The following is a 230,686-nucleotide window of genomic DNA, read 5'->3' as shown; positions in this document are numbered from 1 at the left end:
GATTGGCAATGCTGAGATCGTAGCTAAACAGTTGCCCTGCGTGTTTGGCACCTCGCTGGAGGTGCTGTATGCCACGATTGAAGCGGAAAAGCCGGACCTGGTGATTGCGGTCGGGCAGGCCGGTGGCCGCGCCGATATCAGCATTGAGCGCGTGGCGATTAATATAGACGATGCGCGCATCCCGGATAATGCAGGAGCGCAGCCGGTCGACGAGCCGGTGGTTGCCGGAGGCCCGGCAGCGCTGTTTGCCACCTTGCCCATTAAAGCGCTGGTGGCGGGGATCCGTGAAGCCGGCATCCCCGCATCGGTTTCGCAAACCGCAGGCACCTTCGTCTGTAATCACGTTATGTATGGATTGCTGCACTTGTTGCGGCGGCGCAAAACGCGTGGCGGATTTATCCATATCCCTTATCTGCCTGAACAGGCGGTTAATCATCCCGGCGCGCCCAGCATGTCGCTGGCAACGATCGTTCTGGCGCTGGAGATGGCAGTCAGCATTGCGCTGGCTGTTGAACAGGATATTCGTCTTGAGGGCGGGGCAACGCATTGAGGTAGGAGGAGCGGCAGATGCCGGAAGGTCCTGAAATCCGCCGGGCGGCAGATCGGCTGGAAGCAGCAATAAAAGACAAAGTGCTGACCGATGTCTGGTTTTCTTTCCCGACGTTGCAGTCTTATCAGCAGATGCTGGTCGGCGAGCGAATTATCTCCATTGAAACCCGTGGCAAAGCGCTGCTTACTCATTTTTCAAACGGCCTGACGCTGTACAGCCATAATCAGCTGTACGGCGTCTGGCGAATCATAAACAGTGGGGTCGAGCCGGCACAGAGCAAGCGCGTACTACGGGTGCGGCTGGCTGCTGCTGACAAGACGTTGCTGCTGTACAGCGCCTCGGATATCCAGCTCCTTGATGCACAAGGGCTGGATACCCATCCGTTTCTGCAACGGGCAGGCCCGGACGTGCTGGATAGGGCTTTGACAGCAGAGCAGGTGCGTGAGCGGTTGTTGTCGAAACGTTTTCGCCGCCGTCAGTTCAGCGGGCTGTTGCTGGATCAGGCATTTCTCGCCGGGTTGGGGAACTATCTGCGCATAGAGATACTTTGGCAGGCACAGCTTGCCGCACAGCACAAGGCCGAAACGTTAAGCGATAAGCAGCTGGATGCGCTGGCTGAAGCCCTGCTGTCAGTCCCACGTCTTTCATATCATACCCGTGGCCAGGCGGATGAAAACCACCATCACGGCGCGCTGTTCAGCTTTAAAGTTTTTCACCGGGCGGGGAAAGCGTGCCAGCGTTGCGGTGAGACCATTGTCAAAACCATGCTCTCTTCCCGGCCTTTTTACTGGTGTCCGGGCTGCCAGAAATAACAAAGCCGGGCTGAGTCAATCAGCCCGGCCAGGGTAACCGCTGCCGACAGCTTACTATTTGATGTTGGAGGTAAAGTCGCGCTTATCGTAGCCGGTGTAAAGCTGACGCGGACGGGCAATTTTCACGCCATCGTCATGCATTTCCTTCCAGTGAGCAATCCAGCCAACGGTACGTGCCATGGCGAAAATAACCGTAAACATAGATGAAGGAATTCCCATTGCTTTCAGTATAATGCCTGAATAGAAGTCGACGTTGGGATAGAGTTTGCGCTCAATGAAGTAGGGGTCGTTGAGTGCAATGTGTTCCAGCTCCATCGCCACTTCCAGCAGATCGTCCTTCATTCCCAGCTCATTCAGCACTTCATGACAGGTTTCACGCATCACCGTGGCGCGCGGATCGTAGTTCTTGTACACGCGGTGACCAAAGCCCATCAGACGGAACGAATCGTTTTTATCTTTAGCGCGACGCAGGAATTCAGGGATGTGCTCGACGGTACTGATCTCTTCTAACATGCGCAGGCAGGCTTCGTTTGCTCCACCGTGAGCAGGCCCCCACAGCGAGGCAATCCCCGCCGCGATACAGGCAAACGGGTTAGCACCGGAGGAGCCGGCAGTACGCACGGTAGACGTAGAGGCATTCTGTTCGTGGTCGGCGTGCAGGATCAGAATACGATCCATGGCGCGTTCAAGAACCGGGTTCACCACGTAATCTTCGCAAGGCGTGGAGAACATCATATTGAGGAAGTTACCGGCATATGAAAGGTCGTTGCGCGGATAAACAAACGGCTGACCAATAGAATATTTGTAGCACATCGCCGCCATAGTTGGCATTTTCGACAGCAGTCGGAAAGCGGCAATTTCACGATGTCGCTCAATATTGACGTCCATCGCATCGTGGTAAAATGCGGCCAGCGCCCCGGTAACGCCGCACATCACCGCCATCGGGTGGGAGTCGCGACGGAAGCCACGGAACAGATGGTGAATTTGCTCATGCAGCATGGTGTGACGCGTTACCGTGACGGTAAACTCTTCGAACTGTGCTGCGCTGGGCGCTTCACCATTAAGCAGAATGTAACACACTTCCAGATAGTTAGAGTGCAACGCCAGCTGATCAATAGGGAAACCGCGATGCAGAAGAATGCCTTCATCGCCGTCGATGTAGGTAATTTTAGATTCGCAGGACGCGGTAGAGGTAAAGCCGGGATCGAAGGTGAAGTAGCCTTTGGAGCCGAGACCACGGACATCAATTTCTTCCTGGCCTAACGTGCCTTTAAGCACATCAAGCTCGATAGCAGCTTCACCATCGAGGGTTAGCGTTGCTTTTTTATCAGCCATTTATAATCTCCTTAGCGCCTAATATAGGGATCTTTATCACCGGGAAAGCCACATCTCCCCAGCCTCTTGCCTGACGCGAAAGGTAATCAACTCTGTGGCATCTTATTGTGTGCAGGGTACAGAGTGACGGGCGCATGCCGGGCGGGTTGGCACCATCCTGATGAGTATCATGATCATGACACGATCCGGTCTGAACATGGCTTACATAGTAGCCAATACCAGATAGTTTTGGATAATCTTAATCAATGTTACATAAGTTGTGCGTATGGGAAAGGGTATCCCCTTAACTATTGTGCATCTCAGAATGTTATCCGTAGATTTGTAGCAAAATTGTTTAACTTTTGTCAAATCAGATAATTAAATATGAGGATTTTATCGAAAATGTGATTATTGTCACTGTTCGGCCGAAATTTCGCCGAAGAGTTTGTAGGGGAATTGTAATGAGATTGTGATCCACTTATACTGCGGCCAGGTCTCCGGAAATACCCTGCAACAGGAGCCACCCAGCGTTTCATACGCGCCGTTTGACACTGGACGTTGAAGTTTTAGTGCCTGCCGCGAATGCTTGCCTCAATAACGCTGTCTGACCCCCCTTCAGGACCGGAGGAAGCAAAATAAGAAAGGCTGTGTGGGCAAAACCGTGAAAAAACAAAGACCTGTCAACTTGGATCTCTCCACGATCCGGTTTCCCTTAACCGCAATTGCGTCCATCCTCCATCGCGTTTCCGGCGTCATCACTTTTGTGTCGATTGGAATACTGCTGTGGCTGCTGGGTTTGTCGCTCTCTTCTCCCGAAGGTTTCCTCCAGGCTTCTGCCGTGATGGACAGCTTTATTGTCAAATTCATTATGTGGGGCATTTTAACTGCGCTGGCGTACCATATTGCCGGTGGCATTCGCCATATGATGATGGATTTTGGCCTGCTGGGTGAAACCTTAGAAACAGGCAAACTTTCCGCGCAAATTGCATTCGGTATCACCGTCGCGCTCTCAATTCTGGCTGGAGTCCTCGTATGGTAAGCAACGCTTCTGCACTGGGGCGCAACGGCATTCATGACTGGCTGCTGCTGCGTGCCGCCGCTATGATAATGACCCTTTACGTGTTGTATATCCTCGCTTTTATCGTCATGTCAGGCTCCCTGACCTATGATATCTGGCGTGGTTTTTTTGCCTCATCCTTTACTAAAGTCTTCACCCTTCTGACGCTGTTCTCCATCCTGGTGCACGGCTGGATTGGGATGTGGCAGGTACTGACCGACTATATCAAACCACTGGCGCTACGCATGATGCTGCAGCTGGTCGTCGTGGTAGCACTGTTGGTGTATGCCATTTATGGAACTGTTGTAGTGTGGGGTGCATAATGAAGTTGCCAGTCAGAGAATTTGATGCCGTGGTGATCGGCGCAGGCGGTGCAGGTATGCGCGCCGCATTACAGATTTCCCAATCGGGCCAGACTTGCGCCCTGTTATCGAAAGTTTTTCCAACCCGCTCCCATACGGTATCTGCTCAGGGGGGGATTACTGTAGCGCTGGGTAATACCCACGAAGATAACTGGGAATGGCATATGTATGACACCGTTAAAGGCTCCGATTATATCGGCGACCAGGACGCGATTGAATATATGTGCAAAACCGGCCCGGAAGCGATTCTGGAACTTGAGCACATGGGATTGCCGTTCTCACGTCTGGATGACGGACGCATCTATCAGCGTCCGTTTGGTGGGCAGTCGAAAAACTTCGGCGGAGAGCAGGCCGCACGTACCGCTGCTGCCGCTGACCGTACCGGTCATGCCTTGCTGCATACGCTGTACCAGCAAAACCTGAAAAACAAAACCACCATTTTCTCTGAATGGTATGCGCTGGATCTGGTGAAAAACGTCGACGGAGCGATCGTTGGCTGCACCGCGCTGAACATTGAAGATGGTGAAGTGGTCTATTTCAAAGCGCGTGCAACGGTACTGGCTACCGGCGGTGCAGGGCGCATCTATCAGTCGACCACTAACGCGCATATCAATACTGGCGATGGGGTGGGCATGGCGCTGCGTGCTGGCGTGCCGGTGCAGGATATGGAAATGTGGCAGTTCCACCCCACCGGCATTGCCGGCGCGGGCGTGCTGGTGACGGAAGGTTGTCGTGGTGAAGGCGGTTATCTGCTGAATAAACACGGCGAACGCTTTATGGAACGTTATGCGCCGAATGCGAAAGACCTTGCCGGTCGTGACGTGGTGGCGCGTTCGATTATGATCGAAATTCGCGAAGGCCGTGGCTGTGACGGTCCGTGGGGACCACATGCCAAGTTGAAGCTGGATCATCTCGGCAAAGAGGTGCTTGAATCGCGTCTGCCGGGGATTCTGGAACTTTCTCGTACATTTGCCCACGTTGACCCGGTTAAAGAACCTATTCCGGTCATCCCAACCTGTCACTATATGATGGGCGGCATCCCGACCAAAGTAAGCGGTCAGGCGCTGACGGTGAACGAGCAGGGGGAAGATGTGGTGATCCCAGGCCTGTTTGCCGTGGGCGAAATTGCCTGTGTATCGGTGCATGGTGCTAACCGCTTGGGCGGTAATTCACTGCTCGACCTGGTGGTCTTCGGCCGTGCGGCCGGGTTGCATCTGCAGGAGTCGATCCAGCAACAGGGCGCACTGCTTGATGCGACGGAAGAAGAAATCGAGGCTTCGCTGACGCGTCTGAACCGCTGGAACAACAACATCAACGGCGAAGACCCGGCAGAGCTGCGTAAAGCCCTGCAGGCCTGCATGCAGCATAACTTCTCGGTCTTTCGCGAAGGCGATGCGATGGCAAAAGGTCTGGCTGAACTGAAGGTGCTGCGTGAGCGTCTGAAAAATGCCCGTCTGGATGACCGTTCCAGCGACTTTAATACCCAGCGCGTTGAGTGCCTGGAGCTGGACAACCTGATGGAAACGGCCTACGCCACGGCCGTATCGGCCAACTTCCGCACCGAAAGCCGGGGCGCGCACAGCCGCTTCGACTATCCTGAACGTGACGATGCAAACTGGTTATGTCACAGCCTGTATCTGCCGCAGAGTGAAAGCATGACGCGCCGTGAGGTGAACATGCAGCCGAAACTGCGTGCGGCCTTCCCGCCGAAAGCGCGTACCTACTAGTTTGCGGAGATAACACCATGAGACTCGAATTTTCCATTTATCGTTACAACCCGGATGTCGATGATGCTCCGCGTATGCAGGATTACCAGCTGGAGTCGGAAGACGGTCGTGACATGATGCTGCTGGACGCGCTGATGCGTCTGAAAGAGAAAGACCCGACGTTAGCCTTCCGCCGCTCCTGCCGTGAAGGGGTTTGCGGTTCCGATGGCCTCAATATGAACGGTAAAAATGGGCTGGCCTGTATTACGCCAGTCTCTGCGCTCGGCAACGGCAAACAAAAAATTGTTATCCGTCCGTTACCCGGATTGCCGGTGATCCGCGATTTGGTGGTGGACATGGGTCAATTCTATGCGCAATATGAGAAGATTAAGCCTTACTTGTTGAATAATGGGCAGAAACCGCCAGCAAGAGAACATCTTCAGCAGCCGGAGCAGCGCGAAAAGCTGGATGGTCTGTACGAATGTATTCTTTGCGCCTGCTGTTCCACCTCATGCCCGTCATTCTGGTGGAACCCGGACAAGTTTATCGGTCCGGCTGGCCTGCTGGCAGCTTACCGTTTCCTGATTGACAGCCGTGACACCGAAACCGATGCGCGTCTGGATAATCTGAACGATGCTTTCAGCGTCTTCCGCTGCCACAGTATCATGAACTGTGTAAGCGTATGTCCGAAAGGGCTGAACCCGACTCGCGCCATCGGCCATATTAAGTCGATGTTGCTACAGCGGGGCGCATAACGCCAACATTCCGGGAACCAAAGGTTCCCGGAATTTTTATCAGGCTATCTTTGTAAGAGGTGTTCGCCAGACGGATGTTAGCGGAAACTTTTTACAAAGGTTCCCTTACGGGCCGGTCGCTCGTATCGAAGAACCGTACCACGGTAAGCCGTTAACGCGGCGCGGGACTTGCAAAGGTTCCATTAAACAACCACGGCGAACAAAAAGCACAACTATGCTTAAGGGATCACAATGCAGAACAGCGCGATGAAACCCTGGCTGGACTCCTCCTGGCTGGCCGGCGCGAATCAGTCCTACATAGAGCAGCTCTATGAGGACTTTTTAACCGATCCTGACTCTGTCGATGTGGCCTGGAAGTCTCTTTTCCAGCAGCTTCCTGGTACTGGGGTTAGACCTGAACAAATTCACTCCACCACCCGCGAATACTTCCGCCGCCTGGCGAAAGACGCTTCGCGTTATACCGCTTCCGTCAGCGATCCTGAAACCAATGCCAGGCAGGTTAAGGTACTGCAAATGATCAACGCGTTTCGATTTCGCGGTCATCAGCAGGCTAACCTTGACCCGCTCGGGCTGTGGAAACAGGAATCAGTAGCGGATCTTGATCCGGGCTATCATGGCCTGAGCGATGCGGATTTCGAGGAAAGTTTCAACGTGGGTTCCTTTGCCAGCGGCAAAGAAACGATGAAACTGGCCGACCTGTACGCGGCGCTAAAGCAAACCTACTGCGGCTCTATTGGTGCGGAATATATGCATATCACCAACACCGATGAAAAGCGCTGGATACAACAGCGTCTTGAATCGGTGCTGGGGCAGGTTTCCTACTCTGTGGAAGAGAAAAAAGGTTTCCTCAAGCAGTTAACCGCCGCAGAAGGCCTGGAACGTTACCTCGGCGCGAAATTCCCCGGAGCTAAACGCTTCTCGCTGGAAGGCGGGGATGCGCTGGTGCCGATGCTGAACGAGATGATCCGTCATGCCGGCAAAAGCGGCACGCGTGAAGTGGTGCTGGGAATGGCGCACCGTGGCCGTCTGAACGTGTTGATCAACGTGCTGGGCAAAAAGCCGCAGGACCTGTTCGACGAATTCTCCGGCAAGCATAAAGAACATCTCGGTACCGGTGACGTTAAGTACCATATGGGCTTCTCTTCCGATGTTGAAACCGAAGGCGGTATGGTTCACCTGGCGCTGGCGTTTAACCCTTCGCATCTTGAAATTGTCAGTCCGGTGGTCATGGGGTCGGTGCGCGCCCGCCTCGATCGTCTCGATCAGCCTGGTAGCAACAAAGTGCTGCCGATTACCATTCACGGTGATGCTGCGGTGATTGGGCAGGGAGTGGTGCAGGAAACCCTAAACATGTCCGAGGCACGCGGGTATGAAGTGGGCGGTACGGTGCGTATCGTGATCAACAACCAGATTGGTTTCACCACCTCAAACCCGAAAGATGCCCGCTCGACGCAGTACTGTACCGACATCGGCAAAATGGTGATGGCACCTATTTTCCACGTCAATGCAGACGATCCCGAAGCCGTTGCCTTTGTCACTCGTCTGGCGTTGGATTTCCGTAACACCTTTAAACGCGATGTGTTTATCGATCTGGTTTGCTATCGTCGTCACGGTCATAATGAAGCGGATGAGCCTAGCGCCACGCAGCCGGTGATGTACCAGAAGATCAAAAAGCACCCCACGCCGCGTAAAATCTATGCTGACAAGCTGGAAGCCGCGCAGGTTGCCAGCCTGGAAGATGCCACGGAAATGGTCAACCTGTACCGTGATGCTTTAGATGCTGGCGAGTGCGTGGTGCCGGAATGGCGGCCGATGAGCCTGCACTCCTTCACCTGGTCACCTTATCTGAACCACGACTGGGATGAGAGCTATCCGGAGCGCATCGAACTGAAGCGCCTGCAGGAACTTGCTAAGCGTATCAGTACCGTGCCCGAAGCGGTTGAAATGCAGTCGCGTGTGACCAAAATCTACAACGATCGTGCTGAAATGGCCGCTGGCAACAAGCCCTTCGACTGGGGCGCGGCGGAAAACCTCGCCTATGCCACGCTGGTGGATGAAGGCATTCCGTGCCGTCTCTCCGGTGAGGATATGGGGCGCGGCACCTTTTTCCATCGTCATGCGGTGATCCACAACCAGTCTAATGGTTCGACTTACACCCCGCTGCAGCATGTTCATAACGGTCAGGGCGCCTTTAAAGTATGGGACTCCGTACTGTCTGAAGAAGCGGTACTGGCGTTTGAATATGGCTATGCGACTGCTGAACCCCGTACGCTGACCATCTGGGAAGCCCAATTCGGTGATTTCGCCAACGGCGCTCAGGTGGTCATCGACCAGTTCATCAGCTCCGGCGAGCAGAAGTGGGGCCGCATGTGTGGCCTGGTGATGCTGCTGCCTCACGGCTACGAAGGGCAGGGGCCGGAGCACTCATCCGCACGTCTTGAGCGCTATCTGCAGCTCTGCGCCGAGCAGAATATGCAGGTGTGCGTTCCTTCAACCCCGGCACAGGTTTACCATATGCTGCGCCGCCAGGCGCTGCGCGGCATGCGTCGCCCATTGGTGGTGATGTCACCAAAGTCACTGCTGCGTCATCCGCTGGCGGTCTCTTCTTTGGAAGAGTTGGCTAACGGCGCTTTCCAGCCGGCGATTGGCGAAATCGATGCGCTTGATGCGAAGTCGGTGAAACGCGTGGTGCTCTGCTCCGGTAAGGTTTACTACGACCTGCTGGATAAACGCCGCAAGAATGAGCAAACCGATGTCGCAATTGTGCGCATCGAACAGCTCTATCCGTTCCCGCATAAAGCGGTTCAGGATGTGTTGAAGCAGTACTCCCACGTACATGACTTTGTCTGGTGTCAGGAAGAGCCACTCAACCAAGGGGCATGGTACTGCAGTCAGCATCATTTCCGTGAAATCGTCCCGTTTGGGGCTTCATTACGTTATGCCGGTCGCCCTGCATCTGCATCGCCGGCAGTGGGTTATATGTCCGTTCACCAGCAGCAGCAGCAAGACCTGGTTAATGACGCGCTGAACGTTGAATAATTAAGGAAAGAAAATGAGTAGCGTAGAAATCGTTGTTCCTGACCTGCCTGAATCCGTGGCTGACGCCACCGTAGCCACCTGGCACAAAAAAACCGGCGACAGCGTCAAGCGCGATGAAGTGCTGGTGGAAATCGAAACCGATAAAGTGGTGTTGGAAGTACCGGCTTCTGCCGACGGCGTGCTGGAAGCAATCCTCGAAGATGAAGGTGCCACGGTGATTTCCCGCCAGGCGCTGGGCCGCCTGAAAGAGGGCAACAGCGGCGGTAAAGAGACCTCTGCCAAAGCCGAGGTCAATGAATCGACGCCCGCACAGCGCCAAACGGCTTCACTGGAAGAAGAGAGCAATGATGCTCTCAGCCCGGCCATCCGCCGCCTGATTGCCGAGCACAGCCTCGATCCTGCAGCAATTAAAGGCAGCGGTGTCGGTGGACGCATCACCCGTGAAGACGTGGAAAAACATCTGGCGCAGGCTCCGGCGGCAAAAGCTAAACCTGAAGCGGCAGAAGCCGCTGCGCCAGCGGGTCTGGCGAATCGCAGTGAAAAACGCGTGCCGATGACCCGTCTGCGCAAGCGCGTAGCCGAACGTCTGCTGGAAGCGAAAAACAGCACCGCGATGCTCACCACATTCAATGAAGTGAATATGCAGCCGATTATGGCGCTGCGTAAGCAGTATGGTGAAGCATTCGAAAAACGTCACGGCGTTCGCCTGGGCTTTATGTCCTTCTACATCAAGGCCGTTGTTGAGGCGCTGAAGCGTTATCCGGAAGTGAATGCCTCAATCGACGGTACGGATGTGGTTTATCACAACTACTTTGACGTCAGTATTGCCGTCTCCACGCCACGCGGTCTGGTTACCCCGGTGCTGAAAGATGTTGATGCGCTGACTATGGCTGACATTGAGAAAAAAATCAAAGAGCTGGCGGTGAAAGGGCGTGACGGCAAACTGACCGTTGATGAACTGACCGGTGGCAACTTCACTATCACTAATGGTGGTGTCTTTGGTTCACTGATGTCCACGCCGATTATCAACCCGCCACAGAGCGCTATCCTTGGCATGCATGCGATCAAAGATCGCCCGATGGCGGTCAACGGGCAGGTGGTGATCCAGCCAATGATGTATCTGGCGCTCTCTTACGATCACCGTTTGATCGATGGCCGTGAATCCGTTGGCTATCTGGTGGCGATCAAAGAGCTGCTGGAAGATCCGGCTCGTCTGCTGTTGGACGTCTAAACCCTGGCGTGCGGCATGGAATGATGCCGCACCCATCCCTTTATATGGCTGCTTATGGCAGCCCCGTCTTTTCAGACCTGAATGGATAGAACATCATGAACTTACACGAGTATCAGGCAAAACAGTTGTTTGCACGGTATGGCTTGCCGGCACCAACCGGTTATGCCTGCACAACGCCGCGTGAAGCAGAAGAAGCCGCCTCCAAGATTGGCGCTGGCCCGTGGGTAGTGAAATGTCAGGTTCACGCCGGTGGCCGTGGTAAAGCGGGCGGCGTGAAGGTTGTCAACAGCAAAGAAGATATCCGCGCTTTCGCTGAGAACTGGCTGGGTAAACGTCTGGTGACCTATCAGACTGATGCTGGCGGTCAGCCGGTAAACCAGATTCTGGTTGAAGCTGCTACCGATATCGACAAAGAACTCTATCTGGGCGCAGTGGTTGACCGTGGTACCCGCCGCGTGGTGTTTATGGCTTCCACCGAAGGTGGAGTAGAAATCGAAAAGGTTGCTGAAGAAACCCCGCACCTGATCCATAAAATGGCGCTCGATCCGCTGACCGGCCCACAGCCTTATCAGGGCCGTGAGCTGGCGTTCAAGCTGGGGCTGACCGGTAAGCAGGTTGGCCAGTTCACCAAGATCTTTATGGGCCTGGCGACGCTGTTCCTTGAGCGCGATCTGGCACTGGTTGAGATCAACCCGCTGGTGATCACCAAACAGGGCGATTTAGTCTGCCTGGACGGCAAACTGACCGCCGACGGCAATGCGCTGTTCCGCCAGCCCGACTTGCGCGAGATGCGTGACCCAAGCCAGGAAGACTCGCGTGAAGCACATGCTGCCCAGTGGGAGCTGAACTATGTTGCCCTGGAAGGTAACATTGGCTGTATGGTGAACGGTGCCGGTCTGGCGATGGGCACAATGGACATCGTGAAACTGAGCGGCGGCCAGCCGGCCAACTTCCTCGACGTGGGTGGCGGCGCGACCAAAGAGCGCGTTACCGAAGCCTTTAAAATCATTCTGTCTGACGACGCGGTGAAAGCGGTGTTCGTTAACATCTTCGGCGGTATCGTGCGCTGCGACCTGATCGCAGATGGCATCATCGGCGCTGTGGCGGAAGTGGGCGTTAACGTGCCGGTGGTGGTGCGTCTGGAAGGGAACAATGCAGAGCTGGGTGCCAGAAAACTGGCAGACAGCGGCCTGAATATTATTGCAGCAACCAGCCTGAGTGACGCGGCGCAGCGCGTTGTTGCCGCAGCGGAGGGTAAATAATGTCTATTCTGATCGATAAAAACACCAAGGTAATCTGCCAGGGTTTCACCGGTGGCCAGGGGACTTTCCACTCCGAGCAGGCGTTGGCATATGGTACACAGCTGGTCGGCGGCGTAACCCCGGGTAAAGGGGGTAGCGAGCATCTTGGTCTGCCAGTGTTTAACACCGTGCGCGAAGCGGTAGAAGCGACGGGCGCAACCGCATCGGTCATCTACGTTCCGGCTCCGTTCTGCAAAGACGGCATCCTGGAAGCTATCGACGCAGGCATCAAGCTGATCATTACCATCACCGAAGGCATTCCGACGCTGGATATGCTGACGGTGAAGGTGAAACTGGATGAAGCCGGTGTGCGGATGATTGGTCCAAACTGCCCGGGCGTGATTACTCCTGGTGCCTGTAAGATCGGTATTATGCCTGGTCATATTCACCAGCCGGGCCGCATCGGTATCGTTTCCCGTTCAGGCACGCTAACCTATGAAGCGGTCAAGCAGACCACTGATATCGGTTACGGCCAGTCAACCTGCGTAGGTATTGGCGGCGATCCGATCCCGGGTTCAAACTTCATCGATATCCTTAAACTGTTCCAGGATGACCCGCAAACTGAAGCGATTGTTATGATCGGGGAAATCGGCGGTAGCGCAGAAGAAGAAGCGGCGGCGTTTATCAAAGAGCACGTCACTAAGCCGGTAGTGGGTTATATCGCTGGTGTGACCGCGCCGAAGGGCAAACGTATGGGCCACGCCGGTGCCATTATCGCTGGCGGTAAAGGCACGGCCGACGAAAAGTTCGCCGCGCTGGAAGCGGCCGGTGTGAAAACCGTCCGTAGCCTGGCCGATATCGGTGATGCTGTAAAAGCGGTATTGCCGCAGTAAAACCGTCTGGCATGAGCATCATTCAATAACTGGCCGCCTTCAGCGGCCTTTTTTTGTACAGATCCGGTGCCACCATTTTTCAGCCGGTACTCTTTTAGCCTGATCTTTATCGTTATCATTATCAAACATGATTAAACAAGTATGCTGAAATAAGGCAAGTTGTTAGCATGTAATAATTATTTTCTCTCCACTCTGGCAATCCATTCCCAATGAGTATGCTCTTGCGTATAGTAGCAACGTTGTCCAGACCAACGTTTAGCATGATCGGGATGTAAAGTGAGTTCAACGCTGTTTCGATGGCCGGTGCGCGTCTATTATGAAGATACGGACGCCGGTGGTGTGGTTTTCCACGCCAGCTATGTCGCTTTTTATGAACGGGCACGTACTGAAATGCTGCGTCAGCGCCATTTCAGTCAGCAGGTTCTGCTTGAACAGCAAGTAGGCTTTGTCGTGCGGCGGATTACGGTCGATTACCTGGCTGCGGCTTGTCTCGATGAACTGCTTGAGGTGCAAAGCGAGGTTGTTGCCATGACCAGAGCCACCATGACATTTGCACAACGCATTGTAAATGCAGAAGGCCGTGTGCTTAATGAGGCAGAGGTTCTGATTGCCTGCATCAATCCACATCTAATGAAGCCGATAGCGCTTCCCAAGTCTATTGTCGCGGAGTTCAAGCAGTGACTGACATGAACATTCTTGATTTGTTCCTGAAGGCGAGCCTTCTGGTCAAACTTATTATGTTGATTTTGATCGGGTTTTCTATCGCCTCCTGGGCTGTGATCATTCAACGTACCCGTATCCTGAATGCGGCGGTGCGTGATGCCGACGCCTTCGAAGATAAGTTCTGGTCCGGTATAGAGCTGTCACGTCTTTATCAGGAAAGCCAGTCTCGTCGCGATGAGTTAGGCGGATCGGAGCAAATTTTCTTTGCGGGCTTTAAAGAGTTTGCCCGTCTGCATCGTGCCAATAATCACGCGCCAGAAGCGGTGGTAGAAGGGGCAACGCGTGCGATGCGTATCTCTATGAACCGCGAACTTGAAGCGCTTGAAAACCATATTCCTTTCCTTGGCACCGTGGGTTCCATCAGTCCTTATATTGGCCTGTTTGGTACGGTTTGGGGGATCATGCATGCCTTTATCGCGCTGGGTGCCGTTAAACAGGCTACATTACAAATGGTTGCTCCGGGGATTGCTGAAGCGCTGATTGCTACCGCCATCGGCCTGTTTGCCGCTATTCCTGCGGTTATGGCCTATAACCGACTGACTCTGCGCGTGAATAAGCTGGAACAGAACTACGATAATTTTATGGAAGAGTTCACGGCTATCCTGCATCGCCAGGCGTTTTCCAGCGACGTAAGCAAGTAAGCCGGAGGTTAGCATGGCCAGAAGACGTGGTCGCGGTCGCCGCGACGTTAAGTCCGAGATCAATATTGTTCCGCTGTTGGACGTGCTGCTGGTGCTGCTGCTGATATTTATGGCAACTGCACCGATTATCACCCAGAGCGTGGAGGTCGATCTGCCGGATGCGACAGATTCAAAAACTGTCTCCAGTAATGATAATCCACCGGTGATTGTGGAAGTGGCTGGCGTAGGGCAGTACAGCCTGGTCGTCGATCATGACCGGATGGAGCAGTTGCCGGCAGAACAGGTCGTTGCCGAAGCGCAAAGCCGCCTGACGGCTAACCCTAAGACGGTATTCCTGATTGGCGGAGCTAAAGAGGTTCCTTACGAGGAAATCATCAAGGCGCTGAACTTGCTGCATCAGGCAGGCGTGAAGTCTGTCGGATTGATGACGCAGCCGATTTAATTCATTCGAACCGTTTTTGGGAACCGACAGTGTCGAAGGCAACCGAGCAAAACGATAAGCTAAAACGTGCTATAACCCTATCTGTAATCTTGCATATCATATTGATTGCATTGCTAATATGGAGCTCGTTTGACGAAAATATTGACGCCAGTAGCGGCGGTGGCGGTAGCGATATCGATGCCGTAATGGTTGATCCGGGCGCAGTGGTAGAGCAATACAATCGCCAGCAAAATCAGCCAGGCGACAGCCAGCGTGCCGAGCAGCAGCGCCAGAAGCAGGCTAAACAGCAGGCGGCCGAAGAAGCGCAGAAAGCCGCCGCTGATGCACAAAAGCAGGCGGCCGAAGAAGCGCAGAAAGCCGCCGCTGANGCACAAAAGCAGGCGGCCGAAGCAGCGCAGAAAGCCGCCGCTGAAGCACAAAAGCAGGCGGCCGAAGCAGCGCAGAAAGCCGCCGCTGAAGCACAAAAGCAGGCGGCCGAAGCAGCGCAGAAAGCCGCCGCTGAAGCACAAAAGCAGGCGGCCGAAGCAGCGCAGAAAGCCGCCGCTGAAGCACAAAAGCAGGCGGCCGAAGCAGCGCAGAAAGCCGCCGCTGAAGCACAAAAGCAGGCGGCCGAAGCAGCGCAGAAAGCCGCCGCAGATGCACAAAAGCAGGCGGCCGAAGCAGCGNAGAAAGCCGCCGCTGAAGCACAGAAAAAAGCAGCCGAGAAAGCAAAGCAAGCGGCCGCCGATGCGAAAAAACAGGCGGATGCCCAAGCTAAACAGGCTGCCGCAGAAGCCGCTAAAGCCAAAGCGGCAGCAGCGGCTAAAGCGGCTCAGGAAGCGAAACAGCAGGCCGCTGCCGAGGCCAAAGCGCAAGCTGCTGCCGAAGCGAAAGAGAAAGCGGCCGCAGCGGCCAAAGCAAAAGCTGACGCTGCAGCGAAGGCCGCTGCGGATGCGAAAAAGAAAGCGGCTGCTGAAGCGGCGAAAGAGTCTGGTGACGTCGGCGATCTGCTGGGTGACCTTACTGCCGGTAAAAATGCACCTAAGTCGGGCAAAGCTGGCGGCGCGGCCGCAGGGCAGGGCCAGCAGAAAAAAGCAGGTGCATCAGGGGCTGCCATTGACAGCTATCTGGGGCAGGTAAAAGGCGCGATTCAGAGTAAGTTTTATGATGCCGACACTTTTGCAGGTAAAACTTGTGACGTACGGATCAAGCTGGGGCCGGACGGGCTGCTGATTTCTGCCACTGCGGCAAGTGGGGATGCAGCGCTTTGTCAGGCGGCAATTAATGCGGCACGTATGGCGAAGATACCAAAACCACCGAGCCAGGAAGTATGGCAGGTGATTAAAGAGGCCACTATTGAGTTTAAGCCGTAAGATTTTGCTGAACAGTGCTGTGGCCTGTTGAACTAAGTTAAACAGGCAGTACTCTTAGGGTTGTTGATTCATAGCTAATTATCGTGGGTGCTATACCCGGATAAGGGAGAAATAATGAAGCAGGCATTTCGTGTAGCGCTGAGCGTTTTGATGCTGTTTGTCGCGGTTGCGCATGCAGAAGTACGCATTGAAATTACCCAGGGTGTGAATACCGCTCGTCCCATCGGCGTTGTGCCGTTTAAATGGGATGGTCCCGGTGCTGCACCTGAAGACATTGGCGGCATTGTTGCGGCGGATTTACGTAACAGTGGCAAGTTCAATCCAATCGATCGTGCTCGTTTACCCCAGCAGCCCACTTCTGTTGCGGAAGTGCAGCCTGCTGCCTGGACCGCGCTGGGCATTGATGCGGTAATCGTCGGGCAGGTTCAGCCCGGGGCTGATGGCAGCTATACGGTTTCTTATCAGCTGGTCGATACCTCGGGTAATCCGGGTGCGGTGCTGGCCCAGAACCAGTTCAAAGTGACCAAACAGTGGCTGCGCTATGCGGCGCACACCGCCAGCGACGAAAGCTTTGAAAAGCTGACGGCTATTAAAGGCGCATTCCGTACCCGCATTGCCTATGTGGTGCAGACTAACGGTGGTCAGTTCCCCTACGAGCTGCGCGTTTCTGACTACGATGGCTACAATCAGTTTGTTGTGCATCGTTCACCACAGCCACTGATGTCTCCGGCCTGGTCCCCGGACGGTAGCAAAGTGGCTTATGTGACCTTTGAAAGCGGCAAATCTGCGCTTGTTATTCAGACTTTGGCTAACGGTGCCATCAGGCAGGTTGCTTCCTTCCCGCGTCACAATGGGGCGCCGTCATTCTCGCCTGATGGCAGTAAGCTGGCATTTGCGTTGTCTAAAACCGGTAGCCTCAACCTGTATGTGATGGATGTGGGTTCCGGTCAAATCCGCCAGATTACTGACGGTCGCTATAACAGTACGGAGCCGACCTGGTTCCCGGATAGCCAGAGCCTGGCTTACACTTCCGATCAGGCAGGCAGACCACAAATTTATAAAATCGGTGTTAACGGTGGCACAGCCCAGCGCATTACCTGGGACGGTGCACAAAACCAGGATGCGGACGTTAGCTCTGATGGCAAATCAATGGTGATGATCAGCACCAACAGCGGCGCTCAACACGTCGCCCGACAAGATCTGGTAACCGGAGCCGTTCAACAATTAACGGACACGTTCCTGGATGAGACGCCAAGTCTCGCACCTAACGGCACAATGGTAATCTACAGCTCTACTCAGGGTATGGGTTCCGTATTGCAGTTGGTTTCGACGGATGGGCGTTTCAAAGCGCGTCTTCCGGCAACTGATGGACAGGTCAAATTTCCTGCCTGGTCGCCGTATCTGTGATGCATGTGTAAATATGTATGGCAAACTATAATAGGAATTAAATAATGCAACTGAACAAAGTGCTGAAAGGCTTAATGCTGGCACTGCCAGTTATCGCAGTAGCGGCATGTAGCTCGCACAAAAACAACAATAATGACCAGACTAATGGAATGGGCCTGGACGGTTCTGCCAACAGCGGCATGAACAGCGGCAATATGTCTTCTGACGAGCAGGCTCGTCTGCAGATGCAGGAGCTGCAAAAAAACAATATCGTTTATTTTGGCCTGGACAAGTATGACATCCAGTCTGATTTTGCTCAGATGCTGGATGCGCACGCTAACTTCCTGCGTAGCAACCCGTCTTACAAAGTGACAGTAGAAGGTCATGCGGATGAGCGTGGAACCCCTGAATACAACATCGCCCTGGGCGAACGTCGTGCATCAGCGGTGAAAATGTACCTGCAGGGCAAAGGCGTTGCTGACGACCAGATCTCTATCGTTTCTTACGGTAAAGAAAAACCTGCAGTCCTGGGCCATGACGAGTCAGCGTATGCGAAAAACCGTCGTGCCGTACTGGTATACTAAGAGAATCATATGATTAGTAGCTTCAGAACTCATCTCCTGAGTCTGTCGTTACTGGTTGGCGTAGCGGCTCCCTGGGCCGCTAATGCCCAGGCATCAATCAGTAGCGTTGGCTCCGGCTCGGTTGAAGACCGTGTCACCACTCTTGAGCGTATTTCGAATGCTCAGGCACAACTCCTCCAGCAACTTCAGCAGCAGCTCTCCGACTCGCAAAACGATATTGACTCATTGCGCGGTCAAATCCAGGAAAACAGTTACCAGTTGAACCAGGCGGTAGAACGCCAGAAAGGAATCTATCAGCAGATTGACAGTTTAAGTCGTGGAGGCTCTAATGCCGCTGCAACAACGTCCGCTAACGCTGATGCCCCAGCACCGGCTGCGGATGGTGGCGCAGTGGATGACAGCGCTGCTGCAGCCTCTGCTCCCATTCAAAGCGGCGACGCCAATACAGACTATAATGCAGCGGTTGCGCTGGTGCTGGAAAAGAAACAGTACGACAATGCCATTTCGGCTTTTCAGGCTTTTGTTAAGCAGTATCCGGATTCAACTTACCAGCCAAATGCTAACTATTGGCTGGGTCAGCTAAATTATAACAAAGGCAAAAAAGACGATGCGGCCTACTATTTCGCCACGGTAGTCAAGAAATTTCCTAAGTCACCGAAGAGTGCTGACGCCCTGCTCAAGGTGGGGGTAATCATGCAGGAAAAAGGTGATAAGGCGAAAGCAAAAGCGGTTTATCAACAGGTGATCAAACTGTATTCCAACAGCGAAGCGGCTAAAACAGCACAGAAGCGATTTGCATCGCTTTGACGGGGGCAGATGGGCTGTCTTTGCCTGAATTCTGTGCTGACCGCATGAAAGCTAAGCAGTTGGGCAGCCTGTTCTGAAATAGTGGTTGCGCTGGGCATTCAAATCAGTAATATATGCCGCCGTTGCCGGGGGATATGTTCAGAGGATCCAGCAGCGCAAAAGTGGGTCGTTAGCTCAGTTGGTAGAGCAGTTGACTTTTAATCAATTGGTCGCAGGTTCGAATCCTGCACGACCCACCAGTTTCAAAGCAGTCAGTGGTGCAAACCGTGCAGGGTTCGNACCTGCAGCAGGTCGAGTCGAGCGANAGCGAGACAACGTTGCCAGCGGCAACGGCCCGGAGGGCGAGGCGAAGCCGAGTCATCCTGCACGACCCACCCTTGCAGATTCACCGAATTTCGGGTCGTTAGCTCAGTTGGTAGAGCAGTTGACTTTTAATCAATTGGTCGCAGGTTCGAATCCTGCACGACCCACCAATTTCAAAGCAGTAAGCGGTGTAAACCGTGCAGGGTTCGNACCTGCAGCAGGTCGAGTCGAGCGANAGCGAGACAACGTTGCCAGCGGCAACGGCCCGGAGGGCGAGGCGAAGCCGAGTCATCCTGCACGACCCACCCTTGCAGATTCACCGAATTTCGGGTCGTTAGCTCAGTTGGTAGAGCAGTTGACTTTTAATCAATTGGTCGCAGGTTCGAATCCTGCACGACCCACCAGTTTCAAAGCAGTAAGCGGTGTAAACCGTGCAGGGTTCGNACCTGCAGCAGGTCGAGTCGAGCGACAGCGAGACAACGTTGCGTCAGCAACGACCCGCAGGGCGAGGCGAAGCCGAGTCATCCTGCACGACCCACCAGTTTCAAAGCAGTAAGCGGTGTAAACCGTGCAGGGTTCGNACCTGCAGCAGGTCGAGTCGAGCGANAGCGAGACAACGTTGCCAGCGGCAACGGCCCGGAGGGCGAGGCGAAGCCGAGTCATCCTGCACGACCCACCAGTTTCAAAGCAGTAAGCGGTGTAAACCGTGCAGGGTTCGAACCTGCAGCAGGTCGNGTCGAGCGAGAGCGAGACAACGTTGCCAGCGGCAACGGCCCGCAGGGCGAGGCGAAGCCGAAGTCATCCTGCACGACCCACCAATGTAGGAAGGCGCCCTAGAGGCGCCTTTTTGCTGTGCGTGGTTCGTGCAGCAACACAACCTCTTTGCTAATCATCCGCCAGCCAGAGATGCATTACCGCGTAATTGAGCCACGGACGCCATGCTAAAGAGCGCGCTGTAGCCTGCTTCGTGCTATCCCGCCGAGCCTATTACGCACCGCCATATATCCCGCCGGGAACGCATCAGCCAACACAGCGTGCGCAGGGTGAGGTAAGGCGCTGTCCATTCACCGATCCAGGAAGTTGCAGCCGCCGACCCATGTATTGCTCAGGCTGGCTGGCCGCATACAGCTGCCATTCATTCCGGGCGCAATTGGCTGCCAATGCCAGGCTTCTTCGGCCAGGTGAGCTAACCACTCCCAGGCTGTCAAGCTCTGCAAAACGGCATTGCGCCACTTTTTCCGCCAGCTGCGAAAGGTATGACAACTGCGCTAACAGTGTAGTTATCTCTTAGCCAGTGGCCATAGCGAAACGGGTAGTCAGTGAAGGAGTAAACGCTACCTGTAACGCATTTTTCTCCAATACCTGAGTCACCCGTATCCACCCCACTGTGCTCCCCAGGACGCACGGTACGGGCAAAACTGTTCTCCACAACTCTTCCACGCAGGCTAACTACTTTTGTTCAACAGGTTTTCCTGCTGTGATCCCTCCGTGCGCAAACGTGAAGGTGACAGGCGATAATGGCTGCTGAAAACGGCGTTGAAGCGGCGCAGGCTGTTAAATCCACAGGCATCAGCAATGTGTGACCGCCAGCTGAGTTTCACTCGGTACTGCAACGCCCGCCGCAATCGCCGTGTTCGCGCCGCTGGCGGTCATCAAACTTATTTGATCCTGACGTCCGTAAACGGCCAGTGACGAACGCCAGAACAGGCATAATCACTACCGAAACACATCTTCAAGGAGAAGCAACATGGCTTTCTGTTATAAAAAGATGCACTCCCCGCTGGGGGAACTCACCCTGGTCGCCAGCCAAAGCAGCCTGGTAGCCGTTATGTGGGCAGATGCCAGGTTGCCGGGCGCACGTTTTCCCTCACTGGGTATGGAACCGCGCCACGCGATCCTGACCGAGGCGGAACGGCAGTTGCAGCAATACTTTACCGGGCGTCTTCAACAGTTCGATCTGCCACTGGAGTTTGTCGGCACTTCGTTTCAAAAACAGGTATGGGCCGCACTGATTGCCATCCCTTATGGCGAAACGCGCAGCTACAGGCAGATTGCGCAGCAAATCGGCCATCCTGCCGCTGTACGTGCAGTGGGAGCAGCAAACGGGCGAAACCCTTTGCCGATCGTTGCCCCATGTCATCGGGTGATCGGCAGCAACGGAAAGCTGACCGGATTTGCCGGTGGGCTGGCAACCAAAGCTTTCTTACTGCGGCTGGAAGATGGACAGCGATGGGGGGAAGAGGTGCTTTAACCATCGTTATCACATGCTGCCGCTACAGTGAGAAAGCTGGCGACAATGACCTGTATTTCGGTTATCTTGTTTAGCATATAAAACAAAAAAGGCGTCGAAAAGCTGAATGATGGGCATTCTACGTTTAATTAGTTAAGTTAAAGAAACGAGAGCTGTTTTATGAGCCAGATGTTCGATGTTGAAACTACCATTTATCCTTTTCCATCCAAACCTGCCCGCTTATCACCGGATGAAAAACAGGCCTACCGCGAAAAGATCAAACGTTTACTAAAAGAGCGTGATGCGGTCCTGGTAGCCCATTATTACACCGACCCGGAAATACAGGCGCTGGCAGAAGAAAGCGGTGGATGCGTGGCCGATTCCTTAGAGATGGCTCGCTTTGGTAGCCAGCATCCCGCCTCCACGCTGCTGGTCGCCGGGGTGCGTTTTATGGGGGAAACCGCCAAAATTCTGAGTCCTGAAAAAACCATTTTGATGCCAACGTTGCAGGCCGAGTGCTCGCTCGACCTCGGATGTCCGGTCGACGAATTCAGTCAGTATTGTGATGCGCACCCCGACCGCAAGGTAGTGGTGTACGCAAATACCTCTGCTGCGGTGAAAGCGCGCGCCGACTGGGTGGTAACGTCGAGCATTGCCGTAGAGCTGATTGAACATCTTGACAGCCTGGGCGAGAAAATTATCTGGGCGCCTGACCGGCATCTTGGGCAATATGTTCAGCGTCAAACCGGTGCAGATATACTGTGCTGGCAGGCGGCCTGCATCGTTCACAATGAGTTTAAAACTCAGGCGCTGCAAAGGATGAAGTTACTTTACCCGCAAGCCGCCGTGCTGGTGCACCCGGAATCCCCTCCGGCGATAGTCGAGCTGGCCGACGCGGTCGGTTCGACTAGTCAGCTTATCTACGCTGCGCAAACGCTGCCGCACCAGCAGATGATTGTGGCGACCGATCGCGGAATTTTCTACAAAATGCAGCAGGCTTGCCCTGACAAGGAGCTGCTGGAGGCTCCCACCGCTGGCGAAGGGGCGACCTGTCGCAGCTGCGCCCACTGTCCGTGGATGGCAATGAACGGTCTTAAAGCGATTGCTGAAGGCCTGGAGCAGGGGGGGCGGCAGCACGAAATTCTGGTTGACGATGCGCTGCGTGAAGGCGCATTGATCCCGCTGAATCGTATGCTAACCTTTGCAGCGAATCTCAAGCTTAAGGTCAAGGGTAACGCCTGACTGTTCTTTTCAGGATAAGGAAGACAATATGGATTTTTTTAGCACGTCGAATATTCTGTTTCACATTCCTCTCGGTGCAGGTGGATACGATTTATCGTGGATTGAGGCGACAGGAACCCTTGCAGGGCTTCTGTGCATCTGGCTGGCCAGCCTTGAGAAGATCGTAAACTACGTATTTGGCCTGATAAACGTCACGCTATTTGCAGCGATCTTTTTTCAGATCCAACTTTATGCCAGCCTGCTGCTACAGCTGTTTTTCTTTGTTGCCAACCTTTACGGATGGTATGCCTGGAGTCGCCAGACCAGCGAACACCAGCGGGCGTTAAATATTCGCTGGGTGCCGGGGCGGCAGCTTCTTGGCTGGGCTGCTGCCATAGCGGTGGCGATTGCCTTGTTGACGTACTACATCGACCCGGTATTTGCTTTACTGACGCAGACAGCGGTCATGCTGATGCAGACGATGGGTCTTGAAGTCATCATGCCGCAGCTTCAGCCTGATGCATTCCCGTTCTGGGACTCCAGTATGATGGTATTGTCGATTGCGGCGATGATTCTAATGACGCGTAAATACGTGGAAAACTGGCTGTTGTGGGTAGTTATTAATGTCATTAGCGTGATTATCTTTGCTCGTCAGGGCGTCTACGCTATGGCGCTGGAGTATACCTTACTGACGTTAATTGCGCTCAACGGTTCCCGGTTATGGGTCAAACGCGCCGCTCAGCGAAAATAGCGTGCATCGTTGCTTTCCCCCGGAGCACGTAGGAGTTGCACCGGGCGGAAAGACTAACCCTTTCGGATGTAGAGGCAGCATTAATGGTGATGAAGATGCTCTTCGCCGCCTGACTGTGCCCAACGGCTGTCGCAATCGTCAGACTCACAGCGCTGATACTCCATTTGCACCGTGGCGTGCTCAATATGATAATGATGATGCAAGTAATCATGAATGCGCAGCAGCAGTGCGTCATGATCGTAAGGTGGGATAATCTGGACATGCAGAGTGATTAGCGGTTTCTCCCCCACCTGCCATAAATGCACATGATGAACATTTCGTACTTCTGATATATCGCGAACCAGCGCACGCTGTAGCTTAGCAATGTCGATATGCTGTGGTGCTCCCTCCAGCAGTTCATGCCCGCTTTCTTTGATCAGCCTCCAGCCGCTTCGTAATACCAGTACCGAGACCAGAATAGAGAGTATCGGGTCTATCGGAGTCCAGCCGGTAAACAAAATCACCAGCGCGGCGACAATAGCCCCGACGGAACCAAGCAGATCGCCCAGAACGTGCAGCGCGGCGGCGCGGACATTAAGGTTTTTCTCGCCACTGCCGTGGTGCAGTAGCCAAAAGGAGAGCAAATTGGCCAGCAGGCCACCGATGGCGATGACCAGCATCATATTGCCCGCTACCGGCTGCGGATGCCAGAAACGTTGTACAGCCTCCCAGACAATCAGCACGGTGATCACCAACAGGGCAATAGCGTTAACAAAGGCTGCCAGCGTGGTCAGACGCAGAAACCCGAACGAATGATGTCCACTGGGCTTGCGGCGTGCAAAGTGTGTTGCCAACAGAGCTATCAGCAGAGCTGCGGCGTCGGTGAGCATATGTCCGGCATCTGCCAGTAGCGCCAGTGAACCTGAAAGCAGGCCGCCAGCGACTTCTGCCAACATAAATACGGCGGTAACAATAAATGCCGCCAGCAAGCGTGAGCGGTTAGCATCCTTCTTCATGTGGTTGTGAGCCATAATTTTTCCGTTAATTGAACAGACTATGCAGCAATCATATCAATAAATTGAAGGCTGGCTCGGTGGCTTGAAAAATTTAAGCGATGGCGAGCCTGAATCGGTTAGCGTCACAAGCACTTAACTTCCTGTGGCGGGGGATAAAACAGCTAAATCCAGAGGGAATCGGGCAAAAAATCTGTTCAACGCGAATATTGACACAAAATAAGGAGAGCCGTGGCTCTCCTTGAATGATCAACGGTACGAATTCGCTTACTGGCTGGTACCGTTAGTTTTGGTATCAGCACCGTTACCAACCTTCGTATTGATGTTGGTGCATTTACCCTCTTTACACTGGGTATTTTTGTGCACGTCATTTGCACTCAGGCCGTGATGCTTTTTCTTATGTTTCAGTGCGCTGCTACCCTCGGTATTGATTTTACTGTTATCGACGTGGTTAGGAGCAAGATTATCTTTTGCACCGGGCGCTATCGCACCGGCGTCTGCAGCCGCATTGGCTGAACCGTTACCGCTTGCTGCCATCACTGCTCCACTACCCAGGGTCATTGCTGCTGTCAGCAATACCATTGCAAATTTATTCATCATTATGCTCCGTTAAGTATTGAATACTGCCTGACAAACTCGATCATTGAGTTAACGCAATTTAAACGTGCAGAAAGAAACATGCTGCAAGATCGAATCTTAAAAATTGTTAATACGGTTAATACAGCTGTTAGCACTGAAAGTGTAGACAGCATCGAAGAGAAATCAAATTTGCCAGCCATATTAATGCTTAAAGCTGATTTACAGGGCAGAAGAGGCGCGATAAATTGAGGGTGATGCGCCCGGTGTGCAGTAAGGCAATGAAATAACCTGGATATATTATGAATTATCAGAACGATGACTTAAGAATCAAAGAGATAAAGGAGCTTTTGCCTCCTGTGGCATTATTCGAAAAATTCCCTGCCACGGACAAGGCGGCTGCAACGGTCTCCTCAGCCCGTCGATCGATTCATCAGATCCTTCAAAAACAAGATGATCGGCTGCTGGTGGTGATCGGCCCGTGCTCCATCCACGATACCGTTGCGGCCAAAGAGTACGCCATCCGGCTGTTGGCCCTCCGGGAAGAGCTAAATGATTCACTGGAAATCGTGATGCGTGTCTATTTCGAGAAACCGCGCACGACAGTGGGCTGGAAGGGATTAATTAACGATCCCTTTATGGATGGCAGCTTCCGTATCAATGACGGTCTGCGCATCGCTCGCCAGCTATTGGTAGAGATCAATGACATCGGTTTACCGACTGCCGGAGAGTTTCTGGATATGATTACTCCGCAGTACGTTGCCGACCTGATGAGTTGGGGCGCTATTGGTGCGCGTACCACCGAGTCTCAGGTGCACCGCGAGCTATCTTCCGGGCTGTCCTGTCCCGTGGGTTTCAAAAACGGCACGGATGGCACCATTAAGGTTGCAATCGACGCTATCGGTGCGGCGAGCGCGCCACACTGCTTCCTTTCGGTGACAAAGTACGGCCATTCTGCCATCGTTGAAACCAGTGGCAACACTGACTGCCACATTATTTTGCGCGGTGGTAAAGAACCAAACTACAGTGCACATCATGTTAGTGAAGTCAAAACCGGGCTCGAAAAAGCGGGACTTCCGGCTCAAATGATGATCGACTTCAGCCATGCGAACAGCAGCAAGCAGTTTAAAAGGCAGATGATAGTCGCTGAAGATGTTGCGCTACAGATTGCGAAGGGTGAAAAAGCCATTATTGGCGTGATGATTGAAAGCCACCTTGTGGAAGGTAATCAGAACACGGATAACGGAGAATCGCTGGTATACGGCAAGAGCGTAACGGATGGCTGCATAGGTTGGGAAGATACCGAAACCGTGCTGCGTCAGCTGGCGCAGGCGGTGGAAACTCGGCGTAAATAGCACGCTGTAGTGACTTACAGCACTCAGCACGCTAATCATTTAAGTGCAGGAGTGCTGTTTCACGTCAAGGGGACTGGCGCTTCAGAATGTAAAGCATGGATGCCTTTGACGCCGTGGTCAGGCTGCCACAGCAACACATGTTATCGCCAGTTTGAGTTCACTGTAAGTTTTAGCTTCACGGTAAGTTCAAAAGAAACGCCAGAAAAAGTCAATTCCGCATTCCGTAAACATATTTTCTACGATTTATCCTTCAAGTTGATCTTTTGTTGAAGCTCAACTGGCCAAAAAACGCCATAATCCAAGATATCATCTAATATTCTTTTAACATTCCTTTTCACTTCATTGGTAACTAAAAAACTATCCTGCAGTCAGATTTAAACAGTTATGACTGAATCGTAACTTTAGCCACTTTTTTATTGAAAGAGCATTTAAGAGAAGTGGTGAAGTGCGTCGTAGCCTGCTGTATTAAACAGGAGGGGGACAAAGTCGTCAGTATATTCAACTAACAAGAAGTTGATGTAGATTCATGCTTCATAAAACATGCCGCTTCATACATGATTCTTATTACTTATCCTGTAATTGGGATAAATAGCGAGAAATATTATTATGCTGAGCGATATAAAACGCGTGCTCAATTGATTGACATTTACGATGTGCAGCCTGTAGTAAGAAAACTAAGATGACAGTTTGAAATAAGTTACAACCACTTTATTGGAGTGCAATCATGGATAGTAATGATAACGGCATTGATAATGTCATTTTAAGCACGCAACAAGATAATTTCATAAGCGCATGCATGTCTGGTGTAGATCCCCGGACGGGTTTTTTTAATCATGCGACGACTATATTTGATTATTCGTCAGTCATTTCTGATGCCAAATTTTCTTTTGTGCTGAATTATAATTCCAAGGCGCTTGATTATAACCAAGGTTATGGCTATGGATTTACAGATAACCTGTCTCGCTATGATGCGGAAAAGAAAACACTGATGCTTTCATCAGGACAGGTTTACACTATTTCCAATGATAAGGCCGATGACGCAAGAGATTTAGTCAGTTTCGATTTTGAAAACTTCACATTTACCAAATATAAAGTAGGAGACGTTCTTGGAGAAGCACCCCGAATTAACTATTACATAAAATATATCGATGGTGTTATTGAAAGAATGCAAAACTTAGATTTAAGGGGGCAGAAACAAAAAATATACGTGCCGGTCGTTATATACTTTGGCATTATTAGTGAAATACATTTGCAATGGGATTATATTGAAGGCATTCCATTTTTACAGTCAGTGAAAGAACAAAAGTCTGGCACCTATACCAGTGGGTATCTTTTGTCATTCATGGCGACTAATGAAAATGAAAGAACCATACGACTATTTGAAAATGAGCCTTATGAGTATAAGGTGACCCTGCATATAAATGAAAAAAAACTTCTGGTAAAAATAAAAAATTATGGGCTAGACGCCAGTGGTCATTATAACTGGGAGTTTAAATACACAAATAAAGCAGGCAAAGGCAGGCTTTTGAATGAAATAGGATATCCATGCGGCAGGAATGATAAAATTGAATATATCAGAGCAAGGAACAGCCCCAATATAATACCTCTAAACAGTTTTAAATTATTTGTGGTAAGAAGGTACTATATAACACCTCAGTTTGCTGCAGATATGAAGAAAATTATTACGCAGTATAATTTTAAAAAGTTCGACGAGAGCGAACGATATTCCTCTGCTGAAGAGTATATGGATGTAAGATTTAGAGTAATAAAAAGAATTACCAGAAATTACAACAAATTTCATTTGTTAGTCAGTGAAATGAAAGAAGTAGGAGTGACTGCGACAAATGTTATATACACTTACGCAAATTGTGATGAAAAAAAGGAATTATTACAGCAAGACATTAACTATCAATGCATCACAAAGACCGAAACGACGTTTACCGATTTGAGTATCGCTAAGAACAATACGAGACAAGATGCGGTTGAAATGTCCTATGATGAGAGAGGTAATCTAATCAGGCAGGTAAATAATAATATTTCGATAATATTTTTTTCTTATGCCATAAAAGTACATCAAGGTGGAATTTTAGTTGATATTCCTAATGGAATGAGATTGCTTGAGTCAATTGAGATAATGTATCTCAAAAGTGAAGGTAACAATATCGTTAAAGAATATGAATACGAGTTGATTGCTAAACCTGCCGTAATGATTTCGAACCCCGAAGAACCTAAAACTTACAAGTTGGTGCTGATTAATGAAAACACACTCATTAATAATATTTCAATAAAGTCCACCTCACTAAAATACTTCGAAAGTATTCATGACAGAGAAAACTTAGGGAAATTAAAGTCTTCAACTATTAAGTATTTTGACAGAATAAAAGTCAAAGAGTTTATATGGTCTGGCGGAATTTACTATGATGATTTCACACTATATACGAAAACAAAAATAAATGAAATTGAAATTGAAGAGGTTGTGATATGGAATTCCGTAACGGGCCTTTTGTGCAGCATCACTGATAGCCTGGGGAGGAAATTAGAGTATAAGAGGGATAAGATAGGGCGAATTCTTGGCGCAATAATGACTTCGAATATCAATGATGATGCGAGGTCAAAAAAGTTTCAATATTCCTATGAATATAGTATTGAAAATATTTCAGGGGTCTTATATTACCAAAAAAAAACGATAGATTTGAATCATAACAATATTTATGAAAGATATGATGGTCTTGGCAGGCTACAATGTGTAGCAATGAAAAAAAAACACGATGATGAAGAAAAAATACTCCACGCTTACAAGTATGACTACCTTTCAAGAATCGATTACGAAGAGCATTTGACTTATAAAGGAAATAAAAGCATTAGTCTGATAAGTATCTATTCTTATGATGATTGGGGATATATTAAAACCTTAAGACATAATGATGGTGTTGAAGAGAATATCGTTACGGATTTGATAAACCGAACCAAATCGCATTGGTTGGCATTTGGCGAAGAAGTTATAAATGAAACGACCGTTACATTTGATATCAACAATCAGCCCGTGAGCTTTAAAAGATATTTTTCTGAAGGAATAATATTGCAAACAATTTTCGAAAGAGATTTTTGCGGAAGGTTAGTTAAGTATCATGATGAATTAGGAAGTATAACCCAATATGAGTATGATTTGTTTGACAGGGTCGAGAAAATCGTATTTCCCGACAATTCTTTCATCAATAAAAAATATAACAAATATTCAGAGCAGCAGCTGGTGGAGAAAATCACATTTACATCCGCTGATGGTAAGAAATATGATATAGGTGTTCAAGATTTTGACGAATTAGAACGAATAGTTGAAAGAGAATCTTATGGGGTAACAACAAAGTATGTTTATACTCAGCATGAGCCGCTTCCGATAGAAATTATTTTTTCTGACGGCACAAGTAATCTCTATGAAAATGACTATGGTTTGAATGATAGTATTTTATCCGTGACTGATAATAAAAGGGAATTTCTAAAAAAATTCAAATACTCAGACGTCGATGGTTCACTCATCGAGTCAAAGTTTTTTACTCCACACGATACCTACATAGAAAAAATTGAAGAGGACACCATAAACAGCATCATAAATATTAACACTAAGTTTATTCATGATGGAAATATTATCGAACTGATGTATCAGCAAGAAGATTATTATAATAATGAAGGGATATATAAAATCACGGATGAAACGAACACTGTATTTGTATATTCTCGTGACCTGTATGGAAGAATAATTGAGATCTCGTCAGACAAAGAGAAAACAGAGATTAAGTATGATGTATTCAGCAGGATTAATATCATTAAGGCATCTGACCTGGAGGGAAAGTCCGTTATTCAATTTTCCTACGATGAATTCAGCAGAGAGATTGGTCGAAAAGTGAAGGTTTATTTCGAAAGCGATCCTTCTATCAGCGAGCCAAATATTGCTATTACAGTCACTACTGAATACAACAAAAATAATTTGATAAAATCACGTTCGATCGAACAATACGCTGAAGATAATAAAATAGACATTAGAAAAGAGACTTTCAACTACGATATTATGAATCGAATCATATTTTATAAATGTAGTGGCATCATACCGACCACAGATAAAAATAGCAAAGCTATAAAAACGGTGGGATATTCCTACGATGGCGTGGGTAACATATTAATTACTGATACTGTTTATTTAGACGGCAGCAGAACTCGTGTATCATTCATCTATGATGAGAAGAAGCCTTTTTTATTGAGCTGGATGCAAAATGAAAGCACCCTTGATATAACACAGAATGAGTTTAACAGTCTCGGTTTTCTCATTAATAAAACGCACACGGAAAGAATTAATGCTGATTTTTCTAAGAAATATGATGTTAGCTATAGATATAATAACCTGTTGTGTTTGTCATCTATCACGAAAACTATCTCAGGTACTCATTTCTCCAATGAAAGCCAGAATATAGTATACCGTTATGGCTCTACGGGAAAACTGTTCTTCAGAAAGTCAGTGAAGGATAAGGTTAAGAAACAGGAAATAGTGACTCACCGGGGATATAATGATGAAATAACCAACTTTATTGGTTTTAAAGATAAATCGATGATGACGCTAATCCACTCTGCATATGGGGCGGCTAAAATGATACTCAAAAATACCGATGAGCCGAGTATCGAATATAAAATTATTACTAACAATTCGAATACTCCGATTTTTGTGGCAAAATATTGGGGCGGTGAGTATGTGAGCAGCGAATACACCACAATAGGAATCTACGGAACTTCAGGGAAAAAAAGTATGCAACCTGCCTTAAATGGTTGCTTTTATGATGAAGAGTCCGGTGGATATATTATGGGGGTAAGGATATACGACCCTGAGAGTATGAGGTTTACCACGCCAGATAGTTTATCACCTTTCAATGGAGGCAATATAAACCCTTATATCTATTGCAATAATAATCCTGTAAATAATAATGATAACACGGGTTACCTTACCAGGGAGACGTGGAAGAATATAATATATACTGGGGCAGTACTATCTATAGGTACTGGTATATTAACATTCGGCTGTTCAATTGCGATGTCATCGGTGTTAATAAGCGTTATTTCAGCAATACAGATTACAGGAGGTGCGTTGAGCCTGGCAACGCTAAAAAGTATTAATGATGATTCAGAATTGGCTGCATATGGCATGTCAACGCTATTCGATTTTGGCCTGTCATTTTTTAATATTGCAAAATTGTCCAGGCTCCCCTTATCAAAGAATTTGAGCAGGTTTTTAGATTTCAACAGAAGTTTAAATGATCTTAGAACATTGCCCGTGAACAAAAACAGAAAAAAAATATCCGGGGTAAACTACCTCGGCAGAGGAGTGAGTATATTTAACGATACCTACAAACAAAAACCGAGGTTAAATATTTACTCACATGGAAAAAAGGCTGCCCTGGTTGAAACACGAATGGATGATTCAGGTAAGCTTATCGAAACGTCTAAACTCAGTTCACGAGGGCTGGATAATTTGTTGCGCACTAGCGGAGGGATTAAATATGACGATTATGCCTCTATAAGAATCTTAGCCTGCCATTCAGGTGACCACAGTTATTATAAATCAGCGATTGGGTATGATATGCATAAAATAACAGGTCTGCCGGTGAAGGCTTTTCATGGGGATGTGACCATTTTTGGCATTCCACCGGAAACGTTACAAAGTTATTTTGAAAGATATTCTACTGACCCTCATTCTCTCTATAATATTCGTAAGAAATTTTCCGCAGAATTCGAACTTATCCATAACGCTAACTATCTACCTACGTATTTTACTTAACCGGTTAATATACTCATTTTGATATGCATGTTCCACATCTGATTTATGAAATAACAGGTGTATATTCTGATTTAACTTTTACAGGTAATAAACGATTACAACAAAGCTATATTAACATAATGATATTATCACGGAGGGTTCATGAAAGAAAAAACGCAGTCGTCCGCGAATTTCAATGTAAATATACAACAGGATAATTTTATCAGTGCCTGTATGACTGGGGTCGACCCAAGGACAGGCGTTTTTAGTAACTCAACCACGCTTTTTGACTACAGCTCATGTTTTTCTGACGCCAGATTTTCTTTTGTACTTAATTATAACTCTAAGAACATGTATTCAAATCAAGGATATGGCTACGGATTTACGGATAATCTATCCCGCTATGATGAAGAAAAAAAACTATTATCTCTTTCATCCGGCCAGATATACAAAATAGCTAACGACCCCATAGAGGGGCAGCCCGAGATAGCCGATTGTAAATACAGCGACTTTACCTTTAAAAAAATATTGCTCAGAAGCCCTGATGGGGCTGTATCGCAAAAAATCTATTACATTATGTATATGAATGGAGTCGTGGAAAAGCTTGAAAATGTAGATATCAACGGTGATGAACAAACTTGTTATGTACCCTCCGTAATTCTTTATGGAGTAGGGGGGGAAATACAAATATTCTGGGATTATAATAATGGTATACCACAACTAAGGACCGTTCGGGAAAATAAAAAAGCCATAAATACTAATACCGAACTGCTATCCTTCGATTATGATGAAAAAGAAAATATAAAAATTCAGGTCTTTGAAGATACAGAATACAGTTACAGTATGTCTTTAATCTTAAATACCAAAACCCTTTTAATACAAATAAAAAACACCGGTTTAGATATTTTTGGCGAACACAGTTGGAAATTCAAATACTCTTATGTAGCAGGTAAAGATAATCTGTTAGAGGAAATAAGATATCCGAGTGGAAGAAAAGATACTATTGAATATAAGCGCAGCGAAAATACGTTTAGTTTAACACTCCCTGAGGACTCTGTATTGTACTGCGTATGGCTGTACCAAATTATTCCTCAGTTTATGTCGGGTATAAAACAAATAGCCACCAGCTATATTTTTAACTGGGCTGGTGATAATGATCACTATTCATCTGTTGAAGGGTTTTTGAATATAAGACGCGAGGTGATAAAGAAAATCATCAGAACTTATAATAAATTTCATTTATTGATTAGCGAACGCATTGAGGCTGGCATGACAGTAAAAAATACCAGCTATACTTATAATGATTGCGATGAAACAAAAACTTTCCAGTATCAATCTCCTAAGTATCAATGTATTAATAAAATCAGGACAACATTCACTGATAACACTGGTGCTAATGTTAAACAGCGTGATGAAGTCGTCAGTATGGAATACGATGAATATGGTAACCTGGTCAAACAAGAAAATGATAATAATTCAATTTTTTTATTTATTTATACAAATTTAATTCGCCGTGGACATCAGGCAGTCGAAACGCCTAATGGCTCTTGGGTAATGAAATCTACCAGCATTGAATATCCCGGAAATATCAAAAGTAATATTCGTAAGGATTACATTTATGAACTATTCACCGAATCTGTTCATGGTTCTGACTCTGATGAAGGTATAGGTAGCTATAAGATAGTCCCGATAGAAGAAAAACTGTTCATAAATTACGTATTAGTTAATACCACTTCGCTAACTTACCATTGGGGATTGAAAGATAACGTCGAGTTCGGTAAATTAAAGTCACACACCCTCCATTGTTTCGACAGGAAAATAATTAAAACCTTTAAATGGGATTATCTGTTCGGCAAATTAGTTTTGCGTACCAGAAATGAGAATGATGATTTATTCAGCTTCGTAACTGTGAAGTTTAATGGGGTAACCGGTCTGGTTCAAAGCAGTTTTGATGGCTTGAGTAAGTGGATAGAATATAAGCGTGATAATTTAGGTAGATTAATTGTTGTCACTCTCACCTCTAACGTTGATGATAAAAATAAGAAGAAAACCTTTCAGTATAGCTATAAATATAACTTCAAGGAGCAATCAGGGGGCTTAAATTATGAGGTGGAGACTAAAGATTTATATGGGAACAAAATTTATGAACGTTATGATGGTTTGGGTAGAATGCAAACTGTTGCAATTTTAAAGAATAACAGTGATAAAGAAAGAATTATTCATTCTTACAAATACAATGAATTGTCTCAACTAGTTCATGAAGATCGCTTTTCATACAAGGGGAATGAAAAGCTAAGTTTAATCAATATTTACTCTTACGACCCATGGGGAAATATTAATAAAGTCAGGCATGACGATGGAGTTGAAGAAAATATTTTATCAGATGTTGTAAATAGAACCGTAACCCACTGGCTGTCCCATGGTAATGATAGCATAAATAAAACGATGACGGAGTTTGATATAAATAATCAGCCTGTCATATTCAAACGATACTCTCTGGATGATCAATACACACAGTTAACATTGGAGCGAGATGCTTCAGGTCGAGTGGTAAATAAAAAGGATGAGTTAGGAAGAATTACCCATTATGGTTATGATCTTCAGGACAGAGTTAATATCATTACTCTCCCGGATCATTCAGTTATCACCAAGTCATACAATAAGTATTCTGAGGAACAACTCATCGAACAACTGACTTTTACGTCTTTCAATGGAAAAGAGTTTGAAATAGGGACGCAAACTTTCGATGCACTGAACAGACTTAAAGAGAGTCAGGCTTATGGCGTGACGACCAAGTACCATTATAATCTTGATCGTCCGCTGCCAGATGAGATCACTTTCGCTGATGGCACCACCATACTTTATGAAAATGATTATGGATTAAAGAACAAAATATTATCAATAACAGATAAAGAAAAAAAATTCCGTAATGAATTTTTGTATTCGTATATCGATGACTCGCTGATTGAAACTAAATATATATCGGCACATGATACCTACATTGAAAAAATAACCGAAGATACAGGAAATAATTCGTTAGTGATAAATACTACATTCACACATGACAATAATTCGATTGATATCACTTACAAGCAAGAAAACTATATCAATAATGATGGCATTAGTAAAATTACGGATGAAAATAATACTGAATATGTCTATACACACGATAAACATGGAAGGCTAACAGAAATCAATAGCGGTAAAATAAAAACTGAAATTCTTTATGATAAATTTAGCAGGATCGGTCATATCACTGAAAGTGATGAACTTGGTAAATCTGCACTCCAGTTGGTCTACGACGAGTTTGGCAGAGAAATTCAGCGGCGTGTTGCTCTGTCTCTTACCTGTGAAAAACCTGTCCCGGATCCATTTCAGAGCCTTAACCTGTTAGTTGAAACCATGTATTACGCTAATAATTTGATTAAATCAAGAGTGATCAAACAGTTAAAAGAAAATGTAGAAATTATCAGGATTGAAAGTTTTATTTACGACGAACTGGACAGAATAAAAAACTACCAATGCAGGGGAGATGTACTGACAACCGATAAAAGTGGAAAGGGAATACGAGCAGTAGCCTATGCTTATGATGAAGTAGGAAATATATGCGAAGCTAATTCTACCTATGACGATAACAGCCATGGTGATATAAAATTCTTTTATGATAAGACTAACCCATTTTTACTGAGGCGTATGTATAATACCAGCACATTGGATTTTACTGATTATGAGTTCAGCAACCTGGGTTATTTGTTAAGAAAAAAACATACGCAAACAGTCGGCGCTCACTCGACTAAGGCTAAAGAGTCTATTTACTACTACGATAGTTCGTTAAATTTATCTACGATTGAAAAAACCAGCTATGAAAACAATGTCGTGCGTGATAGTTATGTTACAGAGTATAAGTTCGGAAACTCAAATAAAGTTCTGTTTAAAAAGATCCTCACAGAAGGAAAAAAAACAGAGGAAATCAGTACATTCCGTGGTAATGATGATGAAATTATTAACATGATTGATCTTAAAAATAAGATGCAATACCAGTCAGTCAATTTTCTTCATGGGGAAGCTAAGCAGATAAACATCCAAAATCAGAATGATTTGGTTAAAAAGAAGATAATCACGAATAATTCAGGCACTCCATTCTTTGTGTTGAACTTCAATAATGGAAAATATCAAGGCAGTGCGGTTCCAACGACTGATATTTATGGCAGTGTTTCGCAAAGCGATCTTCCCGTTGGTATCAATGGATATCTGTATGACGCCCATGCCGACGGATATCTTCTTGGATCCAGGTTGTACGATGCCGAAAATAAGAGGTTTACCACGCCTGATAATTTATCACCTTTTAACGGCGGTAATTTAAACCCTTATATTTACTGTAATAATAACCCGGTTAATAATGATGACAAATCCGGTTATCTCACTAACCAACATTGGAAAATCCCCGTTTATATTGCCGGCTCTTTATCGATTGTTTCTGGCATAGCTACTCTGGGAGGATCTCTGGCAATGTCTTCTGTGATGATGACCGTTTTTTCAATATTTGAAATTGGAGCGGGGATTTTAGGAATAAAATCAATACAGGGGGATGGTAATGAGCATGAGCTTGCTATTGGCGGTGTCTCTTCGTCAATAGGTTTAGGGATTTCCCTTTTGCATGCTTTTGGAAAGTTCAGATATCCGTTATCCAAGAGTCTAAAGAGATTTTTTGATTTTAACAAAAGCCAACAAACTCTGCGTAATCTCTCTTTCGATAAAAAGAAAAAAGAAATTATGGGATTAAAATATTTAGGCTATGGCGTCAGTGTTTTTGATGACACATATAAAAATAAACCCAGATTAAATATCTATTCGCATGGTAAAAAAACATCTTTAATTGAAACGCGACTCGATAACTCAGGCAAGCTACTACAGGTTAATAAGTTAGATTATGAAGGGCTAGATCAGCTCTTAGGTTCGATCGGAGGCATTAACTATGATAATTATGCATCAATCAGAATTATTGCTTGCCACTCAGCTGATTTCGGTTTTCTGACCCCGCCATTAGGTTACGACATGCATCAGATCACAGGCTTGCCGGTGAAAGCTTTTCAAGGAACAGTGACTTCTTTTGGCTACCCACCGGAAATATTACAAAGCAGTTTTGAAAAATTCGCTCATGATCCTCATGCTATGCAAAATATTCTAAAACAGTTTGCATCACGATTTGAAATCGTACACAACGCTAATTATTCCCCCAAGCATTTTTCTTAGGAGCCGGAGGATTGAATATTGGCTGAAGTTAATAGTTGGTTTTTATCGGGGCTTGATCGCTGCCGGTTTGTGAAACGCACCCTGAAAATCTCAAATCTCGTCATTCAGGGTGCGGACTTAACTCTTACTTCGCTTTACCCTGGTTAGCTACGTCAGCTGCCTTAGCGGCGATTTCATCTGCATCGCCCAGGTAGTAGTGTCTGATCGGCTTAAAGTTTTCATCGAACTCATAGACCAGCGGTACGCCAGTCGGGATATTTAATTCGAGGATCTCTTCTTCACTCATATTGTCCAGGTATTTGACCAGCGCGCGCAAGGAGTTACCGTGCGCGGCAATGATCACTTTCTCTCCGCTTTTCATACGCGGCAGAATAGATTCATTCCAGTATGGCAGCACGCGGTCAATGGTCAGCGCCAGGCTTTCGGTCGTCGGCAACTGTTCAGCGGACAACGAAGCATAGCGAGGATCGTGACCGGGGAAACGCTCATCGGCACGATCCAGCTCAGGTGGGGTAACGGCAAAGCCACGACGCCACTGCTTAACCTGCTCGTCACCGTATTTGTTAGCGGTTTCAGCCTTATCCAGTCCTTGCAGCGCACCGTAGTGACGCTCGTTAAGACGCCATGACTTCTCTACCGGCAGCCACACCTGGTCAACTTCATCCAGGATGTTCCACAAGGTATGAATGGCACGTTTCAGCACAGAAGTGTAAGCAAAATCGAAGGTAAAACCTTCTTTCTTCAGCAGCTGACCGGCGGCTTTTGCCTCGGTGCGGCCTTTCTCTGACAGATCAACGTCGTACCAACCGGTGAAACGGTTTTCGTTGTTCCACTGGCTTTCGCCGTGACGTACCAGAACCAGCTTTGTTACAGCCATAGCTTAACTCCTTAATAAATCTCTATTTCAATGTTAAAGGCGAGCGATAAATCGCCGCGACATCACCCGCGACAATTTTAATGTGCAATACCATAGCTGAATTCTGCGCAGCGCGTAAGCCCGTCAGACGCGCTTTGCGTGTTTTTCACGCACTCAGTCAAGTGCCGTCAGCTGATAGCGCGTCACCGACTGATACGATTCACCGGGCTGTAGCCAGCAGTCTGGCTGCGGCCACTCTGGGTGGTTAGGCGAATCGGGCAAGAACTCGCTTTCCAGTGCAATACCCTGAAAAGAATCATAAACACCCCTATCGCGCGCCGGAGTCCCTGCCAGGTGATTGCCGCTGTACAGCTGTAACGCCGGAGCGCTGGTGAACACATCCAGCCGTAATTTGCCGTCAGCAGACCAAAGCGAGGCGGCCGCTTCGCCTGCTGCCGCGTTCAGCAGGAAAGCGTGATCGTAACCCTGCACTGCACGCTGGTCATCATCCTGCATAAAATCCTGTGCCAGGCTTTTTTCCCGGCGAAAATCGAAGCTGGTGCCGTCCACGGCTTTCAACGGTGCGTTGGGAATGCCTTCGCTGTCAACGGGCAGATAGCGATCTGCTTTGATTAAAAGGCGATGCTGGCGCGCATCACCCTGAACGCCATCCAGATTAAAATAGGCATGATTGGTGAGATTAACCGGGCAGGGTCTGTCTACCGAGGCGTGATAGCTTATTGACAGCGCATTATCGTCGTCAAGGCGATAGCACAGCGAAACTGACAGCCTGCCGGGGAAACCCTGATCGCCATCCGTCGATTCGAGCCGATACTCCACTTCGCTATTGCTGTGGCTGACAACCTGCCAGCGGCGCTGGTTGAAGCCATCAGGGCCGCCGTGCAGCTGGTGTTGACCCTGGTTTGCCAGCAGCGGAAGGGGGGTACCCTGATAGTGGAACTGCGCGTAGGCAATGCGGTTGGCATAGCGGCCCACGGTAGCGCCCAGGTAAGCCGACTGTCGTGCATAGTCTGACGGTGAAGCACAGCCCAGCAGCGCTTCACGCACGCTGCCGTCGCCCATCGGCACGCGGGCAGAAAGCCAGGTTGCACCCTGGTCCATAAAGGTGGCGACCATGCCGTTACCATTATGCAAAGTGGTAATCCGGCAGCCAGAACCGTCAGCTGTGGATGACCCGGACGTTAGCATGGGCCAGCTCCTGCTGAAGCGGTACAGACATAGAACGTCTCTTTGATGCCGGATTTCGCCTGGTAATGCCGCTCAACGGCTGCCTTAACGCTGGCGACCCGCTCACGCGGCATCAGGGCAACCACACAGCCGCCAAAGCCGCCGCCGGTCATGCGCACGCCGCCGCTTTCGCCAAGGCTGTTTTTGACCATTTCAACCAGTAAATCCACTGCGGGTACGGTGATCTCGAAGTCATCGCGCATCGAGGCGTGTGATTCGGCCATCAGTACCGCCAGTCGCGCCAGATCGCCGCGCGCCAGCACGTCGGCAGCTTCCAGCGTACGGGCGTTTTCCGTCAGGACGTGGCGAACCCGTTTAGCGACCAGCGGATCCAGCTCATGTTCACGCGCGGCAAATTCCGCCAGCTCAACGTCGCGTAGCGAGGATTGACCAAAGAACTGCGCTCCGGCTTCGCACTGCTGGCGGCGCGTGTTGTACTCACTGCCCACCAGGTTACGCTTGAAGTTAGTGTTGATAATCACCACCGCAATATTGGAAGGCAGCGGCACCGGGCGTGTACTCAGGGTGCGGCAGTCGAGCAGCAAAGCGTGATCCTGCTCGCCCAGCGCTGAAATCATTTGATCCATAATGCCGCAGTTACAGCCGACAAACTGGTTTTCAGCCTGCTGGCCGTTAAGCGCAATGTCCGCGCCGTTCAGCGGCAGCGAGTACAGCTGCCGAAACACGCTACCCACCGCGACTTCAAGCGAGGCTGACGAACTTAATCCGGCCCCCTGCGGCACGTTGCCGCTGATAACCATATCAACTCCGCTAAAGTCAGCCGTACGCTGCTGCAAATATTTCACCACGCCGCGTACATAGTCAGACCACAGCTGCTGCGGATGGCGCTCAATCGGTTCATCCAGCGAGAAGATATCCTGCTGATTATCATAGTCAGCGGCAATCACCCGCACCTGGCGGTCACTGCGCGTGGCGCAGGCGATCACCGTCTGATAATTGATGGCGCACGGCAGCACAAAACCCTCGTTGTAATCGGTATGTTCACCAATCAGGTTGACGCGGCCCGGTGCCTGAATCAGATGGCTTGGCGCATAGCTGAAAGCGTTGTTGAAGATCTGCCGGGTGGTATTTTGTAAGATCATGGTTGCGTTCCCGCCTCACGGAAATGAATATCGCTGACGGCACGTAGCCGTTGTGCTGCCTGCTCTGCGGTTAAATCACGTTGGGTTTCAGCCAGCATTTCATAGCCGACCATAAATTTACGCACTGAGGCCGAGCGCAGTAGCGGCGGATAGAAATGGGCGTGCAGCTGCCAGTGAGCGTTGGCATCGTCATTAAAGGGCGCGCCGTGCCAGCCCATGGAATAAGGGAAAGAGCACTGAAACAGGTTATCATAACGGCTGGTGAGCTTTTTCAATGCCACAGCCAGATCGTCGCGCTGCCCGGCGCTCAGCTCAGTCAGGCGCTTAACGTGCGCTTTTGGCAGCAGCAGCGTTTCAAACGGCCATGCAGCCCACCAGGGCACCACCGCCAGCCAGTGTTCCGTCTCTACCACCTTGCGGCTAACGTCCTGTAATTCGCGCGCAGCGTAATCAACCAGCATCGGCGTACCGTTCTTAGCGTAATAAGCGCGTTGCAGGTTATCTTCGCACTGTGCTTCATTTGGCAAGAAGCTGTTGGCCCAGACCTGCCCGTGCGGATGGGGATTGGAGCAGCCCATCGCCGCGCCTTTATTTTCAAACACCTGTACCCACGGATAATGCTGGCCAAGATCGGCGGTCTGCTGTTGCCAGGTTTTAACCACCTCAATCAGTCCGTCCAGCGTCAGCTCCGGCAGCGTTTTACTGTGATCGGGCGAAAAGCAGATCACCCTGCTGGTGCCGCGCGCGCTTTCGCAGCGCATCAGCAGATCGTCGCTGTGCGGGGCGTCGGGCGTATCGGTCATCAGCGCGGCAAAGTCGTTGGTAAAAACATAGGTGCTGGCGTAATCAGGGTTTTTGTCCCCGGTGATCCGCGTGTTTCCGGGGCAAAGAAAACAGTCCGCATCGTGTGCCGGAAGCTTTTCCTTTGCCGGCGTTTCCTGTGCGCCCTGCCACGGACGTTTCGCCCGGTGCGGTGAAACCAGAATCCACCGATCGGACAGCGGGTTATAGCGGCGATGAGGATGATCGGCCGGGTTGAATGTCTGCATGTTATGTCCTGATATCCGTTTTTACACTTGATGAACGACGGAGGAAAAATAGCATACTTCAGTGGCTGAAAGCGTGACCGATTGTAGGGAAATGGAATCGTTTACACTCGATAATAATCCTTAATACCGTCATGGTGAGTATCATAAAGCAGTATTTCACCTGAAAGGACATGAAAATTGGAAGCGATTACACTTTCAAAAGTCGGCGACTGTGCAAGCAGGGCGAACCGTTGTTTGCCGATGCTACGCCGGAATCAACGCTTATCCTGGCAATAGCGATATGCCTCGCCTTCAGGCACAAAACTCAGTCGATGAGTGATGCAGCGCGGCGCATCTTCCGCATGGTGCGAGACAAAAAGCAGCTGGGTGCGGCCCTCGCCGATCAGCACGTCAACAAAGCGGCGCACCAGCAGGCGGTTTAACGGGTCCAGCCCCTGCAACGGTTCGTCGAGGATCAGCAGCACCGGGTGTTTCACCAGTGCACGGGCGATGAGCACCAGCCGCTGCTGTCCCCAGGAAAGGTCGTGGAACGGCGAGTCCGCCATTGCCGCGCTGATGCCCAGCAGATCCAGCCACTGGCTGGCCAGCCGCCGCTGGCGGTCGGACACCGCCTGGTAAAGCCCAATCGAATCGAAATAGCCAGATATCAACACGTTACGTACGCTGCTACTGACGCGGTAATCAAGGTGCAGGCTGCTACTGACATAGCCAATATGCTGCTTGATATCCCAGATGGTCTCTCCGCTGCCACGGCGGCGGCCGAACAGCGTCAGGTCGTTACTATAGCCTTGCGGATGATCGCCGGTCACCAGACTGAGCAGGGTAGATTTCCCGGCCCCGTTCGGGCCGACAATTTGCCAGTGCTGGCCGCGTTCCACCTGCCAGTTAAGCTGATGCAGGACAGGACGATCGTTGTACGAAACCACGCCATTACACAGGACAATCAGCGGGGCGTCTTCCGCCAGCGCCGGGATAGCGCTGATATCGTCAGCTTCAGGCAGCGTCATGCCAGCCAGCGTTTCACTGTGCGCTAACTGTGCTACCAGAGCTTCGGCAAGGATAGCCTGGCGCTCGCCAGTACGGACAAGGGTACATTCTGCCAGCACGCCCACCCGATCGATAAACGCAGGAATATCATCAAAACGATTCAGCACCAGCGCCAGCGTGATCCCCCTGTGCTGCAGATCGCTGAGAACGGCGGCGAGAGCGGCGCGTGAAGCGATGTCCAGCCCGTCAAAGGGTTCATCGAGGATCAGCAGATCGGGCTGTGCCATCAGCGCCTGGCACAGCAGGGTTTTGCGCGTTTCCCCGGTCGAGAGATATTTAAAGCGGCGCGTCAGCAGGTGCCCGATGCCAAACAGCGCGGCCAGCTGTTGGCAGCGCTCTTCATTCCGGGTTTCTTCCTGAATGACNTCACTGACGAGATAACCCGTATCCTCTTCGTCAANGCTAAGCATATCGGTGTTATTGCGTTGCCACTCATCTTCAACTCTTTTCTGTAACTGCTCCAGTGACATGCGCCACGGGCGCTGAAACTGGCTGACGAGGCTGCCCGCCACGAGTAGCAGTTCGCCGGACAGGGCGCGCGCCAGCGAGGATTTACCGCTGCCATTAGCGCCAACAAAAGCCCAGCTTTCGCCAGACTGAACCATCAGCTCATTGAGATTAANCGTGCGGGTATCACTAAGGCGAAAGATACCCCGCGTGATGTGCAACATAGACATAGTTCATTCCCTTATATGCATCGCAAAGTCATCAGGTGATGCGACCCGCGTTTATAAACGCTCAGACCTGCATTTACCCCAATCTTCAGCCTACAGTAACGGCAAGCAGCGCCGACCTCAAATCCACAATATCTGAAAATAAACCTGCATTTCANTTTTCCGGCTCGCACCGGCTGAACTGAAAAACTGGCGAATAACCTGCTGTAACAGAGCTGCTCGTTGTAAAGGGAAAGATGCGTGTGCCCGAAATTTGACAGTATTCCTCCACTGGCAGGAATAATATGCCTTTCTTTGGGGATAACGACATGTTCTGTCAATATGGAAATATGAATAATGATGAATAATGCTATCGCTGGCTCCAGTCAAGCAAGGGGGGGTACATCCGAAAATGTGAAGACGACTCAAGACAAACTGAACCAAGACAAACCGAACATTTCAAAAAAGATAGTATCCGCTGTCAGTAATTGCTGTCTGTTTCCCCAGCAGGGCACTGGGCGCTTGGGGAAAAGTCCGCTGCAGGAATCAGGAATGTCAGAAAGCTGCAAACGAGCGCCGCTGGGCAAGAAAACGGGGATCGATAAGTTGCTTCGTAGTATTGATACAAAGAATATCGTCGACGGTTTGCCCTGGCCGAGTGTCAATAACGGCAAACCATGCGGTGAGACCATCAAAAATCATGAACTGATGCTCAAAGGGAGCATTCTTGGCCTTGAGGATAGTACGCTCGACTTTTTGGCGTCGCTGGGTGTCAATAACGGCGATCCATGGGATGAGGTCATCAAAAAAAAACGGACGGATAGACAACCGGTCACTCCCAACCTTGAAAAGGCCGTCGAAAATTTGGCCAAGCCGGACGTTAAGAAAGGCGAACTCTGCAGTTCGACGTCGATCCCGACCTCTCTGGAAGATTTAATGAACGAGAATATGGGATTGAATCATGTGAAATTAAATCTCGAAAGTTTTCGTCCTAGAAATTACGAGTTGTTTGACAAAATCATAAAAATGAGACCAGAAACAGAGAATTTTGAAGCAATACTTAGCGAGTATATTAAATATTTTTGCAAGGTCAGATTCGATATCCCGGATAATTTTTACAATGATGCAGATGCCTTTGACATGCTTAATAAGCTGAGTATAAGTTGTGATTACGATACTCGTCAATTAAGGGATGATTCACTAGATGAATGTCGTGATCGTTCTATCTATATTGAGGATAAGCTGGCACCAATAATGGCTAATTTCATGAAAAAATTGATTACGGATGGGCAAACTGTTGATACGAAGGATGAATTTGAGAAATTGTGTGTAGAATATGACTTGCATCTTGACGGTATGGGACGGGACATTATGTATAACCTGGCTTATGAATACGCCATAGAATACAACGAAGTGTGAACTAACCCGGAAACCTGGCAGCGAGAAGTGGGTATTTTTTATTGAAAGTCAAAACGCCTGCTGCTCGCAATGAATATTCATTTTCACTCACGCTAAAAGATAGTGATAATATTGCTCGACCCTGTAAANAATTCTGTGTAACTGCCACCGTATTAAAGGTGATCGCTCAGGCGNTCACCGAACTCGATAATAAAACGGCTCATTGCCAGCCGCCAGTTCTGGATCGGCATATTCCATTTTTTTGACGCCGACTGGATCGCCAGATAAATGACCTTTCTCACCGAGTCATCTGTCGGGAACACCTTTCGCTTTTTGATGGCTGCGCGGATCACGCTGTTCAGTGATTCGATGGCGTTCGTGGTGTAGATAGCCTTACGGATATCGGGCGGATAGCCGAAGAACGTATTAAGATTTTCCCAGTGTGTGCGCCAGCTCTTACTGATTTGCGGGTATTTCTCGTCCCAGATGCCTGCAAACTTATCCAGCGCCATCAGCGCCGCCTCTTCTGTCGGAGCCTGATACACCTTTTTCAGCCCGCCGGTGACGGCTTTGTAGTCCTTCCACGACACGTATTTCAGGCTGTTGCGCACCATATGAATAATACACAGCTGGATATGCGTCTGAGGATAAACGCTGTTTATCGCATCCGGGAAGCCCTTCAGTCCGTCCACACAGGCAATCAGGATGTCCTGAAGGCCCCGNTTTTTAAGCTCTGTCAGCACGCTGAGCCAGAACTTCGCGCCTTCGTTTTCTGCCAGCCACATGCCCAACAGCTCTTTCTGGCCTTCGGTATTAATGCCCAGAGCAAGGAAGACGGCTTTGTTAATCACGCTGCCACCGTGACGAACCTTGACCACAATACAGTCAAGATAAACGATGGGATACAGCGCATCCAGAGGCCGGGTTTGCCACTCTGCGACCTGCTCTTTGACCGCGTCGGTGACTTTGGATATCAGCGTGGGCGACACGTCAGCATCGTACATTTCCCTGAACGTGGCGACGATTTCCCGCGTGGTCATTCCTTTGGCGTACAGAGATAAAATCTGGCTGTCCATCTGCGTGATACGCGTCTGGCTTTTCTTTATCAACTGAGGCTGANAGGTGTTTTCACGGTCACGGGGCGTGCTGAGTTCAATNTCNCCGTCGTCGCACAGCACCGTTTTTGATGAGTAGCCGTTTCGGGTATTCGAGCCTGCTTTGGGAGCATTTTTCTCGTGCCCGGGGTGCTCTGTCAGTTCAGCATTCAGTGCTGTTTCGACGGTTAGTTTCGTCAGCATGCGGGAAAACGCATTGAGNTCGGCTTCGGTTTTAAGGCCTTTAGCCAGTTCAGCCGCAAGGGCCTTGAGTTTCTTTTCGTCCATAATGTGCCTGTCTCCGTTGTTGGAATGAACATATCAAAAACAGGCAGATACACAATTTAAATTACAGGCTCTATTCTGGCAGCTGATTTGCCAGTGCTGGCCGCGTTCCACCTGCCAGCCAGAGTTTCACTATGCGCTAACTGTGCTACCAGGGCTTCATCTTTGCTCTCTTCCTGAATGACTTCACTGACGAGATAACCCGTATCCTCTTCGTCAANGCTAAGCATATCGGTGTTATTGCGTTGCCACTCGTCTTCCACCCGCTGTTGTAACTGCTCCAGGGAGAGACGCCACGGGCGCAGGAACCGGTTGACGAGGCTGCCTTTCATGGGTGCCAGTTCGCCAGACAGGGCGCGCGGCAGCGAGGATTTACCGCTGCCATTAGCGCCAACAAAAGCCCAGCTTTCGCCAGACTGAACCATCAGCTCATTGAGATTAANCGTGCGGGTATCACTAAGGCGAAAGATACCCCGCGTGATGTGCAACATAGACATAGTTCATTCCCTTATATGCATCGCAAAGTCATCAGGTGATGCGATCCGCGTTTAAAAATGTTCAGAACCGCATTTACCCCGATCTTCAGCCTACAGTAACGGCAAGCAGCGCTGGCCTCAAACCCACAATATCTGAAAATAAACCTGCATTTCANTTTTCCGGCTCGCACCGGCTGAACTGAAAAACTGGCGAATAACCTGCTGTAACAGAGCTGCTCGTTGTAAAGGGAAAGATGCGTGTGCCCGAAATTTGACAGTATTCCTCCACTGGCAGGAATAATATGCCTTTCTTTGGGGATAACGACATGTTCTGTAAATAAGGAAATATGAAAAATGATGAATAATGCTATCGCTGGCTCCAGTCAAGCCAGTCAAGCAGGGGAGGTTACATTCGAAAATGTGCAGGCGACTCCATACCAATCGAACATTTTAAATAATATAGCATCCGCTATGAGTGAATACGGTCTGTGTCCCTTGCAGGATAATGCCCAAGAACGTGTCCGGAACGGCAAGACGAATTCCAGTACCAGTTGCGACCATAAGATTCAGGGCACAAGTGGTGTGGAGGGGGAGGCTGCTCTGAACGACAACCTCTCTAAGAAAATAGAGTTTGTCTTAAATGACTCGGCTGAAGTTCAGCAGCGGCAGCAGCGGATCATTGATAATTTGGAGTATGTTTTAAGGAAGAGCTAAGACAGTTGCGGGGGAGCCAGAGAAGGTGAAATCGCGCACCCCGATGGCAGCCTCGCATCTCAGGTGGATCTCATCGAGAGGAAGGCCATGCAACGTGTCTGTAAGGGCGAAGACTGGCGTGGTGTGGCCAGGGAATGCAAAATCACGCACCCACTAGCTCTTGACATACTTCAGCGTGAGGCCAGCAAGCGTGTGGCCACCAGGTAAGACGGAAGCATGGATTTCTGAGCCATTTTCTCTCGTCTATAGATAGCAGACTTTGATCAGGTTGCATCCGTAAGTGCGAAGCCGACGCCACACCAGTAGGGCATTCTGCCAGGGGCAGAACCCGTTGCCGGTACAGACTGGTCGTCCATACTGCGCCCCAGGCAAAGACCGTAGGGAGCCGGAATGTCAAAACCGGGGGCTAACCGTTCGATCTGATTTGTACCGTGCGCGGTATCAATAAGCTGTCTTTTAGGCTGGCGCGCAGTATTGTGCCGTCAGCTGGCAGAAATGGGAGGGAAGTCATGTGGCGGCGGGTTTACCTGTTTGCTCCTTCTCATTTAACGGATTCACAGCAGCGTGGCGATAATAACGCGATCGGCATTAAAACATGCGGTAACGGCGGTTCCCGCCTGGAGATCCTGCCGGGCAATAAGCTGATTCTCCACCGTGGCGCACAGCGTTGTGCCACCCCCTACGGCGATCAGCACTTCACTGTGCGTTTCTCCCGGTTCAATCTGGCTGATGGTTCCGGCCAGCTGATTATCCGCCTTTTCAGCGCCGCATGTGACGTTAATCCACGGTGCTTTGATCAGCACCAGCACCTCTTTGCCTGGCTCCAGCAGCAGCCGGTCGGCGCTCTGTTCGGTCAGCGCAACCTGAATGTGGGTAACGCCATCGTTCAGCAGTACGGTGACCTGCTGCTGCACCGGCTGAAAATCGCGGGCGATGACGGTGCCGGACAGCTGGTTGCGTGCGCTGGTTTGTAAAGAAAATCGGGCAATCGCAGCGAGCAGGCTGCCGGGTTGGGCATCATTCTGCAAAACGTCAAAGGCTCTTTGCTGGATTTGCTCAAGCAGCGCATACAGCTGCATCAGGCGCTCGCCAAAGGGGGTGACGACGGCACCGCCGCCGCCTCTGCCGCCGGTAGCGCGTTCTACCAGCGTGCTACCGGCCAGCTGATTCATCTCACTGACGGCATCCCAGGCGCTTTTATAGCTGATGCCCGCCAGTCTGGCACCTTGACTGATGGAGCCGCTCTTTTGCACCTGGCGCAGCAGTTCGATGCGGCGCGGGTCGGCAAACAGCCGCTGCTGTACTTTCAGGATCAGGGCAATTTCAGCCTGCATAAGCGCTCCGGAAGCGAAAGGGAAACGTTGATTGTAACAGCTGGCGGCGGTGCGGCGCGGCGAAATAATTGCGTGAGAAGGCACAAAAGGGCAGTGCGTTGTGCGACTCTGGCGTTACAATTAAGTTTTTATTCATCAAGATGAGGTTTCCATGCTGGAATTACTGAAAGGCCTTGCGGTAGCCGTTTTGATGGTGCCGGTTGTGATGGCGATTATTCTTGGTCTGATTTGGGGACTGGGCGAAGTATTCAACGTTATTTCCAAATTGGGTCATCGTGACGGCTCGTCGGCAAATAAAAGCCATTCTGCCCGCTAAATCTCGCACGCTGTTCTCAACGCCCGGTCATGCCGGGCGTTCTCTTTGCTGCCGCCGTTAACCTTTTTCTTTCCGCTGCCGATATTATTGGTAACGACTCTCCGATACATCGTTATATCATTAGATATACAACGAACCTCACTGGAGAATGACCATGTCTGTAAAATGGAACCACTGGCTGGTTGCTGGCTGCATCGGTCTGAGTATGGCCGGTCATGCGCTGGCGTCAGAAAATGTGACGGTGTTCGCCGCTGCCTCTCTGACCAACGCCTTGCAGGATATCGCCAGTCAGTATGAAAAGGGAAAAGCGGTGAAGATTGTCTCTTCGTTTGCCTCCTCTTCAACGCTGGCACGCCAGATAGAGCAGGGCGCTCCGGCGGATATCTTTATCTCTGCCGACCAGCAGTGGATGGACTATGCTGCCGCTAAGAACGCTATCGACAACAGCAGCCGCGTCACTTTGTTGGGTAACGATCTGGTGCTGATAGCGCCGACGACGGCTCATCCGCAGCCGGTCAGTATCAGTCAAAGCACCGACTGGAACAGCCTGCTGAAAGGTCAGCGCCTGGCGGTCGGCGATCCCGATCATGTTCCGGCGGGCATTTATGCCAAACAAGCGCTGGAAAACCTCGGCGCATGGCAGCAGCTCTCGCCGCTGATGGCACGCAGTAACAGCGTGCGGGCCGCGCTGGCGCTGGTAGAACGTGATGAAACCCCGTACGGCATCGTATATGGTTCCGATGCGGTGGCGAGTAAAAAGGTCAAGGTGGTTGGCGTATTCCCGCCGGACAGCCACAAACCGGTGGAGTACCCGCTGGCGTTGGTAAAGGGGCATAATAATGGCAGCGCGACGGCTTTCTATCTCTATCTGAAAGGGCCGCAGGCTGCGGTGATTTTCAAACAATATGGATTTGCCACGCAGAAATGATCCTCAGTGAACCCGAATGGCAGGCGGTGGCGCTAAGCCTGAAAGTATCCGTTATGGCGGTGGCCTGTAGCCTGCCGTTCGGCATTCTGATGGCGTGGATCCTGGTGCGCTGTCAGTTTCGCGGCAAAACCCTGCTCGACAGCGTAATCCATCTGCCGCTGGTGCTGCCGCCGGTGGTGGTCGGCTATCTGCTACTGCTCGGGTTCGGGCGACGCGGGGTCATTGGCAAATATCTTTATGACTGGTTCGGCTTTACCTTTGCCTTTAGCTGGCGCGGTGCGGCATTAGCCTCGGCGGTGATTGCCTTCCCGCTAATGGTGCGCGCTATCCGCCTGGCGCTGGAAGCGGTGGACCGCAAGCTGGAGCAGGCGGCGCGTACGCTGGGAGCCGGGCGCTGGCGGGTGTTGTTCACCATTACGCTGCCGCTGACGCTGCCGGGGATTATCGTCGGTACGGTGCTTGGCTTCGCCCGTTCGTTAGGCGAGTTCGGTGCCACCATTACCTTCGTATCGAATATTCCGGGTGAAACCCGTACCTTGCCTTCGGCGATGTACACGCTGATTGAAACGCCCGGTGCTGAAAGCGCGGCAGCGCGCCTCTGCGTCATTGCCATCCTGCTGGCGCTGGCTTCGCTACTGCTTTCCGAATGGCTGACCCGTTGGGGTCGTCAGCGCCTGGGGCTTTGATGCTGGAACTCGATTTCACGCAACGGCAGGGCGATCACTGCCTTGCAATAAAGGCTTCGCTGCCCGCCAGCGGGGTGACCGCTATTTTCGGCGTTTCCGGTGCCGGTAAAACCTCACTGATTAACGCCATCGCCGGGCTTAGCGTGCCGCAGCAGGGGAGTATTACGCTCAACGGGCGGGTGTTGAGCGATACGGCCAGCGATACCTGGCTGCCGGTGGAGAAACGGCGTATTGGCTATGTCTTTCAGGATGCCCGCCTGTTCCCGCACTACCGGGTGCGCGGCAATCTGCAATACGGCATGGCGAAATCAATGCGTGAGCAGTTTGCAGACGTGGTACAGATGCTGGGGATTGAACCGCTACTGGATCGCTTCCCGTGGACGTTATCAGGTGGCGAGAAACAACGCGTGGCCATTGGCCGGGCGCTGCTGTCCGCGCCGGAGATACTGCTGATGGACGAGCCGCTGGCCGCGCTCGATCTGCCGCGCAAGCGCGAGCTGTTAGCCTGGCTACAAACGCTGGCGCGCCGGGTTAACACGCCGATCCTGTATGTCAGCCATAGCCTGGATGAACTGCTGCATCTGGCCGATAACGTGATGGTGCTTGACCAGGGCACGGTAAAAGCATTTGGCCCGCTGGAGAAAGTCTGGGCCAGCAGCGCCATGCGGCCGTGGCTGGCCAGCCGCGATCGCAGCAGCATTTTACGCGTGCAGGTGCTGAAACAGCATCCGTATTACGAGATGACCGCGCTGTCGCTGGGCGACCAGCATATCTGGGTCAACCGCGTGGATGCACCGCTGAATACGCCGCTGCGCATTCGCATTCAGTCGGCAGACGTCTCGCTGGTGCTGAAGCTGCCGGTTAGCAGCAGCATCCGTAATGTGATCCCCGCCAGAGTTGACGAACTTCTTGAAATTAACAATCAGGTCGAGGTCAGGCTGCTGGTGGGGCAGAGCGAGCTGTGGGCGCGGATTACCCCCTGGGCGCGTGATGAGCTGATGATCAAGCCAAATATGTGGCTGTTTGCCCAGATCAAAAGCGTGTCGATTACCACCTGACTCACCGCACAGGGGCGCAGGTGGCGTAGGTTAAAGAACCTCGCGGTAAATCGTTTCGGCGATGCCTGCTTGCAGATTGCTGCCGATAACGCGGTGCGCCCGATCCTTGATCGCCTGGTCCGCATTACCCATTGCCACGCCGAGACCCACGGTTTCCAGCATGCTGAGGTCGTTATAGTTATCGCCAAAGGCAATCACTTCACTCATCTGGTAACCGTTAGCCGCTACCCATTGCGCCAGGCGTTTGCCCTTGCTGTTACCGGCTTTGGCAATATCAACCTGATCGTGCCAGGACCATTCACAGGCCAGACCCATTTCTGCTTCCACGCGTGAGGCAAACTGCTGTAACGCATCGGTATCGGAATGGGCGAGGGCAAATTTCCAGATGGATTGCGCATCGCGTGCCGCGTCTGCCAGACTGTCGACCTGCAAAAACGTTGGGCGTTGTGCCGGCGGCAGGGACTGCGCCCAGTGCAGGGTACGGGTTACATGGCCCATTGCGGTTTGGTAGAGCATCGCATTATCGATATACAGCAGGCCGTTAATGCCCGCCTGGTCAAGCATTTCAAGCACCCGCAGCGTTTGCGGCAGCGGCAGCGGGTCGGATTCCAACACGGTTTTAGCCTGGTAATCATACAAATAAGTGCCGTTACAGCAAATTGCAGGTGTATCCAGCGCCAGCGCCTGATAAAAAGGGTGGATAGCCACATGATGACGACCGGTCACGATAAGGATTTTGACACCCGCCTGCTGCGCTTTCTTCAGCGCTTCCAGTGAGGCGGGCAAAATGGTCTTATCCGGGGTTAACAGCGTGCCGTCCAGATCGAGGGCGATGATACGATAGCTCATAACAGTTTCCGTGACGCAAAAGAGTCAATAAGTGTACACCTTGTGACGCCAGTGACAAAACTGGCGGTGCAATCGTTCGGTGACGGTGGTGGAACTTCGCCACCGTGATGATTTTCTGTTCAGAACAAGGAGCATTGATGAAACAAGTTGTTTATACCGCCAGCCCGGAGAGCCAGCAGATCCACGTCTGGCAGCTGAATGAAGAGGGTGCACTGACGCTATTACAGGTGGTGGATGCGCCGGGCCAGGTACAGCCGATGGTAGTCAGCCCGGATAAAGCCTTTCTTTATGTTGGCGTACGCCCGGATTTCCGCGTGGTGGCATACCAGATTGATGCCGAAGGCAAACTGAAAGAGGCAGGGTACGCGCCGCTACCAGGCAGTCCGACACATATTTCTACCGATCGGCAAGGGCGCTTTATCTTTGTCGGCTCGTATAACGATGCCTGCGTCAGCGTCAGTCCGATTGGCGCTAACGGATTACCGGGCGCGCCGCTACAGGTGGTGAAAGGACTGGAAGGTTGCCATTCGGCCAATATCGATTCGGGCAATAAGACGCTGTTTGTGCCCGCGCTGAAGCAGGATCGTATCGCGCTGTTTAGCCTGGATAATCAGGGTAAACTGACGCCGTGCGCGCAGGCTGAAGTCAAATCCCGTGCAGGTGCCGGCCCGCGTCATATGGCGTTCCACCCAAATCAGCGTTACGCCTACAGCGTCAATGAGCTGGACAGCAGCGTTGACGTCTGGGATATCAGCGGTGACCAGGTGCAGAAAGTGCAGTCGGTGGATGCGCTGCCGGAAGGGTTCAGCGACACGCGCTGGGCGGCCGATATTCATATCACCCCGGACGGGAGTCATCTGTACAGCTGCGATCGCACCGCCAGCAATATCACCATCTTCAGCATCAGCGCTGATGGCAGCAGCCTGAAGGTGGAGGGCTACCAGCCGACCGAAACGCAGCCACGCGGTTTCGATATTGACCACAGCGGTCAGTATCTGGTGGCGGCCGGGCAGAAATCCCATCATATTGAAGTGTACAAAATCAGCACCGATCGCGGTCTGCTACAGCCGCTGGCGCGTTACGCCGTGGGTCAGGGGCCGATGTGGGTAGCAATCAATCAGCTGGACTGATCAAGCCGGTTTGCCATCCTGCTGCGGTTAACAAGGCGGAGCAGATAAACCGCTCCGCCTGAACGCCACGATCAGTTGTACATTGCGGTGATCGACGCGCTGGCCAGTGCATGGAAATGCACATTAAAGCCTACCAGCGCACCGCTGGCGTGTTCATCAACGTCCAGCCTGCCAACATCCAGCGCGTGGACGGTAAAAATATAACGGTGGCTTTCCCCTTTTGGCGGAGCCGCGCCGCCGTAGCCCGCGCTGCCAAAATCAGTACGCGTCTGTAAGCTGCCGGTCGGCAGTTCAGCCTTGCCCGAACCTGCACCCGGCTTCAGCTCACGCGTGTCGGCGGGCAGGTTGGCGACCACCCAGTGCCACCAGCCGGAACCGGTGGGCGCATCGGGATCGTAGCAGGTGACAACAAAACTTTTCGTGCCTGGCGGCACATCGTCCCAGGCGAGATGGGGTGACAGGTTATCGCCCTGGTAGCCCATCGCATTCAACACCTGGCGCTCCGGGAGCTTATCGCCGTGGTTAAAATCCTGGCTAATGAGTTTCATCTTGACTCCGGTTGTGGTTATTTCCTGTTGAAGCAATACCTTAACGCTTTATTACCGGCTTGTCTTGTGCCACGCGCACCACCACTTTGCCGAAATTATTCCCTTTAAGCATGCCGATTAACGCTTCTGGTGCATTGTCCAGCCCGTCGATAATGTCTTCGCGGAAAACCAGCCTGTCTTCGGCGACCCACTGGCTCATCTGGCGGAAAAACTCGTCAAAGCGCTGGCCATAATCCTGATTGATAATAAAACCTTCAATGCGCAGACGCTTACGCAGAATGGCGCTTTGCAGCAGCGGCAGGCGATCGGGGCCATCAGCGATGCCGGTGCTGTTGTAGTCGGCGATCAGTCCGCAGACCGGAATACGGCCTTTGGCATTCATCAGCGGCAGTACGCTGTTAAACACCTTACCGCCAACGCTTTCAAAATAAACGTCGATGCCGTCCGCGCAGTGGCGACTAAGATTTTCTGCCAGATTATCATCACGGTGATCGAGGCAGCGGTCGAAGCCCAGCACCTGTTCGGCATAACGGCACTTCTCCGCGCCTCCGGCGATTCCCACCACATGGCAGCCCTTCAGTTTGGCGATCTGCCCCACCAGCGAACCTACCGCTCCCGTGGCGGCAGCCACCACCACCGTTTCTCCCGGCTGCGGATTGCCGATATCCAGCAGTCCCATATAGGCGGTAAATCCCGGCATGCCCAGCATGCCCAGCGCCCATGACGGATGATCAAGCACCGGGCCGCTAAGCTTAATCAGATCGCGCCCGTCCGACAGGGCGAAATCCTGCCAGCCGCTGCCGCTGACAACCCAGTCGCCAACGCGAAAATCCGCGTGTTCAGAGCGCTCAACCAACGCCACCGTGCCGCCGCACATCACCTCGTTCAGCGCCACCGGCGGGGCGTAGGAGGGGGCATCGCTCATGCGCCCGCGCATATACGGGTCCAGCGACAGCCAGACGGTGCGCAACAGCACCTGCCCGTCAGCAGGCTGCGGCACCGGCTGCGTGTCATGACGGAAATTGGCGGCGGTTGGCGCGCCGTGCGGGCGTGAAGCCAGCAGCAGGCGGCGGTTAGTCTGTTTATCTTGTGGCATATTCCCCTCCAGGGCGTATTGACTTAAGCAAACCAGCTAAAAGCGTAGTGCATCGTGCTGGTTGCTGCCTGGCAGCATGGGCGCTAGCTGAACAGCCCGGGGCGGGCGATAGCCGCGCTGACGGCATCGGTTAACTGCTGCAACGCCTCCGGCGTAATGACATACGGCGGCATCAGGTAAATCAGCTTGCCAAATGGCCGGATCCAGACGCCCTGTTCAACAAAGAACTGCTGCATCGTCGCCAGCGCCACAGGACGCTGCGTTTCCACCACGCCGATCGCGCCCAGCACCCGCACATCGGCGACTTCCGGCTGCGCGTTCAACGGCAGTAGCGCTGCGCGTAGCTGGTTTTCAATCGCCGCCACCTGAGCCTGCCAGCGGTTCTCCTGCAACAGCGCCAGACTTTCGCTGGCGACGGCACAGGCCAGCGGGTTGCCCATAAACGTGGGGCCGTGCATAAAGCAGCCCGCCGCGCCGTTGCTGATGGTGTCGGCAACGTGGCGGGTGGTTAGCGTGGCGGAAAGCGTCATGGTGCCACCGGTCAGCGCCTTACCAACGCAAAGAATATCCGGGCTGATAGCCGCATGTTCACAGGCAAACAGCCTGCCGGTGCGGCCAAAACCGGTGGCGATCTCATCGGCGATCAGCAGCAGCCGATAACGGTCGCAGAGCGCACGTACCCGTTGCAGATAGCGCGGATGGTAAAAGCGCATTCCGCCCGCGCCCTGCACGATCGGTTCAAGGATCACCGCCGTCAGCTGGCGGTGATGCTGGCTTATCAGCTGCTCAATGGCATCGGCGTCACTTTCCTGCCATTCGTCATCGAAGCGGCAGCCGGGCGCGGGCGCGAACAGATGTTCAGGCAGATAGCCCTGATACAGGCTGTGCATGGCGTTTTGCGGGTCGCACACCGACATGGCGGCAAAGGTATCGCCATGATAGCCGTGACGCAGCGTAAGAAAGCGCTGCCGCTTTTCACCACGCGCCTGCCAGTATTGCAGCGCCATTTTCATCGCCACTTCCACCGAGACTGAACCCGAATCAGCAAGGAACACGCACTCCAGTCGAGCTGGCGTGATCGCCACCAGCCTGCGGCACAGCGCCACCGCCGCCGGATGGGTAATCCCGCCAAACATCACATGCGACATCTGTGTTAACTGGGCCTGAAGCGCCTGATTAAGACGTGGATGATTGTAGCCGTGAATGGCGGCCCACCAGGAAGACATGCCGTCCACCAGCTGACGGCCATCAGCCAGCCGGAGCGCGGTTCCCTCGGCGGCAACCACCGGGTAGCAGGGCAGTGGTGCGCTCATTGAGGTATAGGGGTGCCAGATATGGTCACGGTCAAAAGCCAAATCGTCCGGGGTCATAAAATCACTTGTAAACCAAAAATAAAAAAATTAGTTTACAAGTATAACCAGGCCGTACAGACAATTGACAGATTTTTTGGAGCAAGCAATGGTAACACGTTGGACTCTTTCTCAGGCACAGGCGCTGTTTGAAAAGCCTTTTCTCGAACTGATGTTCGAAGCCCAGCTCACTCATCGCCAGCATTTTGATCCGCGACAGGTTCAGGTCAGTACGCTGCTGTCGATCAAAACCGGCGCCTGTCCGGAAGACTGTAAATACTGCCCGCAAAGCGCCCGTTACAAAACCGGGCTGGAATCCGAACGCTTGATGGAGGTGGAAGAGGTGCTCAGTTCGGCGCGTAAGGCTAAAGCCGCCGGATCGGGGCGTTTCTGCATGGGGGCCGCGTGGAAGAATCCCCACGAGCGCGATATGCCGTATCTGGAAAAGATGGTGCAGGGGGTGAAGGCAATGGGGATGGAAACCTGCATGACGCTGGGTTCGCTCAGTCAGCAGCAGGCGCAGCGGCTGGCAGATGCCGGGCTGGATTTTTATAACCACAACCTTGATACCTCGCCGGAGTTTTACCGCAGTATCATTACTACGCGCAGCTATCAGGATCGCCTTGATACGCTGGGTCAAGTGCGCAATGCCGGGATCAAAGTCTGTTCCGGCGGCATTGTCGGGCTGGGCGAAACGGTGCAGGATCGCGCCGGATTATTAGTGCAGCTGGCAAACCTGCCGGAGCCGCCGGAAAGCGTGCCGATCAACATGCTGGTCAAGGTGAAAGGCACGCCGCTGGCCGATAACGATGACGTCGACCCGTTTGATTTTGTGCGCACCATCGCGGTGGCGCGCATTATGATGCCGCGCTCCCATGTTCGACTTTCTGCCGGACGTGAGCAGATGAGCGAACAGACCCAGGCGCTATGCTTTATGGCCGGAGCCAACTCCATTTTCTACGGCTGCAAACTACTGACCACCCCCAATCCGGAAGAGGATAAAGACCTGCTGCTGTTCCGCAAGCTGGGGCTTAATCCACAGCACAGCACCATGCAATCCGGGGATAACGCGCAGCAGCAGGCGCTGACCGCCCGTGTGCTGAATGCCGACAGCGAACTGTTTTACAACGCGGCGCTGTGATGAGTTGGTCACAGCGGATTGAGCAGGCGCTGGTCAAGCGCCGCCTGAACGGACAATATCGCCAGCGCCAGCTCAGCCAGCAGGCGGATGCCCGCGCGCTCAGCGTGGCGGGGCGTCAATATCTTAATTTTTCCGCCAATGATTACCTGGGCCTTAGCCACGACAGGCGCATCGTCAGCGCCTGGCAGCAGGGGGCAGAGCGCTATGGCGTGGGGGCTGGCGGATCGGCGCATGTCACCGGCTACCGCGCTCCCCAGGCGCAGCTGGAAGAGCAGCTGGCCGACTGGCTTGGCTACCCGCGTGCGCTGCTGTTTATCTCCGGTTTTGCCGCTAACCAGGCGGTGATAGCGGCGATGATGGCAAAAAAAGACCGCATCTTCGCCGATAAGCTGTGCCACGCTTCGCTGCTGGAAGCCGCCAGCCTCAGTCCTGCCACTCTGCGCCGATTCAGCCATAACCAGCCGTCCGCGCTGGCGAAACTGCTGGCAACAGAAGGCGACGGAGAAACGCTGGTGGTGACGGAAGGCGTCTTCAGTATGGACGGTGACCGCGCCCCGCTGAAGTTACTTCACCCGCTGGCACGAACGCGTGGTGGCTGGCTGCTGGTGGATGACGCACATGGCGTGGGCGTTTGCGGCGAGCAGGGGCGCGGCAGCTGCTGGCAGCAGGGCGTACAGCCCGAACTGCTGATTGTCACCTTTGGTAAAGCGTTTGGCGTCAGCGGCGCGGCGCTGCTGTGTGATAACACCACTGCCGACTATCTGTTGCAGTTTGCCCGTCACCTGATTTACAGCACCGCCATGCCGCCTGCCCAGGCCTGTGCCATCCGGGCGGCATTGGGCTGCATTCAGCAGGGTGACGATCTGCGTCAGCGGCTGGCGACCAATGTCACCCGCTTTCGCCAGGGGGCGCTGGGGCTGTGCTGGCAGTTAGCTGCGTCCGACAGCGCCATTCAGCCGCTCATCGTCGGTGATGAGCAGAAAGCGCTGACGCTGGCACAGCGGTTGCGGGATCGCGGCTGCTGGGTGAGCGCCATCCGTCCACCCACCGTGCCGCCCGGTACCTCACGCTTGCGCATTACGCTAAGCGCCGCCCACCGGGCGGATGATATCGACCGCCTGCTGGAGGGACTGTATGCCACAGACGGTGAATAAACAGGCCGTGGCGGCGGCGTTTGGCCGCGCCGCCCGCAGCTATAACCAGCATGCAGAGCTGCAACGTCAGTGCGGCGAGCGGCTGCTGGAACATGCCCGCCCCGGTAATGCGCTGCGGGTGCTCGACGCAGGCTGTGGCACCGGCTGGTTCAGCCAGCGCTGGCGAGCGGGTGGGCATTGGGTTACCGCGCTCGATCTGTCAGAAAAGATGTTACAGCATGCGCGGGAAAATCAGGCGGCAGACTGTTATCTGCCTGGCGACATCGAAGCCTTACCCTTCGCCGACGCCAGTTTTGACCGCTGCTGGAGCAATCTGGCCGTCCAGTGGTGCAGCAGCCTGCCGCTGGCGCTGCGGGAACTGCGGCGCGTCACGAAACCGGGCGGGCAGGTGCTGTTTTCCACCCTGACGGAGGGGTCGCTCAAGGAAGTGAGCGCGGCCTGGCAGCAGATCGGGCGCAGTGCACCGCTCAACCGTTTTGCCAGCCTGCCGGTGATTGAGCAGGCGGCGGGTAGCCTGGCGTTGACGCTGGCCGGTTATACGCTAACGCTGGCCTTCCCGGACGTGCTCAGCGCGCTGCGTTCGCTGAAGGGGATTGGGGCAACCCATCTGCATCAGGGGCGTTCGAATGGCATGATAAGTCGGCGCGAGCTACAACAGCTGGAGCAGGTCTGGCAGCGCGATGCGCGCGGCTGCCTGTTAAGTTATCAACTGGTATCAGGAGTGATTGAGCGTGAGTAAACGTTGGTTTGTCACCGGGACCGATACGGAAGTGGGCAAAACCGTCGCCAGCTGCGCGTTACTGCAGGCGGCAACGGCGGGGGGCTACCGCTGTGCAGGTTACAAACCGGTGGCCACCGGCTGTGAAGTCACCGCGCAAGGGCTGCGTAATGAGGATGCGCTGGCACTACAGAAGTACAGCAGCGTGCGCTTGCCGTATGAGATGGTCAATCCGCTGGCGTTTGCCGAGCCGACTTCACCGCATATTATCAGCGCGGAGCAGCAGCGGCCCATCGCCGCCAGCCAGCTTTCTGCCGGACTGGCGGCGGTGGCACAGCGGGCTGAATGGGTGTTAACCGAAGGAGCGGGAGGATGGTTGACGCCGCTTGCAGCCAGCCTGACCTTCGCACAATGGGTAGAGCAGGAGCAGATGCCGGTGATTCTGGTGGTAGGGGTAAAGCTGGGCTGTATTAACCATGCGCTGCTGACCGCCGGGGCGGTGCTGTCCAGTGGTCTGCCGCTGGCGGGCTGGATAGCCAATGGCATCCAGCCTGCAGGCAAACGGCACCGGGAGTATCTGGCCACCTTGAACGCGCTGATAGCCGCGCCCTGTCTGGGTGAAATTCCCCATCTGGCTGGGGGCGGTCGGGACCACCTCGGCCGTTATCTCACCCTGCCATGATCCTCTCCGGCCAGGTGGTGAAACGGCCCGTGCCGCTGGCCAGCCGTGGCGATCACACCGCCAGCCACGTATTGACCACGCGGTCATCGAGCAGCGCCACTTTGCCGTGAGCCACATTACGTCCGCGATGCAGCAACAGAAAATAGTCGGCTACGCGACGGATAAACGACAGGCGCTGTTCCAGCAGCAGAATAGTCATACCAAAATCGTGACTCAGTCGATGGATCAGATTTCCCATCTCCTCTTCCAGCCACGGTGACATGCCTTCCGTGGGTTCATCCAGAATCAGCAGCCTGGGCTGCAATACCAGCGCACGCGCCAGCGCCAGCTGTTGCTGCTGGTCGATGGCCAGCTCACCGCTGCGCTGGTGGCGCAATGACCACAGCGCAGGAAACAGATCATAAACCCTCTTCGGGATCGCCCTGTGGCATGCCATACCTGCACCGGCCAACAGGGCGATTTGCAAATTCTCTTCAACGCTCATCTGAGAGAAAATGTGCCGTCCTTGTGGCACATAACCGATCCCCAGCGAGGCGCGGGTTTCCACCGGTTGCAGCAGCAGATCCTGTGGCGGCCCGCTGACACCCTGCCATGTCATGGAGCCGCTGTTGATCGGCAGATGTCCCATAATGCAGTTTACCAGCGTGGTTTTCCCCATGCCCTGCCGCCCGAGAATACCGGTGCAGGTACCGGGTTCAAGCTCCAAATCGACGTCCCACAAAATGTGGTTTTGCCCGTAGAACTGATTGACTGAACGTAAACTGAGCATCTGACACTCTCCTCCAGAAAGTTTTAGATCGCACCTGTTTTGCTTACGCTCTTTGTCGTATGGCAAACAGTCTGGCGTACCATGAACAACCGTTGCGGCTTGATGCTTTTCGCTATGGTGTTGTGAAAGCATCAGGCATTGCAGCGTAATGCTATGTCATTATCATGACCATGCAATCATCGCGCCAGGTGAGTGATGAGGCCGGCTTTTCGCGTTGCCTGCACCCTGGTGCAGGTTATTGATGAGCGCAGCTAAACTGTTCAGCGGGGTAAATAGCATTTTGCACTGGGTCAGTGCCTGCTGCTAATCAGTGATGGTGCAAGTGCCGGATCCGCTGGCAACCAGCCTGTACAACGTGGTATCACAGAGAAGATGCGCCAGGATGCGGTCAAATGTGTTTTTCAGTGCGTAACGGTGTGACGGCGGCGCTAAAAAAACCGCAGAAAAAAAATATTTACCGGACTTAACCGTACATGGGGATGAGTTATACACATCAGACGTCTCAAGCGCTGTAGACAGTTATCCACCATTCCTGTGGATAACCTTGTGTATTAGACTGTGAAAACTAGCGCAATACGAGAGCGGACGCGGCTTTGCTGCGGGTTGGTGCGAAACTCGGCTTTATTGAATATATGCTTAAAATCAACTGGTTATATAAAATCAATAATCTCTTACTGATGGAATCCATTGGTGAAGACTTTCAGCCGGCGCTCTTGACAAACAGTAAAATCTGAATCCTGTGGGGATAAGCTCTTTGCTTACCCGGTTCAGCTCCTGGCACCATGCCGGGCAATACAGCATCTCTGGCCGACAAAACGGCATCATGGCGTATAGCTGTGATTATATCCAGTGTTTTTTGCTGGCAAAATCGTCAGAGCCGGGTAGAATGAGATGCTGGTTCGTGTCCATCTTCATCAGGTAGCCTGAAATGAGCAAAGTCTTCAAACTCAACTCCGAATTTAAACCCGCTGGTGACCAGCCGGAGGCTATCCGTCGCCTGAAAGAGGGGCTGGAAGACGGCCTGGCGCATCAAACCCTGCTCGGCGTGACCGGGTCGGGTAAAACCTTTACCGTGGCTAACGTGATTGCCGACCTGAACCGCCCGACGATGGTGCTGGCTCCAAACAAAACGCTGGCGGCGCAGCTGTACGGCGAAATGAAGGAGTTTTTCCCGGATAACGCAGTAGAGTATTTTGTCTCTTATTACGACTACTACCAGCCTGAAGCTTACGTTCCCAGCTCGGACACCTTTATCGAAAAAGACGCTTCGGTGAACGAACACATCGAGCAGATGCGTCTGTCGGCCACTAAAGCGCTGCTGGAACGGCGTGACGTGGTGGTGGTGGCATCGGTATCGGCGATTTACGGCCTCGGTGACCCCGATCTCTATCTGAAAATGATGCTGCACCTGACGCGCGGTATGGTGATTGACCAGCGCGCCATTCTGCGCCGGCTGGCAGAGCTGCAATATGCGCGCAACGACCAGGCTTTCCAGCGCGGTACGTTCCGCGTACGCGGAGAGGTTATCGATATCTTCCCGGCGGAGTCTGATGATTATGCGCTGCGCGTGGAGCTGTTTGACGAAGAGGTGGAGCGGCTGTCCATTTTTGACCCGTTAACAGGCCAGATTGAGTCGGTGATCCCGCGTTATACCATCTATCCCAAAACCCACTACGTGACGCCGCGCGAGCGCATCCTGCAGGCGATGGAAGAGATCAAAGAAGAGCTGGTGCAACGGAAAAAGGTGCTGCTGGATAACAACAAACTGCTGGAAGAGCAGCGCCTGAGCCAGCGCACCCAGTTCGATCTTGAGATGATGAACGAGCTGGGCTACTGCTCCGGGATTGAAAACTACTCGCGCTATCTGTCCGCACGCGGGCCGGGCGAAGCGCCACCCACGCTGTTTGACTATCTGCCCGCCGACGGTCTGCTGGTGATTGATGAATCCCATGTGACTATTCCGCAAATAGGCGGCATGTACCGTGGCGACCGGGCGCGCAAAGAAACGCTGGTGGAGTACGGTTTCCGTCTGCCGTCAGCGCTGGATAACCGCCCGATGAAGTTTGAAGAGTTTGAAGCGCTGGCACCGCAGACCATCTACGTTTCCGCCACGCCGGGTCATTACGAACTGGAAAAATCGGGTGGCGAGGTGATCGACCAGGTGGTGCGTCCTACCGGACTGCTCGATCCGATTGTTGAAGTGCGCCCGGTGGCAACGCAGGTGGACGATCTCCTTTCTGAAATCCGCCAGCGCGTGGCGATTAACGAACGCGTGCTGGTCACGGTACTGACCAAACGTATGGCGGAAGATTTAACCGAATACCTCACAGAGCACGGTGAGCGGGTGCGCTATCTGCACTCGGACATTGATACCGTGGAGCGCGTGGAAATCATTCGCGATCTGCGGCTGGGCAAGTTTGACGTGCTGGTAGGGATCAACCTGCTGCGTGAAGGGCTGGATATGCCTGAGGTTTCGCTGGTGGCCATCCTCGATGCAGACAAAGAGGGCTTCTTGCGTTCTGAGCGTTCCCTGATCCAGACTATTGGCCGTGCTGCGCGTAACCTTAGCGGTAAGGCGATCCTCTACGGCGATAAAATCACCCCGTCGATGGCGCGCGCAATTGGCGAAACCGAACGTCGCCGTGAGAAGCAGCAGCTGCACAATGAAGAGCACGGCATTGTCCCGCAGGGCCTTAACAAGAAAATCTCCGATATTCTGGAGCTGGGCCAGGGGCTGGCGAAGAACAAAGCCAAACCGCGTAATATGAAAGGGCGCAGTATTGTCGAAGACGATCCGGCCTACGTCGATCTGTCGCCGCAGGGACTGCAAAAGCGCATCCACCAGCTGGAAGCGCAGATGCAGCAGCATGCACAGAATCTGGAATTTGAACAGGCCGCCCAGGTTCGTGACCAGCTGCACCAGGTGCGCGAGCTGTTTATCGCGGCGTCCTGATTGGCGCCGTTACCGGGGGCGCAGCCCGCCGGTAAACGGCCATTACCTCATTGACTGCACTGCCCGTTCCAGTGCCTTGCGCAACAGCTGGCGGTCATGACGGTAGGGGATATCCTCTGCTTCCAGCGGTTGCTGGATAACCAGGCGCTGCCCAAGCCGGGCGCTGTCAACGCATGGCCCCAGCAGCAGCGCATCAACCACCTGTTTCCCTATCACCTTTTCCATCATTTCCAGCTTGTTAGCGGTCGTCATCCCGGCAGCCGCCGGACTCAGTTCTTTACCCAGATTGCCGATGAATACCATCGTCGCCGTGGTACGGCGCAGCGCCTGTGCAATCTCCGGTAGCAGCAGTACCGGCATCAGGCTGGTAAAGAAACTGCCGGGGCCGATAAGGATCAGGTCGGCTTGGCCAATCGCCTCTACCGCTTCACGCGTGGCGCTAACCGCCGGTGAGAGCATCAGCTCCTGTGGTGGCAGCGCCATCAGGTCAATGTCCGTTTCGCCATAGACCAGACGCCCGTCAACGTCCCGTGCCACCAGATCGACCGGTTGTTCGGACATCGGGATCAGGAATGCGTCAACCTTCAGCAGATTTCGGATCACATTAATGGCTTCTAAAGGCCGTACGCTAAGATGATCGAGTGCTTTCAGCATCAGATTGCCGAGGTTATGTCCTGCCAGTTCGCCATGACCGTTGAAGCGGTATTCAAACATTGCCGATGCCACGCCCGGCTCGGCAATTAACTGATTCAGGCAGTTACGCATATCTCCCCAGGCAATTCCCCCTTCGGAGCGCCGGATGCGACCGGTGGAGCCGCCGTTATCCGTGGTGGTAACAATGCCGGTCAGGCGGGAACCCAGAGGTGACAGGGCGGACATCACGCGGCCCAGTCCGTGTCCACCCCCCAAAGCCACCACGCGATCGAGGTCAGCTAAAGTGCGATTGCGCATCATATTATCCAGGTTGTTTTCAACAGATTATCACCGCATATTTTACGCTATTCGTCGGGGAAAATGTCGCTAAAATTCGCTATATATAAAAATACATAGCGAAACTCTGTTCTGGTCAGCACACAATATTAGCGTTAACATTCCCGCCACCACGGTTTGCCGATGTCGGCATACCGCACTAAAGCCCTGATACCTGTGTCCCGCTGGATATGGTGTCCTGGCCGCAGCCATCGCGCTGCCAGGGTGCAGAAAGAAATGCCTGCATCTCCCGTTTTGGAAAGGTGTTACCTGTGTCACAATTTACTGATAACTTCGCGCGCAGGTTCTACTATCTGCGTCTGTCGATCACCGACGTGTGTAACTTTCGTTGCACCTACTGTCTGCCCAATGGCTATCAGCCCCAGGGCGCGCAAAATAAACGCTTTCTGACGCTGAATGAGATCCGGCGCGTCACGCGTGCGTTCGCTGCTGCCGGCACTGAAAAAGTGCGTCTGACGGGCGGCGAGCCTTCCATGCGCCGTGATTTCACCGAGATTATCGCTGCGGTACGTGAAAATGCGGCCATTCGCCAGCTGGCGGTGACCACTAATGGTTACCGCCTGCAACGCGATGTGGCGCGCTGGCGCGCTGCCGGACTAAACGCGCTCAACGTGAGCATCGACAGTCTGGACGCCCGCCAGTTTCACGCCATCACCGGACAGGATAAATTCGACCAGGTGATGCGCGGTATCGATGTGGCCTTTGACGCCGGCTTCAGCAAGGTCAAGGTGAACACCGTGTTGATGCGTGACGTCAATCACCAAAGCCTCGATACCTTTCTCGACTGGATCCGCACCCGGTCCATCCAGCTGCGCTTTATTGAGCTGATGGAAACCGGCGATGGCGGAGAGCTGTTTCGTCAACACCATATTTCCGGCAGCGTTATCCGCAACCGCCTGTTGCAGCAGGGCTGGGTTCTCCAGGTGCGCGAGCGCAGCGATGGCCCGGCGCAGGTATTCCGTCATCAAGACTATCAGGGCGAAATTGGCCTGATTATGCCTTATGAAAAAGAGTTCTGTGCCAGCTGTAATCGTTTGCGCGTCTCGGCTACGGGCAACCTGCATTTGTGTCTGTTCGGCGACGGCGGCGTGCCGCTCAGAGATTTGCTGGCGCATGACGACCAGCAGGCGGAGTTACAGGCGCGTATTGCCGGCAGCCTGTTAACGAAAAAACAGACGCATTTTCTGCATCAGGGCAATAGCGGTATCACACAGAATCTTTCATTTATTGGCGGTTAAGCTAAGGATTTGATTATGGGAAAAGGCAGCAGCGATTTTATCCCCCTTAACGTGGCGGTGATGACCGTCTCCGATCGTCATAGCGCCGACAGCGACAGTTCCGGCAGCTATCTGCGTGAAGCGCTGGCCGGGGCGGGGCATCAGGTGCTGGATCATGCGATTGTCCCGGACAATCGTTACCGCATCCGCGCGGTGGTGTCCAGCTGGATTGCCAGTAAGGATGTGCAAGTGGTGCTGATCAATGGTGGCACCGGCTTTAACGAAAAAAACGCCACTCCGGAAGCGCTCAGGCCATTGTTCGACCGTGAAGTCGAGGGGTTCGGCGAACTGTTCCGCATGATTTCCTGGGAGGATATCGCCACTGCAACCCTGCAATCGCGCGCGCTGGCCGGTATCGCTAACGGTACGCTGATTTTCGCCGTTCCCGGTTCAACCGCTGCCTGCCAGCTTGCCTGGGAACGCATTATTCAGCACCAGCTTGATGCCCGTACCCGCCCCTGTCATTTTGTTTCGCATCTGAAGAAAACCTGATATGTCCCAGTTGACTCACATTAATGCTGCCGGAGAGGCGCATATGGTGGATGTTTCCACCAAACAGGAAAGCGTGCGCGAAGCGCGTGCCGAGGCGTTTGTGGTGATGCACCCGCAGACGCTGCAAATGATTATTGAAGGCAGCCATCACAAGGGTGATGTGTTTGCCACCGCGCGTATTGCCGGTATCCAGGCGGCAAAGCGTACCTGGGAACTGATCCCGCTGTGCCATCCGCTGCTGCTGAGTAAGGTCGAAGTGACGCTGGTGGCTGAACCTGAACATCACCGGGTACGAATTGAATCACTCTGCCGCCTGAGCGGTAAAACCGGAGTCGAGATGGAAGCACTGACGGCGGCTTCCATCGCCGCTCTGACCATTTATGACATGTGCAAAGCGGTGCAGAAAGACATCACCATTGAGCAGTGCCGTTTATTGAGTAAAAGCGGCGGCAAATCGGGTGATTTTCAGGCGGTGTCTGATGATTAACGTGCTGTTTTTTGCCCAGGTGCGTGAACTGGTTGGTACTGACGGGCTGCAGGTGGCCGCAGAATACGCCGATGTCGAAGCGCTGCGCCGCCAGCTGGCGGAGAAGGGGGAACGCTGGGCGCTGGCGCTGGCGCCAGGTAAGCTGCTGGCGGCCGTGAATCAGACGCTGGTGTCGCTGCAGCATCCGCTACGCGCCGGGGATGAAGTGGCCTTCTTCCCGCCAGTGACCGGAGGTTGAGATGGAAACCCGGATCAGAGTCGGTCATCTGCCCTTCAGTATCAGTGATGAGCATCAGTGGCTGTCCGCTTCAGACCTGGACGGCGCGGTAGTGACCTTTACCGGGAAAGTGCGTAACCACAACCTGGGTGACGATGTCAGCGCGCTAACGCTGGAACACTACCCCGGCATGACAGAGAAAGCGCTGGCGGATATTATTGCGAAAGCGCGCCTGCAATGGCCGATGCAGCGGGTGACGGTGATCCACCGTATTGGCGAGCTATTCCCCGGCGATGATATCGTGCTGGTCGGCGTTAGCGGAGCGCACCGTGGGGCAGCCTTTGCTGCTGCCGAATTTATTATGGATCAACTGAAAACGCGCGCCCCGTTCTGGAAGCGTGAAGCCACCGCTAGCGGCCAGCGCTGGGTTGCTGCACGCGACAGCGATCGGCAGGCCGCCGCCCGTTGGAAAGGAAATCAATGAACCGTTCTTTACAAAAACTCATTATTCCGCTGGCGCTACTGCTGGCGAGCTGTAGCCGCCATTCGTCAGACAATGCCTCTGCACCGCGTCCCGCCGATGTCAAAACTCAGATTGCCCGTTTGCTTCCTGAGGGAGTGAGCGACCGGAAGGGGTGGGCAGGGGATATTTATGTGACATTTAACGGCCAGAACATCCCGCCTTCCGTCAGTAACCTGTGCGCGGTGATTGCCGTCACCGGGCAAGAGTCGAATTTCAGCGCTGATGCGGCGGTAAGCGGTTTGCCGAAAATTGCCTGGGGTGAAATCGACCGCCGCGCCGGACAGCACCATATCCCGTCATTCCTGGTACGCACCGCGCTGCTGATCAAATCCCCCACCGGTAAAAGCTATGCCGACCGGCTGGATCACGTCAAAAGCGAGAAGGAGCTTAGCGCGGTATTTGATGATTTCATCGATATGGTGCCGATGGGGCAGAAGCTGTTCGGTAATCTGAACCCGATCCATACCGGTGGGCCGATGCAGGTCAGTATTGCCTTTGCCGAGGCCCACGCGAAAGACTATCCCTACCAGGTGGACGGCTCCATCCGGCGCGAGGTCTTTACCCGCCGTGGTGGCATGTGGTTTGGCACCATGCATCTGTTGGCTTATCCGGCAAACTACACTGCGCCATTGTACCGCTTTGCCGACTTCAACGCCGGCTGGTATGCCAGCCGCAATGCCGCCTTCCAGGCCGCCGTGTCGCGTCTCAGTGGTATTAAGCTGGCGCTGGATGGTGACCTGATTAACTACGGTTCAGACAGCGCCGGGGGCACCGAGAAGGCCGTGCGTCTCTTGGGCAAACGGCTGGATTACAGCGACCGGGCCATTCGCCGTGCGCTGGAAAAAGGTGACGGTAATGACTTCGACAAAACCGATCTGTGGCAATCGGTATTTGCCCTGGCCGATAAGCACGCTGGCAAAAAGCTACCGCGTGAAATTTTGCCGGGGATCAAGCTGGACAGCCCGAAGATGACGCGTAATCTTACCACCGCGTGGTTTGCCCAGCGCGTGAACAGCCGTTACCAGAGCTGTTTATCACGCAATTAACTCATTTTTGGCCGGGCAGACCGCCAGGATAAACCGAACCTGTTTTATCCCCAGCCCGGATGATTAGCAAAATAACAGATGATGTGACGGTGAACTGACCAGCATAAAAAGCTGGCCACGGCAGGGTGCCAGCTTTCTATGCTGCCTGGTCGGCAATAATTGTCGGGTTTATTTAAACCAAACCGGCAGCTGTAGACATTTTACTTTTTAAATCAATGCTGTGGGCGTAGCGCTTATCCTGTAAATGGTTCTGTTATCAGGCAGGCGCATGATCCTTGCCAAACCTGCTGGCTGTGCATCCTTGCTGTCCCGCTTTGGCGACGAAAAAGGGTTGTGCAATGGCTCCAGGTTTGAACTAAAAAAGCTCTCGATCAGTCGCCGGAAAGGCTAAGATAGATGGGCGTTTTCTACCCACTGCCTCCAACCCTTTTAATCCTGTACCGATAGAGAACGGCGTGGATTGAGGGTGGTGTAGCAAGTCGGTATATGCCAGACTAAAAAAAGATCGCACTGTTTTTTCATTCAACCATTTAAGGGGGCATCATGGATAGATATCCACGTTCTGATGATTCAATCGTTCAACGTGCCGGCAGCGGCATTTCGGTGTATATGGCCCAGGTTTATGGCTGGATGACTTGCGGTTTGCTATTGACGGCATTCATCTCCTGGTATGCGGCTAATACGCCAGCGGTGATGCAGCTGGTATTTGCTAACCGCATCACCTTCTTTGGTCTGATTATCTTTCAGCTGGGGCTGGTTTTTGTCCTGTCTGGCATGGTGCATAAACTCAGTGGGGCCGTGGCCACCGGGCTGTTTATGCTTTACTCGGCGCTGACCGGACTGACCATGGCCAGCATTTTCCTTGTGTATACCTATTCGTCAATTGCCAGCACCTTTGTGGTGACCGGCGGGATGTTTGGTGCCATGAGCCTGTGGGGTTATACCACCAAACGCGACCTGAGCGGCATGGGCAGCATGCTGTTTATGGCGCTTATTGGCATCGTGCTGGCGTCGCTGGTGAATATCTGGCTAAAAAGCACGGCGTTAATGTGGGCAGTCACCTATATCGGGGTGGTGGTGTTTGTCGGACTGACGGCTTACGACACGCAAAAGCTGAAAAACATCGGCGAAGGGATCAACGTTGAAGATAAAGAGAATATGCGTCGCTACTCGATAATGGGGGCGCTGACGCTGTATCTCGATTTCATTAACCTGTTCCTGATGCTGCTGCGTATTTTCGGCAATCGCCGTTAATCGACGTTCGCTGACGCGGGGCGGGAAATGTAGCCCCGCGTCAGACGGATTGCCTGTCAATGCGGTGAGTGACGGCGATGACATGTTGCTCACCGAACGGCTTCAACCCTGTTTAGCCTGCCAGATCACTTTGGTTTAGTGCCTGCCCTGATATTCGCCAATCCTGACTGACCGTCACGTCCTCTCAGCGCTAAATTCCTGCTGCCGCCTGGCGGGTTGCCGCACAGCCGCCGGGCGGACATCAGCCAGCAATCACGTTATGCAACCGTTCAAGGCGTTCGCCGTCGGGACTTAAAATGAAATCCCTTTGGCTTTTGTGGCATACTGTCGGCACTCTTGCTTTTAACCAGTGAAAGAAAGAGTGTAGTCTTGGTCACAAAACCAGGTAGAGCGCGCGTTCTTTATACGGCGTTAACCTAAAACTACGATAGTCTGAGGTAACACGTTACTGACTGGTTTCGGTAACCCGCTTGAGCAACCTTTGTCGGGTCTGCCAGGAGAAAAAAATGAAATGGTCCCATCGTATCCAGATTGTCACCGGACAAAACTGCGTACATATCGCACTGCACCTGCTGCTGATCGCCGCGCTGGTGTGGGGCTGGAAACATCAGGCGCTGTTGCAGGTCAGCACGATTTTACTGACGCTGTATGCCGGCGTATTTACCGCGATGTTGCTTACCCAGCGGTTGCCGCATCTGCGGCGTATCGGTGATTTCCTTGAAGATGTCACCACCACTTACTACTTCGGTGCCGCGATGATGGTGCTGCTGGTTTTGTCACGGATCGTGCACAACAACCTGCTGCTTGGTGCCGTCGGCGTGGTGATGCTGGCCGGGCCAGCGCTGGTTTCGCTGCTGGTCAAAGAGCGTTCACAGCCGCCCCAGCGTCCGCGCTAGTTTCCCGTTGGGCCACTTCGGTGGCCCGTTTTCACCGCATCCCCCCCTCAAGTCTTCACGCGCTTTCAGCCGTTCCGGGCAACGTGTTATTTAGCCTGTCGATTAATTTCTCGTAATACAGGCAATAATAACTGCCTTTATCGCGTTGGGGTCTGCTATAATCATCCCCTTATGCACCGTGGTTTGTGCCGTCATTCAAGCGTCAGGAATGATCCTGACGTCAACTCTCCCCTTGGAAACTTCACCGCGATGCGGTCAGGGCGGATCCGGAGTCAGTCAACTTTATGTCATTTGATTCTCTCGGCCTCAATGCCGATATTTTGCGCGCTGTTGCAGAACAGGGCTATAACGAGCCAACGCCTATTCAGCGTCAGGCAATCCCGGTAGTGCTTGCTGGACGAGACCTGATGGCCAGCGCCCAGACGGGGACGGGTAAAACCGCAGGTTTTACTCTGCCATTACTGCAATTGCTGAGCAGTCACAACCCGCACCCGAAAGGCCGGCGACCGGTGCGCGCCCTGATCCTGACCCCGACTCGTGAACTGGCGGCTCAGGTTGGCGAAAACGTGCAGGATTACAGCAAATATCTTGATATGCGGTCGCTGGTGGTATTTGGCGGCGTCAGCATTAACCCGCAGATGATGAAACTGCGCGGCGGTGTGGACGTGCTGGTGGCGACGCCTGGCCGTCTGCTGGACCTGGAACATCAGAACGCGCTGGATCTGTCGAAAGTGGAAATCCTGGTACTGGACGAAGCGGACCGCATGCTGGATATGGGCTTTATTCATGATATCCGCCGCGTGCTGGCAAAACTGCCGGCCAAACGTCAGAACCTGCTGTTCTCGGCGACCTTCTCTGACGAAATCAAAACCCTGGCGGAAAAACTGCTGCACAACCCAGAGCAGGTCGAAGTTGCCCGCCGCAACACCGCTTCCGAGCAGGTGACCCAGCATGTTCACCTGGTGGACAAAAAACGCAAGCGCGAGCTGCTGTCCTTGCTGATTGGTCGCGGCAACTGGCAGCAGGTGCTGGTGTTTACCCGTACCAAACATGGTGCTAACCATCTGGCCGAGCAGCTGAATAAAGACGGCATCACCGCCGCCGCCATTCACGGTAATAAGAGCCAGGGCGCACGTACCCGCGCACTGAGTGATTTTAAAGACGGTAAAATCCGCGTGCTGGTGGCAACGGACATTGCAGCGCGTGGGATCGATATCGAAGAGCTGCCACACGTTGTGAACTATGAGTTGCCTAACGTGCCGGAAGACTATGTCCACCGTATCGGTCGTACCGGTCGTGCGGCGGCGGTCGGTGAAGCGCTGTCGCTGGTGTGCGTTGACGAGCACAAGCTGTTACGCGATATCGAACGCGTGCTGAAGCGTGAGATCCCGCGTATGGCGATCGACGGTTTTGAACCGGACCCAAGCATCAAAGCCGAGCCGATCATTAATGGTCGTCAGCAGCAGCGCGGCGGCGGCGGCGGTGGCGGACGTGGGCGCGGCAGCCAGGGGCAAGCCCCCCGAGGCGGCAGCGATCGTAGCGCCAGCGCAAACCGTAACGGTAACGGCGGCGAACGCCGCCAGGGTAACGGCAACAGTGCCGGTGCCGCGCGCGGTGCACGTCCTGAAAGCGGCACCGGTGGCGCACCACGGGTCAACAAAACCCGTCCACGCCGCGCCAACCCGGCGAATAACGGCTAATTAACCGGGGGGAAGCGCCCGCTTCCCCTTGTTACCCCCGCCACAGGCTTACCATGCGTGTATTACTTGCCCCGATGGAAGGCGTTCTCGACTCATTAGTGCGAGAGCTGCTGACCGACGTCAACGATTATGATCTCTGTATCACGGAATTTCTACGCGTAGTAGACGCACTGCTGCCGGTGAAATGCTTTCAACGACTCTGTCCCGAACTGGATAATGCCAGCCGCACGCCGTCGGGCACCCTGGTGCGCATTCAGCTATTAGGGCAATATCCCGAATGGCTGGCGGAAAACGCCGCCCGCGCGGTGGAGCTTGGTTCCTGGGGCGTCGATCTTAACTGCGGCTGCCCGTCAAAAACCGTTAACGGCAGCGGCGGGGGAGCGACCCTGCTCAAAGATCCCGAGCTGATCTATCAGGGTGCAAAGGCGATGCGCGCAGCCGTGCCTGCCCATCTGCCGGTGACGGTGAAAGTGCGGCTGGGCTGGGACTCGGGGGCGCGTCAGTTTGAAATTGCCGATGCGGTGCAGCAGGCCGGGGCGAGCGAACTGGCGGTGCATGGCCGTACTAAAGAAGACGGTTACCGCGCCGAAGCGATTAACTGGCAGGCAATTGGTGAGATCCGCCAGCGCTTGACCATCCCGGTGATTGCCAACGGCGAAATCTGGGACTGGCACAGCGCGCAAGATTGTATGGCGGTTACGGGCTGCGATGCGGTGATGATCGGGCGTGGAGCGCTGAACGTACCCAACCTCAGCCGGGTGATTAAATGCAAGGAGCCGCGTATGGCGTGGCCCCAGGTGGTACAGCTGTTACAGCGCTATGTGCGGCTGGAGAAGCAGGGCGATACCGGGCTATATCATGTGGCGCGCATTAAGCAGTGGCTCGGCTATTTGCGCAAGGAGTATCAGGAAGCCACGGAGCTGTTTATGCAGGTCCGGGCGCTGAAAACCTCGGGTGAGATCGCTGCGGTAATTGATGCAGATTAAAAAAGCCCCCGTTCCGCGAGGAACGGGGGTTTTTGTTTTGCCCGGAAAACTAGGGTTTCGGCTGGCTGTAGATCGGGCCAGGCTGGCTTAGCGCTGGCGCATCCTGGCCAGCCGTCGCAGCCGGCTGATTGCTGTCAGGCGAAGCGGCTGAAGTATCAGGCTGCGCACCTTCCTGCTCCGTTACGGTAACCGGTTTTGCAGCCTGCTCATCCGCCTCACCGTTAACCTTCACCGGCATACCTGAACGCATCTTGAGCGCGGCGTCCATACTTGCGCTGTTCACGCTGGCATCGGAGACCACTTTGTTGACTGCATCGCTCAGCGTCAGCGGCACCGGATCGCGGGAGGCGAACTGCTCCTGGGTTTGCGACAGCGGGTTGTGAACCTCGACATAGCGTGAACCGTCCGGTTCTGCCGAGGCTTTAACCGGCTGATCGATAAACTGCACGCGGGTGCCGACCGGCACATTGCTAAACAGCCATTTAATATCTTCCGCTCGCAGGCGCACACAGCCGTGACTGACGCGCAGGCCGATACCAAAGTTGGCATTGGTGCCGTGGATGGCATACAGACGACCGATGTACAGCGCGTACAGGCCCATCGGATTGTCCGGGCCAGCCGGGAACACTTCTGGCAGAGATTCTCCGCGTGCGGCGTACTCTTCATGCATTTTCTTGGTTGGCGTCCAGGTCGGGCCATCTTTTTTACGCTGAACGGTGGTCGTCCAGTTGATTGGCGTATCCTTACCCAGTTCACCGATACCGATGGGCAGCACCACCACGGTTTTACTGCCTTTCGGGTAGTAGTACAGGCGCATCTCTGCGCTGTTAATCACAATGCCTTCGCGCGGGGCGTCAGGCAGCAGCAGCTGATGAGGAATAATCAGTTTGCTGCCGGCTTTAGGCAGATAGACATCAATGCCTGGGTTAGCTTCCATCATGTTGCTCAGACCCATCTGGTATTGAGCCGCGAAAGCTTCCAGCGGAAGTTTACTGTCTTGCGGAATGGTCATTTCAAGGTTTTCCCCGGTCAGGCGGCTGTTAGCGGCCGGAAGAGGGTAAACCACAGCGAAGGCCGAGTGGCTTAACGCCGCTGCGGTGAGGATCAGGGTGACGAACGCACGGAGACTTGTTTTCATATTAATTCAGGTGTAGCGCCATGTAGACTGTTGATAAACGACCCAATACTGGTCAACTGAAGCCGAAACCTTCGGGGTGCAGCCAACGTGACTGCAGCCTGAAGTTTAACGTATATGACCGGCTGCGCATTATATGGGCATAATAGCCTTTGAGGAAACCAGCATTTATTGCTACAGAACTATCTTTACGATTAACAACAGTGTACCACCATTTGGCTGGCGGTATTTGTTCGTTGAGGGTTGCCATAACGGCTCCGCGCCACTGAGCCTACGGTCGAGGAAAAACGCCGCGCTGATAAAGGCCAGGTGCATCAGCGCCTGTGGGGTATTTCCCAGCGCGCGCCCGTGAGGGGCAAACTGTTCGGCGTAAAGACCGGGCGGGTTGCCATAGCCAGGCAGGATTTTGAACTCAAAACGGGCTTCATCAAGGCGTCCGGCACGCGCCAGGCATTCGACGTACCAAAAGGAGCAGGCGGCGAAAGCACCTTCTTCCCCCTGCAACCCGTCGGCCGGGGTCTCTGCAACATCGTAGCGCCGCACCATGCCGTCGCTGACCAGGTTCGCTTAGTTGCTGCGCCGGCATAATCATGCACCGGGGCGCAACGCAGTGGGATCGAGGCGCTGCCGTGAACCACCTTAACCCGGCGAATAATGCGCGGCAAAGCCCCATTCTGCTGACAAACCGGCATATAGTCAGTCAACTCAACCACGCCGTCCTGGTGCAGCCAGCGGGTTTGCAGGATATTGCTGTCAGGCAGACAGCGCTGCATCCGGCGCGCGTCGGGCCAGTCGGAGCACAGGCTGAATACGCCAGCGTCGTCACTGTCCAGCAGTGCGCTGAATACCGGTGGGCTGTCCAGATTCGGCCAGCAGAAATAGTCGATGGAGCGGCCGTTGGTGACCAGCGCACAGGTACGCAAATCGCCAATCGCACCGTGGTCTTCAATCGCTCGTTTCGCTTTTTTCATTGTTTAACAATAGCCGCTTAATCAACAGCGTGACGCCGGCCAGTTATCGCCAGGCAAAAACCTGATCGCCGTCGCCCGTTAGCGCTCAATCAATGGCGCTGCTACGATTTTGCACGCTTCTTGATGGCAATACGAATGCCCCATACCACCGCCAGGATCAGCAACAGCCAGAAAAGCGGCTTCAGGTACTGCTCCAGCTGATGAAGCCAGGGGGCAATCATCTGACCGGCAAGATAGCCGAGCGTAACAAAAAGAGTGGCCCACAGCGCCGCACCGGTCAGGTTACACAGCAGGAACTGGCGTGGAGAGAGCTTGCTGGCACCGATAATGATCGGCCCGACGATGCGCAGGCCGTACATAAAGCGCACACCAATCACAAACAGCACCGGCCTGTTGCGGATCAGCCGATTGGCACGGGCAATATGCTGGCGATGCTTGTTAAAGCGTTGCAGGATAGTCTCCCCGAAGTGCCGACCGATAAAGAACAGCGCGCAGTCACCGAGTATGCCGCCGCACATGGCTGCCAGAATCACCCCACCATAGTGCAACAGTCCTTCATGCGCGGCCACGCCGCCCAACAGCGTAAAGGTTTCCCCTTCGGCCAGGCAACCGATAAATAGCGCCCAGTAGCCGTACTGGGCAATCAGCGTATTAACGTCAATGTGCAAAGCACCACTCCTTTTTGTTTACCAACGGGTAAGTTTAACGCCTTTATCACCGATTGCCGGATTTGATGCCGGGCTGGGTTTATTTTGGTCGAAAATTGAGCCATTTATCACTGCTTGCAGCGAATTAGCCACAAATCGTTCAGGGGCACTTATACTTAAACAGATGCCGCCCGGGAGGTTGCCAGCTGGCGGTCCAATGTTCAGAGGAGTGAAGATATGAACCATGTATGGGGACTTCTTGCGCATCCCGGCCGTGAGATGCGCGACATCAGGCAGGAGAACGAATCTCTCTCTCACCACTATACGCATCACGTATTGCTGATGGCTTTGATCCCGGTGCTTTGCGCCTTTATCGGCACCACCCAGTTTGGCTGGCGAGCCAGCGACCAACCCGCGATTATGCTGTCTTTATCCACGGCTTTCACCCTGGCTGTTTTCTTCTACGCGCTGATGCTGGTCGGCGTGGCGGTAATGGGCCGAGTCATCTGGTGGATGGCGCGTGACTATCCACAGCGTCCAACGCTTGCCAGCTGCCGGGTATTTGCCGGTTATGTGGCCACGCCGATGTTCCTTAGCGGGCTGGTAGCGCTCTATCCGCTGGTGTGGTTGTGCGCGCTGGTGGGTACGCTGGCGCTGGTTTATACCGGCTATCTGCTGTTTGTTGGCATTCCGCTGTTTCTGAATATCGACCGCGAAGAGAGCCTGCGTTTTTCGGGTTCCACTCTGGCTATCGGTGTGCTGGTGCTTGAAGTGTTACTGGCGTTAACAGTGCTGCTTTGGGGCTATGGTTTCAAGCTGTTCTGACCGCCCGCACCGCCGGGTAACCGGCGGTGTTTTCATTAACGTGGTGAAACGAATATTCTGTAGGAAAATTCTGGTGCAACAGCTTATTATGCCGGAGCCAGCCCCCGTACTCCTGACGGGAAGCGGCGTGTGGCCCCCACACCTGAATAACCAGCCGTTAAGTTTTCACTGATGCCTGCAAAAATTCGTTTATCCCTGCTTAGTTTGACCCTGCTGTTCTCCATACCGTACCTGATGGGTCAGGCCGCTGCCCGCGCTCACCAGCCTGAAGTTAGCAGCGCTGCCCGGCCGGCCATTGCTTCGGGAAGCGCGATGATCGTCGATCTGAACAGCAATAAAGTGATCTACGAAAGCCACCCGGATCGGGTGCGTCCCATTGCCTCCATCACCAAGTTGATGACGGTGATGGTGACGCTGGATGCGCATCTGCCGCTCGATGAGATGCTCAAAGTGGATATCAGCCATACGCCACAGATGCGTGGCATCTATTCACGCGTGCGGCTAAACAGTGAGCTAAGCCGCAAAAACATGATGCTGCTGGCGCTGATGTCGTCGGAAAACCGCGCGGCTGCCAGCCTGGCGCACCATTATCCCGGCGGCTACGACGCCTTTATCCGCGCAATGAATGCCAAAGCGCGTGCGCTGGGCATGAGCCATACCCGCTACGTGGAGCCAACCGGACTGTCGATTGACAACGTCTCCACCGCTCGCGACCTCAGTAAGCTGTTGCAGGCGACGAAGCGTTACCCGTTGATAGGCCAACTGAGCACCACCCATGAGGATATGGCCAGCTTCCGTAGCCCGAATTACACCCTGCCATTCCGCAACACTAACCATCTGGTGTATCGCCCTGACTGGAATATTCAGCTAACGAAAACCGGCTTCACCAACGAAGCGGGACACTGCCTGGTGATGCGCACGGTGATTAATCAGCGCCCGGTCTCACTGGTGGTGCTGGACGCATTCGGCAAGTACACCCATTTTGCTGACGCCAGTCGTCTGCGCCAGTGGATGGAAAACGGCAAGGTCTCGGCGGTGCCGCCCGCAGCGTTAAACTATAAAAAAGACCGCTCTGCACGGGCAGCAAACCCTGAACAGGGCGACGACAGCGCGCTTGAGTAACCGACCGGACGATTACCATGCCCGCTGCATCCGGCAGCGCGCCCGTCAGGGCGTTGTGTATCGATAATCCTTATGATGGCGGCCGTCACTTTACATCACTAATCCTATAGTGCCGTGCAGGGCTAAAGCATAAACTGTCCGGCAAATTTCATGGTGCCCTGTCGGCACCGCACTTGGTATCAGGAACCCGATCATGTCTGGCTTGTTTACTTATCTTCGTATCTGTCTGCTGGCTTTGGTCGCGCTATCACCCCAGCTGGCGCTGGCGGCAGAGAATGACAGCATTCAGCAAAATGGCGATGCGCCGCATAAGGTCAATGTTGTTGCCGAGCTGCCGAAAATGCAGAAGGTGCTGGACAATATCAAGCAGCGGGTTTCAGCGGAAACCAACGCCAGCCGGCTGAATGAACTCAACGATATGGCGCTGGAGCTTTCTGGCGATGCCGATACCCTGATGCAGAGCCTTATACCGCAGCGCGCCCAGCTGCATGCCCAGCTGGCGGTGCTCGGCCCGGCTCCGCAGGCGGGCAGCGGCGTCAAAGAGACCGCCGAGGTGACCAGCAAGCGCAGCCGGCTGGAAAGCCAGAAAGCCAAAATGGACGATCAGATCAAGCAGGCCGAAGCGATTAAAAACGGTGCGATCAATCTCTCGGCGCAGATTGCCAACCTCCGGCGCGATGCGCTGAAAACCCAGCTGGCGCTGAATGCCGGCAGTATCTTCGGCACGCACTTCTGGGCGCCGTTGTTGAACAGCCAAAGCGATGACCGCGACAAAATCAGTGCTTTTAGCGATGAACTGAGCGCGACTGCGGCACTTGCCTGGCAGCCAGACTGGCGCTTTGGCACCATCGTCTGGGTGCTGGCGGCGATGCTGGTGGCCACGCTGGGTCGCCGTTATCTGGAAGAATTTCTTGCCTGGGTGGGCATTCATCATCTGCCGGAGGGCCGTCTGCGCCGCAGTTTCCTTGCTGCGGCCACCGCCCTTACCACGCTGGCCGCTGTGGCACTGGCGTTTAACTTCATCGATCTGGCCTTTACCCGCCCCGATGAAGTGGTGGATGACGTGCGCGTCTTTGCCGACCGGCTGGTGGGCCAAAGCGTTATCTGCGGGCTGATAGCCGGATTAGGGCGAGCTTTCCTCTCTACCCGCCGCCCGTCATGGCGTCTGCCCACCATTTCTAATGAGGTCGCGCTGGCGTTAAAACCGTACCCGCCTTTGACCGCAGCGCTGGTGTTTATCTTCCAGACGGTAGAAACGGTTAACAGCAGCGTGAACACCAGCGTGGGCACCACCATCTTCGCCAACGGCATGACCGCGCTATTAATTGGCGCGACTGCGCTGTCCATCAGCATGCGTACCAATCGCGTACGCCGTCGTATGCTGCTGGAAGGGCATCAGCCCGAGGCGAAATCGACGCTGGTCGGGCTGATTCAGATGGCGCTGACGTTGATCGGCGTGGCGATTATGATTGCACTGGCCATCGGTTATATCACTCTGGCGCGCTTCCTGAGTTATGAGCTGGTATGGATGGGCATCGTCTTCGGTTCTTTCTATATTTGCAGCCAGCTGTTGGCGGATGCCACAGAGAGCCTGTTTTCCCCCACCAGCGCCAGCGGCAAACGCATTCAAAGCTCGCTTAATATCGATGAGCGTCATCTGGGCCAGGTCGCTGCGCTGCTTGGTGCGCTGGGCAAAACCCTGCTGGTGCTGGTAGTGGCCCTGGCGCTGCTCAACGGCACATTTGGCAGTTCAACGCCCATCGAGTTGGTGCAGAAAGCCATCGAATTCTGGGGTGGTAAAGGGCTGGAATCGCTGAATATCGTCCCGGCGCATATGGTGAATGCGCTGGTTTGTATGGTGGTTGGTATCTGGGCGCTGCGCTCGGTGAAGCGCTGGCTGGAGCATGATTTTCTGCCTAAAACCACGATGGACATCGGGATGCGCGTATCGCTCATCACTCTGTTCAGCAATATTGGTTTTGTGCTGGTTGTCCTGATGACGCTGTCAATTATGGGCCTGCAGTGGAACAAGCTGGCGTGGATTGTCAGCGCGCTGTCGGTGGGTATCGGTTTTGGCTTACAGGAGATCGTGAAGAACTTTATTTCCGGTCTGATCCTGCTGACCGAACGCCCGGTAAAAGTCGGCGATCTGGTGAGCATTAGCGGCATTGAAGGGGATATCCGCCGAATTAACGTGCGTGCTACCGAGATCCAGCTGGGTGATAAGTCGACGGTGATTGTGCCTAACTCACAGTTTATTTCGCAGAACGTGCGTAACGCCACTATGGGCAACGCCCAGGGGGTGGTGATCGTTACCCTGACCTTCCCGCTGGATATCGATCCTGAACGGGTGCGCCAACTGCTGTTGGATGTGTATATCGAAAACGAGTGCGTGCTGGAAACACCGGAGCCATCGGTGTCATTTAAGGATTTGACCAGCAGCGGCATCGTGCTGGCGGTCACCGGCAACGTTGCCAGCCCGCGCCAGGTGAGCAGTGTGAAAAGCGATCTGCTGTTTGATATCCTGACCCGGCTGCGTAAAGAAGGCGTCGTGCTGTCGACGCCGCAAACCATGATCATTGAACGTAAGGATGAGCAGCTGGCGTTAAAAGAGGCACCGCAAGAGTAGCATCAGGTGAGGTTAGCCTTTAGCGGGCGGATAGCTCATCCCCGCCCGGCAACCTGGTTGCCGCAGTCGCAGTCAGCCCAGTGTTTGGCCCGCGTGGTTTTACCAATGCCGGGGTTGAAACTGTTGGTCGGATCGAGCCGTTGGTAAAAAGCCTTCAGCTGCGGCCTGGCCTGATACAGATGCCCCACGTTATGCTCGGCCGGATATTCCGCCCCGCGCGCCTCCAGGATGGCCAGCATCTTCTCCTTCAGCGCGTGCACATCCACCCCTTTTTTCACAATATAATCCTGATGGAAAACGTGGCACAGGAAGTGGCCGTAATACAGGCGATGAGTGAGCGCGCCGTCGAACTCCGGCGGTAATTGCTCAAACCAGTTGCGGTCATTGCGCCTCAGCGCGATATCCAGCGCCAGAATATCTTCGACTGCATCATGGTGCACCGCATGATAGCGCACCGCCGCACCGGCGGCGGCAAAGCGATGCAAAAAGGCATGCGCACCTTCTTTGCCTTCACATTCGAAAAACTCGCCCTGTGTCTGCCGGAAAAACGTCTGCAGATACGCGCGCGCTTCCGCCACGCCGTCGCCGGACATCTTTAGCATCAGGTGGTGTTCAAAGCGGTCGCGGTACTGCTTCATACGCGGCGGCAGATGCGCGGGCAGCAGCGCGGCCAGCTTCTGTAACAGGCGGTCGCTAAAGTGGGGCTTCAGCCATTTCACGCGTGCCAGCAGCGCATCCATTCGTCCCTTCAAGGTAAAGAACAGCGGCATTTTATCGGTGCCGAGCTTATCGATCATCACAAAGGTATCTTTACCGTAGGTCTCCGCAATATCAAAAATATCGCGGTGCATATACTCCCCGGCCACCGGCAGGTTGGTAAAGCTGGACAGCATATGACGGCGCAGCTGGCCGAGCACCGCCGTGTCGTTGGTGCCGATATAGAACACCTGCTGGGCGCTTTCGCTGGCAAATGTGTCAAGGCGCACGGCAAATAGCGCCAGCTTGCCGGCGCAGCCGGAGGCTTCAAACAGGCGGCGTGCATCAGCGTTAAAGCGCGACGGCGTATCGGCATCAACATCGCGTACCCGTTCGGCATAGTCCGGGTCGGAGGCGTGACGCTGGTCATGCCGGACGTCAGCAGGCTGCCAGCTGTCATCATCCAGCTTGCCGAGAATCTGTTCCGGCGTGCTGCCGAGATTGATCCCCAGATGATTGACCAGCTGCAATTTACCGTTGGCATCAATCTGTGCGTACAGCGCCATCTCGGTATAAGCCGGGCCGCGTTTGACCAGCGAACCCCCCGAGTTATTGCATATGCCGCCCAGCACCGACGCGCCAATACAGGACGAACCGATCACCGAATGCGGCTCGCGCCCGAGCGGCTTAAGGGCTTTTTCCAGCTGATACAGGGTACTGCCGGGAAATGCCAGCACCTGTTTGCCCTCGTCCAGCAGCTGGATTTTATCCATACGAAGGGTGCTGATAATCACGATGTCGCGCGGATAATCATTGCCGTTGGGCGTCGATCCTTCGGTCAGCCCGGTGTTGGCCGCCTGCATCAGGATAATCACATCGGCGACGACGCAGGCCTGCAGGACGCGCCACTGCTCCAGTAAACAGCCGGGAAATACCACGCCCAGCGCGTCACCTTCGCCCGAACGAAAGCCTTTGCGGTAACGTTCAGTTTTTTCTGGTGCGGTTAACAGATGGTTGCGGCCAACGATACGGCCGAGTTCAGCAATCAGTTTTTGTCTTGCGGTTTGGGAAGTGTGCATGTCATGTCCTTATCAGTATCACCTTTTAACTTTAGCACCGGTTGGCTGGTGATAAAGCCCTCGCTGAAAATGGGGTAATCTGTGGCGTTAAAACTAGCTGCTATTCTTCAGGTATGACACACTGCGCACATCAGTCTGCATGTAGTAAAATAATTGATACACTACAGTCACTTGAGAGAAGATCATCTGATGAATTGGATTTGTTCTGTCAGCCTTGCCGTTACTCTGGCGCTGCAGCCAGCTTTCGCCGACGATATGATCGGCCCCCATCAGCTCAACCCACAGGCGCGCGACGCGTTTGTCAGCGGGCTGCTGAAAAAAATGACCCTTGATGAAAAAATTGGCCAGCTCAGGCTGATCAGCGTCGGGCCGGAAAATCCCAAATCGGCCATTCGCGACATGATCCAGCAGGGGCAGATCGGGGCGATTTTTAACACCGTGACCCGTCAGGATATCCGACAGATGCAGGATCAGGTGATGCAGCTCAGCCGTCTCAAAATCCCACTGTTTTTTGCCTATGACGTGATCCACGGGCAGCGCACCCAGTTCCCGATCCCGCTGGCGTTAGCCGCCAGTTGGGATACGCAGGCAGTGGCAGAAGTGGGGCGTATTGCGGCTTATGAAGCGGCCGATGACGGTCTCAATATGACCTGGGCGCCGATGGTGGATGTGACCCGAGAACCGCGCTGGGGAAGGGGATCGGAAGGTTTTGGTGAAGATACCTGGCTGACCAGTGAAATGGGGCGGGTGCTGGTAAAAGCCATGCAGGGCAACAGCCCGGCGGATCGCTATTCAGTGATGACCAGCGTGAAACACTTTGCTGCCTACGGCGCAGTGGAAGGCGGGCGTGAATACAACACGGTTGATATGAGCCAGCAACGCCTGTTCCAGGACTATCTGCCGCCGTATAAAGCCTCGCTGGATGCCGGCAGCGGCGGCGTGATGGTGGCACTGAATTCGCTGAACGGCGTACCGGCCAGTGCCGATGGCTGGCTGCTAAAAGACATTCTGCGTCATGACTGGAAATTTAAGGGCATCACCATCAGCGATCACGGTGCGATCAAAGAGCTGATCCAGCACGGCGTGGCGCGCGATCCGCAGGATGCGGTACGCATTGCCCTGAAATCTGGTATCGATATGAGTATGAGCGATGAATACTACAGCAAATACTTGCCGGGCCTGGTGAAGAGCGGGGCGGTCAGCATGAAGGAGATTGATGACGCCACCCGCCACGTACTGAATGTGAAATACGATATGGGGCTGTTTAACGATCCTTACAGCCACCTGGGACCGGCCAGCAGCGATCCGGCCGATACTAATGCGGAAAGCCGCCTGCACCGGGCAGAAGCGCGTGATGTGGCGCGTAAAAGCATGGTGCTGTTGAAAAACCGTCTGGAAACGCTGCCGCTGAAAAAGAACGGCACCATTGCGCTGATCGGCCCGCTGGCCGACAGCCAGATCGATATTATGGGCAGCTGGTCGGCGGCGGGGGTTGCAGACCAGTCGGTGACGCTGTTGCAGGGGATGAAAAATGCCACTGCCGACAAGGCCACGCTGCTGTATGCCAAAGGGGCTAATATCACCGACAGCAAGGGCATTCAGGATTTCCTCAATCTGTATGAAAAGGCGGTGACCATTGATGCCCGCTCTCCTCAGCAGATGCTGGATGAAGCCGTGGCAACGGCGAAGAAAGCGGATGTGGTGGTGCTGGCGATAGGTGAAGCGCGCGGTATGGCGCACGAGGCATCCAGCCGTACCGATCTGACGCTGCCAGCCAGCCAACGACAGCTGATTGGCGCGTTAAAAGCCACCGGTAAGCCATTGGTGCTGGTGCTGATGAATGCGCGGGCGTTAACCCTGGCAGAGGAGACGCAGCAGGCGGATGCGCTGCTGGAGAGCTGGTACAGCGGCACAGAAGGCGGCAATGCCATTGCCGATGTGCTGTTCGGCGACTATAACCCCTCCGGCAAGCTGCCGATGACCTTCCCGCGTTCGGTGGGGCAGATCCCGATGTACTACAACCACCTGAATACCGGACGCCCATACAATTTCGAACATCCTAATAAGTACACTTCCCATTACTTCGATGAAGCAAATGGCCCGCTGTTCCCGTTCGGCTATGGACTGAGCTACACCGACTTTACGCTGTCGCCGGTGAAAATGTCTGCTACAACCATGAACAAAAACGCAACGGTTAATGCCAGCATCACGGTGACCAACAGCGGTAAATACGCCGGGGCGACGGTGGTTCAGCTCTATCTGCGTGACGAGGTGGCAAGTATCAGCCGTCCGGTGAAAGAGCTGAAAGGCTTCAAGCGCATTATGCTACAGCCCGGTGAATCACAAACGGTCACCTTCCCGATCGACGCCAGCGCGCTGAAGTTCTGGAATGCCAAAATGCAGCATGTTGCAGAGCCGGGTCAATTCAGCGTAATGATCGGGCTGGACTCCGTGCGTACCCACAATGCCGAATTTAACTATCTGTAAGCATCAGCGGGGCTTGCCCCGCTTTCAACACGGGGCAGCAGTACGTGACCACATTCAGCAACGGGTATTTCGTCGAAGCGGACCGGCGCTGAATGAGTTCGATCTCTCGCCGCCGCCCGGCGAACCGGGGTTTTACGGCCCGGACAGCGTTATCCGCGCACGTATTCATATCATCGCCAGGTTATTGCGCTGGGTAATTCATCGAGGTGCCTTGCAGCGCGCCATGACGCGGGTTGGCCGTTAGCCCCCGCGCCGTTTTGAGACAATTACCCTTGCCGCAACGTGGCCCGGCGCGGCATGCTGGCTGATAATCGGCGAGAATCGCCCCCTCCACACCGATGTCGAGGCGTTATGACGCAGCCTTATCAGATTGCTGAAGTCAGCAATCAGCAACAGACGCTGATCGCCATAGTCGAACAGGACGAGCGAACAGCCTATTTTTACATCTGGCCAGCGGAAGCACTGCGCACGCGGTTTGCCGTACGCGGCTGCTGGTTACGCAACCTGCTACCCGCGCCGCAGCAGGAAGACGTGGCGGCGATGAAGCAGGGCATTGCACCGTTACTTAGCGCCGCGTACTGCCGCACGCTGGAGGCAGAGCCAATGCTCGACCCCGCCGCTGTGCAAATTGTCTGGGAACCGAGCGATGATGGCGCCGCGCTGTGGTATCAGGGGCAGCTGCTGGCGGCGATCCCCGGCTGGAGTCTGTATCAGGATCGACAGGTCAGCTTTTCGGCTGGCTGTATTAAGGCCAGTCCCCTGACCGCACCGCTTGGCTCGGCCTCTACTAACGAATACTATGCCGCAGCGCAGCAGCATCGCCAGTTCTGGCGCGACTGGCAGGATGGCCAGCCGTGGGAGCCGTTACGGCAGGAGCTGTTGCAGTGTTACCAGGCGCAGTATGGCGAATCCCTGAAGTACTACGCCATCGACCAGGGGAACTGGCCGCCGATGGCTATTTCGCAGCATTATTATCAGGGAAGCTGGTATTTCTTCACGCTGGGCATGTCGGTGCGCCCAATGCCGTGGGTTAACTTTCTCTTCCGGCATCTCGCTCCTGCACATCGCCGTTGCGAACTTGCCCTCGCAGTCGATGCTTCGGTAATGACGGAAGAGAATGCGGTGCAGATGGCGAGTGCGCTGGCGGGCTTTGCGCATATGCCGTGGGCGGGTCTTAGCTGGCTGGGGGAAGGGCACACGCTGGACTCCGCGCTCGCGCCGGTGGGCTTCGCGGGATTTGTGCTTTCTGGCGCGCTCGGCCGTGAAGCCGGGCGCCTGGCGTTACCCAAACGTGATGGCGATACGGTCAACCTGCTGTGGACTGCACCGGTTACCGCGCCGGAACTTGAGTTTGCCCAGCGTGAAACCGACGGCGGTCAGCAGCTGGTAGCGCGGCTATTGCAGTATGGCTGCGGGCATATTTTCCGCGCACGTCAACAGGTGGTCGAAGCCGGGGCGTAAGCAGGCGGCTAAGCCCGCCGGCTTGCAGCGTGCACCGACGGCGATGAAAGTGTGGCCGGCGCGACAATTTAGTCTTTTACGTTCATTAGCGCACGATAATATGCAGATTAATGTCCTTGTCCTGTGCCAAAATAGTTGGCATTAGCGTAAAGGAGTCGGCATGTCTGCAATTGAAGTTATCCTGGTCGATCGCCACGACCGCCCCACCGGTAAGATGGAAAAGCTTGAGGTACATGAGAAAGGGTTACTGCATCGCGCAGTGACCGTTTACGTGTTCAACTCTGACCATCAGCTGCTGCTACAGCAACGCGCACGCGGAAAATATCACTGTGGCGGCCTGTGGAGTAATACCACCTGTGGCCACCCCTATCCGCAGGAGTTGACCGCAGAGGCGGCACAACGCCGCCTTATTGAAGAGATGGGGCTGGATCTGAATTTGCAGCCGGTGTTTGAACTCAGCTACAACCTGCCGTTAAGTAACGGACTCACCGAGCACGAATACGGTCACGTCTATTTCGCCATCAGCGATGCGCTACCCGCCATGAACCCTGAAGAAGCGGATGACTGGCGCTATAGCTCGCTGGCGGATATCCAGCGTGAAATAGAGACCCATCCTGAGCTTTTCACCCCGTGGTTTTTGTTTACCTTTTCGCGTATTCCCGGCGAGTTTGCCCGCTATATGGCGCAGCAGCCGGCTCGCTGAAGGCCAGCACCACCTCTGCTCCGCCTTTACGGTAGAAATCCGAACCGATAAAGGTAAAGTCACCTTCAGTGCGCTATGGTGGCGGACTTCTTCGTGCAGTAATGACTGAGGAGGATGCAGGACATGCAGCTTGGCGGAAATAATCTGTTTTTCTGCCGGAAATGAATACAAAAGCTTTAACTGTCTATTTCGCGTGGCTTCAGAAATGGCAATCAGCCCAATACACTGCGGTGCAGCAGCCAGCTTAAGCTGTGAATGAAGTTCCGGGTTGGATAATTTAGCTATTCCTTTGACCGTCAGCACGCGTGGTATCTCGGTTTCAAAGGTTGAAACCCATTTTCTATGGGTTTTGCCACCTCATTGAACAGGTGAATAACAGCGTTATCCCTCGGTATTAAAGCGGGAATAAGCTGAAAAATGAACGCTTTGTTCTTTTTGAGAATCTTCTTGCGAATCGCGTTTATATATAGCCAAAGGTTTTTATATCTGAAGTTTAAATAAGTATGATTACCATCAGTGATTATATTTCTATTTTTCGGATATTTCTTGTCACTAATAATTATTTTCATGATTACTTCGGGGGATAATCATTGATTTAGTTCAGGTGCGTCCATTTATAGCGAAGTGAATTCAAGCTAGAAATGAGCAAGCAGGAGTTTATATGTTCAGTATTGCAGAACAGGACATGGAAGCGCGCCTGATGCAGAAATTATTTCTGTTTCTGAAGCGGCTGGTGTGGGGCATTATTGGTAAAAGCGCACTACATCGAAAAAAGCGCACTTACGGGTAACAGGTGGCATGACATTTCGCGCAAAGGACGGCGGCAGGGAGCCGCCAGACTACGCTTCAGGAACGAACGATAAAGGTGTACCCGGTCAGCATGACGCCGCCGATACCGCCGAGCGCCATCAGCAGGAAAATGAATACGACACCGATTTTTTGCCAGTTCATATTGTAGCCTGTTTTGCTTCGAAGGAGAGCGCAGTATAGCGCCTTAATCCGTCGGAATTAAGCTAAAATGGCGCTTGCAGGGAGCCAGCTCCGGCTATTTAGCGAAAAACAGCGTGACGCGGGCGACTTCAATGCCGAATTTTTTCATTGATGTCACGTTCATCAGATGGCCGGCGTCCTGCTGATAGATCCAGTCGTCGAAGTTCAGCTTGTACTCGCTGTCCCGGGTTTTTACCCTCATGGTATAGCGCCAGTTAAAGGCATTGCCGCTGGCCTCTCCACGGGCGCTACCGATAATATCCCCGGCGTTACCCACGTAGCCGCCGTTTGGCTGCCGCTGGATGTGCCAGACGCGGGTCTGTTTTTCGCCATCGTCATAAACAAAATGCTCGTTTAACGTCAGGGTATCACCCGCCACCTGGCCCTGGATCGTCACGTTGAAACGGCGGATCTGTTTGCCGCTGAAATCCTGTACCATCCCCCACGCGCGTGATTCACCGTTGAACCAGTTGAAGATATCTATCTTTGGCTGCGCCTGCTGGTAATCTTCCAGCGGGCTTTTGCAGCCCGCAGTTAACAGGCATAGCATCAGTAACAGGGTTTTCAACATGATTGATCTCCAGGTGGGGCGCATCTGTGCGACCGGGAAGCGGCCAGCTTGCCAGGGTTGGCCGCGCATGAGTCAAGGTTAAAGCGCCAGCGGCTCATGCCGTTGCAGCGTCAGCTGGACGGTGCCGATGGTACGGGCGCGGAAGCCCGCTTCACAGTAACAGAGGTAGAACAACCACATGCGGCGGAAACGTTCGTCAAAACGCCCCCGTGCCAGCTGCGGCCAGGCGTGGTCGAAGCGCTGTCGCCAGCATTGCAAGGTCTGCGCGTAATCATCACCCATCTCAAACTGGTCAAGCACGCTGAAATCACTGACCGCTTTCAACGTATCATTTAGCAGACTGACGGAGGGCAGGAAGCCCCCGGGAAATATATAGCGCTGAATAAAGTCAACGCCGCGCGCGTAAGAGGTGAAGCGTTCTTCGCTGATGGTAATCGCCTGCAACGCCATGCGGCCGCCGGGTTTCAGCAGCTGTTGACAGCGCTGGATAAACAGCGGGATATAGGCTTTACCGACCGCTTCGATCATTTCTATCGAGACAATTTTGTCATATTGCCCACTGAGATGGCGGTAATCCTCGCACAGTACCGTGACGCGGTCGCTTAAACCCGCTGCGGCAATGCGCTGACGGCAATATTCATACTGTTCGCGTGAAATGGTGGTGGTGGTGACACGGCAACCGTACTGCCGTGCGGCATATTCCGCCATCGCCCCCCAGCCGCTGCCAATTTCCAACAGATGATCCTGCCGGCCAAGCGCCAGCCGATCGCACAGCCGCTGCATTTTTGCCTGCTGCGCCTGTTCAAGCGTCATTTCTGGCTGGCGGAACCAGGCGCTGGAGTAGAGCATCGCCTGGTCAAGAAACGTGGTATAGAAATCGTTGCCGAGGTCATAGTGTGCGGCAATGTTACGCTTCGCCTGGCGCACGTTGTTGCGCCGCAAGGCATGAATCAGCTGATTTAGCGGCGTTGTCAGCCAGCTCAGACGTGATTCCAGCTTATCGGCAACGTGGATATTATTGGCCAGCGTCAGTAGCAGGGCGGTGAGATCCGGGGTATCCCAGTCGCCATCCATATAGCTTTCGGCGGCGGCAATGGTGCCGCCCGTCAGCACCCGGCGGTAAGTGCGCGCATGTTGCACCACCATTTCAGCCTGCAGCGCCGCCCCGGCATCACCAACAAACTGCGTACCCCGTTGCGGATCGTGCACGGTAAGCCCCGCGCCCTGAATATGTTGCAGCAGGGAGAAGACCGCACGGCGTGACGCCGGGCAGCATTTACCGGTTTTGTCGCGGCGCGTCAGGCTTAAATTGGTGTCAGTCATCGATCATTTCTCTGCTTTGCGGTGAGCATAAACTGGCGCGCCTTTGCGCCATAGTTTCCACGCCTGCCAGTAAATGGCCAGCGCGGTACGAGCGGTAATCAGTGGAAATCGCCAGAGAAAATGGCGCAGATTCTGCCGGGTCAACGGCTGGCGGCGCAGATGCAAAGTGGCATCAAACTCACGCCCGGCACGGTGATTTTCAATATGCACCAGCAGTGATTTACCCGGCGCGGACAGCCGCCAGTGGTAGGTCATCTCCAGTGGATTAAACGGTGAGACATGGAACGCTTTCTCTGTTGTTTCGCTGCCGTCCGGTTTGACCGCGTAGGTATGACGCTCATTCCACGGCGTGTTGCGCACCTCTGCCAGCATCCAGCGCAGGGTATCGGCGTCATCGTAGAGATAGTAAAAATTGACCGGATTAAACGAACAGCCAAAGTAGCGCAGCTGGGTCAGCAGCATTACCCGTCCGGTCAGTTGCTCTCCGGTCAGTTCGGCAATACGCGCCTGGGCGCGCTGTTTGATATCGCCGCCGCCCAGATAATCGTCGCCACAGAAGCTGGCCGCGCACAGGCGGCCGGAGCCGATTCCGGCTGCCCGGAGCTGCGGCAGTTCATCAAGATCGATCAGCGGCATAAAAATTTTATAGCTAAAGCGGTGATCCACCGGGGTGAAGCGGCGATGACGGACGTGGCCGCTGTACAGCACGCTGTTCATAGCAGCCCCTTTTGTTCCATTCCGCTTATCACATCCAGCGCGCTGCGAATGCCATCCTCATGGAAACCGTTATAGCTCCAGGCCCCGCAGAACCAGCTGCGGTTGTTGCCGTTGAGCCGCAGCCGCAGCTGCTGACCCTGAGGCGAGTCGGCACCAAACTGCGGATGGTGATAGATGAAACGGCGCAACACTTTGGCTTCATCAATCGGCTGCGCCGGGTTGAGGCTGACGCAGAAGGTGTGACTGGCGTTGATGCCCTGCAAAATGTTCATATTGTAGGTAACGCTGGCGGCGGCCTGCTCACCGCTTTTGCTGCTGTCATTAAGTTGGTAGTTCCAGCTGGCCCAGGCGGCGCGCGCATGTGGTAGCAGGCTGATATCGGTATGCAGCACCACTTCATTAGCCCCGTAGGGCACGCCGGTCAGCATGGTGTGCTCATCAGCGGAAGCGTCAGCCAGCAGGGACAGTGCCTGGTCGCTGTGGCAGGCAAAGATGACCTGATCATAGCGCTGTAAACCACGCGAACTCTCCAGCGTGACGCCGTCAGCATCGCGGGTTACCCGTGTTACCGGCGTTGCCAGCCACACATTTATCTGCTCGCCAATCCGCTGCATCATACGCCGGATATACTGGCGGGAACCGCCCGGTACCACGAACCATTGCGGGCGCTGGGTTAAATCCAGCAGACCGTGGTGATTAAAGAAGTTGAGAAACTGTGCCAGGGGCATGCTGCGCATCTGCGCCAGCGAGGTGGACCAGATAGCTGCCCCCATCGGCAGGATGTAATGCTGAGCAAAGAACTCGCTGAATCCGTGCTGGCGCAGAAAGTCATCAAGCAACGCCTGCTGGCCGGGTTGTCCCAGCCACCGTTTAGCGCGGCGGTTGAAGCGCACAATCTCCAGCAGGAAGCGGTAGAATGAGGGTTTCAGCAGGTTACTGCGCTGGGCAAACAGGCTACTAAGCGAGTGGCCGTTATACTCAAGTCCGGTACGCTGATTGCGCACTGAAAAGCTCATTTCGGTCGGCCTGCTATCCAGTCCCAATTCGGCCAGCAGCGCCAGAAAACGCGGATAGGTGCGATCGTTATAAACAATAAACCCGGTATCGATAGCCCAGCTTTCACCATCCAGCTCGACGTCAACCGTTGCGGTATGGCCGCCAGGCGTTGAACCGGCTTCGTACAGATCGACTTCTGCATTTGCGGCCAGTTTCCACGCGCAGCTCAGGCCGGCAATACCACTACCAATAATTGCAACCCGCACGGATTACCTCGCTATTTTTTGCGTTAACATGCGCTGAAGGGCAAGGGGCAAACGTGACGTCATCCGCAACATAAAGGCAAACAGGCGGGGGAAGGCGATTTCAGCCTGCCCTTTAGACAGCCCACGGCGGATAAAACGCGATGCCTGCAGCGTATCGACCATCATTGGCATGGCAAAGTCATTGCGCTGCGTCAGCGGGGTATCGACAAAGCCGGGTAACACCAGGCTGATGCCTATCTGCTGGCGCTTAATGTCCTGTGCCAGACTGCGGGCGAAGTACGCCAGCGCCGCTTTTGATGCCCCATAGGCTTCGGCGCGGGGCAGAGGGACAAGGCTGGCGATGGAGCCAACCAGCGCCACGCGGCTGCCGGGCTGCATCTGCGGCAGCAGAGCATCAAGGCAGTTGATCGGCCCGCTAAAGTTGGTCTGCATCACGCGGTGGACTTTTTCGGCTTCCACAATGCCGTGGTCGAGGTATTCACAGGTGCCGGCGCAAAGGATCGCCAGCTCGACAATGCGGCCGGAAAGGGCGGCCCGCGTCGCCGCCAAATCGGTAATATCAAAGGTACAGATGTCGATGTGCGGGCGCCCTGCATGCTGCGCCTCCAGCTTTTGCTGACTGCGCCCACAGGCGATGACGTGCCAGCCGTCGGCGGCGTAATCGCGCGCCAGCTGCAGGCCTATTCCGGAACTGGCTCCGGTGATAAGTACGCGTTTCATGGCTGTAGCCTCTTTCTGACCAGGCGCACTGCAGCACCCAGGAGCGGCAACTTTTCATAAATCATCGCGCCCATGTCGTAGTAATCACGCTGAAAGACCACCTTGCCATCACGCAATTGCAGATAGCTGCTGCCGTCCAGAATTTGATCTGCGCCGCCCTGCAGCCGGGGATGAGCGTACTCCATGCGCCACAGCAGCAGGGCATCGTCATCAAATTCACGGGTTAACGTCACCACAAAGCGGCAATAGCGCATGTTTTTCAACAGTGCGGCAAAGTAACGCTCCACCACGGCCAGCCCCTGATGTTCGCCAACCGGGTCGCACAGGCGAATGTCCGGGTGGTAGATCGCGGCCAGCATCGACAGTTGGCTGGCATCGAGCCGTTGATAAAACGCCACCAGTTGTTTCAGTGCTGCCTGCTGCGTCATGAATCCTTCCTTCAGTGACCGTGTGGGGTGATGGAAAGCCCCTGTTCTTGCCAGTGAGCCAATTGCTCTTCCTGGTGCTGAGTTAACGTTTTACCGCTGTAGACAAAAATATGCTGACCGGGAAAAAGTTCGGGGCGCGGTGATGCCAGCGGCTCTGCCAGCAGGTCAATGCGCCAGCCTTGCTGCGCCAGCCGCCAGGCTTCCAGCCACAGCCGCGTACGGTCGGTTATCCCCCAACCTATCAGCAATGCATCTTTTCCTGCTTTCTTACGCGCGCCGGTCAGGCAGAAGGAGATATAATCAATCAGCGCCCCATCGAGAAAACTGCACAGGGTGCGCGCCGTGTTTTGATCCAGCCCCAGGCGATGACGGATGGGGACAAAAACCTGGTCGATCAGGGTATCAACCGGAAATTCTTTACCTAATGAGGCGATTTTGACGCGCAGTTTGGATGGGCGCACCAGCCGAATAACGCTCATCATCTCTTCCTGGAGAGCAACGATGCCATCATCCTGGCTTATGTTTTCGCCTTCCAGCAAGGCCTTAACCTTACCCACCGATACGCCACTTTTAATCCAGCGTTTGATCTCTTCAATACGCAGAATATCTTCATCGTCGAACTGACGGTGGCCGCCCTCAGTGCGCTGGGGTTTCAGCAGTCCATAACGTCGCTGCCAGGCGCGCAGCGTTACCGGGTTGATACCGCACTTTTCGGCAACGTCACCGATACTGTACAAGGTCATGAATTACCTCTTACTGACTGTCAGACCTGCCACCAAACTACTCAATTCTGCTTTATTGTACAAACTATTTTTTTGTGTACAACTTGCCGGGGCGGGAAAATACGATTATATCTCATAAAAGAGATTAATTCCCATATTTGAGATGGTCTGATGGATATCAATGCAACCGAACAACGGCTTGCCCGGCGTCTTGCTGAACTGCGGCTGGAAAAAAGCTGGTCGCTGGAGACGCTGGCCGAGCTGACCGGGATCAGCCGCGCTTCACTGTCGCGCATTGAACGGGCAGAAACCAGCCCGACAGCCACCCTGCTCAATCGTCTGTGCAACGCTTATGGCTTAACCATGTCGCGCCTGTTGAGTGAGGTTGAGCAGGGCGGAATGCAGCTTATGCGCGGGGATAGTCAAAGCGTCTGGCACGATGCGCAGAGCGGCTACCGGCGGCGTAGCGTATCGCCCCCGGCACAGGCATTTCATGCTGAACTGGTTGAAGCACGGCTGGATGGCGGCGCGCGAATCGACTACGACATGCCGTCGCTGGCCGGGCTGGAGCAGCATATCTGGATGCTGGGCGGCGTGCTGGAGTTCACTATGGATGAACGCCATTGGCGGCTGGAGCAGGGTGACTGTCTGCGTTTTCATCTGTTTGGCCGCAGTTCTTTTCATGCGCCGGAGGCCACGGGGGCGCACTATGCGCTGGTGGTGGCTCGGCCATGACGGCATATCAGTGGTTGACGGCGCAGCAGGCGCAGCACGAACTGCCGGCACTGTGTGCAGTGCTTGATGCCTGTATTGCTGAAGGTGCCAGTATCGGCTTTATCCATCTTGACCCTGAAGTACTGCGCCACTTCTGGCAGGATGCGGCGCTCAGCCTGGCATGTGGAGATAAGCAGCTGCTGGTGGCGCGCATTGAGGGGGAAATTGTGGCTACGGTGATGCTGGCGCTGGCGATGCCGCCCAATGGAGTACATCGCGCTGAAGTGGTTAAGCTGCTGGTTCACCCGCGCGCCCGGCGACGCGGCATTGCCCGCCAGCTGATGTGCCGCGCCGAACAGCGGGCCTGGCAGGCCGGGCGCACCCTGCTGGTGCTGGATACGCGCAGCGGCGATGTGGCCGAATCACTTTATCATCAGCTGGGCTGGCAGGTCGCCGGGCGGATCCCCGCCTGTGCGCGCTCCACGGCGGGCGAGCAGGATAGCACCACACTGATGTACAAACAGCGCAGCGTCTGACCGCATCGGCTGCCGGGGCGATAGTTTTTGCCAACGGGCGTTTGCAGGCTGACGGCGACGCCATACTGTGCAAAAATACAGCCCTGTTTAGCTGGAAGTGGTTGTCATGGCGTTAACTGTCGCATTAAAAACGCAAATTGCCGGGTGGTATAAGGCTCTGCAACAGCAAGTCCCCGATTTTATTCCGCGCGCTCCGCAGCGGCAGATGATTGCCGAAGTGGCGAAAACGCTGGCGGGTGACGACGGCCGCCACCTGGCTATCGAAGCGCCTACCGGAGTGGGTAAAACCCTCTCTTATCTGATCCCCGGCATTGCCGTAAGCCGTGCTGAGGAAAAACCGCTGGTGGTCAGTACCGCCAACGTGGCGCTCCAGGATCAGATTTTCAGCAAAGACTTGCCGCTGCTGAAAAAGATCATCCCCGAACTCAGGTTTACCGCTGCCTTTGGCCGTGGGCGCTATGTCTGCCCGCGTAATTTGTCGGCGCTGGCAGGCGACGAACAGCAGCAGGGCGATCTGCTGCTGTTTCTCGACGACGAGATGACCGCCAGTAAGGATGAGCGCGCGGTCTGTAGCGAACTGGAAAAATCCCTTAATCGTCATCAGTGGGACGGCCTGCGCGATCACAGTGCGGAAAATATTGAAGATTCGCTCTGGCAGCGTCTCAGCACCGATAAGGCCAACTGCCTTGGCAGCCACTGTCACTGGTTCCGTGAATGTCCGTTTTATGTGGCGCGGCGTGAAATTGAACATGCTGACGTAGTGGTGGCGAACCACGCGCTGGTGATGGCGGCGCTGGAAACCGAATCGGTGCTGCCGCCGCCGAAACATCTGCTGCTGGTGCTGGATGAAGGCCATCATCTGCCGGACGTGGCGCGTGATGCGCTGGAGATGAGCGGTGACGTGACCCCAGGCTGGAACGCGTTGCAGCTCGATCTGTTCTGCCGCCTGGTAGAACAGTGCCTGGCGCAGTTCCGCCCGAAACGACCGCCGCCGCTCAGTCATCCTGACAAGCTGAAAGCCCACTGCGAAGAGATGCGTGAACAGCTGCAAATGCTCACGCAGATTTTCGCGTTGTATCTACCCGCAGAGGGGCTGGAAGACGCGTTCCGCTTTGAGATGGGGCGCTTGCCGGAAGAGATAATGGCCCTGTGCGCCCGGCTGTTTAAACTCAGTGACGCGCTGCGCGGGCTGGCCGAAGGGCTGATGAACGATCTGAGCGAGAAGACCGGCCAGTTTGACGTGGTGCGCCTGCAGCGCACGCTGATCCAGATGAGCCGTGCGCTCGGTGCGTTTGAGGCCGGCAGCAAGCTGTGGCGGCTGGCGTCGATGGAGCAGGCGTCCGGAGCGCCGGTATCGAAATGGATCACGCGCGAAACGCGCGACGGTAATGCGCATTACCTGTTTCACTGCGCCGGCATTCGCGTCAGTGAGCAGCTGGAAAAGCTGTTGTGGCGCAAAATTCCCCATGTGGTGCTGACCTCGGCCACGCTGCGCTCGCTGAACAGTTTTCAACGTCTGCAGGAGATGTCCGGCCTGAGCGAAAAGGTTGGCGATCGCTTCGTGGCGCTGGACTCGCCGTTCAACCATGTTACCCAGGGGAAGCTGGTCATCCCGCAGATGAAGGTGGAGCCGATGCTGGCCAACGAGGTACAGCACCTGGCGGAAATGGCGCACTTCTTCCGCCAGCAGATCCGCCTGGCGGCGCATAAGGGCATCCTGGTGCTGTTTGCCAGCAACCGCGCCATGCAGCAGTTTCTCAGCTATCTACCCGAACTGCGTCTGATGATGCTGGTGCAGGGGGATAAACCTCGCCCCGCGCTGGTGGCGCTGCACCGCAAGCGCGTGGAGCAGGGCGAAACCAGCATTCTGGTTGGTTTACAGTCCTTCGCCGAGGGGCTGGATCTGAAAGGTGAGCTGCTGTCGCAGGTGCATATTCATAAAATTGCTTTCCCGCCGGTAGACAGCCCGGTTATTTTGACTGAAGGGGAGTGGCTGAAAAGCCTGAAGCGCTATCCTTTTGAAGTGCAGAGTTTGCCCAGCGCCTCTTTTAATCTGATCCAGCAGGTCGGGCGGCTGATCCGCAGCCATGACTGCTTCGGCGAAATCGTGATTTACGACCGCAGACTGATCAACAAAAGCTATGGCGCGCGCCTGCTGCGGGCGCTGCCGGTATTCCCTATAGAGCAGCCGCCGATGCCGGAAGGAGAACTGCCCAAAGCCACTGCCGCCGCCGTGGGCAAAAAAACGGCCGCGCGGCGGCGACGTTAACCGACTTAACGAGCAGGTGAGCATGGAATATAACAAAATTATCAAAGAGATTGGCCGTGGCAAAAACCATGCCCGTGATATCGACGCCGACACGGCGTGTGCGCTCTATCGCCAGATGCTGGCCGCAGAGGTGCCGCCGCTGGAACTGGGAGCAATACTGATAGCGCTGCGTATTAAAGGTGAGGGCGAGCAGGAGATGCTCGGCTTTTACCGGGCGATGCAGGAGCTGATGCCGCGCCTGACGCCGCCCGCACAGCGTCCGATGCCGGTGGTGATACCCAGCTACAACGGGGCGCGTAAGCAGGGCAATCTGACGCCGCTACTGGCGCTGTTGCTGGCTGAACTCGGTTTCCCGGTGCTGGTGCACGGCGTCAGCGACGATGCTACGCGTATTACCAGTGAAGCGGTATTTGCCGCGCTCGGCGTTTCCGCCGTGCGTTCAGCCACGGAGGCCCAGGCGAAGCTGGAGGCGGGCGAGCTGGTTTTTATGCCGGTGGGTGTGCTGTGCGCCCCGCTGGAACAGCAGCTGGCGCTGCGCTGGAGCATGGGGGTGCGCAACAGTGCACATACCCTTGCCAAGCTGGCAACGCCGTTTGCCGAAGACGCCGCGCTGCGCATCGCCAGCGTCTCGCACCCGGAATACATTCCGCGCATCGCCAAATTTTTCAGCGCTGTCGGCGGCCGTGGGCTGCTGCTCAATGGCACGGAGGGGGAGGTGTATGCCAATCCGCAGCGCTGCCCGTCCATCAGCCTGATTGCCGGGGCAGAGCCGCAGGTGCTGGTTGCGCGCCAGCCCGATCTGGCAGCCGGCGTTGACTCGCTGCCGCCCGCGAAAGATGCGCTAACCACCGCCGCCTGGATCCGTCGTTGCCTGCAGCGCGAGGTCGCCGTGCCGCAGTCGCTGCGGCTGCAAATGGCCTGCTGTTATCTGGCGACCGGACGCGCGGCGGATCTGGATGCGGCACTGGCGCAGATCGCTCAGGCGGGGTATTAAAGAGCCTCGGTGCGGCCAGCTATCTGGCCGCGATGGTGATTATTTCAGCGCCAGCTGCCGCTCGACCAGCGCCGTCCACAGCGCGATGCCCGGAGCAATCAGCTCGTCGTTAAAATCATAATGGGCATTGTGCAGCGGTGCGGAAGCGCGGGCACCGTCGGCTCCCAGCCAGAAATAAGCGCCCGGACAGGCTTCCAGCATGCAGGCAAAATCTTCCGACGCCATCGACGGGTCGATATTCCAGTGCACCCGTTCTGCCGGCAGCCGCATCAGCGCGCAGTCACGCACGCTGGCCGCCTGCGGCGCATTGTTGATCGTCACCGGATAGCCGCTCTGATAGTCAATACTGCCGACGATGCCGAACGGAGTGGTAAAGGCGGCGACAAATTCGTCGATCATCTGGCGTACGCGGATGCGCACATCGGCCTGCAGGCAGCGCAGCGTGCCGCGCAACACCACCACTTCCGGGATAACGTTTATCGCCTCGCCGCCGTTGATTTGGGTGATACTGACCACCGCCGATGCCAGCGGAGAAAGACGGCGCGAGGGGATGGTTTGCAACGCCAGGATCAGCTGGGCCGCTGCCACTACCGGATCGGCACCGTTCTCCGGCATCGCCGCATGGCAACTGCGGCCGCGCAGCGTGATGTCGAATGAATCCAGCGAGGCCATCATCGCTCCTTCATTCACCGCAACATCTCCCGCTGGCAGCCCCGGCCAGTTGTGCATACCGTAAATCGCCTCCATCGGGAACAGGGTAAACAGCCCTTCTTCCACCATGCGGCGCGCGCCGCCGAGATTTTCTTCCGCTGGTTGAAAAACGAAGTGCACGCTGCCGCTAAAGCGGCGGGTGCGCGACAGATGTTTGGCGGCAGCCAGCAGGATGGCGGTGTGTCCGTCATGGCCGCAGGCGTGCATCACGCCCGGCCGGGTGGAGCGGTGATCGGGGTTACCGAGTTCAGTTATCGGTAATGCATCCATATCCGCGCGCAGGCCAATCGCCGGGCCGGGGCCGTTTTCCAGCGTGGCCACCACCCCGGTGCCTGCCAGCCCGCGATGTACCTGCAACCCCAGCGTCGTCAACTGTTCTGCCACCATCTGCGCGGTTTGATGCTCCTGATAACCCAGTTCCGGACAGGCATGCAGCTTTCTGCGCCAGGCGGTGGCTTCAGCGATTAGCGAAACGGGAATGGTCATAGGGGAATTCTCCTGTACAGGGGGCTATCCGCTAGCGGGCAGAGAATGAAGTTAGCATAAAATGTTGCAGGAAGGGCAGATCTGATGTGACGGGCCTGCAGGCGGCCCGTGTAGGTTAGGGGATCATCGGCAGATTAAGCTGGTGTTCACGGGCGCAGGCTTGTGCCTGTTCGTAACCTGCATCCGCATGGCGCATCACGCCGGTGGCCGGGTCGTTCCACAGCACGCGCCCGATACGCCGATCGGCTTCCTCGCTACCGTCACAGACAATCACCACGCCAGAATGCTGTGAGAAGCCCATACCCACGCCGCCGCCGTGATGCAGGCTGACCCAAGTGGCACCGCCGGCGGTATTCAGCAGGGCGTTCAGCAGCGGCCAGTCGGAAACGGCATCGGAACCATCTTTCATCGCTTCGGTTTCACGATTGGGCGATGCCACCGATCCACAGTCAAGATGGTCACGGCCGATCACCACGGGCGCTTTCAGCTCGCCGTTGCGCACCATCTCATTGAAGGCCAGACCGGCAAGATGACGCTCACCCAGCCCCAGCCAGCAGATGCGCGCCGGCAATCCCTGAAAGGCGATGCGTTCCTGAGCCATGTCCAGCCAGCGGTGCAGGTTCTGATGCTGCGGGAACAGCTCTTTTAGTTTTGCATCGGTTTTATAGATATCCTCCGGGTCACCGGAAAGCGCCACCCAGCGGAACGGGCCTTTGCCTTCACAAAACAGCGGACGGATATAGGCGGGGACGAAGCCGGGGAAATCAAAGGCGTTTTCCACGCCTTCATCCAGCGCCACCTGGCGGATATTGTTGCCGTAGTCAACGGTAGGAATGCCCATATGGCAGAAGTCGAGCATCGCCCTGACGTGCACGGCCATTGAGGCGCGTGCGGCTTTTTCTACCGCTTTGGCATCGGTTTTACGCTCTGATTCCCAGCGCGCCAAATCCCACCCGGCGGGCAGATAGCCGTTGATTGGATCGTGGGCAGAGGTTTGATCGGTCACAATATCCGGCTTCATCCCTCCGGCTTTGGCGCGTTGCACCAGTTCAGGCAAGATCTCTGCGGCGTTGCCCAGCAGGCCAACGGAAATCGCACGCTTTTCATCGTTGGCTTTAGCAATCAGCGCCAGCGCCTCGTCAATCGAGAAGGCTTTATGATCCAGATAGCGGGTGCGCAGACGGAAATCAATACGTGATTCCTGGCATTCAATGGCCAGTACCGATGCACCTGCCAGCACCCCCGCCAGCGGCTGTGCGCCGCCCATACCGCCCAGCCCGGCGGTCAGGATCCAGCGCCCCGCAAGGTTGCCGTTAAAGTGCTGTCGGCCCGCTTCAACAAAGGTTTCGAAGGTGCCCTGTACGATGCCCTGTGCGCCAATGTAGATCCACGACCCGGCGGTCATCTGCCCGTACATCATCAGGCCGGCTTTATCCAGCTGGTGGAAGTGGTCCCAGTTCGCCCAGTGCGGTACCAGGTTGGAGTTGGCAATCAGCACGCGCGGGGCATCCGCATGGGTACGGAAAACCCCGACCGGTTTACCGGACTGCACCAGCAGGGTTTCTTCCGGCTGTAGCGCCTGCAGCGAACGAAGGATCTGCTCGAAGCACTGCCAGTTACGCGCCGCTTTGCCGATGCCGCCATACACCACCAGGTCTTCGGGCCGTTCGGCAACGTCCGGGTCGAGGTTATTTTGGATCATGCGCCAGGCCGCCTCTATCAGCCAGTTGGCACAGTGCAGCTGGCTGCCGTGTGGGGCGCGTACGGTACGGGCAACGGCGTTGCTCAGGGATTCAGTCATGCTTTACTCCTTTTAAATCAGAATGTAAGAGCGCGTGTCGGTTGCAGCGCGGCAACGGCATCCGGCCAGCTGTCGCCGCTGGCCCACTGGCGCATTTGTTCGATATCCGGTGCCATCAGGCGGTCTTTTTCCAGAAATGTGACGCGTTCGCGCAGAGCCATTATCACCTGTTCCAGCTGCGGTGAACTGGTGAGAGGAAGATGAAAATCAATGCCTTGCGCGGCGGCCATCGCCTCAATGCCCACCACGGCGGCGCTGTTGAAGCACATAGCGCCGAGGCGACGGGCGGCATAGGTTGCCATCGATACGTGATCTTCCTGGTTGGCGGAGGTCGGCAGGCTGTCAACGCTACCCGGATGGGCGAGAGATTTGTTTTCTGAGGCCAGCGCGGCGGCGGTGACCTGGGCTATCATAAAGCCGGAGTTCACCCCGCCGTCATTGACCAGGAACGGCGGCAGACCGGAGAGGCCGCTGTCCAGCAGCAGCGCCATGCGGCGCTCTGAGATCGCCCCGATTTCCGCCACCGCCAGCGCGATAATATCGGCGGCAAACGCCACCGGCTCGGCGTGGAAGTTACCACCGGAGATCACTTCTCCGCTGTCGGGGAACACCAGCGGATTATCGGAAGCGGCATTGGCTTCAATTTGCAACACGCGCGCCGCGTGGTTGAGGTTATCAAGGCAGGCCCCCATCACCTGGGGTACACAGCGAATGGAGTAGGGATCCTGCACGCGCCCGCAGTTCGCGTGGGAAGCCAGTATATGACTGCCTTCCAGCAGGTCGGCAACGGCAGCAGCAACGGCAATTTGCCCTTGCTGGCCACGCGCTTCATGAATGCGCCTGTCGAAGGGTTTAACCGAGCCTTTGATCGCCTCCAGCGACAGTGCGCCTGCCACCAGTCCGGCGGCGAACACATTCTCACCCTCAAACAGGCCGCGTAAAGCCAGCGCCGTGGATACCTGGGTGCCGTTCAGCAATGCCAGCCCCTCTTTCGGGCCGAGAACAAAGGGTTGCAGCCCGGCCAGGGCTAAACCTTGCGTAGCAGGCAGCAGTTTACCCGCCACGCGCACTTCGCCTTCGCCCAGCAGCATCAGCGACAGATGCGCCAGCGGAGCCAGATCCCCCGAGGCACCGACCGAGCCTTTCTCCGGAATGCAGGGCATTACGCCGGCGTTGAACAGGGAGATCAACGCGTCAACCAGTTCCATGCGGATGCCGGAGTGGCCGCGTGCCAGGCTAATCACTTTCGTCGCCACGATCAGTCGCACCACGTCATCCGGCAGTAAATCGCCCAGACCCACGCTGTGTGACAGCACCAGGTTACGTTGCAGTTCAGCAAGACGCCCGGCGGGAATGGTGGTCTGGGCCAGTTTGCCAAAACCGGTGTTAATCCCGTAGGTCACTTTGCCCGAACGGACGATATCCGCCACCGTGGCGTGTGCCTGCTGAATTCGGTGGCGTGAGGCGGCGTCCAGCGCCAGGGTAACCCCGCCGCGATAAATAGATTTGAGGGTGGCGAGGTCGACCTTTCCCGGGGTCAGCAGGCAGTGATGCGCGGTCAGTGACATGTTTGCTCCTGTATAGACAAGTATGTTTGCAATGACTCTTGTTTGAATGACTCTTGTTTGAATGACTCTGAGTGAATCACATTTGTATAATCTTGTCTATACAACTGGAAAGGGTTGTGCAAGCTCGCTCACAAAATGCCAGGCTAAGAACGGCGCGGCGACTAATACATCCGTCGTCGGTGGGCTGCACCTTTATGGTTCGCCGTGCCACACAGGGTGGCATCCCACATGTCTATACATATCGGATTTTAGCCAGTAAACTGCGGCTATTACGACAACAAGGAATTCGTTATGGTCCGCCAGACCGCCATTTCTCAACTTTCAGCAGCAATGAGCGATCGACCTGCTCCGATTTATCAACGTGTGAAAGAGGCCATTGTCAGTCAGATTAGCGAAGGAATATGGCAGCCCAATCAGCGCGTACCTTCAGAAAGCGAGTTGGTGAACGAGCTTGGCGTCAGTCGCATGACGATTAACCGTGCGCTACGCGAGCTGACCAGTGAAGGGTATCTGATGCGTATGCAGGGGGTAGGCACCTTTGTCGCGCAGATGAAGGGCTACACCGCCATGTTGGAAGTGCATAATATTGCTGAAGAGATCGCCGAGCGCGGTCATCGCCACAGTTGTAAAATATTGACGCTTGGCGAAAGTAAAGCAAACCCGGAGCAGGCGGCCATGCTGGGCTTAAGCACCGGGCAGCCGGTATTTCACTCGCTGATGGTGCATTTTGAAAACGAACTGCCGGTACAGCTGGAAGACCGCCTCGTCAATCCGCTGATGGCACCTGATTATCTGCAACAGGATTACCCCAGCGTTACGCCCTACACCTATCTGATGCAGGTGGCACCGCTGACTGCAGGCGAGCATATTGTCGAAGCCGTACTGCCGGACGCCAGCCAGTGCCAGCATCTGGCGATTGCGGCGCAGGATCCCTGTCTGTTGATCCGTCGCCAGACCTGGAGCGACGGCAAAATCGTTACCTATGCCCGCCTTCTTTATCCTGGTTCACGTTATCAGCTGCTGGGGCGTTTTAAAGGCCACGGCTGATGTTTACCGGGGCACGATCGTTGCCCATAACAGCTGCGCATCTGCGCAGAGGGGGACAAAGGTTTCCGCATCATGCTGCCACCACGCCCCCTGACCGGCCGACAGCCGGGTTTCCCCATGCTGCCAGCGCCCTGAAATAACATAGGCCACGCCGCCGGTTGTAACGGGCGTCAGGGGTTGGTGGCTGACGCCTGCCAGCGCCCGGAAGCGGTCGCGCCGCACCATAATATTAAAATCGCTGCTGCTGTTACCGATAATACGCGCCTTGATGCTCTCTTCCCCGGCAAAGGCAAAAGGCTGATTCAGCACCAGACGCTGGTAGAGCCTGTCCTTGCGGTAGAGCGCGACCCCGCCGTTCAGCAGAGTGATGATGCGATCCACGCCCGGAAATAGCGAAAAATCGCCGTCGGCGGCGATGGTGGCAATGCTGATACGCCAATCGAAATCCTCCACGCCGGCGGGAAAGCTGATAATTTCCCGCGTCTCTCCTCCGCCGTTACGCCAGCGGCTAACCGGCAGAGTGCGGCTGTCATAGGGATGGATCATTGCAGTTCCGCCAGTGCATGACGCAGATCGGCATCAATCTGCGCCTGCTGCGCATGCTGCCCGGCATGGATACGCTGCTGCCCGGCGACAAACACATCCTGAATTTGCGCGCGATTACCGGCAAACAGCCAGCGATTAAGCAGAGCGCTATCGGCGGTGCTGGCGAGTAGCGCGTCGTTGCTCAGAACCAGCCAGTCGGCCCGATAACCCGGTTGCAGGCTGCCCGTCTTTACCCCACAGGCCTGAGCGCCCCCCGTCAGCGCCTGCTGAAACAGCACTTCGCCAACCGCTGGCTGCTGTGGCGTGACAATGCGGTTGCGGCGGCGGTCGCGCAGCCGTTGCGCATATTCCAGCCAGCGCAGCTCTTCCACCACGTCCAGGGAAACATGACTGTCGGAGCCAATTCCCCAGCGGCCATTCTGCGCGATATAGTCGCCGGCGGGGAAAATACCGTCGCCGAGATTGGCTTCGGTGGTCGGGCACAGACCAACCACCGCCTGGCTGGCGGCCAGACGGCTGATTTCCTGCTGGCTAAGGTGCGTGGCGTGGATCAGGCACCAGCGTGCATCAACCTTGAAACGGTCCAGCAGCCAGCTGACCGGGCGTTCGCCGCTCCATGCCATGCAGTCGCTGACCTCTTTTTCCTGTTCGGCGATGTGAATATGCACCGGCAGATGTTGCCCACTACCCGCCAGCACTTCCTGCATCTGCTGCTTATCGACGGCGCGCAGTGAATGGAAGCACAGGCCCTGATTATGCAGCGGTCTGGCCTTAATCATTTGTTGCAGGCGCTGCTGTTGCGCCAGATAGCTTTGCGCATCCTGGATAAAGCGTTTCTGTCCCGCCTGGGCTGGCTGGCTGCCGAAACCGGCATAGCTGTACAACACCGGCAGCAACGTCAGGCCGATGCCGCTGCGTTCTGCGGCAGTTATCAGCTGGTGTAGCATGGCGTCATCGGGGTAGGGCTGCCCGTCGGGCTGGTGGTGCAGATAGTGGAATTCCGCCACCTGGGTGTAGCCGCCTTTCAGCATATCGACGTACAGATGGGCAGCAATGGCCCCGACCTGCTGCGGGGTCAGGCGCTGTACCATGCGGTACATCAGTTCACGCCAGCTCCAGAAACTGTCGTGCGGATGACCTGCCACTTCCGCCATTCCGGCCATTGCCCGTTGAAAGGCATGGGAATGCAGATTTGCCATCGCTGGCAGCACGCTGCCATTAAGATGCTGCGCATCCTGTGGCTGAGCGTTGGCGGTGGTTGCGCTGATAAAACCCCGCGCATCGACTTCGATAAGGACGTTATGTTGCCAGCCATCGGCCATAAGTGCGCGTGGCGCAAAAAAGCGAGTCATGGTTGCTTCCTGTGCAATGAGGTTGTATATACATATACATACTTATAATTCAACAGTAAAGTGCACAACGTGGGAGAACGGATGAACCAGCAACTCAGCTGTGACCATTTATGGTTCGGGGCGAATATTGTCACCATGCAGGGCGGATGCTACGGCATCATTGAGCAGGGTGCGATAGCGGTCAGCGGCGAACGGATTGTCTGGGTCGGCCCTTATGCGGATTCGGCGCATATTCAGGCTCGCCAGCGAACCGATCTTGGAGGGGGGATCGTCACCCCCGGACTGGTGGATTGCCATACGCATCTGGTGTTTGGCGGCGACCGCAGTGATGAGTTTGAGCAGCGTCTTAACGGCGTTAGCTACAGCGAGATTGCCGCACAGGGTGGCGGGATCCTCGCCACGGTGCGCGCCACGCGCAGCGCCACGCAGAACGAGCTGGTGGACGGCGCCCGGCAGCGCTTACAACATTTGCTGGCGGAGGGGGTGACGACCGTTGAAATTAAATCCGGCTACGGGCTGGAGGTCGCCAGCGAACTGCGCATGTTGCAGGCCATCCGCCAGCTGGCGCAGCAGGTGCCTGTGCAGATCCAGGCCACCTGTCTGGCCGCCCATGCGATACCGCCGGAGCACCAGCAAGACCCCGAGGCGTGGGTTGATGTGATTTGTGACCAGCTGCTGCCGCAGGTGGCAGCAGTTGGGCTGGCGGACGCGGTGGATGCCTTTTGCGAACATCTGGCCTTCTCGCCTGACCAGGTGAGGCGGGTGTTTATCGCCGCTAAAGCATTGGGCTTCGCGCTGAAGCTGCATGCGGAGCAGCTCTCATCGCTGGGCGGCAGTACGCTGGCGGCTGAATTTGACGCCCTGTCTGCCGACCATGTTGAGTACGCCACGGAAAGTGACGTTGCGGCGATGGCGCAGCACGGCACGGTGGCGGTGCTGCTGCCTGGTGCTTTCTATCTGCTGCGTGAAAAACAGCGCCCCCCGGTGGAGCTGTTTCGTCGCTATCAGGTTCCGATGGCGCTGGCCAGCGATGCCAATCCCGGCACATCGCCCGCTCTGTCGTTACGGCTGATGATGAATATGGGCTGTACGCTGTTTGGCATGACGCCTGAAGAAGCGCTGGCCGGAGTGACGTTGCACGCCGCGCGCGCGCTGGGCCTGGCGCAGCGCATCGGCTCGCTGGAAAGCGGGAAAATGGCCGATTTTGTCCACTGGCCGCTGGCACGCCCGGCCGAACTGGTTTACTGGCTGGGCGGGCAGCTGCCCTGCCGGGTGATTTTCCGTGGAGAAGAACGATGAACGCGTATCAATTCAGTGCTGGTAAACTGCCGCTGCTACTCAGTATTCCGCATGCGGGCACCCGGCTTACGCCGGAGGTCGAGGCCGGGCTTAGTGATGAAGCGCGCAGCCTGCCGGATACCGACTGGTATATTCCCCAGCTGTATGATTTTGCCCGTGAGATGGGGGTGAGCGTGCTGTCAGCGAACTACTCACGATTTGTCATTGACCTTAACCGCCCGCCGGACGATCGGGCGCTTTATACCACTGCGACCACAGGGCTTTATCCGGAAACGCTGTTTGACGGTACGCCAACCTTTAAGCCGGGTATGACGCCGGGACATCAGCAACGTAACGACTGGCTACGGCAGATCTGGCAGCCTTACCACGACAAAATCCAGCATGAGCTGGCGCAGATCAAACGGCGGTTTGGCTATGCGCTGCTTTTTGACGCCCACTCTATTGCTTCACAGGTGCCGCGCCTGTTTGATGGCCGGTTGCCTGATATCAATCTGGGAACCCATGACGGTGCCAGCTGCACGCCCGCGCTGGCGCAGCGGCTGACCCAATGCTGCGCAGCGCAGTCAGAGTTCAACTGGGTTCTGAACGGGCGTTTTAAAGGGGGATATATTACCCGCGCCTACGGTAAGCCGCAGCAGAATCAGCACGCATTACAGCTTGAACTGGCGCAGTGTAACTATATGGATGAGCATCCGCCTTTTGCCTGGCGTACTGATAAAGCGCAGCGCGTACAGCCGCTGCTAAAACAGCTGATGGAGACGATGTTGCAGCATCATCGCCGCCCGGCGTAGTACATCAGGCGCGAGGTTTCACGCCTTTTTCACCAGCGAATTACAATAACATGGTGGCAATATCCTGCCAGTTTTCAGCGCGGCGATAGCCGGTCACCTTGCGGTTATGCGGCGCGGAATAGATAATGCCTTCGCCGCAGAAGACGATATTGCTATGCGGAATTGCCGGGAAGTGGGTGTTCAGCCGGGCGGATGTTATGGTAAATCAGGCCTCAGTAAATCAACAAGGGAAGGGATATTCCGGATGAGTAAGCGAACGGAAATTATTGATGGTAGCGATGCAAGCACAGCTAAGTACGGGATAGTTTACACGGAGGTGCTTGGCTGGGTGGATTTGGGTTATGCACAGGGAACTGATATTCGTGATCTTTTGAGTCAGATTTCACGGGGAGAATCCTCTGGAAAAGATTTTTATGACGTAAGGTACTCTCAGGGGATGACATCGGCATATGGACTATTCCGTTCGGGGAAGGTGATGACTTGGCGTATCCGGCGCGGGCGACCTCACTGGGAACAGAAAAGCATTGCGCTGGCGATGATGATGACGATGGCGCGCAAGTTCGAGGCGTTCCAGGGTTCGTTTCCCAATAACCTGGTGACTGACAGCGGTTTTAGTGGTGAGGATCTGGTGTCAGACCTGCTGGGTTTCTACCGAGTGGTGTCGGTTCAGAATCCCTTTGGGGTGCTCCGTCCGGTGAGCAAGGAAGANGCCCTGAAACGTTGGGATTACTACGGCAAGATCGGCCGCTGGAAAAACGAGACGTTTCAGCCTCTGCTGTTCCCCGACCCGGAAAAGTTCCCACACTCACGTCCCCATAAAGGGTTGTTACCGCCGTTTATGCGGACGATTGTCCCCTATAACGATTTTCTGTCCGGGAACGTGATCCTGCCGCAGCATGACAGGACGTTTGCGATTATAGGTGCCAGCAACGGCAGGAGTGGGTTATGAAGAAGCACGTCATATTCCGGACTTGCGTCATTTTTGTTGCTGCTATTATTCTGGCTACTGGCTGGACGTTTCTTAAGCTTGAGTTTGCTGGTTCTGCATATTACACAGAAAAGGATTGGTTGGAATATGAGTTTTACACGCCTGATTTACTGAAGAGGATACCCAGAATTTCAGACGAATATACGTTTGAGTTTGGTAATGTCACGGGTCCGGAGGCGCATGTTTTTTCAGTTCATTTTCAGGGCGTGACTGACAGTAATGAGATCCGAAATTACTTAAAATCTGAAGGGTATGAGCCACAAAAAACATGCAATGTTGAAGCGGAGTGTTGGCGAAGTTATAAAAATAATGACGTTATTTCAGTTGCCAAGTTTTTGTCTCCAAAGGAGGTTTTTGTGGATGTATACCGGAGTCCGTACACGGAGCCTCTGGCAGATTCTAAATGATCCTCTCGAAATCCTTTCAGGAGAATCGTAATTTCTTGCTCTGAAAATGAAAAAAACACCTTCAGGCCACAGTCAATCAACAAGTGAAGGGATATTCCGGATGAGTAAGCGAACGGAAATTATTGATGGAAAACATGCAGCGTCTCGACCGAGGGGACTCGTTTATACGGAGGTGCTTGGCTGGGTGGATCTGGGTCATGCACAGGGAACTGATATTCGTGATCTTTTGAGTCAGATTTCACGGGGAGAATCCTCTGGAAAAGATTTTTATGACGTAAGGTACTCTCAGGGGATGACATCGGCATATGGACTATTCCGTTCGGGGAAGGTGATGACTTGGCGTATCCGGCGCGGGCGACCTCACTGGGAACAGAAAAGCATTGCGCTGGCGATGATGATGACGATGGCGCGCAAGTTCGAGGCGTTCCAGGGTTCGTTTCCCAATAACCTGGTGACTGACAGCGGTTTTAGTGGTGAGGATCTGGTGTCAGACCTGCTGGGTTTCTACCGAGTGGTGTCGGTTCAGAATCCCTTTGGGGTGCTCCGTCCGGTGAGCAAGGAAGANGCCCTGAAACGTTGGGATTACTACGGCAAGATCGGCCGCTGGAAAAACGAGACGTTTCAGCCTCTGCTGTTCCCCGACCCGGAAAAGTTCCCACACTCACGTCCCCATAAAGGGTTGTTACCGCCGTTTATGCGGACGATTGTCCCCTATAACGATTTTCTGTCCGGGAACGTGATCCTGCCGCAGCATGACAGGACGTTTGCGATTATAGGTGCCAGCAACGGCAGGATGGGATTATGAGGAAAACTATCGTCGTCCTGATTGGTGTAGTGGTTATCGCTGGTATTGTGCTGGTCGTTGGTTGGCCGTATGTGAGGCTGGAGTTTGCCAGCAGCGCATATTATACCGAGCAAGATAAACGGGCTTATGAGTATTACACACCCGAATTGTTAAAAAAAATACCAAGAATATCAGATGATTATAAATTTGAATTCGGAAGAATTACAGGCACAGAAGCTAATGTCTTTACCATGAAATTTTATGGTGTTTCTGAAACTCGGAGTATCAGGAATTACCTAAAATCAGAGGGGTATGAACTCCAGGCATCTTGTGATGTTGAAGCCGAGTGTTGGGAAAGTCGAGCGACCAATGATGAGGTTACGGTTGGTAATATTCACTCTCAAAAAGGGGTGTTTGTGCAGATATATCGACGTTTATATTCGAACTGATAAGCCGGATTCAGATAAATATCTTCTTGAGATTATATTTGGCTGCGCGTAATATCATGCTCTGTAAACGAAAAAAACCACGTTTTCAGGCGCGGGTTCTTTCGAAAGTTAGAAGTTTCTCAGGCTTTCTAACCTGTGGTAACTGGCTTTAATAGAGCGCGGATACCAAATATTTTCCTTTCAGTGCAGCCGCAATCAGGCATCCACTTCAAGTCTCAGAATATCTAAATCCACTAACCCCCAGTTACCAATGGCTGCTGCCAGTGGCGTTTTTTCGCATCTGTACCGGGTTGGACTCAAGACGNTAGTTANCGGAACAGGCGCAGCGGTCGGGCTGAACGGGGGGNTTTGCACACAGCCCAGCNTGGAGCGAACTGCCTAAACGGAACCGNGTGTCAGGCGCAGCATGAAAATACCCGGCCTTTAACAGCGGAGAGACACCGGTAANCCGCAGCAGAATCAGCACGCATTACAGCTTGAACTGGCGCAGTGTAACTATATGGATGAGCATCCGCCTTTTGCCTGGCGTACTGATAAAGCGCAGCGCGTACAGCCGCTGCTAAAACAGCTGATGGAGACGATGTTGCAGCATCATCGCCGCCCGGCGTAGTACATCAGGCGCGAGGTTTCACGCCTTTTTCACCAGCGAATTACAATAACATGGTGGCAATATCCTGCCAGTTTTCAGCGCGGCGATAGCCGGTCACCTTGCGGTTATGCGGCGCGGAATAGATAATGCCTTCGCCGCAGAAGTGGGCAAAATTAATCGCATTATCGTCGATCATGTAATCGGCTTTGATAATGCTCTTATCGCCGCAGAAGACGATATTGCTATGCGGAATCGCCGGGAAGTGGGTATTCAACCAGCGGAATTTGGCATTGAACGAACTTGGCATCAGCATGGCCGCCGTGGTGATAAAAATCTCGTAATGCTCACTCAGCCGGGCGATAACCTGCTGGCTGTCGGCAACCACCGCCAAATCGTCAAAGAAGGTCGGATGATCCACCAGGGCAAACAGCTCGGCCAGCTGTTCCGGGGAATCCTGGTGCAGATCGAACAAATTCAGCTCTTCTGCACTAAGCTGCCGGGTAAAATGGCTGTTCCAGGTGGCAACAATCTTGGTATGGAAGTCGGCAATAACTTCATCCATATCTATGGCAATACGCTTCATAATCACTCCATGATAAAGGGTAAAAAAGAACCGGTATCATAACAAAAAAATCCGCAAACGGCAGCGCAGCCGGCATTTTAGCGCGCTCTGCCAGTCGCTAACGGGCATCCGGCCGCGTCAGAGCAAATCTGTGTGCTTCACTGATGGTGTAGTAAGCCGCTGGGCCACCTGCACGCTGTCTTTCCAGCCGCTGCTGGCAAAACCTATTATCGGCGGGTGGTAATTGAAGCAGTTAAAAAAACTGTAAGGTGCGAGGTTACGCTGACCGCTGGCATTTTGTGAGCTGATCCAGCCGACCGGACGTGGGCCAATAATCGCGTTCAGCGGATTGTGCGGCAGGCCGTGGCCCTGTTTAGGTTGATAGCTATAGCGGCTACGTGTCATAAAACTCCTTCAGGATGTGAGGCGGAAAAATGTGGTCAGTGGTTTACCATTAATATCACAGCAGGTATCTTACGCGCCTGCTGATAAGAGAGTTATTCATGAAAACCGCCGCCGAAAAAAACGTGCTTCACCCGCGTAACCGCCATCGCGGCCGCTATGATTTTGCTGCGCTGATTGCCAGCCATCCGCCGCTGGCACCGTTTGTCGCGGTTAATCACTGGGGCAGTGAGTCGATAGACTTCGCCAATCCTGACGCGGTGAAGGCGCTGAATCAGGCGCTTTTGCACCATTTTTACCACATTGCTCACTGGGATATTCCTGCAGGCTTCCTCTGCCCGCCGGTGCCGGGGCGCGCTGACTATATTCATCATCTTGCCGATCTGCTGGCGGAAGATAATCGCCGCGTGGTGCCACGCGAGATAAACGTACTGGATGTTGGCTGTGGCGCGAATCTGATCTATCCGCTGATCGGGCATAGCGAATACCAGTGGCGCTTTACCGGCAGCGAGGTTAACGAACGGGCGATGGCCGCAGCCAACGCCATTATTGCGGGCAATCCGCGACTGAACCGCGCTATTCGCCTGCGTCGTCAGAAAGACGGCCAGGCGATGTTCAGCGGCGTGATCCACAAAAACGAGCTGTACCATGCCACGCTGTGTAACCCGCCGTTTCACGCTACGGCCGTCGATGCGCATCAGGGTAGCCAGCGTAAACTGCGCAATCTCGGCCTCGATCGTCACTCGCCGCTGACTTTTGGTGGTCAGCAGGAAGAACTCTGGTGTGAGGGCGGCGAAATCGCGTTTATCCGCCGTATGATTGAAGAGAGCATCAGTTTTGGCCGTCAGTGCGTGTGGTTTACCTCACTGGTATCACGCAAGGAAAACCTGCCGGAGCTGTGGCGGGCGCTGGAAGAGGCCGATGTCGCGGCAACGCGCACTATCGATATGGCCCAGGGGCAGAAGCAAAGCCGCTTTATTGCCTGGAGCTTTATGGAACAGCCGCAGCGCGCCCGCCTGCTGGCCAGATAAGCGCCTTATTTTGGCGCGCTCAGCGCCGCAAAGCTGGCCACGCCGTCAATATCCGTTCCGCTCTGCATGACTTGTACTGTCTGCAGCGGGGTCTTGATCCCTGCCGCGTCGAAGTGCTTTTTCACCATGCTGTCCAGCGCAAAACGCACCGTCCACTGTTTCAGCGACTGGGTGGTGAAGGAGACGCGTACGGTAAACGACTGATTAGTTAATCCCACCAGCCCGGAAAATGCGGGTTCACCGATCACCATCGTGCGAATGTTGTTGTCCTCCTGCTGTTCTTTCACCGCCGCCTGCAGGGTGGCATTTATCCGCCCGGTATCTTCACGCCTGTCGACATCATAATTGGCGACAAATGAGCCGATACCGCGCACAAAGTTAGCAAAAGTGGTGATCGAGGACCAGGGGATAATATGGTAAGCCCCGATGTTTTTTTTAATCTTTATTTTTTGGCGGGAGCAATCCTTGATTTTTCAATTTTCGGATAACGTGTTCAGCCAGTTCCTCATTTGGACCGGGATCACCTTTTGCCAAATTTTTTAATTTTTCCACTATTCCTGTTAATGACGTATCGTAAGGAAGGTTTTTTTGTATAATTTTTGCAATGGTCTTTCCGTTAGCGGTGTAGATATTATAGACACTGTAAGGTGGTTTATTCCTTTTTTTTAGAACCCCATCTAGTGTTAATAAAAACTCGTCATCGCTTAAAGAAAGTGTTCTTTTTTTAAAAGGTTGATACCTTCCAGAAGATCGCATCTGTCCGCATTAATAACTATTTTTTGTGCCGTATCTCTGACTATATTTGCAGGCCTCATTGCCGTAGATATCGATCTTTTACAGATTTTAATATGATTCTTTATCATATAATTATAGATAATAGTGAGTGCCTTGTCGTCATATGCTAAATTTCTTAAAAAGTAATTTAACTTTTCAGGTGTATACGGTGGATCGGTTTTTTCAATAAGGTTTGAAAGTGATTGATATAATTCAGCGCTTAACGAGGGCGCTGTTTTTTGTGTCCCGCAAGCCTGGTAACATATTGCGGCAAGTACACTTTTTATATTTGATGGCTGTTCTAAACCACGAGTTTCCGATAATTTAATGAGTTCGTTCCAGTCTACATGTTTCCTACCTTCGGCTTTATAAAGATCTCCTAAATAGCTGCGCGGAATAGTAGATCACTTTGAGGGAACTCAGCCCGGATTGTGCGATCTGATCAATCGCCAAATCAAAACAAATCACCAACCGGACTGAGCAATGCCGATCATAGCACCCATTTCCCGTGAAGAACGACGCCTGATGCGAAAAGCTATCCATAAAACGCGCGATAAAAATCATGCCCGCAGGCTGACGGCCATACTGATGTTGCACCGGGGAAACCGTGTCAGCCACGTCGCCAGAACGCTCTGTTGCGCCCGTTCATCCGTCGGGCGCTGGATTAACTGGTTTACGTTGTCCGGTGTTGAAGGTCTGAAATCGTTGCCCGCAGGGCGCTCCCGCCGATGGCCATTTGAGCATATCTGCACTCTGTTACGTGAACTGATAAAGCACTCTCCCGGCGATTTTGGTTATCAGCGTTCACGCTGGAGTACGGAATTGTTGGCTATAAAAATTAAAGACATAACCGGCTGCCGGTTGCATGCAGGAACCGTCCGTCGCTGGTTGCCCGCTGCCGGGCTGGTGTGGCGCAGAGCTGCGCCAACCCTGCGGATCCGTGACCCGCACAAAGATGAAAAGATGGCGGTGATCCGCCAGGCGTTGGACAAATGCAGCGCAGAGCATCCGGTATTTTATGAAGATGAAGTGGATATCCACCTCAATCCAAAAATCGGTGCTGACTGGCAACTGCGCGGGCAGCAAAGACGCGTGGTAACACCGGGTCAAAATGAAAAATATTACCTGGCGGGTGCGCTGCACAGCGGAACGGGCAAAGTCAGTTACGTTGGCGGTAACAGCAAAAGTTCGGTGCTGTTTATCAGCCTGCTTAAGCACCTGAAAGCGAGTTACCGCCGGGCAAAAACGATCACGCTGATTGTCGATAACTATATCATCCACAAAAGCCGTGAAACGCTGAGCTGGCTGAAACAGAATCCAAAGTTCAGGGTGATTTACCAGCCGGTTTACTCGCCGTGGGTCAATCATGTTGAGCGCCTGTGGCAGGCGCTGCACGATACCATTACACGCAATCATCAGTGCCGGTCAATGTGGCAACTGTTGAAAAAAGTACGCCACTTTATGAAAACGGTCAGCCCGTTCCCGGGCGGTAAACACGGACTGGCAAAAGTGGAGCGCTATTAGACGCAGCTATTTAGATACCCTACAGTTTGAAACCTGTATCTGATTTGTTCCTTTGTCAATAAGGAGTAGTGAGTATTATTATCCAGTAGGTTTACTTCATAGCTGCGTAATGAACGGATCAGCGTTTTTTTTCACAGTCAATTTCAGCATTAATTATTTTCCTGACAGGTATAAAAGAAGAGCCGCCGGCAAAGGGTGAATTAATCGACGAAATTTTTTTTCTTCATTACTGGTCTCACCCTCTTTTTTCTGAGGATGCATAATGTCATGGTGGTTACTGGTTATCTTTTTCAAAGATGATTTTAAATTATTTTTATCTGCAATGTCCTCTCTGACTACTGGTTGATAAGGTCCAGTCAGGGAGGTTTTTATAATTTCAGGGGTGTCTATATTCAATGTGTAATCCTTCTATTTATAGCTTCCGATAACGTATTGTTTTTTATAGTTCAAAGAAACGCGACCAGGAATTATACTGGTAACATCTTCAGCACATCGTTTAGCAGAAAGTGCCAATGCTGTAAAAATGGGGATGTAGTGAATAATAAACATCGTTTTCTGGCCAGCCGCTAGCCATATTGAAGGGCTGATTATCTGGTCAGCGAATCGCCAGCAGTCGGACAGCCCTCCGACAGCTGGCGGAGGGCATCAGGATACGTGCTGCAAAAACTCACGCAGACGTGCACTGGGTGGGTTAGTGATTAACTCATCGGGGTTGCCATCTTCGGCGATACGGCCTTTATCGATAAAGATCAGCCTGGATGCCACTTTCTGCGCGAAGCCGACCTCGTGAGTGACGATCACCATCGTCATGCCTTCTTCGGCCAGCTCCTGCATCACTTTTAGCACTTCATGGCGCAGTTCCGGGTCCAGCGCCGAGGTCGGCTCATCGAACAGCATCATCTTGGGTTTCACCGCCAGCGCGCGTGCAATGGCAACGCGCTGCTGCTGCCCACCGGAAAGCTCGGAAGGGAAGTGATCGGCTCGCTCAGCCAGGCCCACTTTCCCCAGCAGCTCGCGTGCCAGGCGCTGCGCATCCTCTTTTTTTACGCCGTGCACGCGGATTGGGCCAAACGCCACGTTATCCAGCGCGCTCATTTGTGGAAACAGATGGAACTGCTGAAACACCATACCCGCTTCCTGGCGGATCAGCCGGTCGTCAACCTTAGGATCGTTGACCTTTATACCGTCAACAATCAATTCGCCGCTGGTGATTTCTTCCAGCTTGTTGATGCAGCGCAGCAGGGTGGATTTGCCGGAACCGGACGGCCCGATAATCACCACCACTTCACCTTGTTTGATGTTCAGATCGATGTCGTGCAGCACCTGGGTAGCGCCAAAGTGCTTGGAAACGTTTTTAAATACAATCACAGGATTTTCATCCTTCTCTCAAGGCGACGCAGCACAAAGCTCAGCACCAGGGTAATAATCAGATAGATAACGGCGACGGCGCTCCAGATCTCCAGCGCACGGAAGTTGCCGGCAATAATTTCCTGGCCCTGACGGGTCAGTTCTGCCACGCCGATCACGATAAACAGCGACGTGTCCTTAATGCTGACAATCCACTGGTTACCGAGCGGTGGCAGCATACGGCGCAGTGCCAGCGGCATAATGACGTAGCGCAGCGTTTCGCGGCTGGAAAGGCCCAGCGCCAGTCCCGCTTCACGAAAGCCCCGGTTAATTGACAGTACCGCACCACGGGTAATTTCGGCGATATAAGCACCGGAGTTGATCATAATGGTGACCACCGCCGCGCTGAACGGGTCGATTCTCAAATCGTTAAACGCCATCGGCAGAGCGAAATAGATAAACATCACCTGCACCACAATCGGCGTGCCACGGATCAGCTCAATAAAAACCAGTGCGATATTACGTGACAGCCAGCCGCCGTAGGCGCGGGCGAAACCGGCAACCAGGCCGATAATCACCCCGCCAACCAGCCCGAGGACGGAGATCAGCAGGGTCATCCTCGCGCCTTCCAGCAGGATGGGAATAGCAGGCCAGATGGCGCTCCAGTCAAACTGCATGTTTATTCTCCGGGTCGAAAACCTTTTGTTGCTTATGGGGAAAATACAGGGGACAGCTTCCGCCAATCCCCTTGCGTTAAGTTAATACCAGTCCTTGTTTTTATTTAGGTTCGCTGCCAAACCATTTTTTGTACAACGTGTTATAGGTGCCGTTCTCACGCAGGGTTTTCAGTGCACCGTTGACTTTCTCACGCAGATCGTCGCTGCCTTTCGGGAAGGCAATACCATACTGTTGAGCTTCAATGGAGTCACCTACGGCTTTAAACTGACCCTTACCCGCAGTGTTGATGAAGTAAAGAATATTTGGCGTATCGTGCAGCACCGCATCGGCTCGGTTGGTGCCCAGCTCCATGTAGGCGTTGTCGATATTAGGGAACTGACGCAGGTCTTTGTATTTGATGTGCTGTTTGGCATAGTCAACGGACCCGGTGCCGCTCTTAACCGCTACCACTTTACCGTTCAGGTCATCAATGCCTTTTACTGAATCATTATTGGCATTCACCATTACCAGTAGGCCACTTTTGTAGTAACCGTCAGAGAAGGCGATGGCTTTTTTACGTTCATCAGTAATGGTGATACCGGCCAGCGCCAGATCGATGTTGCGCGTTTGCAGCGCAGGGATAATGCCGCTGAAGTCCATCGGCTTCAGCGTGTATTCCATGTTCAGCTGTTTGGCGATCGCATCCCAGAGGTCGATGTCGAAACCGACATAGTTACCGCCCTGTTTGAATTCGAAGGGCACAAAAGCGGTATCGGTAGCCACGACCAGTTTTTTTTCAGCGGCTGTGGAAGAAAAAGCAAATGCCAGCGCCAACGCGGCAATCGAAACCTTAGAAATTGACTTCATCATCTTATCCTTATCGCTTTTTGGGAAAGGGCTTCTCCGATTAAATGCCCGCAGCCCTATGGAAGAATCGTGCCAGTTTTACAATGGCTTAAGGAACGGCAGTCTGAGCAGGCACGTTGCGATAAAACCAGCACGAGGCAGATCCATTGCACCGTTATAGTGCGCTGGTTTAGTGCGTGGTATCTGTCATGGTGCATAAGCAATTTAGCGAGTATCAGGATGAAAACAACTCTGGGTGAGATGAAAATGTCGTAAATGCCAGCGGGCGCATATTTTGAAAAGAAATGTATTCAGCGCAGCTGACTGTCTTTACTGCCACGACGGTTATACAGACCGGCTGCCTGGCGGTCGTCGTGCAGCCGTTGGCATTGAATGCAGTACCTGACTCCCGGCAGGGCTAAACGGCGGGCTTCAGGGATCTGTTCCCCGCACTCTTCACATTCAGTGGCGCTAACGCCCTGATGCAGGGCGCGACGCGCGCGCAGCACGGCGTCATCAACGGTGGAATCAATCTGTTCCTGCACGGCATCGTCCCGCGCCCAACCACTGGCCATAATACCTCCAAATAAAAAGAGCAGATGGTGTGGCCATCTGCTCCTGGGTTAATACGTCGACAAGGTGCCGGACGGAATCACTCGATGTTGGATTCGATAAACCACAGGAATTTGTCCAGGTCACGCGAAGCGGCGGTGAAGATATCTGCCGTGTCTTCGTCTTCAACTTCGCCGATAGCTTTGCGCATATCGTTAGCCACCACGCCGTAGCGGTCAGCCAGCGCTTTCAGGTGATCCTGTACGCTGTGAATGTTCAGGGGGTAGCTCTTCAGCGGCGTTCTGTCACTCACCACCTGTGCTGTCCCCAGCGCGACGCCACCCAGCTGTACCACACGCTCGGCAATAGTGTCCTGGTGGTCGGTGATGGCAGTGCGGAAGCCGTCCAGCATTTCATGCACGCCAATAAAGTTGGCGCCGCGCATGTTCCAGTGAGCCTGCTTGGTGATCAGCGACAGATCGATAAGTTGAGTAACCAGACGATTAAGCACCTCAATGGTGGCTTTTTTCTCGTCTTCGGCCACATCGTTGCGGGTGTAAATCAGATCAGAAGATTTTGTTTTAACCAGTTTAGCGGTACTCATCATTAATATCCTCTTAATGGTCGTGCTGTTCTGAATGGAATACGGACTACATTATAGCACCGATTTCAAAGCCTGCCGGAAAGGTAGCGCCTATTGATGGCATAGAGTGGTTGATCGGATAATCATTTAACCGCACCGATATCCGATCATTTCCGCAAAGGAGGTTTGATTTATTTTGTTTTAATATATTGCTTTTCATGACTTTTTTAATGCGGTTTTATTGTTTAGTTGTGGAAAATATATTCAGCTGTCTATGAATGACTTAATCAGACCGTGTTTAAGCGCTGCGACGCCATAATAAACCTTTTGTTACTGCATTATCTGCAGGTAAAGTCGGTTCCCGCAGGTGGCAAAACGTTATTCGTCCGTTAGGTTTATTGGGGTAATTTGGGGTTTTGTCGGGCGCATGGTCAAAGTAGACCCCGCTGAGGCAATAATAATGGCCAACAGCGCCAGCCACTGTACAAGAGTCAACACTTCACCAAGAAATAGCATGCCGGAAATCGCTGCCATGGCGGGTTCAAGGCTCATCAGCGTGCCAAAGGTGCGTGCCGGCAAGCGAGTCAATGCCACCATTTCCAGTGAGTAGGGCAGCGCGCTGGACAATACAGCGATTGCTAACCCGACAGGCAGCAGAGACAGCGTCCAGATACCCGGATTGGCGAAGACCAGCCCCAGCGGAACAAAGATTAGCGCGCCAATCAGTGAGCCTGCCGCCACGGTTGCCGGACCGTGCTGGCTGCCCGCTCGCTGTCCGGCCAGGATATAGACCGCCCAACAGGCTCCGGCGGTCAATGCCAGCAGTGCACCCTGAGGATCAACGCTGCTCATATCGTGGTCAATCGGCAGCAGGAAGAACAATCCCATCACGGCCAGCGCCACCCAGACAAAGTCCAGCGCCCGGCGCGCACCGGCCAGAGCCAGCAGTAGCGGGCCGGTAAACTCCAGCGCCACCGCAATACCCAGCGGTACGGTGCGAATGGACAAATAAAATGCGTAGTTCATGCCGCCAAGCGCCAGTCCATAGATAATCAGCGGTACTCGCTGCTGCCGGTCAAAGCGCAATTGCCAGGGTTTAAAGATGATGCAGAGAATAAAGGTCGCCAACCCAAGGCGCAGGGCGATGATCCCTGTAGCACCTACTGTTGGGAACAGCGTCTTAGCCAACGCGGCTCCCCCCTGAATGGAGGTCATGGCGATAAGCAGCAACGCCACGGGACGCCATATGGCATTTTTTACCTGTAATGAAGACATCCTGTTTCCAGCCTTGATAATCCGTTGTAAGAAAATTTGTTGCTTAGTGTACTTGATGCTGTCGGTAAACGGAGCATGTGGGTGAAAAAGTCTGAGTGAAGTTGAAAGTGGGGTCGGTTGAGTAAAAATCTGTCAGTTTGAATTAAGAATTATCTTAATACGGGTTTTTTTTGCCTTCTGAATTGCGATTATTCTTAAAGGAAAGATAAGAAAAAAGAATGACATAAGCCGTTTCATTAACTTTCTGTTACACCAAACATTTCATTAGACAGCGAAATCGGGGCAGAGTTTCCGGCCATTTTTTGTTATATTTTCAACGTTGTCAGGAGAGAAGTACTTTCACATTTGAGGTGGTTATGAAAAAAATTGCATGTCTTTCAGCATTAGCTTGCGTACTGGCAGTATCTGCCGGTTCAGCAATGGCGCAGAGCACCGTTACCGGCGGTTACGCTCAGAGCGATTACCAGGGCGTTGCTAACAAAGCTAACGGCTTCAACCTGAAGTACCGTTATGAAAACGGCAGCGATCCGCTGGGTTGGATCGGTTCTTTCACCTATACAGAAAAAGATCGCACTGAAAATGGTGACTACATCAAAGGCCAGTACTATGGCATCACTGGTGGTCCTGCTTACCGTCTGAACGACTGGGCAAGCATCTACGGTGTGGTTGGCGTCGGCTTCGGTAAATTCCAGGCAACTGGAGAAGATCGCTTCCAGTCATCTTCAAGCGATGCTGGCTTCTCTTACGGTGCCGGCTTGCAGTTCAACCCAATGGAGCACGTTGCTCTGGATGTGGGTTACGAGCAGAGCCGCATCCGTAGCGTTGACGTTGGCACCTGGACTGCTGGCGTAGGTTACAGCTTCTAAGCTGCTAACCGCAAGTCCGCTTACCGGACTGACGTTGAAGAAATCCGCCCTTATGGGCGGATTTTTTTTGCTTTGGATCTGGGATGGGGGTGCAGGCCTTCTGCGGCAGCTGGCTGCCTGATGCTATGAGTAAACGAAAAAAAAGGAGCCAGGTTTACCGTGGGGTTTCCCGGTTTCAAACAGGCGAGATCGTTGCTTACCGGGGAAAAAATTCATCCGCGCTGACAAAGGATAAACCGTCGCGGCGAGTCAAAAGAGGGGTTAAGAAGCCCGGGCGGCTGGCTTAGGTTTAACCAGCATTTCCAGCAGCATCAGGCGCAGTGTAAACGGCGAGCGGCAAAATAATGTTAACAGCAGTGGGAGTTTCATCTGTATGGCCCTCCGGTCAGTCAGGTTATGAACGAATTATCAACAGATATAGCACAGGCTATATCATATAGCCAGAGCTAACATGCAAAATTTTGTGCTTCCCGGCGGTTCGTTTACAATGTGCCACCAACAGACCGATGCGCTGGTGAAATGTATTGGTTGATAAATAGAGGAAGCTGAATGAGTCGTCGCGCAAAAGTTGCAGTGCCCGCGCCACTGAAAGATATCGAAGAGCATGTCGAAGGCTTCCGCCAGGTACGTGAAGCGCACCGTCGTGAATTAATCGATGACTATGTTGAGCTGATTTCTGACCTTATTCGCGAGTTTGGCGAAGCGCGGCAGGTGGATATGGCCGCTCGTCTTGGCGTTTCGCAGCCAACGGTGGCTAAAATGCTGAAACGTCTGGCCACCGGCGGTCTGGTCGAGCAGGTGCCCTATCGCGGCGTATTCCTGACCCCGGAAGGGGAGAAGCTGGCCAACGAAAGTCGTGAGCGCCATCACATTGTGGAAACGTTCCTTTTGGCGCTCGGTATCAGTCCGGATACCGCCCGCCGCGACGCAGAGGGCATTGAGCACCATGTCAGCGATGAAACCTTGACCATTTTCCGCAAATTTAGCGAAAGTCAGCAATAACCGTTACTTTAGCTGTGCCAGCAGCATGGCTCTATGCGCCAGGTCAATCTCTCCTGATGCGTGTTGCCTGTTTTCACTGCTATTCACTGCTATTCACTGCTATTCACTGCGACTTTCTTCCCCTATCGGCCCGGTCTTTGCCGCCTGGCAGGGGCTTTAAGTGCTTATTAACCTTGTGTTGCCGCTGATAAATCCTTTTTTTGTCAGGAACTCCTGGCATTTGTCAATTCTGCTCCTATGTTTATATCAGGCTGAATAATTGCGTCTCCGCTTTGGCGACGCCCGCATTGATGGATACTATGGCTAAGCAAACCTCCTCCTCACCTGATGATGAATCCTTGCCGCAACATGAATCACAACCGGCCGACGACGGTCAGGAAGATGATAAAAATCGTCCACGACCCGGTAAAAAGCCGCTGATTATCCTGGCAATTGTAGCTGTTGTGATGCTATCGGTTGCGCTGGTTTTCTGGTTGATGAACCGCAATATTGAAACCACCGACGATGCTTTTACCGAAGCGGATGCGGTGACCATCGCACCCAAAGCGTCGGGGTATATCACCCAGTTGAAAGTCAAAGATAACCAGCGGGTGAAGAAAGGGGATCTGCTGGTGGTGATTGATGTGCGTGATGCCAGCGCGCAGCGCGATCGGGCGCAGGCGGAGCTTGGGGTTGCCGTGGCACAGTTACATCAGGCTCAGGCGCAGCTGGCTCTGGCACGGGTACAGTATCCGGCGCAGAAAGAGCAGGCGTTGGCGCAGCTGGCGCGTGCTGAAGCCAACTATCTCAACGCGCGGGAAGATGATAAACGTCAGCGCGGCGTTGACCCGCGTGCAACTTCGCAACGTAATATCGATGCTGCCAGCGCCCAGTTACGCAGTGCTAAAGCGGAGCTGAAAAATGCGCAGGCTCAGGTTGCCGTAGCCTCGCAGGTCGCTTTACAGATCCGTCAGCAGGAAACCAGCGTCGAAGCGCGTCAGAGCCAGGTCGATCAGGGGCAGGCGCAGCTCAATACCGCCAGCCTTAACCTGTCCTACACCGAGGTGCGCGCGCCTTACGATGGCTTTATCACCAAACGCAATGTGCAGGTGGGCACGCTGGTGCAGGCGGGTTCTTCGCTGTTTTCTCTGGTATCACCGGATATGTGGATTGTAGCGAACTTTAAAGAATCCCAGCTGGCGCGCATGAAGCCGGGTAATAAGGTCGATATCAGCGTCGATGCCTGGCCCGATCTGAAGCTGAAAGGGCATGTCGACAGCGTGCAGATGGGCAGCGGTTCACGTTTCTCGGCCTTCCCGTCTGAAAATGCCACCGGAAACTATGTGAAAATTGTCCAGCGTGTTCCGGTGAAGATTGTCATTGATAGCGGGTTGGATGCCAACCATCCGCTGCCGATTGGCCTGTCGGTTGAACCGAAGGTGACGCTGGAATGAGTCCGGGCCAGAGCTGGAAGCCTGCCAGTAACCCCTGGCTGGTGGCGATGACGGTGACGCTGGCGGTGTTTATGGAGATCCTCGACACCACAATTGTCAACGTGGCTCTGCCGCACGTTGCGGGATCGCTTTCAGCCAGCTACGACGAATCCACCTGGGTACTGACCTCTTATCTGGTGGCTAACGGCATCGTTTTGCCCATCTCCGCCTTTCTTAGTCGTCTGCTGGGTCGCAAACAGTTCTTTCTGATTTGCATCGTCATGTTTACCGTCTGTTCCTTCCTGTGTGGTATTGCCACGGAGCTATGGCAGATAATTCTGTTCCGAGTGTTGCAAGGTTTCTTCGGCGGGGGGTTACAGCCGGTACAGCAATCGGTGCTGCTGGACTACTTTAAACCCGCCGATCGCGGTAAGGCATTTGGCCTGTCATCTATTGCGGTGATCGTCGCCCCCGTGCTTGGCCCGACGCTGGGCGGTTGGATAACCGATAACTACAGCTGGCGCTGGGTGTTCTTCATCAATATCCCGGTGGGGATCCTCAGCGTGCTGGCTATCTATCAGCTGCTGGAAGATCCGCCGTGGGAGCGCAAATGGGCGAAGGGAAAGCTCAGCATCGACTATATTGGCATCGGCCTGATCACCCTGGGTCTTGGCTGCCTGCAGGTCATGATGGATCGCGGTGAAGATGCCGACTGGTTCCAGTCCGGCTTTATTGTTACTTTTGCCCTGCTGGCGCTGACCGGCATTGTCGGGGCTATCTATTGGCTGATGTATGCCAAAAGGCCGGTGGTGGATCTGCATGTGCTGAAGGACCGTAACTTTGCGGTGGCCTGCCTGCTGATGGCCGGCATGGCGGCCATTCTCTACGGCAGTTCGGTGGTCATCCCGCAGCTGGCACAGCAGGATCTCGGTTACACCGCCACCTTGTCCGGCCTGGTGCTGTCGCCGGGAGCGGTGCTGATTGTGCTCTCTATTCCGCTGGTATTGAAGCTGATGCCGCTGGTGCAAACGCGCCTGCTGATTGCCTTCGGTTTTATGCTGCTTGGCGTGTCGTTTATCTACTCCTCAACCCTGACGCCGAATATTGATTTCACCACTCTGGTATTGATGCGTAGCTTCCAGACCATCGGTTTAGGCTTCCTGTTTGTACCGCTGACCACCATTGCCTTTGTCACGATCCCGCAGCGGCTGAATGCCGATGCTTCGGCGCTGTTTACCATGTTCCGCAATGTGGCCGGATCGATCGGTATTTCGCTATCCACCGCGATGATCACCGAGCGCTCACAGGCGCGCAGCGCGCAGCTGGCAGACAGCATGACCCCGCTCAACGAACCCTTTAATTTGACGCTGGAGCGTTGGACGCAGGGCGTCAGAGACTTTGTACATACCGCTGGCGATCCGCTGACCGTTGCCACCGGGCAGCTGTATAAACAGATGATCGTACAGGCGCGTTTCCTTGCCTATATTGACGTTTTTATGGGTCTCAGCATTGTTGCCCTGATCCTTATTCCATTTTGTTTACTGCTGGCTCCGATCAAGAGCGAGGGCAGTGCGGGAGCACATTGACATGAACGTTCCTTGTTATTTTCGCCGCTCGGGAAACGGCGTGCTGATAGCGGCGGCGCTGTCGCTTAGCGGCTGCGTGCTGGGGCCGGACTATCAGCCACCCAGGCCCGCCATGCCGGAAGTTTTTAACAGTATGCAGGCGCAACAGGGAGCAAAGCCTCTGGCGTCAGCCACCCGGGCAGACTGGTGGAAAGCGTTTAACGACCCGCAGTTAGATAGCCTGATTGAGCGGGCGGTGCAGGGCAATTTGTCCCTGCAACAGGCGGTGCTGCGCATCGCCGGGGCGCGTCAGCAGTTAAATCAGGCGCGCGGTGCCTGGGCACCCTCGGTGAGCAGCAATGCGCGTTTTACGCGCCAGCAACTGGGAGTCAAAGGTGAGCTGGAGTCGCAAGGGATCGACGATCGGCTCAATGGAGTCGACAACGCCGACAGCGTGCGCCCGGCGCTGGACAGCCTGGAGAAACCTATTGGTCTGTATCAGGGCAGTTTCGATGCTTCATGGGAACTGGATCTGTGGGGCAAGGTGCGCCGCCAGGTCGAGATGGCGGATGCCCGGCAGCAGCAGTCGGCAGAAGAGCGCAATGATGCGCTGGTGTCGCTGGAAGCCGAGGTTGCACGCGCTTATCTGCAGCTGCGCGGCGCACAGGCCATTACCCAGACGATAGAAACGCAAATTGACGTGGCGCAGCAGACGCTGGATCTGACGCAAAGCCAGCAACGTAATGGGCTGGCACCGCAGACCAATGTAGAAAATGCACGCGCACAGCTCAGCTCGCTGCGTGCTCAGCTGCCGCAGTATCAGGCGCAGATCCACCAGGCGATGAATGGATTGGCGGTATTAACCGGCCAGGTGCCAGGGGCGCTGGACGCTGAACTGACGGCGCGTAAAGCGCTGCCGGTTCTACCGCCAGCGGTATCGGTTGGCGTGCCCTCCGAACTGGCGCGCCGCCGCCCTGATGTTCGCGCCGCCGAAGCCAGTCTGCATGCCGCCACGGCCAGTATTGGCGTTTCGGTGGCGCAGCTGTTCCCAAGCCTGTCGCTTAGCGGGCAGTTTGGCATGCGTAACAGTGACGCCAGCTATCTGGATAACTGGAGCAGTCATTTTTATAGCTTTGGGCCGTCGGTGACCCTGCCGATTTTCCAGGGCGGTAGACTGGTTTCCAACGTAAAACTGGCGCGGGCGCAGCAGGCCAGCGCTGCGCTGCAATATCGCCAGACGGTACTGACGGCATTACAGGACGTGGAGAATGCGCTGGTGAGCTACCGCAGCGATCGGCAGCAAGTCACCGGGCTGGATGAGAGCGTACAGGCGTTGCAAAACGCCTTTAACCTTGCCAGTGACGGTTATCGTCAGGGGCTGTCATCATTTATTGAACCACTTGATGCACAGCGGCAGCTGGCGCAGGTACAGCAGCAGGCGGAGCAGGCACGGGTACAAAGCCGTCTCGACCTGGTAGCGCTGTATAAGGCACTCGGCGGTGGCTGGGAAAGCTGGCAGAAAGTTAATTTGCCGGATTACCCGGTGTTTGGCGCGGCTGAAAATCCCTGAGGAAGCCCGTATAACCCCAACGCATGGCCTTTAATCAGGCCGTGCGGAGCCTGGCAGCCCGTTGGCTTGAGGGCAAAAGGCTTAGCGTGCCTGCTGCGGACTGGATAATTTAACGGTTTATCAGATGTAAAGCCGATCTTCTGACGAGTGACAGGAGGAGGATTGCCGGACCGGTTGTCATTTGGTTGAGTCAGTTGCTCAAGCTCGTTGTGGGCGATACCGACAGGCGAAATCCCGCTCTTCTGCTCTTACGCCGTTATGGATAGTTCGTTACTGAGATCCCTGAGGTTTTTAGCTGAATCAACAATTTCAGTGGCGTTGTTTGTTGCCGTTGCAGCCAGCATTGACTCAGGTTTCTGACCTCCCGGCCGTACCCGGTGTATTACCAGTCTCACGTCTCTCTTTTCACAATACCCGGTAGAATTTTGGAATTTATTTTCTCTTCATTAAGCCAATGAAACTTCTGTCGCTATAAAACGAACTTTATCCTTCAGATTAAACCCGGAATCCCTACTTTCTCGCCGTGGATTTCTGCGGATCGCTGTATTCGGGTGAAAGTGAGATCTGATACACAGAAATTTAATTTCATTGTTAACAAAAAATGAATTAAATGGTTTAAATTGAAAATGGCATGTGACAATGATCAATGCCAACGAATACGTTTCTGGTTCGTACCCTTATTCACCAGGTTGATGAGAGGTCAAAGTAGCCCATGACAAAAGAACAATATATCACCCTTAACCGCGCGTCCGGCCCCAACAGCAACAGCAAAACGGAACCCTTTGTCAAAGTGATTGCGGCAGTGGCTACGCTTGGCGGCTTACTGTTCGGCTACGATACGGGCGTGATCTCTGGCGCACTGCTGTTTATGGGCGATGAACTCCATCTGACCCCTTTCACCACCGGTCTGGTAACCAGTTCACTGCTGTTTGGTGCCGCTTTCGGCGCGCTACTCTCGGGGGTCTTTGCCAATGCGGCCGGACGCAAGAAAATCATTATTATCCTGGCGCTGATTTTTGTTATCGGAGCCGCCGGTACGGCTCTGGCACCAAACGTCGGGTGGATGATTTTCTTCCGTCTGATCCTCGGCGTCGCCGTCGGTGGGGCTTCAGCCACGGTGCCGGTCTATATTGCCGAAATTGCACCGGCCAACCAACGCGGCCAGCTGGTGACTGTCCAGGAACTGATGATCGTCAGCGGTCAGCTGCTGGCCTATATGTCTAATGCCGGGTTTAACGCGGTCTGGGGCGGCAGCGAAACCTGGCGCTGGATGCTGGCTTTAGCCACCGTCCCGGCGGTACTGTTGTGGTTCGGCATGATGTTTATGCCCGATACCCCACGCTGGTATGCCATGCAGGGCAGGCTGGCGGAGGCCCGGCGTGTGCTGGGGCGAACCCGCGCCCCGCAAGATGTTGACTGGGAAATGGAAGAAATTGAGGAGACGCTGGCGGAAGAAGAGGATCGGGGAAAGACGGGTCTGCGCGATCTGGCAAAGCCGTGGCTGCTGAAGCTGTTTCTGATTGGCGTCGGTATCGCCACTATCCAGCAAACCTCCGGCGTTAACACCATCATGTACTACGCGCCGACCATGCTAAAGGCTGTGGGTATGAGCACCAACGCGGCGCTGTTTGCCACCATTGCTAACGGCGCGGTATCGGTGCTGATGGCGTGCGTGGGCATCGGGTTATTGGGCAAAATCGGGCGACGCACCATGACGCTCATCGGACAGTTTGGCTGTACCTTTAGCCTGCTGTTTATTGCTGCGGTCAGTTTCTTTATGCCGGAAACCGTGCACGGGCAGGTGGATATGCTGCGCGGCTACCTGGTGCTGTTGGGCATGTTGATGTTCCTCAGCTTCCAGCAGGCTTTCCTGTCACCGGCTACCTGGCTGTTGCTGTCGGAGATATTTCCAACGCGGCTGCGCGGCGTGTTTATGGGCAGTGCGATTTTCGCCATGTGGATTGCCAACTTCCTGATCTCGCTGGCATTCCCGATACTGTTAGCCAGCGCGGGATTGTCCGGTACCTTCTTAAGCTTTGCGCTGATTGGCATTTTCTCCGGTATTTTCGTGGTGAAATGCGTGCCGGAAACGCGTAACCGCAGCCTGGAGCAAATCGAACACTATCTTCATGACCGGCTAAGTAATGATAACGATAGCCGCCCGTCGCTGGCAGCGGCAAAAAGCCAGGCGGCCAGCCATTAAGCATGTCAGCCGGGAATTCCCCGGCTGCACGGAACACACCCGGCCTTTTCGTCTGCCAGAGTGCTGTATGCCGCGCGTTATTTTTTTGGCATAATGCGCGCTGATTTACCCATTCACCTCGCAAACGAAAGGCTATCCTGTGCTAGTTTCCAGCAATGTCACCATGCAGTTTGGCAGTAAGCCGCTGTTCGAAAATATCTCTGTCAAATTCGGCGGCGGCAACCGTTATGGTCTGATCGGTGCCAACGGCAGCGGCAAGTCCACCTTTATGAAAATTCTCGGCGGCGACCTGGTGCCTTCTGCGGGTAATGTTGCCCTCGATCCTAACGAGCGAATCGGTAAGCTGCGCCAGGATCAGTTCGCCTTCGAGCAGTTTTCCGTGTTGGACACCGTGATCATGGGCCATGGCGAGCTGTGGGCCGTTAAGGAAGAGCGTGACCGCATTTATGCCTTGCCGGAAATGAGCGAAGAGGACGGTTACAAAGTGGCCGATCTTGAAGTGGCCTATGGCGAAATGGACGGTTACACCGCTGAAGCGCGCGCCGGTGAACTGCTGCTGGGCGTGGGCATTCCGCTGGAGCAGCATTACGGCCCAATGAGCGAAGTTGCTCCCGGCTGGAAACTGCGTGTGCTGCTGGCGCAGGCGCTGTTCTCTAACCCGGACATTTTGTTGCTGGATGAACCGACCAACAACCTGGACATCGATACCATTCGCTGGCTGGAGCAGGTGCTGAACGAGCGCAACAGCACGATGATCATTATTTCGCATGACCGTCACTTTCTGAATATGGTTTGCACGCACATGGCCGATCTCGACTACGGCGAGCTGCGCGTCTACTCCGGTAACTACGACGAATATATGACGGCGGCCACCCAGGCACGCGAACGTCTGCTGTCGGATAACGCCAAGAAAAAGGCGCAGATCAACGAACTGCAATCCTTCGTCAGCCGTTTCAGCGCCAACGCATCGAAATCCCGTCAGGCGACCTCACGCGCTAAGCAGATCGATAAGATTAAACTGGATGAAGTAAAAGCATCCAGCCGCCAGAACCCGTTTATTCGTTTCGAACAGGATAAGAAACTGTTCCGTAACGCCCTTGAGCTGGAAGCCGTTACCAAAGGCTTCGATAATGGCCCGCTGTTCAGCAAACTGAATATGCTGCTGGAAGTGGGCGAGAAGCTGGCGATCCTCGGCCCGAACGGTATCGGTAAAACCACCTTGCTGAAAACTCTGGTGGGCGATCTGTTACCGGATAGCGGAACGGTCAAATGGTCTGAAAATGCGCGTATTGGCTACTACGCTCAGGATCATGCTCACGACTTTAGTGAAGACCTGAGCGTGTTCGACTGGATGAGCCAGTGGAAGCAAGAAGGGGATGACGAGCAGGCGGTGCGCGGCATTCTCGGACGTCTGCTGTTTACCCAGGACGACATCAAAAAGCCGGCTAAGGTGCTGTCCGGTGGTGAGAAGGGCCGTATGCTGTTCGGCAAGCTGATGATGCAGAAACCGAACGTATTAATCATGGATGAACCGACCAACCACCTTGATATGGAATCCATCGAAGCGCTGAATATGGCGCTGGAGATGTACGAAGGCACGCTGATTTTCGTTTCCCACGACCGTGAATTTGTCAGTTCACTGGCAACCCGCGTCATTGAGATGACGCCGGGCAAAATGAACGATTTCACCGGTAACTATGAAGACTATCTGCGCAGTCAGGGTATCGTTTAATCTCTGAAGGCAGTTGTGAGATTGACCAGAGCAGTCAGTCTGTGCAAAATAAGCCGCTGCATCAACATGGCGCAGCGGCTGTCAAATTCCCAGTCAGCTATCCTCTTCGATTGTGCATCCCTCTGAAGTTCTGCATCATCTTATTTTCAATCTGATGATTCTCCGCCATCCCCACACACCTCACAACCCGCATCCTTCGCCACCCTGATTGTGCGGAACTGCAGCGTCATGGCATCGTACAGCAGCAATTTCCCGGCTATCGGGCTGCCGTAGTGGGTAAGGGCGCGAATGGCCTCCATCGCCTGCAGTGAACCGATCACCCCGACCAGCGGTGCCATCACCCCGGCTTCCACACAGCTCAAAGTTGCAGCACCGAACAGGCGGCTGATACAGCGATAACAGGGTTCATCACGGCCCCAGCTGAATACGCTGATTTGCCCCTCCATGCGGACTGCCGCACCGGACACCAGCGGCATTTTGCTGGCAAAACACAGGCGGTTGAGCTGTTCACGCGTATCAAGGTTGTCGCAGCAGTCAATGACCAGCTGATGCCGGGCAATAAGCTGTGCCATACCGTCATCATCAAGGCGGGCGTTAACGGGTTCAATGGCGATCAGTGAGTTGATGGCGGCGAGGCGCGCCCGCGCCGAGTCGACTTTTGCCATTCCCACCTGTGCCTCGCCGTGCAGTATCTGCCGTTGCAGGTTTGACAGCGCCACCTGGTCAAAATCAAGCAGCGTCAACTGCCCGACGCCGGCGGCGGCGAGATACTGGCTGGCGGCGCAGCCCAGCCCCCCCAGGCCCACCACCAGCACACGGGCGACCTTTAGCCGCTCCTGGCCGTCGAAGTCAAAACCTTGCAGGACGATTTGACGGTTATAGCGCAGCATCTCCTCATCGCTCAGTTCGGGCAGCATATCAGCCCTCCAGCAGCGCGTTAAAGGGTTCGACCTCGACCCATTCACCCGCAGCCACGTTGCCGCGCTCGCGCTCCAGCACGATAAAACAGTTGGCCAGCTGGAATGAACTGAATACGTGGGAGCCTTGATGCCCGGTGGTTCTCACCCGCAGATCGCCGTCAGGTTCGCGCTGGAGAATGCCGCGCTGGAAATCAAGGCGGCCCGGCGTCTTTTTCAGGTCGCTGGCGCAGCGAACCCGTTGACGCGGCGGCAACGCCGGGCCGTGCTGCCCGGTTAACCTGGCCAGCAGCGGTTGCACCAGCTGGTAAAAGGTCAGCACCGCCGAGACCGGGTTGCCGGGCAGGCCACAGAACCAGCTGTGCGCCAGGCGGCCAAAGGCAAACGGCTTACCGGGTTTAATCGCCAGCTTCCAGAAGCCGATTTCGCCTAACTCCTCCAGCATCTGTTTGGTGTAATCTGCCGCGCCAACCGATACGCCACCGCTGCTAACAACCACATCGGCGCTGGCATCGGCCTGAATAAAGGCGGCGCGCAGAGCGGCCGGGTCGTCGCGAATAATGCCAAGATCAATCACTTCACAGCCGAGCTTATCCAGCATCAGCCGCACGGCGAAACGGTTGGTATCGTAGATTTGCCCCGCCGCCAGCGGTTGGCCCACCGGCTGCAATTCATCTCCGGTGGAAAAAATCGCCACGCGCAGTTTGCGCAGCACCGTCACTTGCGGAATACCGAGCGAGGCCAGCAGCGGCAGTTCAGCCGCGCCGAGCTTTACCCCGGCTGCCAGCACCTGAGCGCCTTGAGGGATATCTTCACCCGCCCGGCGAATATGTTGCCCGGCGCTAACCTCAGCGGTAATGCGCACCGCGTCACCGACTGCGGCGGTCTGTTCCTGCATCACCACCGCTTCGCACCCCGCCGGCAACGGCGCGCCGGTCATAATGCGGATGCAGCTACCCGCTGGCCATTCGCCGTCATACGGGCTACCGGCAAACGCATTGCCGGCTACCGGCAGCGCCACTCCCGGGGCGAGGTCGGCCAGCCGCAGGGCGTAACCGTCCATCGCCGAATTGTCAAACGGCGGCACGTTGAGCGGGGAAATCACCGCGTGGGCAGTAATACGGCCTGCCGCGTGGGTCAGGCTAACGGTTTCGCTGTCAGTAAGCGGGGTGATGCGTGCCAGCAGGGTAGCCAGGGCATCGTCAAGGGAGATCAATCCCGCACTAAAAGCTTCCATTGGTTGTTCTCCAAAAGATGGACTAAATCTGATGGCATTATTATGGCGTGAATCCGCTGCAGGGTCACGTTTACCCGTGCTGCCGGGCTTTAAACGTCGTTAGGGTTTATCTTAGAACGATTAGTTATAATTCACGGGTAAATATTCCGCTTTACAACTTTATACCGCCTACCTATAGTCAAAAGGGTTATTTTCACGAGAAATATATTCTAACCCAGTGTTTTTCATGCTGATTTGTTACAGGGTAAATTGAATAATGGCCAAAGCGACGATTGCAATTCATGGCGGTGCCGGTGCTATTGCGCGTGCCAGCATGGATGCCAACAAAGAGCAACATTATCGTCAGGCGTTATCACAGATTATTGCAGGCGCGCAGGCCAGCCTTGCAGCGGGGCAGAGCGCGCTGGATGTGGTTACCGGGGCGGTGCGCCAGCTGGAAGAATGTCCGCTATTTAATGCCGGGCGCGGCGCGGTTTTTACCCATCAGGGGCATCATGAACTTGATGCCTGCATAATGGATGGCAGAACGCGCGCGGCCGGGGCTGTGGCGGGGGTGACCCGCGTACGCAATCCGGTGCTGGAAAACAGCCCGCATGTCCTGTTTATCAGTGAAGGCGCGGAATCGTTTGCGGCGGCGCAGGGCCTTGAAATGGTCGAAAATCACTTTTTTTCTACCCCTCAGCGCCGCGCCCAGCTGGAAAGCGCTATCGCAGCCGGGCAAATGCGGTTGGATCATGACGGTGACCCAATCGATCCCGATCGTAAATTTGGCACCGTGGGAGCCGTGGCGTGCGATGGTGCCGGCAATCTGGCCGCAGCCACCTCGACCGGCGGCATAACCAATAAGCAGTTCGGGCGCGTTGGCGATTCGCCGCTACCCGGTGCGGGATGCTATGCCAGCGCCGGGGTTGCCGTCTCCTGTACCGGAAGCGGAGAAGTCTTTATGCGCCTGCTGGCTGCTTATGATGTGGCCACATTGATGGAATATGGCGGGCTGTCGCTGGAACAGGCGGCGCATCAGGTTATTATGCAGAAAATCCCCGCGCTGGGTGGCAGCGGTGGGCTGATTGCCGTCGATGCTGCTGGCAACCTGGCGCTGCCGTTCAATAGCGAAGGGATGTATCGCGCTTATGGCGTGGAGGGCGAAGCGCCCGTGGTGGCTATTTATCAGGAGGAACCCTGATGAGCGCGTTTTCACATCAGGACAAGGTCTTGTCGGTACGCGATCTGAGCGTCAGCTTTACGCGTGAAGGTCAGCACATTCAGGCGGTGAAAAATCTGTCGCTGGACGTACATGCCGGTGAAACGCTGGCGATTGTCGGCGAGTCCGGCTCCGGCAAATCAGTAACATCCCTGGCGCTGATGCGGCTGGTGGAGCAGGGAGGCGGCACCCTCGACAGCGGCAGCATATGGTTCCACCGCCGACAGCAGCCGCCGGTTGACCTTGCCACTTTGACTCAGTCGCAGCTGCGCAGGATACGTGGCGCTGATATGGCGATGATTTTCCAGGAACCGATGACCTCGCTTAACCCGGTCTTTTCGGTTGGCGAGCAGATCGCCGAGTCCATTCGCCTGCATCAGGGAAAAAACCATGCCGGGGCGCTGGCCGAGGCGCGGCGTATGCTCGATCTGGTGCGCATTCCGGAAGCCAAAAATGTGCTGTCGCGCTACCCACACCAGCTGTCCGGCGGCATGCGTCAGCGGGTGATGATCGCTATGGCGCTCTCCTGCCGTCCGGCGTTGCTTATCGCTGACGAGCCGACCACCGCGCTGGATGTCACCATTCAGGCGCAAATTTTGCAACTGATCCGCGTGCTGCAAAAAGAGATGCGGATGGGGGTCATTTTCATTACCCACGACATGGGCGTGGTGGCAGAGATGGCGGATCGGGTACAGGTGATGTATCGCGGTGACGTGGTGGAAAGCGGCAGCGTGGAGGCAATTTTTAGCCGACCCCAACAGCCGTACACGCGTGCGCTGCTGGCGGCGGTCCCTAAACTCGGGGAAATGGCCGGGCGCGATCTGCCCGCGAAATTTCCACTGACCGATACTGGCGTCACGGCGACGGAAGTGCCGCAGGATACGGTCGACAGGCAGAAAGCCCCCATCCTTCAGGTGCGTGACCTGGTGACCCGTTTTGACATACGCAGCGGTATTTTCAACCGGGTGAAGCGCCGGGTGCACGCCGTAGAGAAGGTCAGCTTCGATCTGCGCGCCGGTGAAACGCTGGCGCTGGTCGGGGAATCCGGCTGCGGCAAGTCCACCACCGGGCGCTCTTTGCTGCGACTGGTGGCGAGCCAGGGCGGCAGCATTACCTTTAATGGTCAGCGCATTGACCGTTTATCCGGCCCGGCGCTGTCGCATGTACGCCGTGATATCCAGTTTATTTTTCAGGACCCGTATGCCTCGCTCGATCCCCGCCTGACCGTCGGTTATTCAATCATGGAACCGCTGCTGATTCATGGTATTGCCCGGGGACAAGAAGCGGAGCAGCGGGTGGCAAGCCTGCTGGAGCGCGTCGGGTTGCTGGCGGAACATGCGCGGCGTTATCCGCATGAGTTCTCCGGCGGCCAGCGTCAGCGCATCTGCATTGCGCGCGCGCTGGCGCTTAACCCAAAAGTGGTGATTGCCGATGAAGCCGTATCGGCGCTGGACGTCTCGGTTCAGGCGCAGATCATTAATCTGATGCTCGATTTACAGCGCGAATTTGGCATCGCATTTTTGTTTATCTCCCACGATATGGCGGTGGTGGAGCGTATCAGCCACCGGGTGGCGGTGATGTATCTTGGGCAGATCGTGGAGATCGGGCCGCGTCAGGCGGTATTTGAGCATCCTCAACACCCCTATACCCGTAAGCTGATGGCGTCGGTGCCGGTAGCCGATCCGGCTCACCGTCGACGTGAACGAGCACTGTTAGTTGATGAAATACCCAGTCCGATTCGCGCCCTGGGCGACGAACCGGCAGTGGATCCGTTGATAGAAGTCGGTGTCGGGCATTTTGTGGCGCGCCACGCGATTAGCCGGGCCTGATGGCTGCATAACATAAGGGATAACCCAGATGATGAATAAGCGTACGCGTACTGTATGGTTAACGGCCGGCCTGCTGGGCAGCTGTGCTGCACTTCCCGCCCTGGCGGCGAAGGATGTCACCATTGCGGTGGCGTCTAACTTCACTACCCTCGATCCTTACGATGCCAACGATACGTTGTCGCAGGCGGTGGCCAAGTCGTTCTATCAGGGGCTGTTCGGCTTTGATAAAGAAATGAAACTGGAAAACGTGCTGGCGGACAGCTATCAGGCCAGCCCGGACGGGCTAGGTTACGTTATCAGGCTGAAGAAGGGGATAACGTTCCAGGACGGCACGGCGTTTGATGCCGCAGCGGTAAAAGCCAACCTCGACCGCGCCAGCAACCCGGATAACCATCTTAAGCGCTTTAACCTGTTTAAAACCATCGCCAGTACCGAAGTGGTCGATGCGAACACGGTGAAAATCACCCTCAGGCAGCCGTTCTCGGCGTTTATTAATACCTTGGCCAGCCCGGCCGCAGCGATGATTTCCCCGGCCGCGCTGAAGAAGTACGGCAAGGATATCGCTTTCCATCCGGTCGGTACCGGTCCGTATCAGTTTGTCACCTGGAATCAGACCGATTTCGTCAAGGTGGCGAAGTTCAGCGGTTACTGGAAACCGGGCTATCCGAAGCTGGACAGCATTACCTGGCGTCCGGTGGTGGATAACAATACCCGTTCCGCAATGCTGCAAACCGGCGAGGCGAACTTTGCCTTCCCGATCCCGTTTGAGCAAGCCAAACTGCTGGAGAAAAACAGCAGGCTGAACCTGGTGGCTTCGCCGTCGATTATGCAGCGCTATATCAGCTTTAATGTCACGCAGAAGCCGTTCAATGACCCGAAGGTGCGCGCGGCGATCGGCTACGCCATTAACCGTCAGGCGCTGGCGAAGGTGGCTTTCGCCGGGTACGCCACCCCGGCCAGCGGCATTGTGCCGCCGTCTATCCAGTACGCGCAGCAGTATGCGACCCCGGAATACAACCCGGCGAAAGCGCGTCAACTCCTGAAAGAAGCAGGCTATCCCAACGGCTTTACCACCACGCTATGGTCTTCGCACAATCACAGTACGGCGCAGAAAGTGCTGCAGTTTACCCAGCAGCAGCTGGCTCAGGTGGGGATCAAGGTAGAAGTGACGGCGATGGATGCCGGTCAGCGAGCGGCTCAGGTGGAAGATAAAGGTCAGAAAGAGAGCGGCGTGCGCATGTTTTATACCGGCTGGTCTGCCTCAACCGGTGAAGCGAACTGGGCGCTGACGCCGCTGTTTGCCACCCAGTCCTGGCCGCCGACCATCTTCAATACCGCCTTTTATAGCAATCCTCAGGTCGATAAAGACTTGAGCGATGCGCTGAATACCACCGACGGTGAGAAAAAAGCCGCGCTGTACAAAGATGCGCAGGATCGTATCTGGCATGACCAGCCCTGGGCGCCGCTGGTGGTAGAAAAGCTGATTTCAGCCAACACCCGCAATTTGAGCGGTTTCTACGTGATGCCGGATACGTCGTTCAACTTTGACGATGCAGATCTGAAGTAACGGTTAACGCGCCTCCCGCCAGGGAGGCGCAGGGTACAACATGCTTAATTATTTTCTCAAAAGACTGCTTGGCCTGATCCCCACACTGCTGATTGTTGCCGTGCTGGTATTTCTGTTTGTGCACCTGCTGCCGGGCGATCCGGCGCGACTGATTGCCGGACGCGAAGCCGATGCTGAAGTGGTGGCGATGGTGCGCCAGCAGTTAGGGCTGGATTTGCCGCTGCCGCAGCAGTTCTGGCGTTATATCACCCGTGCGTTACAGGGGGATTTTGGCGTTTCAATGGTGTCGAAACGGCCGGTTTCTGCCGAAATCGCGCAACGATTTTTGCCCACGCTGGGTCTTACACTGACCAGCATGCTGTGGTCAGTTCTGATCGGCATGGCCATTGGAGTCGTTTCCGCCGTGTGGCGCAACCGTTGGCCCGATCGTTTAGGAATGACGCTGGCGGTATCGGGCATTTCGTTCCCGGCTTTCGCCCTGGGCATTCTGCTGATGCAGGTGTTCTCCGTACAGCTTGGCTGGCTGCCAACCGTGGGAGCCGATAGCTGGCAACACTATATCCTGCCTTCCATTACCCTGGGTGCGGCGGTAGCGGCGGTGATGGCGCGCTTTACCCGAGCCTCATTTGTTGAGGTTGTACAGGAAGACTATATGCGTACCGCGCGGGCGAAGGGGGTGCCTGAAGCGGTGGTGATGGTGAAGCATGGTCTGCGTAATGCTATGATCCCGGTCGTCACCATGATGGGCCTGCAATTTGGTTTTCTGCTGGGTGGTTCTATCGTCGTCGAAGTGGTGTTTAACTGGCCTGGCCTGGGGCGGTTGCTGGTGGACTCGGTAGCGATGCGCGATTATCCGGTGATTCAGGCCGAAGTGCTGCTGTTTTCACTGGAATTTATTCTGATTAATCTGCTGGTCGATATGCTGTATGCGGCGATCAATCCAGCCATTCGCTACCAGTAAGGATCTACGATGATTAACTGGCGACGTAATGCCTTACTCTCTTCGCAGCCGTTCATTTACCCCGATCGGGTTCGCACCCCCTGGCGCGAGTTCTGTCGGCGTTTTCGCCGTCAGCATATGGCGATGGTGGCTGCGGTGTTCGTGCTGTTGCTTGTCCTGATAGCCCTGTTTGCCCCGTGGCTGGCTCCTTTCGACGCGGAAAACTATTTTGACTACGACCGGTTAAACGAGGGGCCTTCACAGCTGCACTGGTTTGGCGTCGACGCGCTGGGGCGCGATATCTTCAGCCGCGTGCTGTTGGGCAGCCGTCTGTCGCTGGTCGCCGGTTTCTTTTCGGTGGCGGTCGGTGCCGCGTTTGGCAGCGCGCTCGGGCTGCTGGCCGGGTATTATGAAGGCTGGTGGGACCGCCTGATCATGCGTATCTGTGACGTGCTGTTTGCCTTTCCGGGCATTCTGCTGGCCATTGCGGTGGTGGCGGTGATGGGCAGCGGTATGTCGAACGTCATTCTGGCGGTGGCGATTTTCAGTATTCCGGCCTTTGCCCGCCTGGTGCGCGGTAATACTCTGGTGCTGAAACATCTGACCTGGATCGAGTCGGCGCGCAGTATTGGCGCCTCTGATTTCACCCTGATTGTGCGCCATATCCTGCCCGGTACGCTGTCGTCAATCGTCGTTTATTTCACCATGCGCATCGGCACCTCAATCATTTCTGCGGCCAGCCTCTCCTTCCTGGGGCTGGGCGCTCAGCCCCCGACCCCGGAGTGGGGGGCAATGCTGAATGAAGCACAGGCGGATATGGTACTGGCACCGCATGTGGCGATTTTCCCCAGCCTGGCGATTTTCTTTACCGTGCTGGCATTTAATCTGTTGGGAGACGGCTTGCGCGACGCGCTGGATCCGAAACTGAAGGTTTGAACAGCTGATTTTTCCCCCTTAAAAGCGCTCCGGCAACGGTTCAGGGCGCTTTTACCATAGCCTGACCCGGGCGCTGATGTAGTGACGAGCAAGGGGCCAATAATCGCTGCGTTGAGTAAATATAAGCAAATTCCACCACCCTACGGTTTTTTTTTAGGCAGCAACGCCTTAATGTAGTACGTTTAATCGCCTGACACTGCGTCAATTATCTTGGTCTTTCAGAGGGATACCTGGTTACACCATGAAGAAAAAAACGCGCCTTTCTACCGGTGTGATGACACTGGTCACTACCTATTCACTGTTATTGCTAACGCTCTCTTGCGCCCGTGCGCAACAGATGCCCGCCGCGCCGCAAATTGATGCCAAAGCCTGGATCCTGATGGACTACAGCAGCAGCAAAGTGCTGGCGGAATCCAACGCCGATTTGCGTCTCGATCCGGCCAGCCTGACGAAAATGATGTCCAGCTATGTTATCGGCCAGGCGCTAAAAGCGGGCAAGATTGGCAAGGATGATCTGGTCACCGTAGGGAAAGATGCCTGGGCCACCGGTAACCCGGTCTTAAAAGGTTCCTCCCTGATGTTCCTCAAACCCGGTGACCATATTGCGGTTTCCGAACTTAACAAAGGCATTGTTATCCAGTCCGGAAATGATGCCAGTATTGCCCTGGCTGACTATGTCGCCGGCAGTCAGGACGCATTTGTCGGCCTGATGAACAATTATGTGCAGGCGCTGGGGCTGAAAAATACCCATTTCAAAACCGTGCACGGCCTTGATGCCAGCGGGCAGTACAGCACCGCACGGGACATGGCGCTGATTGGCCAGGCGCTGATCCGCGACGTACCGGACGAGTATGCGCTGCATAAAGAAAAAGTATTTACCTTCAACAACATTCGCCAGTACAACCGAAACCGCCTTTTGTGGAGCACCAGCCTGCAGGTTGACGGTATCAAAACCGGGCATACCTCCGGAGCGGGCAACAACCTTGTCGCTTCGGCGGTCGATGGCGATCGGCGCATGATTTCCGTGGTGCTGGGGGCGGCAACCGATGCGATCCGCTTTCGCGAAAGCGAGAAACTGCTGACCTGGGGATTGCGCAATTTCGAAACCGTGACGCCGGTTAAAGCAGGAAAGGCTTTTGTTACTCAGCGCGTCTGGTATGGCGATCGTCAGAAGGTCAATCTCGGCGTTGCGCAAGACGCCGCGATCACGCTGCCTCACGGGCAGATGAAGAACCTGAAAGCCAGCTTCACGCTAAGTCAGCCGCAGCTGACCGCTCCGCTGGCGAAAAACCAGGTGGTAGGAACCCTTGATTTTCAGCTGAATGGCCAGACCGTTGAGCAGCGCCCGCTGGTGGTGCTGGAGGCGGTGAACGAGGGGGGATTGTTTAGCCGAATCTGGGATTTCGTGGTAATGAAGATGAACAGCTGGTTCGGCCAGTGGTTCTCATGACGATCCGCCGCCAGCCACGAGACGGGGCCAAAGCCCCCGTCTCGTGATGAAGAGATAAGCCCGGCTCCTCACCGGACGGGCATCAGCATCAGGCCAGGTTCCAGGCCACCGCAGAAATCGCCACCAGGCCGACCAGCACAACAAATACGTTGCTCAGCTTACCGCTGTACTGACGCATAGCCGGAACCTTGTTGATGGCATACATGGGCATCAGGAACAGCAGCACCGCGATAATCGGGCCGCCCAAACTTTCAATCAAACCCAGAATGCTCGGGTCCAGCGTTGCCACAATCCATGTGGTTACCAGCATAAACACTGCGGTAAAGCGATTAAGCTTCTGCTCCGCAATGGTTTTACCCCGGCTGCGCAGCATCTTGTTAACCGTACCGTTGAAGCCTTCACGCGCGCCCAGATAGTGGCCGAGGAAGGATTTGGTAATGGCTACCATAGCGATAATGGGTGCCAGCCATGCCATCAGCGGCGTATTAAAGTGGTTTGCCAGGTAGGACAGAATGGAAATGTTCTGTGATTTGGCTTCCGCCAGGTTTTCCGGCGTGAGGCTCAGTACGCAGCTGAAAACGAAGAACATCACCGTGGCAACCATCATGATATGACTGCGCGCCAGGATACGAGAGCACTTTGGTTCCGCCTGGTCGCCGTACTCTTCGCGCTTGGCCACGGCAAAGGCGGAGATAATCGGCGAGTGATTAAAAGAGAACACCATCACCGGAATGGCCAGCCACAGGGTCATCATCAAACCTTTGCCGCTGCCTTCCAGGCTGACGTTGTCAAAAATCGCGCTACTCCAGTGGGGGATCAGATACAGCGCCAGCAGCATCAGCACCAGAACAAACGGATAAACCAGTACGCTCATGGTCTTGACGATGATCTCTTTGCCGAAACGCACAATGGTCATCAGGCCAATAATCAGAATCAGTGACAGCAGCGCACGCGGCGGAGCCTGAATCTGTAGCTGATGAGTCATAAAGCTTTCAACCGTATTGGTAATGGCAACGCTGTACACCAGCAGAATGGGGTAGATAGCAAAGAAGTAGAGCAGGGTGATGAGTTTACCTGCACCGACGCCAAAATGCTCTTCAACCACTTCGGTAATATCTTCGCCGGGTTTACGTCCGGAAAGCACGAAGCGGCACAGCCCCCGGTGAGCAAAAAAGGTCATTGGGAAGGCCAGTAGCGCCATAATCACCAGCGGGATCAGGCCACCGATGCCGGCATTAATCGGCAGGAACAACACGCCGGCACCAATGGCGGTGCCGTACAGACCCAGCATCCACATGGTATCGGTTTTACGCCATGTGCTGGCATCCTGGGTTGCTTCGGGGGCCAGCACCGCCGTTTGGGATGTATCCATGAATTCTCCAGTGTTAAAGCGATATGAATTAACTAAATCTTGCGCCTTCCGTCAGAGCAGAATTAATTTTCTGACTTACGGCTATCATTAATTGCTGTGATTTTATGGCGCACACTTTACCACCCCAGAATAGATAAGAAAGTACTGAATGATTAATTGCCGGTGATCGGAATCACATTTCCACCACCTTTTCAGTATCAATTTCTAAATGAAGTCACTTTTGCGACCAATTCAACCAATTGCCTGTTTTTTACCAGATGTTTACGCTAAATATGTATTTTTATGCGATGCTTGCCAAAGTGTAAAATAGCAGGTGGCTTTGATGGAATTCGCAAAAGCTTTTTCAAATCAATGATTCTATATCAATCAGGACTTACTGGTTGCCGTCATTTTAATCATTTGCGCAAACGGTAAAATAAAGCCGTATTAATCCAGGGTAATTTGCGCAACGTGACGGATGAGGGAGGAAATAATCATGTTATTGCGTAGCAATGAAATTCTGAGCAGCCTGATTTCGGGTCGGGGCAAGGGCCTGAAATTTTAGGCTCTTATAGTGATATGAGTTGCGCACCCTACCTTTACTGACAGGAAAAGCAAACTTCGCTCGATACAGGGATGACAGCAGCGGCTTACCCCATAACTGCCAGAAGATTTGCGCAAACAGGCAGGAGAGCAGCCCCACCAGTACGCGCTGTGAGGTTAACTGGCGGCGCGGCCCCCATAGCCACAGCCCGACAATCAGCAGCGGCACAATGGCGATAGCATCGCGGACAAAAAAGTGGCCAGTCCGATAAGCCAGCCGGGGGACTCTGCGCCGGTGCTAATGCTGAGAAACAGCGACCGTTTGAAGGCTTCTATCAGGGGCAATTCCTCGTCTTTTAAGCAGATGCGTAACGCACCCGAAAGTGACACATTGTGTCAGCCATACCCACCATGCCGACCACAGATTATGCGACAAAAAGTGCGCGCCTCGCATCACCTGACCAAAACCCATTACCAGCCCGATGGTTACCGCCATCCACCAGCACATGACGGCAAGGCACGGGCGGCGCGGGTAGAACAGAAAAAACAGCGCCATGGCGCTAAAACCGCTGGATGCGTGCCCGCCCGGTAAGCAGCGACCCGGCCCACTGTTAGCAGGCACGCTGCCGAACAGCGGATAAGAGACGGCTTTGCCGCCGAACTGCAGCAGGTCCCACGGACAGGAGTGCGCGCTGCAGGCCTTTAATATTCCGACCACCAGCGGGCCGATCCCCATCATCAGGGCTACCAGCACCCAGCGCGGCTGGCGGCGCAGGCAACCGGCCAGCAGCAGCAGGATGCCGAAACCTATCAGCATATCTTTGAGCAGGCGATGGTTGACCACATCCAGCCAGCGGTTATCCTTCAACGGGAAGCGGTGAGTGAGCGGGTCGTACCACAGACGGCTAAGCGCCATATCCCAGTTCCCGCTGCGCGACAGCCAGATAAAAACCAGGGCGGTCAGCACCAGTAGCACGAACTGCTTAAGATAAAAGCGGAAGGGTAACGGGTAAAGGGGATAGCGCTGAATGTCGTGCGCCGTTTGGCTTCTGTTAACAATGATTGACAGTTTCATGCTGTTTCTTCTGGTTGATAAACAGGGTGGGATTTTGCCGGGTAGCGCTTAAGGAAACATTAAGAGTCAGTGGCTGAAACCAGGGGCATGCCGATGCTGGCCAGAAATGAAAAAAACCGTTAATCAGACGATTAACGGGTTCCTCAATATGGGAATTTCAAAGAAAAGCAGTGGCAATAATTAAGACTTCAGCGCCAAAAAAAAGTTCGGCGCAGGATGAAATTATTCTAGCCCCCCAGCATCGGCCATATGATGACGATCAGCGTACCCGCCAGGGTGAGTAGCACGTTAGCAATTGCGTAAGTTCCGGCATAACCGAGTGCCGGAATATTACTGCGCGCGGTATCGCTGATAATTTCCATCGCCGGGGCGCAGGTACGGGCGCCCATGATTGCGCCAAACAGTAGAGCGCGGTTCATTTTCAGTACCCAGGCACCAAACAGGAAACAGATTATCACCGGAACCAGGCTCACCACTATCCCCGCGCCAAGCATCAGCAAACCGGTTTCGCCCAGCCCTTGGTTGATGCCGCTACCGGCGCTCAAACCGACCCCTGCCATAAACACCATGAGTCCAAACTCCTTCACCATGGTCAGGGCGCCCTGTGGAATATAGCCAAAGGTGGGATGGTTGGCACGCAGGAAGCCAAGCATAATTCCGGCGAACAGCAGGCCAGCGGCATTGCCGATACCAAAATTGAAGTTGCTGAACTGGAAGGTGATCATGCCAATCATCAGGCCAACAATAAAGAAGGCGCAGAATGCCAGCAGGTCAGTAACCTGGCTGTGAATGGAGATAAAGCCGATGCGGTCCGCGACGGATTTGACGCGTTTGGCTTCTCCGCTTATGTGCAGCACATCGCCCTTATTAAGAATGATGCTGTCATCAATCGGCATTTCAATCTGGCTACGGATCACCCTGTTAAGGAAACAGCCGTGATCGGTCAGCTTAAGATGACTCAGGCGTCGGTTAACCGCATTGTTGTTTTTTACCACAATCTCTTCATTGACAATGCGCATATCCAGCAGGTCGCGATCAAAGACCTCTTTTCCATTGCGGAAGCTGGGATCGAGGCGCGCATGGGCGTCGGGGTAGCCGACCAGCGAGATTTCATCGCCGGGCTGTAACACGGCATCGCCATCCGGATTAGCCAGAATACCGTTACGGCGAATACGTTCGATGTAACAACCGGTCTGGCGATAGATGCCCAGCTCACGCAGATTTTTCCCATCGCTCCAGGCCACCAGTTCCGGGCCTACGCGATAGGCGCGGATCACTGGCAGGTAGACTTTACGTTTACTGTCTGGATCCAGCCCGCGCTCGCGGGCGATCTGCTGTGCGCTGGTCGGCAAATCCTGATGCTGTAATTTCGGCAGGTAACGTGCGCCAAAAATCAAACTGACCAGGCCAATCAGGTAGGTAAGTGCGTAGCCCAGGCTGAGATGATCCTGAGCCAGGCTCAGGCTTTTGCCGTCGGTCAGCGTCTGGCGCAGGGTATCGCCAGCGCCCACCAGTACCGGGGTGGACGTCATCGACCCGGCCAGCATCCCGGCAGTCAGACCAATATCCCAGCCGAACAGCTTACCCAGCCCAAGAGCCAGCACCATTGCGCTGCTGACCATGACGATCGCCAGCATCAGGTAGTTTTTGCCATCGCGGAAGAAAATAGAAAAGAAGTTCGGCCCGGCTTCAACGCCCACGCAAAAGATAAATAACATAAAGCCCAGGTTGAGGGCGTCAGTATTAATGGAAAAGTGCTGTTGACCAAGCAGTAACGAGACGACCAGAACGCCAATAGAGTTACCGAGTTGGACGGAACCTAACCGAAGTTTGCCTAAGCATAACCCCAGCGCCAGTACGACGAATAACAACAGGATGTAATTGCGACTTAACAAATCTGCAACGTTTATATTCACGCTTCACTTCTTTTTATCATTAACCTGTGATGGCAGGGTTAATCGGTTAATTTTGCCCGGTGATGCTGCCCAGGGGGGAATGTCAGCAGCGTAATCGGAAGAATCACTTCAAACGCGCACTATTTTAATCGCTACCGAGCCGTACAGCCACCTCGCGGCGTGTTTATTTATGATCGGTTATTTATTTTCGCATGGCAGGCTATACGCAAAAGGGGCGAGGCGGGTTAAGGGGAATGCAGATGCTGCCGGGGAGGGGGACAAGGATTTTGCGCCAGGGTGGATAAGCTCAGGCGCTGGCTTGTAAACCAACGCCCGCAGCCCGCAGAATTTACTGGAACAGACCCAGATTTTCTTTCGCGTAAGCTTCAAAATCAGTGCAGCCACCGATATGAGTTTGATCGAGGAAAATCTGTGGAACGGTTTCTACCGGTTTACCGACGGTTTTTTCCAGATCGGCTTTCGTGATGCCTTCAGCATGGATATCGATATAGCGGAAGTTAAAGTCTTCACGATCTTCAGTCAGCTTCTCTGCCAGCTCTTTAGCACGTACACAAAATGGGCAGCCCGGACGGCCAAAAATCACTGCAAACATGGTGCTCTCCTGAAATTTTTGTAGGGCAATTTTAAGTTAATGGGCTGAATGATGCCCGCATCTCGTGCTTAAAGAAAGAAGGTATTACCTGTTAGTCTGATTCGCCAGATCTATACCGACCGTTTGCAGGTTTCAATCTGGCTCTGCATAGCAGATAGCCGCAGCCAGGAGAGTGATTATGCGTGCCTTTAGTCAACTATCCCGCCCGGTACTGCTACTGGAAGTCTTGGGTATTGCGCTGCTGGTCGCCGCCCCCCTTGCACTGCATGAGAGACTGCCGTGGCCGCTGAGCGGAAAGCCCGCCGCGACGGTAAAGATATGGCGCTGTGCCAAAATCATCGCCCCCGCATTGTTTAGTGCACGTTCATTGCGTGATAAACCCAAACCAGGATATTCCCATGACCCCGACCATTGAACTATTGCGTTCCCATCGTTCGATCCGTTCATTCAGTGACGAGAAAATCACCGCCGAACAGCGTGCAGCTATAGTGGACGCCGCCCAGTCAGCCTCCACCTCCAGCTTTTTGCAGTGCTCTTCGATTATCCGCATCAGCGACCACGCTTTGCGTGAATCATTGGTGAAACTGAGCGGCGGCCAGCAATATGTTGCACAAGCCGCTGAATTCTGGGTTTTTTGTGCTGATTTCAATCGCCTGCAGCAAATCAGCCCGCAGGCGGAGCTGGGTATGGCAGAGCAGCTGCTGCTGGGCTGTGTCGATACGGCCCTGATGGCGCAGAATGCCATGATAGCCGCAGAATCGCTCGGTTTTGGCGGCGTATACATCGGCGGTATTCGTAATCATATTGCAGAAGTCACGCAACTGTTGCGTCTGCCCAAATTTGTGCTGCCGCTGTTTGGCCTGTGTCTGGGCAGACCGGCTCAGGATCCGCAATGTAAGCCACGTATGCCGGCGGAGCTGTTGGTGCATGAAAACGGTTATCGGGCCTTAGACGGCGAACTGCTGGCGCAATACGACGAGGATCTTGTGCAGTATTACCAGCACCGCGACAGCAATCCTCGATCTGAAAGCTGGAGTGAACATATCCAGAAAACCCTCAGCAAAGAGAGCCGCCCGTTTATCCTTGATTATCTGCATCAGCAAGGCTGGGCTACGCGCTAATCCTGGTTCCCTGGCCCTTTGTCACGCCGCGATCCGGCAACAATGCCCGGCAACGCCGCGCTGTAAATGGCGGTGACACGCCGCCGGGTAAACAAACGTGCTGTGAAAGTCAGCGCAGCAAAAGGTGTTGGCATGGCGATGAATGGAATTGGTGTGCCGGCAGTATGAGTTCTGTCCTAATTGCGGTTTTTAACCTCATATTTCTATCGCGATCGTAGTTTTTGCTGACGTTTTTCCGTAAGCTAGAACGCAATTTTAAGGCTTAAGAGACAAATGCATATGGTTTCATTGGTCGTCCCGGATCTCGACGTGCTACGACGTTGGCTGGATCAACAAAGTATCACCTGGTTTGAGTGTGATTCGTGTCAGGCTCTTCATCTGCCCCATATGCAGAATTTCGACGGCGTTTTCGATGCCAAGATTGATCTGATGGACGGGGTTATCCTGTTTTCGGCGCTGGCTGAGGTTAAGCCGACCGCGCTGATCCCGCTTGCGGGCGACCTTTCGCAAATCAATGCCAGTTCACTAACGGTGAAAGCATTCCTGGATATTCAGGACGATAATCTGCCCAAGTTGATTGTTTGCCAGTCGCTCAGCGCAGCGGCCGGTCTGACCTACGGTCAATTCGTTCACTTTATGAAACAGAGTGAAGAACAGATTTCGATGATCGTCATGGAAGCCTTTGCTAATGATCTGCTGATGCTCGCTGAAGATGAAGAACGACCTCCGATGATAACCAGCCATTCTCTGCTGCATTAATGCGCGTTTAAGGGTTTTTGCTGCGGGCGGGATCGCTTCCGCCCGTTTTCTTGCCTGCTTTTCTTTCAGTCAATCAGGCGTGTAAAGCTGTTTAACCGCGCTTGTCTCACCTTCCCCACCCTTTTTTATTCTGCGTTTTGCCCTCTGTTACCGAATTTTATCGGGGTTTACCGCGTCTGATGCCTGTCATGTAGGGAAAATATGCATAATAAATCGCTACCCGGCGTTTTTTAATCCAGGAGCTTTCCAGCATGAATGACTGGGGCTATCCTTGCGTAGCTGGGTTCATGGCGTGATGCGACCGGGAAGCCAGGAGTCTGGTATACGTACTACAGTGAATAATGATGCACTGTCGATTTGCTCATTGCTGCTCGTTGCTGCTGGTGCTTTGCGCTGGCGCTGCGTGGCCTAAAGACTAGCCCTGCTCTGGAGGATAGAAGATGTTAAACCAAGGTAAAAAATGGTTATCTGTGGGTGCTGCGGCGATGCTGATGACCCTTTCCGCTGGCTCGTTGGGCGCCGACAAGACGCTACATGTCTACAACTGGTCTGATTATATTGCGCCAAATACCGTAGCGGATTTTGAGAAACAGACCGGCATCAAAGTGGTGTATGACGTCTTCGACTCCAATGAAGTTCTGGAGGGGAAATTGATGGCCGGCAACACCGGCTATGATGTGGTAGTGCCTTCTTCCAGCTTCCTTGCGCGCCAGCTACAGTCCGGCGTTTTTCAGCCTCTGGATCGTAACAAGCTGCCGAACTACAAGGATCTTGATGCGGATTTGCTCAAAAAACTGGAGCAACACGATCCGGGCAATAAATATGCTATCCCTTATTTGTGGGCCACCACCGGCATCGGCTACAACGTTGAAAAAGTCAAAGCGGCGCTGGGCAAAGATGCCCCGGTGAATAGCTGGGATCTGGTGCTGAAGCCTGAAAATCTCGCCAGGCTGAAAAGCTGTGGCGTTTCCTTCCTTGACGCTCCTGAAGAGATCTTTGCCACCGTACTGAACTATCAGGGTAAAGACCCGAACAGCAGTGATGCAAAAGATTATTCGGGGGCAGCCACTGACCTGCTGCTGAAGCTGCGTCCAAACATTCGTTACTTCCACTCATCGCAATACATCAATGATCTGGCCAACGGCAACATCTGCGTGGCCATCGGCTGGGCGGGCGACGTTCTGCAGGCGAAGAACCGCGCGCTGGCGGCGAAAAACGGTGTCGATATCGCCTACAGCATCCCGAAAGAGGGCGCACTGGCGTTTTTCGATACGCTGGCCATCCCTAAAGATGCGAAAAATGTCGATGAAGCTTATCAGTTCCTTAATTACCTGCTGAAACCTGAAGTGATGGCGCAGATATCCAATGCGGTTTTCTATGCCAGTGGGAATAAAGCCTCGGTGCCGTTTGTCGATGCCGCCATCCGTAATAACCCTGGCGTTTATCCTCCGGCAGACATTATGGCAAAACTATTCACGCTCAGGGTGCAAGAACCGAAGCTTGACCGTGTGCGCACGCGGGCGTGGACTAAAGTGAAAAGTGGTCAGTAACGGTTAAACACCTTAACGTGAAAGCAGTAACAGAGGCGCGTCAACCGGCCTCTGTTTGGCCATTTCAGCGCGGGGCAGATCCCCGATAGCAAGCCTTACCTATAGCGCCGGAAGCGCCGGAGTAAAATGGCAGTGAATGATGCAATCCCCCGTCCTCAAAGCAAAGCTGGCAAGGTGCTGACGCCGCTGCTGGAGATCTGTAATCTGACCAAATCCTTTGAAGGTCAGCACGCGGTAGATGATGTGAACCTCACCATCTACAAAGGCGAGATTTTTGCCCTGCTGGGGCCTTCAGGCTGCGGTAAGTCAACGCTGTTGCGCATGCTGGCGGGATTTGAAACGCCCACTCAGGGACAAATCGTATTGGACGGCACGGATCTCGCCCATGTGCCGCCCTATCAGCGCCCGATAAATATGATGTTTCAATCGTACGCGCTTTTCCCGCACATGACGGTGGAGCAAAATATCGCCTTTGGTCTGAAGCAGGATCGTCTGGCAAAAGGGGAAATCACCGCGCGCGTCGCCGAGATGCTGGCGCTGGTGCATATGCAGGAATTCGCCAAACGTAAGCCCCACCAGCTTTCCGGTGGTCAGCGTCAGCGTGTGGCGCTGGCGCGCAGCCTGGCAAAGCGGCCAAAGCTGCTGCTGCTGGATGAACCGATGGGCGCGCTGGACAAGAAACTGCGCGACCGGATGCAGCATGAAGTGGTGGATATCCTTGAGCGTGTGGGAGCGACCTGTGTGATGGTGACCCATGACCAGGAAGAAGCGATGACCATGGCCGGGCGTATTGCGATTATGAACCGGGGGAAATTCGTCCAGATCGGCGAACCTGAAGAAATTTACGAGCATCCGGCCACGCGCTTCAGCGCCGAATTTATCGGCTCGGTAAACCTGTTTGAGGGAATGCTGCGCGAACGTCGGCCTGATAACCTGCTGATTGACAGCCCCGGGCTTGCCCATCCGCTAAAAGTCACCTCTGATGCGTCAGTGGTCGATGGCGTGCCGGTGGCCGTGGCGCTGCGACCGGAAAAAGTGATGCTGTGCGCACAGCCACCTGCTGATGGCTGCAATTATGCCATCGGCGAAGTGGTGCATATTGCCTATCTCGGTGACCTGTCCATCTATCATGTGCGCCTGGGTAAAGGTCAGATGATTAGCGCCCAGCTGCAAAACGCGCACCGCTTCCGTCAGGGGGCGCCCACCTGGGGTGATGAAGTGCATCTGTGTTGGGATCAAGACAGCTGCGTGATCCTGGCATGGTAGCGGTTGGGGAGGGGTAATGAGTCAATTTTCTGAACGTCACACACCGAATCCGCGCGCCCGGCAAACCGGCATAAAAGGGCTGCTGACTCATATACAGATGGCGCACGGGCGTAAGTGGGTGATTGCGCTGCCGTACCTCTGGCTTTCGCTGCTGTTTCTGCTGCCGTTCCTGATGGTGCTTAAAATCAGCTTTGCCGACGTGGCGCGTGCCATCCCGCCCTATAGCGAACTGCTCAGCTGGGCAGACGGGAAGCTAAGTATGGTGCTGAACGTGGGTAACTACTTAACGTTGACCGATGACCCGCTGTATATCGATGCTTATCTGCACTCTTTGCAGGTGGCGGCGATTTCGACGGCGATCTGTCTGCTGATTGGCTATCCGCTGGCATGGGCGGTAGCGCACGCCCCGGCCTCAACGCGTCATATCCTGCTGCTGTTGGTGATCTTGCCTTCGTGGACTTCATTTCTGGTACGAGTTTATGCGTGGATGGGCATCCTCAACGATAACGGTGTGTTAAACCGTTTTCTGCTGTGGAGCGGTATCACCGACCATCCGCTTGCTATCCTCTACACCAATCTGGCCGTGTATATCGGTATCGTTTACTGCTATTTGCCGTTTATGGTGCTGCCCATCTATACCGCGCTGACGCGTATTGATTACTCGCTGGTGGAGGCCGCGCTGGATCTTGGTGCGCGCCCGCTGAAGACCTTCTTTAGCGTGATTGTGCCGTTGACCAAAGGCGGGATTATCGCCGGTTCAATGCTGGTGTTTATCCCGGCGGTCGGGGAGTACGTGATCCCGGAACTGCTCGGTGGCCCGGACAGCATTATGATTGGGCGCGTGCTGTGGCAGGAGTTCTTTAACAACCGTGACTGGCCGGTAGCCTCTGCTCTGGCGGTGATTATCCTGCTGATCCTGATCCTGCCAATTATTTGGTTCCATAAGCATCAGAACAAAGAGATCGGGGGCAAGGGGTGAACAGTTTGCCTGTTATTCGCTCGAAATGGCGTACGGCGATCCTCGCCGTCAGTTTTTTCTTTCTGTACGCGCCGATGCTGCTGCTGGTGGTTTATTCATTCAACTCGTCGCCGCTCGCCGGGTGGGAGAGCCTTTCGCTGCGCTGGTACAGGGTATTGTTCCACGATGATGCCATGATTAGCGCGGTGACGCTCAGCCTGTCAATTGCCGCCATGTCGGCGACGGCGGCAGCGATCCTCGGCACTATCGCGGCGGTGGTCATCGTGCGTTTTGGCCGCTTTAAGACATCGACCGGCTTTGCCTTTATGCTGACTGCTCCGCTGGTGATGCCGGATGTGATCACCGGGCTGTCGCTACTGCTGCTGTTTGTGGCGATGGCAAATACCTTCGGCTGGCCCGCCGATCGCGGGATGCTGACTATCTGGCTTTCGCATGTGACTTTCTGCACTGCCTATGTGGCCGTAGTGATCAATTCCCGGCTGCGTGAGCTGGACAGATCGATTGAAGAGGCGGCGATGGATCTCGGCGCCACGCCGCTGAAAGTATTCTTTGTGGTCACCGTACCGATGATAGCTCCGGCCGTTGTGACCGGCTGGCTGCTGGCATTCACGCTGTCGCTTGACGATCTGGTCATATCCAGCTTTGTCACCGGGCCGGGAGCCACCACGCTGCCGATGCAGATATTTGCCAGCGTGCGCCGTGGGGTTAACCCGGAAATTAACGCCCTGGCGTCGTTGATCCTGTTGGCGGTGGGGATGGTCGGATTTGTGGCCTGGCGGCTGATGGCGCGTGAAGAACAGCGGCGGCTGAAGGATTTGCACAAGGCCCGTGGTGGTCAATGAGCCTACGGGGCGCTCGCTACAGCGAGCGCCTTTAATAATCGGCGGGTAAACTCGCCCGGCACCAGGCCAGCCCGCAAGTGGGTGAATAATGTGCAACACAGACTTATTTATCGGTGCTGCTAAAAGCTGAAACGCTTTTTTTATTGGTAGCAGGTGGCCTGGCGCTGATATAACGCTTTTGCACCATCAGCAAGCGCAGGGACGGAGGGAGTGATGTTACCGATTTTTGGAGAAAACAAGGCCTCGCTTCGCTGGGCGAGACATATGCCGGTCGCGGTGTGGGTTGCCGGCAGTTCAATAATTGCCACTCGCTGCCTTGGCGTTGTGCTATTGGCTAACGAACTTGGCTATGAGGAGATGCTGAACCTGATTCATCGCAGTGCTCAGGCCTGGGGTTCAACGTTGATTTTTATCGCCAGTCAGCTGGTGTGGTTAATGGAACTCCGCTGCGCGCTTGCCCTGATGCGCGGACATAACTGGGGGCGTTGGGGCTTTCTCGCTATTCAGGCCGGGGTGTTGCTATATATGTTTTTCGCCTCGATGGGCTGGATTTACCCGGAGATTTTCAGCATTGTCAGGGAACATGACAGCCAGCTGATACCCGCGCTGCTGCTGGAGAAATCACCCGATTTGCTGGTGCTGCTGTTGCTTTTTGTCCCTGTTGGCAGCCGCCGTTTTTTCACCTGCCGGGCTGAGCGCTAAATATACCGATCGGGCGCAGCATCGCTTACCGCCGCGCCCACCGCCGGTTACCGCGTGAACCAGCGCCGATCCAGCCTGTCGATAGTACCGTTGGCTTTCAGCACATCAATAGCCGCATTAAATTGCTTTAGCAGAGCCTGATTGTCTTTGCGCACCGCAATGCCGACGCCGGTGCCGAAGAAATCGCTGTCGGTAATGTGCTCACCTACGGTCGCCAGATTCGCATTGGTTTTCAACCAGCCACCTACCACCGCGCTATCTCCCAGAATGCCCTCCAGCCGGCCATTTTTCAGGTCGAGAATGGCATTTTGATAACTGTCATAGGCGACAGTGATCATCTCCGGATGTTTTCCCTGCAGATACTTCTGATGCGTTGTGCCGTTTTCAACTCCGACACGTTTCCCTTTCAGCTGTGCAATAGTGCTGAATTTGCCTTTCTGCGCAATGACGATGGCTGAATTGGCATAATAAGGCTGGGTGAAACTCACCTGCTTGCTGCGCTCTGTGGTGATATCCATGCCGGATATTACCGCGTCATAGCGGCGGAATTTCAACGCGGGTACCAGGCTGTCGAACGGATTATTGCTAAAGCTGCACTCCGCTTTCATCTGCGCGCACAGGGCGTTAGCCAGGTCGATATCGAAGCCGACGATCTGATTTTCGCCGTTAAGGGATTCGAAAGGCGGGTAGGTTGCCGACGAGGCAAAACGAATCTTCTCTGCGGCCTGGGTAGCAAAGGCAACGCTGGCGAGCAGGGCCGCCAGAACGATTTTTTTCATCTTTTCTGTTCCTTACTTTCTTATTGTTCCCACAGAGGCGTCGGCAAATGGCCTTAGCCATAGTTTGTTGAAATGGTTAAAGAAGCGATCTGTCGATGGCGGGCCGTTTGCTATAGCCCGCCGTCAGCATTTATCCGTTGCGCCGTTCAAAGGCCAGCGCCCGTCGTTCAATCAGGCGCATCAACAGGGTCAGCAAGCCGTTGACGCACAGATAAATCACGCCAGCGGCGGCAAATACGCCGATGTCGTAGGTGCGCCCGTACAGCAGCTGCCCGTGGCCCATCACCTCCATCAGCGTGATGGTATAGGCCAGTGATGTGCTTTTAAACACCAGCACCACCTCGTTGGAATAGGAGGAAAGCGCACGTTTAAAAGCATAGGGCAGCAGAATGCGCAGCTGGTCTTTGCGATCCATCCCTAGTGCGGCACAGGCCTGCCACTGCCCGGAGGGGATGGCGCGTACCGCACCGTGGAACAGTAACGTGGTGTAGGCGGCACTATTAAGTGACAGCGCTAACAGCGCGCACAGCCACGGTTGTGACAGCAGGCTCCATAGCCATGATATATTCTGGACAGACGGGAACTGGCCCGGCCCGTAGTAGATCAGGAAAATCTGAACCAGCAGCGGAGTACCGGTAAACAGGGTGATATAACCCCGGGTCAGCATGCTGAGCACCGGCACTTTCAACGCCAGCACCACGGTGAAAACCAGCGCCAGCACCAGGGCCAGCAGCAGCGACGCCACGGTTAGCGACAGGCTGGTGTTCAGGCCCTTCAGCAGTTCGGGAAAATAGCTCAACATCAGGTATCTCCCCGCTCAAAGCGTGTAGCGCGTAGTTCAATGCGTTTCAGCACCTGCTGGCTGAACAGCGTGATCACAAGGTAGATAGCCGCAGCAATCACATACCAGGTAAAAGGCTCCTGGGTACGCGTGGCGATGCTTTTGGTTTGCAGCATAATGTCGTTAACGCTGATCAATGACACCAGAGCCGTGTCTTTCAGTAACACCAGCCACTGGTTGCCCAGCCCCGGCAACGCATGTCGCCACATCTGCGGCACGATCAGGCGCAAGAAGACAGCAGATTTTTTCATTCCTAACGCCTGGCCAGACTCCCATTGCCCCAGCGGGACAGCCTGCAGCGCGCCGCGCAGAGTTTGCGATGCATAGGAAGAGTAGAGGATCGCCAGGGCAATCACTCCGCAGAGGAAGGGACTGACGTCAAAATTCTCGATGCTGACCTGAACCGGGATCTGCACGAAAGCCAGATTGATGGTAAAACCATCCGACAGGATCAGTAGCAGCTGCGAGGCGCCAAAATAGATAAACAGCACCACGAGGATTTCCGGTAAAGCACGAAACAGCGTGACCAGCCCGGTACCAAGCCACGCCAGCGCGCGCCAGCGGGCAGATTCCCAAACGGCAAACACCATCGCCATGAATAATCCGGCGATCAGGGCGCAGACGGCCAGTCCGACGGTCATCCCGGCGGCGCTGGCAAGAGTATAGAATTCGTTCATTGATTACTGCTGAAACCACTTACTGTAGATAGCTTTGTAGCTACCGTTGGCTTTGACTTTGTCCAGCGCCGCGTTGAGTTTACCCTGCAGCTCGCTGTTGCTCTGGCTTACGGCGATGCCGAGGCCGCTACCAAAGTAGGTTTTGTCGGTCACCTTGTCACCGAGCGGTGCCAGCTCCGGGTTATTCTTCAGCCACTCGTTGACCACTGCTGTGTCGCCAAACACGGCATCGATACGGCCATTTTTCAAATCGAGGATAGCATTCTGGTAGCTGTCATAAGGCACCACTTTGACGTCCGGCAGTTTCTCGGCAATGTACTTCTGATGCGTGGTGCCATTCTGTACCCCGACGCGCTTGCCTTTCAGCGCATCCACGCTGGTCACTTTGCCTTTCTGGGTGATAAACAGGGCAGAGTTATCATAATAGGCTTGGGTAAACAGCACCTGTTTTTCGCGCTCGGGGGTGATATCCATTCCCGACATCACCGCATCGAAGCGACGGAATTTCAGGCTGGGGATCAGGCTGTCAAAGGCCTGGTTGGTAAAGGTACAGTCGGCATCGATTTCGCGGCACAGTGCGTTTGCCAGATCGACATCAAAGCCCTGAATTTTGTTGTTGGCATCAATGAACTCGAACGGCGGATAAGAAGCTTCAGCAGCAAAACGGATGGTCTGGCTGGCGCTGGCGCTCAGGCTGAATCCCGCGAGCAGTGCGGCAATGACAATCTTTTTCATCGTTATATCCTGCAATCAGTGCGATAGATAATGTGCAAACGCCTCGGTTTGCGGCTGGTTAAAGCTGCGGTCATCACCCTGTTCCACGATGTAACCGTTTTCCATGTATACCACGCGGCTGGCGGTCTTACGCGCCACTTCAACTTCATGGGTGACGATAACCTGGGTGATCTTTGTCTGCGCCAGCTCGTGAATAATGCTGACGATTTGCGCAGTAATTTCAGGGTCGAGTGCGGCAGTCGGTTCGTCGAACAGCAGCACGGCTGGCTCCATCATTAGCGCCCGGGCAATGGCTACGCGCTGCTGTTGACCCCCCGACAGATGCAGCGGATAACGGTCGGCGAACGGGGTCAGGCGCAGGCGTTCGATCAGTTTTTTCGCCCGCTCATGCGCCTGCTCTTTGCTCAAACCGAGCACGCGACACGGGGCTTCCGTCAGATTTTGTGTGACGGTCAGATGCGGCCAGAGATGATATTGTTGGAACACCATGCCGACATTTTGACGCAGTTCGCGAATGGCGCTGTCAGCAGGAGGTTTGCTGAAGTCAAAGTTGTTTCCGGCGATCGAAAGCGTACCCGAACGCGGCATTTCCAGCAGGTTTAACACGCGCAGAAGTGAACTTTTACCGGCACCGCTTGGCCCAAGCAAAACCAGCGTCTCGCCCTCCGGGCAAGTTAGCTGAATGTCAAACAGCGCCTGGTGGGCGCCGTAGAAGCAGTTGATAGCGTTTAGTTGAATACTCATGCGCAAAAAGTGAATAGCAATTGATGGCGCAAATCTTAACGCCGACAGAATAGTTATGCAATCATTGTGCGTTAAAATTTATTTCTGCTCGCATAAGTGGCAAATGTCAGCACATCATATCGCTTTGCACGCTTATCTGGCCTGTTAGCCTGTCAATATTATGCAACCGTGCGCCCCACAGGGCGGGGCGCGCAGTGAAACCTTATTTTGACAGCAGTTGATAGAGGGAACCGCTGCCCAAATGTGGGTTATGCCCAAGGTAACGCACGTCATCCACCGTCCAGCAGGCTCCTTCGCGTACCATTAATACTTCATCCTGCCATTCACGATTACCCTGTGCCAGTGTGACGCGCAGTGGAATGTTGCGGGCATCGCGGTTGGGAATGGTCGAGGCATCGGCAACGCTGGCGTGGCTTGCGCCCTCGCTGGCGCTGGAGAAAATATCACCGCTCAGTATGGCGCTTTTTTGCGTTTGGCGCTGTACGTCAATCAGCGACTGATACAATTTGTCGCTAAGATAAGGGCGGTATTTTGCCAGCAGCTGCGCATCAGGCACGCCATTTGATGGCTGCTGCGCACGCAGATCGTAAAACTGCTGCGCCACGCTATCGGGGCCGCCATCGACGCAGGAACCAAGGCGTGTGCCGGTATCTTTCCAGGCAGGCTCGACGGTGGAACAGGCACTGAGTAGCAGAGCCACAGGGATCACGGCGGCGAAAGGCGGGTATTTCATGGTGATTTCCTTATTGTTATCAGCGGGGGTGCTTTATCATTGAGTATAGCCACTCCGTTTAACCCCGAAAGCGAAAGCCATTTTGATCAAGGAGAGCAACATGAAATTTTCCACAACCCCCACGCTGGAAGACCAGCCGATTAGCGAATACTGTGGCGTGGTGACCGGTGAGGCGATCCTCGGCGCAAATATCTTCCGCGACTTTTTTGCCGGCATCCGCGATATCGTCGGCGGGCGCTCTGGCGCTTACGAAAAAGAGCTGCGTAAAGCGCGCCAAATTGCGTTTGCCGAGCTGGAAGAGCAGGCAAACGCGCTGGGCGCGGATGCGGTGGTGGGGATTGATATAGACTATGAAACAGTCGGCAAAGACAGCAGTATGCTGATGGTCAGCGTTAGCGGTACTGCGGTGAAACTCCGTAACTGATGCGACCTCTGTCCGTCATACGCCCATTGTGGGTTCTGCTGGCAATCTCTCTTTATACCTCGATAACGCCGCAGGGGCTGCAGCCGCATCAGGGCTATATGGTCGATACCCGCGAGGAAGCTTACGGTGCGCGCCCGCGCATCAAGGTGCTGGTTATTCATTATACGGCCGGTGATTTCCCGCGTTCGCTTAACGTGCTGACCGACCGCAGCGTCAGCGCGCACTATTTGCTTCCCGCCGCGCCGCCAAAATATGACGGTCAACCGCTGGTGTGGCGGCTGGTGCCGGAGTCGATGCTGGCCTGGCACGCCGGGATCAGCTTCTGGCGCGGAGCCACCCGGCTCAACGATACCTCGATTGGTATTGAGCTGGAGAACCCCGGCTGGCACCGCACCGACTCCGGCGTGAGCTGGGCTCCTTTCCCTGCTGCCCAAATGGCCGCGCTGCTGCCGCTGATGCGTGATATCGTCCAGCGTTACGCTATCAGCCCGCAGGACGTGGTGGCGCACAGCGATATCGCCCCGCTGCGTAAGCAGGATCCCGGCCCGCTATTTCCGTGGCGTTGGCTGGCCGGGCAGGGCGTGGGTGCGTGGCCAGATGATGACCGCGTGGCGTATTATCTGGCCGGGCGGCCCGCCAGCCAGCGGGTAGACAAAACGAAACTGCTTGGCCTGCTGGCGAGCTACGGCTATGACGTGCCGGGCAAGATGATGCCGTATCAGCTGCAGGCGCTGATCGCGGCATTTCAGATGCATTTCCGCCCCTCAGACTACCGTGGCATCGCCGATGCGGAAACAGAGGCTATCGCCGCCGCGCTGCTCGAAAAATACGGTGCGCAGTAGCCATTAGCCGGCGGCTGAAAACGCCCGCCACGCGTCGACCAGGGTTTGCAGCGCCGCCCGGTTTACGTCGATATGCGTTACCAGACGCGTCACCGCGCCGGGACTGAGCAGAATATCACGCTCGCGCATCCACGCCCCCAGTGGAGCGATCTGTGCTGGCGGCAGACGCAGAAACACCATATTGGTATCCTGACTGATGATATCAACGCCAATGTCTCGCAGCGCGCCAGCCAGCCAGGCGGCGTTATCATGGTCGTCCTTCAGTCGCGCAACGTTATGACGTAACGCATACAGCCCCGCTGCCGCCAGAATGCCCGCCTGACGCAGCCCACCGCCGGTCATTTTGCGCCAGCGGCGCGCCCGCTGAATAAACGCCTCACTGCCGCAAAGCATGGAGCCAACCGGGGTACCCAAACCTTTCGACAGGCAGACAGTGAGCGTATCGCAGCAGCGCGCCAGCGTTTCGAGCGGTACACCGAGCGCCACCGCAGCATTAAAAATGCGTGCGCCGTCGATATGCAACGCCAGCTGATGCTCACGGGTGAAATCCCACGCCTGTTGCAAATAGTCCATCGGCAGCACCTTGCCGTTATGCGTGTTTTCCAGACTCAGCAGGCGGGTAATGGCAAAGTGGATCTCGTCAGGCTTGATAAACTGCGCCACCACGTCCAGCGGCAGCGTACCGTCGTCGTCGGCGAGGATGGGCTGGGGCTGGATGCTGCCCAGTACCGCTGCGCCGCCCGCTTCATACTTATAGTTATGCGCCAGCTGGCCGACAATATACTCCTCACCACGCTGACAGTGGCACAGCAGCGCCACCAGATTGGCTTGCGTGCCGGTTGGCAGGAACAGCGCCGCCGCTTTACCACTCAGACGTGCGGTTTCGGCTTCAAGCTGGTTGACCGTGGGATCATCGCCGTATACGTCGTCGCCGGTTTCAGCGCGCATCATGACATCCAGCATGGCCGCTGTCGGGCGTGTTACGGTATCACTACGTAAATCAATCACGTCTGTTCTCCTGTTCATTGTGAAACGGACGCCGCAGCGTCCGTCACATGGCCTGTCACCGTTTTAGCGCAGCCAGTTGGTTTTAGCCAGATCAACCACTTCATTGCCACGGCCGCTAATTATCGCCCGCAGCATATACAGGCTGAAGCCCTTAGCCTGTTCCAGCTTTATCTGCGGCGGCATGGCCAGCTCTTCGCTGGCGGTGACGACATCAACCAGCGCCGGACCGTCGTGAGCCAACGCCTCGCGCAGCGCTTCATCCAGCCGGGATGCCTGTTCCACACGAATGCCTTTCACCCCACAGGCGTTGGCAATGGCGGCGAAATTGGGGTTATCCAGCTCGGTGCCATCGGTCAGGTAGCCACCCGCTTTCATCTCCATGGCGACAAAACCCAGCACACTGTTGTTAAATATCACAATTTTCACCGGCAGCTGGAGCTGCGCCAGTGACAGGAAGTCCCCCATCAGCATGCTGAAACCGCCGTCGCCGCACAGGGCAATCACCTGGCGCTGCGGGTCAATCGCCTGGGCACCAATCGCCTGTGGCATAGCGTTGGCCATCGATCCGTGGCTGAAGGAGCCGACCAGACGACGCTGACCGTTCATCTTCAAATAGCGCGCCGCCCAGACGGTTGGCGTACCGACATCGCAGGTGAAAATGGCGTCTTCACTGGCATGTTGACTGATTTGCTGTGCGAGATACTGCGGGTGGATCGGCTGATTATCATTCGCGGTGGCCAGCGCATCCAGATCTTTGCGTGCCTCAATATAATGCTTCAGCGCTTTATCAAGAAACGTGCGTTCCGTTTTTACCGACAGCTGGGGCAGCAGGGCAATGAGCGTGGTTTTAATATCGCCCACCAGCGCCATATCGACCCGGCTGTGGCTGCCAATGCTGCCGGGATTGATATCAATCTGAATGATTTTCGCCTTCGGCGGATAAAAAGCACGATAGGGAAACTGGCTGCCGAGTACCAGCAGCGTATCGGCGTTCATCATCGCGTGATAGCCGGAAGAGAAGCCGATCAGGCCGGTCATCCCCACGTCATAGGGATTGTCGTATTCGATATGTTCTTTACCACGCAGCGCGTGCACGATGGGCGCTTTCAGGGTTTCAGCCAGTTTAACCACCTCGGCGTGCGCGCCGGCGCAGCCGCTGCCGCACAGCAGGGTGATATTTTCGGCCTGATTCAGCGCCGCTGCCAGTTTTGCCAGTTCGGCGGGGATGGGCTGCACCTGGGGTAGGCGGGGCGGATACCAGTCTGAAGTCGCGCTTTCAGGGGTAGGCTGGAGCGCGACATCCCCGGGCAGCACCACCACCGACACGCCACGATTCAGGATGGCCTTACGCATGGCGATACCCAGTACCTGAGGCAGCTGCTCCGCACTGGAAACCATTTCACAATAGTGGCTGCACTCACGAAACAGTTCCTGAGGGTGTGTTTCCTGAAAATAGTTACTGCCGATTTCGCTTGAAGGGATATGCGCCGCGATGGCCAGTACCGGCACATGGTTGCGGTGGCAATCAAACAGTCCGTTAATCAGGTGAAGATTACCCGGCCCACAGGAACCGGCGCATACCGCCAGTTCGCCGGTCAGATGCGCTTCTGCGCCGGCGGCGAAAGCGGCCACCTCTTCATGGCGGGTGGGCATCCACGCAATGGTGCCCATTTGGTTCAGGCTGTCGCTGAGGCCGTTCAGTGAATCACCGGTAACCCCCCAGATGCGTTTAACGCCAGCACTTTCCAGCGTTTTTGCCACCAGTGCCGCAACGGTTTGCTTCATGCTTTTCTCCTGAGTTAAGGCAATATCCTTCAGCCGGAAGGGAGGATTTGCAGCACAAGCATAGTTTACGTCAGCGCAACCGGGGCAGGGTGAGTGTAATAAGCTGTTTCCCGAGCGGGCTTGGCTCAACGATGTTAAAGCGCGATATCGCCTGTTTTTTTCGCCCGGCTTGACCACGTCGTTCCGGCCAACCATTCTCAATATAAAAGGGATAGCAGAGGCAAAGATGATCCTGGAAAAAATCGCCGTTAGCGGCTTTCGTGGTATCAATAAGCTGTCGCTCAGGCTGGAAGAAAATAACGTGCTGATAGGTGAAAATGCCTGGGGGAAATCCAGCCTGCTGGATGCGCTGACGCTACTGCTGGCCCCGGGCGAGCCTTATCAGTTCAGCGCCGGGGATTTTCATTCTCCTCCGGGAGATAACCCGGGGCGCGAACGGCATATCCAGATACGCTTTACCTTCCGCGAGTTCGAAGCCGGGCAGCGCAACGCGGCGCGCTACGCGGAGTTAAGCGATTTATGGCAGCGCGGCGAGGCGGGGACGCCTCAACTCTGTTATCAGGTGCTGGGGGAACGGCTGGCGGACGGAACGGTGATAACCCGTCATCACTTTCTCGATGAACTGGGGAAGGTTCTGGCCGGCGATGGGACCGGTCGGCTCCGTACCCTTAAACGGCTACATCCGGTGTTACGCCTGCGTGATGCGCGCTTTAACCGCCGTATGCATCTTGAGCCAACGCAACACGGCGATGAGGCCGGTTTCAATGTGCTGGTAGCGCAAATAGATACGCTGACGCGTGATTTGCATTCACGCCCGCAGAGTTTGACCGACAGCGCTCTGCGCCAGGGGTTAAGAACCATGCAACAACTGCTGGAACACTATTTTTCGCTTCAGCAGCCGTCGGCAGCGTCTCAAAGCGGGCGCTTATCCCATCAGATGGCTTCACGCAGCGGCTGGCGTTATCTGGATAATATTAATCGGCTGATTGCCGAGGCGGACAGCCGCAGCCGCAGAGTGATCCTGTTGCGGATGTTTGCCCTGCTGCTGCAGGTACGCGGGGCGCATCAGCTTGATGCTCAGGCCCGGCCGCTGCTGCTGATAGAAGACCCGGAAACGCGCCTGCATCCGGTTATGCTGGCGGTGGCATGGGGGCTACTTAACCTGTTGCCGTTGCAAAAAATCACCACCACCAATTCGGGAGAATTACTGTCGCAGGTGCCGGTGGAACAGGTATGCCGCCTGGTCCGCGAGCCTGAACGGGTCGCGGCGTGGCGTATTGGCCCGGGAGGGTTGAGCGCTGAAGAGAGCCGACGTATTGCTTTTCATATCCGCTTCAACCGTCCCTCTTCGCTATTTGCCCGCTGCTGGCTGCTGGTGGAAGGTGAAACCGAAGTGTGGATAATGAACGAGCTGGCGCATCAATGCGGTCACCACTTTGCTGCCGAAGGGGTGAAGGTGATTGAGTTTGCCCAGTGTGGGCTGCGGCCGTTGCTGACGTTTGCCGGGCGCATGGGCATTGAGTGGCATGTATTGACCGATGGCGATGACGCGGGAAGAAAATACGCCGCTACTGCCCACAGCCTGCTGGATGGCGAGCCAGAACAGCAACATCTGACCCAATTACCCGCACTGGATATGGAGCATTTCCTGTACAGGCAGGGATTCTCTGAGGTTTATCATCGTATTGCCCGCTTGCCTTCTAATGTGCCGATGAATTTGCGGCGCATTATCGCAAAGGCGGTTCACCACTCTTCAAAGCCGGAACTGGCGATTGCCGTAGCGATGGATGCGGCAGAACGGGGTTCGGAAGCGGTGCCGGCGCTGCTGCGTAAGATGTTTGCCCGGGTACAGTGGCTGGCGCGCGGCAAAACCGAATGAAGGAAAATCAACAGCCAGCGATCGCTGTCTGCAGGCCCGTTTTGCGCACGGCGGTTAAGCGCAGACTTGAAATTATCTGACAATCACCCATATAGATGAAAGCGGCCGTGTTCTGCATAAAAAATGCCAGCGCTGCCGGCTGGCATTTTGTCTCAGGGTTGGACAGAATGTGTGTTGAGGATCAGGCGCTAATCGCCAGCACTTCTTCCACAGGGACTATGAGGCTGGCATGGTTGCCCTTTGGTCCCTGATGCACGTCAAACTGGACTTGCTGCCCGGCTTTCAGCGTTCTGTAACCGTCCATCTGGATAGTGGAGTAGTGCGCGAAGATATCATCGCCACCGCCCACCGGACAGATGAAACCGAAGCCTTTGGCGTTATTAAACCATTTAACAGTACCCGTCATCATGCTTCTTCATCCCTCGAAAGACTGTATGTATTGGGTGAGGTGTTCAGGCGGTAAAACCCGTTATACTTCAAGATGCAAGTGCGTTGGCGGCGCGTGTTCACCCGAATCACTGACTGGGGTCAGCTAATCGGGATTTACCCGCTTGCCGCCCCACTGTAAATTGAATTATTCGAGCCAGCCTGTTGCTGTACTGTAAAGAATTGATGGGTACGGTCAAGTAAACGTCAGTCTGAAGCGGGGAAAAATTCACTAAAATTTGAAGCAGTTAACGCTATTGCAAATTTTGTGATAAAGGTCGCGATTGGCGGGAATGCAACAAAAAATTTAACCGCACTGTTTGACTTACTGTTCAGGCTGTTCCTGAACTGAACAAGCTAAGTCTGGCGAAAGTTATGCTGAACACACTGGGAAAATATGGGAAAGACAAACGACTGGCTTAATTTTGAACAGCTTGCAAACGATAAAGTCCGTGAAGCGCTCAAGCCACCCTCAATGTATAAAGTTATTTTGAACAATGACGATTTCACCCCAATGGAATTTGTTATTGACGTTCTGCAAAAGTTCTTTTCTTATGATATTGAACGTGCAACGCAACTGATGCTTACCGTTCACTACCAGGGTAAAGCGGTTTGTGGTGTTTTCACTGCCGAAGTGGCCGAAACCAAAGTCGCTCATGTGAACAAATATGCCAGAGATAACGAGCATCCGTTGCTATGTACGCTGGAAAAAGCCTGAAGAAGGCGATCTACTGTGAGAGGTGCCTATGCTCAACCAAGAACTGGAACTCAGTTTAAATATGGCTTTCGCCAGAGCGCGTGAGCACCGACATGAGTTTATGACCGTCGAACATCTGTTACTGGCGCTGTTAAGTAACCCGTCGGCCAGAGAGGCACTGGAAGCCTGTGCGGTGGATATCGTGGCATTACGCCAGGAGCTTGAAGCTTTCATCGAACAAACCACTCCGGTCCTGCCGGTCAGTGAGAAAGATCGCGATACCCAGCCGACGCTGAGCTTCCAGCGCGTGCTGCAACGTGCGGTATTTCATGTGCAATCATCCGGCCGCAGTGAAGTGGCCGGAGCCAACGTGCTGGTCGCTATATTTAGCGAACAGGAGTCACAGGCGGCTTATCTGCTGCGCAAGCACGAGGTCAGCCGTCTTGATGTGGTGAACTTTATTTCTCACGGTATGCGTAAAGATGAGCCAGGCCCGGCATCGGGTGCAGAAAATCCGATAAACGAAGAGCAAGCAGGCGGGGAGGAACGTATGGAAAACTTCACCACCAACCTTAACCAGCTTGCCCGCGTCGGGGGGATCGACCCGCTGATCGGCCGCGAGAAAGAGCTGGAACGTGCCGTTCAGGTGCTGTGCCGTCGGCGTAAAAATAACCCGCTACTGGTGGGCGAGTCTGGCGTTGGCAAAACCGCCATTGCGGAAGGTCTGGCCTGGCGTATCGTGCAGGGCGACGTACCGGAAGTAATGAAAGAGTGCACCATTTACTCGCTGGATATCGGGTCGCTGCTGGCCGGGACTAAATATCGCGGTGATTTTGAGAAGCGTTTTAAAGCCCTGCTGAAACAGCTGGAGCAGGATCATAATAGCATTCTGTTTATCGATGAAATTCACACTATCATCGGTGCCGGCGCAGCCTCTGGCGGTCAGGTAGATGCAGCAAACCTGATTAAACCGCTGCTGTCGGGTGGCAAAATCCGCGTGATGGGTTCGACGACCTATCAGGAATTCAGCAATATCTTTGAGAAAGACCGTGCGCTGGCGCGCCGCTTCCAGAAAATTGACATTACTGAACCCTCCATCGATGAAACGGTGCAGATTATTATCGGCCTCAAGCCGAAGTACGAAGCGCATCACGATGTCCGCTATACCGCTAAAGCAGTACGCGCGGCGGTAGAACTGGCGGTGAAGTACATTAACGATCGTCACCTGCCTGATAAAGCGATTGACGTGATCGATGAGGCCGGAGCGCGCGCGCGCCTGATGCCGGTCAGCAAGCGTAAGAAAACCGTGAACGTGGCGGATATTGAAACCGTGGTCGCGCGTATTGCACGCATTCCGGAGAAAAGCGTTTCCGCGTCTGACCGCGATTCGCTGAAAACCCTCGGCGACCGTCTGAAAATGCTGGTGTTCGGCCAGGATAACGCGATTGAAGTGTTGACCGAAGCCATCAAAATGAGTCGTGCCGGGCTGGGTCAGGATCGCAAGCCGGTGGGTTCCTTCCTGTTTGCCGGCCCTACCGGCGTCGGGAAGACGGAAGTGACAGTGCAGCTGGCGAAAGCACTGGGCATTGAGCTGCTGCGTTTTGATATGTCCGAGTATATGGAGCGCCACACCGTCAGTCGCCTGATTGGTGCACCTCCTGGTTACGTGGGCTTTGACCAGGGCGGTCTGTTGACCGACGCGGTGATTAAGCATCCGCATGCGGTGGTACTGCTGGATGAAATAGAGAAAGCCCATCCGGACGTGTTCAATCTCCTGTTACAGGTGATGGATAACGGCATGCTGACCGATAACAACGGCCGCAAAGCCGATTTCCGCAATGTCGTGCTGGTGATGACCACTAACGCCGGGGTGCGGGAAACGGAGCGCAAATCAATCGGCCTGATCCAACAGGACAACAGCACGGATGCGATGGAAGAAATTAAAAAGATCTTCACGCCTGAGTTCCGTAACCGTCTGGACAATATCATCTGGTTCAAACACCTCGATCAGGCTGTGATTCACCAGGTTGTCGATAAATTTATTGTTGAACTACAGGCTCAGCTGGATGCGAAAGGCGTTTCGCTGGAAGTCAGTGATGATGCCCGCGACTGGCTGGCGGATAAGGGTTATGACAAAGCGATGGGCGCGCGCCCGATGGCGCGTACCGTGCAGGAAAATCTGAAGAAACCGCTTGCCAATGAATTGCTGTTTGGTTCACTGGTAGAAGGCGGATCGGTGTCGGTGACGCTGGATAAAGAGAAAAACCAGCTTACCTACCATTTCCTCAGCGCGGAGAAGCGCAAAGCGGAAGGCGCGGTGCATTAATCCACCTGGTGGCATTAGCATAAAGCCTGACGAGATCCTCTCTCGTCAGGCTTTTTTTTTGCTTTACGCCAGCAATCAATGCAGGCTTCCTTTATTCCTTCAGGCAGCTTAACGGGCGGCGGTGGGTTAGCGCGGGACCGTCACCGCCGTTTCGCCCATCGCCTGGCGCGCCCGTTTCAGTACGACAACGGCTTAACCTGCAAACGGCGGCTTACCCGGTACGGGTAACAACTTTTGCCGTATAAAAAAAAGGCCGGACAGTTACCTGTCTGGCCTTGGCTATCAGTGCTGCTGTCAGTGCGGCAGCACGGCAGAATAGGGCAAATTAGCGACTACGGAAGACAATGCGGCCTTTGCTCAGGTCGTACGGGGTCAGCTCTACAGTGACTTTGTCGCCCGTCAGGATGCGGATATAGTTTTTGCGCATTTTACCGGAGATATGAGCGGTAACCACATGTCCATTTTCTAATTCAACGCGGAACATGGTGTTAGGTAACGTATCAAGTACGGTACCCTGCATTTCAATATTGTCTTCTTTGGCCATCGAATCCTCTAGGTGGACTACCTTAGTTTTGAACCGGCAAGATAATGCCGAATTTCACGTATTAAGTAAAGAATTGCGGATGAATTCACCCACATCAACCCCTCTTACGCACAACCGGCGCAGACGAGTTACGATTAAATCTGGAGTAAATAGCGTCAGCGTGGGGGAACAGCGGGCTAAGAATCTGTTTAAATCTGCTTTTCGCACGATTAAAACAGTTCTGACAAGGTGCGTTGCGATTCTCAGCCGGGTATTCCGCTTCACCATCTTGTACCGATGAAAGGCGGACGACATACCAAACGCGCACATTGTACCACTGTTCTAATCACCATGCGTGTAAAACATCTAACGATTACGCTAAAAAAGCCGCTGCGCCCGCCAGCAGTTGGCTGAAAGTGGCTGAAATGCCAGAGAACTGACATATTCAAGGTAGCTGGCGCGCGAAATTTCCTGCGCCCCCAAAGACCGGGTATGGGGATTCAGAACCTGGCAATCAATCAGTTTGCCACCCTGTTGCAGAAAGTAGTGACAAAATACCAGCAGTGCGGTTTTGGACGCATTCTCTCTACGGCTGAACATCGATTCGCCACAAAATATTTGCCCCAGCGCCAGGCCGTACATCCCGCCAACCAGTTCGTCACCGTGCCATACTTCAACAGAATGCGCATGACCCAGTGCATGCAGCCGCTGCCAGGCGTGCTTCACTTCGTGAGTAATCCATGTTCCTTCCTGTCGATCGCAGGCGCAGCCTTCAATGACTTCACGGAACCGTTGATTAAGGGTGACACGATAGGAGGAATGCTGATGGAAACGCTTCATACTGCGGCTTAGGTGAAAGTGCTGCGGCAGCAGGATCGCACGCGGATCGGGCGACCACCAGAGAATGGGGTCGCCCGGAGAAAACCACGGGAAAATGCCACGGTGATAAGCGTTTAACAGCCGCTGGGGACTCAGGTCGCCGCCCATTGCCAACAGGCCATTCGGTTCCCGCAGCGCCTTTTCAGGCGGCGGGAAGTTTAGCGATTCGCGCGAAAGCTGGATTAGCCGCATGGAAATATGCTCATGAGAACGGGATCATCACTATAGCGCAAAGCGTTGAAGAAATGTCCAGTAGCGGCCCTGTTTTGCGACGAGTTGCCGATGATTTCCCTGCTCAATCAGCTGGCCGTTATCCAGCACGCAAATTTGGTCAAAGTGCGCCAGTCCGTGCAGTCTGTGGGTGACCATAATCAGGGTTTTGCCGCTGGCAACTTTACGCAGCAGAGCCAGAATCTGCTGCTCGGTCTCCGCATCCAGCCCCTCGGTAGGCTCATCCAGCAGCATCAGGGGAGCGTTATGCAGCAGCGCCCGCGCCAGGCCGAGGCGGCGTAATTCCCCGCCGGAAAGCTGACGACCGCCTTCACCCAGCCAGGCATCCAGTCCCGCATCGTTGTTCAGCAGCTTCTCCAGCCCCACCTGACGCAGCGCGTCTGACAGTTGTTCATCCTGGCTGGATCCGGCGGCCAGCAGCAGGTTATCCCGCAGGCTGGCGCTAAACAGATGCACGCGTTGGGTCACGACGCTGGTACAGGCACGCAGTTCAGTTTCGCTCCAGGCGTGCAGCGGTTGACCGTTCAGTAAAATGCTGCCGCACTGTGGGTCCCAGGCGCGGGTCAGCAGCTGCAACAGCGTGGATTTGCCGCAGCCGGTACGCCCCAGCAGGGCGATATGTTGTCCGGCGGCAATGTCCAGCGACAGGTTTTCAATGGCAAAAGGGCCATCATCATAGCGGAAGCTGACGTTATTCAGACTCAGCGCCGCTGCATCAGGTTGTGGTGCAGTACCTTTCGCCGCAAAGGTAACCTGCGGACGCTGTGCCATAATCTCAGAGACGCGCTGCGCTGAAGCGATAACATGCCCGAGATGCTGAAATGCCGTACCCACCGGACCAAGAGCTTCAAAAGCGGCCAGCGCACAGAAGACAAACAGGGCTATATATGCGCCAGGATGGGCATCGCCGCCGACACCGCTGGCGGTTAACCACAAAATCAGCGTCACGGCAATTCCGCCCATCAGCATGACCAGCCCCTGTGACATTCCGGTCAGGCTTGCCTGTCGCCGTTGAGCGACCAGCCATGCCGCTTCAGTGGCGTCCATCCCCTGACGAAAGCGGCCAGCTGCGCCATAAAGACTTAGCTCCGTCTGCCCCTGCAACCAGCTGGTCAGGCTGTTACGGTACTCACTGCGCAGGCGGGTCAGATCGATACCAACCGGCAGTCCGGCACGATAAAATATCGGCGGCAGCAGCAGCAGGGTTAGCAGCATCAACGCTCCAAGGGTAAGCGCCAACCTGCCGTCCAGCCAGCTCAGACCTGTGGTGACCACCACCATCACCGTCAGTGCGCCAACCAGCGGCGCAATGACCCGTAGATAGAGATGATCCAGCGTATCAACGTCGGCAACCAGGCGATTAAGCAGATCTCCCTGACGGAAGCGGGTGAGACCTGCCGGTGAAAGCGGTAGCAGTTTACTGAAGGTAAATACCCGCAGATGTTGCAGTACCCGGAAGGTGCCGTCGTGGCTGACCAGCCGCTCCAGGTAGCGGGCGACGGTACGACTGATGGCCGCGCCGCGCACGCCGGCAGCGGGCAACATATAGTTGAAGCTGTAAATGCCCGCCACGCCAGCCAGCGACGTAGCCGCAAGGAACCAGCCGGACAGCGTCAGCAGGCCAATACTGGCCAGCAGCGTGGTCGCCGCCAGCAGGATGCCGCACAGCAGCCGCAAAGTATGGCGACGATATAGTTTCAGAAATGGCAGCAGAGTTTTCATTCAAGCGATCCTCCCCGTTGTGCCAGCAGCCCGGCGAAGGGGCCTGGCTGATTGGCCAGCGTATCCCAGCATCCCTGCTGCACAATTTTGCCATCATGCATCAGCCAAATCTCATCCCATTGCGCCAGACGATCCAGCTGATGGGTGATCAGCAGCGTACTTTGCGCTCTGGATGCCTCAAGCAGCGCGCGGTTAACGTGCTGTTCACTTTGCGCATCAAGGCTGGCGTCGGGTTCATCCAGGAGAAGTAACCGGCAGGGTTTCATCAACGCACGCGCAACGGCCACACGCTGAGCCTGTCCGACCGACAGCGTAGCAGCCCGATCCCCCGTGTCGCTATCGAGGCCTGCCGGCAGTCGTGGCAAGAATTCATTTACGCCAGCCAGCGCCAGCACTTGTTGCAGACGCACCTCATCGAGATGACCGCCCGGCAGAATATTCTGCCGCAGTGTGGCGGCCGGGAGGTGGGGGTTTTGTCCGACCCAGGCCAGCTGCTGTTGCCAGTGCGGTAGGGCGATATCGCGCAGTTCTGTGCCGTTAACCAACAGTGAACCGCGATAGGGCAGGTTGCCAAGTAGCAGGTTCATCAACGAGGTTTTTCCGGCGCCGCTTTGCCCCACCAGCGCGATACGTTGCCCCGGCCGTAACGTGAAATCCAGCGGCCCGGCCAGCTGCTGGCCGTCGGCGCTGACAATCGTCAACCCGGTGGCCACCAGGTTGACACCTTTGTCGAACTGCGGCGTTAAATCGCCACGTTCTGTCGCGGCCGCTTCACTCGCATCAAGAAAGCTTACTAACGCGTCAGCCGCGCCAACTGCCTGTGCTTTAGCATGATAAAAGGTGCCGAGATCGCGTAACGGTTGATAAAACTCCGGGGCGAGGGTCAACACCAGGAAGCCAGCAAACAGGGTCACCGGGCCGCTGTAATGGCCGAAATCAAATATGCCCAGGTAGGAGAAGCCAAAATAGACGGCGATCAGCGCAATGGAAATCGAGGCGAAAAACTCTAACACGGCGGAAGAGAGAAACGCCATACGCAGAACTTCCATGGTGCGCTGGCGGAACTGCTCAGAAGCCGTGGCGATGGTGGCTGTTTCCGCCGTGGCGCGATGGAACAGACGCAACGTGTCCAGTCCGCGCAGTCGGTCAAGAAACTGTCCGCTCAAACGCGACAGCGCAAGGAAGTTTCGGCGGTTAGCATCCGCAGCCCCCATACCGACCATCGCCATAAACAGCGGGATAAGCGGCGCGGTAGCCAGAAGTATCAGAGACGCAGCCCAGTTCACCGGGAACAACACCAGCAGTACCAGCAACGGGATCGCGCCGGCCAGCATCATTTGTGGCAGATAACGGCCATAATAATCCTGCATATCCTCAATCTGTTCCATCAGGAGCGTTGCCCAGCTGCCGGCCGGTTTTCCCTGAATCCACGCCGGGCCGAGATGCGCCAGCCGGTTTAACACCTGCTGACGTAACGCCTGGCGTATTGCCTGGCCCGCTTGACAACCTGCTTTCTCACGTAACCACGCCAGTAACGCGCGCCCGGCAAAACAGGCCAGCAGCAAGCTGAAGTGAACCAGCAGAGCGTTACGCGGCTGCTGGTCAACCATTAATGCCTGTAACAGCGCGGCCAGCAACCAGGCCTGAGCAAGGATCAGCAGAGTGCTCAAAATGCCTGACAGAAATGAGAGACGCAGCCAGCGCTGACCGTGCACGCTCTGACTTTTTAGCCAGCGGGTGAGAATGTGTTGCCGTGTTTTGTTCATCTGTTGCCGTATTGCCCTGTCGTAAACAGTAGAAAGGCAAAAGCCTGGAAGGATTGATGTCGTGGCAATGGTACAACGCAGAGGGCAAAAAGGCGACAATTGCTCGTCGCCCTGGTGATAATAAGCTCAAAATTTTAACAGGTTACTGATTGTTTTTAACCAGCCCGTCAAGATAGCGTTCAGCGTCAAGCGCAGCCATACAGCCGGTGCCGGCAGAGGTAATCGCCTGACGGTAAATGTGATCCATCACGTCACCGGCAGCGAATACGCCCGCAATGCTGGTTTGAGTGGCATTGCCATGAATCCCTGACTGGACCTTGATATAACCGTTTTCAAGCGCCAGCTGGCCGTTGAAAATCGCCGTGTTCGGGCTGTGGCCGATGGCGACGAACAGTCCGGCAACGGCCAGTTCTTTCGTCTGGTCGTCTTTGGTTGAACGCAGGCGCAGTGCGCTGACGCCCATCTGATCGCCCAGAACTTCATACAGCGTATAATCGGTATGCAGGATAATATTGCCGTTTTTCACCTTTTCATTCAGGCGATCGATCAGTATTTTCTCGGCTCGGAAGCTGTCGCGACGGTGGATCAGATGCACTTCAGCAGCAATGTTTGCCAGATAAAGCGCTTCCTCTACGGCAGTGTTACCGCCACCGATCACCGCAACTTTCTGATTGCGATAAAAGAAGCCGTCACAGGTGGCGCAGGCTGATACACCGCGCCCTTTAAATTCTTCTTCTGAAGGCAGGCCAAGATAGCGGGCTGAGGCTCCGGTGGCGATAATCAGCGCATCGGCGGTGTACTCGCCTTCGTCACCGGTCAGACGGAACGGGCGATGTTGCAGATCGACACTGTGGATGTGGTCGAAGACGATCTCCGTGTTAAATTTAACAGCATGTTCGTGCATGCGATCCATCAGCCCCGGGCCGGTAAGCTCATGGGCATCGCCAGGCCAGTTTTCGACGTCGGTAGTGGTGGTCAGCTGGCCGCCTTTCTCCAACCCGGTGATCAGCACCGGATTAAGATTAGCGCGCGCCGCGTAAACGGCAGCGGTATAGCCAGCCGGACCTGAACCTAAAATCAGCAATTTACTGTGTTTAGCCGTACTCATGAGACCCTCATTATTTAACTGGCAAACAGATGAGAGGATTGTAGGGAATTTGACGAGGCAAAAAAAGCATTCTGCGATTTTGTTAACAATTAATGAAAAAGGTGGCATCAATCAACTGTAGGGGTGAGTATTTTCTGACTGATAAATCCGCGGTCTGTCAGCCGTTACGGCCCAGTCAGGAGAAAATTGTCATTGAAAAACAGAGAGACAGCAGCTTGTTTGGCATGTTGTACTGATTTTGTTTGTTTTGCTTTGACAATCGGCTGCGCTTTTGCGAAAACATTATGGGAAGCAGAGACTATTCGAGAGTGAAATCCGGGGTTACGCCCGGTGTTTTGCATTTAAGGCCGAATAAACTCAGTCTGTTATTTGGAATGACGCATGGTGTGGACAGACAACATGCGTCATGCGGATAAAGTGTTTAATAACACGACAGGCTCTATGTCTTCTACTTAGATCAACCCTGTTACATTGATGTAGCTCAGGGTCTGGCAGGTAAAGGGAAGCAATATATGAGAGACAACAATGGTAGAAAATAAAAAACGACCTGGTAAAGATCTGGATAGAATTGACCGCAACATCTTGAATGAACTACAGAAAGATGGACGTATTTCTAACGTCGAACTCTCTAAGCGCGTCGGCTTATCGCCAACACCGTGCCTGGAGCGCGTACGTCGTCTGGAACGACAGGGTTTTATTCTCGGTTATACCGCTCAGCTCAATCCGCATTATCTGGATGCTTCACTGCTGGTATTCGTTGAGATTACTCTGAATCGCGGTGCGCCGGATGTGTTTGAGCAATTTAACGCCGCCGTACAAAAACTTGAGGAAACTCAAGAATGTCACCTTGTTTCTGGTGATTTCGACTATTTATTAAAAACGCGTGTACCGGATATGTCGGCATACCGTAAATTACTCGGCGAAACCCTGCTACGTCTGCCGGGGGTGAACGATACCCGTACCTACGTGGTCATGGAAGAAGTAAAACAAAGTAACCGGTTAGTCATTAAAACTCGGTAACACAGGGCAGGTGCAAAGCCTGGTAGTTTTCGCTACACTCCTGTGAATTCATACAGGTTCAGCGTCGGGCTTGTCCGGCGCTGTTTCCTTCATAGTTTACAGGCACCTGGAGATACTCTTGAGCCAGGAATACTCAGAAGATAAAGAAGTTACGTTACAAGCCTTGAGCAGCGGGCGTCGCCTGCTTGAAGCCTTACTGATTATTGTTGCTTTATTCGCCGCTTATTTGATGGTGGCTTTGGTCAGTTTCAATCCTTCCGATCCCAGCTGGTCACAAACTGCCTGGCATGAACCCATCCACAATGTTGGAGGGGGAGTGGCGGCGTGGCTCGCAGACACGCTGTTTTTCGTTTTTGGCGTAATGGCTTATGCTATTCCTCCGGTGATTCTGGGCCTGTGCTGGATCACTTTCCGGCAGCGCCATTCCCAGGACTACATCGATTATTTCGCCGTTGCGCTGCGCCTGATTGGTGTTCTGGCACTGGTGATAACATCATGCGGTTTAGCTGCACTCAACGCCGATGATATCTGGTACTTCGCTTCAGGCGGGGTTATTGGCAGCCTGTTGAGCAGTGCCATGTCTCCGTATTTAAGCGGTCCTGGCGGCACGTTAACGCTGTTGTGCGTCTGGGCGTCAGGCCTGACGCTGTATACTGGCTGGTCCTGGCTGACCATCGCTGAAAAAATTGGCGCAGTGGTGATGGGCATACTCACCTTCGCCAGCAACCGATCGCGCGGTGATGAAAGATGGCAGCAGGAAGAAGATGACCTTGACGATGAGGAGAACGACAGCGCAGCCCTGAACGCCGGTAGCAACTCTGCGCACGTTGATGATGTTCTTCTGTCGAAGCCAAAACCCGTGCAGGATAAAAACCCTGACGAACGGGGCAACGCCGCATTGCTTAATGCGGCTTCAGTGCCTGGCGCAGAAGCAACGGCAGGTCACCGGGTTGAATCGCCCACTGCCGCTGCAAAGCCCGGCACGGCTGTCAGCCAGCAGCCGGTGCCAACGCAGCAGGCGGTCGAATCTACGCCTGTTGACCCGCCGCTTTACCGCTTCGAAATGCCATCTGAGGTGCAGACACCAGCCCCATCGCTGCCGCTTGATCAAGATGACGGTCCGCCACTGGGTAACTGGCGGGATGCGCAGAACGCCTCGCCGTTTGATTTCTCAAGCGCACATGCTTCTCACCCTGCTTCAGTGACGGCTGCTGCCACCGGTGCTGCGCTGGGCGCTGTGGCGCAACCAACCAGCAACAACACGCCATTTATGCCTGGTTTTTCCGCCACCAGCGGTGACGATGCCAACCCACAGGTTAAGCAGGGTATTGGTCCTGAGCTGCCACGGCCAAATCCGGTCAAGCTGCCGACGCGTCGCGAACTGGCTTCCTGGGGTATTAAACTTCCTTCGCAGCGTATGGCTGAAGAAAAAGCGAAAGAGCAGGAGCAGACGCAGCAACCTGCAGCTTATACGTCAGAACAGAGCAGTCAGAGCGCTGCCTTGAACGATATGCGCCAATCTAGCGACGACCAGCTGGCTGCGGAAAATGGAGAAGCCCTGCAGCAGGCTGAGCTGGCCAACCAGTTTGCCGCGCAGCAGCAGCAGCGATATGCATCCGCAGTAAAGGATGAGGGGCCGGCCTTCACGTTTGATACGCGCGGTGCTTTTGATTTCTCACCGATGGATGATTTGGTAGAGGAAGGTCCTGTCGAACCGCTGTTTACACTGTCTGCAACCCCCGAAACTGAGCCTGAAGCGCAGCAGCAGTCTCAATGGCAGCAATCCGAAGTACGACAGCCGCCAGCGGCTGAAGCTGCGGCTACGGCATGGCAACAGCCGCCAGCGGCTGAAGCTGCGGCTACGGCATGGCAACAGCCGCCAGCGGTTGAAGCTGCGCGGTCTGCGGCTGCGGTGCATCAACCTGTTGGCTCTCCTGCAGCCGGTCAGCCGATCAGCCCGCAGGAACCGGATATGGACAGCCTTATCCATCCGTTCCTGATGCGCCATGAGCAGCCGACGCACAGGCCAACCACGCCGCTGCCAACCCTCGATCTGCTGGCTTCGCCACCGTCAGAGACCGAACCGGTAGACCAGTTTGCGCTTGAGCAGACCGCCCGCCTTATCGAAGCCCGTCTGGCCGATTATCGGGTCAAGGCCGAGGTTGTCGGATATTCTCCCGGCCCGGTGATCACCCGTTTCGAACTTGATCTGGCACCCGGGGTTAAAGCAGCGCGTATTTCAAACCTGTCACGCGATCTGGCCCGCTCCCTGTCGGCGGTGGCGGTACGTATCGTCGAGGTGATCCCTGGCCGACCCTATGTCGGTCTGGAACTGCCAAATGTGCATCGCCAGACGGTCTATCTGCGAGAAGTGCTGGACTGCCCGGCTTTCCGCGATAATCCGTCGCCGCTGTCAATCGTGCTGGGTAAAGATATCTCTGGCGATCCGGTGGTCGCCGACTTAGGCAAAATGCCTCACCTGCTGGTCGCGGGTACTACCGGCTCGGGTAAATCAGTGGGGGTCAATGCGATGATCCTCAGCATCCTGTATAAAGCCACGCCGAAAGAAGTGCGCTTTATCATGATCGACCCGAAAATGCTGGAGCTATCGGTCTATGAAGGTATTCCACATCTGTTAACTGATGTGGTCACCGATATGAAAGATGCGGCGAATGCGCTGCGCTGGTGCGTGGTAGAGATGGAGCGCCGCTATAAGCTGATGTCGGCGCTGGGCGTGCGTAATATTGCAGGCTATAACGAAAAGGTCGATATGGCCGATGCCATGGGGCGTCCGATCCCCGACCCGTTCTGGAAACCCACGGACAGTATGGATATGACCCCACCGGTGCTGGAGAAAGAGCCTTATATCGTGGTCATGGTGGATGAGTTCGCCGACCTGATTATGACCGTGGGCAAAAAGGTGGAAGAGCTGATTGCTCGCCTGGCGCAGAAAGCGCGTGCTGCCGGCATCCATCTGGTGTTGGCTACCCAGCGGCCTTCGGTTGACGTCATTACCGGCCTGATTAAAGCCAATATTCCGACACGTATTGCGTTTACCGTTTCCAGTAAGATTGATTCGCGCACCATCCTCGATCAGGGCGGAGCCGAGTCGTTGCTCGGTATGGGTGACATGTTGTATCTGGCACCTAACTCGTCGATCCCGGTGCGCGTGCACGGTGCCTTTGTGCGCGATCAGGAAGTCCACGCGGTGGTCAAAGACTGGAAAGCGCGTGAACGTCCTCAGTACAAAGAAGGAATACTTAGCGGAGGTGAGGACAGCGAAGGCGCGGCGGGCGGCATAGACGGCGAGGAGGAGCTGGATCAGCTGTTCGACCAGGCGGTTGAGTTTGTGGTGGATAAACGCCGTGCCTCCATTTCGGGCGTGCAGCGCCAGTTCCGCATAGGCTACAACCGTGCGGCGCGCATCATCGAACAGATGGAAGCGCAGGGCATTGTCTCGTCTCCGGGCCATAACGGTAATCGTGAAGTGTTGGCACCTCCGCCACATGAGAGATAACTCCCCGCACTGATCTGCAACTCTCAACGGGTCAGGCTTGCCTTACCCGTTGAATCTTCATCGTTTGTCCCCATATCTGCACGGTAGGATTGGAGGAAATCAGTTTTTCTCCTGTTGTTCCAGTCACTCCCTGGCTAAAGTTACCCACGTCACGCTAAACCCGAAACGGGATACAAGCGCTTCACTAAGGATGCCGTAATGAAAAAATTAATCATTTCCTGCTGTTTGCTGGCGACTTTTACTGCTGCCGGCGCGTGGGCTGATGCTACGAGCGATTTGCAACAGCGTCTGGACAAAGTAAAAAGCTTCCACGCTACGTTCGATCAGAAAGTCACAGACGGTAGCGGAGCATCGGTGCAGGACGGCGAAGGTGAAATGTGGGTGCAGCGCCCGAACCTGTTCAACTGGCACATGACCGCACCTGATGAAAGCATCCTCATCGCGGATGGTAAAACCCTGTGGTTCTACAACCCGTTCGTTGAGCAGGTTAGCGCCAGTCTGCTGAAAGATGCCACCAGCAACACGCCGTTTATGCTTATCGCCCGCAATCAGGCCAGTGACTGGAAACAGTATCATGTGACACAGAAAGGTGACGATTTCTCGCTGACGCCTAAATCTGCCGATGGCAACCTGAAACAGTTCACCATCAATGTGGCGCAAAACGGAACCATTAACCAGTTCAGCGCCATTGAACAGGACGGGCAACGCAGTAGCTATGCCTTGAAAAGCCAGAAGAATGGTCCGATCAGCGCCGATAAATTCAAGTTCACCCCACCGAAAGGCGTGACCGTGGACGACCAGCGACAGTGAGGTTGGCGTGAGTAACCTGTCCCTTGACTTTTCCCGTAATGAGTTCCAGCCACTGGCCGCGCGCATGAGGCCACGCACGCTGGCTGAATATATCGGCCAGCAGCATCTGCTGGCGGCGGGGAAACCGCTGCCGCGTGCTATCGAGGCTAGGCATCTTCATTCTATGATTTTATGGGGGCCGCCCGGGACCGGCAAGACCACGCTGGCGGAGATCATCGGGCGCTACGGCCAGGCCGACGTTGAGCGGATTTCTGCCGTGACCTCGGGAGTGAAAGAGATCCGTGAGGCGATTGAGCGTGCGCGACAAAATCGCCACGCCGGGCGCCGCACCATTCTGTTTGTTGATGAAGTTCATCGCTTTAATAAAAGCCAGCAGGATGCTTTTTTGCCGCATATTGAGGATGGCACCATCACTTTTGTTGGTGCTACCACAGAAAATCCGTCGTTTGAGCTGAACTCGGCGCTGTTATCCCGCGCCCGCGTCTACTTGTTGAAATCGCTCACCAGTGAGGATATTGCGACGGTGCTTGACCAGGCTATGCAGGATGGCGAGCGTGGCTACGGCAACGACAATATTGTCCTGCCGGAAAACACCCGTAATATGATTGCGCAACTGGTCAACGGCGACGCCCGCCGCGCGCTGAATACGCTGGAAATGATGGCCGATATGGCCGAGGTTAACGGTAAGGGCAAGCGTGAACTGACGCCGCAGCTGCTTAATGAAGTCTCCGGAGAACGCAGTGCGCGTTTTGATAATAAAGGTGACCGCTTTTACGACCTGATTTCTGCCTTGCACAAGTCGGTGCGTGGATCTGCACCGGATGCGGCGCTCTACTGGTATGCGCGTATTATCACGGCGGGCGGCGACCCGCTATACGTGGCGCGGCGGCTGCTGGCGATTGCCTCGGAAGATGTCGGTAACGCAGACCCGCGTGGTATGCAGGTGGCTATTTCTGCCTGGGACTGTTTCACCCGCGTTGGCCCGGCCGAAGGGGAGCGGGCGATTGCGCAGGCGATTGTTTATCTGGCCTGCGCACCAAAAAGCAACGCGGTTTACAACGCTTTTAAGGCAGCGCTGCGCGATGCGCGCGAAAGCCCTGATTATGATGTTCCTGAGCATTTGCGCAATGCGCCGACCAAATTGATGAAAGAGATGGGGCTGGGAGCAGAATATCGCTACGCTCATGATGAAGCCAACGCCTACGCCGCCGGGGAGAACTATTTCCCGCCGGAACTGGCGCAGACGCGATATTATCAGCCGACATCGCGCGGGCTGGAGGGCAAGATTGGTGAAAAGCTTGCCTGGCTGACGGAACAGGATCAAAATAGCCCGATAAAACGCTACCGCTGATGGTGGCGTTGCGGTAAGGTTAGCAATGAAATCAACGTATTCACATTGTGGATGCGTCCCCCTCTTTTTTACTCAATAACTATCCACAGGACAACCATGCTCGATCCCAATCTACTGCGTAATGAGCCAGACGCAGTCGCTGAAAAACTGGCACGCCGGGGCTATAAGCTGGACGTTGACACGCTGCGCGCGCACGAAGAACGCCGCAAAGTATTGCAGGTTGAGACAGAAAATCTGCAGGCTGAGCGTAACTCACGATCCAAATCCATCGGCCAGGCCAAGGCGCGCGGGGAAGATATCGAGCCATTGCGTCAGGAAGTGAATGCGCTGGGTGAACGCCTGGACGCGGCAAAAGCAGAGCTGGATGCGCTGCTGACCAGCATTAACGACTTTTCAATGGCAATCCCAAACATCCCCGCTGATGTGGTGCCGCTGGGCAAAGATGACAGTGAAAACCAGGAGATCGGCCGCTGGGGTGTACCGCGTAAGTTTGACTTTACCGTGCGCGACCATGTTGAACTGGGTGAACGGGCTGCGGGCCTGGATTTTGCCGCAGCGGTTAAGCTCACCGGCTCACGTTTTATCGTAATGAAGGGCCAGATAGCGCTGATGCACCGCGCCCTGAGCCAGTTTATGCTCGATCTGCACACCGAACAGCATGGCTATCAGGAAACCTACGTGCCTTATCTGGTCAACCATGCCAGCCTGTATGGCACCGGCCAGTTACCGAAATTCGGCGAAGATCTGTTTCATACGCGTCCGCTGGATGAAGAAGCTTCCAGCAGCAATTATGCGCTGATCCCCACCTCTGAAGTGCCGCTGACCAATCTGGTACGCGATGAGATTTTGGAAGAAGAATCACTGCCGTTGAAAATGACCGCGCACACGCCTTGCTTCCGTTCCGAAGCCGGGGCCTATGGTCGTGATACGCGTGGACTGATCCGCATGCACCAGTTCGATAAAGTTGAAATGGTGCACGTCACGCGCCCGGAAGATTCAATGGATGCACTGGAAGAATTGGTCGGGCATGCTGAAAAAGTCCTACAGCTGCTTAATCTGCCGTATCGCAAGGTGCTGTTATGCACCGGAGATATGGGCTTCGGTGCACAAAAAACCTACGATCTTGAAGTGTGGTTGCCGGCGCAGGATACCTACCGTGAAATTTCTTCCTGCTCGAATATGGGAGATTTTCAGGCTCGGCGTATGAAAGCACGCTGCCGGCCTAAGGGCGAAACAAAAACTCGCCTGGTGCACACCCTTAACGGTTCCGGACTGGCCGTGGGGCGTACCCTGGTGGCGGTGCTGGAAAACTATCAGCAGGCCGATGGACGTATCGAAGTGCCGGAAGTTCTGCGCCCTTATATGAAAGGTTTAACCTTCATTGGTTAAGTCTGCGCGCTGATGATTTCGCTATTCAGTGATTAAACCCGTCGCCGGCGGGTTTTTCACATTGAGCGCATAGTCCAGTCCGCACTTGCCATCCACAGGTCAGTGCAATTTACTGGCCGCGCTGCATCAATAACCTTACCAAATCTCTTGATATAAAAATGGTAGGTGAATGGATTTTGTAAAGCTGCGCCAGTGTTATTTTTACGCCCGGCGTATTTATTGAATGTTTTTTTGCCAATCTGGCGAGGTTAAGAAATGAATACTCCGGTTTTACGCCGGCGAAATCTATCAATTCCTTTTCGGAAATCTCAACTTCATAATATTTATCCAGAACTCTTCCTGAGCCATATCGTCAACTGATAAAATGTTCAGCTAAATTAAATAACGTTGCCAGTGGTAAAAGAAAAGCCGTACCCTTTAACTTAGTAAGGTGTTCTCTGTTTTTCAGGGGAGTGATGATGATGATATTAACTATCACCGTGGCCAGCGTATAAAATAAAGTGTAAGTGCTGAAATGATTTAACCAACCAAAGACCAGCAATACCAGTGCGAATGCAATAATTTCTCCCGTGCGCCTGCTGTGAAAGATAACACTGGATGTAATGAGATACAGGCAAATCATTATTAATGTTAGCGCAATACTCATGGATTTGATATTCCGTGGCAGGTTTGACATCCGCTGTTGCCACCGCCCCCGCTTCCTAAAAATGCCTGAGTGGCACCGTGTGCACTCTGACCAGGTACTCCTGCTGCTGCTGGCCCGACAAGCGGATTGAGGCCTCCGGCGACGAAGCCGCCCACTCCCTGGAAAATCACCTTCGAGGTGCCTGACGAATTATTGGGCGCTGATGCACAGGCATTGCCGATGGCCACTATTTTCCACTAAATTGATATTCATTCCTGCCAGCATAGAAGTGGTGCTGGTTCGCTCTTTCTTATTAAGAAAGCGACTTTTAGCGATAATAAAGTCTTTAGAGAAGCCCTGGCTCAAATTTATCTCTGGATTAACCGCAAAAATAACTTTACCGGATGTTGTATAAGCCGTGTGGTCGTTAGAGAATTTATCCTTGGAAATGCCATCAAGATAGCCAATTGAAACGTTAAGCAGCAGAGGATCATAGATCCAGTTAAGGACTGCGCCTAATACGTAACGGTTGATCAATCCATTTTTTGCATTAACGCCACCAAAAATAAGCGTAAAATCGGAGAGCCGGTACAATTGGTAACTGGCACCAACGCCCGCACCATTAAATCTGTATTCATTTTTATTCGAGCTGGTATTATTTTCGCTGGCGTATTGAGTATTTACCCGCTGTCCGTTTAACGTTGCTGATAACGCAAGCTCACGAGTTGCAACATGCAAGTAACGTCTTATGCTGCCCTCTGCTGCAGACGTTTTACGTTAATATGGCTGCCTGCTTTAAAATTTTTCCATCTCCAGATGCCGTTCCTGCAGCTCCCGTTGCTCTATGCGCCGTTTTTGTCACCCAGCGTATTGACTCTGCCGTGAAGCAAAACAGATGATGGATAATTCATGTTACAGGCTGGTATTTGACTATAAATCAATGAAACGAACCGGGTGCCAGGTGATATTAGCGTGTTACCATCCCGGTGTAGGCAGAATCATTAAATCGGCGAAGTGCAAATCGTGCTATTGCTGTTTTATTACGCTTTTCCAATCGTCAGCGCGGTGGCATGATGCGCGCAAAATATCACCCCGTTTCGGTTACTCACTATTATGTTCACCTGGTCACGCCCTGTTCTGGTATTGCTCTGCGGCCTGCTGCTGCTGACGGTTTCTATCGCCGTGCTTAATACTTTGGTTCCGCTATGGCTGACGCATGACGCCTTACCCACCTGGCAGGTGGGCATCGTCAGCTCTTCTTACTATTGCGGCAATCTGTTGGGCACGTTAATCGCTGGCTGGGTGATCAAACGCTACGGGTTTAACCGCAGTTATTACTTTGCCTCGTTGCTGTTTGCACTGGCGATTGTCGCACTGGGGTTAGGAACCGGCTTTGGTTTATGGGCCTTGTGGCGTTTTATTGCCGGAATTGGCTGTGCGCTGATTTGGGTGGTGGTAGAAAGTGCGCTGATGTGCAACGGCACTTTGCATAATCGTGGGCGCATGCTGGCCGCTTATATGATTGTCTATTATCTCGGCACCGTGATCGGCCAGCTGTTAGTCAGCAAGGTCTCCACCGAATTGATGCATGTATTACCATGGGTGAGCGGCGTGGTATTGGCGGCGATCCTGCCGCTGGTATTCTGCCGCGTAACGGCCAGCCGGGGCGAAGAAGAGCTGCCGGCAGGGCGGATGTGGCTGATGTTGCGCCGCCGCAGCGCTCGTCTGGGGATCAATGGCTGTATTATCTCGGGTATCCTGCTCGGCTCACTGTACGGTTTGATGCCGCTTTATCTTTCGCATCAGGGGATGAGCGATGCCACCGTCGGCTACTGGATGGCGCTGCTGGTCAGTGCAGGCATTATTGGTCAGTGGCCGGTGGGGCGCCTGGCGGACCGCTTCGGCCGCCTGCTGGTGCTGCGCGTGCAGGTGTTTGTTGTTATCCTCGGCGCTTTGGCGATGCTGAGTCATGCCGCCATGGCTCCTGCGCTGTTTATCCTTGGCTGTGCCGGATTTACCCTCTACCCGGTAGCGATGTCCTGGGCTTGTGAAACGGTGGCAAATCACGAGCTGGTGGCGATGAATCAGGCGTTGTTGCTGAGCTATACCGTGGGCAGTCTGGTTGGCCCGGCAATGACGTCAATATTAATGCAAAATTACTCCGACCGTCTGCTGTTTGTGATGATTGCCGGTGTGGCACTGGTCTACCTGGTGATGTTACTACGCAAGACCGATCGCCATGCTACGCCAATAGCACATGCATAAGAGAAAAGCGAAAAAGGCTTCGCCCGTTTAATCCATGACGTAGTGGCTATAGCCTTCCAGAATATGCGTTTTCCGTTGTCTGGTTCCGACTGCCACGCAGCGGGTGCTCTTGCTCATCGCCAGCCATTTATGCTTACCGGGTTGATGACAGGGAGCAGTTCTGTCTGCTCGACGTTAACACTCTGACGGGTGAATTTGTCCCGTCTATGTGCTGATTAAGCGCCGTCGGCGCACCCAATACCACGACATAACGGATCCAGGGGCGGATGCGGCGCTGCGCCAGATAACGGGCAAAATCGAGGGTGCGACGATGAGGCCCCCAGATTCTGATGGATATTGTTATTGACCTGCTTCAGGTCAAGCATCACCCGATTGCTGACTTCCGGCAACTCATCAATCACCACATCATCGCGGCGCTTAATGCCGTCAGTATCATGGCAGGTGTGATCCTGATTCACTGAGATGAATGCGTAAAGGTGCGGGTGAAGACGTCCTGCTGTTGGTTGGTCAATGAATTAAAGCGCACCGATTAGCTGGAAACACGGACAGTCAGCTGGGGATATTTTTTCCATCGCTTGCCGCAGTATCTCGCGGTTTGTGGCATTGGTATTGGTATTGGTATTGAGATGTTGTGCACCTCAGTGCACGCCTCATGGTGAAAATAGCCATCCATCAATCCGCCTGGGTTGGTTTTACGCACATCATCGTTTTTCCCAGCGCGTGTGGCACAATGTAGTCAACGGTTTTTTCGTCGCTTATCAACGCCATCCTGTTCAGCAACTTTTGCCGCTTAATAATGATAATAAAAAGGTAACCGCCACAACGGTTACCTTTGCTTTAGCTGGTGTTGCCCCAGCGCTACGGGTTCAATATAACGTGCTGGTGTATCTTATGCCCATTTTGTACGGCATTATTTCCAGTGACGGCGTTTGGCGGACTGGAGTTTTTCATAAGCAGCCAGCAGTGCCTGATGAGCCGGGAATGCTTTCAGGTCGTCGTCCACGCTCTGCAAACCATAGAATGGTGCTTCGCCAGCAATAGCAGCCGATGCGGCATCTACTGCGCTCTGACCATACATGCGGACAAAAGCAACATAGTACTGCTGCGGATCGCGTCCTTCTTCCTGGCTAAGCAGCAGCAGCGTTTGCAGGCAGCGATAGTAGTTTGCACGCTCTGCGCTGAAGATCGACTGGTTAAACTCCATCGTCCACTCGGTCCAAATCAGCGCCTGTTGCAGGTCTCCACCTGCCAGAGCCAGCATGGCCTTGAGTTCCCCAATGCGCAGTGTATACCAGCCATTGTCTTTACCAGTTGCCAGGCCCAGTAGCTCACGCACGCGCGTGAAGTCGTCGTGGCCATCATCGTCAAGCTGCTGCAACAGTGACAGATAGTCTGGCTTATCCCAGCTGCTGTCTGGCAGGCTGAGTAGCGTATCGCGCAGATAAGCCCCCATGCTGTTATTGGCCAGCAGCAGGTCTTCTGCCGGGTAGATATCGGACATGCCCGGAACGATAATGCGGCAAGCATAGACATCCAGGTGTTCGTAATCTGCAATATAAACTTCACGATCTTCTGATTTGAAAATCGCCATCAGCGTAGCGAACTCTTCTTCAGTAGTCCCTTTAAAGCTCCAGTCCGCGAAAGCGTAATCCGCTTCATCTTTGAACATATCCCAGGAAATCAGACCGCTGGAGTCGATGAAATGCGTTTCAAGGTTGGCATGTTCCGCGACCTCCTCGTCGTCAAAGGTTGGCGGAGTAAAGACGTCCAGATCCTTCAACCCGCGCCCTTGTAACAGTTCGGTGACCGTACGCTCAAGCGCTACGCCAAAGTCTGGATGCGCGCCGAATGATGCAAAACAGGTGCCGTTCGCGGGATTGAATAACACCACGCAGATAACCGGGTACTTACCGCCCAGTGAGGCATCGTAAGAGAAGATGGGGAAACCTTCCGCTTCAAGGGTAGCAATGGCTTCCAGCACGCCAGGATAGCGATTCAGCACTGCCTGTGGGATGGCCGGCAGGCTGAGAGATTCAGCGATAATGCGGTTCTTGATATGACGTTCGAATACTTCTGAAAGACCCTGTACCCGAGCTTCGTTAACGGTATTACCCGCCGACATACCGTTCGACACATACAGGTTGCCGATGATATTCATCGGAATATAAACGGTTTGCTGATCCGACTGGCGGGTAAACGGCAGCGCGCAAATACCCCGTGCCGCATTACCGGATTGCAGATCGACCAGATCGCTGGCGCTAACTTCATCTTCCGGGTCGTAGAACTGACGCAGACGTGCATCGAGAATGCCCTCAGGCAAGCTATCGTCGTCCGCTAGTGGGAACCACTTTTCGTCAGGATAATGAACAAAATCGCTGTTGGCGACCTGTTGACCCAGCCAGAAGTCGGCAAAGAAATAGTTGGTGGATAGACGTTCAAAATATTCACCCAGTGCAGAGGCCAGCGCAGCTTTTTTGCTGGCACCTTTACCATTGGTGAAGCACAGCGGACAGTCGCGATCGCGAATATGGACTGACCAGACGTTTGGAACCGGGTTCAGCCAGGAAGCCTCTTCAATGTTGAAGCCCAGATCCTGCAATTTTTGCTGGAAGCGTGATATTGAGACTTCCAGCGCGGCGTCTTTGCCTGGGATAAAAGTTTGAGTCATTTTGCCCACTCGTTATTGATTGTGCGGAAAGCGCGCAATGATACGGGGTTTCCGCTGTAATCGCTATCCGACGAAGTTAATTTCATGGCGGGAAGAGTGTCATATTTTGGTGAAAAGGGAAGAAGGCTGTTTGACATCAGGAAAGCACCTCACAAAATATCGTTTATTGTTGCATTTGCCCTATAGGTTCTTGCAGCATGCCTCGTAAAGCGCAATGATTCAGCGCATAACCTATTGCGGCAGCAGGGTTGTAATGATAAAACCGATAAAAGAACACAACCGATTTTTCTTAATAATGGTGAGGGTAAATGAGTCAGATCTATAACTTTAGCTCCGGCCCGGCAATGCTGCCGGCAGAAGTGCTTCGTCGTGCTGAGCAGGAACTGTGCAACTGGCAGGGTTTAGGAATCTCGGTGATGGAGATCAGCCACCGCAGTAAGGAATTTATTCAGGTCGCTGAAGAGGCAGAACAAGATTTTCGCGATCTGCTTAAAATCCCCTCCAACTACAAAGTTTTATTCTGCCACGGCGGGGCGCGTGGGCAGTTCGCAGCGGTGCCGCAAAACCTGCTGGGTCAGAACAGCAAAGCGGATTACGTTGATGGCGGTTACTGGGCGACCAGCGCAATAAAAGAGGCGCAAAAATTTTGTACACCTAACGTCATTGATGCAAAAACCACGCTAAATGGCCTGCGTGCAATTACGCCGATGAAGAGTTGGGCGCTGTCAGACGATGCTGCATACGTCCATTTCTGCCCGAACGAAACCATTGATGGTATCGCTATCCATGAAACCCCTGATTTTGGCGACAAGGTTGTCGTTGCCGATCTCTCTTCAACCATTATGTCGACGCCTGTCGATGTGAGCCGATATGGCGTGCTGTACGCCGGTGCACAAAAAAATATCGGCCCGGCTGGCTTAACGCTGGTCGTGGTGCGTGAAGATCTGCTGGGCCAGGCGCGCAAAGAGTTACCTTCCATCCTTGACTATAAAGTGTTAGCTGAAAGCGATTCAATGTTTAACACCCCGCCGACATTTGCCTGGTATCTGTCTGGCTTGGTGTTTAAATGGCTGAAAGAGCAGGGGGGCGTTAGCGAGCTGGATAAACGCAATCAGGCTAAAGCAGACCTGCTATATGGCACTATCGATAACAGCGATCTCTACCGCAACGATGTATCTGCCGCCAACCGTTCGCGCATGAATGTGCCATTCCAGCTGGCGGATGCCGCGCTGGATAAACTTTTCCTTGAAGAGTCTTTGGCTGCCGGATTACACGCCCTAAAAGGTCATCGGGTGGTCGGTGGAATGCGTGCTTCAATCTACAATGCTATGCCGTTGTCCGGGGTGAAAACGTTGACTGACTTTATGGTCGACTTCGAGCGTCGTCGCGGCTAAGGTACGCCGAAAGTCGCTGTATGGTTAAATATGAAACCTCGCATTAGGGCGGGGTTTCATTGCAATTATTTTGGAGAATACGTTTCACATGCAGGATTCCCTGACGTTACAACCTATCGCCCTTGTAGACGGCACCGTTAACCTTCCAGGTTCTAAGAGCGTGTCGAACCGAGCTTTATTGCTGGCTGCGTTGGCAAAGGGCACCACCCGCCTGACTAATCTGCTCGACAGCGACGATGTACGCCATATGCTGGATGCATTGCAGGCGCTCGGCGTGCAGCACACGCTGTCCGCAGGCCGTACCCGCTGTGAAATAACCGGTCAGGGGGGCGCACTTCAGGCCGAGGGGGCGCTTGAACTTTTTCTTGGCAATGCAGGTACGGTGATGCGCCCGTTGGCCGCAGCACTCTGTATTGGCAGTAACGACATTATTCTGACCGGTGAGCCGCGCATGAAAGAGCGCCCGATAGGCCATCTGGTAGACGCTTTGCGCCAGGGCGGTGCTGACGTCGAGTATCTTGAGCAGGATGATTACCCACCGCTGCGTATCAAGGGGGGGTTTAACGGCGGAGAAGTCACGGTGGACGGTAGCGTTTCCAGCCAGTTTTTGACCGCGTTACTGATGGCGGCGCCGCTGGCGCAAAATGATAGCCAGATTATTATCAAAGGCGATCTGGTTTCTAAACCTTATATCGATATTACGCTGAAGCTAATGGCTACCTTCGGCGTGGTGGTGGATAATAACGATTACCATACCTTCCGCATTCGCGGGCAGCAGCAGTATCAGGCAACGAGTGAGTATCTGGTAGAAGGTGATGCTTCTTCAGCGTCATATTTCCTGGCAGCCGCAGCAATCAGAGGCGGTACGGTCAGGGTGACAGGGATTGGTCGTAACAGCATGCAGGGCGATATTCGTTTTGCCGACGTGCTGGAAAAAATGGGGGCCAGCGTGGAATGGGGTGATGATTATATAGCCTGCACGCGTGGCGAACTGAGAGCGATTGATTTGGATATGAATCACATCCCCGATGCTGCCATGACTATTGCCACCACCGCGCTGTTTGCGCAAGGTACCACGGTAATGCGTAATATTTACAACTGGCGTGTGAAAGAGACCGATCGTCTGGCGGCGATGGCGACAGAGCTACGCAAAGTTGGCGCGGAAGTTGAAGAAGGGCATGATTACATTCGGATTACCCCACCAGCAAAAATTGCCTGCGCGCAAATTGGTACCTATAACGATCACCGTATGGCCATGTGTTTCTCGCTGGTGGCACTTTCATCGACCCCGGTGACCATCCTTGATCCAAAGTGTACCGCCAAAACCTTCCCTGATTATTTTGAACAGTTAGCCCGCATCAGCCAGCTGGCATAGGTCACGGCGCTGCCGTGAGCTGGCTTGGCGCTTAATGCTAACGCGCGGTCGCAGCGGTTGCAGCTTGGGTTATGCAAGGTATAATGCGCGTCGATATTTCCCAGGGCGCCTGCTGCCTGGGCATCCCACCGAAAGGAGAACGACATGACGGCAATAGCCCCCGTGATCACTATTGATGGCCCAAGTGGTGCAGGGAAAGGGACATTGTGTAAAGCAATGGCCGATGCACTGCAGTGGCACCTGTTGGATTCCGGCGCAATTTATCGCGTGCTGGCTCTGGCTGCGCTGCACCACCAGGTGGATATCAGCTCCGAAGAGGCTCTGGTCCCGATTGCCGCTCATCTTGACGTGCGTTTTGTTTCTCATAACGGTGAGATAGAAGTCATTCTTGAAGGGGAAGATGTTTCTACTGAGATCCGTAGCCAGGATGTCAGTAATACGGCTTCCAAAGTGGCCGCCTTTCCCCGGGTACGCGAAGCGCTGTTGCGCCGCCAGCGCGCTTTTCGTGAGCTACCGGGGCTGATCGCCGACGGTCGCGATATGGGGACCGTGGTATTTACCGATGCACCGGTAAAAATATTCCTTGATGCCAGCTCCGAAGAGCGTGCCAGCCGCCGTATGCTGCAGTTGCAGGAAAAAGGCTTTAGTGTTAACTTTGAGCGCCTTTTATCTGAGATAAAAGGGCGAGATGAGCGCGATCGCAATCGTGCAATCGCACCGCTGGTGCCTGCAGCTGACGCCTTAGTACTTGATTCGACTACCATGTCGATTGATCAGGTGATTAAAATTGCGCTTAAATATGCGCGAGAGAAACTCGCACTGGCGTAATTTTAAGCTATGCTTGTTGCTATTATCGTAAGCCTCAACTCGCGGAATGATTTAAATAACCCTGTGATATGGACTTCATGGGGCATGTGAAACAACCCCACCCGTCAGGATGTCAGGTGGACGTTAAATTGAAGAATCCTGAAGATTATCAATATGACTGAATCTTTTGCTCAACTATTTGAAGAATCCTTAAAAACAATCGAAACCCGCCCGGGTTCCATCGTTCGTGGCGTTGTTGTCTCTATCGACAAAGACGTTGTTCTGGTTGATGCGGGTCTGAAATCTGAGTCTGCAATTCCTGCAGAGCAGTTCAAGAACGCAGCCGGCGAACTGGAAATTCAGGTTGGCGACGAAGTTGACGTTGCCCTTGATGCAGTAGAAGACGGCTTCGGTGAAACCCTGCTGTCCCGTGAGAAAGCTAAACGTCACGAAGCTTGGATCACGCTGGAGAAAGCTTACGAAGACGCTGAAACTGTTACCGGTGTTATCAACGGCAAGGTTAAAGGCGGCTTCACAGTTGAGCTGAACGGCATCCGTGCATTCCTGCCAGGTTCACTGGTAGACGTGCGTCCAGTGCGCGATACGCTGCACCTGGAAGGCAAAGAGCTTGAGTTCAAAGTCATCAAGCTGGATCAGAAACGTAACAACGTTGTAGTTTCACGTCGTGCGGTAATCGAATCTGAAAACAGCGCAGAGCGCGATCAGCTGCTGGAAAACCTGCAGGAAGGCATGGAAGTTAAAGGTATCGTTAAGAACCTGACTGACTACGGTGCATTCGTTGATCTGGGCGGCGTTGACGGCCTGCTGCACATTACCGATATGGCCTGGAAGCGCGTTAAGCATCCAAGCGAAATCGTCAATGTTGGCGACGAAATCACGGTTAAAGTGCTGAAGTTTGACCGCGAGCGTACTCGTGTGTCCCTGGGTCTGAAGCAGCTGGGTGAAGATCCATGGGTTGCTATCGCTAAACGTTACCCTGAAGGCACCAAGCTGACTGGCCGTGTGACCAACCTGACCGACTACGGCTGCTTCGTTGAAATCGAAGAAGGCGTTGAAGGCCTGGTGCACGTTTCAGAAATGGACTGGACCAACAAAAACATCCACCCATCCAAAGTTGTTAACGTGGGTGATGTTGTTGAAGTGATGGTTCTGGACATCGATGAAGAGCGTCGTCGTATCTCCCTGGGTCTGAAGCAGTGCAAATCTAACCCATGGCAGCAGTTTGCAGAAACCCACAACAAGGGCGACCGCGTTGAAGGTAAAATCAAGTCAATCACTGACTTCGGTATCTTCATCGGCCTGGACGGCGGCATCGACGGCCTGGTTCACCTGTCTGACATCTCCTGGAACGCTACCGGAGAAGAAGCGGTTCGTGAATATAAGAAAGGCGACGAAATCGCAGCTGTGGTTCTGCAGGTTGACGCAGAGCGCGAGCGTATCTCTCTGGGCGTTAAGCAGCTGGCAGAAGATCCGTTCAACAACTACATCTCTCTGAACAAGAAAGGTGCAATTGTTAACGGTAAAGTGACTGCAGTTGACGCTAAAGGTGCTACAGTTGAATTAGCTGACGGCGTTGAAGGCTACCTGCGTGCTTCTGAAGCATCGCTGGATCGCGTAGAAGACGCAACTCTGGTTCTGAATGTTGGCGACGATGTTGAAGCTAAATTCACCGGCGTTGACCGTAAAAACCGCGTTGTCAGCCTGTCTGTTCGTGCAAAAGACCAGGCCGACGAGAAAGAAGCCATCAACACTGTTAACACCAAACAGGAAGAAGGCAACTTCTCTAGCGCTATGGCTGAAGCGTTCAAAGCAGCTAAAGGCGAGTAATCGTTTAAGGGCAGCTTCAGCTGCCCTGCTATCGTCGTTAACTGTCATAACTATTCCTGTCAGGGATTAACCGGAGGTTTTATGACCAAGTCAGAACTGATTGAAAGGCTTGCAGGCCAGCAATCTCATATTCAGGCGAAAGTCGTTGAGGATGCGGTAAAAGAGATGCTGGAGCACATGGCAACAACGTTGTCAGAGGGTGAACGCATCGAAGTCCGGGGATTTGGCAGCTTCTCTTTGCACTATCGAGCACCTCGTACCGGTCGTAACCCAAAAACGGGTGACAAAGTGGAGTTGGAAGGTAAATACGTTCCGCACTTCAAGCCTGGAAAAGAGCTGCGCGATCGCGCCAATATTTACGGCGGCTGATAAGCGATAAATTGCTAAAACGACACTTCGGTGTCGTTTTTTTTNGCCGTGGCCGAAACGACTCCCTGCCGCATCATTCTTGCAACTTGCTGCAACAGTGCAAACTGTTTGCGCGTTGCTATCCACATCTGTTGTTCTCTGGCTGCATGCCCCGCGAAGTCAAGGCACACTTAGCCGGTCTTGAACAGGGGGGAGCATGTCGCTGACGATTAACCACATAGTATGGAGCGTGATTGTTGCAACGCTGCCGCTGAATTTTCTACCCCATCTGCCGGGATATGGTGTATCGATCTTCATTCTGCTGCTCGCTGCTGGTCTGGCGCTATGCCCGTGGCGGCTGACAAAATTTCCGGCGCTGATACTGGTTGTGTTTGTTTGGGCAGTATCAGCCGGGCAGTCTGCACTGCTACAGATTGAGGAGTTGACCCGGGCACCGATTGAAGCCGGGGTGCAGATTGAAAACGTACAGCCGGACGGCAAACGACTAAAAATACGTATAACAAACTATCGGGGCAGGGTGCTTTTCCCTCCCGTTTACGCCAGCATAACGTTACCGCCACAAGATATCGCTTTTTGCTCCGGTCAGCGCTGGCGGATGCAGCTGATGCTCAGGCCGGTGCATGCGCAGCTCAATGAAGGTGGATTCGATCGTCAACGTTTTGCCCTGGCTACCCACACGCCGCTAACCGGCAAAGTGAAAAGCGCAGAGATCGTTGCGGCAGAGTGTAGCTGGCGTGACCGCCTGATTGACTCTGCGCAAAAAAACTATGCGAATCTGCCGTGGCAAGGATTGATCTCCGCGCTGGCTTTTGGCGAGCGGGCGCAGGTCAGCCGCGAAATTAACCGGTTGCTGCGTGAAACCGGTACAGCGCACCTGATGGCAATTTCAGGGATGCATATTGCCCTTGCCGCCAGCCTGGGCTGGCTGCTGATGCGCGGCATACAGTTTGCTCTCCCCGTAAGATATATAGGCTATCGATTACCGCTGTTTTGCAGCCTGTTGGTGGCTTTGATCTACTGCTGGCTTTCAGGCGGAAATGCGCCGGCTCTGCGTGCCATGCTGGCCTTGCTGGCATGGAGTATTTTGCGGCTGCGTGGTATCTCCTGCCAGGCCTGGCAGGTATGGATCCTGTGCATTGCCCTGATACTGTTCTTTGACCCGCTCAGCCTGCTGTCAGACAGCCTGTGGCTGTCAGCCCTTGCGGTAGCAGGTCTGCTGCTTTGGTATCATAGTTTTCCGCTACCCGCGCGTTTCTGTCAGCGCTGGCGCTGGTTCCTGCTACGTTTACTGCATCTTCAGGCCGGGATGTTATTACTTATGATGCCTCTACAGGCAGTGTTGTTTCATGGGATCAGCCTGAGCGCTTTGGTCGCTAACCTGTGGGCGGTGCCGCTGATTTCTCTGGTGACCGTACCGCTGATCCTCTTGGCATTAATGTGCAATGCGCTGCCGTGGATTTCTCCTCTGTTATGGCAATGCGTTGATCGGTCACTGGCACTGGTGTTTATGCCGTTACAGAGTTTGCCGCGTGGCTGGTTTCCGCTGGACCATGCGCTTAGCGCTGCCAGTCTGCTGTGCTGGCTGGCATTAATATGCCTGCGCTTCGGCTGGTGGCGCACTTCAATGGCCAGCATCGCGAGCACGGCTCTTTTGATATGTAGCTGGCGTTCGCTGTTTCCCGCTGCGGAATGGCGGGTAGATATGCTGGATGTGGGGCACGGGCTGGCGGTGGTGATTTCCCGTCAGGGAGAAGCCACACTCTATGATACCGGTCATCGCTGGCCTGGCGGCGATGCTGCCCAAAGCCAGATCCTTCCCTGGCTTGCCTGGCAGGGGATCCGCGTCACTGATATTATTATCAGTCATGCTCATCTTGACCATATCGGTGGGCTGGCCAGCGTCAAGGCCGTATTTCCCCAAGCCAGCGTGCGCAGTGCGCTGGCCCGGCCCGGCCATCTTTCCTGCCGAAAGGGGGATAAATGGCGCTGGCAGGGGTTAGATTTTCGCGTGCTCTGGCCGCCGCAGAAAGAGAATGGAGAAGGGAATAACCAATCCTGTGTGGTGATGGTCAGCGATAGCAAATGGCGGGTATTACTAACGGGAGATATTGAAGCGGCGGCGGAACTAAAATTGACCGCAGAGCAGCGGTCAGGACTGCATGCAGACCTGCTTCAGGTACCCCATCACGGCAGCCGAACCTCTTCCACTCCTCCTTTTCTGCGCGCCGTCTCGCCAAGTGCAGCCGTGGCTTCTGCTGCGCGTTACAGCGCCTGGCGTTTGCCTGCCAAACAGATTATTCGTCGCTACGGCGAAAATGGCATCGAGTGGCGGGATACAGCGCTTTCAGGCCAGTTAAGCGCACATTTTTTTGCACATCGATGGCAACTTATTGGGCTAAGAGAACAAATAATGAACCGTTGGTATCATCAGTGGTTTGGCGTACCCAGGGATTCCGGCTAGAATAAGCGGCTATTTTCAACTAAAGCTGGTTAAACAATGCATCTGGATAAAGATCTCTCCACCTGGCAGACATTCCGTCGTCTATGGCCAATGATTGTGCCATATAAGACGGGATTGATTGTGGCCGCAGTCGCGCTGATCCTCAATGCGGCAGGCGATACACTTATGCTGTCATTGCTGAAGCCTTTACTTGATGATGGTTTTGGTAAAGCGGATAACTCGGTGCTGTTGTGGATGCCACTTGCCGTTATTGGCCTGATGCTGGTGCGTGGCGTAACCAGTTACGCTTCCAGCTACTGTATCTCCTGGGTTTCTGGCAATGTAGTGATGAAAATGCGCCGCAGCTTATTCAGCCATATGATGGGCATGCCCGTTTCCTTCTTTGACCAGCAGTCCACCGGGACATTGCTGTCACGTATTACGTATGACTCTGAGCAGGTCGCCTCCTCTTCTTCCAGCGCGTTAGTGACCGTGGTACGCGAAGGGGCTTCAATCATCGGCCTGTTTATCATGATGTTTTACTACAGCTGGCAGCTGTCGCTGATTTTGATCGTGCTGGCACCGGTGGTGTCTTTCGCCATTCGCACCGTGTCCAGGCGTTTCCGTAATATCAGTAAGAATATGCAGAACACGATGGGGCAGGTGACGACCAGCGCCGAGCAGATGCTGAAAGGGCACAAAGAAGTGCTGATCTTCGGCGGCCAGAGTATTGAGAGCGAACGCTTCAACCGAGTCAGCAACCGCATGCGTCAGCAGGGAATGAAGCTGGTTTCTGCATCTTCAATCTCCGACCCAATTATCCAGCTAATCGCTTCACTGGCGCTGGCTTTTGTGCTGTTTGCTGCCAGTTATCCGAGCGTAATGTCGACGCTGACAGCCGGTACTATTACCGTGGTGTTCTCATCGATGATCGCTTTGATGCGCCCGTTGAAATCATTAACTAACGTCAATGCCCAGTTCCAGCGCGGTATGGCTGCCTGCCAGACGCTGTTCTCAATTCTCGATAGCGAGCAGGAAGTCGATAGCGGTAAACGCAGCATTGAGCGTGCGAAGGGCGATATCGAGTTCCGCGACGTGACCTTCAGCTACCCCGGGCGCGATTTGCCCGCGCTGAAAAAGATCAATCTGGCAATCCCGAGCGGAAAAACAGTGGCGCTGGTCGGGCGTTCGGGATCCGGTAAGTCAACAATGGCCAGCCTGTTGACGCGCTTTTACGATATTCAGCACGGCAGCATCCTGATGGACGGGCACGATCTGCGTGAGTACACGCTGGCCTCACTGCGTAATCAGGTGGCGTTAGTATCGCAAAATGTGCACCTGTTTAACGATACCGTTGCGAATAACATCGCCTATGCTCGACATGAGCAATACAGCCGGGAAGATATTGAAAAGGCCGCGACGATGGCTCATGCCATGGACTTTATCAGCAAGATGGACGAGGGCCTTGATACGGTGATCGGTGAAAATGGCGTGCTGCTCTCCGGTGGCCAACGCCAGCGCATTGCTATCGCGCGCGCGTTGCTGCGTGACTGCCCGATTTTAATTCTCGATGAAGCCACTTCCGCGCTGGACACCGAATCTGAACGTGCCATTCAGTCGGCGCTGGACGAACTGCAGAAGAATCGTACCTCGCTGGTAATTGCTCACCGCCTTTCCACCATTGAGAAAGCAGATGAAATTGTTGTGGTAGAAGATGGTCAAATCGTGGAACGCGGTACTCATGAAAAGCTTCTGGCTGAACGCGGTGCTTATGCGCAGCTTCATAAGATGCAATTTGGCCAATGATTGAGCGTATCTGGAGCGGGCGCTGTGCGCTTTATCTGCTGCTTATTCCCTTCAGCCTGCTGTACGGCCTGATAAGCAACCTGCTGCACCTCAGCTATCGTTGGGGCTGGCGTAAGGCGTGGCGCGCTCCGGTTCCGGTGGTGGTGGTGGGCAATCTCACTGCCGGAGGCAATGGCAAAACCCCGGTAGTTATCTGGCTGGTGCAGGCTCTGCAGCAGCGTGGATTACGCGTTGGCGTGGTTTCGCGTGGCTACGGAGGCAAGGCAGAGCATTATCCGCTGGTGCTGGGGGAGCACACCACCACCGATGAAGCCGGTGATGAACCGGTACTGATTTATCAGCGCACGGGCGCAATGGTAGCCGTTGCGCCCCGGCGGCGTCAGGCGGCTGAAGCGGTGCTGCGCAGTGCGGCAGTTGATATCATTATCAGCGACGATGGGCTGCAACACTACGCGCTGGCACGCGATATTGAGATCGTGGTGATTGACGGCGAACGACGTTTTGGTAATGGCTGGTGGCTTCCTGCCGGGCCAATGCGTGAACGTGCTGGCCGTCTGCGTAGCGTGACGGCCATCGTCACCAATGGCGGTACAGCGCTGCCTGGTGAAATGGCCATGCAGCTACAGCCGGGTCTGGCAGTGAACCTGAAATCCGGCGAGCGGCGGTCTGCGGCTGAGCTGCATAACGTCGTGGCAATGGCCGGTATCGGCCACCCGCCACGCTTTTTCCACACTCTGCGTCAGCAGGGCGTGACGCCGCTGAAGCAGGTGGCGTTTGCCGACCATCAACACTATAACGCCGATAACCTGCATGCGATTGCTGCCAGCGGGCAAACGCTGCTGATGACGGAAAAAGATGCTGTAAAAGCGCGTGCTTTTGCCGCGCCTAACTGGTGGTATCTGCCGGTAGACGCTTCGCTGCCTGATGCAAAAGCTGAAGCGCTTCTGAACACGATAGCCGCGTTGACAGCGCGCTAATATCCGTCCTCTTCATCATTATCTGACGCGATTGCTGGTCGGTTCCGGCCAGCGATCGCCTTACGCCACGTCTGCCTCCTGCAGCAGCAACGTTGCCTGCCAGCACCGCCAGAAGTCTGTTGCTGACCCGTATGGGGAACTGAATGACCTGCTGCCAATTTTCCAGGGAACTGAGTAACTCCCGGTGCGGCAGCTATGCTATTCTGACGCGATTAAAAACCGGGTTACATAAACGGGTCCCTTACGGAGGAATCATGGATCATCGTCTACTTGAAATCGTCGCTTGTCCGGTCTGTCACGGCAAGCTGGACTACAACAAAGAACAGCAGGAACTTGTCTGTAAACCAGACGGTCTGGCTTACCCGGTGCGGGATGGTATTCCCGTGTTACTGGAAGTGGAAGCGCGTGCGCTGACGCTGGAAGAGAGCCACCCATGAGTTTTGTTGCCATCATTCCTGCCCGTTTCGCTTCTACCCGCCTGCCGGGAAAACCGCTGGTGGATATTCACGGTAAGCCGATGGTGGTGCACGTTATGCAACGTGCGCAGGAATCGGGGGCCGAGCGAGTGATTGTGGCGACGGATCATGCTGATGTGGCGCGTGCGGTGGAGGCAGCCGGTGGCGAAGTCTGTATGACCCGTGTCGATCATCACTCCGGAACTGAGCGTCTGGCAGAAGTGATCGATCGCTATCAATTCCCGGACGACAAGGTGATCGTTAACGTTCAGGGCGATGAGCCGATGATCCCGCCGGTGATTATCCGTCAGGTTGCAGAAAACCTCGCGCAGCGCAGCGTAGGAATGGCAACGCTGGCGGTGCATGTAGACTCTGTGGAAGAAGCGTTTAACCCCAATGCGGTGAAAGTGGTGCGCGATGCCCATGGTAACGCGCTGTACTTTTCCCGCGCCACCATCCCCTGGGATCGCGAGCGCTTTGCCGTATCACATGACAATATTGGCGACCAGTTCCTGCGCCATATTGGTATCTACGGCTACCGCGCCGGTTTTATCCGCCGCTACGTGCGTTGGCAAGCCAGCCCGCTGGAGCAGATCGAGCTGCTGGAACAGTTACGCGTACTGTGGTATGGCGAAAAAATTCACGTTGATGTGGCACAAGCGGTTCCCAGCGCAGGGGTGGATACGGCAGAAGATCTGTCACGCGTTCGCACAGCCATGCAGTAAACCGGTTGCGCACCCGCGTCAGTGGCCGACGACGATCTCAAATTACAAGCAACCACCCACGTTTTATGCTTGCCGCCCGCTCACTGCTGCCGTGGCTCGGCTGAAGGGCTTTCGGGCTGTTTCAGCCGCTGCCATAGTCGCCCAATATTCTCGTAAACTACGCGCTCGCTGTGACCCAGCCAGAATGAAGAGGGGAGCACTCGCTCCCAGAAGTTGAGTGGGGAAGAGATAGCTAACTGATTGGCAGGAGCTGGCCAGGGCTGTAACCCTTCGTACTGGAAAAAGCGTATTGCCCGTGGCAGATGATTCGCCGAGGTCACCAGCGCAAAGGGTTGGTTATGGACGATTTTTGCCACTTCATGCGCTTCCTGCTCGGTATCGCGCGGTTTGTCAAGGATGATAATGGCCGTGGCGGGAACGCCCAGAGATTGGGCCACGCTGGCTGTGAGCGCGGCAGAACTCATCGGATTATGCTGCGCTTTACTTCCGGTAAAAATCAGTTTTGCCTGTGGGTTTGCCCGCCAGATGCGGATACCTTCGGCCAGACGCGGCAGGCTGTTGTTCAACATATTGGAGCTGGGCGCCCATTGCGGGTTCCAGGTATAGCCGCCGCCGAGCACCACGATGTAATCCAGCGGATGCTGATGGTGCCAGGTCGGGTATTGATTTTCCAGCGGTACCAGCAGCCGGTCGGCAACCGGTTGCAGGCTTAGCAGTAGCAAAGTCAACCAGGCAACGGAAATCAGCGTTTTAGCACTTTTCTGCCAGTGGCTAAACCAGAGTAGAAAAAGGCCAAGCGCCATAATCAACAGCAGCATCGGTAGCGGAAGCAGCAGGCCACCAATGATTTTTTTCACGGTAAACAGCATGCAAATGGCCTCTTTTTGTCCGAAAAAACACCACCCAGCCGTTAAGCATCGACTGAAAGGTTCCTTATTTGCCAGTGTATGCCAAAATACCCCGTTGAATCACGCCTGAACGCCGGAGCTGTTAGCATGCAGGATCGCAACTTTGATGATATCGCAGAAAAATTCTCGCAGAATATTTACGGCACCACCAAAGGTCGCATCCGTCAGGCGATCCTCTGGCAGGATTTGGACGAGCTGCTAAACACCTTCCCAGCCGGGCAATTGTCGGTTTTGGATGCCGGCGGCGGAGAGGGGCAGACCGGGTGCGGTATTGCCGCCCGTGGCCATCAGGTGCTGTTATGTGATGTTTCACAGGAAATGTTGACGCGCGCTCAGCGTCTGGCGCAACAGCAAGGCGTGAGTGCTAATATGCAGTTCCGGCAGATGAGCGCTCAGCAGGTTGCCCGCGATTTGGATAAACCGGTGGATCTGGTATTGTTTCATGCGGTGCTGGAATGGATAGCGGAACCGCAGCAGGCTTTGGCCGCGTTGTATCAGGCGCTGAAGCCCGGCGGCGTATTGTCGCTGATGTTTTACAACCTCAATGGCCTGCTGATGCAAACCATGGTGTTGGGCAACTTTGGCTATTTGCAGGCCGGATTGAATAAACGTAAAAAGAAAACCCTGTCTCCCGACTATCCACGCGATCCGCAGCAGGTTTACGCCTGGCTGGTAGCGTGCGGGTTCGTGATTGAAAATAAAACCGGCATTCGGGTTTTCCACGATTATCTGCGTGACAAAAGCAAACAGAGTGACCGGTTTGATGAGGTACTGGCCCTGGAGAAACAGTATTGCCGCCAGGAGCCATTTTTAAGTTTAGGGCGTTACATCCACGTTACCGCGCGGAAACCCATAAGGCAGACGAACTATGAGTGATTTTTCCCAGACGGTCCCCGAGCTGGTGGCCTGGGCGAGAAAAAATGATTTTTCCGTCTCGTTGCCAACCGAGCGTCTGGCTTTTTTGCTGGCGATCGCCACCCTGAACGGGGAGCGCATGGATGGGGAAATGAGTGAAGGCGAACTGATTGATGCTTTTCGCCACGTCAGCGAAGGCTTTGAGCAAACCAGCGAAACGGTATTGGTCCGTGCCAACAATGCCATCAATGACATGGTGCGCCAGCGCCTGATCAACCGCTTTACCAGCGAGCATTCCGAAGGCCATGCCATTTACCGACTCACCCCGCTTGGCATCGGCATCACCGACTACTACATACGCCAGCGTGAGTTTTCCACCCTGCGTCTGTCGATGCAGCTGTCAATCGTTGCCAGCGAGCTTAAACGTGCAGCAGATGCCGCCGAGGAAGACGGCGACGAGTTCCACTGGCATCGCAACGTGTTCGCTCCGCTCAAATACTCGGTGGCGGAAATCTTCGACAGCATCGATATTACCCAGCGCATAATGGATGAGCAGCAGCAGGCGGTAAAAGACGATATCGCACAGTTGCTGAATAAAGACTGGCGCGCCGCTATTTCCAGCTGCGAACTCCTGCTGAACGAAACCTCCGGCACGCTGCGTGAGCTACAGGATACGCTGGAAGCTGCAGGTGACAAACTGCAGGCCAACCTGCTGCGCATCCAGGATGCGACCATGAGCAGCCCGGATCTTGGCTTTGTCGACAAGCTGGTTTTTGACCTGCAAAACAAGCTTGACCGCATCATCAGCTGGGGCCAGCAGGCGATTGACCTGTGGATAGGTTACGACCGTCACGTACATAAATTTATCCGTACCGCCATCGATATGGATAAGAACCGCGTGTTCGCCCAGCGTCTGCGCCTGTCGGTGCAAAACTACTTCGACATGCCGTGGGCGCTGACCCACGCCAACGCCGATCGCCTGTACGATATGCGTGATGAGGATCTGGTACTGCGCAATGAAGAGGTCACCGGCGAACTGCCCTCCGAGCTTGAATATGAAGAGTTTAATGAAATTCGCGAACGGCTGGCGGCGATGATCGAAGAAGCGCTGGCTGTTTATAAAGCGCAGCAAAAACCGCTGGATCTCGGTGCGGTGATGCGTGATTACCTGACACAATATCCGCGCGTTCGTCATTTTGACGTGGCGCGCATTGTCGTCGATCAGGCCGTACGCTTAGGTGTGGCCGAAGCAGATTTCTCCGGCCTGACTGCTCAATGGCAGGCTATTAATGATTACGGAGCCAAGGTGCAGGCACATGTCATCGACAAATATTGAACAAGTGATGCCGGTCAAACTGGCACAGGCGCTGGCCAGCCCGATTTTCCCGGCTCTGGATAGCCAGCTGCGTGCGGGGCGTCATATCGGTATTGAAGAGCTGGATAATCACGCTTTTCTGATGGATTACCAGGAGTTCCTGGAGGAATTCTATGCGCGTTACAACGTGGAGCTTGTCCGTGCGCCGGAAGGTTTTTTCTACCTGCGCCCGCGCTCGACCACGCTTATCCCGCGTTCGGTGCTTTCCGAGCTGGACATGATGGTGGGCAAAATTCTTTGCTATCTCTATCTCAGTCCTGAACGTCTGGCCAATGAAGGGATCTTCAGCCAGCAGGAGCTGCACGATGAGCTGATGACGCTGGCGGATGAGGGTAAATTGTTGAAGCTGGTTAACCAGCGCTCCACCGGTTCTGACCTCGACCGCCAGAAGCTGCAGGAGAAGATGCGTGCGTCATTAAACCGCCTGCGTCGCCTCGGTATGGTGTGGTTTATGGGGAACGACAGCAGCAAATTCCGTATTACCGAGTCGGTGTTCCGCTTTGGTGCCGACGTGCGCAGCGGAGACGACGCGCGTGAAGCGCAGCTGCGGATGATCCGTGATGGTGAAGCGATGCAGCTTGATGGTGGCCTGACGCAGAGTAATGATGGCGATGAGGATGAAAATGAAGCGGAAAACAGCGCGCCGGACAGTGCGGAGGAAGAGTAAATGATTGAACGTGGTAAATTTCGCTCACTGACGCTGATTAACTGGAATGGTTTCTTCGCCCGTACTTTTGACCTCGACGAGCTGGTGACAACACTGTCAGGCGGCAACGGCGCAGGGAAGTCAACCACCATGGCGGCTTTTGTCACCGCGCTGATCCCCGATCTGACGTTGTTACATTTCCGTAACACCACCGAGGCGGGGGCCACTTCCGGCTCGCGCGACAAGGGCCTGCACGGTAAACTGCGTCCCGGCGTCTGTTACGCTGCGCTGGACGTGGTCAACTCACTGCATCAGCGCGTAATTGTTGGCGTGCGTTTGCAGCAGGTTGCCGGCCGTGACCGCAAAGTGGATATCAAACCGTTCAGCATTCACGGCCTGCCAACGGCAATCAATCCGACGGAAATGCTGACCGAAACGGTCAATGCACGCCAGGCGCGCGTGCTGCCGCTTAGTGAGTTAAAAGAGAAGTTTGAAGCGATGGAGAGCGTGCAGTTTAAGCAGTACAACTCCATTACGGATTACCACTCGGTGATGTTCGACCTTGGCATTGTGGCGCGCCGTCTGCGCACTGCGGCCGACCGCAGCAAATACTATCGCCTGATAGAAGCCTCGCTGTACGGCGGTATTTCCAGCGCGATCACCCGCTCGCTGCGTGACTATCTTCTGCCGGAAAACAGCGGCGTGCGTAAAGCGTTCCAGGATATGGAAGCGGCGCTGCGTGAAAACCGCATGACGCTGGAAGCGATCCGCGTCACCCAGTCCGACCGCGATCTGTTTAAACATCTGATCTCAGAAGCCACTAACTATGTGTCGGCTGACTATATGCGTCACGCCAATGAGCGGCGCATCCACCTCGACGGTGCGCTGTTGCTGCGTAACGAGCTGTTTACCAGCCGCAAGCAGCGCGCCAGCGAGCAGTATCGTCATATCGAAATGGCGCGTGAACTCGCCGAACACACTGCGGCCGAAAGCGATTTGGAAACCGATTACCAGGGTGCCAGCGATCATCTGAACCTGGTGCAAACCGCGCTGCGCCAGCAGGAGAAGATTGACCGCTATGATACCGACCTCGAAGAGCTGACTTTCCGCCTTGAAGAACAGAATGAAGTGGTGGCACAAGCGCGTGAGGTGCAGGAAGAAAACGAAGCACGCAGTGAAGCCGCCGAGCTGGAAGTCGACGAGCTGAAAAGCCAGCTGGCCGACTATCAGCAGGCGCTGGACGTGCAGCAAACCCGCGCTATCCAATATCAGCAGGCGTTACAGGCGTTACAGCGCGCTCAGGACATCTGTCAGCTGCGCGATCTTAGCGTTGACAATGCCGAAGAGTGGCAGGAAACCTTCCAGGCAAAAGAGCAGGAAGCGACCGATAAACTCCTGATGCTGGAACAGAAAATGAGCGTGGCGCAGGCCGCGCACAGCCAGTTTGAGCAGGCATATCAGCTGGTGACCCGTATTGCCGGCCCGGTCAGCCGCAGTGACGCATGGCAGGTGGGGCGTGATTTGCTGCGCGATGCCAGCAATCAGCGTTACCATGCCGAACAACTACAGCCGCTGCGCAGCCGGGTCAGCGAGCTGGGGCAGCGTCTGCGTGAACAACAGGATGCTGAACGTCTGCTAAACGACTTCTGCAAGCGCTACGGCCAACAGGTGGACGCCGCCGAGCTGGAAAATTTGCAGGCCGGGCTTGAAGCGCAGATTGAACTACTCAATGACAGCGTGGCGGATGCCGGTGAACGGCGCATGGCGTTGCGTCAGGAGCTGGAACAGCTGCGCGAACGTATTGCGCGGCTGACGAAGCAGGCACCGCAGTGGCTGGCAGCGCAAGAGATCCTCTCCCAGCTGGGTGAACAGGCCGGGCAGGCTTTGGAAAACAGCCAGCAGGTCACCGAGTTTATGCAGCAGCTGCTGGAGCTGGAGCGTGAAACGACGGTAGAACGTGACGAAATCGCCGCGCGTAAGCGCGAGAGCGAACAGCAGATCGAACGCCTTAGCCAGCCCGGAGGTTCAGAAGATGCGCGTCTGAATCACCTTGCGGAACGTTTTGGCGGCGTGCTGCTATCGGAAATCTATGACGATGTCACCATTGATGACGCGCCATACTTTTCGGCGCTGTATGGCCCGGCGCGCCATGCCATCGTGGTGCCCGATCTGTCTTTGATCCGCGACCAGCTTGCTGGCCTGGATGACTGCCCGGAAGATCTCTACCTGATTGAAGGCGACCCACAATCGTTTGATGACAGCGTATTCCATGTTGAAGAGCTGGCAAAAGCGGTGGTCGTCAAGGCGGGTGACCGCCAGTGGCGCTATTCACGTTTTCCAAAAGTGCCGCTCTTTGGCCGTGCGGCGCGGGAAAATCAGCTGGAAGTGCTGCGTGCCGGGCGTGAAAAGCTGGCTGAACGTTTCGCCACCCTGTCATTTGACGTGCAGAAAATCCAGCGGCTGCACCAGTCATTCAGCCGCTTTATCGGTGGCCATATCGGCGTGGCGTTTGAACCCGACCCGGAAGCGGCAATACGTCTGCTCAACGGTCGCCGTCATGAAGTTGAGCGAGAGCTGAGCAACCACGAAAGCGAAAATCAGCAGCAGCGTCAGCAGTTTGAACAGGCGAAAGAGGGCGTAGCGCAGCTTAACCGCCTGCTGCCCCGCATCAGCCTGTTGCTGGACGATACGCTACAGGATCGTCACGAAGAGATTCAGGAAAAACTGGCTGAAGCGCAGGAAGCCGCTCGCTTTGTACAGCAGCACGGAGAACAGCTCGCCAGGCTGGAACCCATCCTGTCCGTGCTGCAAAGCGACCCGGAACAGCATGAACAGTTAACGCTGGACTATCAGCAGGCGCAGCAGCAGCAGCGTGATGCGCGCCAGCAGGCATTCGCCCTGACGGAAGTGGTGCAGCGCCGGGCGCACTTTGGTTACACCGATTCGGCGGGCATGCTGAACGGCACCAGCGATCTGAACGAAAAACTGCGCCAGCGGCTGGAACAGGCCGAAAGCGAACGCGCCCGCGCCCGCGAACAGCTGCGCCAGCATCAATTGCAGCTGACGCAATATTCACAGGTACTGGCCTCGCTAAAAAGTTCATATGATGCCAAGCGCGATATGCTGAAAGAGCTACAGCAGGAGATGCAGGATATTGGCGTACAGGCGGATGCCAGCGCCGAACAGCGCTCGCGTTTGCGCCGTGATGAGCTTTACAGTGCATTGAGTAATAACCGTGCGCGCCGTAATCAGCTGGAAAAACAGCTGACGTTCTGCGAGGCCGAAATGGACGCGCTGCAGAAAAAACTGCGCCGCCTTGAACGCGAATACCAGCAGGGGCGTGAACAGGTTGTCAGCGCTAAGGCCGGTTGGGTGGCGGTGCTGCGCATGGTGAAGGATAACGGCGTTGAGCGCCGCCTGCACCGTCGTGAGCTGGCCTATCTGGGCGGTGACGAGCTGCGCTCAATGTCCGATAAGGCATTGGGAGCGTTGCGTCTGGCGGTGGCGGATAATGAACATCTGCGAGATGTGCTGCGCCTGTCGGAAGATCCAAAACGACCAGAGCGTAAAATTCAGTTCTATATTGCCGTTTACCAGCATCTGCGCGAACGCATCCGTCAGGATATCATCCGTACCGATGACCCGGTTGAAGCGATTGAACAAATGGAAATTGAGCTGAATCGTCTGACCGAAGAGCTGACCGCCCGTGAGCAGACCCTGGCTATCAGCTCGCGCAGCGTGTCGAATATTATTCGTAAAACGATACAGCGTGAGCAGAACCGCATCCGCCAGCTGAACCAGGGCCTGCAGGCCGTCAGTTTTGGTCAGGTGAAGAGCGTACGTCTGAACGTTAACGTGCGGGAAGCGCATTCCACGCTGCTGGACGTGCTGTCAGAACAGCACGAACAGCATCAGGATCTGTTCAAGAGCAACCGTCTGACCTTCTCCGAGGCGCTGGCGAAGCTTTATCAACGCCTGAACCCACAGATTGATATGGGGCAACGTACGCCGCAGACCATCGGCGAAGAGCTGCTCGACTACCGTAACTATCTGGAGATGGAAGTGGAAGTCAGCCGTGGTTCTGACGGCTGGCTGCGTGCGGAAAGCGGCGCGCTGTCCACCGGGGAAGCCATCGGTACCGGGATGTCAATCCTGGTGATGGTGGTGCAAAGCTGGGAAGAGGAGTCGCGCCGGCTGCGCGGCAAGGATATCTCGCCGTGTCGTTTGCTGTTCCTTGATGAAGCGGCGCGTCTGGATGCGAAATCCATCGCCACGCTGTTCGAACTCTGCGACCGTCTGGAAATGCAGCTGATTATTGCCGCGCCGGAAAATATCAGTCCCGAAAAAGGCACCACCTATAAACTGGTGCGTAAAGTGTTCAACAATACTGAACATGTGCATGTGGTCGGCCTGCGTGGTTTTGCCGCTGAGCCTGCCGCTGTTACCGACCGTGAAGAAGTCAGCATATAGTGTTGGAAAAGCGTAAAAAATAGTGCTTCCAGAGTGGTAAATTAGCCAGGGTGGCATTAATCTGAATAACGGCATTTGTCACGTAACAGGCAAATGCCGTTTTCTGTTCGTATACTTATAACAACGACTCATCGTTAGTGTTTTCCAAATTAGCTGACTTAACAGGGAGCAAGGGATGTTGCTGCAGAAATCATCGTTCATTCAAGCGCTTGCGGTCGGGTGCTGCCTGTTCTCCGGGCTGGCAGTATTACCCGGCGCGGTAGCAGGTACACCACCGGTTTCCTCTGCTGTGGTGCCGGCCGTCAGCGTTACGCAGAGCCAGCAGCAAATCATTGCCGCTTTCCCTCAGGGTATAACGCCGTTTTATTTGAAAAATCTTGTGCCGCTGTATGCCAGCAATGGTATGCAGCTGATGTGGCAGGATCCGCAAGCGGTCAGGCAGTTTGAGCAACAGCTGGCTGAAGTCGCCCTCTCTGGCGTACAGCCGCAGTTTTCCCAATGGGTAAAGCAACTGACGGATCCGGCAATTAAAGGGTTGGCGCGGGATGTGGCGCTATCTGATGCGATGTTAGGTTATCTGCAGTTTACCTCCAGCGCGCCGAGTAAGGGCGAAGCCTGGCTCTACAGCACGGTGCCTTACCGGCTGGAAGCCCCGTCGATGACGGTAATAAATCAGTGGCAGCAAGCCCTTGCCAGCGGCAACCTCAACGGCTTTGTGCGCTCTCTGGCGCCCCAGCATCCGCAATATGCTCGTATGCATCAGGCGCTGAAATCCCTGCTGGCGGATACCCGGCCGTGGCCGCGTATAGTCGATAAGCAGACGCTGCGACCGGGTCAGATCAGCAATGACGTATCGGCCTTGCGTGATATCCTGCAACGTAACGGCATGATGTCATCGGCAAATGAACCCGTTAAACCCGCTGCGGAAGTGGTGGGGGCTGTCGATGCGCCATTGGTTCACGATGATGATAATGCGCAGCCGGACGCGAACTTGCTGACACGGGCTGATAATAATCGCGTAGTCAGTCCGTCGGCGAACCTGTCAGGTGATGTTACTGACTCCGCCGCTGCACCCAATGTGTTTAACGGGCAGGCGGCGTTGGGCAGCCAGGCGAATACCTATTCGCCGCAGCTGGTGGAGGCGCTAAAGCGCTTCCAGCGTTGGCAAGGTTTGGAGGCCGATGGCGCGATAGGGATGCGCACCCGCGAATGGCTGAACGTCTCGCCGCAGCAGCGGGCCACGCTGCTGGCGTTGAATATTCAGCGTCTGCGCCTGCTGCCCGATGATATGCAAAACGGAATTATGGTTAACATCCCAAATTATTCGCTGGCTTACTACGTCAATGGCCGCGAAATCCTGTCTTCACGGGTAATCGTGGGCCGTCCGGATCGTAAAACGCCATTGATGCGCAGCGCGTTGAATAATGTGGTGCTTAACCCACCGTGGAACGTGCCTACCACGCTGGTACGTAAGGATATTGTGCCGAAGGTGAAACGGGACCCGATGTATCTGTATAAGCACGGTTACACCCTGCTTGCAGGCTGGAGCAACGAAGCGGAAGTGGTTGATCCTTCAATGATTAACTGGAGTACGGTTTCTGCCGCTTCTTTCCCGTACCGCATCCGCCAGGCGCCTGGCGCCACCAACTCGCTGGGGCGCTACAAGTTCAATATGCCAAGCTCGGACGCTATTTACCTGCATGACACGCCAAATCATGGCTTGTTCCAGAAGGATATTCGCGCTCTGAGTTCCGGCTGCGTAAGGGTAAATCGTGCTTCCGATCTGGCTAATTTACTGCTGCGCGATGTCGGCTGGAACGATGCGCGTATTTCCGGCACGCTGAAAGAGGGAAATACCCGCTTTGTGCCGATCCGTCAACGCATCCCGGTCAACCTCTATTATCTGACCGCCTGGGTGGCGGAAGATGGGCAACCCCAGTATCGTACAGATATTTACAATTATGACAACACCGCGCGTTCGGGCGCACAGGTGCTGGCGCGGGCTGGGCAATTATTGCTCTAATGTCTGATTAATCAGTAGTTCTCTGGCTGTTAAGCGCAAGGGCGCATTGGTGCAACACCCGGATCAATGCGCCATTTTCGTTTATAGCCGGGTTGACGGATGTTTTCGCGCCCGGTAAGGTTCCAGCCAGCGCAGTAAATGCACAATTCCGACTATTTTAGCCAGGTAATACAGCTTTATGGATAAGATCGACTCTCATCGCCGTAAGTGGTTGACTCTGGGCGGAGCCGCCCTGGGTGTCGCACTACTTCCGAGCCAGGCCTTTGCCTCGCTTTCTACCGCTCGTCCCCGGGTACTCACTCTTAATAATTTGCACACCGGTGAAAGTCTTAAAACCGAGTTTTTTAACGGTAAAACCTACGATAAGTCTGAACTGACGCGTCTTAACCACTTTTTCCGTGATTATCGCGCCAATAAAAGTAAAAGCATCGATCCCCACCTTTTCGATCAGTTGTTCCGTCTGCAAACCCTGCTTAATACCCGTAAGCCGGTTCAGTTGATTTCCGGCTATCGTTCGCTGGCGACCAACAACATGCTGCGTGAACGCAGCGACGGCGTGGCCCGGCACAGCTATCATACGAAGGGCCAGGCGATGGATTTCCATATTGAAGGGATCTCATTAAGCAATATTCGCAAAGCGGCACTTTCGCTGCGGGCGGGCGGTGTCGGCTATTACCCGCGCAGTAACTTTGTGCACATCGATACCGGGCCGGTTCGGCGCTGGTAACGTGAAACCCTGCTGCCCTGTGGCGGCCGGCAATGGAGTATTATGAACTATCACATTATCCCGGTTACCGCGTTCGCGCAGAACTGTTCGGTGATCTGGTGCCCTGAAACCGGTGAAGCCGCACTGGTTGATCCCGGCGGCGATGCGCATAAGATTCGACATGAGATCGCCGGCCTGGGCATAACGGTGAAGCAAATCCTGTTGACTCATGGCCACCTCGACCATGTTGGCGCAGCGGCCGAACTGGCCGAACATTACGGCGTACCGGTTGTCGGGCCGCATAGGGCGGACAAATTCTGGCTGGACGGTTTGCCGCAGCAAAGCCAGATGTTCGGCTTCGACGAATGCGCGCCGCTGGCTCCGGATCGCTGGCTGCAGGAGGGGGAAGTCGTACACGTTGGCAACACCGTGCTGGAAGTGCTGTTGTGCCCCGGACATACGCCGGGCCATATTGTGTTCTTCGACCGGGAAGGCCGTTTGCTGGTTTCCGGCGATGTGATATTCAGCGGTGGCGTAGGGCGTTCTGACTTCCCACAGGGCAGCCACCAGCAGCTGATTGCCTCCATCCTGAACAAATTACTGCCGCTGGGTGATGACGTGACCTTTATTGCAGGTCATGGGCCAATGTCGACGCTGGGACGTGAGCGTATCAGCAATCCGTTCCTGCAATAATCGCCGTCAGAAGGTAAAAAAGCCTGCTTATGCAGGCTTTTTCCGTTTACAGCGCTGGTGAATCATGGGCGTGCCGCCATTGCGGCCTACGCACCAAATTACAGTACGGCGGCGATAGCCTCACACAGAGGGGCCATATTATCCGCAGTCATGCCCGCTACGTTAACGCGCCCGGAGTTCACTGCATACACGCCAAACTCTTCACGCAGCCTGAGCACCTGATCTTTCGTCAGGCCGCTGAAGGAAAACATGCCGTTTTGCGCGATAATAAAGCCGAAGTCACCTTTCGCCCCTTTTTCTTCCAGCGTCTTCACAAACAGCTGGCGCATAAGCTGAATACGTTCACGCATGTTGGTCAGCTCCTGCTCCCATTGCGCACGCAGATCGCTGTTGCCAAGGATGGTGGCAACCACCGCCGCCCCGTGTGCCGGTGGATTAGAGTAGTTCGCCCGAATGGTCGCTTTCACCTGGCTGAAAGCGGTGTTAACCACTGCAGCATCGCCGGCAACCAGGGTAAAAGCACCCACACGCTCATTGTACAGGCCAAAATTCTTCGAGTAGGAGCTGCACACGATCAGTTCCTGATGGCTGGCTGCGAAAGCGCGCAGACCTTCGGCATCCTGCTCCAGACCACGGGCAAAGCCCTGGTAGGCAAAGTCAAACAGCGGCAGCCAGCCCTTAGCCAGCGACAGTCTGGCCAGCTGCGCCCACTGTTCGGCAGTCGGATCAATACCGGTCGGATTGTGGCAGCAGCCGTGGAACAGGACGATATCACCGGCCCCGGCAGCATTCAGGCTTTGCAGCATGCCGTCGAAGTCCAGACTGTGGCTGGCAGCATCGTAATAATCGTATTCGCAAACGTCCAGACCGGCGGCAGTAAACACGTTCTGATGATTTGGCCAGCTGGGATTGCTGACCCACACACGTTTCGCGCTAGTCTGCGTGGCGATAAAATCTGCCGCAATCCGCAGTGCGCCAGTGCCTCCGGGAGTCTGCGCAGTGCGTGCACGTTGGCTGGCAATAACAGGGCTGGCGGCGCCGAACAGCAGTTCCTGAGTACAGCGGGCGAAGTCGGCAATACCGTCAATGCTCAGATAATTCTTGGTGGTTTCGTTTTCCAGCAGATACTGCTCAGCTTTTTTAACGCTGGACAGTACCGGCGTTTTGCCGGTTTCATCTTTATACACGCCAATACCGAGGTTGATCTTGTCCGGGCGTTCATCCGAGCGGAACAGATCGGCTAAGCCTAGAATAGGGTCGGCGGGTGCTGCTGCAATACGTTCAAACATAATGGGAGTCCGTTAGATTAATCTAAAGCGAAGTGTTGGCTCAGGTTACCGTCATACATAGGGATTGCCAACCGTTTGCGGCAAAAAACGTCAGGAATGAAGACAGGGAATGAAAATATTGCCCAGTCGCAACAACCGAAGCTCTGAACTCAAGGCCAAAAAAAACGGAGCCGAAGCCCCGTCCGTTAAGCATTATTCCGTAGTTAAACGGCGGAATAATGGTATTTAGAACTGGTAGACCAGGCCAACGCCAACGATGTTATCAGTAGAAATACCGGCAGCACGGGTGAAGTCGTTTTCATCCAGCAGGTTGATTTTGTAATCAACGTAGGTGGACATATTTTTGTTGAAGTAGTAGTAGGTGGCCACGTCGATGTACTTGTACAGATCCTGTTTGCCTACGTTTTCAATCTTCTTACCGACAGACTGCACGTAAGCCAGGGATGGACGCAGGCCAAAATCGAACTGGTATTGCGCAACCGCTTCGAATTTCTGCTCTTTGTTAACCATGCCGTTTACACCTACGCCGCCAACGTTACCTTTGATATAGGTGTTGTTACGGGTTTCACCGTACATCGCCGCAAGGTATACGTTGTTTGCATCATACTTAACGGCGGTCGACCAGGTTTCAGCGGTTTTGCTGCCGTTCGCGAAGTAGGCATTCTGCTGACCGTTGGTGCGATCCGATCTGGTGTAAGCAGCAGATACCGCTACGCCCTCCGGCATTGTATAAGTAACTGAGCTACCCCAACCGTTACCGTTGGCCTTTTCAATTTGACGACCGTCCGAGCTTTCTTCATTTTTACCCTGATACTGCAGCGCGAAGTCAAGACCATCAACCAGGCCGAAGAAGTTGCTGTTGCGGTAGGTGGCCAGACCGTTAGAACGACCCACCATGCCGTTATCAGAATAACCAGAATCACCGCCGAATACCGGCAGGATATCGGTCCATGCCAGTGGGTCATAGCCAACGCCGTAGTTACGGCCATAGTCGAACGCGCCATAATCAGCAAACTTCAGGCCGGCAAAGCCAACGCGGGTTTTAGAACCTGATGTACCTTCTGCTTCGGCCACGTTTGCCTGCACGTTATATTCCCACTGGCCGTAGCCGGTCAGCTGGTCGCTGATCTGAGTTTCACCTTTGAAACCGAAACGAATATAAGACTCATCGCCGTCTGCACGGGAGTCGTCTGAAAATTGGTGACGCGCATCAACTTTACCGTACAGGTCCAGTTTGTTGCCATCTTTGTTATAGATTTCTGCAGCGTTAGCGGCACCCGCTGCCAACAGAGCTGGGATCAATACTGCAAGAATGTTGCGCTTCATCATTATTTATTACCCTCGTTGGAGTTATTTGAACACCTGCCACTGCCAACAACAATTCTTTACAGAACCATGAAGAGAGTTTGGTGTCTTCCTGTGTCTGCAGGCATCTTTCCATTGGTAGCCCGGTTAATCTAGCCCGAAAATGCTACTAATCTCTTATTCTGGTAACAAGAAGAAAAATTGTATTTCAAATTGTAATAAATAAGGAAGTTTGTGAGTCAACTCTAAATTTACAAAAATAAAAAAAAGGCCGACGCAGTCGACCTCAGTATTTATATGAATTTCTTATATTTAATGCAGAGATCAGAAGGTCGCGTTACGTGGAGTACGTGGGAAAGCGATAACATCTCTTACATTTTGTACGCCGGTGACATAAGCGATTAATCGTTCGAAACCCAGCCCGAAACCGGAATGCGGTACGGTGCCATAACGGCGCAGATCGCGGTACCACCAGTAATCTTCTTTATTCAGCCCCATCTCGGCCAGACGAGCATCTAACACCTCAAGACGCTCTTCACGCTGGGAGCCACCGATAATTTCGCCAATGCCCGGAGCCAGCACGTCCATAGCAGCGACAGTTTTACCGTCGTCATTCAGGCGCATATAAAATGCTTTGATATCTTTCGGGTAGTTTTTGACCACTACCGGTGCCTTAAAGTGTTTTTCCGCCAGGTAGCGCTCGTGCTCCGAAGAGAGATCGATACCCCAGGAAACCGGGTTCTCAAACTTCTGGCCGGATGCCAGCAGGATTTCGACGGCTTCAGTGTAATTCACCTGGGCGAAATCGGTCGTTACAAAACGTTCCAGGCGTGAAACGGCATCCTTGTCTACGCGTTCCGCGAAGAAGGCCATGTCATCGGCGCGTTCGGTAAGCACCGCTTTGAAAGCGTACTTCAGCATCGCTTCCGCCAGGGCGGCATTGTCTTCCAGGTCGGCAAAGGCCATTTCCGGCTCCAGCATCCAGAACTCTGCCAGATGGCGGCTGGTATGCGAGTTTTCTGCGCGGAAGGTCGGGCCGAAGGTATAGATTTTCGAGATAGCACTGGCGTAGGTTTCGCCATTCAGCTGGCCGGATACGGTCAGAAACGCTTCCTTGCCAAAGAAGTCTTCATCGTAATTGACTTTGCCTTCCGGCGTACGCGGCAGGTTTTCCATATCCAGCGTTGATACACGGAACATTTCGCCGGCGCCTTCGGTATCAGAAGCGGTAATCAACGGGGTGGAAACCCAGAAGAAACCCTGTTCGTCGAAGAAACGATGCAGCGCCTGTGCCAGAGTATGGCGAACGCGCGCCACCGCGCCAATCAGGTTTGTACGCGGGCGCAGGTGCGCCACTTCACGCAGATATTCGATGCTGTGGCGCTTTGCCGCCATCGGATAGGTATCCGGGTCGTCGACCCAGCCGACCACTTCGACCTCGGTCGCCTGAATTTCAAAGCTCTGACCCTGACCCGGTGATGCAACGACTTTTCCCGTAATCACTACCGAGCAGCCGGTCGTCAGACGTAATACTTCATCCTGATAATTATTCAGAGAATTATTGACGACAGCCTGAACCGGATTAAAGCAGGAACCGTCATAAACGGCGATAAAGGATATACCGGCTTTCGAATCTCTTCGGGTACGCACCCAGCCACGTACGGTGACTTCACTGTCTACCGTAACCCGGCCGTGCAGTACATCCGCTACAGGCACAACGCTCATATTCGTTTCTCACTGTTAGTCTTTATCGGAATGGAATACCCCAATGCAGGGTACCGCTATGTTACTTGTCAGCGGAGGAGAAACAAGAGAAATTCGGGCACAAAGAGAGATTTATTCGGCAAGGTAAAAGCCGGGGGCAGATGCAATCTGCCCCCGCGAAGCAGGTCTAGCTGGCTTTCTTCACCAGCGGCAAATCAAAGGCTTTACGCAGGGCGCGCACGAAGGCTTTATCGTGGCAAATGGTTTTACCGGGGCTGTCTGAGAGTTTGGCGACTGGCTTACCATTGCACTCCACCAGTTTTATAACGATATTCAGCGGCTTGACCTGTGGGATATCACAGCTGAGTCGGGTACCAATGCCGAAGATGACATTGATGCGCTGCGCAAAATGACGATATAACGCCACGGCTTTATCCAAATCGAGATTGTCAGAGAACACCAGCGTTTTACTCAGTGGGTCGATGCCCAGCTGCTGATAGTGGGCTATAGCTTTTTCACCCCATTCAACCGGGTCGCCAGAATCATTGCGCAATCCCTGATAAGCATTGGCGAACTCACTGCCGAAATCGCGCAGGAAGGCATCCATGGTAATACAGTCGGTCAGGGCAATACCCAGCCGGTCGGGGTACTCGTCCAGCCAGGCCTGGAGTGCAGCGCGCTGGCAGTTCGCCAACGTCGGGCTGATTTGCTGATGGGCCTGGAACCACTCGTGCGCCTGGGTGCCCACCGGAGTAATATTCAATCGGCGGGCGATATCATAGTTGCTGGAACCAACCAGCCATGGAAAATCTTGCCGGAGGGTGCTGACAATCGCCAGCTGCACGTCGTGAGAGAAACGGCGACGGGTACCGAAATCCATCAAACGGAAACATGACATATCCAGTTCAGCGGTCAGTTGCGTAAACTGCGCCAGCTTATTTTTCAGCTGGCTGACGGCCATTTCAGCAGTGACCAGCGGTGAGCGATGACGGTGAACCACTTCACTGATCAATGCCAGCAACGGAACTTCCCACATAATCACTTCGTGCCAGGGGCCGCTGATGCGGATATCCAGCTTACCCTGCAGGTTGCGTACTGCAACCTGCGCGGGGTTATAGCGGAAGGTGCGAAGCCAGTTGAGGTAATCCTGTTTGAAAAACGGCAGGCTGGAGAGATAAGTCAACTCGTCTTCAGTCAGCGCCAGCGAGGCCATTGCCGCTATCTGCCGGACGATTTCATCCGCGTAGATGCCAAGCATATCGTCGCCCCGGCAGCGGAATTCAGCCGTTACCGTCACATCGTAATAACGATGGAAGACCGCCTGTTGCATATGAAGTTTATAGGCATCGGTGTCGAGAAGCGTGGTTAAGATCGGGGCAGCGTGTCGTGTCATGGTGCGTTTCAGCATCCTCTGGCGAAGAGCGTTATCCCTGGTTCAAAGAATATAAAGTCGCAGGAGTATAACCTGAATACGCATTTATTGAACCTGATTGCAGCACAATTAGAACAGTCTGTTTACGTATACGCTCAATGTTAATAGGGGAAACTGCCTTTTTTATTGACAACCACAGCGATTGGGCGCGATTCGACGTGGCAACATAGCGATAACAGGAATAGACTTTAACAAGTTAACTTATTACTGATGTGAGAAGGACTTATGACTCAATTGCCGCAAGCCAAAAATCGCCATGACTACCGCGCGCCTGACTATACCATTACCGATATCGACCTGACCTTTAATCTGGATGCCGGCACCACGCAGGTAACGGCCATCAGCCACATCAAACGGCTGGGTGCAAGTGGTGCCGATCTGCGTCTTGACGGTGAAGACCTGACGCTGGTATCGCTGCATGTTGACGGCAGCGCCTGGCCGCATTACCACCTGGAAGAGGGCGCGCTGGTACTACAACAGCTGCCGGAAAATTTCACCCTGAAGATTGTTAATGACATCCATCCGGATAAGAACACCGCGCTGGAAGGGCTGTATAAGTCCGGCGAGGCGCTTTGTACCCAGTGCGAAGCGGAAGGCTTCCGTCATATCACCTGGTACCTTGACCGCCCGGACGTGCTGGCGTGCTTTACCACCACCGTTATCGCCGCTCAGGCTCCTTATCCTTATCTGCTCTCTAACGGTAACCGCGTCGACGCCGGGCAGCTTGAAGACGGACGTCACTGGGTGAAATGGCACGATCCTTTCCCGAAACCCTGCTACCTGTTTGCCCTGGTGGCGGGTGACTTCGACGTGCTGCGCGACAGCTTTACCACCCGCTCCGGTCGCGACGTGGCGCTGGAAATTTTTGTTGACCGGGGCAATCTCGATCGCGCCGACTGGGCAATGACCTCGCTGAAGAACAGCATGAAGTGGGATGAGGAACGCTTCGGGCTGGAATACGACCTCGATATCTTTATGATTGTCGCCGTCGATTTTTTCAATATGGGTGCGATGGAAAACAAAGGGCTGAACATCTTCAACTCTAAATTTGTGCTGGCTAAAGCGGAAACCGCTACCGACAAAGACTACCTTGGGATTGAGGCGGTGATCGGCCATGAATATTTCCATAACTGGACCGGAAACCGCGTCACCTGTCGTGACTGGTTCCAGCTCAGCCTGAAAGAAGGGTTGACGGTATTCCGCGATCAGGAGTTCAGCTCCGACCTCGGTTCTCGTGCGGTTAACCGGATAGATAACGTGCGCAAGATGCGCGGTTTACAATTTGCCGAAGATGCCAGCCCGATGGCTCACCCCATCCGCCCGGAGCAGGTGATCGAAATGAACAACTTCTACACCTTGACGGTGTATGAAAAGGGGTCTGAAGTGATCCGCATGATGCACACCTTGCTGGGTGAAGAGAATTTCCAGAAAGGAATGCAACGCTATTTTGAGCGCCACGATGGCAGTGCCGCCACCTGTGATGATTTTGTCCAGGCGATGGAAGATGCATCCAGGGTTGATCTGTCCCAGTTCCGTCGCTGGTACAGCCAGTCCGGTACCCCGGTGCTTTCAATCCGCGACGACTACAACCCGGATCTGGAGCAATACACCCTGCATGTCACCCAGATGACGCCGCCGACTGCTGACCAGCAACAGAAGCTGCCGCTGCATATTCCGCTGGATATCGAACTGTACGACGCAAAGGGGAAGGTAATCCCGTTACAGCATAACGGTCACCCGGTGCATCATGTGCTTAACGTCACCGAAGGCTTCCAGACCTTTGTCTTTGATAACGTTTACTTCCAGCCGGTTCCTTCGTTACTGCGCGAGTTCTCCGCGCCGGTCAAGCTGGATTACCACTGGAGCGATGCCCAGTTGACTTTCCTGATGCGCCACGCGCGCAACGATTTTGCGCGTTGGGATGCGGCGCAAAGCCTGATGGCCAATTACATTAAGCTGAATGTGTCCCGGCAGCAGCAGGGACAGCCGCTATCGCTACCGCTGCATGTGGCAGATGCTTTCCGCGCCGTCCTGTTAGAGGAGAACGGCGATCCGGCATTGACCGCCCTGATCCTGACCCTGCCGGCGGAAAATGAGATAGCCGAGCTGTTTGACACTATCGATCCGCAGGCGAATACGGTAGTACGCGAAGCGCTGGTGCGCACCCTTGCCAGCGAGCTGGCTGATGAGCTGCTGGCGGTTTATCACGCCAGCCTGACGGCAGAGTACCGCATTGAACAGGCGGATATCGGTAAGCGAGCGCTGAAAAATGTCTGCCTGAGCTATCTGGCCTTCGGCGATATGGCGTTGGCGGATAAGCTGGTCAAGGCACAGTACCATCATGCCAACAATATGACCGATACCGTTGCCGCGTTGTCAGCGGCTGTGGCGGCTCAGTTACCGTGCCGTGACCCACTGCTTGCGGAGTTCGACGACCGCTGGCACCAGGATGGTTTAGTGATGGATAAATGGTTTGCCCTGCAGGCTACCAGCCCGGCGAAGGGCGTCCTGAGCCAGGTGCGGGCGCTGCTGCATCACCGCTCCTTTAACCTGAGTAATCCTAACCGCGTTCGCTCACTGATCGGGGCCTTTACGCAGTTGAACCCTTCGGCGTTCCATGCCATTGACGGTAGCGGCTATCAGCTGCTGGTGGACATCCTCACCGATCTGAATAGCCGTAACCCGCAGGTGGCGGCAAGAATGATAGAGCCATTGATTCGACTGAAACGCTATGACAAAACGCGCCAGGGGCTGATGCGCCAGTCTCTGGAGCAGTTGAAAGGACTGGATAGGCTCTCGGGCGATCTGTTTGAGAAAATCACTAAGGCTCTGAGCGCCTGATGGGGTATTCCAGACAAAATGGGCGGCTCAGGTCGCCCATTTTTTCGCTGTTTAGCGGTTAACGTTGTGCACAACGTTTTTCATGCGTGGGCACTGTGCGCTTCATCACACGATCCAACACTTCTGCTTCCAGCTCGGCCAGCCTTAACGATCCTTTTCGGCGTGGACGTGGCAGATCGACGGACAGATCCAGGCCAATCTTTCCATTCTCAATCAGCAGCACCCGGTCGGCCAGCGCCACCGCCTCGCTGACGTCATGCGTGACCAGCAGCACGGTAAAGTGGTGCTGTTGCCACAGGTTTTCGATCAGATCCTGCATCTCAATACGGGTGAGTGCATCCAGCGCGCCCAGTGGTTCATCCAGCAGCAGCAGGCCGGGACGATGGATCAACGCCCGCGCCAGCGCAACACGCTGTTTCTGGCCGCCGGACAGCGCTGCAGGCCAGTCAGTGGCCCTGTCGGCAAGGCCGACCGCCTCAAGCGCCCTGAGGGCGTTATCCTTCCAGCTTTTGCCCTTCAATCCAAGGCCGACATTATCCATCACGCTTTTCCACGGCAGCAGGCGTGCGTCCTGAAACATCAGGCGAATATCGTCGCGCACTTCGCTGAGTGGGGCGCTGCCGGCCAGCAGATGCCCGCTGCTTGATTCTTCCAGACCGGCCAGCAGTCGCAGCAGGGTACTTTTACCGCAGCCGCTGCGGCCAACCACGGCGACAAACTGGCCGGAAGGGATGTGCAGGTCGAGCGCGTTCAGCACCGTGCGGCCGTGATACTGCTTGCTGACGCCCTTGATAACCAGTGGCGTACCGGGAGTAAGGCGTGTCGGAGAGGGGGGGAACTCGCTCATGCATTTTCCTCTTTCAATTGATACGCCGGGTGCCAGCGCAGCCACACGCGCTCCAGCAGCTGTGCGCTGACGTCGGCCAGTTTACCCAGCAGGGCATAAAGAATAATCGCCACCACCACCACATCGGTCTGTAAGAACTCGCGCGCGTTCATCGCCAGATAGCCGATGCCGGAGTTGGCCGAAATGGTTTCCGCCACGATAAGCGTTAGCCACATCAGGCCGAGTGCAAAACGCACGCCGACCATGATTGAGGGCAGCGCGCCCGGCAGCAGCACCTGAATAAACAGACTCCAGCCGGACAGACCGTAACTGCGCGCCATCTCAAGCAACCCTCGGTCAATATTACGGATGCCGTGCCAGGTATTGATATAGATCGGGAACAGCGTACCCAGCGCCACCAGGAAGATCTTGGCGGTCTCATCAATGCCAAACCACAGGATGACCAGAGGGATCAGCGCCAGATGGGGCACGTTGCGCAGCATCTGCACCGAGGTATCGAGCAGGCGTTCGCCGAGTCTGGATATGCCGGTGATTAACCCCAGCAGCAGGCCAATAGAGCCGCCGATGCTGAAACCGATGGCGGCACGCCAGCTGCTGATCGCCAGATGCTGCCATAGCTCACCGCTGGCAGACAGATTGCAAAAGGTAACGACAATCGCTTCAGGCGAGGGCAGAATGCGCGTCGAAAGCCAACCTGACCATGATGCCAGCTGCCACAACACCACCAGCAACAGCGGTAGCGCCCATGGCAGCAGGGGATCTCCCATACGTTTCAGTATCCTGCTCATCTGCTTACCTCTCACCCTGTGGCACCTTTTGCGGTGCGAAATCATGAGCAACATGCTCGCCGTGGGCCTGAACGGCAGCAGGCTTCGGGACTTCCGGTATGTTGAGTTCGAGGTGCGGGAACAGCAGCTCACCGACGCGATACGCCTCTTCCAGATGCGGATAGCCGGAAAGAATAAAGGTTTCAATGCCGAGATCGGCATATTCCTGCATGCGAGCCGCGACCGTTGGGCCATCGCCAACTAACGCGGTGCCCGCCCCGCCACGAACCAGGCCCACCCCGGCCCACAGGTTTGGGCTGATTTCCAGGCGATCGCGCTTGCCGCCGTGCAGGGCTGCCATACGCTGCTGGCCTACGGAATCGGTACGTGCCAGTGCTGCCTGAGCTTTAGCAATCGTCTGATCATCCAGATGTGAAATCAGGCGGTCGGCGGCCTGCCAGGCTTCGTCATTGGTTTCGCGCACGATGACATGCAGGCGAATACCGAAGCGAACTTTGCGCCCCCGTGCTGCCGCTTTCGCCTGCACCCTGGCTATTTTCTCTTTCACCTGGGCTGGCGGTTCTCCCCACGTCAGATAGACATCAACCTGTTCCGCAGCCAGGTCCTGTGCCACCTCGGAGGAGCCGCCGAACCACAGCGGAGGTCGCGGTTGCTGAACCGGCTTAAACATCAGCCGTGCGCCGCGAACATGTACATGTTTTCCTTTATAATCAACCGTTTCCCCTTCAAGTACTCGTCGCCAGACGCGGGTAAACTCGGCGGATTCGGCATAGCGTTCACCATGATCGAGGAACACGCCGTCGCCGGCCAGCTCCTCGGCGTCACCGCCGGTCACCAGGTTAAACAACGCTCTGCCGTTGGACAATCGGTCCAGCGTTGCCGCCTGGCGCGCCGCCTGAGTCGGTGAAATCACGCCGGGGCGCAGCGCCACCAGAAAGCGCAGGCGCTGGGTGACCGGGATCAGCGAGGCGGCGACCAGCCAGGCATCTTCACAGGAGCGGCCGGTGGGAATTAACACGCCGCCAAATCCCAGACGGTCTGCGGCCTGAGCTATCTGTTGCAGATAGGCGTGATCCACCGGACGCGCCCCCTCATTGGTGCCCAGATATTTTCCATCGCCGTGAGTGGGTAGAAACCAGAATACGGAAAGACGCATTGTCCTGTTCCTCAATCAGTTGGATAAAGGGCCATGCCAGATACGGCTGGAAATATCAACCTTCACCGGCATTAAGTGGCTGGTGTAAAACAGGTCTGCGGTGTGCTGTTGCGCCCGTGCCGTTTTTTCATTCACCAGGCTTATCGTGCCGGGAGGGCGGTGATCGAGATAGCTGGCGATGACGGCTTCGGGTAGCCCCATCGCCGTGGCGAGCAGCTTCACGCTCTGTTCACGCTGGCTGCGCGTCAGTGCATCCGCCTGGCTGAAGGTATCAAGCACCTGCTGCAAGAACAGGCCGTTTTTCTGCGTAAACGGCCGGGTGGCAAGATAGAACGAACCGGTAAGATCCAGGGTGCTGCCATCTTTCAGCATGCGCGCACCACCCTGCTGAATAGCTGCGGAGTAATACGGGTCCCAGATTGCCCAGGCATCAACGTCACCCTGCTGGAAAGCGGCGCGGGCATCGGCAGGCGTCAGAAACGCCGGTTTGATATCGCTGAAGCTCAGTCCCGCTTCCCGCAGCGCCCTTAGTAACAGATTATGGGAGCTGGAACCCTTTTGGAACGCCACTTTATGCCCTTTCAGCTCGGCTACGGTTTTAATCGGGCTGTTTTCAGGTACCAGGATCACTTCAGCCAGTGGTTTAGGCGGTTCGGCTCCGACATACAGCAGGTCAGCCCCGGCGGCCTGAGCGAAAATGGGCGGGATATCACCGGTACTGCCCAGATCGATACTGTCGACGTTGAGCGCCTCCAGCATCTGCGGCCCGGCAGGGAACTCCACCCACTTGATTGGCGTATCAGGAAAACGTTTTTCCAGCAGATGATGGGACTTTGCCAGTACCATGCTGACTGAGCCTTTTTGATAGCCGATGCGGATCTGCCTGGGCGCATCCGGTGATGCTGCCGTGGCCAAACCTGTGGCCAGCAGGCCGGTGAGCAAAACGCGGGTCAATACCTGAGAGAACAATCGCATGATCAACTTCCCTGATTATACCGCGGTGGCCAACGGCAGACGACGGCGTGCAAGCGCATGCCACAAGCTATCTACCGCTTCAGCTAAACGTTCTGCCAGCAGAGGCGACAGTTCCGGATGGCGATCGTAATGGGCGATCTGGCTGTCGTCAGCGAACACACCATGCAAGACTTCCTGCGCTTTCAGCGCATTGAGCACCGGCTTTAGCGCGTAATCGACCGCCAGCATATGCGCAACGGTACCGCCGGTTGCCAGCGGCAGCACCACTTTGTGTTCCAGCGCGCGCTCAGGCAGCAGGTCGAGCAACGTCTTCAACGCGCCGGCAAACGACGCCTTATACACCGGTGTGGCAATAATTAAACCGTCCGCAGACTGCAAATCTTCCGTCAATGCCTGCAGGGCGGGGGAGTCAAAGCGGGCATACAACAGGTCTTCAGGATGAAAATTATGCAAATTCCACGGGATAACTTCGACGCCGCGCTTTTCAAGCGCCTGTTGGCAAAGTGTCAGCAATGCGGTGGAGCGTGAAGGAAAGCGGGGGCTGCCCGCCAGAGTCATAACGCGCATAACCGCTCCTTATAACCAAAAGTTATTGATTGAATGAAATAATAGGTTAACGTTCATATACTGACAGAGCGGCTTGCAGTGCTTAAATGATTTATTCGGCACATTTAAGCCGTATTTCACATATGGCACCTTATGGTGCTGCATGGTGTGGCGGCCTGGCGCAAAACAAACGTTTTTTAACGCCTTTTGCGCCTGGTCATTTCCCTTTAGCGCAGAAACCCGGATAATCCTTTCCCGATTTCCATCGGGACCTCGGGAGTGGCCATGTATTACCCTTTTGTTCGTAAGGCGCTTTTTCAGCTTGACGCTGAGCGTGCGCATGAATTGACCTTGCAGCAGCTGAAACGCCTGTCAGGCACCCCTCTGACCAGACTGATCCATCAGTCGCTTCCTTTTAAGCCGGTTACCTGCATGGGGCTAACCTTCAAAAATCCACTGGGACTGGCAGCAGGTCTGGACAAGAACGGTGAATGTATCGAAGCATTCGCTGCGATGGGCTTTGGGTTTATCGAGACAGGCACCGTCACCCCGCGCCCGCAGCCGGGTAATGACAAACCGCGCATGTTCCGCATTGTGGAAGCAGAAGGAATTATCAACCGCATGGGATTCAATAATCTCGGCGTGGATAACCTGGTTGAGAACGTCAAAAGAGCCCATTTCGATGGCATACTCGGCATTAATATTGGCAAGAACAAAGATACTCCGGTGGAGCAGGGTAAAGAGGATTATTTAGTGTGTATGGATAAGGTTTATCCGTATGCCGGCTATATCACGATCAATATTTCATCACCCAATACCCCTGGCTTACGAACCCTGCAATACGGCGAAGCGCTGGATGATTTGCTGGCAGCGCTTAAAACCCGTCAAGATCATTTACAAAAAATTCATCATAAATATGTGCCGATTGCGGTGAAGATTGCCCCCGATCTGTCCGAAGAAGAGTTGATACAGGTTGCTGACAGTCTGGTACGTCATCAAATTGATGGCGTGATAGCCACCAATACCACTCTCGAACGTGATTTGGTGAAAGGACTGAAGCATGCCGAAGAAGCAGGGGGGTTGAGCGGCCGACCGTTGCAGTCGCACAGCACCGAAATCATTCGTCGACTGTCGGCTGAATTACAGGGACGCCTACCTGTCATTGGCGTTGGGGGCGTTGATTCACTGATTTCAGCCCGGGAGAAAATGGCAGCAGGTGCTTCGCTGGTACAGATATATTCCGGTTTTATTTACAAAGGACCGCCGTTGATAAAAGAAATTGTCACCCATCTGTAACCAGATTGCCGCTTAAATATGCCAGGGGCTTTATTTTCGCCGCTGGCTCGTTTATATTTTATCGAGTTAACACCAAGAATTAGTTTAAAAAAGTGTGCTGGCCTGCAGGAAATACTCTCTGTTTGCTGAAAGCATCTAACTTCTTTCAGCTGTTTGTAACTTAGTATGAATACAGGAAGTTTTCATGAGGATTAAACCAGACGATAAATGGCGTTGGTTTTATGACGCAGAGCGCGATCGCATGATGCTTGACCTTGCCAACGGTATGCTGTTCCGTTCGCGCTTTCAGCGCAAGATGTTAACGCCAGATGCCTTTCATGTTTCTGGTTTTAACGTTGATGACGCCGCACTGTTCTTCACCTTTGATGAATGCTGCCGAGAAGTGCAACTCAACGCCGAGCAGCGTGCTGAACTGGTGCTGAACGCGCTGGTAGCGATGCGCTTCCTGAAACCGCTGATGCCTAAAAGCTGGCATTTTGACATCCATCATAAGGGAAACTGGTCCCCGGAAGAGGGGGAACTGGTGTGCGTTAAGGTTTCTTCAAGTGGTGAACTGGCCAGTATGCTGGTGGTGGAGTCCGGTGAGAACGCTTCACTTTGTTTGTTGGCACAGGCGCAGCTGAACATTGCAGACCGAACCCTATGGCTGGGTGACGCGATTAAAATCATGCATGACCGCCTGTTACCTCAGGCGAAATCTGAAGACTTGCGTTTTGCACACGCGGTTTGAGTGACCGCGTTGCCCTTAACGCAGTACCAGATCGCTTGCCGGAATGCAGCTACAGCTCAGTAAGGTTCCGTCCATGCGCACTGCATCCTTTTTCATTGGCTTGACCTCCCCGCTGACCAGCGTTATCGCGCAGCTGCCGCAGATGCCAGCTCGACAGGAATAGGGAACCTTTATTCCCTGCATTTCAAGCTGTTCGAGCAAAACCTGCTGATTATTGCCGATGAAATGCTGCCCCTGCCAGTTTATTTCCACCTCAGCGGGCGCATCGGTAGCGATATCGAGCGCTTCGCTAATCTGACCGGCACCGTAAGCGCGCGCAGCGCGAGTGGCTAAAACCTCAAGCCGATCGCCAACGCGCAGCACCCCGCTGTTACGCGCCAGCAGATTGAGACCAAAATCAATATCGCCACTGCCGTCCAGCGCACTACGAAAGCCTTGCAGAGTGTTCAGCGGTTCGCCGCCCGGATGTTTGCGCCCGTGCCGGGTACTGACCGTGGTCAATATGCAGCGGCTGCAGGGTTTAGCCACATCGAAAATAACGTCGCCTACCTTCAGCGATGACCAGCTATCCTCCGCCCATGCGCTCGCCCCGCTAACGACCAGATTAGGGCGGAACTGCTCAATTTTAACGCCGGCCGGGCTGCGCTGCTGTACATCACGTAGCGAAGACTCGTTAACCAGCAGATAAGGATAGCCATCGGCAAAACCCAGTGGCACCTGAGTGAACCGCTTCACCCGGCGTGTCATTTCAGGCCCCACCCAACGCAGTTGTACCGGTCGGGGGAAAAAAACGCTCAACCACTGGTTTATGCTGTCAGGCGCAATCAGGGCGGTAAACGCGTTGCCCCATACCTGGGTGGCTGCCGGGGTGGGCTGGAAGTCAGCAAAGCGCACGTTAGCGTTACTGCCATCAGGGGCGCGGAGATGCAGGCCGTCGACAATAAGTGCCGGAGTGAACAGCACCATTTCCGGGTGCTGGCGCGCAGTAATGAAAGTGCCATCCGCTTCGGTCAGCATACATATGCGATCAAACGCCAGCCCGCTGGCTAATGCCTGGGCATGTGAAACCTGCATGCCGCGCATTGATTTGACCGGATGCACGAATAAACGTGTCAAACTGACCATGGTGATTTCCTTGCGATGTAACGCCCGACCAGGCTTTTAGCAGGCTTTCTGCAGTAAAAGAAGCTAACTTTATGACATGAAGCCATGATTAGCTATAATGCGCAGCAATTTTATGATGACGATAAGTGAAGCTATGAATTCTCTGTTTGCCAGTACGGCGCGTGGGCTCGAAGAGCTGTTAAAAAGTGAACTGGAAGCGCTGGGAGCCGAGGGCTGCCAGATCGTTCAGGGCGGCGTACATTATCAGGCCAGCGATCGTCTGATGTATCAGAGTCTGATGTGGAGCCGTCTGGCGTCACGCATCCTGTTGCCGCTGACCGAATGCGCGGTTTACAGCGACCTCGATCTCTATCTCGGCGTGCAGGCGATAGACTGGCCGGCGATGTTTGGCAGCGACAAAACCTTCGCGGTGCATTTCAGCGGGCTGAATGAGGTGATCCGCAACAGTCAGTACGGCGCACTGAAAGTGAAAGATGCCATCGTTGATAGCTTTACGCGTAAAAACTTGCCGCGTCCGAACGTCGATCGCGACCAGCCGGACATCCGCGTCAACGTCTGGCTAAATAAAGATACCGCCAGCATTGCGCTGGATCTGAGCGGTGATGGCCTGCATCAACGCGGCTATCGCCAGCAGACCGGGCAGGCACCGCTGAAAGAAAATCTGGCTGCCGCCATCGTATTACGTTCCGGCTGGCAGTCCGGCACGCCGCTGGTTGATCCGATGTGCGGCTCGGGAACGCTGCTGATCGAGGCGGCGATGATAGCCAGCGATCGCGCACCGGGGCTAAACCGTAAGCACTGGGGATTCTCCGGCTGGAGCAAGTTCAACCCCTCATTATGGAGCGACGTCACGCGTGAAGCCCACGAACGTGCGCGGCAGGGGATGCAAAATACAACCTCGCGCTTCTTTGGCTATGATAATGACGCTCGTATTATCGATCGCGCACGCGTCAACGCCCGTCACGCCGGACTGAGTGAACTTATCAGCTTCACCACTCAGGATGTGTTAAAGCTGAGCAACCCCCTGCCGCAAGGCCTGGGCGGCACCGTCCTGAGCAACCCCCCCTACGGTGAACGCCTGGACAGCGAGCCGGCGCTGATTGCCCTGCACGGCCAGCTGGGGCGCATCATGAAAACCCATTTCGGCGGCTGGAATCTCTCGCTGTTCAGCGCATCACCCGAACTATTAAGCTGCCTGCAGCTGCGCGCCGAGCGTCAGTTTAAAGCGAAAAATGGCCCGCTGGACTGCGTACAGAAAAATTACCAGCTGGCGGAAAACCCGACGGGAACACCCGCAGGACAGCTTGCGGATGATTATGCCAACCGGCTGCGCAAAAACGTCAAAAAACTGGACAAGTGGGCGCGTCAGGAAGGAATTGATTGTTATCGTGTCTATGATGCTGACCTGCCGGATTATAATGTGGCGGTCGATCGTTATGCCGACTGGGTGGTGATTCAGGAGTACGCGCCGCCGAAGACCGTCGACCCGGCTAAGGCGCGTCAGCGTCTGTTCGATGTGATTTCCGCCACGCTCGGCGTGCTGGATCTGCCAGCGAATAAGCTGGTACTGAAAACCCGTGAAAAACAGAAAGGGAAAAACCAGTATCAGAAGCTGGGCGAAAAGGGCGATTTCTTTGAAGTGGCCGAGTTTAACGCGAAATTGTGGGTTAATCTGACCGATTATCTCGATACCGGCGTCTTCCTCGACCATCGCATCGCGCGTAAAATGCTTGGGCAGATGAGCAAGGGCAAGGATTTCCTCAACCTGTTTGCTTATACCGGCAGCGCCAGCGTGCATGCTGGCCTGGGCGGCGCACGCAGTACCACCACCATTGATATGTCGCGCACTTATCTGGAGTGGGCCGAGCGCAATATGCGCCTGAACGGCCTTTCCGGGCGTCAGCACCGTCTGATGCAGGCTGACTGCCTGAGCTGGCTGCGCGATGCCGACGAGCAGTTTGACCTGATTTTCATCGATCCACCGACCTTCTCTAACTCCAAACGTATGGAAGAAAGCTTTGATGTACAGCGCGATCACCTGGAGTTGATGAAGGATCTGAAACGTCTGCTGCGCAAAAATGGCACCGTGATGTTCTCTAACAATAAACGCGGTTTCAAAATGGACTTCGCCGGGCTGCAAGCTCTGGGCCTGGCGGCAAGCGAAATCACCGCCAAAACGCAGTCGCAGGATTTTGCCCGCAACCGTCACATTCACAACTGCTGGCTGATTACTCACGCCGGTAAGGAATAAGCTTTTATGTCACTGATCAGTATTCACGGCGCTTACCTCTCATTCAGCGACGCGCCGCTGTTGGACAACACCGAACTGCATATCGAAGAAAACGAGCGCGTATGTCTGGTCGGGCGTAACGGGGCGGGTAAATCCACCCTGATGAAAATTATTAACCGCGAACAGCCGTTGGATGACGGGCGCATTATTTACGAGCAGGATCTGGTTGTTGCGCGTTTGCAGCAGGATCCTCCCCGTAACGTGCAGGGTTCGGTGTATGACTTTGTCGCCGAAGGCGTTGAGGAACAGGCAGAGCACCTGAAGGCCTATCACGCTATCTCCCACCTGGTGATGGAAGATCCGAGCGACAAAAATCTCAACGAAATGTCACGGCTACAGGCAATTCTGGA

At 54.3% G+C, this 230,686-nt stretch carries 197 protein-coding genes, 3 tRNA genes, 5 other RNA genes, 7 pseudogenes and 1 riboswitch (2 of these 213 running past the window's edge); of the genes and pseudogenes, 131 read left to right on the top strand and 81 right to left on the bottom strand.

Features of this window, described 5'->3' with window-relative positions:
• Positions 1-550 carry the 3' portion of a pyroglutamyl-peptidase I gene (gene pcp / locus EPYR_RS12275; protein WP_012668719.1) on the top strand. 92 nt of this gene lie to the left of the window's left edge, so the window shows 550 of its 642 coding nt (coding positions 93-642); the start codon falls outside the window, past its left edge; its stop codon occupies positions 548-550.
• Positions 551-567: 17 nt separating this feature from the next.
• Positions 568-1,362: an endonuclease VIII gene (nei, locus tag EPYR_RS12270; protein WP_014539209.1), complete on the top strand. Its 795-nt coding sequence runs from the start codon at positions 568-570 to the stop codon at positions 1,360-1,362.
• A gap of 54 nt (positions 1,363-1,416) precedes the next feature.
• On the opposite strand, the gene EPYR_RS12265 is transcribed toward nei, so the two are convergent.
• Positions 1,417-2,697, bottom strand: a complete 1,281-nt coding sequence (locus EPYR_RS12265) for a citrate synthase (RefSeq protein ID WP_012668717.1) — start codon at positions 2,695-2,697, stop codon at positions 1,417-1,419.
• A gap of 628 nt (positions 2,698-3,325) precedes the next feature.
• Here EPYR_RS12265 and sdhC point away from each other — a divergent pair.
• The 26 genes from sdhC to pnuC all read left to right on the top strand — a co-directional run bounded on the left by sdhC (position 3,326) and on the right by pnuC (position 23,400).
• Positions 3,326-3,715: a succinate dehydrogenase cytochrome b556 subunit gene (gene sdhC / locus EPYR_RS12260; RefSeq protein ID WP_012668716.1), complete on the top strand. Its 390-nt coding sequence runs from the start codon at positions 3,326-3,328 to the stop codon at positions 3,713-3,715.
• Entirely contained in the window at positions 3,709-4,056 is a 348-nt protein-coding gene (gene sdhD / locus EPYR_RS12255) for a succinate dehydrogenase membrane anchor subunit (protein ID WP_012668715.1), read from the top strand. Before sdhC ends, sdhD begins: the two co-directional genes overlap by 7 nt.
• Positions 4,056-5,822 (top strand): succinate dehydrogenase flavoprotein subunit, encoded by a 1,767-nt coding sequence (gene sdhA / locus EPYR_RS12250; protein ID WP_012668714.1) that lies wholly within the window; start codon positions 4,056-4,058, stop codon positions 5,820-5,822. The genes sdhD and sdhA overlap by 1 nt, the downstream gene beginning before the upstream one ends.
• Positions 5,823-5,839: 17 nt before the next feature.
• Positions 5,840-6,556, top strand: coding sequence for a succinate dehydrogenase iron-sulfur subunit (locus EPYR_RS12245; RefSeq protein WP_012668713.1), 717 nt, complete (start codon positions 5,840-5,842; stop codon positions 6,554-6,556).
• A 231-nt stretch (positions 6,557-6,787) separates the two neighbouring features.
• Entirely contained in the window at positions 6,788-9,595 is a 2,808-nt protein-coding gene (sucA, locus tag EPYR_RS12240; protein WP_012668712.1) for a 2-oxoglutarate dehydrogenase E1 component, read from the top strand.
• 13 nt (positions 9,596-9,608) lie between these two features.
• A complete protein-coding gene (gene odhB, locus EPYR_RS12235; protein WP_012668711.1) occupies positions 9,609-10,826 on the top strand; it encodes a 2-oxoglutarate dehydrogenase complex dihydrolipoyllysine-residue succinyltransferase in 1,218 nt (405 codons plus the stop codon).
• Positions 10,827-10,921: 95 nt separating this feature from the next.
• Positions 10,922-12,088 (top strand): ADP-forming succinate--CoA ligase subunit beta, encoded by a 1,167-nt coding sequence (sucC, locus tag EPYR_RS12230; RefSeq protein WP_012668710.1) that lies wholly within the window; start codon positions 10,922-10,924, stop codon positions 12,086-12,088.
• Positions 12,088-12,960 carry a succinate--CoA ligase subunit alpha gene (gene sucD, locus EPYR_RS12225; protein WP_012668709.1) on the top strand — a complete coding sequence of 291 codons (873 nt, stop codon included), beginning with the start codon at positions 12,088-12,090 and terminating at the stop codon, positions 12,958-12,960. The genes sucC and sucD overlap by 1 nt, the downstream gene beginning before the upstream one ends.
• Positions 12,961-13,236: 276 nt before the next feature.
• Complete coding sequence (ybgC, locus tag EPYR_RS12220) at positions 13,237-13,641, top strand: tol-pal system-associated acyl-CoA thioesterase (protein ID WP_012668708.1); 405 nt, start codon at positions 13,237-13,239, stop codon at positions 13,639-13,641.
• Between the two features lie 5 nt (positions 13,642-13,646).
• Positions 13,647-14,324, top strand: coding sequence for a Tol-Pal system protein TolQ (gene tolQ / locus EPYR_RS12215; RefSeq protein ID WP_012668707.1), 678 nt, complete (start codon positions 13,647-13,649; stop codon positions 14,322-14,324).
• 13 nt (positions 14,325-14,337) lie between these two features.
• A complete protein-coding gene (gene tolR / locus EPYR_RS12210; RefSeq protein ID WP_012668706.1) occupies positions 14,338-14,766 on the top strand; it encodes a colicin uptake protein TolR in 429 nt (142 codons plus the stop codon).
• A 29-nt stretch (positions 14,767-14,795) separates the two neighbouring features.
• Positions 14,796-16,118: a cell envelope integrity protein TolA gene (tolA, locus tag EPYR_RS12205; protein ID WP_014539206.1), complete on the top strand. Its 1,323-nt coding sequence runs from the start codon at positions 14,796-14,798 to the stop codon at positions 16,116-16,118.
• A gap of 114 nt (positions 16,119-16,232) precedes the next feature.
• A complete protein-coding gene (gene tolB, locus EPYR_RS12200) occupies positions 16,233-17,525 on the top strand; it encodes a Tol-Pal system beta propeller repeat protein TolB (RefSeq protein WP_012668704.1) in 1,293 nt (430 codons plus the stop codon).
• Positions 17,526-17,569: 44 nt separating this feature from the next.
• Positions 17,570-18,088 (top strand): peptidoglycan-associated lipoprotein Pal, encoded by a 519-nt coding sequence (gene pal / locus EPYR_RS12195; RefSeq protein ID WP_004156682.1) that lies wholly within the window; start codon positions 17,570-17,572, stop codon positions 18,086-18,088.
• A gap of 9 nt (positions 18,089-18,097) precedes the next feature.
• Positions 18,098-18,895, top strand: coding sequence for a cell division protein CpoB (cpoB, locus tag EPYR_RS12190; RefSeq protein WP_012668703.1), 798 nt, complete (start codon positions 18,098-18,100; stop codon positions 18,893-18,895).
• 163 nt (positions 18,896-19,058) lie between these two features.
• Positions 19,059-19,134 (top strand) — tRNA-Lys (locus EPYR_RS12185).
• Between the two features lie 13 nt (positions 19,135-19,147).
• Positions 19,148-19,272, top strand: a non-coding RNA gene (locus EPYR_RS19380) — RtT sRNA.
• A gap of 20 nt (positions 19,273-19,292) precedes the next feature.
• A tRNA-Lys gene (locus EPYR_RS12180) sits at positions 19,293-19,368 on the top strand.
• 13 nt (positions 19,369-19,381) lie between these two features.
• Positions 19,382-19,506, top strand: a non-coding RNA gene (locus EPYR_RS19375) — RtT sRNA.
• 20 nt (positions 19,507-19,526) lie between these two features.
• Positions 19,527-19,602 (top strand) — tRNA-Lys (locus EPYR_RS12175).
• Between the two features lie 13 nt (positions 19,603-19,615).
• Positions 19,616-19,739, top strand: a non-coding RNA gene (locus EPYR_RS19370) — RtT sRNA.
• Positions 19,740-19,752: 13 nt separating this feature from the next.
• A non-coding RNA gene (locus EPYR_RS19365) (RtT sRNA) lies at positions 19,753-19,877 on the top strand.
• Between the two features lie 13 nt (positions 19,878-19,890).
• A non-coding RNA gene (locus EPYR_RS19360) (RtT sRNA) lies at positions 19,891-20,016 on the top strand.
• A 929-nt stretch (positions 20,017-20,945) separates the two neighbouring features.
• Positions 20,946-21,449, top strand: coding sequence for a methylated-DNA--[protein]-cysteine S-methyltransferase (locus EPYR_RS12165; protein WP_012668702.1), 504 nt, complete (start codon positions 20,946-20,948; stop codon positions 21,447-21,449).
• 159 nt (positions 21,450-21,608) lie between these two features.
• On the top strand, positions 21,609-22,670 hold the full coding sequence (nadA, locus tag EPYR_RS12160) for a quinolinate synthase NadA (protein ID WP_012668701.1): 1,062 nt from the start codon (positions 21,609-21,611) through the stop codon (positions 22,668-22,670).
• Between the two features lie 28 nt (positions 22,671-22,698).
• Positions 22,699-23,400: a nicotinamide riboside transporter PnuC gene (gene pnuC / locus EPYR_RS12155; protein ID WP_012668700.1), complete on the top strand. Its 702-nt coding sequence runs from the start codon at positions 22,699-22,701 to the stop codon at positions 23,398-23,400.
• Positions 23,401-23,480: 80 nt separating this feature from the next.
• On the opposite strand, the gene zitB is transcribed toward pnuC, so the two are convergent.
• Both zitB and EPYR_RS12145 read right to left on the bottom strand, forming a co-directional pair.
• On the bottom strand, positions 23,481-24,410 hold the full coding sequence (gene zitB / locus EPYR_RS12150; RefSeq protein WP_012668699.1) for a CDF family zinc transporter ZitB: 930 nt from the start codon (positions 24,408-24,410) through the stop codon (positions 23,481-23,483).
• Between the two features lie 249 nt (positions 24,411-24,659).
• Entirely contained in the window at positions 24,660-24,992 is a 333-nt protein-coding gene (locus EPYR_RS12145; protein WP_014539201.1) for a protein YbgS, read from the bottom strand.
• Positions 24,993-25,270: 278 nt separating this feature from the next.
• On the opposite strand from EPYR_RS12145, the gene aroG reads away from it, so the two are divergent.
• The 3 genes from aroG to EPYR_RS12130 all read left to right on the top strand — a co-directional run bounded on the left by aroG (position 25,271) and on the right by EPYR_RS12130 (position 37,373).
• Complete coding sequence (aroG, locus tag EPYR_RS12140; RefSeq protein ID WP_012668697.1) at positions 25,271-26,323, top strand: 3-deoxy-7-phosphoheptulonate synthase AroG; 1,053 nt, start codon at positions 25,271-25,273, stop codon at positions 26,321-26,323.
• 724 nt (positions 26,324-27,047) lie between these two features.
• Positions 27,048-32,141: an RHS repeat domain-containing protein gene (locus EPYR_RS12135; protein ID WP_012668696.1), complete on the top strand. Its 5,094-nt coding sequence runs from the start codon at positions 27,048-27,050 to the stop codon at positions 32,139-32,141.
• A gap of 141 nt (positions 32,142-32,282) precedes the next feature.
• Positions 32,283-37,373 (top strand): RHS repeat-associated core domain-containing protein, encoded by a 5,091-nt coding sequence (locus tag EPYR_RS12130; protein WP_012668695.1) that lies wholly within the window; start codon positions 32,283-32,285, stop codon positions 37,371-37,373.
• Positions 37,374-37,497: 124 nt separating this feature from the next.
• Here the strand turns inward: EPYR_RS12130 and gpmA are convergent, their stop codons facing one another.
• The 5 genes from gpmA to modF form a co-directional block, all read right to left on the bottom strand.
• Positions 37,498-38,250 carry a 2,3-diphosphoglycerate-dependent phosphoglycerate mutase gene (gene gpmA / locus EPYR_RS12125; RefSeq protein WP_012668694.1) on the bottom strand — a complete coding sequence of 251 codons (753 nt, stop codon included), beginning with the start codon at positions 38,248-38,250 and terminating at the stop codon, positions 37,498-37,500.
• 153 nt (positions 38,251-38,403) lie between these two features.
• Complete coding sequence (gene galM, locus EPYR_RS12120; RefSeq protein WP_012668693.1) at positions 38,404-39,438, bottom strand: galactose-1-epimerase; 1,035 nt, start codon at positions 39,436-39,438, stop codon at positions 38,404-38,406.
• On the bottom strand, positions 39,432-40,580 hold the full coding sequence (gene galK, locus EPYR_RS12115; protein ID WP_012668692.1) for a galactokinase: 1,149 nt from the start codon (positions 40,578-40,580) through the stop codon (positions 39,432-39,434). The genes galM and galK overlap by 7 nt, the downstream gene beginning before the upstream one ends.
• Entirely contained in the window at positions 40,577-41,629 is a 1,053-nt protein-coding gene (gene galT / locus EPYR_RS12110; protein WP_012668691.1) for a galactose-1-phosphate uridylyltransferase, read from the bottom strand. Before galT ends, galK begins: the two co-directional genes overlap by 4 nt.
• Positions 41,630-41,883: 254 nt before the next feature.
• The gene (gene modF / locus EPYR_RS12105) at positions 41,884-43,353 is read right to left on the bottom strand and encodes a molybdate ABC transporter ATP-binding protein ModF (protein WP_014539199.1); all 1,470 of its coding nucleotides are present in this window, start codon (positions 43,351-43,353) and stop codon (positions 41,884-41,886) included.
• 333 nt (positions 43,354-43,686) lie between these two features.
• Here modF and EPYR_RS12100 point away from each other — a divergent pair, with 333 nt between their 5' ends.
• A complete protein-coding gene (locus tag EPYR_RS12100) occupies positions 43,687-44,748 on the top strand; it encodes a hypothetical protein (protein ID WP_014539198.1) in 1,062 nt (353 codons plus the stop codon).
• 152 nt (positions 44,749-44,900) lie between these two features.
• Here EPYR_RS12100 and EPYR_RS12095 read toward each other — a convergent pair whose 3' ends face one another.
• Together EPYR_RS12095 and EPYR_RS12090 are read right to left on the bottom strand one after the other, a co-directional pair.
• Positions 44,901-46,109 (bottom strand): IS256 family transposase, encoded by a 1,209-nt coding sequence (locus EPYR_RS12095; protein ID WP_014539197.1) that lies wholly within the window; start codon positions 46,107-46,109, stop codon positions 44,901-44,903.
• Between the two features lie 83 nt (positions 46,110-46,192).
• Positions 46,193-46,603, bottom strand: a pseudogene (locus tag EPYR_RS12090) (ATP-binding cassette domain-containing protein); the annotation flags it as partial.
• A gap of 333 nt (positions 46,604-46,936) precedes the next feature.
• Here EPYR_RS12090 and EPYR_RS12085 point away from each other — a divergent pair.
• Entirely contained in the window at positions 46,937-47,296 is a 360-nt protein-coding gene (locus EPYR_RS12085) for a hypothetical protein (protein ID WP_041474017.1), read from the top strand.
• Between the two features lie 554 nt (positions 47,297-47,850).
• On the opposite strand, the gene modE is transcribed toward EPYR_RS12085, so the two are convergent.
• A complete protein-coding gene (gene modE, locus EPYR_RS12080; protein WP_012668687.1) occupies positions 47,851-48,630 on the bottom strand; it encodes a molybdenum-dependent transcriptional regulator in 780 nt (259 codons plus the stop codon).
• A 151-nt stretch (positions 48,631-48,781) separates the two neighbouring features.
• Here modE and EPYR_RS19355 point away from each other — a divergent pair, with 151 nt between their 5' ends.
• From EPYR_RS19355 to modC, 4 genes are all read left to right on the top strand, one after another.
• A complete protein-coding gene (locus EPYR_RS19355) occupies positions 48,782-48,946 on the top strand; it encodes an AcrZ family multidrug efflux pump-associated protein (RefSeq protein WP_012668686.1) in 165 nt (54 codons plus the stop codon).
• A gap of 154 nt (positions 48,947-49,100) precedes the next feature.
• Positions 49,101-49,874, top strand: coding sequence for a molybdate ABC transporter substrate-binding protein (gene modA / locus EPYR_RS12070; RefSeq protein ID WP_012668685.1), 774 nt, complete (start codon positions 49,101-49,103; stop codon positions 49,872-49,874).
• Entirely contained in the window at positions 49,871-50,560 is a 690-nt protein-coding gene (modB, locus tag EPYR_RS12065; protein ID WP_012668684.1) for a molybdate ABC transporter permease subunit, read from the top strand. Before modA ends, modB begins: the two co-directional genes overlap by 4 nt.
• Positions 50,560-51,618, top strand: coding sequence for a molybdenum ABC transporter ATP-binding protein ModC (gene modC, locus EPYR_RS12060; protein ID WP_012668683.1), 1,059 nt, complete (start codon positions 50,560-50,562; stop codon positions 51,616-51,618). The genes modB and modC overlap by 1 nt, the downstream gene beginning before the upstream one ends.
• 30 nt (positions 51,619-51,648) lie before the next feature.
• On the opposite strand, the gene EPYR_RS12055 is transcribed toward modC, so the two are convergent.
• Positions 51,649-52,467, bottom strand: coding sequence for a pyridoxal phosphatase (locus EPYR_RS12055; protein WP_012668682.1), 819 nt, complete (start codon positions 52,465-52,467; stop codon positions 51,649-51,651).
• A gap of 137 nt (positions 52,468-52,604) precedes the next feature.
• Between EPYR_RS12055 and pgl the strand changes: the two genes are divergently transcribed.
• Positions 52,605-53,597: a 6-phosphogluconolactonase gene (pgl, locus tag EPYR_RS12050; protein ID WP_012668681.1), complete on the top strand. Its 993-nt coding sequence runs from the start codon at positions 52,605-52,607 to the stop codon at positions 53,595-53,597.
• A 71-nt stretch (positions 53,598-53,668) separates the two neighbouring features.
• Here pgl and EPYR_RS12045 read toward each other — a convergent pair whose 3' ends face one another.
• From EPYR_RS12045 to bioA, 3 genes are all read right to left on the bottom strand, one after another.
• Positions 53,669-54,145 carry a kinase inhibitor gene (locus EPYR_RS12045; protein WP_012668680.1) on the bottom strand — a complete coding sequence of 159 codons (477 nt, stop codon included), beginning with the start codon at positions 54,143-54,145 and terminating at the stop codon, positions 53,669-53,671.
• 40 nt (positions 54,146-54,185) lie between these two features.
• Positions 54,186-55,241, bottom strand: a complete 1,056-nt coding sequence (locus EPYR_RS12040; protein WP_012668679.1) for an NADP-dependent oxidoreductase — start codon at positions 55,239-55,241, stop codon at positions 54,186-54,188.
• Positions 55,242-55,324: 83 nt separating this feature from the next.
• The gene (gene bioA / locus EPYR_RS12035; protein ID WP_012668678.1) at positions 55,325-56,611 is read right to left on the bottom strand and encodes an adenosylmethionine--8-amino-7-oxononanoate transaminase; all 1,287 of its coding nucleotides are present in this window, start codon (positions 56,609-56,611) and stop codon (positions 55,325-55,327) included.
• A gap of 88 nt (positions 56,612-56,699) precedes the next feature.
• Between bioA and bioB the strand changes: the two genes are divergently transcribed.
• The 4 genes from bioB to bioD are packed head-to-tail and all read left to right on the top strand — an operon-like array spanning position 56,700 to position 60,285.
• The gene (bioB, locus tag EPYR_RS12030) at positions 56,700-57,731 is read left to right on the top strand and encodes a biotin synthase BioB (RefSeq protein WP_012668677.1); all 1,032 of its coding nucleotides are present in this window, start codon (positions 56,700-56,702) and stop codon (positions 57,729-57,731) included.
• On the top strand, positions 57,731-58,885 hold the full coding sequence (gene bioF, locus EPYR_RS12025) for an 8-amino-7-oxononanoate synthase (RefSeq protein ID WP_012668676.1): 1,155 nt from the start codon (positions 57,731-57,733) through the stop codon (positions 58,883-58,885). The genes bioB and bioF overlap by 1 nt, the downstream gene beginning before the upstream one ends.
• Positions 58,866-59,624 (top strand): malonyl-ACP O-methyltransferase BioC, encoded by a 759-nt coding sequence (gene bioC / locus EPYR_RS12020; RefSeq protein ID WP_041474016.1) that lies wholly within the window; start codon positions 58,866-58,868, stop codon positions 59,622-59,624. The genes bioF and bioC overlap by 20 nt, the downstream gene beginning before the upstream one ends.
• A complete protein-coding gene (gene bioD, locus EPYR_RS12015; protein WP_012668674.1) occupies positions 59,617-60,285 on the top strand; it encodes a dethiobiotin synthase in 669 nt (222 codons plus the stop codon). Before bioC ends, bioD begins: the two co-directional genes overlap by 8 nt.
• Before the next feature lie 52 nt (positions 60,286-60,337).
• Here bioD and EPYR_RS12010 read toward each other — a convergent pair whose 3' ends face one another.
• A complete protein-coding gene (locus EPYR_RS12010; RefSeq protein ID WP_012668673.1) occupies positions 60,338-61,054 on the bottom strand; it encodes an ABC transporter ATP-binding protein in 717 nt (238 codons plus the stop codon).
• A gap of 928 nt (positions 61,055-61,982) precedes the next feature.
• On the opposite strand from EPYR_RS12010, the gene uvrB reads away from it, so the two are divergent.
• Entirely contained in the window at positions 61,983-64,007 is a 2,025-nt protein-coding gene (uvrB, locus tag EPYR_RS12005; protein ID WP_012668671.1) for an excinuclease ABC subunit UvrB, read from the top strand.
• A gap of 42 nt (positions 64,008-64,049) precedes the next feature.
• Here the strand turns inward: uvrB and EPYR_RS12000 are convergent, their stop codons facing one another.
• A complete protein-coding gene (locus tag EPYR_RS12000) occupies positions 64,050-64,958 on the bottom strand; it encodes a gluconeogenesis factor YvcK family protein (protein WP_012668670.1) in 909 nt (302 codons plus the stop codon).
• A 164-nt stretch (positions 64,959-65,122) separates the two neighbouring features.
• Positions 65,123-65,258: riboswitch (molybdenum cofactor riboswitch) on the top strand.
• On the opposite strand from EPYR_RS12000, the gene moaA reads away from it, so the two are divergent.
• From moaA to dusC, 10 genes are all read left to right on the top strand, one after another.
• Positions 65,249-66,235, top strand: a complete 987-nt coding sequence (gene moaA, locus EPYR_RS11995) for a GTP 3',8-cyclase MoaA (protein ID WP_041474125.1) — start codon at positions 65,249-65,251, stop codon at positions 66,233-66,235. Its footprint overlaps the riboswitch before it by 10 nt.
• A gap of 15 nt (positions 66,236-66,250) precedes the next feature.
• The gene (moaB, locus tag EPYR_RS11990; protein WP_012668668.1) at positions 66,251-66,766 is read left to right on the top strand and encodes a molybdenum cofactor biosynthesis protein B; all 516 of its coding nucleotides are present in this window, start codon (positions 66,251-66,253) and stop codon (positions 66,764-66,766) included.
• Position 66,767: 1 nt separating this feature from the next.
• Positions 66,768-67,253, top strand: a complete 486-nt coding sequence (moaC, locus tag EPYR_RS11985) for a cyclic pyranopterin monophosphate synthase MoaC (protein WP_012668667.1) — start codon at positions 66,768-66,770, stop codon at positions 67,251-67,253.
• Positions 67,246-67,491: a molybdopterin synthase sulfur carrier subunit gene (gene moaD / locus EPYR_RS11980; protein ID WP_012668666.1), complete on the top strand. Its 246-nt coding sequence runs from the start codon at positions 67,246-67,248 to the stop codon at positions 67,489-67,491. Before moaC ends, moaD begins: the two co-directional genes overlap by 8 nt.
• A gap of 1 nt (position 67,492) precedes the next feature.
• On the top strand, positions 67,493-67,954 hold the full coding sequence (gene moaE, locus EPYR_RS11975; protein ID WP_012668665.1) for a molybdopterin synthase catalytic subunit MoaE: 462 nt from the start codon (positions 67,493-67,495) through the stop codon (positions 67,952-67,954).
• Positions 67,951-69,039 (top strand): DUF1615 domain-containing protein, encoded by a 1,089-nt coding sequence (locus tag EPYR_RS11970; protein WP_012668664.1) that lies wholly within the window; start codon positions 67,951-67,953, stop codon positions 69,037-69,039. The genes moaE and EPYR_RS11970 overlap by 4 nt, the downstream gene beginning before the upstream one ends.
• Positions 69,040-69,582: 543 nt before the next feature.
• Positions 69,583-70,293 (top strand): Bax inhibitor-1/YccA family protein, encoded by a 711-nt coding sequence (locus EPYR_RS11965; protein WP_012668663.1) that lies wholly within the window; start codon positions 69,583-69,585, stop codon positions 70,291-70,293.
• 506 nt (positions 70,294-70,799) lie between these two features.
• Positions 70,800-71,189: a YbhQ family protein gene (locus EPYR_RS11960; protein ID WP_012668662.1), complete on the top strand. Its 390-nt coding sequence runs from the start codon at positions 70,800-70,802 to the stop codon at positions 71,187-71,189.
• Positions 71,190-71,473: 284 nt separating this feature from the next.
• Entirely contained in the window at positions 71,474-72,889 is a 1,416-nt protein-coding gene (gene rhlE, locus EPYR_RS11955) for an ATP-dependent RNA helicase RhlE (RefSeq protein ID WP_012668661.1), read from the top strand.
• Positions 72,890-72,942: 53 nt separating this feature from the next.
• Positions 72,943-73,875 (top strand): tRNA dihydrouridine(16) synthase DusC, encoded by a 933-nt coding sequence (dusC, locus tag EPYR_RS11950; protein WP_012668660.1) that lies wholly within the window; start codon positions 72,943-72,945, stop codon positions 73,873-73,875.
• A gap of 49 nt (positions 73,876-73,924) precedes the next feature.
• Here the strand turns inward: dusC and EPYR_RS11945 are convergent, their stop codons facing one another.
• The 3 genes from EPYR_RS11945 to EPYR_RS11935 form a co-directional block, all read right to left on the bottom strand.
• A complete protein-coding gene (locus EPYR_RS11945; protein WP_012668659.1) occupies positions 73,925-75,013 on the bottom strand; it encodes a L,D-transpeptidase family protein in 1,089 nt (362 codons plus the stop codon).
• Between the two features lie 311 nt (positions 75,014-75,324).
• On the bottom strand, positions 75,325-75,981 hold the full coding sequence (locus EPYR_RS21635; protein WP_012668658.1) for a trehalase-like domain-containing protein: 657 nt from the start codon (positions 75,979-75,981) through the stop codon (positions 75,325-75,327).
• Between the two features lie 101 nt (positions 75,982-76,082).
• On the bottom strand, positions 76,083-76,649 hold the full coding sequence (locus EPYR_RS11935) for a DedA family protein (RefSeq protein WP_012668657.1): 567 nt from the start codon (positions 76,647-76,649) through the stop codon (positions 76,083-76,085).
• Positions 76,650-76,865: 216 nt separating this feature from the next.
• Here EPYR_RS11935 and EPYR_RS11925 point away from each other — a divergent pair, with 216 nt between their 5' ends.
• The 3 genes from EPYR_RS11925 to EPYR_RS11915 all read left to right on the top strand — a co-directional run bounded on the left by EPYR_RS11925 (position 76,866) and on the right by EPYR_RS11915 (position 81,204).
• Positions 76,866-77,453 (top strand): Yip1 family protein, encoded by a 588-nt coding sequence (locus EPYR_RS11925; protein WP_012668656.1) that lies wholly within the window; start codon positions 76,866-76,868, stop codon positions 77,451-77,453.
• A gap of 171 nt (positions 77,454-77,624) precedes the next feature.
• Positions 77,625-78,575 carry a D-alanyl-D-alanine endopeptidase gene (pbpG, locus tag EPYR_RS11920; RefSeq protein ID WP_014539176.1) on the top strand — a complete coding sequence of 317 codons (951 nt, stop codon included), beginning with the start codon at positions 77,625-77,627 and terminating at the stop codon, positions 78,573-78,575.
• Positions 78,576-78,768: 193 nt separating this feature from the next.
• On the top strand, positions 78,769-81,204 hold the full coding sequence (locus EPYR_RS11915) for a DUF3772 domain-containing protein (RefSeq protein ID WP_012668654.1): 2,436 nt from the start codon (positions 78,769-78,771) through the stop codon (positions 81,202-81,204).
• A gap of 35 nt (positions 81,205-81,239) precedes the next feature.
• Here EPYR_RS11915 and dld read toward each other — a convergent pair whose 3' ends face one another.
• The gene (dld, locus tag EPYR_RS11910; protein WP_012668653.1) at positions 81,240-82,979 is read right to left on the bottom strand and encodes a D-lactate dehydrogenase; all 1,740 of its coding nucleotides are present in this window, start codon (positions 82,977-82,979) and stop codon (positions 81,240-81,242) included.
• A gap of 189 nt (positions 82,980-83,168) precedes the next feature.
• Between dld and bglX the strand changes: the two genes are divergently transcribed.
• The 5 genes from bglX to EPYR_RS21355 all read left to right on the top strand — a co-directional run bounded on the left by bglX (position 83,169) and on the right by EPYR_RS21355 (position 88,420).
• Positions 83,169-85,466 (top strand): beta-glucosidase BglX, encoded by a 2,298-nt coding sequence (bglX, locus tag EPYR_RS11905; protein WP_012668652.1) that lies wholly within the window; start codon positions 83,169-83,171, stop codon positions 85,464-85,466.
• A gap of 13 nt (positions 85,467-85,479) precedes the next feature.
• Entirely contained in the window at positions 85,480-85,710 is a 231-nt protein-coding gene (locus tag EPYR_RS19345; protein WP_012668651.1) for a hypothetical protein, read from the top strand.
• A 107-nt stretch (positions 85,711-85,817) separates the two neighbouring features.
• Entirely contained in the window at positions 85,818-86,927 is a 1,110-nt protein-coding gene (locus EPYR_RS11900; RefSeq protein ID WP_012668650.1) for a suppressor of fused domain protein, read from the top strand.
• 160 nt (positions 86,928-87,087) lie between these two features.
• Positions 87,088-87,630, top strand: coding sequence for an isopentenyl-diphosphate Delta-isomerase (gene idi, locus EPYR_RS11895; RefSeq protein ID WP_012668649.1), 543 nt, complete (start codon positions 87,088-87,090; stop codon positions 87,628-87,630).
• Between the two features lie 661 nt (positions 87,631-88,291).
• Complete coding sequence (locus EPYR_RS21355; protein ID WP_014539170.1) at positions 88,292-88,420, top strand: hypothetical protein; 129 nt, start codon at positions 88,292-88,294, stop codon at positions 88,418-88,420.
• 56 nt (positions 88,421-88,476) lie between these two features.
• Here EPYR_RS21355 and EPYR_RS19340 read toward each other — a convergent pair whose 3' ends face one another.
• The 8 genes from EPYR_RS19340 to EPYR_RS11850 all read right to left on the bottom strand — a co-directional run bounded on the left by EPYR_RS19340 (position 88,477) and on the right by EPYR_RS11850 (position 94,384).
• Complete coding sequence (locus EPYR_RS19340; RefSeq protein WP_041474014.1) at positions 88,477-88,581, bottom strand: protein YohO; 105 nt, start codon at positions 88,579-88,581, stop codon at positions 88,477-88,479.
• A 94-nt stretch (positions 88,582-88,675) separates the two neighbouring features.
• Positions 88,676-89,191, bottom strand: a complete 516-nt coding sequence (locus EPYR_RS11880) for a DUF3833 domain-containing protein (protein ID WP_012668647.1) — start codon at positions 89,189-89,191, stop codon at positions 88,676-88,678.
• 78 nt (positions 89,192-89,269) lie between these two features.
• On the bottom strand, positions 89,270-90,514 hold the full coding sequence (locus EPYR_RS11875) for an SAM-dependent methyltransferase (RefSeq protein WP_012668646.1): 1,245 nt from the start codon (positions 90,512-90,514) through the stop codon (positions 89,270-89,272).
• 3 nt (positions 90,515-90,517) lie between these two features.
• Positions 90,518-91,231, bottom strand: a complete 714-nt coding sequence (locus tag EPYR_RS11870; RefSeq protein ID WP_012668645.1) for a DUF1365 domain-containing protein — start codon at positions 91,229-91,231, stop codon at positions 90,518-90,520.
• Positions 91,228-92,493, bottom strand: coding sequence for an NAD(P)/FAD-dependent oxidoreductase (locus EPYR_RS11865; protein WP_012668644.1), 1,266 nt, complete (start codon positions 92,491-92,493; stop codon positions 91,228-91,230). The genes EPYR_RS11870 and EPYR_RS11865 overlap by 4 nt, the downstream gene beginning before the upstream one ends.
• A gap of 3 nt (positions 92,494-92,496) precedes the next feature.
• Positions 92,497-93,213 carry an SDR family NAD(P)-dependent oxidoreductase gene (locus tag EPYR_RS11860; RefSeq protein WP_012668643.1) on the bottom strand — a complete coding sequence of 239 codons (717 nt, stop codon included), beginning with the start codon at positions 93,211-93,213 and terminating at the stop codon, positions 92,497-92,499.
• Positions 93,210-93,641, bottom strand: a complete 432-nt coding sequence (locus EPYR_RS11855; RefSeq protein WP_012668642.1) for a nuclear transport factor 2 family protein — start codon at positions 93,639-93,641, stop codon at positions 93,210-93,212. Before EPYR_RS11855 ends, EPYR_RS11860 begins: the two co-directional genes overlap by 4 nt.
• A gap of 11 nt (positions 93,642-93,652) precedes the next feature.
• Complete coding sequence (locus EPYR_RS11850; RefSeq protein ID WP_012668641.1) at positions 93,653-94,384, bottom strand: MerR family transcriptional regulator; 732 nt, start codon at positions 94,382-94,384, stop codon at positions 93,653-93,655.
• Positions 94,385-94,534: 150 nt separating this feature from the next.
• On the opposite strand from EPYR_RS11850, the gene EPYR_RS11845 reads away from it, so the two are divergent.
• The 4 genes from EPYR_RS11845 (at position 94,535) to ybiB (ending at position 98,876) form a co-directional block, all read left to right on the top strand.
• A complete protein-coding gene (locus EPYR_RS11845; RefSeq protein WP_012668640.1) occupies positions 94,535-95,098 on the top strand; it encodes a helix-turn-helix domain-containing protein in 564 nt (187 codons plus the stop codon).
• The gene (locus EPYR_RS11840; protein ID WP_012668639.1) at positions 95,095-95,613 is read left to right on the top strand and encodes a GNAT family N-acetyltransferase; all 519 of its coding nucleotides are present in this window, start codon (positions 95,095-95,097) and stop codon (positions 95,611-95,613) included. The genes EPYR_RS11845 and EPYR_RS11840 overlap by 4 nt, the downstream gene beginning before the upstream one ends.
• Positions 95,614-95,719: 106 nt before the next feature.
• Positions 95,720-97,882: an ATP-dependent DNA helicase DinG gene (gene dinG / locus EPYR_RS11835; protein WP_012668638.1), complete on the top strand. Its 2,163-nt coding sequence runs from the start codon at positions 95,720-95,722 to the stop codon at positions 97,880-97,882.
• 22 nt (positions 97,883-97,904) lie between these two features.
• Positions 97,905-98,876 (top strand): DNA-binding protein YbiB, encoded by a 972-nt coding sequence (ybiB, locus tag EPYR_RS11830; RefSeq protein ID WP_012668637.1) that lies wholly within the window; start codon positions 97,905-97,907, stop codon positions 98,874-98,876.
• A 39-nt stretch (positions 98,877-98,915) separates the two neighbouring features.
• On the opposite strand, the gene EPYR_RS11825 is transcribed toward ybiB, so the two are convergent.
• The 3 genes from EPYR_RS11825 to hutH form a co-directional block, all read right to left on the bottom strand.
• Positions 98,916-100,073: a M20 aminoacylase family protein gene (locus tag EPYR_RS11825; RefSeq protein WP_012668636.1), complete on the bottom strand. Its 1,158-nt coding sequence runs from the start codon at positions 100,071-100,073 to the stop codon at positions 98,916-98,918.
• A gap of 115 nt (positions 100,074-100,188) precedes the next feature.
• A complete protein-coding gene (gene hutU, locus EPYR_RS11820; RefSeq protein WP_012668635.1) occupies positions 100,189-101,874 on the bottom strand; it encodes a urocanate hydratase in 1,686 nt (561 codons plus the stop codon).
• A gap of 17 nt (positions 101,875-101,891) precedes the next feature.
• Entirely contained in the window at positions 101,892-103,442 is a 1,551-nt protein-coding gene (gene hutH, locus EPYR_RS11815; RefSeq protein WP_012668634.1) for a histidine ammonia-lyase, read from the bottom strand.
• A gap of 291 nt (positions 103,443-103,733) precedes the next feature.
• Here hutH and hutC point away from each other — a divergent pair, with 291 nt between their 5' ends.
• Positions 103,734-104,489, top strand: coding sequence for a histidine utilization repressor (gene hutC / locus EPYR_RS11810; RefSeq protein WP_012668633.1), 756 nt, complete (start codon positions 103,734-103,736; stop codon positions 104,487-104,489).
• A 3-nt stretch (positions 104,490-104,492) separates the two neighbouring features.
• Here hutC and EPYR_RS11805 read toward each other — a convergent pair whose 3' ends face one another.
• Both EPYR_RS11805 and EPYR_RS11800 read right to left on the bottom strand, forming a co-directional pair.
• Positions 104,493-105,035, bottom strand: a complete 543-nt coding sequence (locus EPYR_RS11805) for a HutD/Ves family protein (protein WP_012668632.1) — start codon at positions 105,033-105,035, stop codon at positions 104,493-104,495.
• Positions 105,032-106,387, bottom strand: a complete 1,356-nt coding sequence (locus tag EPYR_RS11800) for a formimidoylglutamate deiminase (protein WP_012668631.1) — start codon at positions 106,385-106,387, stop codon at positions 105,032-105,034. Before EPYR_RS11800 ends, EPYR_RS11805 begins: the two co-directional genes overlap by 4 nt.
• A gap of 81 nt (positions 106,388-106,468) precedes the next feature.
• On the opposite strand from EPYR_RS11800, the gene hutI reads away from it, so the two are divergent.
• Together hutI and hutG are read left to right on the top strand one after the other, a co-directional pair.
• The gene (gene hutI, locus EPYR_RS11795; RefSeq protein WP_012668630.1) at positions 106,469-107,686 is read left to right on the top strand and encodes an imidazolonepropionase; all 1,218 of its coding nucleotides are present in this window, start codon (positions 106,469-106,471) and stop codon (positions 107,684-107,686) included.
• Positions 107,683-108,477, top strand: coding sequence for an N-formylglutamate deformylase (hutG, locus tag EPYR_RS11790; protein ID WP_012668629.1), 795 nt, complete (start codon positions 107,683-107,685; stop codon positions 108,475-108,477). The genes hutI and hutG overlap by 4 nt, the downstream gene beginning before the upstream one ends.
• A gap of 40 nt (positions 108,478-108,517) precedes the next feature.
• Here hutG and EPYR_RS21420 read toward each other — a convergent pair.
• Positions 108,518-108,661 (bottom strand): annotated as a pseudogene (locus EPYR_RS21420) (5' nucleotidase, NT5C type); the annotation flags it as partial.
• 60 nt (positions 108,662-108,721) lie between these two features.
• On the opposite strand from EPYR_RS21420, the gene EPYR_RS11785 reads away from it, so the two are divergent.
• The 5 genes and pseudogenes from EPYR_RS11785 to EPYR_RS20380 all read left to right on the top strand — a co-directional run.
• Positions 108,722-109,426 carry a hypothetical protein gene (locus tag EPYR_RS11785; protein WP_041474176.1) on the top strand — a complete coding sequence of 235 codons (705 nt, stop codon included), beginning with the start codon at positions 108,722-108,724 and terminating at the stop codon, positions 109,424-109,426.
• Positions 109,423-109,872 (top strand): hypothetical protein, encoded by a 450-nt coding sequence (locus EPYR_RS11780; RefSeq protein ID WP_012668627.1) that lies wholly within the window; start codon positions 109,423-109,425, stop codon positions 109,870-109,872. Before EPYR_RS11785 ends, EPYR_RS11780 begins: the two co-directional genes overlap by 4 nt.
• Before the next feature lie 100 nt (positions 109,873-109,972).
• Complete coding sequence (locus EPYR_RS11775) at positions 109,973-110,677, top strand: hypothetical protein (protein WP_014539164.1); 705 nt, start codon at positions 109,973-109,975, stop codon at positions 110,675-110,677.
• Positions 110,674-111,105 (top strand): hypothetical protein, encoded by a 432-nt coding sequence (locus tag EPYR_RS11770; protein WP_012668625.1) that lies wholly within the window; start codon positions 110,674-110,676, stop codon positions 111,103-111,105. The genes EPYR_RS11775 and EPYR_RS11770 overlap by 4 nt, the downstream gene beginning before the upstream one ends.
• A 448-nt stretch (positions 111,106-111,553) precedes the next feature.
• Positions 111,554-111,715 (top strand): annotated as a pseudogene (locus EPYR_RS20380) (N-formylglutamate deformylase); the annotation flags it as partial.
• A 40-nt stretch (positions 111,716-111,755) separates the two neighbouring features.
• Here the strand turns inward: EPYR_RS20380 and EPYR_RS11765 are convergent.
• The gene (locus EPYR_RS11765; RefSeq protein ID WP_012668624.1) at positions 111,756-112,277 is read right to left on the bottom strand and encodes a 5' nucleotidase, NT5C type; all 522 of its coding nucleotides are present in this window, start codon (positions 112,275-112,277) and stop codon (positions 111,756-111,758) included.
• A 168-nt stretch (positions 112,278-112,445) separates the two neighbouring features.
• Positions 112,446-112,661 (bottom strand): annotated as a pseudogene (locus tag EPYR_RS11760) (flavin reductase family protein); the annotation flags it as partial.
• 98 nt (positions 112,662-112,759) lie between these two features.
• On the opposite strand from EPYR_RS11760, the gene rlmF reads away from it, so the two are divergent.
• Entirely contained in the window at positions 112,760-113,689 is a 930-nt protein-coding gene (gene rlmF / locus EPYR_RS11755; protein WP_012668622.1) for a 23S rRNA (adenine(1618)-N(6))-methyltransferase RlmF, read from the top strand.
• A 5-nt stretch (positions 113,690-113,694) separates the two neighbouring features.
• On the opposite strand, the pseudogene EPYR_RS21120 reads toward rlmF, so the two are convergent.
• Together EPYR_RS21120 and EPYR_RS21115 are read right to left on the bottom strand one after the other, a co-directional pair.
• Positions 113,695-114,117, bottom strand: a pseudogene (locus EPYR_RS21120) (mechanosensitive channel protein); the annotation flags it as partial.
• A 7-nt stretch (positions 114,118-114,124) separates the two neighbouring features.
• Positions 114,125-114,445: a hypothetical protein gene (locus EPYR_RS21115; RefSeq protein ID WP_226060743.1), complete on the bottom strand. Its 321-nt coding sequence runs from the start codon at positions 114,443-114,445 to the stop codon at positions 114,125-114,127.
• Positions 114,446-114,946: 501 nt separating this feature from the next.
• Between EPYR_RS21115 and EPYR_RS11740 the strand changes: the two genes are divergently transcribed.
• Positions 114,947-115,987: an IS630 family transposase gene (locus EPYR_RS11740; protein ID WP_012666458.1), complete on the top strand. Its 1,041-nt coding sequence runs from the start codon at positions 114,947-114,949 to the stop codon at positions 115,985-115,987.
• A 153-nt stretch (positions 115,988-116,140) separates the two neighbouring features.
• On the opposite strand, the gene EPYR_RS19320 is transcribed toward EPYR_RS11740, so the two are convergent.
• From EPYR_RS19320 to rhtA, 7 genes are all read right to left on the bottom strand, one after another.
• Positions 116,141-116,383, bottom strand: coding sequence for a hypothetical protein (locus EPYR_RS19320; protein ID WP_012668621.1), 243 nt, complete (start codon positions 116,381-116,383; stop codon positions 116,141-116,143).
• 249 nt (positions 116,384-116,632) lie between these two features.
• Complete coding sequence (glnQ, locus tag EPYR_RS11735; protein ID WP_012668620.1) at positions 116,633-117,355, bottom strand: glutamine ABC transporter ATP-binding protein GlnQ; 723 nt, start codon at positions 117,353-117,355, stop codon at positions 116,633-116,635.
• On the bottom strand, positions 117,352-118,011 hold the full coding sequence (gene glnP, locus EPYR_RS11730; RefSeq protein WP_012668619.1) for a glutamine ABC transporter permease GlnP: 660 nt from the start codon (positions 118,009-118,011) through the stop codon (positions 117,352-117,354). The genes glnQ and glnP overlap by 4 nt, the downstream gene beginning before the upstream one ends.
• A 100-nt stretch (positions 118,012-118,111) precedes the next feature.
• Entirely contained in the window at positions 118,112-118,858 is a 747-nt protein-coding gene (gene glnH, locus EPYR_RS11725; RefSeq protein ID WP_012668618.1) for a glutamine ABC transporter substrate-binding protein GlnH, read from the bottom strand.
• Between the two features lie 290 nt (positions 118,859-119,148).
• Positions 119,149-119,412, bottom strand: coding sequence for a DksA/TraR family C4-type zinc finger protein (locus EPYR_RS11720; protein ID WP_012668617.1), 264 nt, complete (start codon positions 119,410-119,412; stop codon positions 119,149-119,151).
• Between the two features lie 77 nt (positions 119,413-119,489).
• Entirely contained in the window at positions 119,490-119,993 is a 504-nt protein-coding gene (gene dps / locus EPYR_RS11715) for a DNA starvation/stationary phase protection protein Dps (protein WP_012668616.1), read from the bottom strand.
• Positions 119,994-120,350: 357 nt separating this feature from the next.
• Entirely contained in the window at positions 120,351-121,247 is an 897-nt protein-coding gene (gene rhtA, locus EPYR_RS11710; RefSeq protein WP_012668615.1) for a threonine/homoserine exporter RhtA, read from the bottom strand.
• 356 nt (positions 121,248-121,603) lie between these two features.
• Between rhtA and ompX the strand changes: the two genes are divergently transcribed.
• The 7 genes from ompX to EPYR_RS11675 all read left to right on the top strand — a co-directional run bounded on the left by ompX (position 121,604) and on the right by EPYR_RS11675 (position 131,597).
• Positions 121,604-122,113: an outer membrane protein OmpX gene (gene ompX, locus EPYR_RS11705; protein WP_012668614.1), complete on the top strand. Its 510-nt coding sequence runs from the start codon at positions 121,604-121,606 to the stop codon at positions 122,111-122,113.
• A 549-nt stretch (positions 122,114-122,662) separates the two neighbouring features.
• Positions 122,663-123,115 carry a manganese-binding transcriptional regulator MntR gene (mntR, locus tag EPYR_RS11700; RefSeq protein ID WP_012668612.1) on the top strand — a complete coding sequence of 151 codons (453 nt, stop codon included), beginning with the start codon at positions 122,663-122,665 and terminating at the stop codon, positions 123,113-123,115.
• Positions 123,116-123,405: 290 nt separating this feature from the next.
• Positions 123,406-124,548 (top strand): HlyD family secretion protein, encoded by a 1,143-nt coding sequence (locus EPYR_RS11695; RefSeq protein WP_012668611.1) that lies wholly within the window; start codon positions 123,406-123,408, stop codon positions 124,546-124,548.
• A complete protein-coding gene (locus EPYR_RS11690) occupies positions 124,545-126,113 on the top strand; it encodes a DHA2 family efflux MFS transporter permease subunit (RefSeq protein ID WP_012668610.1) in 1,569 nt (522 codons plus the stop codon). Before EPYR_RS11695 ends, EPYR_RS11690 begins: the two co-directional genes overlap by 4 nt.
• A gap of 1 nt (position 126,114) precedes the next feature.
• Positions 126,115-127,662 carry an efflux transporter outer membrane subunit gene (locus tag EPYR_RS11685; RefSeq protein WP_012668609.1) on the top strand — a complete coding sequence of 516 codons (1,548 nt, stop codon included), beginning with the start codon at positions 126,115-126,117 and terminating at the stop codon, positions 127,660-127,662.
• A 712-nt stretch (positions 127,663-128,374) separates the two neighbouring features.
• Entirely contained in the window at positions 128,375-129,865 is a 1,491-nt protein-coding gene (locus EPYR_RS11680) for a sugar porter family MFS transporter (protein WP_012668608.1), read from the top strand.
• 139 nt (positions 129,866-130,004) lie between these two features.
• Complete coding sequence (locus EPYR_RS11675) at positions 130,005-131,597, top strand: ABC-F family ATPase (protein WP_012668607.1); 1,593 nt, start codon at positions 130,005-130,007, stop codon at positions 131,595-131,597.
• A gap of 146 nt (positions 131,598-131,743) precedes the next feature.
• On the opposite strand, the gene moeB is transcribed toward EPYR_RS11675, so the two are convergent.
• A complete protein-coding gene (gene moeB / locus EPYR_RS11670) occupies positions 131,744-132,514 on the bottom strand; it encodes a molybdopterin-synthase adenylyltransferase MoeB (RefSeq protein ID WP_012668606.1) in 771 nt (256 codons plus the stop codon).
• A gap of 1 nt (position 132,515) precedes the next feature.
• Positions 132,516-133,751 carry a molybdopterin molybdotransferase MoeA gene (moeA, locus tag EPYR_RS11665; protein WP_012668605.1) on the bottom strand — a complete coding sequence of 412 codons (1,236 nt, stop codon included), beginning with the start codon at positions 133,749-133,751 and terminating at the stop codon, positions 132,516-132,518.
• A 256-nt stretch (positions 133,752-134,007) separates the two neighbouring features.
• Here moeA and EPYR_RS11660 point away from each other — a divergent pair, with 256 nt between their 5' ends.
• The 6 genes from EPYR_RS11660 to EPYR_RS11635 all read left to right on the top strand — a co-directional run bounded on the left by EPYR_RS11660 (position 134,008) and on the right by EPYR_RS11635 (position 141,674).
• Complete coding sequence (locus EPYR_RS11660) at positions 134,008-134,934, top strand: isoaspartyl peptidase/L-asparaginase family protein (RefSeq protein ID WP_012668604.1); 927 nt, start codon at positions 134,008-134,010, stop codon at positions 134,932-134,934.
• A complete protein-coding gene (gsiA, locus tag EPYR_RS11655) occupies positions 134,934-136,781 on the top strand; it encodes a glutathione ABC transporter ATP-binding protein GsiA (protein WP_012668603.1) in 1,848 nt (615 codons plus the stop codon). Before EPYR_RS11660 ends, gsiA begins: the two co-directional genes overlap by 1 nt.
• Before the next feature lie 28 nt (positions 136,782-136,809).
• Positions 136,810-138,348, top strand: coding sequence for a glutathione ABC transporter substrate-binding protein GsiB (gene gsiB / locus EPYR_RS11650; protein ID WP_012668602.1), 1,539 nt, complete (start codon positions 136,810-136,812; stop codon positions 138,346-138,348).
• A gap of 40 nt (positions 138,349-138,388) precedes the next feature.
• Positions 138,389-139,309, top strand: a complete 921-nt coding sequence (gene gsiC, locus EPYR_RS11645; protein WP_012668601.1) for a glutathione ABC transporter permease GsiC — start codon at positions 138,389-138,391, stop codon at positions 139,307-139,309.
• A 9-nt stretch (positions 139,310-139,318) separates the two neighbouring features.
• Entirely contained in the window at positions 139,319-140,224 is a 906-nt protein-coding gene (gene gsiD / locus EPYR_RS11640) for a glutathione ABC transporter permease GsiD (protein WP_012668600.1), read from the top strand.
• A gap of 241 nt (positions 140,225-140,465) precedes the next feature.
• The gene (locus EPYR_RS11635; RefSeq protein ID WP_012668599.1) at positions 140,466-141,674 is read left to right on the top strand and encodes a serine hydrolase; all 1,209 of its coding nucleotides are present in this window, start codon (positions 140,466-140,468) and stop codon (positions 141,672-141,674) included.
• 88 nt (positions 141,675-141,762) lie between these two features.
• On the opposite strand, the gene EPYR_RS11630 is transcribed toward EPYR_RS11635, so the two are convergent.
• The 4 genes from EPYR_RS11630 to EPYR_RS11610 all read right to left on the bottom strand — a co-directional run bounded on the left by EPYR_RS11630 (position 141,763) and on the right by EPYR_RS11610 (position 147,151).
• A complete protein-coding gene (locus EPYR_RS11630) occupies positions 141,763-143,046 on the bottom strand; it encodes an HAAAP family serine/threonine permease (protein ID WP_012668598.1) in 1,284 nt (427 codons plus the stop codon).
• A gap of 820 nt (positions 143,047-143,866) precedes the next feature.
• Positions 143,867-144,643, bottom strand: a complete 777-nt coding sequence (locus tag EPYR_RS11620) for a phosphatase PAP2 family protein (protein ID WP_012668596.1) — start codon at positions 144,641-144,643, stop codon at positions 143,867-143,869.
• Between the two features lie 227 nt (positions 144,644-144,870).
• Positions 144,871-146,559 (bottom strand): aspartate:alanine antiporter, encoded by a 1,689-nt coding sequence (locus EPYR_RS11615; RefSeq protein ID WP_012668595.1) that lies wholly within the window; start codon positions 146,557-146,559, stop codon positions 144,871-144,873.
• 328 nt (positions 146,560-146,887) lie between these two features.
• Positions 146,888-147,151, bottom strand: coding sequence for a GrxA family glutaredoxin (locus EPYR_RS11610; RefSeq protein WP_012668594.1), 264 nt, complete (start codon positions 147,149-147,151; stop codon positions 146,888-146,890).
• Positions 147,152-147,329: 178 nt separating this feature from the next.
• Here EPYR_RS11610 and EPYR_RS11605 point away from each other — a divergent pair, with 178 nt between their 5' ends.
• From EPYR_RS11605 to EPYR_RS11570, 8 genes are all read left to right on the top strand, one after another.
• Positions 147,330-147,566, top strand: coding sequence for a DUF1418 family protein (locus EPYR_RS11605; protein WP_012668593.1), 237 nt, complete (start codon positions 147,330-147,332; stop codon positions 147,564-147,566).
• Positions 147,550-148,272 (top strand): oxygen-insensitive NADPH nitroreductase, encoded by a 723-nt coding sequence (gene nfsA / locus EPYR_RS11600; RefSeq protein ID WP_014539153.1) that lies wholly within the window; start codon positions 147,550-147,552, stop codon positions 148,270-148,272. Before EPYR_RS11605 ends, nfsA begins: the two co-directional genes overlap by 17 nt.
• Positions 148,273-148,551: 279 nt before the next feature.
• Positions 148,552-149,031, top strand: coding sequence for a YbjN domain-containing protein (locus EPYR_RS11595; protein WP_041474123.1), 480 nt, complete (start codon positions 148,552-148,554; stop codon positions 149,029-149,031).
• Positions 149,032-149,471: 440 nt separating this feature from the next.
• Positions 149,472-150,581: a spermidine/putrescine ABC transporter substrate-binding protein PotF gene (gene potF / locus EPYR_RS11590; protein WP_012668590.1), complete on the top strand. Its 1,110-nt coding sequence runs from the start codon at positions 149,472-149,474 to the stop codon at positions 150,579-150,581.
• Positions 150,582-150,713: 132 nt separating this feature from the next.
• Positions 150,714-151,847: a putrescine ABC transporter ATP-binding subunit PotG gene (potG, locus tag EPYR_RS11585; protein ID WP_012668589.1), complete on the top strand. Its 1,134-nt coding sequence runs from the start codon at positions 150,714-150,716 to the stop codon at positions 151,845-151,847.
• A gap of 16 nt (positions 151,848-151,863) precedes the next feature.
• Complete coding sequence (gene potH / locus EPYR_RS11580) at positions 151,864-152,826, top strand: putrescine ABC transporter permease PotH (RefSeq protein ID WP_012668588.1); 963 nt, start codon at positions 151,864-151,866, stop codon at positions 152,824-152,826.
• Positions 152,823-153,668, top strand: coding sequence for a putrescine ABC transporter permease PotI (potI, locus tag EPYR_RS11575; RefSeq protein ID WP_012668587.1), 846 nt, complete (start codon positions 152,823-152,825; stop codon positions 153,666-153,668). Before potH ends, potI begins: the two co-directional genes overlap by 4 nt.
• Before the next feature lie 210 nt (positions 153,669-153,878).
• Entirely contained in the window at positions 153,879-154,370 is a 492-nt protein-coding gene (locus tag EPYR_RS11570; protein ID WP_041474012.1) for a YbjO family protein, read from the top strand.
• Between the two features lie 47 nt (positions 154,371-154,417).
• Here the strand turns inward: EPYR_RS11570 and EPYR_RS11565 are convergent, their stop codons facing one another.
• The 6 genes from EPYR_RS11565 to EPYR_RS11540 all read right to left on the bottom strand — a co-directional run bounded on the left by EPYR_RS11565 (position 154,418) and on the right by EPYR_RS11540 (position 158,879).
• A complete protein-coding gene (locus EPYR_RS11565; RefSeq protein WP_012668585.1) occupies positions 154,418-155,149 on the bottom strand; it encodes an arginine ABC transporter substrate-binding protein in 732 nt (243 codons plus the stop codon).
• Positions 155,150-155,279: 130 nt separating this feature from the next.
• The gene (gene artM, locus EPYR_RS11560; protein ID WP_012668584.1) at positions 155,280-155,951 is read right to left on the bottom strand and encodes an arginine ABC transporter permease ArtM; all 672 of its coding nucleotides are present in this window, start codon (positions 155,949-155,951) and stop codon (positions 155,280-155,282) included.
• Complete coding sequence (artQ, locus tag EPYR_RS11555) at positions 155,951-156,667, bottom strand: arginine ABC transporter permease ArtQ (protein WP_012668583.1); 717 nt, start codon at positions 156,665-156,667, stop codon at positions 155,951-155,953. The genes artM and artQ overlap by 1 nt, the downstream gene beginning before the upstream one ends.
• 3 nt (positions 156,668-156,670) lie before the next feature.
• A complete protein-coding gene (gene artJ / locus EPYR_RS11550) occupies positions 156,671-157,402 on the bottom strand; it encodes an arginine ABC transporter substrate-binding protein (protein ID WP_012668582.1) in 732 nt (243 codons plus the stop codon).
• A gap of 15 nt (positions 157,403-157,417) precedes the next feature.
• A complete protein-coding gene (gene artP / locus EPYR_RS11545) occupies positions 157,418-158,146 on the bottom strand; it encodes an arginine ABC transporter ATP-binding protein ArtP (RefSeq protein ID WP_012668581.1) in 729 nt (242 codons plus the stop codon).
• Positions 158,147-158,348: 202 nt separating this feature from the next.
• Positions 158,349-158,879, bottom strand: coding sequence for a lipoprotein (locus tag EPYR_RS11540; protein ID WP_012668580.1), 531 nt, complete (start codon positions 158,877-158,879; stop codon positions 158,349-158,351).
• Between the two features lie 100 nt (positions 158,880-158,979).
• On the opposite strand from EPYR_RS11540, the gene EPYR_RS11535 reads away from it, so the two are divergent.
• Complete coding sequence (locus tag EPYR_RS11535; RefSeq protein ID WP_012668579.1) at positions 158,980-159,303, top strand: heavy metal-binding domain-containing protein; 324 nt, start codon at positions 158,980-158,982, stop codon at positions 159,301-159,303.
• Positions 159,303-160,145: an N-acetylmuramoyl-L-alanine amidase gene (locus EPYR_RS11530; RefSeq protein WP_012668578.1), complete on the top strand. Its 843-nt coding sequence runs from the start codon at positions 159,303-159,305 to the stop codon at positions 160,143-160,145. The genes EPYR_RS11535 and EPYR_RS11530 overlap by 1 nt, the downstream gene beginning before the upstream one ends.
• A 3-nt stretch (positions 160,146-160,148) precedes the next feature.
• Here the strand turns inward: EPYR_RS11530 and ltaE are convergent, their stop codons facing one another.
• Positions 160,149-161,153, bottom strand: a complete 1,005-nt coding sequence (ltaE, locus tag EPYR_RS11525) for a low-specificity L-threonine aldolase (protein ID WP_012668577.1) — start codon at positions 161,151-161,153, stop codon at positions 160,149-160,151.
• 63 nt (positions 161,154-161,216) lie between these two features.
• Positions 161,217-162,938, bottom strand: coding sequence for a ubiquinone-dependent pyruvate dehydrogenase (poxB, locus tag EPYR_RS11520; RefSeq protein ID WP_012668576.1), 1,722 nt, complete (start codon positions 162,936-162,938; stop codon positions 161,217-161,219).
• Positions 162,939-163,164: 226 nt separating this feature from the next.
• On the opposite strand from poxB, the gene EPYR_RS11515 reads away from it, so the two are divergent.
• The gene (locus EPYR_RS11515; protein ID WP_012668575.1) at positions 163,165-164,817 is read left to right on the top strand and encodes an ATP-dependent nuclease; all 1,653 of its coding nucleotides are present in this window, start codon (positions 163,165-163,167) and stop codon (positions 164,815-164,817) included.
• Positions 164,818-164,998: 181 nt separating this feature from the next.
• Here the strand turns inward: EPYR_RS11515 and cspD are convergent, their stop codons facing one another.
• On the bottom strand, positions 164,999-165,226 hold the full coding sequence (gene cspD, locus EPYR_RS11510) for a cold shock-like protein CspD (protein ID WP_014543870.1): 228 nt from the start codon (positions 165,224-165,226) through the stop codon (positions 164,999-165,001).
• A gap of 414 nt (positions 165,227-165,640) precedes the next feature.
• Between cspD and clpS the strand changes: the two genes are divergently transcribed.
• Together clpS and clpA are read left to right on the top strand one after the other, a co-directional pair.
• Positions 165,641-165,961, top strand: coding sequence for an ATP-dependent Clp protease adapter ClpS (gene clpS / locus EPYR_RS11505; RefSeq protein ID WP_012668573.1), 321 nt, complete (start codon positions 165,641-165,643; stop codon positions 165,959-165,961).
• A 28-nt stretch (positions 165,962-165,989) separates the two neighbouring features.
• Positions 165,990-168,266, top strand: coding sequence for an ATP-dependent Clp protease ATP-binding subunit ClpA (clpA, locus tag EPYR_RS11500; protein WP_012668572.1), 2,277 nt, complete (start codon positions 165,990-165,992; stop codon positions 168,264-168,266).
• Positions 168,267-168,591: 325 nt separating this feature from the next.
• On the opposite strand, the gene infA is transcribed toward clpA, so the two are convergent.
• From infA to trxB, 5 genes are all read right to left on the bottom strand, one after another.
• Complete coding sequence (gene infA / locus EPYR_RS11495; RefSeq protein WP_002211347.1) at positions 168,592-168,810, bottom strand: translation initiation factor IF-1; 219 nt, start codon at positions 168,808-168,810, stop codon at positions 168,592-168,594.
• 357 nt (positions 168,811-169,167) lie between these two features.
• Positions 169,168-169,860: a leucyl/phenylalanyl-tRNA--protein transferase gene (gene aat / locus EPYR_RS11490; protein ID WP_012668571.1), complete on the bottom strand. Its 693-nt coding sequence runs from the start codon at positions 169,858-169,860 to the stop codon at positions 169,168-169,170.
• Positions 169,861-169,890: 30 nt separating this feature from the next.
• Complete coding sequence (gene cydC / locus EPYR_RS11485) at positions 169,891-171,621, bottom strand: heme ABC transporter ATP-binding protein/permease CydC (protein WP_012668570.1); 1,731 nt, start codon at positions 171,619-171,621, stop codon at positions 169,891-169,893.
• The gene (gene cydD, locus EPYR_RS11480; RefSeq protein WP_012668569.1) at positions 171,618-173,387 is read right to left on the bottom strand and encodes a heme ABC transporter permease/ATP-binding protein CydD; all 1,770 of its coding nucleotides are present in this window, start codon (positions 173,385-173,387) and stop codon (positions 171,618-171,620) included. Before cydD ends, cydC begins: the two co-directional genes overlap by 4 nt.
• A gap of 142 nt (positions 173,388-173,529) precedes the next feature.
• A complete protein-coding gene (trxB, locus tag EPYR_RS11475; RefSeq protein WP_014539135.1) occupies positions 173,530-174,495 on the bottom strand; it encodes a thioredoxin-disulfide reductase in 966 nt (321 codons plus the stop codon).
• Between the two features lie 525 nt (positions 174,496-175,020).
• Here trxB and lrp point away from each other — a divergent pair.
• From lrp to serS, 6 genes and pseudogenes are all read left to right on the top strand, one after another.
• On the top strand, positions 175,021-175,515 hold the full coding sequence (lrp, locus tag EPYR_RS11470; protein ID WP_004156893.1) for a leucine-responsive transcriptional regulator Lrp: 495 nt from the start codon (positions 175,021-175,023) through the stop codon (positions 175,513-175,515).
• A gap of 118 nt (positions 175,516-175,633) precedes the next feature.
• Positions 175,634-177,244 (top strand): annotated as a pseudogene (locus EPYR_RS21545) (DNA translocase FtsK 4TM domain-containing protein); the annotation flags it as partial.
• A gap of 243 nt (positions 177,245-177,487) precedes the next feature.
• Complete coding sequence (locus EPYR_RS21540) at positions 177,488-179,032, top strand: DNA translocase FtsK (protein WP_414738039.1); 1,545 nt, start codon at positions 177,488-177,490, stop codon at positions 179,030-179,032.
• A 198-nt stretch (positions 179,033-179,230) separates the two neighbouring features.
• Positions 179,231-179,842, top strand: coding sequence for an outer membrane lipoprotein periplasmic chaperone LolA (gene lolA, locus EPYR_RS11460; RefSeq protein ID WP_012668566.1), 612 nt, complete (start codon positions 179,231-179,233; stop codon positions 179,840-179,842).
• Positions 179,843-179,849: 7 nt separating this feature from the next.
• Positions 179,850-181,193: a replication-associated recombination protein A gene (locus EPYR_RS11455; protein WP_012668565.1), complete on the top strand. Its 1,344-nt coding sequence runs from the start codon at positions 179,850-179,852 to the stop codon at positions 181,191-181,193.
• Positions 181,194-181,289: 96 nt separating this feature from the next.
• Complete coding sequence (gene serS, locus EPYR_RS11450) at positions 181,290-182,582, top strand: serine--tRNA ligase (RefSeq protein WP_012668564.1); 1,293 nt, start codon at positions 181,290-181,292, stop codon at positions 182,580-182,582.
• A 352-nt stretch (positions 182,583-182,934) separates the two neighbouring features.
• Here serS and EPYR_RS11445 read toward each other — a convergent pair whose 3' ends face one another.
• Entirely contained in the window at positions 182,935-183,228 is a 294-nt protein-coding gene (locus tag EPYR_RS11445) for a hypothetical protein (protein ID WP_012668563.1), read from the bottom strand.
• A gap of 189 nt (positions 183,229-183,417) precedes the next feature.
• On the bottom strand, positions 183,418-183,945 hold the full coding sequence (locus EPYR_RS11440) for a hypothetical protein (protein WP_012668562.1): 528 nt from the start codon (positions 183,943-183,945) through the stop codon (positions 183,418-183,420).
• Between the two features lie 375 nt (positions 183,946-184,320).
• Here EPYR_RS11440 and EPYR_RS11435 point away from each other — a divergent pair, with 375 nt between their 5' ends.
• Positions 184,321-185,472 (top strand): MFS transporter, encoded by a 1,152-nt coding sequence (locus EPYR_RS11435; protein ID WP_012668561.1) that lies wholly within the window; start codon positions 184,321-184,323, stop codon positions 185,470-185,472.
• A 329-nt stretch (positions 185,473-185,801) separates the two neighbouring features.
• Positions 185,802-185,933: a hypothetical protein gene (locus tag EPYR_RS21535; RefSeq protein ID WP_375546370.1), complete on the top strand. Its 132-nt coding sequence runs from the start codon at positions 185,802-185,804 to the stop codon at positions 185,931-185,933.
• On the opposite strand, the pseudogene EPYR_RS21100 reads toward EPYR_RS21535, so the two are convergent.
• Both EPYR_RS21100 and ycaO read right to left on the bottom strand, forming a co-directional pair.
• Positions 185,927-186,187 (bottom strand): annotated as a pseudogene (locus tag EPYR_RS21100) (glycine radical domain-containing protein); the annotation flags it as partial. The gene EPYR_RS21535 and the pseudogene EPYR_RS21100 overlap by 7 nt on opposite strands.
• A 195-nt stretch (positions 186,188-186,382) precedes the next feature.
• Positions 186,383-188,140 carry a 30S ribosomal protein S12 methylthiotransferase accessory factor YcaO gene (gene ycaO, locus EPYR_RS11425; RefSeq protein WP_012668560.1) on the bottom strand — a complete coding sequence of 586 codons (1,758 nt, stop codon included), beginning with the start codon at positions 188,138-188,140 and terminating at the stop codon, positions 186,383-186,385.
• Positions 188,141-188,448: 308 nt separating this feature from the next.
• Between ycaO and serC the strand changes: the two genes are divergently transcribed.
• From serC to kdsB, 10 genes are all read left to right on the top strand, one after another.
• A complete protein-coding gene (gene serC, locus EPYR_RS11420) occupies positions 188,449-189,534 on the top strand; it encodes a 3-phosphoserine/phosphohydroxythreonine transaminase (protein ID WP_012668559.1) in 1,086 nt (361 codons plus the stop codon).
• An 88-nt stretch (positions 189,535-189,622) separates the two neighbouring features.
• Entirely contained in the window at positions 189,623-190,909 is a 1,287-nt protein-coding gene (gene aroA / locus EPYR_RS11415) for a 3-phosphoshikimate 1-carboxyvinyltransferase (RefSeq protein WP_012668558.1), read from the top strand.
• A gap of 144 nt (positions 190,910-191,053) precedes the next feature.
• Positions 191,054-191,737 (top strand): (d)CMP kinase, encoded by a 684-nt coding sequence (gene cmk / locus EPYR_RS11410; protein WP_012668557.1) that lies wholly within the window; start codon positions 191,054-191,056, stop codon positions 191,735-191,737.
• A gap of 153 nt (positions 191,738-191,890) precedes the next feature.
• Positions 191,891-193,564, top strand: a complete 1,674-nt coding sequence (gene rpsA / locus EPYR_RS11405) for a 30S ribosomal protein S1 (RefSeq protein WP_012668556.1) — start codon at positions 191,891-191,893, stop codon at positions 193,562-193,564.
• 81 nt (positions 193,565-193,645) lie between these two features.
• Positions 193,646-193,933 carry an integration host factor subunit beta gene (ihfB, locus tag EPYR_RS11400; protein WP_012668555.1) on the top strand — a complete coding sequence of 96 codons (288 nt, stop codon included), beginning with the start codon at positions 193,646-193,648 and terminating at the stop codon, positions 193,931-193,933.
• Between the two features lie 196 nt (positions 193,934-194,129).
• Positions 194,130-196,394, top strand: coding sequence for a ComEC family protein (locus EPYR_RS11395; protein WP_012668554.1), 2,265 nt, complete (start codon positions 194,130-194,132; stop codon positions 196,392-196,394).
• A gap of 36 nt (positions 196,395-196,430) precedes the next feature.
• A complete protein-coding gene (gene msbA / locus EPYR_RS11390; protein WP_012668553.1) occupies positions 196,431-198,179 on the top strand; it encodes a lipid A ABC transporter ATP-binding protein/permease MsbA in 1,749 nt (582 codons plus the stop codon).
• On the top strand, positions 198,176-199,156 hold the full coding sequence (lpxK, locus tag EPYR_RS11385) for a tetraacyldisaccharide 4'-kinase (RefSeq protein ID WP_012668552.1): 981 nt from the start codon (positions 198,176-198,178) through the stop codon (positions 199,154-199,156). Before msbA ends, lpxK begins: the two co-directional genes overlap by 4 nt.
• A gap of 254 nt (positions 199,157-199,410) precedes the next feature.
• Complete coding sequence (locus tag EPYR_RS11380; RefSeq protein WP_012668551.1) at positions 199,411-199,593, top strand: Trm112 family protein; 183 nt, start codon at positions 199,411-199,413, stop codon at positions 199,591-199,593.
• Positions 199,590-200,336 carry a 3-deoxy-manno-octulosonate cytidylyltransferase gene (gene kdsB, locus EPYR_RS11375; protein ID WP_012668550.1) on the top strand — a complete coding sequence of 249 codons (747 nt, stop codon included), beginning with the start codon at positions 199,590-199,592 and terminating at the stop codon, positions 200,334-200,336. Before EPYR_RS11380 ends, kdsB begins: the two co-directional genes overlap by 4 nt.
• Positions 200,337-200,416: 80 nt before the next feature.
• On the opposite strand, the gene elyC is transcribed toward kdsB, so the two are convergent.
• Positions 200,417-201,205: an envelope biogenesis factor ElyC gene (gene elyC / locus EPYR_RS11370; protein WP_012668549.1), complete on the bottom strand. Its 789-nt coding sequence runs from the start codon at positions 201,203-201,205 to the stop codon at positions 200,417-200,419.
• Between the two features lie 126 nt (positions 201,206-201,331).
• Here elyC and cmoM point away from each other — a divergent pair, with 126 nt between their 5' ends.
• The 7 genes from cmoM to EPYR_RS11335 all read left to right on the top strand — a co-directional run bounded on the left by cmoM (position 201,332) and on the right by EPYR_RS11335 (position 212,012).
• The gene (cmoM, locus tag EPYR_RS11365) at positions 201,332-202,120 is read left to right on the top strand and encodes a tRNA uridine 5-oxyacetic acid(34) methyltransferase CmoM (RefSeq protein ID WP_012668548.1); all 789 of its coding nucleotides are present in this window, start codon (positions 201,332-201,334) and stop codon (positions 202,118-202,120) included.
• Entirely contained in the window at positions 202,113-203,435 is a 1,323-nt protein-coding gene (mukF, locus tag EPYR_RS11360) for a chromosome partition protein MukF (RefSeq protein ID WP_012668547.1), read from the top strand. The genes cmoM and mukF overlap by 8 nt, the downstream gene beginning before the upstream one ends.
• A complete protein-coding gene (mukE, locus tag EPYR_RS11355) occupies positions 203,416-204,141 on the top strand; it encodes a chromosome partition protein MukE (protein WP_041474011.1) in 726 nt (241 codons plus the stop codon). The genes mukF and mukE overlap by 20 nt, the downstream gene beginning before the upstream one ends.
• On the top strand, positions 204,142-208,590 hold the full coding sequence (gene mukB / locus EPYR_RS11350; RefSeq protein ID WP_012668545.1) for a chromosome partition protein MukB: 4,449 nt from the start codon (positions 204,142-204,144) through the stop codon (positions 208,588-208,590). It begins immediately after the preceding gene.
• A 175-nt stretch (positions 208,591-208,765) separates the two neighbouring features.
• A complete protein-coding gene (gene ldtD, locus EPYR_RS11345; protein ID WP_012668544.1) occupies positions 208,766-210,613 on the top strand; it encodes a L,D-transpeptidase in 1,848 nt (615 codons plus the stop codon).
• Positions 210,614-210,791: 178 nt separating this feature from the next.
• Entirely contained in the window at positions 210,792-211,340 is a 549-nt protein-coding gene (locus tag EPYR_RS11340; protein WP_012668543.1) for a YcbK family protein, read from the top strand.
• A gap of 42 nt (positions 211,341-211,382) precedes the next feature.
• On the top strand, positions 211,383-212,012 hold the full coding sequence (locus EPYR_RS11335; protein ID WP_012668542.1) for an MBL fold metallo-hydrolase: 630 nt from the start codon (positions 211,383-211,385) through the stop codon (positions 212,010-212,012).
• Positions 212,013-212,110: 98 nt separating this feature from the next.
• Here EPYR_RS11335 and EPYR_RS11330 read toward each other — a convergent pair whose 3' ends face one another.
• The 4 genes from EPYR_RS11330 to pncB all read right to left on the bottom strand — a co-directional run bounded on the left by EPYR_RS11330 (position 212,111) and on the right by pncB (position 217,718).
• Complete coding sequence (locus tag EPYR_RS11330) at positions 212,111-213,301, bottom strand: amino acid aminotransferase (protein ID WP_012668541.1); 1,191 nt, start codon at positions 213,299-213,301, stop codon at positions 212,111-212,113.
• A 225-nt stretch (positions 213,302-213,526) separates the two neighbouring features.
• Entirely contained in the window at positions 213,527-214,630 is a 1,104-nt protein-coding gene (ompC, locus tag EPYR_RS11325; RefSeq protein ID WP_012668540.1) for a porin OmpC, read from the bottom strand.
• A gap of 300 nt (positions 214,631-214,930) precedes the next feature.
• A complete protein-coding gene (asnS, locus tag EPYR_RS11320; protein ID WP_012668539.1) occupies positions 214,931-216,331 on the bottom strand; it encodes an asparagine--tRNA ligase in 1,401 nt (466 codons plus the stop codon).
• Positions 216,332-216,497: 166 nt separating this feature from the next.
• Complete coding sequence (gene pncB / locus EPYR_RS11315) at positions 216,498-217,718, bottom strand: nicotinate phosphoribosyltransferase (protein ID WP_014539119.1); 1,221 nt, start codon at positions 217,716-217,718, stop codon at positions 216,498-216,500.
• Between the two features lie 249 nt (positions 217,719-217,967).
• On the opposite strand from pncB, the gene pepN reads away from it, so the two are divergent.
• Complete coding sequence (pepN, locus tag EPYR_RS11310; protein WP_012668537.1) at positions 217,968-220,583, top strand: aminopeptidase N; 2,616 nt, start codon at positions 217,968-217,970, stop codon at positions 220,581-220,583.
• Between the two features lie 58 nt (positions 220,584-220,641).
• On the opposite strand, the gene ssuB is transcribed toward pepN, so the two are convergent.
• The 5 genes from ssuB to ssuE are packed head-to-tail and all read right to left on the bottom strand — an operon-like array spanning position 220,642 to position 224,916.
• Positions 220,642-221,430, bottom strand: coding sequence for an aliphatic sulfonates ABC transporter ATP-binding protein (gene ssuB / locus EPYR_RS11305; protein ID WP_012668536.1), 789 nt, complete (start codon positions 221,428-221,430; stop codon positions 220,642-220,644).
• The gene (gene ssuC / locus EPYR_RS11300; protein WP_012668535.1) at positions 221,427-222,218 is read right to left on the bottom strand and encodes an aliphatic sulfonate ABC transporter permease SsuC; all 792 of its coding nucleotides are present in this window, start codon (positions 222,216-222,218) and stop codon (positions 221,427-221,429) included. The genes ssuB and ssuC overlap by 4 nt, the downstream gene beginning before the upstream one ends.
• Positions 222,219-222,222: 4 nt before the next feature.
• Positions 222,223-223,374 carry an FMNH2-dependent alkanesulfonate monooxygenase gene (gene ssuD, locus EPYR_RS11295; RefSeq protein ID WP_012668534.1) on the bottom strand — a complete coding sequence of 384 codons (1,152 nt, stop codon included), beginning with the start codon at positions 223,372-223,374 and terminating at the stop codon, positions 222,223-222,225.
• Between the two features lie 15 nt (positions 223,375-223,389).
• Positions 223,390-224,349: a sulfonate ABC transporter substrate-binding protein gene (locus tag EPYR_RS11290; RefSeq protein WP_012668533.1), complete on the bottom strand. Its 960-nt coding sequence runs from the start codon at positions 224,347-224,349 to the stop codon at positions 223,390-223,392.
• A 15-nt stretch (positions 224,350-224,364) separates the two neighbouring features.
• A complete protein-coding gene (gene ssuE, locus EPYR_RS11285; protein WP_012668532.1) occupies positions 224,365-224,916 on the bottom strand; it encodes an NADPH-dependent FMN reductase in 552 nt (183 codons plus the stop codon).
• 264 nt (positions 224,917-225,180) lie between these two features.
• On the opposite strand from ssuE, the gene pyrD reads away from it, so the two are divergent.
• Together pyrD and EPYR_RS11275 are read left to right on the top strand one after the other, a co-directional pair.
• Positions 225,181-226,191 carry a quinone-dependent dihydroorotate dehydrogenase gene (pyrD, locus tag EPYR_RS11280; RefSeq protein WP_012668531.1) on the top strand — a complete coding sequence of 337 codons (1,011 nt, stop codon included), beginning with the start codon at positions 225,181-225,183 and terminating at the stop codon, positions 226,189-226,191.
• A gap of 184 nt (positions 226,192-226,375) precedes the next feature.
• Entirely contained in the window at positions 226,376-226,921 is a 546-nt protein-coding gene (locus EPYR_RS11275; RefSeq protein ID WP_012668530.1) for a cell division protein ZapC, read from the top strand.
• A 15-nt stretch (positions 226,922-226,936) separates the two neighbouring features.
• Here the strand turns inward: EPYR_RS11275 and EPYR_RS11270 are convergent, their stop codons facing one another.
• A complete protein-coding gene (locus EPYR_RS11270) occupies positions 226,937-228,046 on the bottom strand; it encodes a YcbX family protein (RefSeq protein ID WP_012668529.1) in 1,110 nt (369 codons plus the stop codon).
• Between the two features lie 133 nt (positions 228,047-228,179).
• Between EPYR_RS11270 and rlmKL the strand changes: the two genes are divergently transcribed.
• Positions 228,180-230,297: a bifunctional 23S rRNA (guanine(2069)-N(7))-methyltransferase RlmK/23S rRNA (guanine(2445)-N(2))-methyltransferase RlmL gene (rlmKL, locus tag EPYR_RS11265; RefSeq protein WP_012668528.1), complete on the top strand. Its 2,118-nt coding sequence runs from the start codon at positions 228,180-228,182 to the stop codon at positions 230,295-230,297.
• A 6-nt stretch (positions 230,298-230,303) separates the two neighbouring features.
• Positions 230,304-230,686, top strand: the beginning of a protein-coding gene (locus tag EPYR_RS11260) for an ABC transporter ATP-binding protein (RefSeq protein ID WP_012668527.1). The gene runs 1,534 nt beyond the window's last position; only the first 383 of its 1,917 coding nucleotides appear in the window; its start codon is at positions 230,304-230,306; its stop codon lies beyond the right edge, outside the window.

The sequence above is a fragment of the Erwinia pyrifoliae DSM 12163 genome (assembly GCF_000026985.1).
GTDB classification, from domain to species: domain Bacteria; phylum Pseudomonadota; class Gammaproteobacteria; order Enterobacterales; family Enterobacteriaceae; genus Erwinia; species Erwinia pyrifoliae.
The sequence above is the reverse complement of the archived record's forward strand: the minus strand, read 5'-3'. Positions and strand labels throughout refer to the sequence as shown.

Coding starts and splice junctions, on each gene's coding strand:
- idi (WP_012668649.1), top strand. CDS start 87,088: ATGTCTGCAATTGAAGTTATCCTGGTCGATCGCCACGACCGCCCCACC.
- EPYR_RS11960 (WP_012668662.1), top strand. CDS start 70,800: ATGAAATGGTCCCATCGTATCCAGATTGTCACCGGACAAAACTGCGTA.
- EPYR_RS11680 (WP_012668608.1), top strand. CDS start 128,375: ATGACAAAAGAACAATATATCACCCTTAACCGCGCGTCCGGCCCCAAC.
- EPYR_RS11695 (WP_012668611.1), top strand. CDS start 123,406: ATGGATACTATGGCTAAGCAAACCTCCTCCTCACCTGATGATGAATCC.
- EPYR_RS11395 (WP_012668554.1), top strand. CDS start 194,130: ATGTCGCTGACGATTAACCACATAGTATGGAGCGTGATTGTTGCAACG.
- dld (WP_012668653.1), bottom strand. CDS start 82,979: ATGCACACTTCCCAAACCGCAAGACAAAAACTGATTGCTGAACTCGGC.
- EPYR_RS11685 (WP_012668609.1), top strand. CDS start 126,115: ATGAACGTTCCTTGTTATTTTCGCCGCTCGGGAAACGGCGTGCTGATA.
- ihfB (WP_012668555.1), top strand. CDS start 193,646: ATGACCAAGTCAGAACTGATTGAAAGGCTTGCAGGCCAGCAATCTCAT.
- asnS (WP_012668539.1), bottom strand. CDS start 216,331: ATGAGCGTTGTGCCTGTAGCGGATGTACTGCACGGCCGGGTTACGGTA.
- EPYR_RS12045 (WP_012668680.1), bottom strand. CDS start 54,145: ATGAAACTCATTAGCCAGGATTTTAACCACGGCGATAAGCTCCCGGAG.
- cydC (WP_012668570.1), bottom strand. CDS start 171,621: ATGAAAACTCTGCTGCCATTTCTGAAACTATATCGTCGCCATACTTTG.
- gsiB (WP_012668602.1), top strand. CDS start 136,810: ATGATGAATAAGCGTACGCGTACTGTATGGTTAACGGCCGGCCTGCTG.
- lolA (WP_012668566.1), top strand. CDS start 179,231: ATGAAAAAATTAATCATTTCCTGCTGTTTGCTGGCGACTTTTACTGCT.
- EPYR_RS11970 (WP_012668664.1), top strand. CDS start 67,951: ATGAACCGTTCTTTACAAAAACTCATTATTCCGCTGGCGCTACTGCTG.
- EPYR_RS11780 (WP_012668627.1), top strand. CDS start 109,423: ATGAAGAAGCACGTCATATTCCGGACTTGCGTCATTTTTGTTGCTGCT.
- rhtA (WP_012668615.1), bottom strand. CDS start 121,247: ATGTCTTCATTACAGGTAAAAAATGCCATATGGCGTCCCGTGGCGTTG.
- modA (WP_012668685.1), top strand. CDS start 49,101: ATGTCTGTAAAATGGAACCACTGGCTGGTTGCTGGCTGCATCGGTCTG.
- EPYR_RS11840 (WP_012668639.1), top strand. CDS start 95,095: ATGACGGCATATCAGTGGTTGACGGCGCAGCAGGCGCAGCACGAACTG.
- sucA (WP_012668712.1), top strand. CDS start 6,788: ATGCAGAACAGCGCGATGAAACCCTGGCTGGACTCCTCCTGGCTGGCC.
- serS (WP_012668564.1), top strand. CDS start 181,290: ATGCTCGATCCCAATCTACTGCGTAATGAGCCAGACGCAGTCGCTGAA.
- EPYR_RS12165 (WP_012668702.1), top strand. CDS start 20,946: ATGGCTTTCTGTTATAAAAAGATGCACTCCCCGCTGGGGGAACTCACC.
- EPYR_RS11740 (WP_012666458.1), top strand. CDS start 114,947: ATGCCGATCATAGCACCCATTTCCCGTGAAGAACGACGCCTGATGCGA.
- mukF (WP_012668547.1), top strand. CDS start 202,113: ATGAGTGATTTTTCCCAGACGGTCCCCGAGCTGGTGGCCTGGGCGAGA.
- EPYR_RS11515 (WP_012668575.1), top strand. CDS start 163,165: ATGATCCTGGAAAAAATCGCCGTTAGCGGCTTTCGTGGTATCAATAAG.
- EPYR_RS11805 (WP_012668632.1), bottom strand. CDS start 105,035: ATGATCCATCCCTATGACAGCCGCACTCTGCCGGTTAGCCGCTGGCGT.
- moeB (WP_012668606.1), bottom strand. CDS start 132,514: ATGCTGCCCGAACTGAGCGATGAGGAGATGCTGCGCTATAACCGTCAA.
- modE (WP_012668687.1), bottom strand. CDS start 48,630: ATGCAGGCTGAAATTGCCCTGATCCTGAAAGTACAGCAGCGGCTGTTT.
- aat (WP_012668571.1), bottom strand. CDS start 169,860: ATGCGGCTAATCCAGCTTTCGCGCGAATCGCTAAACTTCCCGCCGCCT.
- EPYR_RS11770 (WP_012668625.1), top strand. CDS start 110,674: ATGAGGAAAACTATCGTCGTCCTGATTGGTGTAGTGGTTATCGCTGGT.
- odhB (WP_012668711.1), top strand. CDS start 9,609: ATGAGTAGCGTAGAAATCGTTGTTCCTGACCTGCCTGAATCCGTGGCT.
- pnuC (WP_012668700.1), top strand. CDS start 22,699: ATGGATTTTTTTAGCACGTCGAATATTCTGTTTCACATTCCTCTCGGT.
- EPYR_RS11850 (WP_012668641.1), bottom strand. CDS start 94,384: ATGACCTTGTACAGTATCGGTGACGTTGCCGAAAAGTGCGGTATCAAC.
- EPYR_RS11530 (WP_012668578.1), top strand. CDS start 159,303: ATGCGACCTCTGTCCGTCATACGCCCATTGTGGGTTCTGCTGGCAATC.
- pncB (WP_014539119.1), bottom strand. CDS start 217,718: ATGCTGAAACGCACCATGACACGACACGCTGCCCCGATCTTAACCACG.
- EPYR_RS12010 (WP_012668673.1), bottom strand. CDS start 61,054: ATGCTCAGTTTACGTTCAGTCAATCAGTTCTACGGGCAAAACCACATT.
- sdhD (WP_012668715.1), top strand. CDS start 3,709: ATGGTAAGCAACGCTTCTGCACTGGGGCGCAACGGCATTCATGACTGG.
- clpS (WP_012668573.1), top strand. CDS start 165,641: ATGGGAAAGACAAACGACTGGCTTAATTTTGAACAGCTTGCAAACGAT.
- EPYR_RS11925 (WP_012668656.1), top strand. CDS start 76,866: ATGAACCATGTATGGGGACTTCTTGCGCATCCCGGCCGTGAGATGCGC.
- moaE (WP_012668665.1), top strand. CDS start 67,493: ATGGAAACCCGGATCAGAGTCGGTCATCTGCCCTTCAGTATCAGTGAT.
- EPYR_RS11825 (WP_012668636.1), bottom strand. CDS start 100,073: ATGACCATTCCCGTTTCGCTAATCGCTGAAGCCACCGCCTGGCGCAGA.
- bglX (WP_012668652.1), top strand. CDS start 83,169: ATGAATTGGATTTGTTCTGTCAGCCTTGCCGTTACTCTGGCGCTGCAG.
- galM (WP_012668693.1), bottom strand. CDS start 39,438: ATGCTAACGTCCGGGTCATCCACAGCTGACGGTTCTGGCTGCCGGATT.
- serC (WP_012668559.1), top strand. CDS start 188,449: ATGAGTCAGATCTATAACTTTAGCTCCGGCCCGGCAATGCTGCCGGCA.
- moaD (WP_012668666.1), top strand. CDS start 67,246: ATGATTAACGTGCTGTTTTTTGCCCAGGTGCGTGAACTGGTTGGTACT.
- ssuC (WP_012668535.1), bottom strand. CDS start 222,218: ATGAGCAGGATACTGAAACGTATGGGAGATCCCCTGCTGCCATGGGCG.
- EPYR_RS11660 (WP_012668604.1), top strand. CDS start 134,008: ATGGCCAAAGCGACGATTGCAATTCATGGCGGTGCCGGTGCTATTGCG.
- EPYR_RS11635 (WP_012668599.1), top strand. CDS start 140,466: ATGAAGAAAAAAACGCGCCTTTCTACCGGTGTGATGACACTGGTCACT.
- EPYR_RS11880 (WP_012668647.1), bottom strand. CDS start 89,191: ATGTTGAAAACCCTGTTACTGATGCTATGCCTGTTAACTGCGGGCTGC.
- gpmA (WP_012668694.1), bottom strand. CDS start 38,250: ATGGCTGTAACAAAGCTGGTTCTGGTACGTCACGGCGAAAGCCAGTGG.
- EPYR_RS12000 (WP_012668670.1), bottom strand. CDS start 64,958: ATGCGCAATCGCACTTTAGCTGACCTCGATCGCGTGGTGGCTTTGGGG.
- EPYR_RS11270 (WP_012668529.1), bottom strand. CDS start 228,046: ATGGTCAGTTTGACACGTTTATTCGTGCATCCGGTCAAATCAATGCGC.
- rhlE (WP_012668661.1), top strand. CDS start 71,474: ATGTCATTTGATTCTCTCGGCCTCAATGCCGATATTTTGCGCGCTGTT.
- galT (WP_012668691.1), bottom strand. CDS start 41,629: ATGCAGACATTCAACCCGGCCGATCATCCTCATCGCCGCTATAACCCG.
- EPYR_RS11720 (WP_012668617.1), bottom strand. CDS start 119,412: ATGGCCAGTGGTTGGGCGCGGGACGATGCCGTGCAGGAACAGATTGAT.
- EPYR_RS12145 (WP_014539201.1), bottom strand. CDS start 24,992: ATGATGAATAAATTTGCAATGGTATTGCTGACAGCAGCAATGACCCTG.
- EPYR_RS11610 (WP_012668594.1), bottom strand. CDS start 147,151: ATGTTTGCAGTGATTTTTGGCCGTCCGGGCTGCCCATTTTGTGTACGT.
- pepN (WP_012668537.1), top strand. CDS start 217,968: ATGACTCAATTGCCGCAAGCCAAAAATCGCCATGACTACCGCGCGCCT.
- tolB (WP_012668704.1), top strand. CDS start 16,233: ATGAAGCAGGCATTTCGTGTAGCGCTGAGCGTTTTGATGCTGTTTGTC.
- uvrB (WP_012668671.1), top strand. CDS start 61,983: ATGAGCAAAGTCTTCAAACTCAACTCCGAATTTAAACCCGCTGGTGAC.
- nei (WP_014539209.1), top strand. CDS start 568: ATGCCGGAAGGTCCTGAAATCCGCCGGGCGGCAGATCGGCTGGAAGCA.
- hutI (WP_012668630.1), top strand. CDS start 106,469: ATGAACCAGCAACTCAGCTGTGACCATTTATGGTTCGGGGCGAATATT.
- artM (WP_012668584.1), bottom strand. CDS start 155,951: ATGTTGAGCTATTTTCCCGAACTGCTGAAGGGCCTGAACACCAGCCTG.
- ybiB (WP_012668637.1), top strand. CDS start 97,905: ATGGAATATAACAAAATTATCAAAGAGATTGGCCGTGGCAAAAACCAT.
- EPYR_RS11380 (WP_012668551.1), top strand. CDS start 199,411: ATGGATCATCGTCTACTTGAAATCGTCGCTTGTCCGGTCTGTCACGGC.
- EPYR_RS11875 (WP_012668646.1), bottom strand. CDS start 90,514: ATGACTGACACCAATTTAAGCCTGACGCGCCGCGACAAAACCGGTAAA.
- EPYR_RS11945 (WP_012668659.1), bottom strand. CDS start 75,013: ATGAAAACAAGTCTCCGTGCGTTCGTCACCCTGATCCTCACCGCAGCG.
- modC (WP_012668683.1), top strand. CDS start 50,560: ATGCTGGAACTCGATTTCACGCAACGGCAGGGCGATCACTGCCTTGCA.
- sucC (WP_012668710.1), top strand. CDS start 10,922: ATGAACTTACACGAGTATCAGGCAAAACAGTTGTTTGCACGGTATGGC.
- EPYR_RS11535 (WP_012668579.1), top strand. CDS start 158,980: ATGAAATTTTCCACAACCCCCACGCTGGAAGACCAGCCGATTAGCGAA.
- EPYR_RS11915 (WP_012668654.1), top strand. CDS start 78,769: ATGTCTGGCTTGTTTACTTATCTTCGTATCTGTCTGCTGGCTTTGGTC.
- EPYR_RS11855 (WP_012668642.1), bottom strand. CDS start 93,641: ATGACGCAGCAGGCAGCACTGAAACAACTGGTGGCGTTTTATCAACGG.
- tolR (WP_012668706.1), top strand. CDS start 14,338: ATGGCCAGAAGACGTGGTCGCGGTCGCCGCGACGTTAAGTCCGAGATC.
- dusC (WP_012668660.1), top strand. CDS start 72,943: ATGCGTGTATTACTTGCCCCGATGGAAGGCGTTCTCGACTCATTAGTG.
- aroA (WP_012668558.1), top strand. CDS start 189,623: ATGCAGGATTCCCTGACGTTACAACCTATCGCCCTTGTAGACGGCACC.
- zitB (WP_012668699.1), bottom strand. CDS start 24,410: ATGGCTCACAACCACATGAAGAAGGATGCTAACCGCTCACGCTTGCTG.
- poxB (WP_012668576.1), bottom strand. CDS start 162,938: ATGAAGCAAACCGTTGCGGCACTGGTGGCAAAAACGCTGGAAAGTGCT.
- ompX (WP_012668614.1), top strand. CDS start 121,604: ATGAAAAAAATTGCATGTCTTTCAGCATTAGCTTGCGTACTGGCAGTA.
- EPYR_RS19340 (WP_041474014.1), bottom strand. CDS start 88,581: ATGAACTGGCAAAAAATCGGTGTCGTATTCATTTTCCTGCTGATGGCG.
- ldtD (WP_012668544.1), top strand. CDS start 208,766: ATGTTGCTGCAGAAATCATCGTTCATTCAAGCGCTTGCGGTCGGGTGC.
- EPYR_RS11275 (WP_012668530.1), top strand. CDS start 226,376: ATGAGGATTAAACCAGACGATAAATGGCGTTGGTTTTATGACGCAGAG.
- EPYR_RS11845 (WP_012668640.1), top strand. CDS start 94,535: ATGGATATCAATGCAACCGAACAACGGCTTGCCCGGCGTCTTGCTGAA.
- EPYR_RS12130 (WP_012668695.1), top strand. CDS start 32,283: ATGAAAGAAAAAACGCAGTCGTCCGCGAATTTCAATGTAAATATACAA.
- cmk (WP_012668557.1), top strand. CDS start 191,054: ATGACGGCAATAGCCCCCGTGATCACTATTGATGGCCCAAGTGGTGCA.
- EPYR_RS11620 (WP_012668596.1), bottom strand. CDS start 144,643: ATGAAACTGTCAATCATTGTTAACAGAAGCCAAACGGCGCACGACATT.
- EPYR_RS12265 (WP_012668717.1), bottom strand. CDS start 2,697: ATGGCTGATAAAAAAGCAACGCTAACCCTCGATGGTGAAGCTGCTATC.
- EPYR_RS21355 (WP_014539170.1), top strand. CDS start 88,292: ATGTTCAGTATTGCAGAACAGGACATGGAAGCGCGCCTGATGCAGAAA.
- EPYR_RS11595 (WP_041474123.1), top strand. CDS start 148,552: ATGGTTTCATTGGTCGTCCCGGATCTCGACGTGCTACGACGTTGGCTG.
- sucD (WP_012668709.1), top strand. CDS start 12,088: ATGTCTATTCTGATCGATAAAAACACCAAGGTAATCTGCCAGGGTTTC.
- nadA (WP_012668701.1), top strand. CDS start 21,609: ATGAGCCAGATGTTCGATGTTGAAACTACCATTTATCCTTTTCCATCC.
- glnH (WP_012668618.1), bottom strand. CDS start 118,858: ATGAAGTCAATTTCTAAGGTTTCGATTGCCGCGTTGGCGCTGGCATTT.
- artQ (WP_012668583.1), bottom strand. CDS start 156,667: ATGAACGAATTCTATACTCTTGCCAGCGCCGCCGGGATGACCGTCGGA.
- moaC (WP_012668667.1), top strand. CDS start 66,768: ATGTCCCAGTTGACTCACATTAATGCTGCCGGAGAGGCGCATATGGTG.
- modB (WP_012668684.1), top strand. CDS start 49,871: ATGATCCTCAGTGAACCCGAATGGCAGGCGGTGGCGCTAAGCCTGAAA.
- bioA (WP_012668678.1), bottom strand. CDS start 56,611: ATGACCCCGGACGATTTGGCTTTTGACCGTGACCATATCTGGCACCCC.
- EPYR_RS11605 (WP_012668593.1), top strand. CDS start 147,330: ATGCGTGCCTTTAGTCAACTATCCCGCCCGGTACTGCTACTGGAAGTC.
- ssuB (WP_012668536.1), bottom strand. CDS start 221,430: ATGAGCGAGTTCCCCCCCTCTCCGACACGCCTTACTCCCGGTACGCCA.
- gsiD (WP_012668600.1), top strand. CDS start 139,319: ATGATTAACTGGCGACGTAATGCCTTACTCTCTTCGCAGCCGTTCATT.
- EPYR_RS11870 (WP_012668645.1), bottom strand. CDS start 91,231: ATGAACAGCGTGCTGTACAGCGGCCACGTCCGTCATCGCCGCTTCACC.
- cspD (WP_014543870.1), bottom strand. CDS start 165,226: ATGATGACGGGTACTGTTAAATGGTTTAATAACGCCAAAGGCTTCGGT.
- trxB (WP_014539135.1), bottom strand. CDS start 174,495: ATGAGTACGGCTAAACACAGTAAATTGCTGATTTTAGGTTCAGGTCCG.
- ompC (WP_012668540.1), bottom strand. CDS start 214,630: ATGATGAAGCGCAACATTCTTGCAGTATTGATCCCAGCTCTGTTGGCA.
- nfsA (WP_014539153.1), top strand. CDS start 147,550: ATGACCCCGACCATTGAACTATTGCGTTCCCATCGTTCGATCCGTTCA.
- hutG (WP_012668629.1), top strand. CDS start 107,683: ATGAACGCGTATCAATTCAGTGCTGGTAAACTGCCGCTGCTACTCAGT.
- lpxK (WP_012668552.1), top strand. CDS start 198,176: ATGATTGAGCGTATCTGGAGCGGGCGCTGTGCGCTTTATCTGCTGCTT.
- pyrD (WP_012668531.1), top strand. CDS start 225,181: ATGTATTACCCTTTTGTTCGTAAGGCGCTTTTTCAGCTTGACGCTGAG.
- gsiC (WP_012668601.1), top strand. CDS start 138,389: ATGCTTAATTATTTTCTCAAAAGACTGCTTGGCCTGATCCCCACACTG.
- glnP (WP_012668619.1), bottom strand. CDS start 118,011: ATGCAGTTTGACTGGAGCGCCATCTGGCCTGCTATTCCCATCCTGCTG.
- EPYR_RS21635 (WP_012668658.1), bottom strand. CDS start 75,981: ATGAAAAAAGCGAAACGAGCGATTGAAGACCACGGTGCGATTGGCGAT.
- EPYR_RS11335 (WP_012668542.1), top strand. CDS start 211,383: ATGAACTATCACATTATCCCGGTTACCGCGTTCGCGCAGAACTGTTCG.
- moeA (WP_012668605.1), bottom strand. CDS start 133,751: ATGGAAGCTTTTAGTGCGGGATTGATCTCCCTTGACGATGCCCTGGCT.
- aroG (WP_012668697.1), top strand. CDS start 25,271: ATGAATTATCAGAACGATGACTTAAGAATCAAAGAGATAAAGGAGCTT.
- hutU (WP_012668635.1), bottom strand. CDS start 101,874: ATGACTGAATCCCTGAGCAACGCCGTTGCCCGTACCGTACGCGCCCCA.
- artP (WP_012668581.1), bottom strand. CDS start 158,146: ATGAGTATTCAACTAAACGCTATCAACTGCTTCTACGGCGCCCACCAG.
- clpA (WP_012668572.1), top strand. CDS start 165,990: ATGCTCAACCAAGAACTGGAACTCAGTTTAAATATGGCTTTCGCCAGA.
- EPYR_RS19355 (WP_012668686.1), top strand. CDS start 48,782: ATGCTGGAATTACTGAAAGGCCTTGCGGTAGCCGTTTTGATGGTGCCG.
- mntR (WP_012668612.1), top strand. CDS start 122,663: ATGAGTCGTCGCGCAAAAGTTGCAGTGCCCGCGCCACTGAAAGATATC.
- mukE (WP_041474011.1), top strand. CDS start 203,416: ATGTCATCGACAAATATTGAACAAGTGATGCCGGTCAAACTGGCACAG.
- EPYR_RS12100 (WP_014539198.1), top strand. CDS start 43,687: ATGATGAATAATGCTATCGCTGGCTCCAGTCAAGCAAGGGGGGGTACA.
- EPYR_RS11765 (WP_012668624.1), bottom strand. CDS start 112,277: ATGAAGCGTATTGCCATAGATATGGATGAAGTTATTGCCGACTTCCAT.
- tolQ (WP_012668707.1), top strand. CDS start 13,647: ATGAACATTCTTGATTTGTTCCTGAAGGCGAGCCTTCTGGTCAAACTT.
- artJ (WP_012668582.1), bottom strand. CDS start 157,402: ATGAAAAAGATTGTCATTGCCGCACTGCTCGCGGGATTCAGCCTGAGC.
- dinG (WP_012668638.1), top strand. CDS start 95,720: ATGGCGTTAACTGTCGCATTAAAAACGCAAATTGCCGGGTGGTATAAG.
- cpoB (WP_012668703.1), top strand. CDS start 18,098: ATGATTAGTAGCTTCAGAACTCATCTCCTGAGTCTGTCGTTACTGGTT.
- sdhA (WP_012668714.1), top strand. CDS start 4,056: ATGAAGTTGCCAGTCAGAGAATTTGATGCCGTGGTGATCGGCGCAGGC.
- EPYR_RS12055 (WP_012668682.1), bottom strand. CDS start 52,467: ATGAGCTATCGTATCATCGCCCTCGATCTGGACGGCACGCTGTTAACC.
- mukB (WP_012668545.1), top strand. CDS start 204,142: ATGATTGAACGTGGTAAATTTCGCTCACTGACGCTGATTAACTGGAAT.
- hutC (WP_012668633.1), top strand. CDS start 103,734: ATGGTCCGCCAGACCGCCATTTCTCAACTTTCAGCAGCAATGAGCGAT.
- infA (WP_002211347.1), bottom strand. CDS start 168,810: ATGGCCAAAGAAGACAATATTGAAATGCAGGGTACCGTACTTGATACG.
- moaB (WP_012668668.1), top strand. CDS start 66,251: ATGGGAAAAGGCAGCAGCGATTTTATCCCCCTTAACGTGGCGGTGATG.
- gsiA (WP_012668603.1), top strand. CDS start 134,934: ATGAGCGCGTTTTCACATCAGGACAAGGTCTTGTCGGTACGCGATCTG.
- bioB (WP_012668677.1), top strand. CDS start 56,700: ATGGTAACACGTTGGACTCTTTCTCAGGCACAGGCGCTGTTTGAAAAG.
- hutH (WP_012668634.1), bottom strand. CDS start 103,442: ATGTCACTGACCGCGCATCACTGCCTGCTGACCCCGGGAAAGGTCGAC.
- potF (WP_012668590.1), top strand. CDS start 149,472: ATGTTAAACCAAGGTAAAAAATGGTTATCTGTGGGTGCTGCGGCGATG.
- bioF (WP_012668676.1), top strand. CDS start 57,731: ATGAGTTGGTCACAGCGGATTGAGCAGGCGCTGGTCAAGCGCCGCCTG.
- EPYR_RS11340 (WP_012668543.1), top strand. CDS start 210,792: ATGGATAAGATCGACTCTCATCGCCGTAAGTGGTTGACTCTGGGCGGA.
- EPYR_RS11800 (WP_012668631.1), bottom strand. CDS start 106,387: ATGACTCGCTTTTTTGCGCCACGCGCACTTATGGCCGATGGCTGGCAA.
- EPYR_RS12040 (WP_012668679.1), bottom strand. CDS start 55,241: ATGCCACAAGATAAACAGACTAACCGCCGCCTGCTGCTGGCTTCACGC.
- EPYR_RS11435 (WP_012668561.1), top strand. CDS start 184,321: ATGTTCACCTGGTCACGCCCTGTTCTGGTATTGCTCTGCGGCCTGCTG.
- EPYR_RS11330 (WP_012668541.1), bottom strand. CDS start 213,301: ATGTTTGAACGTATTGCAGCAGCACCCGCCGACCCTATTCTAGGCTTA.
- cmoM (WP_012668548.1), top strand. CDS start 201,332: ATGCAGGATCGCAACTTTGATGATATCGCAGAAAAATTCTCGCAGAAT.
- rpsA (WP_012668556.1), top strand. CDS start 191,891: ATGACTGAATCTTTTGCTCAACTATTTGAAGAATCCTTAAAAACAATC.
- EPYR_RS21115 (WP_226060743.1), bottom strand. CDS start 114,445: ATGCGATCTTCTGGAAGGTATCAACCTTTTAAAAAAAGAACACTTTCT.
- ycaO (WP_012668560.1), bottom strand. CDS start 188,140: ATGACTCAAACTTTTATCCCAGGCAAAGACGCCGCGCTGGAAGTCTCA.
- pbpG (WP_014539176.1), top strand. CDS start 77,625: ATGCCTGCAAAAATTCGTTTATCCCTGCTTAGTTTGACCCTGCTGTTC.
- bioC (WP_041474016.1), top strand. CDS start 58,866: ATGCCACAGACGGTGAATAAACAGGCCGTGGCGGCGGCGTTTGGCCGC.
- kdsB (WP_012668550.1), top strand. CDS start 199,590: ATGAGTTTTGTTGCCATCATTCCTGCCCGTTTCGCTTCTACCCGCCTG.
- ssuD (WP_012668534.1), bottom strand. CDS start 223,374: ATGCGTCTTTCCGTATTCTGGTTTCTACCCACTCACGGCGATGGAAAA.
- pgl (WP_012668681.1), top strand. CDS start 52,605: ATGAAACAAGTTGTTTATACCGCCAGCCCGGAGAGCCAGCAGATCCAC.
- EPYR_RS12245 (WP_012668713.1), top strand. CDS start 5,840: ATGAGACTCGAATTTTCCATTTATCGTTACAACCCGGATGTCGATGAT.
- msbA (WP_012668553.1), top strand. CDS start 196,431: ATGCATCTGGATAAAGATCTCTCCACCTGGCAGACATTCCGTCGTCTA.
- EPYR_RS21540 (WP_414738039.1), top strand. CDS start 177,488: ATGGACAGCCTTATCCATCCGTTCCTGATGCGCCATGAGCAGCCGACG.
- EPYR_RS11540 (WP_012668580.1), bottom strand. CDS start 158,879: ATGAAATACCCGCCTTTCGCCGCCGTGATCCCTGTGGCTCTGCTACTC.
- rlmF (WP_012668622.1), top strand. CDS start 112,760: ATGAAAACCGCCGCCGAAAAAAACGTGCTTCACCCGCGTAACCGCCAT.
- EPYR_RS11565 (WP_012668585.1), bottom strand. CDS start 155,149: ATGAAAAAAATCGTTCTGGCGGCCCTGCTCGCCAGCGTTGCCTTTGCT.
- dps (WP_012668616.1), bottom strand. CDS start 119,993: ATGAGTACCGCTAAACTGGTTAAAACAAAATCTTCTGATCTGATTTAC.
- lrp (WP_004156893.1), top strand. CDS start 175,021: ATGGTAGAAAATAAAAAACGACCTGGTAAAGATCTGGATAGAATTGAC.
- pal (WP_004156682.1), top strand. CDS start 17,570: ATGCAACTGAACAAAGTGCTGAAAGGCTTAATGCTGGCACTGCCAGTT.
- EPYR_RS11690 (WP_012668610.1), top strand. CDS start 124,545: ATGAGTCCGGGCCAGAGCTGGAAGCCTGCCAGTAACCCCTGGCTGGTG.
- potH (WP_012668588.1), top strand. CDS start 151,864: ATGAGTCAATTTTCTGAACGTCACACACCGAATCCGCGCGCCCGGCAA.
- EPYR_RS12085 (WP_041474017.1), top strand. CDS start 46,937: ATGATGAATAATGCTATCGCTGGCTCCAGTCAAGCCAGTCAAGCAGGG.
- EPYR_RS11900 (WP_012668650.1), top strand. CDS start 85,818: ATGACGCAGCCTTATCAGATTGCTGAAGTCAGCAATCAGCAACAGACG.
- EPYR_RS11445 (WP_012668563.1), bottom strand. CDS start 183,228: ATGAGTATTGCGCTAACATTAATAATGATTTGCCTGTATCTCATTACA.
- cydD (WP_012668569.1), bottom strand. CDS start 173,387: ATGAACAAAACACGGCAACACATTCTCACCCGCTGGCTAAAAAGTCAG.
- EPYR_RS11860 (WP_012668643.1), bottom strand. CDS start 93,213: ATGAAACGCGTACTTATCACCGGAGCCAGTTCCGGAATAGGCCTGCAG.
- galK (WP_012668692.1), bottom strand. CDS start 40,580: ATGATCTTACAAAATACCACCCGGCAGATCTTCAACAACGCTTTCAGC.
- EPYR_RS12135 (WP_012668696.1), top strand. CDS start 27,048: ATGGATAGTAATGATAACGGCATTGATAATGTCATTTTAAGCACGCAA.
- rlmKL (WP_012668528.1), top strand. CDS start 228,180: ATGAATTCTCTGTTTGCCAGTACGGCGCGTGGGCTCGAAGAGCTGTTA.
- elyC (WP_012668549.1), bottom strand. CDS start 201,205: ATGCTGTTTACCGTGAAAAAAATCATTGGTGGCCTGCTGCTTCCGCTA.
- EPYR_RS11290 (WP_012668533.1), bottom strand. CDS start 224,349: ATGCGATTGTTCTCTCAGGTATTGACCCGCGTTTTGCTCACCGGCCTG.
- EPYR_RS21535 (WP_375546370.1), top strand. CDS start 185,802: ATGGATATTGTTATTGACCTGCTTCAGGTCAAGCATCACCCGATTGCT.
- EPYR_RS11630 (WP_012668598.1), bottom strand. CDS start 143,046: ATGGATACATCCCAAACGGCGGTGCTGGCCCCCGAAGCAACCCAGGAT.
- EPYR_RS11965 (WP_012668663.1), top strand. CDS start 69,583: ATGGATAGATATCCACGTTCTGATGATTCAATCGTTCAACGTGCCGGC.
- ssuE (WP_012668532.1), bottom strand. CDS start 224,916: ATGCGCGTTATGACTCTGGCGGGCAGCCCCCGCTTTCCTTCACGCTCC.